This is a genomic window from Paenibacillus caseinilyticus (assembly GCF_027533645.1).
Classification (GTDB): Bacteria; Bacillota; Bacilli; order Paenibacillales; family NBRC-103111; genus Paenibacillus_G; species Paenibacillus_G caseinilyticus.
Genome location: NZ_JAQAGY010000008.1, coordinates 111590 through 299343, shown reverse-complemented (window position 1 = coordinate 299343; position 187754 = coordinate 111590). Strand labels below are relative to the sequence as shown.

The window sequence follows — 187754 nt, the reverse complement described above, 5'->3', positions numbered from 1 at the left end:
TGAAGCACACTCGGAACAAATGGCATTCCAGGAAACGGAGCATTTCAAGGCGAAATCCAAAGAGCGCTACAAGATTGAAGCAAAGAACAGCGAGCTCAAACATAGGCACGGGTATGATGTCGCCACATCCTCGGGTCTGCTAGGCATGGAAATGCAAGGTGCAATGGCCATATTCGCTGTAAATCTTAAACGGATATTGAAACTGGTAGAATGAAAAAACGAGTCGGGCAAACCCATTTTGAGCCATTAAAAAAGACATCTGCTCCCTAAAAAATGGAGGCAGATGTCTTTTTTGTAACTTCTATGAGACTCCCGATGAAAAAGCGTTAGTTCTTCAGTGGCCTCCCTCGGGCCTTACCGGTTTTTTGTTGTGCCCGGGAATTCCTTCCCGGCGGGCTTTCATGGTATAATGTGTCGCTGCGGACGCGCCCCGCGTACCCCTCAAGCCGGATCGACCCTAGGGAGAAGTCTATCATGAGGGGCTTGAGGCCCGGCTCAGGGGAACTTGGCGAAATGGGCTGCTCAGCCGGAGGGTATATTCGTGTTCTCGTTGGAGTAGGCCGTCCGCGTATCGAGCGACAGGGATAAGGTGCCGGCGTCTTCATTGCCCGCCACACGAGGGGCGTTCTTGCCGTACAACCACCATTTGCGCAGGGTGCCGGCTTCCTTGTCTTCTTCGAAGTAGAACAAGTTGAGCTCGTCGGACAACCGGACGATTTCCCGGATGACGGAGGGGGCAACGCCATGGGCCTCCACGGACCATTGTCCATCCCGCTCCTCCAGGGTGAAGCCGAACGCATTGCCGAGGTTCCGGGAGTCGAGCAGGAACCGTCCGGTGACATGCTTGATGAGCAGGGTGCGGCGGATCTCAGGAACATTCATAGCTTCTCCTCCTTCGCTTAGTAGGGCAGGTCAATGAGCATCCAGAGCGCACCTTGCTCGGAACGGATGTGCAGGGAGGGCGTCTGCGTGATCCGTGCCGCATCGCGGCGGGCCAGCGTATGCTCGCCGTTCAGCGTAATCCCGCCTTCCATGACGAAGGCATAGATCCGGCGCCCCTCCTCCTGCTCGAAGCTCAGCTCCCGGCCCGCTTCGAGCTCGGACAGGTAGATCGTCATATCCTGGTGGATATGGGCGATGCCCTCACCGGAGCGGCAGGATACGACGGGCAGCAGGGCGTTCTTCAGCGCCGCCGTATCGTACCGGCTCGTCTCGTAGGAAGGCTCCACGCCTTGGCGGTCAGGGGAGAACCACAGCTGAAGCAGGGTGACCGGCTCATCCCCCGGATTCATCTCCGAATGGATGATGCCTGTGCCTGCCGACATGCGCTGGACTTCGCCGAAGGCCGTCACCGCGGCGTGGCCTGTGCTGTCTTCGTGCTTCAGCCGGCCCTCCAGCACCACGGAGACGATCTCCATCTCGCGGTGCGGATGCGCGCCGAAGCCGCGGTTCCCTTGGATCGTGTCGTCGTTGAAGACGCGCAGAGGCCCGAAGGCCGTATTGTCCGGGTCGTAATAATCCCCGAAGGAGAAGCTGAAGTTGCTCTGCAGCCAGCCGTGGTCGGCCGAATAACGCGAAGAAGCGGGATAGATCGAGATCATAGGGAAGCTCCTCTCATGATTCACGGTGTAGATCGTTTTATTTTACGCTAAAAGTAGGTTACTAACATTATTATAGCTTATTAGACCTGAAATACAACCACTGTCTCCAGCCGCATCGCGGATCGAAGAAGACAGGGGGAATGGCAGACGGGCTCAGCCCCGGGGAAACTCATTTCAGGAGAGAACGAAGGGAGGAAGCAGACATGAATCAAGGACCGGGCAAGAATCAAGAACCGGATGAAAAGCGGAAGTGGGAAGAAGCCCTTGAGCGATTATTCGCGGAGGCGGGGCGCCGGGACGAGGAACTGCTCCGTGCTCTCGAAGCCTCGGAGGAGGCCGAAGCATCGCGCAGGCGCATCCGCGAATTGGAAGAAGAGAATCTTCGGCTGAAGGAACTGCTCGTCAAGGCGCGGAGCGCGGCGGCCGGACGCGCGGCGGAATCGATGTCGACCCGCCTGCGGGATGCGCTTCGGGAGTAGTCAAGTACCGTTTACATAAAAGGTTTTCATTGCCAATCTTCTTCTCCTGTGCGATGGTTAGAAAGAGAACTTAGACATAGAGTGAAGGAGTGAAATGGATGAAGACCATCGGACTGATCGGCGGGATGAGCTGGGAATCCTCGCTGGAATATTACCGGATCATCAATACCCTGGTGAAAGAGAACCTCGGTGGACTGCACTCCGCGAGGTGCATTCTACACAGCGTCGATTTTGCCGACATCGAGCAGTGCCAGCGCGAAGACCGCTGGGCCGATGCCGGGCGGATGCTGAGCGAAGCGGCCCAAGGGCTCGAGAGGGCAGGGGCGGAGTGCCTGCTCCTCTGCACGAATACAATGCACCGGGTGGCCCCGGAGATCCGCAGCGCTGTAGGGATTCCGTTCTTCCATATTGCCCAAACGGCAGCGCAGGCCATCCTGCTGCAGGGGACGCGCAAGGTGGGCTTGCTCGGAACCCGGTATACGATGGAAGGGGACTTCTACCGTGGAGAGCTGGAGTCGGAGGGCATCGATGTCCTGATTCCGGAAGAGGAGGACCGGCAGATCCTGAACTCGATCATCTTCGATGAATTGTGCAGGGGCGTGATTCTGCCGGAATCCCGCGAGAAGTTCCTTGCCGTCATCCGGCGGCTGCAGGCTAGGGGGGCGGAGGGCATCGTTCTGGGCTGTACGGAGATCGGACTCCTGCTCCGTCAGGATGACAGCCCGCTGCCTTTGTTCGATACGGCCTACCTGCATGCGAAGCAGGCCGTAGCTTGGGCGCTGCAATCGTAACTCCCCTCGCTTTCGTGGCGGAAGGGGGTCTAATGTTTTTTTAGTAACGCTCCACCCTTACTGCGGGTGGGGCGTTTGTTTGTTTTGGAGGCCATACCGTTCGACGGCCGGAGAGACGGAATAACTTCTCTCCGTGTAATAATTTCCACTGAAGAGGCGAATAGTGAAAGGTAGACGAAACGAGATTGTGCGGGGCGGTACCGGTAGAAGCGGATCCAGTGCCGGAACGCTTGCGGGGGGTGGGGGCGTGCGATTATCATGGCTTCGTAGATTAGGCGGCAGGAACCTGCCGAAGAGCGGCCGCAGCGGCCCGGACGGCGGGGTACAGCCGCAGCCCGTGCCGCTCGCTGCCTCCGCAAAAGAGAATGTGGGGAGAATCCGGGGGCTCCTCGGCGGCCCCGGAGACTTGATTGTCCGGGAGTTCGTCTTCGGCAGAACAGCCGGCCGTACCGGTGTGCTGGTACATATCGACGGGCTGTCGGACCGGACCCTGGTTAACGAGCAGCTGCTGCTGCCGCTGCTTGATACCGGTGATCTGCAGGCCGATCCAACCGAAGGAGAACTGCTCGCGCTGCTCGAGGAACGGGTGCTTGGCACTTCCGACTACTCGCTGTCGGGGGAGCTGGGGGAGACCATGCTCGCCGTCCTTTCGGGAGATACGGCACTGTTCCTGGACGGAATGGACCAAGCACTGTTGATCGGCAGCCGCGGATGGAAGAGCCGGCCGGTGGAGGATCCCCAGAACGAGTCCATTATCCGGGGGCCCCGGGAAGGGTTCACGGAAGACCTGCGGACGAATACCACACTCATCCGGCGCCGGATCCGCAGCGCGAATCTGCGCTTCGAGGATTACCAGCTGGGGAGGCGGGCGCACCGGGATTTGGTTCTTGTGTTTATGGATGGAATTGCGAACAGCAAGGTGGTAGACGAGGTGCGGCGGCGGCTCCTGACGCTCGATATCGACGATGTGGAAGGATCCGGCTTTGTCGAGCAGTGGGTGTCGGACAGCTTTCTCTCTCCGTTCCCGCTCATGCTCAACACGGAGCGTCCGGACAAAATCTCCGGCGCCCTCCTGCAGGGCAAAGTAGCCATACTCGTGGACGGGGACCCCTTCGCCCTGCTTCTACCGATCACCTTCTCCTCCTGCATCCAGTCGCCGGAGGACTATTATCAGCACTGGCTGATATCAACCATGACCCGGATCCTCCGGCTGATGGCGGCGTTCATTGCAACGTTCCTGCCCGGACTTTATATTGCTCTTGTGGAGTATCATCACGGGATGCTCCCCTCCAAGCTCGCGTTCTCGATTGCGGGAGCCAGGGAAGGGGTGCCGTTTCCTGGCGTTGTGGAGGCGTTCATCATGGAAATTACCTTAGAGCTGTTGAGGGAAGCAGGACTGCGTCTCCCGAAGCCGATCGGCCAAACCATCGGGATCGTAGGGGGGCTCGTCATCGGGGAGGCCGCCGTCTCCGCCGGGATTGTCAGTCCGATTATGGTCATCGTCGTGGCGGTAACCGCGATCGCTTCGTTTGCCCTGCCTTCCTACTCTTTCGCGATTACCCTGCGGATTATCCGGTTCGGGGTGATGATATCCGCTTCGATCTTCGGCTTGTACGGCCTGATCATGTGCTACGTCATGATCAATATCCATCTTGTCAATCTGAGAAGTTTCGGCGTGCCTTATTCGGCACCGTTCGCCCCACAGCTCATGCGGGACTGGAAGGACCTGGTCCTTCGGGCCCCCCTTGTATTCCTGACCAAGCGTCCGCGGCTGGTCCGTGCGGAAGATGAGGTCCGGCAGCCACCCGGGAAAGGGAAGCCATGAAGGAGCCGTTCAAGCTTGGAGACGAGTCGATCAGCCTCTCGGACATGGCCATTACCATCGCTTCGATGATGATCGGAGTTGGCATCCTGACGCTGCCCAAGACTCTGGCCAGGGCCACCTTGGCTTCCGACGGCTGGATGTCCATTGTGATCGCGGGGGGGCTGGCTGTCGGGTGCGCCTGGGTGCTGGGCCGGCTCGCCGGCCGTTACCACGGCCAGGGATTGTATGCTTACGCTTCCTCCCTCATCTCGAAGCCGGTTGCAATGGTGTGGGTGTTATGCATGTCCGTGTACTTCATGCTCTTCTGCGCCTATGAGATCCGTGCCATTGCGAACATCTCGAAGCAGTACCTGTTCGAGCGTACGCCGGTGGAGATGATTGCCCTGACTTTTTTGCTTGTCACCGTCTATGCGGTGGCGGGGAGCCGGATCGGGCTTATCCGGCTCAATACCTTGTTTTTACCGATCGTCATGTGCATATCGGCCTTCGTCCTGATGTTTTCCATCCCGTTGTTTCATATCAGCGATGTGAAGCCGTTTTTTGTAACCGACTGGAGGAAGGTGATGGGCGGCGCCAAAGAAACGGTCTTTTCCCTGCTCGGGTTCGAGGTCGTTCTGTTCTATACCGCTCTCATGAACCGGCCCAAAGATGCGCCCAAGGCAGCCGTGCTCGGGGTAACCCTGCCCGTTCTCCTGTACCTTGTGGTCTACCTCATCGCCTTAGGCGTCTTCTCCCACCCGGCGCTGAAGGAAGTGACTTATCCGGCCATTGAGCTGGCGAAGGAAATGCAGGTGCCCGGCGAGTTCTTCGAGCGGTTCGAGTCCATCTTCTTTACGATCTGGATCATGACGATCTTCAACACGGCGACCATGGCGATGGATCTGGCGATCTTCACCCTTGGGAATGTATTCGGCAGCCTGAAGCGAAAGCAGGGGGTGTTACTGATGAGTCCCGTGATTTATCTCATCTGCATGTTCCCCGAGAATGGCATCGAATTCACCATGATGGGGGCAGTCATTAACTATGCCGGGCTCTTTATCGTAATTCTGCTTCCCTGTCTTCTCTACGGAGTGGTCTTGATTCGGGGGTGGCGTCTTCATGGCAAGAGAAGGTAGGGCGGTTCGGCTCCTGCTCCCGGTGCTCCTTGCCCTGCTGCTGGCTGGCTGCTGGGACCGGATCGAGATCGATCAACGGGGGTTCGTGGTAGGCGTCGGGATTGACCGCAACAAAGGGAAGGGGGTCTCCCGGGAAACCTCCGGCGGCATGGACAAATATATGGGCACGTATCAAATGGTTGTGCCGTCGGGCCTCAAAGCTGGGGATTCGAAAGGGCCGGCCGGAGGGAAGGCGTATTTCAATATCAGTGCTACGGAGAACTCGATGCACTCGCTGACCGGCAAGCTGTCCACGAAGACGAGCCGCGCCCCCTATTTCGAGCACTTGAAGCTCATCATCATCTCCTCGGAGGTGGCCCGTACACGGGAGTTCGCGGATATTCTCGATTTCTTCCTCCGGGATAACGAGATGCGGCGCAACGTGAAGATCATGGTGTCGGAAGGCCGGGCCGAACAAGTGCTGAACGTCCTGCCGCTCAGCGAGAACATGCCGGTGAATTACATCGAATCCACGGCCAAGAACAAACGGAAGAGCAACTACATGCTCCCCGAATCGCGTATCGGCGACGTACATGAGCACATGTTGACCGAGCAGAGCTTCACGGTGCAGAAAGTAGTTCCTTATGAAGAAGGGGTCTCGCTGACCGGTTCTGCGTTGTTCGACGGGCGGAACAAGCGGATGGTCGCTTTCTTGAGCGGGGAGGAAACCCAGGCTCTCAATTTCTTGAGGGGCGAAGTAACGGGAGGCATTGTCGAGACGGAGATCTCCGGCCGGACGGTCGATCTGGAAGTGGAGCGGGCCAAGCGGAAGATCGAAGTGAATTGGCCTCCCGGGGGAACGCCCGTCTTCTCGGTCTATATCCAGGTGGAGGGGACGCTCGGCAAGTCCTTCGCCAAGCTGGACCTGACGAATTCCCCGACGATCAGCGATATCGAGGCCAAACTGAATGCGAGGATAGAGGAGGGCTGCAGGAAGCTCCTTAAGGTCCTTCAGAAGAAATACGGCAAAGATGCCGCCGGTCTCGGGGCACATCTCCGGGAGGAGCATTACAAGCAGTGGACCGCGATCGAGGACAACTGGGAATATGGCGAGGAACTGTTCCGCAGCGCACAGGTGCATATCCAGAGCGACGTGAAAATCCGCAGAATCGGCAGCATCAATGCCAATGAGGAGGAACGCGGACAATGATCGATAAGCTGGTGGGGCGGATGCCGTCGGTCTTCGTCCTCTTCTGCGCTTGCCTGGCCCTGGTGATTCCCTATGCGGCCTACAAGCTGAGCGGCTATATTCACAAACTGGGCGATCCCCCGTGGGTGGGCCAAGCCTCCGGCCAGGATGACGAAGGGGGAGGCTCTTCATAAAAGAGGTCGTACCGAGCCGCCATACAGGTCTTGCATGCCGAATAGCCTTCGAACTCCCGCAGGGGAATCGAAGGCTATTCGGCATGCCTTTCGCTTGCAGGCTTAGGGCCGGGGGACGATTGGCGGTGATGGATTGCAGCTCTATTGCGGCAGACATTGCAGCGGATATTGCGGCATCTCCGGTCAGCTGCCTAGGGCGGTGCCTGCGTCCTGCGGCGGCTGCGCGACCGGCAGCAGCAGGGTAATCCTGCAGCCGGAGCTTCCATCCGCGGCGACCTGCAGGGTGCCGCCGAGATGCCCCACCCGCTCGGACATTGCCCGCAGGCCGAACCCCATCTCTTCGGCTTCGTAGCGGCGGCCGTTGTTCGAGAGCTCGAAGCGCAGCTCGCCGCCGCGGAAGCTCAGCCGGAATTCGAATCGGGTGCTCCCCCCGTGGCGGATCCCGTTCGTCAGCCCCTCCTGCAGGGCGCGGTAGAGCGTCCGGCGCTGCTGCGCATCGAGCTCCGGAAGGAGATCTACCTCGGCCTCGATCTCGATCCCTGCCGCCTGCCGGGTCTCCTGCATCAGGAGCAGGAGCGCCTCCCGCAAATCCCCGTCGGTTCCCCGGTCGCGCAGCATGCGTACGGACCTGCGTACTTCGTCGAGGCTCTTGCGGACCAGCGCCTGGGAGAGGTCGAGCTTCTCCATGCCGCCGTCCCGGTTCTGGGCGAGGAGCCGCTTGGCTGCTTCGATCTGGATATTGATCACGGTCAGCGTATGGCCGACGATGTCGTGGATCTCCTGGGCGATCCGATTGCGTTCCTCGAGCACAGAGATCTCGGTCATGGCGTCGATGGTCTCTTGAACCGAGGAGGACAGCTTCCGGTTCGCCGACTCGAGTGCGGCGGTCCGCTCCGCCACGAGCTCCTCCAAGGACAGATTGAGCTGCGAGAGCTGGAGCTGGATGCGCACCCGGGCCAGCAGCTCGCTGCGCAGAATGGGCTTCGTCAGATAATCGTTGGCCCCCGCATCGAACCCTTCGGCGAGATCCTGCGGACCCGACTTTGCCGTGAGCAGGAGCACCGGCAGCTCGCTCGGATTATAGCGCTCCCGGAGCTGCCGGCATACCTCCGTCCCACTCAGTCCGGGCATCATCACGTCCAGCAGTACGAGATCGGGCTTCTGGCGCAGCGCGGTCTCCAGCGCCTCGGTGCCGCTCCTTGCCTGCACAATGCGGTAGGGCTGGCTGGCCAGATGCTGGTGCAGCACGAGCAGGTTGACCGGCTCATCGTCCGCGATGAGCAGGAGCGGCAGCTCTCGGCCGTCTCCGTCCCGGTTAGCCGCCGCAGGGAGCTCTTCCGCCGGGCCCTCGCTGTAAGGCAGCACGGCGGAGGACACGCGGGGAGCGGCGTCCCCATTATGCAGCGGCGCCTCCTGCTGCTCGGACAGCGGCAGCGTGAAGAGGACCGTCGTGCCTTGGCCGGGCTGCGACTGAAGGCTGATGGTTCCGCCATGCAGCTCGACAAGCTGCCGGGTGATGGACAGGCCGAGCCCGGTTCCGCCCCGGCTGTGCCCCGGGGAAGCCTGCTCGAACGGCTTGAAGAGCGCCTCCAGCTTGCCGGATGGAATGCCTGCGCCGGTATCGGATACCCGGATGCTCAGCTCGCGCCCTGTCTGTTCGGCGCTGAGCCGGACTTCGCCCGCATCTGTGAACTTCAGCGCGTTGCCGATGAGATTGTAGAGAATCTGCTCGAAGCGGTTCGCATCGGCGAGAACAGGGGGGCTCTCCAGGGGAATCGCATTGACGAGCGCGACTCCCTTGCGGGCGGCCAGCGGGCCGAAGACCGTCAGCACGAGATCGGCGATCCCGTGGGGCTGCAGCGGCTCCGACTGCAGCACCATGTCGCTGTGCTTCAGCCTGGAGAAGTCGAGGATGTCGTCGACGAGCCGGGCGAGCCGGCTGGCGCTGGCGATGACGAGACCGACATTCTTGCGGGCGGCCCCCTGCACTCCTCCTTGGTCCGAGAGCAGCGCCTCCGACAAGCCGATGATGCCGTGAAGCGGCGTCCGGAGTTCGTGGGACGTATTCGCGAGAAAATCGTCTTTGAGCCGGTCCAGTTCCTGCAGCTTGCGGTTCTTCGCCTCGAGCTCTAGGGCATACAGCTTCACCCGCTGGTGCACTTCGTCGAAGCGCTGTACAAGCACCATCACGAGGCAGAGCATGAACAGGAAGATGCCGAAGCTGAGCTGGTCTTCTCGCAGGAAGTAGAGCAGGACCGGCGCCGTCCGGAAGGCGGCCAGGTCCCACTGCTCCAGCAGGAAGAACAGGGAATGGCTCACGCCGAAGAAAATTAGCAGCAAGTATCCGATCATCGTCCACTGGGCTTCGTTCGAACGCTGCCTGCGCAGCTGGAAGAACATGAGCGAGCTGTCTGCGAGGAAGATGCCCATGAAAGCGGCGGAGGCAAAATAATTCACGAGATCAAAGTACAGCCTGTCGCTGTAAAGCGCCGCGGCCAAGGTAACCCCCGAGAAGACGAGAGAAAAGCCGGCAAGCTTCCCACGCATACCGCCGAACCCGTCCCCGAACAAGGCCCGCAGGAAGGCCAGGATCGCGAAGGTGCCTAGATAGAACGGGACGTCGTGCAGATAGGTGATCAGGGGCACCTGCCAGAACTCATTGAACAGGAAGGTTCGGGCGAAGCAGCCGTGCAGCGAGCTTAGCGCGAACAGCCCGAAATACAGGTACATCGGCTGGGAGCGCTGCCGCAGGTACAGCAGCAGGGACAAGAGGGCGGCCAGGGCAAAGCAGAAGCTGAAGAGGATCTTGAAGCCGTCCTTGGTCAAGGCATGGGTCGTATATTCCTGCCGGCTGGCAAGCGTGAACTGCCCGAGATTCAGGCTGTCCCCGGGTTTGTGGAGCTTGACATATAGCGTTCCTCCCGCGTAATCGTCCGGCAGCCGGATGAAGTTCCACCGGTAGGAGGGATAGACGCGGAGGTCCTCGCCCTCGGTATTGAACTCGTAGAGGCGGTCTCCCTTAAAGTAAGCCTCGATCCGGCTCTGGCCTTGGGCGATCACATACGGATCGCGGATGGAGAGGGGGGGCAGCGTGACCTTGGCCCAGTAATAGCCGCGGTAGGATGCCGTATCTGCAGAGAGGGCGGCCTCTTCCGGTACCTGCCATCCCTTCGCGTCCGCAGGGTCCGGGGGCAGCGTAGGATCCGCCAGCAGCACGGCCCAAGCCTCGCTGGACCGCAGGTCGTGTAGCGGATGCGAGTGGCGTCCGTACAAGAGCGTCAGCAGGAAGAAGACGGATATGACCGCCGATACAATCAGTATTTTGCGAACAAAGAGCGAGCGGGTTGGCATCTTATATGTACAATTCCTTCCTCCGTGCGAGTGGCGTTCCAAGCGGGGTCTGAAAGCGCGGAAGCGTCCAAGGAGTATTTTACCACAGGCGGAAGGGCCGTTGGAGGGGATGTCAGGTGAAATTTCGTGAAGAATGGGCCGATAAACATACAGTATGCAGACAACCTTGCAAAAGAAGGGAGAGAATCGCTTGATGAAAAAGCAGTCTTGGAGAAATTCCCTGGGCATCCGAATAGCGGTGATGGTGATGGGCATGATTATTTTATTGAATCTGCTCAACACCGTCTTGTTATACCATAATACCAAAACAGTTACGGAGCGGACGATCGCGGGCCGCAGTATCGATACGGCCGAGCGCATTGCGTCTGTGATCGATCCTGAGATGTACCGGAAGTTCCTGGAGGACCCGCAGGAGAATGAAATCTATTGGGAGATCAGGGACAGCCTCAGCGATTACAGAGTTAAGAACGGCGTACTGTATGTATATACGATGCAGGCGGATGCTGACGGAGGGAACCAGCAGCTCTATATTGACGGTGCGCCGAGAGATGACGAGAACTATTCGCCGATCGGCGAAGTGACTTCCACGACGACGCCCGCCGAGTATATAGTGAAGGTCCTGGGGGGCGGCACGTACTCGTCACCGATCGTCGAAGATGAGAAATACGGCAGCTACTTGTCGGCCTTCGCCCCGATCAAGGATGCTTCCGGCAAGGTGCTCGGGATCCTGGGTGTCGACACGTCGGCGGAACTAGTGAAAGAAGTCTCGGCTAACGTAATGCGCGAGTCCATGCCGGTCTATGCAGGGAGCATGATTGCCTTCATGCTGATCGTCATTGCGCTCGTCATGGTGTATATTATCCGCACGCTGGCACCGCTGCTGGTATTGAAGCGGACGGCGGAGAGAATGGCGGAAGGCGATCTCGGCGAAGCGAGCCGGATCGTAGGCACCCTGGTAGTCAAGCGCGACGATGAGATCGGCTCGCTGACCCGGGCGGTCGGCCGCATGGTTGCCCATCTGAAGGAAATGATCTCCGCGATGAACGAGCATGCGCAGCATGTGGCCCGGATGTCCGGCGAGCTGTCGGCTGCCGCCGAGCTTACGTCCGGTGCCGCTACGCAGGTGGCTTCCGACGTACGCCAGGTTGCGGCAGGAGCGGATACGCAGCAGATTAGCGCGGCGGAGAGCGCCCGCGCTATGGAAGAGATGACCCGCGGGATCGTGCGGATTGCCGAATCGTCATCCTGCGTCTCGGAGCAGTCCTCGCTTGCCGTCTCTGAAGCGAAGCAGGGCACTCAGGCGATCGACAGCGTCATGGGGCAGATGAGTTCGATCCAGGACTCCGCCCACCGCAGCGCCGAGATGATCCGGAAGCTGAGCGAGAGGTCCCTTGAGATCGAGTCGATCCTCGGAGGCATTACGACCATTGCGAACCAGACGAATCTGCTTGCGCTGAACGCTTCCATCGAAGCCTCCAGAGCCGGCGAGCACGGCCGCGGATTCTCCGTCGTGGCCCAGGAAGTGCGCAAGCTCGCCGAACAGTCGAAGGACTCGGCCGACCAGGTGGTCGCCGTCATTAAGGAGATCCAGCAGGATACCGGACGGGCGGTGAATTCCATGAGCAGCCAGGTGAGCGAAGTGGATGCGGGTCTGCAGATGGCGCAGGAGGCGACCCAGGCCTTCCACCGGATCTACCAAGTGAGCGAGCAGGTGGCCCAGCAGATTCTCGAGGTGTCGTCCGCGTCCGAGCAGATTTCGGCGGGAGCCGAAGAAGTGACGGCGACCGTCGGCGATATGGCCCAGATTGCGAGGGTCTCCGCAGCCAATGCGAAGAGCGTGGCCGAAGCGGCCGGCGGTCAGCTGGATTCGGCGGCGCAGGTGACGCAAGCATCCGAAGCCCTCAACCGCACGGCAGTCGAACTGCAGGAACTCGTGTCCCGGTTTACCTTGTAAGCAGCATGAAGAACGGTGCCCCTCGGTGCCGTTCTTTTTTTTGCGAACTCCATATTGAAATGATCGGCGAAGAAGAGTACAATAAGGCTGAAAGCAGTTGTACGTACAACATGGGGCGAGGCGGGTCGATTCAATGGTATATGTCTGGTCAACCCATATTATGTTCGTACATATGAATGCGCTTAAGACCTATATTCAAGTACATCCCGTTCGAGGAGGACTCATTCATGATTAACGTTAAACCTTATGTATTCTGGTTTGTTACCGGCAGCCAGCATTTGTACGGACCTGAGACGCTCAAGGAAGTTGACGCTCATTCCGAGATCATCGCAGCAGGTCTGGACCGCAGCTCGGGCATCCCTTACCAAGTGGTGTTCAAGCCGGTCGTCACCACGCCGGAAGATATCCGCCGGATCTGTATCGAAGCGAACTCCGACGCGGACTGCGCAGGGATCATCACGTGGATGCATACGTTCTCCCCGGCTAAGATGTGGATTGCCGGTCTCTCCGAGCTCCGCAAGCCGCTGCTTCACCTGCATACGCAGTTCAACCGCGATATCCCTTGGGATACGATCGATATGGACTTCATGAACCTGAACCAGGCGGCGCACGGCGACCGGGAGTACGGCTTCATCGGGGCGCGCATGGGCATCTCCCGCAAAATCGTGGTCGGCTATTGGGAAGACGCGGAAGTGCTCCGCCGCATTGGCAGCTGGATGCGCACTTCTGTGGCGTTCGCCGAGAGCCGCACGCTCAAGGTAGCCCGTTTTGGCGACAATATGCGCCAAGTAGCCGTAACCGAAGGAGACAAGGTCGAAGCCCAGATCAAGTTCGGCTGGTCTGTGAACGGCTACGGGATCGGCGATCTCGTGCAGCGTGTGAACGACGTGTCGGATGCGCAGGTGCGCGCTCTGTTCGACGAGTACACGGAACTGTACGACTTGTCGGCGGAAGCACGCGCGGCTGGAGCCATCCGCAGCTCTATCGAAGAGCAGGCGCGCATCGAGCTCGGCATGAAGGCGTTCCTGGAAGAAGGCGGCTTCGGTGCTTTCACGACGACCTTCGAGGACCTGCATGGCATGAAGCAGCTTCCGGGCCTTGCGGTACAGCGTCTCATGGAAGCCGGTTACGGCTTTGGCGGCGAAGGCGACTGGAAGACTTCGGCGCTCGTGCGTCTTATGAAGATCATGGCAGGCAATGAAGGCACATCCTTCATGGAAGATTACACCTATCACCTCGAAGCGGGCAACGAGCTCGTCCTCGGGTCGCACATGCTGGAGATCTGCCCTACGATTGCGGCGACCAAGCCGAAGCTGGAAGTGCATCCGCTCGGCATCGGCGGCAAGGCCGATCCGGCGCGCATGGTATTCGACGGACGTTCGGGCTCTGCGATCAACGCGTCCATCATCGACATGGGCAACCGGTTCCGTCTCATCGTGAACGAAGTGGAAGCCGTGCAGCCGGAGCAAGCGATGCCGAAGCTGCCGGTGGCGCGCGTGCTCTGGAAGTGCCAGCCGTCGCTGCGTGACGGCGTAGAAGCGTGGATCCAGGCAGGCGGCGCCCACCATACCGGTTTCTCCTATGTGGTGAACACCGAGAACATGCTTGATTTTGCCGAAATGACAGGCATCGAATGCGTAGTGATCGACAAGAATACGACGCCGGTATCCCTGCGCAACGAACTTCGCTGGAGCGATATCGCCTGGAAGCTTCGTTAATCCCGGCATGATCGTCAGCCCTTAACGGGCGCACCCGTCAAAAGCCGTTCTCCCTCCGGGCAGAGAGCGGCTTTTGACGGTTGAGGCCGGTACAATCCCGGCCAGGAAGCGCCCGTCTGGAGCGGGGACACCAGAATCCCCCCTCCAACCGGGCTCACACGGAAGGTTGTCCGTACAGGGGGAACTTGGTATCATACAAGGGTGAAGACCGCTCTTTGCCCCACTTATTCCAAATTCATGATCATAGCAGGAGGTTAACGAATGATGACGATTCAACCTAAAGCCTATGAGGGCAATTATCAGGGAGAGCCAGCCGTATGGCTGCAGGCAGGTCCTTACGAAGCCGCCGTGCTGCCTGGCGTCGGCGCCAATCTGATCGCTTTTCGCGACAAAGAAAAGGAATATCGGATTCTCCGCGAGCCGGCGGCCGCCGAGATGGAGGAGTTCAAAGCGAATCCCGGGGTGCACGGCATTCCGGTGCTGTTCCCGCCCAACCGTTACGTGGACGGCAAGTTCCCTTGGAACGGCCGCACCTACGAATTCCCGGTGAACGAACCGGCTACGGGCAACCACCTGCACGGCTTCCTGCATACGATCCCTTGGACGGTGGAGAAATTCGGCGCTGATGAGACGGAGAGCTGGGTCGTCCTGTCCCAGAAGGTATCCGAAGGCCATGCCGTACACAAGTACCTGCCCCACGACTTTACGATCCGTCTGCGGTATACGCTGGGGGAATCGGGCCTGCTGCAGCAGGTGTCCGTACATAACGACGGGAACGATCTGCTGCCCTGCCTGCTCGCGTTCCACACGGCGATCAATGCGCCGTTCGCTCCGGGCAGCACGCCGGACGACGTTACCTTCCTCGCCACGATCGGCGAGCGCTGGGAGCTTGACGGGCGGATGCTGCCGACCGGCCGCTTCCAGGAGCTGACGCCGGAGGAAGAGCAGATGAAGAAGGGCGGGCTCTCGCCGTACTTCGCCGAGATGGACAACCACTATACGGCGGTGCCGCAGAACGGCCGCAACCGGATGGAGCTGAGGGACAGCAAGGAAGGCGTGACCTTGGTCTACGATGTGGGGACCTCCTTCAAGCAGTGGATGATCTGGAACAACGGGGCTTCCCGCCAGTTCTTCTGCCCGGAGCCGCAGATCAACCTGGTGAACGCCCCAAGCGTGGATCTGCCCGCCGAAGAGATCGGCCTGTTCGCCCTGGAACCGGGAGCGGTATGGGAAGAGACGTCGCGGCTGTACTTGATCCGCAAGTAAAGAGTGAACGGAATGCACCCGTACGGTTACGGGTGCATTCTTTATATTTAAATGTATATCTCGCCAGAGCGCGATCCCGTAATCTTGTATTTCTTATAAACGCGCATCGCCCTTTAAAGATGGCAAAGCCGGTTATCTCGAGGCTATGTGAATTTCTCAATGTTGAGTTTCAGCCCCAAATATAACCGCCCCGTGATACTATAACTGCTGTTTAATGGCTTTAATCGTTGCAAAATGCATGCCTTCATGATACAAACAAAAACTGAGGCATTCCTTCACTTCCGATAATTCAAGTCCAGCCGAAGTAACGAATGGTTTCTCGAGCTCTTCTTCTAGACGGTGCCCCAAGGTTTGCTCAATCCGTTCGATTTGCTTAGAGAGCAAGAGCAATATTTCTTCCAAGCTAGGTACTTGCGTTCCCCAGTTTTCCGGCTTAGTGCCAGGAGCGAACACTTCTGCAAAGTGCTTGGGCAACTCCATTTTTTCATTCGTTAGTGCAAAAGAAAACTTTTCATGAACAAGAAGAATGTGCCCAAGGTTCCACAGAATATTGTTGTTGAATCTTCGCGGTAGAGTGCGCGTTTCTTCCTCGCTCATCTCATTAACTTGTTTTATCGTTTGGTCTCGAACAAATCTTAATTGTTTAAACAAATAGTTGTTCATTGTAAATCCTCTCCTTTGGAAAAATGATTTCTATACAGCCCAAGTATGTCCATATTTTAACATAGGCCACCGGAGTTTACTGCCTAAAATGCACTCCGATGTCCTGTGCGATGGTTTGATACCCAGCGTATCCCTCAAATTAACATTTTACTTTTACAGCTGTGTCTAACCATTCTCCGACGGTGTACTCCTGTCCAGTCTCCTTATTGATCATTGTGTAGCTGTAACGTCTGCCTTCGCGAACATCGAAGGAGATAGACTCTAGAGGTGTTGAACGCAGCCGGCGGGTAATAAGGGAGGAAGGAGGCGGGAGAGATGATTCGTTCGTTCGATTATACACTGGACTATAAAAGTCTCGACTTGCGGAGGCACCCGCAGCTGTACCGGGTCGGGCGCGGGGAGCAGGGCGTGCTGCTCGTGGAACCTTACAAGAGCGAGATCCTTCCCCATTGGCGCTTCAAGACCCCGGATATCGCCAAGGATTCCTCGGAGAAGATTTACGGGATGTTCCTGGAATACAAGGCGGCGGGGGATTTTGTCGGGATGGATATGGCCCGGAAGTTCCTGCAGATGGGGTATACAAGGGCCAGACGCTATGCCAATCACCCGGGAGGAAGGAAATATGCGGAGGAAGACGGGACCGTGCTGCCGTATGAACTCGACCCGGTGAAGGCCGAATCGGCGGCGATCTTCAAGAAGAAGTGGACGCTTGCGAAGGAAGACGAGGATTACCTGCGGATGAAGAAGGAGCACAAAGCGCGTTATGAATCGGACTAGAGGGAGGCCAACACGGTAGGATACAAGGAAGAAGCGGTGGAGCTGGAGAAGCGTAAGGCTGCCGTATCAATGACCATATAGCCATCAGACACCGGTGCAGGTGTCTTTTTATTTTGTGTGCAGAATCAACACGTATAGGTGTATATATTGTGCATTAAATAAAATAAAGTGTGTAATATATATAGCCAAATAGCGAATATATGTGATATAGTAGGCGTAGAAAAGACAAACAACAGACTACATTCAAGAGGCTCCCATCCATGAGTTGGAGTGGAGGGCGGAGCCCCAAATTAAAGGAGGCGAATGGGTATGGAAAGCAATGGAAGACAAGAGTATGGTGCGGTGAGCGGCGTTCTGGAGCTGGGCACGATCGTGTGCAGGCATTGCGAAGGCGTGGTGGATACGCTGCCAACCCGCAGGGTGCAGGTATTCTATGGGGAATGCGACTCCTGCCTAACGGCTGGCGTGAAGCTTGCTGCGGTATACTCGGAAGGGGCCGCCTGCAGGTAAAGGGAGAGGACCATCCTTCCTCTGAGATATTATAGAGCCCTGATCCGAAAAGGATCAGGGCTAAGTTCCGTTGACATGAACGAAACGGATTTTGGGTGTGGTCGTTTCTTCCTCCATACCGATACCGTCATCTTCCATCGTGAGTTTAATATCCAGATTGACTATACGCCCATAGATCATGATGGTTCCCAGCTGTATTTCCTTCTCTATGCGTATCACAGCACTCATCATACTCTCATTCTTTCACGATATGGGGAGGGAGTGGCTCCCTGTGTAGATTTGATTGAGCTCGTTTAAGTATCTACCTGCGCTTTCAAGTAGGTATTCTCGGGTATTTAGGAGCAAATGGATCCTCCATAGAGGGAGGATAACGTGGCGTCGTGTTGAATTTATATGGCATAACCAAAGCGTTATTCTTAAGCTGTGGGAGAACGCTGAAACGGGGAACGTTAATGAATATTTGCTTTTATGACAATATAGAGCTTGCAGTAAACGAACAAAGTGTCGTTTTAATTGATAGAGTGTATTGCTTAAATTTCAATGAGTTTATTGAAGACACATGGGAGCAGCTTAAGCAAGTTTATTTGGTATTGCCCCAATATCTCGCAGAGAGCCATCCATGTTCTATGTGGTTTGGCGAGGAAGGGGTGTCAACATATCACCTATACGCTTCGGTTGAACCCTCAGGATTACAAATTGTTGGAGAACTATCAATGGAACAATGGGAGCTATGGGAAAGTGCATTTCATGCTCAACTTTCCAGGTACTCATTCCCATCATTTGAATGTTGAATTGCTAAGCGAGCTGGAGATGATAATTGAATAACAGAAAAAGGCAGCCCAAGACGGTATTGGTTTTGGGCTGCCTTTTTGTTGATGCTTCCTCCAAGAATACATTGAAATCATGTAAACAATAAGAGGAGCCTCATATTTCAAGGGGGTTCACAGGGTCGTTTAGATAACTGACACTGCGCTGGTACTACCCCATTTTGTGCGGGAGTCTTAAGATGTATAAAGAAAAAGGGTTGCAAAACTAATTATTCCGGGTATAATACTAGGTATAAGGGTGAAGCGAGCCGAAAGGGGATACGGATATGTCAGGTGCAGCGTGGAGAGAATGGGAGCAAGCTTGGATCAATGACCATCTGGATCTCCTGAATTTGGCGAAAGAGCTTCACGATACGGCATGGGAGCAGGAGCTGCTTCTGACCCTTAAGGAATACAAGCGCCATGTGAACATGGAAATTCACTACCGGATGAAGCAGGAGCTCTGGCGGCGGTTCGACGAGATCAACCGGCGTATGCTAGAGCTGTACGGGAGGCTGCATACTATTCAAGACCCTTCTCTGAACCGGGAACTGAAAGCCCAGGTGTGGGATCTGAAGCTCGAGCGGATCGAAGTGATGCGGCGTATTCACTCGCGCTAGGGCAGGGAGCTAGGGGGGCAATAAAAAAAAGGCCTGCGGTTGTCCGCTCGGCCTGGGGTGTTTGTATGGTGGTAACGCTGAACTGCATACAGTGGACTGTTCTGCAGTTCATATCGGTCCTCGAGGGTAGGAGCTCAAGGAACGTTTTCAAACGGATGGAGTAGGTATTATTTCGATACTTGCTCCATTTTGCGCATGGAGTCCATCATGGTGGTCATCATTTCGTCGCACTGCTGCATCTTCATCATCATGCTGTTCATGTCCATACAGTCGGTCATGTTCATCTCGCTCATGGTGTTCATCATGGTCTTCATACAGTTCATCTTGGCCATCATGTCTTCCATACACATCGTCATCATCATGTTCATACACATGGATTCCATTTTCATTTCCATAGTCATTTCCTCCTCGGATTTTTCTTCCTGTTTGGATAAAAGAATCGGCATACAGAGGACTGTTCTGCGACTACGTTATTAAAAGTACTACATATTCTGCCAAAAGACAAGCTATTTTACGGGATTTTGTATGAAAACGTTGGTTTTAGTTTGGTGAAAGTTAAGTCTATTTATCGGATCGGAATAAAGAAAGCGTGAGGGAATGGGGACCGGCGGGTCCTTTATTCCTCACGCTTTCTTGGCGCTTCCTGCAGGTTGGATGCGGGTTCGCCCTCTCGGACGCTTCCCGTGCGGGACGCCATCCGCTTGGGGATTGCTCAGCTGGCCGCGCCCTGCAGCGATTGGAGCACCTTATCGATGATCCCGTAGTCCAGTGCGGCGTCCGTGTTCATGAAGTAATCGCGGTCGGTGTCGCGTTCGACCTTCTCGTAAGACTGGCCGGACCGCTCGGAGATGATCCGGTTGAGGAGCTCGCGGGTCTGCACAATACGCCTCGCCTGAATGTGGATATCCGATGCCTGGCCCTGTGACCCGCCGTGCGGCTGATGGATCATAATCTCCGCATTCGGCAGGGCGAAGCGCTTGCCCGGAGCGCCGCCCACGAGCAGCACGGCGCCCATGGAGGCGGCCATGCCGACGCAGATCGTCGAGACATCCGGCTTGATGAACTGCATCGTATCGTAGATCCCCATGCCGGCGGTGGTCGAGCCGCCCGGCGAGTTGATATACAGATGAATATCCTTATCGGGATCTTCGGCGGTAAGCAGGAGCAGCTGGGCGATAATGGAGTTCGCCACGTTGTCGTCGATCGCACTGCCTAGGAAGATAATCCGGTCCTTGAGCAGGCGCGAGTAGATATCATAAGAACGTTCCCCGCGTCCGGTCTGTTCCACTACCATAGGAATAAAGTTCATCTTTAGCCCTCCTTCAATAGTAACGAAATGCAACGAAACGCTAAGACAAGGCGGGTTCCAAGGCTAAGCGGCCAGACGTGCCTGCGTATCCCCTGAACCGCTGCGGACCGGACGGATGACGGCAGGAGCCGGAGTGCCGAAGCCGGAGGACACCATGATGAGCCACTGGGCCGCATCCTGCTTCTCCCGGCCGGGGAGGGCCCAGCGGGTAACCCCCGCTTCGGTAGAGGGGGCCTCCTTGGCCTTGCGCTCCCGGTAGGCGTCCAAGTCGCTGACGCGGCTCTCTTCTGGAGCTGCCTGGGACTCAGAGGGCCTTCGGCTCAACTCCCATACGACGGCAGACTGAGCAGCCATCCCGTCGGGCGGCATCTGCTCCTCGGATGGTGTAACCTGATTCTCAAGGTTGTGTTCCATGGGCTTTCTTCCTCCTTTGCTTGGGTGAAGGCAGGCTCGGGGACTTCGAAGGCTCTTCTCCCGCCGGTGCCCGGCCCGGTGCTTCGGGATAGACGGCCACCACGACTTGGTAGGCGCCGGACTCCCCGGATCCCCCGTACTTGCCCGTCAATTCTTGGACGAGCCGGGCATACTCTTCCACGAAAGCCTGCCGCCGCTCGGGCGTTGCGAGCTCCACCTGAAACTGGAGCGTGGCACTCGGGATTTCCTCTCCTTCATCGGATTGTTCCATGAGCAGGAGGGCGTCCTGCTTGATCCGGTCGGCCGTCCCGATCAGGTGGGCGAGAGAGCCTTGGTCTTTCAGTTTACGCACCGTCTCAGGTTTCATACCCAGACGCTCCGAGAGCACGAACGTCCGGGCAATGCTCTGGTACAGGACCTCCACCAGGTTGCGTACCTGCCGGGAACCGATACGGCGCACCAGACCTGCCTTCTCGAGCGCCTTCAGATGGTAATTGATCCGCTGCGGCGCTTCGCCGATCGCCCGGGCAACCTCGGCGGCAGAGCCCGGTTCCGCCAGACGTGCGGCGATCTCGGCGCGGAGCGGATTGAGCAGCACCATGGCTTGCTCGGGTGATTCGATCAGGACGCTGTCCGGGATCGGTTCATAAGAGGTCATCAACATCATCTCCACAATAGATACGGTTTACGTAAAACAATATTATTACGTCAGGAAAGTATTGTCAAGGGCTTATGACCAGATATCCGGATCGTTGAAGGAGGCGACGGGAACCTCCTCGGAACCCGGATGTTCAGGACACGCAGCGCCCGCAAGGTATTGACGCCGATGAAAATTGTTGGCGGCCAGGATGGCTGTTGGGCCTGTCGGTGCTGCCCGGTGCTGCCAGCTTGGCGCGTATATCGCTTCTTCCGTTGGGACTCCGACTCATCCCGCCGGGACGAACTATACGCCGTCCACGCCGGTGGAGGTTAGCATCTTCATGTACCGTGCTTCCTTATCCGTAATCTCGCCGGTATTCCCCGAATCAGCCGAAATCCAAGCAGCTGGGCCGTATTCCATGAATCATAGTGGGAGAACGGAAGTGGATTTTCAAGCCCCCGGACCGTTGACGGAAACAGGGGGTCATGTTATTGTTTTGTTACCGATAACATATTTAATAACAAAGTGATGGTGGTTTCGAAAGGAGGGTACAGCGGCCATGAAATACCGCAAGCTGGGAAACACCGGACTGGATGTATCGGTTATCAGCTTCGGCGCCTCGTCTCTCGGATCCGTATTCCATCCGACAGATGATGAGGAGGGCATTCGGACCGTCCATGCCGCGCTAGATAACGGTATCAATTATATCGATGTATCTCCGTATTACGGCATGCTGAAGGCGGAGACCGTGCTGGGACGGGCGCTGCAGGAGATCCGGAGAGATCGGTTCATTCTGAGCACCAAGGCCGGAAGATATGGGGCGGATGACTTCGACTTCTCTTATCAGCGGATCTTTCGAAGCGTCGAGGAGAGCATGCAGCGGCTGCATACGGATTATATCGATATTTTGTTCCTGCATGATATTGAGTTCGGTGACAGAAGGCAGGTGCTCGAGGAAGGCATCCCAGCACTCGCGGAGCTGAAGCGGCAGGGAAAAATCCGCTATACCGGCATATCGGGGCTTCCCCTGTCCCTATTCCGGGATGTGCTGCAGGAGCGTCCGGTGGATGCCATCCTGTCCTACTGCCACTATTCCCTGAATGACGATTCCCTGCTGGAGCTGCTGCCGCTGGTTGGAGAGCTGGGCACAGGACTGGTCAACGCCTCCCCGCTGTCCATGGGGCTGTTGTCTGGCAGCACGCTGCCTGATTGGCATCCGGCTTCACCTCGGATCCGTCAGGCCTGCAGGGAAGCCTTCGAATACTGCGAAGCGAGGGGGCTGTCCCTGCCGCAGCTCGCGATCCAGTTCGCGGTACAGCATGAGGGAATTCCGACGACACTGGTAAGCACATCGAAACCAGGCAAGATCCGGATGAATATTGCCTATGCCGAGCAGGAGCCCGATCTGGCTGCCATTGAGCAGGTGCGGCGCATCCTGGAGCCGGTGCAGCGGCTGTCGTGGCCGAGCGGGCGGCCGGAATACAATGAGGGGGTTCGCGTGGAATGAAGAGCATCGTATGCGAGGAGCCGAGGCGTTTTGTCATGAAGGAAGAGGAAATTCCTGTACCGGGTCCAGGGGAAGCGCTGCTGCGTATCCGGAGAGTCGGTATCTGCGGCACGGATCTGCATGCCTATACGGGCAATCAGCCGTTCTTCGCCTACCCGCGTGTGCTGGGCCACGAGCTCGCAGCGGAGATCGTCGAGATCGGGGACAACGAGGAAGGGCTGTCTGCCGGTGACGGGGTCTGCGTCATCCCGTATATCCACTGCGGCACCTGCATTGCCTGCCGCAACGGCAAGACGAACTGCTGCACCTCGATGAGCGTGCTCGGCGTCCATCAGGACGGCGGCATGCGGGAGTATATGACCGTGCCGGCCAGGCATGTGGTTGCGACCCGCGGACTCACGCCGGATCAGGCGGCGGTCGTGGAATGCTTCAGCATCGGAGCTCATGCAGTCAAGGTTGCCGGAGTACGACCGGGAGACTGGGTGCTCGTTATCGGCGCCGGCCCGATCGGACTCGGCGTCATGAAGTTCGCCAAGCTGGCGGGCGCACGGGTCATCGCCATGGACCTTAATGAGGAGCGGCTCGGCTTCTGCAGGATATGGGCCCCGGCTGATGAAATCGTCAATGCGAAGAAGGATCCGCTGACGGAAGTAGCGCGGATTACCGGGGGAGACTTCCCAGCAGCGGTGCTCGACGCCACCGGTAACGCGAAGTCGATGGAGCAGGCGCTGCATTATGTGTCCCATGGCGGGCGCCTCGTGTATGTCGGGCTCGTCAAGTCTCCGATTACCTTCGACGATCCGGAGTTTCACAAGCGGGAGATGGCGATCATGGGCAGCCGGAACGCCCTCAAGGAAGATTTCATCGAGGTGATCGAGCATATCCGCAGCGGCTGGATCGATACCGGCAGCTTCATTACGCACCGGACGGGATTCACCGAGATGACGGGGCAGTACGACAGCTGGCTGCGTCCGGAGAACGGTGTGATCAAGGCGGTAGTGGAATTCTAGAGGAGCAGCGGATTCGCTGCAAGAACAAAAGGAGAGAACCCCGTGACGAACGCGACGCATCTCAGCAAAAGGCTCAAGCTCTGGTATAACCAGCCCGCCGGCGAATGGAACGAAGCCCTCCCGATCGGTAACGGACGGCTCGGTGCCATGGTGTTCGGCGGCACGGCGAAGGAACGAATCCAGCTCAACGAAGATTCCGTATGGTACGGCGGCCCGCGCGACCGCAACAACCCGGATGCGCTGCCGAATCTGCCGCGGATCCGTGAGCTGATCCTCTCCGGGAGGCTGCGGGAGGCCGAGAAGCTGGCTGCTCTGGCGCTGCCCGGCCTGCCCGAGACGCAGCGGCACTACCTGCCGCTGGGCGATCTGCTGCTGGACTTCTCGGACCAGGGGCAGGCGCAGGAGGCTAGGGCGTACAGCAGGGAGCTGGATCTGGAGAGCGGCGTGACCAGGGTCCGATACCGGCAGGGAGAAGTGGAGTACACCCGCGAGCTGCTGTCGAGCTATCCCGACCAAGCGATCGTCATTCGTCTGACGGCAGACCGTCCGGGGTCGGTCTCGCTCCAGGCCCGGTTTACGAGAAACCGGTGGAGGTATCTGGAGCGGACCGACCAATGGGAGCAGGACGGGCTGATCATGCGCGGAAGCTGCGGCGGTGAGGGGGGCGGGCAGTTCCGTGCCGCGCTCAAGTCCACCCAGGAAGGCGGCCGCTGCCGCACGATCGGCGAGCATCTGGTGATCGAACAGGCGGACAGCGTCACCCTCTACATCACGGGAGCCACGACCTTCCGCCATGCGGATCCGGAGGCTGTCTGCCGGGAGCTGCTGACCGCGGCCGCTGCGAAGTCTTACACCGAGCTTCTCGAGCGGCATATGGCGGATTACCGCGCACTCTTCAGCCGGGTGGAGCTGGAGCTGAAGAGTGCAGACGGCGAGCTGGACAGCCTGCCGACCGATGAGCGGCTGCGCCGGGTACAGCAGGGCGGGGATGATCCGGGGCTGGCTGCACTCTATTTCCATTTCGGCAGATATCTGCTCATCGCATCCTCCCGTCCGGGATCTCTGCCGGCGAACCTGCAGGGCATCTGGAATGAGAGCTTCCTGCCGCCGTGGGACAGCAAATACACGATCAATATCAACGCGCAGATGAATTACTGGCTGGCGGAGAACGCCAATCTGGCGGAGTGCCATCTCCCGCTGTTCGAGTTGATCGAGCGGATGCGGGAGCCCGGCCGGCACACGGCAGAAGTCATGTACGGCTGCCGTGGCTTCACGGCCCACCATAACACGGACATTTGGGCGGATACGGCGCCTCAAGATACGTACCTGCCGGCGTCCTTCTGGCCGATGGGAGCCGCCTGGCTGTGCCTGCATCTATGGGAGCATTACCGGTACGGGCTGGATGCAGCCTTCCTGCAGCAGCGGGCGTACCCGGTCATGAAGGAAGCGGCACAGTTCCTCCTGGATTATATGATCGAGGGCGGAGATGGCCGGCTGATGACCTGCCCTTCCGTATCGCCCGAGAATACGTACATTCTCCCGAGTGGAGAATCAGGTGTGATGTGTGCGGGGGCGTCCATGGATTTTCAGATTATCCACGCGCTGTTCAGCGCCTGCATCCGTTCCTCAGAGATTCTGCAAACGGACGAAGAGTTCCGTCAGGAGCTGATCTCCGCACTGGAGCGGCTGCCGCAGCCGGCTATCGGCCGCCATGGTCAGATCCAGGAATGGATGGAGGATTACGAGGAGCGGGAGCCGGGTCATCGGCATATCTCGCATCTGTTCGCCCTCTATCCCGGGGAGCAGTTTACCGTCGAGGGTACGCCGGAGCTGGCCGAGGCCTCCCGCGTGACACTGGAGCGGAGACTTGCCGACGGCGGCGGTCATACCGGCTGGAGCCGGGCATGGATCATCAACTTCTGGGCCCGGCTCCACGATGGGGAGAAGGTCCGCGAGCATGTGATGGCGCTGCTCAGCCACTCCACGCTGCCGAACCTGTTCGACAATCATCCGCCGTTCCAGATTGACGGCAACTTCGGGGGCGCGGCCGGGATCGCCGAGATGCTGCTGCAGAGTCAGACCGGCGATCTTCATCTGCTGCCTGCCCTGCCGCAGGCGTGGGGCGAAGGATGCGTGCGTGGTCTGCGGGCCCGCGGTGGCTATACCGTTGACCTAAAATGGGCAGACGGACGCGTGACCGAAGCGGTCATCCATGCCGCCGCTGCTCGACTCTGCCGAATCCGGGGACTCGGAGAGCAGCCGGTGGAATTTAGGGCGGAGGCCGGAACGTCGTATACGTTCTGACGATCATTTTGAAGAAGCAGGAGAACTCCTCCGGCCTAATCGGAGTTGGATACCTCGTGAACACGATAAAAAGCCTCAGCTTGGATGTCACAAGCTTGGGGCTTTTTATATATAAGGACTTGCCGTGACCCAATCCATGTGGGATCCCGTGATGGGACTGGCGGGGTTCATGGCTGGCTATGGTGCCTTCCCGAATCTGTGGATCAGGGATGAATGTTTCGAGCAGCAGTACGGCAAGTACCTCGCGATACCTGTTAAGTTGGGGTCTCATCAGGTGCTTTCTTAAGTTTTTGGGGGGTAACGCTATACTTTGAGAATGGCAGGCGAAATTATTACCGTTATCATGAAGGAGAAAGTCGAATTCGGGAAGGAGGGCCGATGGGGAATGTCAGAATGAAAGATAAAATTTAATTAGGAGAAGGGACACTGCCATGAAATCAGAGAGGTGGAATGCGTAATGAACACCGTATTGAAAGCGCCAACAAGGAAGGTCAGGATCCATTTGTTCAAAAAAGCAATTATACTTTTAGCCGCGTTTACATTATTGCTGAACTTTGCACCCAGCACGTACAGCTACGCTAACCAAGCTGCCGATACTTATGAAAATCCAATGATATGGGCGGATGTTCCGGACCCTGATGTGATCAGGGTAGGCGATGCTTATTATATGACCAGCACGACCATGCATATGAATCCCGGGGTTCCGATCATGAAGTCGTATGATCTCATCCATTGGGAAATTGTTAATTACGTGTACGATATCTTGACGGATCATGACGAACAAAGATTGAGTAACGGGAAAAGCGATTATGGCAAAGGCTCGTGGGCAAGCAGCATCCGATATAACAAAGGCAAATATTATGTCACGTTCTCGTCCCTTACAACCCGCAAAACGTATATCTATCAAACGGAAGATATAGAGCATGGTCCATGGACTCGTTCCACTCTAGATTTTCACCACGATATGTCCTTGCTGTTCGATGACGATGGACGCGTGTATTTGGTTGATGGCAGTGGGGACATCCGAATTACGGAATTGAACTCGGATGCAACCGCGGTCAAGGAAGGAGGACTTAGTAAAGTCATTATCCCTAATGCCAGCCAGACTGCAGGTCCCAATATCGGTCTCCCGGCAGAAGGCTCCCATATACAGAAAATTAACGGTAAGTATTATGTATTCCTGATCACTTGGCCTAAGGGTGGCATGCGCACGGAATTGGTGTTCCGGTCCGACCGCATCGATGGTCCATACGAAGGCAAAGTCGCCTTGAGCGATGCGGGAGTTGCTCAAGGCGGAATTATTGATACGGTGGATGGCAATTGGTACGGCCTGTTATTTCAGGATCATGGATCCGTTGGACGTATACCATTCCTGGTTCCAGTGAAATGGGAAGACGGGTGGCCCGTGTTCGGTGTTGACGGCAAAGTCCCTGCGAGTATGCGCCTCCCCGTTCCTGCACCGGCTGGAGAGTCCAGAAGCAGAATCACGGCTTCCGATGAATTTTATCAGAATCCTAAGAGAGTGAATGCTTATCATACCCAGCCGGACGATACAGCCCAAGCTTCGGCTGTGCAGTCGTCTACAGCTGCAAGCGGCGGTAAAGAACTTATCGACAACGGCGGAATGGAGGCGGGTCTGGCCCCGTGGTCGGCTAACGGTGCTGCTGCGGTTGCGTTAACCCAGGAGGAATTTAACAGCGGTTCCAATGGGTTGCATGTCACCGGCCGCAAATTGACAGGGGATGGCCCCAAGCAGGTCATTACCGGTGAAGTGAGCGCGGGTGTCACCTACAAATTCTCCGCCAAAGTGAAGTACACGGAAGGACCGGATCAGAAGCAGTTTAACTTTGATATCCAAAACGGTCCAAGCTGGCAGGGGATCAAGGTTCTCGGATCCGCCACCCTGAAAAAAGGCGAATGGGGCACGATTGAGGGAAGCTATACCCTTCCGTCCGATGCGGATCTCTCTGAGACATTCATCTTTGTTGAAACCCCGTGGTCTGCAGCTCCTGATCCGGTATCTGATTTGATGAATTTCTATGTGGATGACATTTCTTTTTCAGCCTCGTCTGATTCAGTTCTGGAAGGCAGGGCACATGGGGAAAACGACTACAACGGATCGAACTTGGATCTGGTCTGGCAGTGGAACCATAATCCGGACAACACACTGTGGTCCCTTACCGAGCGTCCCGGCTATTTAAGGCTTACGAACGGAAGAAAGAGCACTGATCTTCTCGGTGCCCGAAATACGCTCACCCAAAGAACATTCGGACCGGAAAGCTCCGGAAATATTGCAGTAGATGTAAGCCGCTTGAAAGACGGGGATTATGCGGGTCTTGCCGCCTTGCAGAAAGACTATGGATTTGTCGGTGTGAAAGTGTCCGGAAAATCCAAATCGATCGTCATGGTGAATGGGAGCTCCGGTTCCCCGGAGGAAATCGCAAGTGTTCCTCTGACCCAGGACCGAGTCTATTTTAATATCGACTTTGATTACAAGAATGGTACGGATAAAGCTTATTTCTACTACAGCCTCGACGGTGTGCAGTGGACTGCAATCGGGAACACCCTTCAAATGAAATATAAGCTGGATCATTTTATGGGCTACCGTTTTGCCTTATTCAATTATGCGACCAAAACGACAGGCGGCTTTGCGGATTTTGATTATTTTCGAATCGATGATAAGCTCGCGGGAACGAATTCAACCGCTAAGATCCTGAAAGCTGCGCTGGGAGATGTTCCGAGTGTGATCGGAGTCCCGAATGCCGAGCTAGAAGTTCCGGTCAATATGGAGGCACTGCCGGCAGGAGAATACTCCGAAATTTCGGCATCCTTGAACATCCCGAAATATCTTACAGTGACCGGAGTGGAGTTCAATTCGGGCAATATCACAGGGCACAGCTCGTATACGTATTCCAATCACCGGCTGCAGCTTACTGTAGGCGGGGCAAATGCAGGCTTCTCGAATCAATCCTCCGATTTGTTTGCAACGATCAAACTGAAGGTCGAAGAGTTGGTTCCAGAGGATCAGACCGCAGTCATCCAGACGGACTATATCCATGTTACCGGCGGGAATGCTGTTTATAACGTTCATGCTGCTGCAGCTAACATTGGACTGAAGAAGCTGGATACAGGGGCGATTGCGAAGATCCCCGGTTATTCGAATCCTCTTATGAGCCATAAATTGGGGGCTGACCCGTTCGCTCTTGTTCATGATGGAAGAGTCTACATCTATATGTCCAGCGATGAGTACGAATATGACGGCAGCGGCAAAATCAAAGATAACTCATTCAGTAATCTGAATAGAGTATTCGTAATATCCTCCGCTGATATGGTCAACTGGACGGACCATGGTGCTATTCCGGTGGCTGGACCAAGCGGTATTGCGAAATGGGCCAAATTCTCTTGGGCACCGGCAGCCGCACATAAAAAAATCAATGGCGCAGACAAATTTTTCCTTTATTTTGCCAATGGCGCTGGAGGCATCGGTGTTCTCACAGCGGACAGTCCGATCGGACCTTGGAGCGATCCGCTGGGCCAAGCACTGGTCACAGGCCGTACTCCCGGAGTTCCCGGTGTGGTATGGCTGTTTGATCCGGCTGTCCTGGTAGACGACGATGGATCAGGATATCTGTACTTCGGCGGCGGGATCCCGGGCGAACCGAATTCAACACCAGAGCAGATTGCCCATCCAAAAACAAGCAGAGTCATCAAGCTAGCGGACGATATGATTCACACGGTAGGGTCCGCATCCGAGATTGATGCGCCGTACATGTTTGAAGACTCCGGGATCCACAAGTACAACGGTACATATTATTATTCCTACTGCTCTAACTTTGCCGGTATTCATCCGGATGGGACGCCGCCTCCAGGAGAAATTGCATACATGGTAAGTGACAATCCTATGGGGCCGTTCACTTATGTTTCTCCTATCCTAAAAAATCCATATGAGTTCTTTGGAGTTGGCGGCAATAACCATCATGCGATTTTTCAGTTCAATGACCAGTGGTATGTCGTCTACCATGCCCAAACCGTCAGCAAAGAAATTCTTGGCGATGGCAAAGGGTACCGTTCTCCTCACATCAATAAGGTTGAATTTTATGAGAATGGCTACATGAAAGAGATCAAGGGAGATCGGGAAGGGATCTCTCAGACCGCGAATCTGGATCCATACAAGAGAGTAGAGGCCGAAACCATTGCGTGGAGTGCAGGGATTAGGACGGAAAAGTCCACAGCTCCAGGCAGTCCGGTGGAGAGCAATAATCTGGATGTCACCGATACGAATGATGGAGACTGGGTTGCCGTAGCCAATGCGGATTTTGGCGATAACGGAGCGGCATCCTTTGAAGCCCATGTCGCTTCTATGTCAGGAGGCAAAATCGAACTCCGGCTGGATAGTCCGGTTGGCGAAGTCATAGGGACTCTGGATGTCACGCCTACCGGGGGCAATCAAGAGTGGAAGCTGATGAATACCGCGGTATCTCATGTGAAAGGGATTCACAATGTATTCTTTACCTTCGTTGGAGAAGGCACCGGCAGCTTATTGAACCTGGATTATTGGCAGTTTAAGGCAGGGGACGCGGAGCCTGCATTAGAATCGGTCCATATCCTGGGGGCGGAACCATCCCTTCAAGTGAACGAGATCCGGACCGTAAGCTCTGCGGTTTATCCGGCGACCGTATCCAATCGGACCTATCACTGGGAAGCTGCAGGGAGTATCAGCATCGTGGGCGACAGCAGCCAAGATTCGGTTACGCTCAAAGGAGAATCGGCCGGCACCGGGACGCTGACATTAACTGTCACGGCCGGGGGCGTAGAGAAGAAGGCGGGGACGGAAGTCACCGTCGTTCCCGATTCGCAAACCGCTTCGTACCGTTTGGCCGGGCCAAGCTCCGTCAAGCCAGGTGATTCGTTCGATCTGACCTATGGCCTGTCGAACGTAACCCAGCGTGTCTATGCGGCATCCCTAACCGTTAATTATGACCCGGCCGCACTGGAATATGTAGAGGCCAGCTCTCTTCTTGACGGATTCGCGGTAGTGGGCAGCGCCAAATCGCCTGGCGTGGTGAAGCTGATTGAGGCCGGCACGAGTTCGAACCGTTCGGTAACGGGTACGCTGGACCTGCTCTCGCTGAAGTTCAGAGCATTAAACCAAACCGTAACGACGAATGTGTACGTGACGGGTGTCGTCTTGGCGGACCAATACGGCAATGAGTATCCGCTTTGCAGCGGCAGCGGACACACCATACATATCGGTGTCACCGTTCCAGCAGATAAGACGGAACTAACAGCCCTCCTTACCGAAGCCGCAGCAGCTGCGGCTAACGCCAAGGTGCTGGATCCTGTTTCGCCGCGCTTTGGTTACTATCCGCAATCTGCGGTTGACGCGTTGAATGCTTCCATTGCCGAGGCGGATACAGTGCGTAGCGACGCTAGTGCGTCTCAATCCCAAGTGGATCAGGCCAGAGACGTGCTTGCTCAAGCGTTATCGGAATTCCGCACGAAGGCGAATCAGACGGCAAGCGTCGGGGATTTGGCCATTGTGTCGGCACACTATCATGCGACCAGCAGCGATGTCCAGTGGGAGTCGCTTCGCATGTACGACCTCAATAAGGACAGCAAGCTGGATATCATGGATCTTGCCGCTATGGCCGCACGGATTTTGAACTAAACATCAAGAAGCGGATGGGAGAAGGCCATTGCCTTTATCCCATCCGACTCTATAACGAGAGGGATAGTGAATATGATCCGTCGATTACCTTTGATTGGTTTGGCACTTCTGTTCATCGTAACGCTTCTGCCAGTACCGGCTGCGGCGCAACCTTCGAATGAGTTCGTACTTCGTTCCTCGGCCAGCCGTGTGAAGACTGGAGACAACGTCACGGTTACGGTTGCAGGGAAGGCGCTCTCTGATGTGTACGCAGCCGAAACGGAACTTGTCTTTGATAACGAAAAGCTGCAGTATACCGGCTATACAAGCGGTTTGAGCGGCGAGGCTTTTATCAGGGATCCTGAGGTGAACGGCAATAAAATTTTGCTGGTCTTTACCCTTACAGGATCAAAATCCGGACTGAACGAAGACCGCGATCTATTCACGCTTACGTTCAAAGCCATCCAAGATGGGTCTGCCTCCGTTGCTCTGAATTCTTTGACACCTGTCAACAGTCAACAGCAAAAACTGAACGGAACGATGGGGAGTGCCGCCGCCGTGACGGTTACACCGGGTTCCGGTTCGGGCTCCGGCTCAGGTTCTGGTTCAGGTTCAGGTTCTGATTCTGGTTCTGATTCTGGTTCTGGTTCAGGTTCTGGTTCAGGCCCTAGTTCTGGCTCTGGCTCTAGCTCTGGCTCCCAGCCTTCAACATCAGTGATTTCCCTGGAAGCCACATCATCCAATGGAACGGCTTCCCTGAACGTAAAATCGGCTGACCTTCTCGCAGCAGCCGCATGGTCCAAGGACCGCACAGTAACGATTCAAGTGAAAACATTTTCCGGTGCGAACGAACTTCATGTGAACTTGCCGGCCCATTCGCTCTTGCAGGCGGGTTCGGAAGCAGGCAAGGTAAATAAAGTCAAGGTTCAAGCCGACTTTGGTGCAGTAACGCTGGACCTGGGTGTATTGAAAAATAGCAGCATTACGGAATCCTCCAACCTGAAATTATCGATCGCCAAGGTAGACCCGGCTAAGCTTCCGCAGGAGGTACGGGACAGAACGGGAACAGCTGTCGTATATGATTTTAACTTGAGTCTGGATGGCAAGAAGATTACCGGCTTCCAAGCGAACGATATCAAAGTGGAATGGCCATATACATTGGCGCCTGGTGAGAAGCCGAATCAGATCGTAATTTACTATATTACGGAGGACGGCAAGCTCGAGGTTGTTAAAAATGGCCGGTACAATGCTTCCACCGGGAAGGTCGAATTCAGCCCTAAGCATTTCAGCAAGTACTTGGCTAACTATGCACAAGTTTCCTTCCGGGATCTAGGGGGTTATCCATGGGCAAACGAGGCTGTGCTTGGCTTGGCGGCACGGGAAGTGGTGAATGGAAGAGGGGAGGGGCAATTTGTTCCGGAAGGACAGGTAACGAGAGCCGAGTTCGTCAAGATCCTTGTTCAGCTCTTCGATCTGGAAGATTCGACGGCTGAAGCCGCTTTCTCGGATACGAAGGATCCAGGCGTTTGGTATTACAGCTCGATTGCTTCCGCCCAGAAGCTGGGTCTCGTACAAGGAAAAGAAGATGGAAGCTTCGGCGTAAACGACCCAATCAGCCGCGAGGATATGGCGGTGCTCCTTAACCGGGCCGTAAAGATGATAAGTTCTACAGGCGTTCAACCGGGCGGCAAGGCTGCAGACTTCGTTGACGAGGCTCAGATTGCGGATTATGCCAAGGAGGCTGTCGCCGCCGTACAGCAAGCAGGCTTGATGGATGGGATGGCGGAGGGGCATTTTGTGCCGAAGGGCCAATCGACCAGAGCCCAGGCTGCTGCGGTCATGTATAGAATGTATCAGGCATTGCAGTAGGCCAGAACGAGACGGGATACCATTAGGAAAATATAGGTACAACCGAAGGAAGAAAACCTCGAAAACAGCGCAAATCCCGCCTGTCCGGAAGTATGCTTGCCGGACAGGCGGGATTTGCTTCGCAACCCGATGCACCCGCTCTAACCGATGCTTCCAAGGTTCCCTCGCTGGAGTTTGAGTATCATCTCCTGGATAGTATTGGCCAAGGAAATAAACAAAGTCGTTGTTTATTGACTGTACGTTCATTCATAATTGTTTTATACTCAGATAGGGATCCCTTAATCTGGAAAGGAGAATGGATATGGAATTAAGTTATACGACTTATGGAAGCGGCCCAGCGATCGTTTTGATACACAGCGGCGGAGTGGATTCGAGGGAGTGGCTTGAGCTCATCCCCCTCCTTGCCAGGTCACACCGGGTCGTGACTTATGACGCCCGTGGAACGGGTCGGTCCCCCGCCCCGCAAGAACCGATTGATCTTATACATGATTTGTCTGAGCTGCTGGACCATCTGCAGCTGGATCGAGTTACTCTTGTTGGCCATTCCATAGGCGGGGAGGTGGCAACGAACTTTACGTTGTCTTATCCGGAGAGAGCTCAGCACCTGATCGTTGTCGCACCTTCTTTGACGGGATTCGCCTTTTCGGACACTTATACAGGCTGGATGCAGCAATTGAATTCACTTGCTCCGGATATTGGCCGGATGATCCAGTTCTCATTGGCTGGCCCCATATACCAAACGGTCATGGCGAGCGACTATCGAGACTTCTTTATTGAAATGCACACCGAATACTTCACGCGTGTCTTTACGGAGTGGCGGAGCTTCGAACTGATCTGGCCGCAGCCGCCGGCTGTTGAAAGGCTGGAGCAGATTGCGGTGCCTGTTCTGTTCGTGGACGGAACAGTTGAATGGAGCGATATGTCCAATATAGCGGAGGCGTTCAAGCGAGTGCCCCGGACTGCTTTCGCCAGGCTGGAAGGCGCGGATCACATGATCCCGCTGACACACGCCAAGGAGCTTGCTGCGCATATTCGTTCTTTCTTAGAAGCAACACCCAACAGGAATTGAGGGGGTAATATAGCTGAATAAACAACCAGGACGAAGCTGCCGGTACACGACCGGCAGCTTCGTTACGTTGAGGGCACTTTCCTTCTGCCCTGGCAGTAGGTAGGTATGCCCCCCATGAACAAAGTCGGGGGAGAAGCAGTAGAATTCCGTGCGGTTCAGAATCAATACATTCCCATAAAGTTAATCAATAAACTTATAGTTGACGAAAATTGGCTGCCATGTGCATAATGTGGGTATGTTCATGTTTTTATAGTTAATTAATTAACTTTGTAGGAAACAATTAAAAGCGATACGGAGGAGATGGAACGATGTCGGAGCAGCTTCGCACGGAATATCCGAGACCGCAGTGGGTTAGAGAGCAGTGGGTTAATTTGAACGGGGAATGGGAATTTGAATACGATGATGCGGCCGAAGGGGATAGGCAGCAGTGGCATAAGGGAGACCGCCCGTTGTCCAGGCGCATTCAGGTGCCCTTTGCGTTCCAGAGCAAGCTGAGCGGCATCGGCGAGCCTGACTTCCACGATGTGGTATGGTACCGGCGCAAGCTGGCTCTGCCCCCGTCGTTCCAAGGCAAGCGTGTGCTGCTGCACTTCGGCGCAGTGGATTACGAAGCATCGGTATGGATCAACGGCTCGTTGGCGGCGCGTCACACCGGAGGGCATACGCCGTTCCATGCGGACATTACCGACGCGCTTCAAGACGGCGAGAACGTACTTGTGGTCAAGGCGGTGGATTACAGCCGGGACGTCACGCTGCCGCGGGGCAAGCAGTACTGGCTGTCGGATTCGGCCAGCATATTCTATACGAGAACGACAGGGATCTGGCAGACGGTATGGATGGAGGCCGTAGAGCCCGTTCATCTGCATAAAGTCAAAATGACGCCCGACATCGACCGGAACGAAATCGAGATCCGCAGCTTCATTAAAGGCTGCGAGGCTGGTGCAGACCTCCGGCTGAAGGTGGAGGTCACCTTCGCTGGGAAGTGCATTGCCGAGGATGTTTACCGCGTAACGGGCAGGACGCAGGCCCGCAAGATCCGGCTCGATGACTTCAACGACCATGGGCTTGGCCGCTGGTGGACCCCGGAGAAGCCGAATCTGCACGATGTCACCTTCACCCTGCTGCAGGGGGAGAATGTGCTTGATACCGTCCAAAGCTACTTCGGCATGCGCAAGATCTCCATCGAAAGCGGCAGATTGTGTCTCAATAACCGTCCGTACCTGATGAAATTGGTGCTGGACCAAGGGTACTTCCCGGACGGCAACCTCACGCCCCCAAGTGACGAGGCGATCAAGGGGGATGTCGAGCTGACTAAGGCGATGGGCTTCAACGGGGCGAGAAAGCACCAGAAGCTGGAGGATCCGCGCTATCTGTATTGGTGCGACAAGCTGGGCCTGCTCGTCTGGAGCGAGGCGGCCAATGCTTATGCGTATTCGGAGGAATACGTACAGCGCTTTACGGGCGAATGGCTGGAGTCGGTGGAGCGGGATTACAATCATCCGTCGATCGTGGCCTGGGTGCCGCTCAACGAAAGCTGGGGCGTGCCGAATATCCAGATCGACAAGCAGCAGCAGCAGCACGCGCTGACGATGTACCATCTGACGAAGTCGCTGGATCCGATGCGGCCGGTCGTCTCCAACGATGGCTGGGAGCTCGTGACGACGGATCTGTTCAATATCCACGACTATGAATGGAAGCGTGAAGTGCTGGAAGAGCGTTACAGCACGGCGGAGAAGGCTGTCCATGCGATGCCGGCGAACCGCAGGCTTGCCGTAGAAGGCTTCCCTTATGCCGGCCAGCCGATCCTGGTGACCGAGTTCGGCGGGATCGCCTTCAAGAAGAGCGATTGGGAGGGCTGGGGCTATTCGGGCGCCGAGAATGAAGAAGACTTCGAAGCCCGACTGCGGAGCGTCATCCAGCCGATGCTCCAGTCGCCTGTCGTGCAGGGCTACTGCTATACCCAGCTGACAGATGTGGAGCAGGAGATCAACGGGCTGCTGACCTACGACCGCAAGCCGAAGATTCCGCTGGAGACGATCAAGCGCATCAATAACGGTCTGTAATCCCGGCCTGATCAATCCATAACCGCCGTTAGGAGGCATCCCCTGTCTATGAACGCCAGAGCCTATCAAGAGACCTACCATGGTGAACCCGCGGTCTGGCTGGAGGCCGGCCCCTATGAGGCCGCCGTCCTGCCGGGAGTCGGGGCGAACCTGATTGCTTTCGGCGACAAGACCAAGCATTATGCTTATCTCTTCCTCCGGAAGAGATAGGACTGTACGCGCTTGAACCCGGAGGGATCTGGGAGGAGTCTTCACGCTTGTATGTGATTCCCGGGGCGCTGACCGTAGGCAGCGAATAGATTGAATAGAATGGAACCAAGCCAAGAGACCGGCCGCCGCCCGGCACTCTTGGCTTGGTTGGCGTTGTCTTCGCCTCTTGAAGCCTGCCGCCTGGCCGACTCCTAGAAATATGTCCATATCCTCCAATGCGACGTCATGGTTCGGGCAGCCGGCAAGCCGTACGATGGAGAGGCAGAAGAGAAGCCCGGCCGAGTCCCTGCAAGGAAGGGCTTCACCATAACCAGATTATGAATCGAATTCATTCATCCAATCACATCTTGGGAGGTCCTATTATGGCACCGAAACGATCGTTCCTCACCCGCTCCATCCCTGCCGCGAGCCTGCTGCTTGCCGCATCGCTGGCTCTGTCCGCTTGTGCGAAGACCGAACCGGCCCCGGCCGCCGGAGCAGGCCAATCTCCTTCGGAAGGCAGTACGGCCGCAGCGGGCAAAGTAAAGCTTACCTACTGGACTCCGTTCAGCGGTGGAGACGGCGATTTCATGAACGAGATGGTCAAGAAATTCAATGAAGAAAGCAAGGACACGCAAGTGGAGATCCTCAATTCCCGTTCCGAAGATTATTATACGAAGCTGCAGACTTCGATGATGTCCAGCCAAGCGCCTGATGTGGCCGTGATGCACTCGGCACGTCTTCCGCAATATGTGCCTGCCGGGCAGCTCAGCACCTTGGATGAGCTTGCCGGGAGCGCGGGGGTGAGCTGGGGAGACTTTAACGGCAATATCCTGAGTTCTACCGTATACGACGGCAAGCATTACTCCATTCCGCTCGATACCCACACCTTGGTCATGTACTACAACACCAAGTACCTGGAGCAGGCCGGTGTATTGAAGGACGGCAAGCCGGTGCTGGAATCCTCGCCGGAAGGCTTCGTGAACTTCCTGCAGAAGATCAAGGATTCCGTACCCAAGGACGTAGCGCCGCTAGCACAGCCCAATGTCCGGATCGACTCCTACTGGATGTTCTGGGGCTTTTACAACCAGCTGAAGGACGGAGGCAAGTTCTATGCGGAGGACGGCAAGAAGGGCGCATTGAACAATCCGGCAGCCCTGAAGGCACTGGAGTATGTCAACTCGCTGTATACGAAGGAACTCATCCCGCCGAACATCAATGATGCGTTCAAGCTGTTCCTGGACGGCAAAGCGGCGGTGCTGGTGACCGGCGTATGGGGAACGGGCGCCTTCGAGAATGCCAAGGGACTGGAATTCGGTGTGGTCCCTATGCCCCAGATCTATGACCAGCCTGCGACTTGGGGGGATTCCCACACGCTCGTGCTGCCGAAGCATACTCAGGATGATCCGGCGAAGCAAAAAGCCGCGCTTGCGTTCTCGAACTGGCTGGCCCAGCACGGAGCGATGTGGGCTAAGGCCGGCCACATTCCGGCTGTAACCAAAGTAGCCCAGAGCGACGAGTTCAAGGCCCTGAAGCACCGCGGAGATTACATCGATTCCGCCAACTTCGTTAAGTACTGGCCGCGTAACCCGAAGCAGGGACAGATCAACGACGAGATCGTCAAGGAGTTCGAGAAGATGATGTTCAAGAAGCAGGATGCCGCGGCCACCTTGAAGAATGCGGACGCGATCATCGAGAAACTGAACGGCAAGTAATCCGGAGCTTAAGCTTAAGCGGAGCGCCTTGAATGCGGGAGGCCTCTGCTTCCTTTAGATCCGGGTCTTTCCTAAGAGCCATGCTGGAACACAGACAAAGATTTGGAAGGAGACGAAAGAAGGAATGACCACTTCACAGAGAAGCGGATGGACCGGATTTTTCATGGTTGTGCCTTATCTGTTGTTTTTTTCTGCATTTTCGCTGCTGCCTATTCTCTACGGATTCCGGATCAGCTTCTACGAGTGGACCTTGATCGGCGAGCGGAAGTTCGTCGGCCTGCACAATTATGCCAGCCTGTTCACGGATGAGGAGTTTCTGAGCAATACGTGGCATACGGTTATGTTCGCGATGGTGTCCGTCCCGCTGCTGTCCGCCCTGGGCTTGTTCCTCGCTCTGCTGGCGAACGGACTCGTACGGGGGCAGACGCTGTTCCGTGCGGCGGTATTCCTGCCGATGCTGCTGTCCGTCTCGGTCATCTCGAGCATCTGGGTGATCTTCCTGCAGCCTTATACGGGACTCATAAGCCAAGTGCTCGGCAGGCTGGGAGCATCCGAGGAGATCTATTGGCTGTCCGATCCCGTGCTGGCCTGGGTATCCATCATCCTATCCACGCTGTGGTGGACGGTCGGATTCGTCTTTATTCTATACCTGGCGGGCCTGCAGGATATTCCGGCGACCCATTATGAAGCGGCGAAGATGGAAGGGGCGAGCCGCTTGGAGAGCTTCCGGTATATCACATTCCCCTCCTTGTCGCGCGTAACTGTGCTCGTCGTCGTGCTCCAGACCATCTCGTCCTTCAAAATATTCGGGCAGTCCAAGCTGATCACCCAGGGAGGGCCCGCGGGGTCGACCAAGACGATGGTATTCTCGATTTACGAAAAAGGATTTCAGTATTTTGAGCTCGGCTATGCTTCGGCGATATCGTTCGTGCTCCTGCTGATTATTCTGCTGATATCCATGCTGCAGTTCACGCTGCTGCGTGAACGATAAGAGGAGGGAACCGTATGATAGACCGAATCTGGCAGACGGGGGTCCGGTTCGTGGCCGTCGTCACAGCCGTCCTGTTCCTGACACCGGTGGTATGGATGCTGACGCTGTCCCTCAAGCCGGAGGGCGGCTCCTTATTCCGTTTCACTGACGGATGGAGTGTGGACCTCACGCTCGATAACTACCGCAAGGTGCTCAGCGAAGCGCCGATCTTCGGCTGGATGGGCAACTCGCTGATCGTAGCGGGATGCACGACCGCGCTGATTGTGCTGCTGGGCTCTATGGCGGCTTACGCCTTCTCGAGGCTGCCGTTCGCCGGCAGCAAGCTGCTCTTCGTGCTGTTCCTCTCCGGGATGATGATCCCTTCCGAGGCGACACTGATTCCCCTGTATTTGATCATGAAAGAGTATGGTCTCCTCGGCAGCCTCACTTCCCTGATTCTGCCGGCCGTCGCAGCTCCACTGGGGATCTTCGTCATGAAACAGTTCTTTGACGGTCTGCCCAAGGAGCTTGAGGAGGCGGCACGCATGGATGGCGCCGGCCCCCTCCGCATCTGGTTCTCGCTCTTCCTGCCTCTCTCCCGTCCGGCGATGGGGGCGCTCGGGATCTTCACGTTCATCGGCTCGTGGAATGATTTTGTGTGGCCTTTGATTTCGATCTCCGACAAGGCCTACATGACGATTACCCTGGGGCTGCCGGCATTCCAGAGCGCATACGTCCAGCAGTACGGTCTGCCGATGACCGCCAATGCACTGGCTACGCTTCCGGTGCTGCTGGTCTTTATTTTCTTCCAGAAGCAGATTATCCAGGGGATTGCTTTCACGGGGGGCAAGGAAGGGTAACGTCTCCATATAATAGGATAGAGTCTCCAAGCCTTCCGTGATGGCCGCGGAAGGCTTGTTATGTTGTTGGGGCAGCTGCACAGGGGATGCCGCAGGGAGGCTGCGTACAGGCGCGGCGGATGAAGCAGCACTGGAAGAGACTGGCCGTTCTCATTCGGGGTCCCGAGACGCTTGCCCGGCGGCTCTTTCACCATGCAAGGCTGCTTTGACTGTGGGAGGAACGGGATGGATTCATAAAAGAATGTCCTGTTTTCCATTCAAAATGTCCTGTTTTTGCGGCTGCAATTGGGATACCCTACTTGTAAGCCCTTTAAGTAAACGGTTTCATGAAAACGAATGGGCAAGAGAGGAGGGATCAGGCTTCCGAGAGTTCCCCATACTGACTATCTTGCAAGCAGAGGAGACTACGGCTATGAACAAGTGGATGAAAGGTTTGTTCTTAGGGATCGCGCTTCTGACTTCCGTTCCGGCGCAGAACACAATGGCTGCCGGTACATACATCATGGACGGTGCGGACCCCAGCATCATCAAGGAAAGCGGAATGTATTATTCGGTCCAGTCGGACAACAACGGCATTCACCTGCGCAGGTCGGATACCTTAACCGGATTGAATTCATTCTCAACCCAGACGACGGTCTGGTGGAAGCCTGCGGACCTTCAGCAGATATGGGCCCCCGATCTGGTGAAGATCAACAACGAATACTGGATTTTCTTCGCCGCCTCTCCCGGACAGCCCGCGGAGTCCTTCGATGCCTTGAATGCCAGGCACCGCACGTACGCGCTGAAGAGCTCGAGTCCAGGCGGCCCCTATACTTATATGGGCAAAGTACAGCTGCCAGATGACAAATGGTCGATCGACGCCACGGTAGTATCCTACGACTACAAGCACTATATCGTCTGGTCCGGCTGGGCGGGCGATACGAACGGTGAGCAGAACATTTATATCGCCCAGGTGGACGTCAATAATCCGATGGCCATGCTCTCCGGGCGCAAGATCGTGTCCCAGCCCAGAGAGGCTTGGGAGCTGAAGGATCCGAACCCGCCGGCGCGGATCAATGAAGGGCCGCAGCCCATAGTGAAGGACGGACGCCTGCTCATCGCCTTCACGGCCAATGGCAGCTGGGGCAGCAACTACTGTCTTGGGTATGTCAGGCTGAAGGCGGGCGGCGATCCGCTCAATGTCACGCATTATGCCAAGTCCGACGCCTGCAAATTCCAATCGAGCAGCTCTATTCTGGGGCCTGGTCATCACAGCTGGATTCTGCAGGGGCTGTATGACATAGGGCTCATGGCATACCATGGCGTACCAGCGAGTCAGGCGGGGACGGGGGACTGGTGGCAGGCACGCGACATTCTCTATAAGTCCTTCTCCTGGACGAACGCGAACATGTGGCATTCTTGGGAGAACCGCAATGATTACGGCCCCGTGCCTGTGCTGGGAGAGCCGTAATTCCAGGCACTCCGGGCCGAACGGATAACAGGATCGGATTGTCTTCTAACAGCACCGGCAAGAAGCGTACAGCGCTTCCCGCCGGTGCTGTTTGCGGTTATGCGCTTCAAGATGGCATAGCGGACATCAAACATGGTAGCATAAGCTGAAGAAGAGCCCGAGGCGCTGGTCCAAGGCTCGCTGCGTTGGCCGCAGCCCGGCGTGCCCGCCGTGTTGGCCGCAGCCCGGCGTGCCCGCCGTGTTGACAACGGACGTCAAGATGGCTTTAATAAAACACATCATACGGTGATAGGAGCAGTTCGATGATATACCGCAGTATGGAAGAGTGCGTCAATGACCTGGAGAAGCACGGACATTTGGTCCGCATTACGGAAGAGGTGGATCCTTACCTGGAGATGGCGGCGATTCACCTGAAGGTGCACGAGGCCGGCGGCCCGGCCCTGCTCTTCGAGAAGGTGAAGGGTTCGAAGTTCCGCGCCGTCTCGAACCTGTTCGGCACTGTGGAGCGCAGCCGGTTCCTGTTCCGGCAGACGTGGGATGCCGTAGAGAAAGTGATCGCCACGCGCAGCGACCCGGTGCAGGCGCTGAAGCAGCCCGTCCGGAACATCGGCACGGCCCTGGCAGCGCTGAATGCCTTGCCGCTGAAGAAGTCCAGCGGGCTGCCGGTAACCTCGCAGGAGATCCGGATCTCCGATCTGCCGTTCATTCACCACTGGCCAATGGATGGCGGCGCATTCGTCACCCTGCCGCAGGTGTACTCGGAGGACCCGGACAAGCCCGGCATCATGAATGCGAATCTCGGCATGTACCGGATCCAGCTCAGCGGCAATGAGTATGAACCCGACCGGGAGATCGGCGTGCACTATCAGATCCACCGGGGCATCGGCGTCCACCAGGACAAGGCCAACCGGCGGGGCACCCCGCTGAAGGTGAGCTGCTTCATCGGGGGGCCGCCCGCACATACGCTATCGGCGGTCATGCCGCTGCCGGAGGGGATCAGCGAGCTGACCTTTGCGGGACTGCTGTCCGGCCGCCGGTTCCGCTACAGTTATCAGGACGGCTTCTGCATCAGCAACGACGCGGACTTTGTGATCACAGGCGAGCTCCATGCGGGCGAGACCAAGCCGGAAGGGCCATTCGGCGACCATCTGGGATATTACAGCCTCACCCATCCGTTCCCCGTGCTGAGAGTACATAAGGTCTACGCCAGGCCCGGCGCCATCTGGCCGTTCACGGTCGTGGGCCGGCCGCCGCAGGAAGATACCGCGTTCGGGCAGCTGATCCATGAGCTGACAGGCGATGCGATCAAGCAGGAGATCCCCGGGGTCAAAGAGGTTCACGCGGTGGATGCGGCTGGTGTCCATCCGCTGTTGTTCGCGGTCTGCAGCGAGCGGTATACCCCTTACCAAGCGGTCAAGCGCCCGGCGGAGCTGCTGACCATCGCGAACCGGATCCTCGGGACAGGACAGCTCAGCCTCGCCAAATATTTGTTCATCACGGCGGAAGACCGGGAACCGGTCGACAGCCATGACGTGGCCGGGTTCATGACCTATATTCTGGAGCGTCTCGATCTTCACAGGGACATTCACTTCCATACGCATACGACGATCGATACGCTGGATTATTCGGGCACAGGTCTCAACAGCGGCAGTAAGGTGGTCTTCGCGGCCTACGGCGATAAGAAGCGGGAGCTGTGCCGCGAAGTGCCAGAGGCGCTTAAGGCGATCAGGGGATACGGGAATCCCCGCCTCGTGATGCCGGGCGTCGTAGCGATTCAGGGACCGTCCTTCGCAAGTTACGAGGACGCGCAGCAGGAGCTTGCAGGGTTGTGCGAGGCGATAGGCGAGATCCCCTCGTGCCCCATGATCATCCTGTGCGATGACAGCGACTTCGTGGGCGCGGCGCTGAACAATTTCCTGTGGGTCACCTTTACGCGCAGCAATCCGTCCCATGACATCTATGGTACGAATAGTTCCTACGCGTACAAGCACTGGCAGTGCGACAATCTAGTGATCGACGCGCGGATCAAGCCCCACCATGCGCCGCCGCTCATCCCCGATCCCGATGTCGAGAAGCGCATCGAGCGCTTGTTCGTGAAGGGGGCGAGCTTGGGAGGCCTCGGCCTGCTGTAGCCGCTAACCGTTCCAAGGCAGAATCATTTGTCCATGGAACGGTTTTTTCGATAGATAAGAATTTATACCTCGCCAGGGCACGGGTGGTGAAGTGGAATACTGAAGTGGAATTCATCTTACGCGCCCAAGGGATTGCGGCATATGCCAGGAAATACAAGCGAATCTGCGCGAGAGCCTGTGTTATGATGTAGCAGCCCCAAGAAAACGGGGCATCTGCTCGGGGGAATTTGTTCTTGTTCAAATTCTCACAACTACAAAAAACCCAGGAGGGATTCATACATCATGAAAAAACATATACTGACCGTAGTATCCGCAGCGCTGATCGCAGGCACATTCGCTTTGCCGCAGGGACAAGCCCATGCCGCGACCACTTCCACCGTCGTGAACGATGTTTCTTTCCGTAAAGCGCCGGACACGGATGCCGCCCGGATTCGTTACCTGCAGGAAGACGAGAAGATTACGATCGTCAGCAAGGTCAACGACTACTGGTATAAAGTGACAGACAAAAACGGCGTGACGGGTTACGTCTCGTCGAGCAGTAAATATATCACTGCACCAAAAACAACATCGACTGCATCGGGCAGTACAGGGAAGATTGTCAGCGGCGTATCCTTCCGTAAAGCGGCCGACACGGATTCCGCACGGATCCGCTATCTTCAGGCAGGCGAGACGGTTACGGTTCTCGATAAAACCAACAGCTACTGGTACAAGGTGAAGGACAAAAACGGTGTGACGGGCTATATCTCCACCAGCTCGAAGTATATCAGCACGTCTTATAAAGAACCGGCGGCGTCCACCTCGAGTACGTCCACGGCGTCCAAACCGGCTGCGAGCACGGGAAGCACGACAACATCCCAAAAGATCGAGAAAGTCATTGCCGCGGGGAACAAGTACCTCGGCACGCCTTACGAGTTCGCATCGGACCGCAGCACGACTTCGACGTTCGACTGCTCCGATTTTGTAAGACAAGCTTTCAAGGATGCGCTGGGCGTTACGCTGCCTTCGAACTCCCGCACCCAGGCAGATTATGTGCGCGAGCATTCCAGCCGCATTGTGACCAACATCAAGGACTTGAAGCGCGGCGATCTCGTATTCTTCATGTCTTACAAGGGAACCTCGCTGAGCAGCTATGCGGGCATCGATAAGTCCGAGCAGCGCATAACGCATGTGGGCATCTATCTCGGCGACGGCAAAATGCTCAACACGTGGGGCACCGGCGGTGTGAAAGTGGACACCATCACGGGCCGCCACTGGGAAGGCCGCTTCATCTTCGGCGGCAGCGCCCTGTAATCGGTAGCTCTCAATCCGTTCGACTTGCACTTGCATACAAGCGTCTTGGGGAGCCATCGGCTCTTCCGGGGCGCTTTTTTCCTTTAGCATGCCCGGACTCGCCCGTGTATTATGCCGCAGCGCCTATCTATCCGGCGGGTGCGCCGGTACGAAACAGGGCATGGTAGAGACGTAAGGCTTGCAGGAGAAAGGAACGGTTAACGATGCTGATTCTTGTGTATGGTCTAGGTTTGCTGCTGGCGGGGCTTTTGACGATCAACAGCATCTTCTCCTATCAGGCGAAGCATGTCGATCCGGGGTTATGGCCCATGGTCTGGTTTCAGTTGAAGCTGCTGCCGCTGATGTTTCTCTCCAATGTCATGATCGCCTACGGGGTGAAATACTTGTATAAGGCCTTCGGGAATCTGACTTTCGCGCTCAGCGTCTCCAAGGGCCTGGAGATCGGGATCTGTGTGCTGATGGGTTACCTGTTCTTAAAGGAAGTGCCGACGTGGAGAACCTACGCGGGCTTGACCCTTGTTGTAGGCGGGTTCGTCATGACGAGATGGAGGTAGCTGCGGCGCCGGTATAGTTCGGAGGCGGTTATGGGAATCTAAACGGGATGAAACAAAGAGGAGGTGTGCGAACATGACTAAGCGGGATCGGAACGGTGGAGGATGGATGGAGAACACCGCGGAATCGGCTCAAGAGGGCCTGCAATCTGCCGGTGAGGCCATAGGGAACGCGGCGGAGAACACGGCAGATGCCGCGAAGAAGGCTTATCATAATGCTGCAGAGTATCTCAGCGGCGACAGCGAAGAGTAGGACGGGTGGATGTTTCGTTTCCATCTTCGTTTTCATCTTTGGTGATTCAGTCTAACACCGGCGCATCCTGCGTCCGGTGTTTTTGTTATTATTTCTCACTAAATTATACGGGATAGCCTATTCAGGCTTTCATGGCAACAACCGATACTACAGTTATAGCTTCATACAGCATCATTAATTTCACTACTAAGGAGCAAAGGATATGACTCGTCTGAGACAAAGAAATCTGATACTGGGTGGGACCTTGCTTTTGCTGCTGTCTGCTTGCAGTCCTGGCGCACCGGCAGTGGAGCAGAACAAAACAGTCATCGGGTTCTCGGTGCACAACCTGATTGACGAGCGCTGGCAGCGTGATCGTGACAATTTTGAGGCTTCCGTACGGCAATCCGGTGCTGAGGTTATCTCCCTCTCTGCGGGAGGCGATGAAAAGAAACAGGCGGAACAAGCGGAGCAGCTAATTGAACGCGGTGTCAAAGTGTTGGTGATCGTTGCACAGAACACGGAGTCGCCTCTGCTCGGAGCGGTTGTCGAGAAGGCGCACAGCAAAGGGATTAAAGTCTTGTCCTACGCCCGGCTGATCAAGAATGCCGATGCGGATTTCTATGTTTCCATCGACAATGTAAAGGCAGGGGAACTCCAGGCTGAAGATATACTGAAGCGGGCCCCGCAGGGAAGCTATGTGTATATAGGCGGGGGGCAGACCGATAACAACGCAGTGCTTCTGCGCAACGGTTCCATTGCCGTGCTGGAGAAGAATAAGGACAAAGTGACCGTGGTCGCCGATGAGTATTCCGCGGACTGGAAGCCGGAAGAAGCCTACAAGCATATGAAACAAGCGCTTGCGGATACGAAAGGCAATATCCAAGGCGTCGTTGCCGCTAACGACGGCACAGCCGGTGCCGCGGTGCGGGCGTTAAGCGAGCTCGGGCTTGCGGGGAAGGTTCCGGTATCGGGGCAGGATGCTGAACTTGAGGCGCTTCAGCGCATTGTGAGAGGGACGCAGGCTATGACCATTTACCTGCCGATCGAGAACATGGCCAAGGCAGCAGCTGAGGCGGCAATCTCGCTGTCGGAAGACAAGGAGCCTGCCTCCAACAACAAAGTTCCGAACGGTAAGAAAGACGTGCCTTCCAACCTGCTGGAGCCTGTTGTCGTAACCAAAGAGAACATGGCGTCCACCGTTATCAAAGCTGGCTATGCAGCTATGGAAGACGTGTACCAGGGCATTCCAAAAGAACAGTGGCCGCAGCCGTAATGGATTTCAGATGTATACCATAAGAAGGAGAGAAATATTTTATGAGATTTTCCATTCGCGCCAAACTGGTTAGCGGGTTCTTGCTCTGTACTTTCCTGCTGGTGGTAGCTAACGTGGTCGGCCTCTTCCGGATCTCTATGTTGGGGGATTCGGTAACGAGAATCACCTCGGTCCAACTTCAGCAAGTCGTGCTGATTAATGACATGGGCCTGTCGATGAAGAATATGGAGAATAGCATGCTTCAGATGCTGAGCACCAGCAAATACAGCGAAATCCAAGAACTGAAGAAAGTCATCACTGCAGAACAAAGTAAAATGAAAGAGCTGCGTGCAAAGTATGGCAGCATGCCGCAGGGGCACGGGACCGAGAGGCTTTACTATCAGTTTACGAATGACTGGGAAGCTTTTGAGGGCACGATCCCGCTGTTGATCCAGGAAGTGGAGACACCGGGCAGTTCGCTTACGGAGATAAAGACGATCAACTTGATGAAGTATTTGAGCAAGAAAGCAAACGAATCCGTGAAGGAGCTTGTAGCAGCAAACCGGCTGGAAGCCGAGATGGAATCCGCCGAAGCCGGCTCCATCATCACTTCGAGCAAGACGATCATGATCACGCTCGGTATCATCGCGATTCTGTTCGCCATCGCGGCAGCCGCGTGGATCTCGATGCAGATCGGCGGCGCGATCCGCCGCATCTCGACTTACGTGTCGCGTATTGCTGACGGAGACCTGACCGCAGAGGCGCCGGTGATCACACTGCGCGACGAAGTGGGCGATCTCTCCAAGGATATCAGCGGCCTGGCCGTGAGCCTGCGCGAGAAGCTGTCGAACATCATCCTCGCATCCCAGCAGGTTGCAGCCACGTCCGAGGAGCTGACGGCTTCCGCCGAGCAGACGGCACAGGCGACGGAAGTCATTACGGTCGCCGTACAAGAGATTGCCGACGGGTCGGAGAAGCAGAGCCGTACGATGCAGCAGTCGCTGGAATCTTCCCAGCAGCTCACCCGCAGCGTGGACGGGGTGAACCGTTCGCTCGAGGATGTCGCCCAGACGTCGAACGAAGCGATCGACCATTCCCAGCGCGGCAACCGCGTAGTAAGCCAGTCCGTCGCACAGATCGGCCTGATCGAAGAGAAGGTATCTTCTTCTTCCCGCTATGTGTTCGCGCTTGGCGAGAAGTCCGCGAAGATCGGCGACATCGTCTCGCTCATCTCGACGATCGCTACGCAGACCAATCTGCTTGCGCTGAACGCGGCTATTGAAGCGGCCCGCTCGGGCGAGCACGGCAGAGGATTCGCCGTCGTCGCCGAGGAAGTCCGCAAACTGGCGGAGCAATCCCGTCAGGCTGCCGACCAGATCAATACGCTGATCACCGAGATCCAAGGCGAGATCCACCATGCCATGGTGTCCATGGAAGAAGGCAACACGGCGGTGAAGGAAGGTACGGTCATTATCGGACAGGCGGGCACCGCCTTCGAGAACATCCGTCATGCCATCGCCAAGGTGCATGAGATCTCCCAAAAATCGGTGCAGGACGCCCAGCATATCCGTCATGAGACCGATCAGGTCGTCAAGGACCTCAACGTGATCTCGGGCGTAGCGATGGAAGCCTCGCAGCATTCACAGGGCGTAGCCGCTTCCGCCGAAGAGCAGAACGCGACGATGGAAGAGATAGCAGCAGCGTCTGCCATGCTGTCCCGCCTGGCGGAAGATCTGCAGGAATCGCTCGCGATATTCAAGCTGTAAGAGTTCTTTCCTGGTGCTCTATGCGGCATGTACACCAGAAGCCCATTCCTGAAGCGGGAGAGGGCTTCTGGTGTCCTTTTATTCGACTAAAATGAAGGAGGGTTGAAATGCACCCGACCGAACTGGGTATCGAAGGATCGTATGAACGGGTTCTCGTCGTCTTGTCTTATGTTATCGCCGTCATTGCTTCGTATACCGCACTTGATCTGGGAGGGCGGGTAGCTTCATCCGGGGGAAGGGCAAGGCGGGCTTGGCTTCTCATGGCTGCCTTCGCAATGGGAATCGGGATTTGGTCTATGCATTTTGTGGCGATGCTGGCGTTCCAACTGCCGATACATACAAGCTATGATCTTGGAGGGGTGCTCCTCTCCATGCTGTTCGCCGTCTTAGGTTCTTACGCCGCCTTATCCATGATCGCACGCACCCGCCTCCGGATGCCCCGGCTGCTGGCCGGCGGGCTCCTGATGGGCCTCGGCGTGGCGGCCATGCATTATACAGGCATGGCTTCGATGAAGATGAATGCATCCATCTCCTATGCCCCGCTGCCATTCGCCGCTTCCCTGGCCGTAGCAGCGGCGGCTTCCATATCCGCCCTATGGCTTACGTTCTACTTCAGCCGCGAGAACGGATGGAAATCCTTCTACCGTAAGGTGGCAAGCGGCCTGGTGATGGGCGGTGCGATTGCCGGCATGCATTATACAGGCATGGCAGCGGCACGCTTCACGCCGGTGGATTCGCAGGAGCATGCCCACGGCCTGGTCATGGGAGGGACTTCCTTGGGGTACGGGGTAGGCCTGGCCGCGCTGGTCCTGCTCTCCGCCGCTCTTCTCATTGCGTTCTTCGACCGGCGGATCGCGATAGCCACCACGAAGCTGCTGGAGAGAGACCAGCAGTTCAAGTCGCTCTTCGAGAATAATCTGGACGGCGTGGTCTCGCTGGATCTCGGAGGAAGAATCACGTCGGTGAATCCGGCGATTACCCGGATTACGGGCTTCAGCAAGAACGAATCGCTCGAGCTGTTCTTGTCCGAACTGAAATCCTCCAAGAACCATGCCGAGCTTCTGCAGTACTTCAATGAAGCCGTCGCCTACGGCGAATCGGCCCAATTCGAGTCTGTGGTCCTGCATAAGGACGGATATTCCGTAGCCGTCAACATTACGACCGTACCGATCCATATCGACGGCAAGGTCACCGGCGTCTACGGGATTATCCAGGATATCTCGAAGAAAAAAGAGAACGAGCGGCTCATCGAATATATGGCTTATCATGATGATCTGACCGGGCTGCCGAACCGCAGATACCTGCTGTCGCAGATCCGCGAGAGCGGCAGGAGTCCGGATATCATGCTCCTCCTGCTGGATATCGACCGCTTCAAGATGATGAACGACTCGATCGGCTCGAAGCTGGGCGACTCGCTTCTGCGACAGCTGGCGGGCCGGCTGCAGGGCGCTTCCTGGGAAGGAAGCACGGTGGCGAGAATCGGCAGTGACGAATTCGCCGTTCTCCTTCCGTGGAGCGGAAGGAAGGATCCGGAGGAAGAGGTCCGGCAGTTGGTGGAGGCCCTCCGCCTTCCGTTCGATCTGGATGCGCATAAGCTGTATCTCAGCTTCAGTATCGGCTACGCTCTGTCCGGGAGCGCCGAGACCGAAGAGACGCTGCTGGAACACGCCCATACGGCTTTGTCCCGGTCGAAGAAGGAAGGACAAGGGCGGGCGCTGGCTTACACGGCTGACATGGACATGCAGACGAAGGAGAAGATTGAACTGGAGAACGGGCTGCGTGAAGCGATCGAGCGCGGGCAGTTCGAAGTGCACTACCAGCCGCAGCTCGACATGTTCGGGAAGCTGATCGGCGCGGAAGCTCTCCTGCGCTGGCATCATCCGGAGCGCGGGAATATTCCTCCCGGCATCTTCATTCCGGTAGCCGAGGAGAGCGGCCTGATCAATCCGATCGGCAGCTGGGTGCTGCGGGCGGCCTGCCGGCAGAACCGGCAATGGCAGCTGGAGGGCCGCCCGCCGGTGCCTGTCTCGGTGAACCTGTCGATCAAGCAGTTCGAGCAGCCGAATCTCGTGGAGATGGTACAGGAGGCCCTGACGGAATCCGGTCTCTCGCCGGAGTTCCTGGAGCTCGAGATTACCGAGAGCATGGCCATGGATGCGGCCGCAACCGAAGGAACGCTGCTGAGGCTGAAGTCGCTTGGGGTCAAGGTCAGCATGGACGATTTCGGTACGGGCTACAGCTCGCTGAGCTACCTGAACCGCTTTCCGATCGATAAGCTGAAGATCGACCAGTCGTTCGTCCGCGATATCTATAAGGAAGAGAGCGGGGCCTCTATCGTCGCGACCATCGTAGCCATGGCCCATCACTTGAAGCTGTCGGTCATTGCCGAGGGAGTGGAGACGAAAGAGCAGCTTGATTTTCTCCGCGAGCAGAACTGCGATCAGGTGCAGGGGTACTATTACAGCCCGCCGCTGCGCGCGGATGCGTTCAGCCGCTTCTGGGAGGAGCTGGTGGCCGTGGGACTGCCCCCCAGGAATGAAGAGCCTTCGGAGTCAGACCAGCGTCCGGACCCGGACAATACCCAGCATCCGAATAAAGCATAACCGCAAAAATAGCATAAACGCAAAAAAAGCCACCCTCCCGCCGATGTCCGGCAGTAGGGTGGCTTCTTCGTATGCCGCTTCGATACCCATTCCTGATTCGGAAGCAGCGAGCGGCAGGCAGTTCTTCAGTCTTCCGGCGGCAGGCGCAGGGAGGATTGCCGGGGAATCAGGGTCGGCGTGATCAGGCGGTTCTCCACCGGGCAGGGGGAACCGTCCATCCGTTCCATCAGCATGGAAGCCGCCTCGGCGCCGAGCTCGAAGGTATCGAGCAGCAGGCAGGTGAGCGGGGGAGTCGTATATGGAGCCAGTGGGTAGTCGTCGAAGGTGACGATGCAGATGTCCTCGGGAATACGCAGCCCCCGCTCCTGAACGGCCTGGAGGACCCCGAAGGCAATATAGTTGCTGATGCATACGACCCCGTCCGGGATCTCCCCCGATGCCAGCCTTTCACGCATCAGGCGGTATCCTTCCGGCACGGTGCCCTCCCCGCAGGCGACACTGCCTTGCAGGCCGTGCTGCTCCAAGCTGCCGGCAAAGCCGGATCTGCGGCTCTCGAAGATGGAGTCGGAGGGGTCTCCGCCGAGGAAGGCCAGGCGCCGGCAGCCTTGCCCGAGCAGATGCTCCGTCAGCATCTGCGCTCCCAGCTTATTGTCGATATCGACGGAACTGACGTCCGGGGCATCCGCTATGGCACCGATGGAGACGAACGGAAACTGAAGGGCGATCAGCTCCTCCAGCTGCTCCCGGGTCAGGATGGACTTCTCCATGATGAGTCCGTCCACTTTGCGTCCCCGGACGAGCCTGTTCATGAAGTTGTCCTCGCCGGCCGACTGGATGTTCGAGATGGTAAGTTCATAATGCAGCGGGCCGGCGACATTCTCGATTCCGCCGATGATCGTATAGAAGAAGTGGTTCAAAAAATCGGCCTTGCGCGACAAGTCCACGAGCAGCCCGATCGTCGAGGAGCTCCGGCGGGCGAGCTGTGTGGCGATGGAGCTTGGCGTATAGTTCATCTGCTTCATGATCGCCCGGACCCTCCGCTTGGTGTCGGGCGAGACCGTAGGAGCGTCGTTCATGACTTTCGATACGGTCGATTTGGCTACATTCGCAGCCCGGGCGATATCGTTGATCGTTACTTTTTTCATGCGGAACCGCTTCCTTCATTAAACAGTCTGATGCAGGACGGAGGAGGGCGGCTCAGCGCACGAGGGCATCCATTACCCTGCTTGTGCGGATAGCCGATGCGCCCGTACTGAGCGAGCTGCCCCGTCCCAGAAGCTCGTCCACAATCCCTTGAATGAGAGGCTGCTGTACATGGGGGGGATTCGGGATGTGCAGCTCTTCCGTACCGGATTCTAGGATAAGCCTCACCGGCGCTTCGGTGAAGGTGGAGAACTCGATTCGCCCCTTCGTGCCGGCGATTTCATTGTACTCGAAGGAACGGTCGGCGGCAAAACACCAGGTGCCGGTGCCGTGCACGCCCGACTCGAACCGGTAGGCTCCCGTCACCGTATCTTCCGCGGTATAGTATCCCCCGAGATTCGAAGCGAAGCCGCTGGCCGCCCCGACTGGACCCAGGAGATAATCGAGCAGATCGAGCGTATGACTCGCGAGATCGAAGAAGTAGCCGCCGCCCGACAGTTCGGGGCGGATGCGCCAGGATGTCGAGGAGCCGTCGCGTTCTTCGGCACGGGGCTGCGCCATATGCATGGTGTTCACGGTAAGAATATCGCCGATCGCACCGGCGTCGAGCCACGCTTTCACTTGAGTGAACCTCGGGAGCGCCCTGCGGTAGTAGGCGACATAGAGCGGTACGCCATAGCGGAGCGCTGCCGCCGCCATTTCTTCGCATTCCGCCGCATTCATCGCCATCGGCTTCTCGACGTATACCGGCTTGCCTGCCCGGCAGGCTTCGATGGCATATGATTTGTGGAACGCGGGAGGGGTAGCGATGTAGACCGCATCCACTTCCTCGTCCGCAATCAGATCTTCCGCATGCTCGTACCATTTGGGTACGCCGTGCCGTTTCGCATAATCCTCCGCCAGCCGTCCGTCCCTGCGCATGACGGCGGTCAGCCGGGAGCCTTCGGCTTTTTGGAAGGCGGGGCCGCTTTTGACTTCGGTCACGCTGCCGCAGCCGATGATCCCCCATCGTATCTCTTTCATTGCGTTCGTCCCCTCTCCAGCCGGTTGATAGTCCAGACCATTATACCAAGGGGGGAGGAGGGGAGCCACTTTCTTTTGCAGGTTTCGTCCCTTCTTGTCTTTCTTTGGAGGATAATGCTATAATACGTACACCTATGTACGAATTCCCGGTAACCGGACCGGATCGGCACGGCCTTTACGGGCGGTAGCCGGATAGAGAACCCCTAAGCAGCGTAGACGCTGATACAGCGCACACAAGGCCCCTTACGGTATTGCGGGGTATTTGGTATGCAGTCCAATGCTTCACCTGAAGGGATAACAACGATGAGACGGGGGCTGAGGCCGAGATGAAAAAAATTCTGGTCGTTGATGATTCGCTGTTCATGCGGATGATACTGAAAAATGTCATCCAGGAACTGGGTTATGAGATTGCCGCAGAGGCAAGCAACGGGATGGAAGCGCTGACAAAGTATGAAGAAATAAAACCCGACCTGGTGACGCTGGATATCACCATGCCCGAGATGGACGGGATGACGGCGCTCGAAGAGATCCGCAGCCGCCATCCGGAAGCCAAAGTCATCATGGTATCGGCCATGGGCCAGCAGGCCCTGCTGATTCGTGCGGTCTCCATGGGGGCCAGCGACTTCATCGTGAAGCCGTTCAATAAGGACAGGGTGCGCGAAGCGCTCAAGAAAGCCTTTGCTTCTTGACCTTCTCGCGTCGACGCAGTAAATAGAATTGCGCCGGGAGAGCAGCCCGGGTGCAGGTGCGTTCAACTGCAGAAGAGGTACAGACACAAAGACCGGTGCGGAGGGCCGCACCGGTGTTTACTTTGTTCTCAAGGCGTCCCGGCTTCCGCAGCGGAAGCCCGGGAATCAAAGCGGCACAGCATGTCCGCGATCATCCGGGTGGTGATCGGTTTGCTGATATATTCGTCCATTCCGGCTTCCAGGCAGCGCTCCCGGTCGCCCGGCAGCGCATTCGCGGTTACCGCAATGAGGACGGGGCACGCATCGCCCAACCGCTCTCTGATGATCCGCGACGCATCGAATCCATTCATGACCGGCATCTGCACATCCATAAAGATGAGGTCATAAGTGTGGCCGAGCGCCAGCTCAACCGCTTCTTCGCCGTTCTCCGCGAGTTCGACCCGATGTCCTTGCTTCCCGAGCATCTTGGTCAGTACGAGCTGGTTGATCTTGTTGTCTTCCGCTACCAAGATCCGCATGGACGAGGATGCTGCCGGAGCTTCCGTCCCAGGCGGCGCAGGAGCTTCGGTGTTTCCGCCGCTTCTTTCCTGCTGCATCGCCGGGTCGTGGCAGACGGTTCCCGCCCTTTCCTTGGGGTTCAGGGAGTTGTGAGGCATGGTCAGATCTCCTTTGAGGTTCAGAGGGAGTGTAGAAGCCCAAGGGGCGTTTCACATTCCCGGTTCACGGGGAATTACCCAGCCTGGCATCTATTGAAACAGTATGAACAGGCTTCTGCGCGTTCTTTTGAAATCGGCGGGGGTTCCAGTTACAATAAGTAAGACTTCGCGGCGGGATTGTCGCGGCAGGGCATCGGGGGCAAAGTGACGCTCCTTGGAGGAAAGCAGGTCTTCGAAGCGTAACCGCGCGCAGACCTTTATCGTGTCAAGGGAGGAATTGGAAGTGGCAATGAAAGTAATGCCCGTGGAGACGGTGGAGCAGCTCCGCGAGTGTCTGGAAGTAAGAACCGCCGTCTTCGTGGAAGAGCAGAAGGTGCCGGCGGAGGAGGAGATCGACGAGTTCGACGACAGCCCCGCATCCTGCCGCCACTGGCTGGTGAGGGATGGGGAAGAGGCGGTCGGCACAGGCCGCTGGCGGATGTACGATGAGGACACGGCCAAGCTCCAGCGGATCGCCGTGCTGGATTCACGCCGCGGCCTGGGCCTCGGACGCCTGCTCATCCAGGCGATGGAGCAGGATGTGCGGGAGGCGGGCGTGCCTGCCGTCATCCTCGACGGACAGGTGCAGGCGGAAGCGTTCTACCGCAAGCTGGGTTACACTACCATCTCGCAGGAACCGTTCCTCGATGCGGGGATCTGGCATGTGCGGATGCGTAAGGTGCTGAAGGAGGGTATTCCTGCGGAGCAATAGCTTCTGTTGGAGGAATAGCTCCTGAGGGGGCTGTCTGAGAAATAGATTAGGGAAGAGCCTTCCGGCTGGATGGTTCTCTCCAGACATAACATTGAACCGAAAGCGGAGGTCTTGGACCTCCGCTTTCGGTTTGTCTGCAGGGAATCATTCGTGCAGGGATCATTCGAATCCGGCAGATGCAGCTGCAGTCAGTCGAAAGCGGGGGCCTCAAGCCTCCGCTGCCTCGGGGGAAGCGGCATAACGGGCTGAGCAGGTGTAACCGGTATTCCTTCAGCATGGGCTCGTTGCCACCTGACTGTAGGCCAGCCGGGGGGCAGCAGCCTACGAAAGCTCAGGTGCAGCGACATACCGCTGGGTGATCGTCTCCGCAGGCACAGGCCGGCTGAGCAGGTACCCTTGCATCGCAACGCAGCGGATGCGGGACAGCCGGCTCCTCTGTTCCTCGGTCTCCACGCCTTCCGCTACCGTGGACATGCCGAGACTGCTCGCCATCGTGATCAGCGCTTCGACGATGACGCCGTTGCCGCCTTCCTGCGTCATGTCCTGGACGAAGGAACGGTCGATCTTGATGGTATGCACCGGCAGCTGCCGGATGAGGCCCAGCGAGGAGTAGCCCGTGCCGAAGTCATCGAGCGCGACCGAGATGCCTTGTCCGGTAAGCTCCTTCAGCATCCAGCGGGTATGATCGAGATCACGCATGGCCGCCGTTTCGGTAATCTCAAGCGTAAGCAGCTCCGGGGGGAGCCCGGTACGCTGCAGGACTGCCCGGACTTCGCCGGGAAACTGGGGTCTGAGGAGCTGCTGTGCGGATACATTGACCGAGACGCTCCAGCGCCGGCCCCGGTCATACCACTCCATGTTCTGCCGGCAGGCCTCTTCGAGCACCCAGTGCCCGATCGGCACGATGAGGCCGCACTCCTCCGCTTCGGGAATGAACCGGTCGGGGGAGATCAATCCTTCGCCCGGGGCGTTCCAGCGCACGAGGGCTTCCGTCCCGATGATCCGGCCGGTGGCCAGTTCGGCTTGAGGCTGATAGTGCAGGGTAAGCTCGCCTCGGTCCAGAGCCAGGCGCAGCCGCTGCTCCAGCTCGAAGCGGGCCTGGGATTCCCGGTTCATCTGGAGATCGTAGACGCACACCCGGTTCTTGCCCTTTCCCTTCGCCCGATACATGGCGTTGTCCGCGTGCTTCATCAGCGTATCGGTATCCCGTCCGTCACCGGGGTAATGGGCGATGCCGATACTCGAGGTCAAGTGCAGCTCCTGGTCCGCGATCCGGAAAGGTTCCCTGATCTTCTCCAGTATGCGCTGCGCCGTCCGCTCGGCCTCCCCGCGGCCCACATCCGTGAGCAGCACCAGAAATTCGTCGCCGCCCAGACGAGTGATCAGATGGGTCCCGGAGAGCACCGAAGCCAGCGACGAGGCGACATGCACCAGCAGCCGGTCGCCGGTGCCGTGCCCCAGTACGTCGTTAATCTGCTTGAAGCGGTCAAGATCGAGCATCAGCACAGCCATGTCCCGCTCGGGCCGTTCCTCCACGAGCTCCCCGAACCGCTTATGGAACTGGGCCCGGTTCCCGACGCGGGTAAGCGCGTCCGAATAAGCCATCTCCCGGATCCGGTCTTCCGCCTGCTTCACTTCCGTCACGTCCCGGGTGATATCCATGCGGAGCAGCTCGTCCTCATATTCGAAGTAATCGCAGTCGACGGACAGGTGCATGGCAGCTCCGAGCGCCGTTGTGATCGTATAAATATGGCCCCGGTGTGCGGTTCTGGAGTCGAACGCCGTCTGGTAAATGTCAAGCGCTCCAGGTCGTTTCTCTTCCGGGAAAATATCGAGGATGGAGTTCCCGGCAGCCAGATGGATCCCGAACATGCTCTTCGCTGTAGGATTCAGCTCACGGATCCGCCCTTCCCTGTCCAGCAGCATGATGCTCAGCGGGGCGGTTTCAAACAGAATCCGGTACCGGTTGCCGATCGACGAGAGGAAGTCGTACTTGATCATGAGATAGCGGATCATGCCCACCCAGATAATCGTGCCGTAGACGAAGAAGAGCGAGGGCAGCGGTACGGGAGGAGGCACCAGCTCGGCGATGACGCCGAACAGGAATACCCACACGAACAGAATGGAGGATGAAGCGGCGAGTATGGCGTATTTGTGCTTCATCCGCTCGGTGGGAGCCTGCCGCCGGGCGAGCAGAACCAGCGGAATATAGGCGGAGATATAAAAAAGGACGAAGATCATCAGGACAAAATACCCCGTAGGCTCGATCAGCAGCTTGTTCCACGGGCCTTGGACGGCCGTGCCGCGAAACATCAGGCTGGTGTAGCCGGATTGGAGGAGCAGCGTCAGCACGGCGGGCGGAGCATAACAGATGCTGTAATAAAGAACGGGATGGACGCGTTCGTTTAAACGAACAAATTGGGTGTAGAAATGATAGGCGAAGCCTACCGATAAGCCCCCCGAGATCCCGGTCCAATTCTCTAGGATGGGCAGCGAATACTCTAGGGGCAGCAGGGCGCGCACCATCTCCCCGAAGAAGAACGAGGCGAGTGAGAGCATCAGTGCGGCAGCGGTACGGCCCTTGGCATTATGGCGCCATTCCATCTCGCATGCCATGATCACACACAGAAGGCCAGGGAAAAAATAAAAGCCCCATATCAGGTAATCAGTCAGTGTCATGGTGTACCTCCATATGTAGAACGGCATGATGTAACCGTTTAGGTTTCTTGTTGTCTATACCTATTACGACTAATCTAATTCGACAAAATGGCGCCAAATCCTTCTGGCCGATCCATGGTAAGGAAAGGATGAAGCAAGGGATAAGGCCGCCATCGCAAGTTCCCTTGTCCTATAGAGAGGGATGGCAGGATATGTTAGAATGTAATACTATCGTTACCCGGTGACCGGGACAGGAACCGATTATACCAAACTGCACTGATCGAGGTGAATCTTATGGCCAAAGGGCTGCCCAAAATCCCCGTCCGCGACTATATGCTTCTCTTATCGCAATACCTGAAGCATCAGCGCAAAAGCATGATCCTGCTGACCTTTCTGCTGCTGTTCGGCATCGCCATGCAGCTGGTTACACCGCAGATCATCCGCTACTTTATCGATACGGCGCAGGCCCAGCCAAGCAGCCGGCCGCTATACTATGCCGCCGGCCTCTTCCTGGCCGCAACGTTGCTCCAGCAGGCGGTGAATGTCGGGGCCACCTACGTCGGAGCCAGTGTTGGCTGGATTGCCACCAACCAGCTTCGGGTGGATGTGGCCGCGCACTGTCTGAGGCTTGACATGTCGTTCCACAAATCCCAGACCTCGGGAGCGATCATCGAGCGGGTCGACGGGGATATCAACGCCCTGTCGAATTTTTTCTCGAGCTTCGTGATTACGCTGCTCAGCAATGCCGTTCTCATGGTCGGCATGCTCGTCCTCCTGTACCGGGAAGGCTGGCAGATCGGGACAGGCATGCTGTTATTCGTGGTCTTCGCGCTCGCTTCCATTCAATACATACGTCGGTTCGCCGTTCCCCACTGGGGCAAGCTACGGGAAATCAGCGCCCGCTTCTACGGATTTCTTGGAGAGCACCTGGAGGGGACGGAGGATACCCGGGCCAACGGGGCGACGGGATATGTGATGCACCGGTTTCATCTGCTGATGAGGGAGTGGCTGCCGCTGCGCATCCGCGCCTTTCTCGGCTGGGCCTCGATGTGGATCACGACCCTCCTGGTGTTTACGGTCGGCAGCGCGGTCGCTTTTGCTATCTGTTATTCCATGTGGAAGCAGGGGGCGATCACGCTCGGCGCTGTGTATATGATCTTCTACTATACGGAGCTGATGGCGAGGCCCATCGAGCAGATCCGTACACAGATGGAAGATCTGCAGAAGGCGGATGCGAGCATCATCCGGGTAAGGGAGCTGCTCGCTACCCCGCCTGCCATAACCGACGGTCCGGGGGCGCCGCTGCCGAAGGGTCCGTTGTCCGTTGAATTCGATGGTGTCTCCTTCAGCTACGACGAGCGGGGACGGACCCTCGAGAACCTCAGCTTCCGTCTGGAGCCGGGGCAGGTGCTCGGGCTGCTCGGCCGCACGGGCAGCGGCAAAACGACGATGGCCCGCCTGCTGCTGCGCTTCTACGATGTGAACGCCGGCGCGCTCCGGATCGGCGGCATCGATCTCCGGGAGCCAACGCTAGGCGAGCTCCGCAGCCGGGTCGGCATGGTCACCCAGAACATCGAGATCTTCCAGGGCACGCTGCGGGACAACCTGACCTTCTTCGATGAGACGATCGATGACGAGCTGGTGACCGGGGTGCTCGGTGAGCTCGGGCTTCACGACTGGCTGCACTCCCTGCCGGGCGGGCTGGGTACGCAGCTGGAGTCAGGCGGAGGGGGACTGTCTGCGGGCGAAGCCCAGCTGCTGTCGTTCGCGCGGGTGTTCCTGGCGGATCCGGGTCTCGTCATTCTCGACGAAGCCTCTTCGCGGCTCGATCCTGCGACGGAACAGAGGATCGAACGGGCGATGAACCGGCTGCTTGTCGGGCGGACCTGTATCATCATCGCCCACCGGCTCGCCACGATCGAACGGGCCGACCGGATCCTCATCCTGGAAGACGGGCGCATCATCGAGGAAGGGCAGAGGGAAGTGCTTCGCGGGGATCCCGAGTCCCGGTATGCCCGGATGCTGCAGGTGGGAATGGAGGAGATGCTGGTATGACGACCTTTACGTTCCTGTGGCGGCTGACCCGCTACAGGCTGGGGCTTTATTTGCTGAATGCGCTCGCCTGGACGCTGATCTATCTGGCGCCGATCGTGCCGGGGCTGCTCACGAAGGCATTCTTCGATATGCTCTCCGGCAGTTCGCCTTATTCGCTGAGCCTCGGCATGATTATTGTGCTGCTGCTCGCAGCCGCACTCGCCCGGGTGGTGCTGATTCTCTTCGGCTTCATGACCGATGTGCAGTTCCGGTTCCGGGTCGGCGGCCTGCTGCGCCGCAACCTGCTCAGCCATGTGCTCAAGGAGCCGGGTGCCCGGGCAATCCCCACTTCGCCCGGCGAAGCGATCTCTTCCTTCCGAGACGATGTCGAGCAGGTGGAGGAGACGGTCAGCTGGTCGGTGGATGCGTTCGGCATGACGCTGTTCGCGGCGGTCTCCTGTTTCATCCTCATCCGCATTAACGCGGAGATGACGTTGTGGGTGTTCCTGCCGCTCGTGGTGGTCGTCACTGTCGCCCAGCTCTCGACCGCGATGCTGCAGAAGTACCGAGCGGCGAGCCGGGAAGCGACGAGCCAGGTCACTGGCGCGATCTCGGAGATGTTCAGCACCGTGCAGTCGATCCAGGTCGCGGGGGCGGAGGACCGAGTGATCCGGCGGTTCCGTGAGCTCGGCGAACAGCGGCGCGATGCGATGCTGAAGGACCGGCTCATGAGCACGTCGCTGGAGTCGATCTTCAGCAATGCCGTCAATTTCGGTACGGGCCTGATCCTGATTCTCGCCGCCGACTCCATGCGCAGCGGAGCCTTCACGGTCGGGGACTTTGCTTTATTCGTATACTATTTGAATTTCGTTACCCAGTTTATCCAGAATTTCGGCAAGTTCATGACCTACTATAAGCTGAGCACCGTAGCGCAGCAGCGGCTGCAGAGCCTGCTGCAGGGAGCTCCGCCGCAGAAGATGACAGAACATCATCCGCTGCTCCTGCGGGGGAATCTCCCGGAGCCGCAGGAAGCGCAGCGGTCAGAGGAGGACCGGCTCCACCAGCTCAGCGTGGCCGGCCTCACGTACCGTTACCCCGAGACGGGGAGAGGCATCGAAGATATTCATCTGGAGCTCGGGAGGGGATCGTTCACGGTAGTGACCGGCCGGGTCGGTTCGGGCAAAACGACGCTGGTGCGGACGCTGCTCGGCCTCCTGCCGAAGCAGGCCGGGGAGGTGCGGTGGAACGGAAGGAAGGTCGAAGAGCCATCCGACTTCTTCATCCCGCCGCACAGTGCCTACACGCCGCAGATCCCAAGGCTGTACAGCGATACGCTCGAGAATAATATCCTGCTCGGGATGAAGCAGGATGAAGCGAGGCTGGCGCGTGCCGTACATGCGGCGGTGCTCGAAGAGGACCTCGAGCGGCTCGGCAGCGGCATGGACACCGTCATCGGCCCGCGTGGCGTGAAGCTCTCCGGCGGCCAGGCCCAGCGCACGGCGGCGGCCCGCATGTTCGTCAGGGAGGCGGAGCTGCTCGTCTTCGACGACCTCTCCAGCGCCCTCGACGTCGACACGGAGAGCAAGCTGTGGGAGCGGCTCGAGGCCCAGCGCTCCGGCGCCGCCTGCCTCGTCGTATCCCACCGCAAGGCGGCGCTTGCCCGGGCGGACCGCATTCTCGTGCTGAAGGACGGCCGGATCGAGGCCTCGGGCACCTTGGCGGAGCTGCTGGAGACCAGCGAGGAGCTGCAGCGGCTATGGCACCGGGGCGAGGGATGAAGCGCCGCATGCTGTGGGCAGAGCCGTCCGCGGGCGGCTATTTCCCGGGGAAGCGCAGAAGTCGACAAGTTTCGGCACATGCGGCGGCGGCTGCAGCAGGCAGTCATAAAAGGGGGGGCCCTCTTGCGCTGCTGAATACGGCATTCGCCCGCCCGGTTTCATCCGGGGGGTGGGCCTTCTCTTTAGCGCATTCCATTTCTCTTCAACCTGCCTAGACTTCAAGCTTACTTCAATCTGGCAAGGCCCTCCAGGTTTCGGACATGGAGGGTTTTGTTATGCAGTACGCATACCCGCAAGGTGCCCGTCCTCACGGCGAAGCCTTGGGACATCCGGATTCGCCAGCCGTCCCCGGCTATTTGCCGCAGCGGTACAGGAAGGCATCGAGCGTAAGCCGCTCCTGGTCGCCGGTCGCGAGGTCTTTGACCTGGACGGTACTTGGGTCGTCGTCCTCGCCGAGCAGCAGCAGATAAGAAGCGCCGGCCCGGTTCGCCGACTTCAGCGCCTGCTTCCAGCCGGCCGGCTCCAGCGGAGAGTCGGCGCTGAGTCCCGCCCGGCGTACGGAAGCGAGGACCGGGAGCAGCCGGGGAATGGCCGCTTCGCTCGCAGGGACGACCCAGACGTCGGGGCCGCCGGCATCGGCAGCCGGCAGAACCTTGGCTTCCCGCAGGAGCAGCAGCGTCCGTTCGAGGCCGATCCCGAAGCCGGCGGCCGGCAGCGGAGGTCCGCCGAGCTCGGCGTACAAGGCATTGTAGCGGCCGCCGCCGGAGACCGCCGAACCCCGGTGCAGGATCTCGAACACGGTGCCTGTATAATAGTCGAGTCCGCGGACGAGCAGCGGATCCCGCTCGTAGGCCAGGCCCAGCGAATCCAGCAGGGCGTCGACACCGGCGGCATGTTCGCTGCAAGGGCGGCAGAGCGCTGCCGAGAGCAACGGGGCGTCCGCCAGCCGGCTCCGGCAGGCGGTCTGCTTGCAGTCCAGCGCCCGCATAGGGTTCAGCTCTGTCCTCCGGATGCAGTCGGGGCAGAGCGCATCGGCCGCTTCCCGCAAGAAGGCCTGGAGCCGGACCGTATACGCCCCTCTGCACCCCGGACAGCCGACGCTGCCGACCGAGACGGTCAGGCCGGGCAGGCCGAGCTCTTCATAGAACTGCAGGGCGCAGGCGATCAGCTCCGCGTCGGCCAGCGGAGAGGCGCTGCCGACCGATTCCATGCCGAATTGGGTGTGCTGCCGCAGCCGCCCCTGCCCGGGACGCTCATAGCGGAACATCGGGCCGATGTAATAGAGCTTCAAGGGCAGGGGGCCGGTATAGAGCCTCCCTTGCAGGACGGCACGGGCTGCGCCCGCCGTGCCTTCCGGGCGCAGCGCAAGCTGCCGGCCGCCCCGGTCGGTCAGCGTATACATCTCCTTCTCCACAATGTCGGTGGCCCCTCCGACGCTGCGGCTGTAGAGCTCTTCGTATTCCAGGAGGGGCGTACGAATTTCCCGGGCATGATGCAGCTTCGCCACCTTTCTTGCCGCGTCTTCCATACGGTGCCACAGCGGGCTTTCCTGAGGCAGCACATCAGCTGTGCCGCGGGGGCGGTTCCATTCTTTTGTTGCCATTGTCGTATCCCTCCTGATTCTGAAATAGTGAATAAACTATGCAGCAGGCTTCCTGTGCCGCGAACGGAACGCCAAAAAGCCCCATCCCAAACGGGACGAGGCTTCAGCTCGCGGTACCACCCATGTTATGCCGCACCGATCCTTCGGTCGAGGGGAGCACGGCATCGCTCTGTAGGGGTCAAGACGACTAACCCCTCTTCCGCTGATAACGGTGGAAGTCTCCGGTGCCGCCTACTTTAGCAATCATCCCCGGAGAGGGCATGGCTGCGGTTCGGGACACGGCTCAAGGGTGTGTTTCGGTCTCTTCGTACGGCCGGTTCGCACCATCCACCGGTTCTCTGAACGTACATGGGAATAGACCTACTCTCCCTGTCAACGCCTGCATGCTATGAGGATATGGTAAATATGGATATTAGTCCCATACAAACTTACAAATATTCTACATGGGGGGATTCGGGATTGTCAAGAGGGCTCCTCCACAGATGGACGGCAGGGGGTTAGCGCCGCTGCACCTGCACGCCGACCGACTCCGAGACGCCGATGACTTTCTCCTGGGAATCGACCACCTTGATCTGTACGTGCAGCGTACCGGTGCCGCCGATCAGTTCCTTGGGAACCAGGGCCTGCAAGAGCGTCTCGCTGCGCCAGGTCGTCGGCACGGCCTGCCCGTCGATGTAGACGGTGCAGCCGAGCCCGTACCGGCCCCCTTCGAGGGTCAGCTGCAGCGGGCTCTGGCCGCCCTGCAGGGCGGACGGCGATCCGGTCGTGACCCGCTCCAGACGTGGAGGGCCGTAGCCAAGCTCGAACGGTGATTCGCTGCGCTGCGGAGCAAGCTGCCGGGCGGTGGCGAGCTGCTCGGCCTGGACCCGCGCATAGTCCCGTGCCAGCTCGGGATCCACGCCGTACTTCGCATACTGAGCCTCCGGCGGGAGGATGGGCAGCTTCGCGGAGAGCCGGGACAAGTAGTCCGTGAATTCGCTCCCTTCCCGGTTCGCCATCTTGAGCACATAAGGGCTGAGGAAGGAAGGGCTGATATGGAGTTCATCCTTCTGCTCCCGGGGAAGGTAGTTGTTCCAGATGGCGAGGGGCACCGTGTGCATTTTCTCCAGGAAGTCGGGATCGTCCGTACCCGAGATATACCCGGTGTCCACATAAGCGTCGTATTTCTCGAGCGAAGGCAGGTGGTCGCCGAAGAATACAATAATTGTCGGCTCCCTTACCATGCTGTAATGGGTGACGAGCTGCTGCAGCATCCGGTCGGCACCCGACATGCCTTGGGCGAGCGTTTCGGCCAGCCCGATCGTGCCCGCCGAGATCCCCGTTCTTCCCTTGATGTCGATCGTATTGCGTTTGAATTTGCCCGGATAATAGTGAAAGTGGTTCTCCATCGTGTTGGCGAAAATAAAGTCGGCGCCAGGGCTCCGCTGACTCTCTTCGATGATCCGCCGTCCCACCGCCGCATCGCCCATATACGGCCCCACATACTCGTCCGGATCGAAGTATTCCAGGGAGATGTACCGGGAGAAGCCGAGATGCCGGTAGACATCCGAGGACGTGAAGTACCAATGGTGAAACGGCGTGATGGCGGTCGCAGTGTAGCCTTGAGCCGACAGGATCGTAGCAAGCGAAGGCGTAGGCTGCTTGATGAACTGCTCGTACACGATCGAATTGTCAGGGAAAAAACGGTAAGATAGACCGGTCAGCACCTCAAGCTCCACATTCGCCGTGCCTCCGCCGAACATGGGGGACAGCATCGTGCCGTGCGTGAAGCTGCGCTGCAGGGAATGGAAGAACGGGATCGGATCCCGGCTGAACGTAAGTCCCGGCAGCTGGGTAGGATCCCAGAAGGCTTCGCTGAGCAGCACAATGATGTTAGGCGGCTTCTGGAGCTCTTCGGGAGACAAGGAGAGCGGCTTGCTGAGATCGGGAAGCGGCACCGGATCCTCGGGTTTGCTGTATTCCGACGCGCTGAAGGTCAGCACAAGTAGGAGGGTGGCCGCCGCAGCGGTCCACCGGGAATAACGCGCCATAGGTCATGTCTCCTGTAATTTGTATGCGTTTGCTTATGGAAAGTAATGTTATTATAGCACGAGAGGCGCCATGAGAGATACAGGTTGGGCAGACCACCAGCGAATTAAAGTTATACAACACACTAAACAAACGTAATTTATATTTGTTTGACAATACAACAACTAATTAATAAGATATCTGTATATAATTTGCATGAAGGAGTGCTGTGCTCATGGGGGAACATCAACCGTCCGAACTGCTGTGGTCCGCAACCGCGGAGGAATTGAAAAGAGGCTACCGTCTGGAAGCCGAAACCGGGGTCTACCGCTGCCTGGCCTGCGGGTCCGAATCGGAACAAGGCGTGATCTATCCGGCAGGTGAGGGGCGGGATGGATTGTATCTCGATGCCGAGAAATGGATGAAAGAGCATGTGGTATCCGCCCACCGTTCCATGATGCACTATTTGACGGGACTCGACAAGAAGTGGACCGGTCTGTCCGATCTGCAGCGCAGCCTGCTGCTTCTGTTCCACGAGGGAGTCAGCGATGGGGAGATTGTGAAGCGGAAGCTCGGGGGAGGGAGCGCCTCGACCATCCGTAATCACCGGTTCATGCTCAGAGAGAAGGAGAAGCAGGCCCGGCTGTTTCTGGCGATGATGGAGCTGCTCAAGGAGAGCAAGGGAGCTGCAGCTTCCAAAACCGGGAGTGCCGCTTCCTCTGCAGGCGGGCGCGAGGACGACGGGCTGCCCGAGGGACTCGGCAAGCTGTTCCCGGACGGCGCGTTCGGCCCGCTGCGACGCTGGCCGGGCAAGGAGAGTCTGCGGATCCGGATCGCCGGCCTCCTCTCGCAGCGCTTCGAACCCCGCAAACGGTATACCGAGAAGGAAGTGAGCGAAGTGCTAGAACAGGCTTGGCCGGATTATGCCGTCCTGCGCCGGTATATGATCGAATACGGATTCATGGAGCGCGAAGATGACGGCAGCGCGTACTGGCTGACGGAGGAGAAGGAGTCCCCAGCGGCTGGGGAGAACCAAGCTGCCGGAGAGAGCCTGGCCGCCGGTGCGGTACCCGGCCGGGAGAAGCGCAAAGAGCTGCTGCTTGCCTATGAAGAGAGCGAGCGCCCAGCCGGTGTATACCGGATCGTCAACCGGAGTACCGGCCGGATGCTAGTCGGCAGTTCCCCGAACCTCGGCGGTGCCAAGAACCGCAGCTGGTTCCAGCTGGAGAACGGCGGGCATCCGAACACGGCGCTGCAGGAAGAGTTCCGCAGCGCCGGCGGGGAAGGCTTTGCATTCGAAGTGCTGGAGGAATGCCCGGTACAGGAGCTCGCGTCCCGGGAGGCGGGAGAGGCGCTCGCCCGGCTTGAAGCCAAGTGGCTGGAAGAGCTTCAGCCCTATGGGGAGCGGGGCTACCATCCCGCGCCGGGGGAGGGCGGAGCCCGCCGTTAGGGAGTTGTGAGGCTTGCATCAGGGAGGCAAGCTTTTCAAACCCGGCAGGGGTGCGCTATGATAAGAGAGGATTCTGCGTGACCTGCCGGGAGGATTGAGGGCAATGGATACTTATGCTTGTTTGTACGTTATACGGGGAGAGCCTTTCCGTTCGGGAACCTGCTTGAACCTGGCCGCTCCGGAGACGGTGGTCGGCCGCGCTTCCAATACGTATTCGCCGGATTTCGCGTTCTCCAATGCGTTCATCTCGCGCAAACATATATTGATCCGCCAGGAGGGCGAGCAGGCGGTGCTGTACGACTGCGGCAGCCGTCACGGTACGGAGCTCAACGGCGAGCTGATCGAACCGGGCCGCGCTTATCCGCTGCAGTCCTTCGACATCATCAAGCTGGCCAAGGGGATGACCGTCATGCACTTCTCGTATCTCTTCGCCGACCGGACGATGGAGCTGGAGCCGCTGAGCATCACCCAGCGCCTCGAAGCGCCGCTCGGCCCGATGGCGATCCACTGGGAGAAGAGGGAGTGCGTGGTAGACGGCAGGCGGATCGCGATGTCCGAGAAGGAGTACCTGCTGCTGCAGCTGCTCCACGACCAGGCGAACCGGCTGGTGCCTATTCCGGAGATTAAGGAATGCGTGTGGCCGGAGCGGTCCGCCGGGCCGGGCGGGGCGCCGGACGTCACCATGGACGAGCTCAACGCGCTGGTTTACCGGATCCGCAAGAAATACGGCAAGGACACCTTCCTGATCTCCTCGGTCCGCGGGAGCGGCTATGTGTTGGAGACGGATGCGAGAAGCCATGCCAAATGATACGGCGACTAGAGAAAGCGGGGCTTCGCGAATGAATTATTTTGAAGTGGAAGGTGCGGGATCCCTGCACGGTGAGGTCCGTATCCCCGGATCCAAGAACAGCTCGCTCGCTCTGCTGGCGGCTGCTTGTCTGGCGGACGGAATCGTGACGCTGGAGGGCATTCCGGCCATCGATGATGTCCGGGTGATCGGACGGATCGGGCAGGATATCGGGCTGGCCATGCGGTGGTCCGACCAAGGGGAGCTGATCCTGGACCCCCGTTATCTGCACAGCGCGGTAATCGATCCGGGCAAAGCGTCGAGCTTCCGGGCTTCGTATTACTTCGCGGGGGCGCTGCTGGCCAAATTCGGCCGGGTAACGGTGGGCTTCCCGGGAGGCGATAATTTCGTCTCGCGTCCGATCGACCAGCACCTGAAGGCCTTCCAGGCGCTCGGCGCCAAAGTGAGCACCTGTGCGGACTCGTATACGGTAGAGGCTCCCGAGCTTAGGGGAGCGGACATTTACTTCGACACCGTTACCTCGGGAGCGACGATCAACGCCATGCTGGCGGCCGTCAGAGCCCGGGGGACGACCCATCTGTATCATGCGGCAGTCGATCCGGAAGTAGTCGATACGGCCGCGTTCCTGAGTGCGCTCGGCGCCAAGATATACGGTGCGGGGACGGACCGGATCCGGATCGTCGGCGTCCCGTATCTGGACGGGGGCCGGCATACGGTCATTCCTGACCGTCTGATCGCGGGCACCTTCCTGATGGCCGCCGGCATGACGGGCGGGGAGGTTACCGTGCGCGACGTGATCCCGGAGCATCTCGGCTCCTGCCTCGCGAAGCTCGGCGAAGCCGGGGTGGACACCGTATGCCGCGACAACAGCATTACCGCTTACGGGAGCGGATCGGTGCGGGCTGTCCGGGTGCGGGCCGCGATGTATCCCGGCTTCGCTACGGATCTGCAGCAGCCGATGACGGCGCTTCTGACCCAGGCGAAGGGCAAGAGCATCGTTACGGACCGCGTGTTCCCGAACCGGTTCCAGCATGTGCCCCAGCTGCGGCGGATGGGAGCGGACATCGAGGTGCGCGGGGAGACGGCGTTCATCCGGGGCGGAAGGCCGTTGACCGGCGGATGGGTGCATGCGACCGATGTGCGTGCAGGCGCCTGCCTGATCCTGGCCGGATTGTCGGCGGAGGGAGTAACGCGGATCACCGGAACGGAGCATATCCAGCGCGGATACGAGGACGTGATCGGAAGCTTCCGGGCGCTGGGGGCCAAGATGGAACTGAAGTCGGGCGCGCAAGCGCAGCAGGCGTCCTTCTTGTTGTCTTCGGATTGTTCTTGAAGCTCATGTGAATCGGATCACAGCATAAGAGATAAGAAGCAGGTACACTTTACGGTGCAGCCTGCTTTTTTTGTTGTACTCCCGGCCTTCCTGGCCCTCCAGATCTTCCTGCACGAGTGTAAGAGGGGGGAGGCGCGGTTTCTGCCGCGTCTTTCAAGTGTAAGAAAGAGGACAGGCCCCATTGATAGCTCTATAACGTTTCTCTCTAATTCCTTTAAATAGAACATACTATTTACTTGATAACGCCAATATGATATGTTTTATTTGTCGTGAATCCGCTTTCTATATTGTGGAATCTGAGAGATACGGAGTCTTAAAGGAGGCATGGAAAGTCCATATTTTGGGCACAATGAGAAAAGGTCCCATCCGATATGTATTCTATACCAACCCTGATAGAGAATGGAGTGCAGCCCATGGAAAGAACATTCTTGATGGTTAAGCCCGACGGTGTACGGAGACAGCTGGTCGGCCGGCTCGTACAGCGCTTTGAGGAAAGAGGGTTCCAGCTCACCGCCGCCAAGCTGGTCGTCTTCGGCCGCGAGCAAGCCGAGAGGCACTATGCAGAGCACCGGGAGAAGCCCTTCTTCGGCGAACTGGTGGATTTCATTACGTCCGGTCCCTGCTTTGCGATGGTATGGGAAGGCGATAACGTGGTACAGCTTACGCGCAATATGATCGGCAAGACGGACCCGCTCGAGGCGGCGCCCGGGACGATTCGCGGGGATTATGCGGTACATAAAGGCTTCAACGTCATCCACGGCTCCGATTCCGTGGAAAGTGCCGAACGAGAGATCGCGAATTTCTTCCATGCAGAGGAACTCATCACATACGACTGTCCGCTGCGGGTATGTATCTAGCCGGAGCTTAACGGCCTAGAGGCGATGGTTTTGTTTGTCGTACGCGAACTGCTTGTTCTCAGGGACAAGCAGTTTTTTGCATAGATTAAGAATTTATATTTCGCCTGGGCTCGATCCTGTGATCTTATATATCTTATTAACATGCATCGTCCTCAAAGTAGGGCGAAGCCGTTTATCTTGATAGTATAGAATCGCATCGCTTTAAAGAAGCGGGGTACGCATAGAAGAGTAAAAGGGCTGGGTATGGGGGGAGGAGCGAAGCGACCGCCTTTAAAGTCATGTGGCTATCGCTAAGAAATTAATTCATGTCCACAGGACTTTAACAGCGGCTGGAACCCCATACCCCTCCCTCACCGTGCACCAACGTATGGACTGGTACGCAGAGATCTTAAAGGACGCCGACAGGCGTTTTTCTTACAGCGCAATGTAAAGAACCCTTGACAATGATGATGAGGTAAAGTATCCTTTACGTAAAGTAAGTTTTACAATTTTGGATGGATGGGAAAGGCGGCTGGACCGCCCGGAAGGGAAGAGCAGCAGTGAGGAATCGGATTAAAGACATGCGGACGGCGCGCTCCTGGACCCAGGAGCAGCTCTCGGAGCGCATCGGAGTGTCCCGGCAGACGGTGATCTCCATTGAAAGCGGGCGCTACAACCCTTCGCTCGAGCTGGCGTTCAAGCTGGCCCGGACGTTCGGGTGCCCCATTGAGGATTTGTTCCTGTGGGATGAGGCGGAAGAACAGTAACTGTCTGGGCCAAGGCAGCAACCAGCTGAAGAACAGCCGGAAAATGGGAGAGGAGAGCGGCGTATGAATGAGATGTGGGGATGGGTTGGAATCATTGGCGGGCCGGGGTTCGGGCTGATAATATGGTGGGTAGCAAGGAGGGCGGGAGTCCGCTCAAGGCAGATCGACGAGCGTTATCTGCATGGCTGGCTGAAGGCGAGGTCGGCGGCCTGGTTCTGTACCCTGGCCGCGATTCTGCTGCTGTTCGTGCTGTACAGGTTGGGCGTGCGGCTGTCGGTCCCCGAGACGCTGGGGATTCTTCTGATGGCTCACCTGGTGTCTTGGGGAGCGGCGGGGACCTATCATACGATCCGGGGATAAGACTGCAGCGGCTGCGGTGGAGTGGAGTTTGTCCTTCCCCCGCAGTGCTCACGAACGGGAGGGCTGATTCCGGCCCCGAGTCATGGTTTATTGTATAACATTACCAAATCCAATAAGTTTGTGACAGCGGATGTACGGGGATTTGAAGTTTGCCCGAGAATTCGTTACATTGGTAAAGTAAGGCATCGGCTTTCCAGCCGAAGCCCCGGTTACATCCCTATTTTTGAGGTCCATTCAAAGGAGAATATTCATCATGAGAGATCCCCGATTGAAAGTGTTCGCGCGCAATCTTGTGCGCTACTCGGTCAACCTGCAGCCCGGAGAGAACATCCTGATCGAGCTGATCGGCCTGCGCGATCAGGAATTGACCAGGTGTCTAATCGAAGAGGTGTATGCGGCCGGCGGCTTCCCGTATATCGAGTACCGCGATCCGGCGGTGACCCGTTCCCTGATGCTCGGCGGCTCGCTTGCGCTGTACCGCCAGATGGCGGAGATCGAACTCGAGCGGATGAAGAAGATGCATGCTTATCTCGGCGTGCGCAGCGGCGACAATATTACGGAGACCTCCGACGTACCCGATGACAAGCTGAGGCTCTACTTCAAAGAATACCAGCGTCCGGTTACTGACCAGCGCGTCAACCATACGAAGTGGTGCATCATGCGCTACCCGACGCCTTCGATGGCCCAGCTGGCGAATACGAGCACGGAAGCATTCGAGGACTTCTACTTCCAGGTCTGCAACCTCGACTACAGCAAAATGTCCGCCGCGATGGATTCGCTCGTCGAGCTGATGGAGAAGACCGACAAAGTGCGCCTCGTGTCCGGGGGGACGGACCTCACATTCTCCATCAAAGGCATTCCGGCGATCAAGTGCGCCGGCGAGAACAATATTCCGGATGGAGAAGTCTACACTTCCCCGGTCAAGGATTCGGTGAACGGCGTCATCTCCTACAACGCGCCGACGATCTACCAAGGGATCGTCTTTGAGAACGTGGTGCTGCGCTTCGAGAACGGCCGGATCGTCGAGGCGGCAGCCAACGAGTCGAAGAAGCTGAACGACATCCTGGACACGGACGAGGGCGCCCGCTATATCGGCGAGTTCGCGATCGGCGTCAACCCGTACATCCAGAATCCGATGAAGGATATCCTCTTCGATGAGAAGATCGACGGCAGCATCCACTTCACGCCGGGCAACGCTTACGAGAGCGCCGACAACGGCAACCGCTCGTCCGTCCATTGGGACATGGTGCTTATCCAGCGTCCGGAATACGGCGGCGGGGAGATCTATTTTGACGACCGCCTGATCCGCAAGGACGGCCGCTTCGTCGTCCCTGAGCTCGAGAAGCTCAACCCGGAGAACCTGAAGTAAGCCGGATATGAAGTAAGCCGGATGGCCGGCCGATCTGACGGTGCCCTGTGCGGGCAGGGGCGGTCGGCCGAAGCAGTACATAGGCAAGAATAACAATAAGACCGTTCCTCGGGAGGAGCGGTCTTATTGCGTTCAGGGAAGCGGGGCGGGCGGATGATAGACCCCGGCGGAACTCTATTTCTATACACTGTACATTCAGCGCCAGCGGGGAGCAGTGCCGATCGCTGTGGGCCGGATGGCCGGAGACGGCCCGCCATGGCAGACGGTAGTGGCATTCCAGCTTCGGCATGCCAAGAGCACTGGAGGACGGGCTTTCACTTCCCCCCGGCCGCGGAGGACTTGCGGTACTGCAGCGGAGAGATGCCGCAGATCGACTTGAACACGCGTCCAAAATGCGTGGACGAATCGAAGCCGACCTCGCCGGCCACCTCGGTGATGCGCTTCGAGGTGCCTGCCAGCAGCTTGCGCGCTTCGTGGACCCGCAGCCGCTGGATGTACTCGACAAGGGTGAAACCCGTCGCCTCCTTGAAGATGCGGCAGAGGTAATACGGCGAGATGTGGAAGCGGTCCGCCAGCACCTGCAGCGACAGCTCCTCGTGGAACGAGACGTTGATGTGCTGCACGATATCCGATACCTTGCGGTGCAGGGAGGTGGGATGCTCGGCGCGTCCGCCGGCCTCCGCTGCCTGCTCCTTCTTCCGCCAGCGGTACAGCCACAGGAGCAGCTCTGCGAGGTACAGTCTCAGCGCGCTGCCGGCACCCGGCTCGTCCGGATGGCTTTGCTCGGCGAGCATGGTGGTCAGGAGGAGCTCGATGCGCTGGCGGTCCTTGGGCTCCGGCCGGACGACCGGGATCTGGCCGAAGGCGTCGAGGAGGTCGGCATCCATGGCCGGAAGCAGGCCGCCGAGCCATTCCGGCTTGAAGTTGACGAGGATCCGTTCGTGCTCGGAGCTGTGGGCATCCGTCGTCCGGTGAAGCACGGAGGGCTCGATGAGGACGAGATCGCCTTCCCGGACGAGATAAGACCGGTCCTTGATGAAATAATAGCGGGAGCCCGACTTCATATAATAGATTTCATAGGTTTCGTGGGCGTGGTCGGATTCCATATTGAACGAAGAGGACCGGTGGGCGTGGTGCAGAATGAAATCGGGCTCGTCTGCAGGATGAACGGACGGGACCCGGGGGTTCCCGGACGGTGTCATGGCGTTAGGCTCCTTTCTGATTCAGAATAAGGGAGAATCATGTATAATCAATATATGTTGAAAATTAAGAAATAAAGCAATTTTTGTGCTGAATACCTATCGATCTTGCGCTATACTCCAACTATACCTTATCCCCTAGAGGAGGAGCAATACATGACTACAGAGCGCAAAACGTATGCCCTGGTCGGGACCGGAGGCCGTGCGGCATTTTTCTATAAGGCCATTGTATCCGATTTCAAAGAAACGTCCCGGCTCGTCGCCTTCTGCGATGTGAACCAGACCCGGATGAATTATGCGAACAAGCAGATCGGCGAACTGGGAGCAGAGCCTGTGCCTACTTACAAAGCGCATGAGTTCGACCGGATGATCGAGGAGACAAGGCCGGATGTGGTTATCGTGACGTCCGTCGACCGGACGCACCATACGTACATTATCCGGGCGATGGAGCTCGGATGCGACGTTATGACCGAGAAGCCGATGACCGTCGATGAGGACAAATGCCAGGATATTCTGGATGCCGTGAAACGGACAGGCCGCCAGCTGCGCGTCACGTTCAACTACCGGTATTCGCCGCACAACACGAAGATCCGCGAGCTGATCGAGGACGGCGTGATCGGCGACGTGCACGCGGTCCACTTCGAATGGCTGCTGAACACGAAGCACGGCGCGGACTACTTCCGCAGATGGCACCGCGACAAGCGCAACAGCGGCGGGCTGCTCGTGCACAAGTCGACGCACCACTTCGATCTCGTGAACTTCTGGCTGAACAGCCAGCCGCAGACGGTGTTCGCCCTCGGCGATCTCATGTTCTACGGCAAAGAGAACGCGGAGAAGCGCGGCGTCACGGAGTTCTACCAGCGGGCGACCGGCAGCAAGGCGGCGGAGAACGACCACTTCGCGCTGCATCTCGACCAGAACGAGTCGCTGAAGAGCATGTATCTCGATGCGGAGCATGAAGACGGCTACCAGCGCGACCAGAGCGTGTTCGGCGAAGGGATCTCCATCGAGGATACGATGGGCGTCATGGTACAGTACAAGAGCCGTGCGATCCTGACGTACTCCCTGCATGCCTATGCGCCGTGGGAAGGCTTCCGCGTAGCGTTCAACGGAACGAAGGGGCGCATCGAGATGGAGGTTGTCGAGTCCTCCTACGTGAATTCGGGCGGGGATCAGGCGCTCGAAGGCGCAGTCGTCGGCAAAAAGATCATCGTCCACCCAGTCTTCGAAGCGCCGTACGAGGTGCAGGTGAAGGAGGGCAAGGGCGGCCACGGCGGGGGCGATCCGGTTCTCCTGAACGACCTGTTCGGCACGCCGGAGCCGGACCGCTTCGGCCGCGCGGCATCCCATGTGGACGGCGCGATGTCGATCCTCACCGGGATCGCGGGCAACCGCTCGATCCGCACGGGCCAGCCGGTGCGAGTCTCCGAATTGGTTCAGTTCTAAAAGGTATGGTACACTAATTAAAAATAAGTATAGCGGCCCCCGGATGCAGCCTGCCTGCAGCCGGGGGTCCGCTTGCGTAGGAAAGAGGCGCCGCCACCTCATGATGACCCGCTTACTCACGACGATCGCCGTCACCGCGCCCGGCGGACTGCTGTTCTCCTGGCTGCATATCCCGCTGAGCTGGATGCTCGGACCCCTCGCCGCGGCCGTACTGTGGCAGGCCTTGGCGGCCACAAGAGGACCGCTGCTTGCCTGGCCGGCAGCGTGCCGTAATGCCGGCCTGCTGCTGCTGGGCTATGCGATGGGCCTAGCGTTCACGGCGGACAGCGCCCGCCAGATTGCGGCACAGCTGCCGGCGATGGCGGCGGCGACGCTGCTGACTGTCGGCTTCAGCCTGCTGGCCGGATACTGGACCGCGCGCCGGGCCGGGGTGTCGCCGCAGAGCGGGATCATCGGCAGCGTGCCGGGCGGGCTGAGCCAGATGGTGCTCGTCAGCGAGGAGACGCCGGGAGCGGATGGCACCGTCGTCGCCTTCATGCAGACGATCCGGCTGCTCACGGTGATATTCGCGGTGCCCTTCCTCGCCGTGCATGGTCTTGCGGATCCGTCGGCTCTAGCGCCTGCCGTGCCGGCTCCGGCCGCTGCTCAGGCGGCTGCGTCTCCGCTAGGCTTGGCCGCAGCCGTCGTACTGATTCCGCTGGCCGCCCTGCTGGCGGTGCGCTTCAAGCTGCCGACGCCGTGGTTCCTCGGCCCGCTGCTGGCCTCCGCCGTGCTGATGATCGCCGGCCTCGTACCGCCCCATCTGCCTGCGCCGCTGCAGCTGGCCGCGCAGTGGAGCCTCGGCATCTACCTCGGCCTCGGCATCAAGCTCAGCGGTCTCGCCGGATGGCGCCGCCTGCTGCCTTACTCGCTGCTCACCGGCGTGGGGCTTGTGCTCTTCTCGCTGGCGCTCTCGGTTGCCTTCGGCCGGCTGCTCCCGATGACTACGCTACCGCCTTCCTCAGCACCTCGCCGGGCGGCATGACCGAGATGGGCGTCACCGCCTCCCTGATCGGGGCAGATGTGACGCTGGTCGTCGCCTTCCAGATGTTCCGGATTCTGTTCATTCTCTTCGCGGTGCCGTACCTGCTGCGGTGGGGCTTCCGCCGGGCGGCTGCCCGGAGCCCGGAAGCTGAGGGCAGCCCGGAGAGGGCGGCGGAGCGCCCCAGGTCATAATTCGGTACGCTGCCGTATGGTGATGTGCAGGACGTGCAGGACGTGCAGGCATCCGGAGGGCAGCGGGCGGAGCCGTATCCATCCGGCAGATCTTGCTCCGTCGCCGCGGTTCTCGGCACGGCAGCCGGCCAGCTCTTGGGAAGCGCCGGCGGGCAGAGACGCCCGTAAGCCGTATCGCGCCTGTCCACTTCGGCGTGCAGCTGAGCCGCCCGGTGATTCCCGGCGGCTCAGCTCTTTGCCTTGATAGGGGCAGACGCAGCGCACACTGATTAGCCCCGGGCGAGCTATGGCAGCCTGGGGCTTATTCGGCGTTATTGCGGTAATGCAGCGGATGCCTCGCGGATGTACGCCTGGAACTCGCGCATCGCATAGCTGAGATATTTGTGTTTCGGCCAGATGACGACGAGGTTCCACGGAATGACCGGATCGGTAAGCTCCAGCGTGCGCACGCCGCGGTTCGTGATCTTGGAGCAGATGGCCTGCGGGATGATCGAGATCCCTACACGGGCAGCCACCATCTCGGCGAGGAGGTCCCACTGGGAGCTCTCGTACACGATGGACGGCTCGAAGCCGAGCTCCCTGCATGCCCGCATGACGTGCCGGCGGACGGCGAATCCGCGGGGGAAGAGAACGAAGGGCTCACCCCGCAGCTCCTCCAGCCGGACGGTGTCCAGGGCGGCCAGCGGGTGGCTCTCGTGGATCACGAGCGAGAGCTGCTGGAAGAGGAAGGGGAGGGCGTCGAAGCGCTCGGGATCGACAGGCGAGACGACGACCCCCATGTCCAGAGCGCCTTCGAGCAGCAGGCTCTCGACCTTGTTCGCGCCTTCCTCGACCAGATCGAAGTCAATGTAAGGATACTGCGTGCGGAATCCCGCGAGGATGCGGGGGAAGAACACGGAGCCGATCACGGGCGGCAGGCCGATGCGGACGATGCCTTTTTTGAGGTTCACCACATCATCCAGCGCCGTATGCAGACCCTCGTAGGCTTGGAGAACCGACCGGATCTGAGCGACGGCGGCTTCTCCGGCATCGGTAAGCTTGACTGCCTTGCCGGACCGGTCGAGGAGGGTGACCCCGAGCTCCTCTTCCATGGCCTTGACGATCTTGCTGAGGGTGGGCTGGGTCATATGTAGCTCTTCCGCCGCTTTGGTGATGTTCTGGTGCTTCGCAATCACGAGCAGGTAGGACAGCTGTCGGATATCCAATTGTTGGCAACCCCGATTCATAACTTTTTTTCATGAAGACTATGCTATCTCTGAATTTTACCTGCGGATGGCGGGGATGTAAACTGATACTGTACGGATGAACGGCTCCGGTGCGGGCTCGGGATTGTAAGTTGTAAGCGTTTCACCAAACGAAAGCTCACTCATTCACATGAAGAGGGGAAGTGCCCGATGATCATTCAAGTCTTGGCGATTCTGATCGCGTTGGGACTGCTGATGTTTTTTGCCTACAGGGGATATCCGGTCATCGTCTTCGCCCCGGTGTTCACGCTGCTTGCGGTTGTGATCTCGGGGAACGCCCTGCTGCCGAGCTATACGGAGACGTACATGAGCAATGCGGCCAATTATGTCAAAAGCTTCTTCCCCATCTTCCTCCTCGGCGCCATCTTCGGGAAAGTGATGGAGCTCAGCGGGGCGGCGTCATCCATTGCGCAGACGATTGTCAGAGCGCTCGGCTCGCAGCGTGCGATCTTGTCGGTGGTGGCGGCCTGTGCGGTGCTGACGTACGGCGGCGTATCGCTGTTCGTGGTCGCCTTCGCCGTATATCCGTTCGCCGTTGCCATCTTCCGTGAAGCGGATATTCCGAAGCGGCTCATCCCCGGTACGATTGCGCTGGGTGCGTTTACGTTCACAATGGATGCGCTTCCGGGGACCCCGCAGATCCAGAATATCATTCCGACCACCTACTTCGGAACGGATGCCTATGCCGCTCCGCTGCTCGGAACGGTGGGCGGACTCATGGTATTAGCCGGCGGGTTGTTCTGGCTGGAGAGACGCCGGAAGGAGGCGGCCCAGGCGGGGGAAGGCTACGGAACAGGACACAAGAACGAGCCGGAAGTGCTCGAGAACCAGACCTATCCGAATATCTGGATTGCCGTGCTTCCGCTCGTGCTCGTTCTGCTGTTTAACTATCTGCTCAGCCGGGGCGCTCTGACAGTGAATAACTGGTACAGCGCGGAGCTGCTCAAGAGCTTCAACATCGCGAATGTCAAAACGGTCTCGTCTTCCTGGGCGCTCATCATCGCGCTGTGCATTGGGATCGTAGCGGCGCTGTGCATCAACGTCCGTGCGGTGCAGGGCAAGCTGGCGGCCGGATTGACTGCTGCCGCGATGGGTTCGCTGCTCGCCATCTTCAATACAGCTTCGGAAGTGGGTTTCGGCAATGTCGTGAAAACGTTACCAGGATTCAAACTCATCCAGAACTGGATTCTCGGCATCTCCGACAATCCGCTGATCTCCGAAGCGGTGTCCGTGAACATTCTCGCCGGTGTGACCGGGTCAGCCTCCGGCGGTCTGTCGATCGCGCTGGAGGTTATGGGCAAGACGTACTTGGCGGCGGCCCAGAGCGCGGGGATCTCGCCGGAGCTGCTGCACCGGATCGCCTCGATGGCATCCGGCGGAATGGATACCCTGCCGCACAACGGCGCGGTGATCACGCTGCTGGCGATTACGGGACTGACCCACCGGCAGGCGTATAAGGATATTTTTGCGATTACGGTCGTAAAGACGATTACGGTATTCGCGCTGGCGATCGTGCTGTCGCTGTTCTAGACCAGATCTTAGACAGAAAGAGGAGAGGATTCGCTTATGGCAGAGCTGCTTAGTGGCCGCACGGCCCTCGTCACGGGGGCGGCGAGCGGCATCGGACTGGAGATCGCCCGGTCGTTCGCGAAGGAGGGAGCCCGGGTGGTGGTCACCGACATCCGGACCGAAGGAGCGCAGCATGCGGCGTCCCGGCTGCAGGCGGAAGGCTATGAGGCGCTCGGCCTGCGGTGCGACGTGACGCAGGAAGGGGAGTATGCGGCGGCGATCCAGTCGGCGGACGAGGCCTACGGCTCGCTCGATATTCTCGTGAACAACGCGGGGCTGCAGCATGTGGCCCCCCTGGAAGAGTTCCCGGTGGACAAATTCGAGTTCATGCTGAAGGTGATGCTGACCGGGGCTTTCATCGGGATCAAGCATGCGTTCCCGCTGATGAAGCGCAGCGGTTACGGCCGTGTGATCAACATGGCGTCGATCAATGGGGTGATCGGATTCGCGGGCAAGGCAGCCTACAACAGCGCGAAGCACGGGCTGATCGGGCTGACGAAGGTGGCGGCGCTCGAAGGGGCGCCCCACGGGATCACGGTGAACGCGCTCTGCCCCGGATACGTGGACACGCCGCTGGTGCGGGGACAGCTCGAGGATCTGGCGCGGACGCGGGGCGTGCCGCTGGAGAGCGTACTTGAGGAAGTGATCTATCCGCTCGTGCCGCAGCGCCGGCTGCTGACGGTGGAGGAGATTGCGGACTACGCCGTGCTGATCGCCAGCGACAAGCTGCGTGGCGTGACGGGGACGTCGCTGCTCATCGACGGAGGCTATACGGCTCAGTAGCCGGATGTAGGCTTATTCGTATGGATTCAGACAGATGAGAGAGGAGAGGAAGATCATGGACAAAAGAGTGGCTTCGATGGAGGAGGCCGTGCGGGATATCGCGGACGGTTCCCTGCTGGTCGTCGGAGGCTTCGGGCTCTGCGGCATTCCCGAGGGCCTGATCGGGGCCCTGCAGGCGCAGGGAACGAAGGAGCTGACCGTGGTCAGCAACAACTGCGGGGTGGACGACGGCGGGCTCGGCCTGCTGCTGGCGGGCCGCCAGATCCGCAAGATGGTCTCCTCCTATGTCGGGGAGAACAAGACGTTCGAGCGGCAGTATCTCAGCGGGGAGCTGGAGGTCGAACTGGTGCCGCAGGGTACACTGGCCGAACGCATTCGCGCGGGCGGAGCCGGCATCCCGGGCTTCTACACGCCGACGGGCGTGGGCACGGTCGTGGCCGAAGGCAAGGAACTGAAGACCTTCGAGGGTCGCACCTTTGTGCTGGAGCGGGGCATTGCAGGCGATTTTGCCCTAGTCAAAGCCTGGAAGGCCGACACGCTTGGCAATCTCGTATACCGCCGCACCTCGCGCAACTTTAATCCGCTGGCCGCAGCGGCTGGCCGGATCACGATTGCCGAGGCGGAGATCATCGTCGAAGCAGGTGAGCTGGACCCGGACGAGATTCATACGCCGGGAATCTACGTGCAGCGGGTCGTGCAGGGAACGGCGGCAGGCAAGCGCATCGAGCGGCGGACGGTCCGCACGAAGGAGGGGACGGCATGAAGGGGCAACGGGAGATGATCGTAGAGCGGGCGGTCCGGGAGGTGCGGGAAGGAATGTACGTCAATCTCGGGATCGGGCTGCCCACGCTGGTGGCGGGAGCCATCCCTGAGGGGATGAACGTCATGCTGCAGTCGGAGAACGGGCTGCTCGGCATCGGGCCTTACCCTTACGAGGGCGAGGAGGATCCGGATCTCATCAATGCGGGCAAAGAAACCGTGACATTCGTACGGGGCGCCTCGTTCTTCGACAGCGCCGAATCGTTCGCGATGATCCGCGGAGGGCATATTGACCTCGCTATCCTCGGAGGCATGGAGGTGGCAGAGAATGGGGATCTGGCGAACTGGATGATCCCTGGCCTGATGGTCAAAGGGATGGGCGGCGCGATGGATCTCGTCAGCGGAGCGAAGCGGATCGTCGTCATCATGGAGCATGTGAACAAGCACGGCCAGAGCAAGGTCCGCAAGGCCTGCACGCTCCCCCTCACCGGCGCGGGCGTCGTGGACCGGCTGATCACGGATCTGGCGGTCTTCGACTTCACCCCGGAGGGGATGCGGCTTGCCGAATTGCAGCCGGGCGTAACGCTGGACGAGGTGAGGCAGCGGACGGAGGCGTCGTTCACTGTGGCGCCGGAGCTGCTGGGCGGCGAATTGACTAAGAAGGAGGGCGTAAGTTAATGAGCAGGGAACGCGAAGCGGTAATCGTCAGCGGAGTCCGGACGGCGATCGGGAGCTTTCAGGGCGCGCTGTCCGGAATATCCGCTCCAGAGCTTGGGAGCATCGTAGTACGCGAGGCCCTTCAGCGCGCAGGCATCGGCGAAGAGCAGGTGGACGAGGTCATTCTCGGCAACGTGCTGCAGGCGGGACTCGGCCAGAATCCGGCCCGGCAGGCGTGGCTGAAGGCGGGCTTCGACGCGCGGGTGCCGGCGATGACCGTCAACAAGGTGTGCGGCTCCGGGCTCCAAGCCGTCATGCTGGCGGCGCAGGCCGTGCTCCTCGGCGACGCGGAGGTCGTGGTGGCCGGCGGCACCGAGAATATGAGCCGGGCGCCTTATCTGCTGCCGGGAGCAAGGGACGGATTGCGGCTCGGCGATGCCGCGCTCGTCGACTCGCTGGTCCGCGACGGGCTGTGGTGCGCCTCCTGCGATATTCACATGGGCGTCACCGCCGAGAATATCGCGGAGCGGTATGAGCTGACGCGGGAGGCGCAGGACGCCTACGCGGCGGAGAGCCAGCGGCGGGCAGGGGAGGCGGCGGCCGCCGGGCGGCTGCGTGCCGAGATCGTCCCGGTGCCCGTGCCGCAGCGCAAGGGTGAGCCGGTGCTCTTCGAGGCGGACGAGCACCCGCGGGCCGGCACGACGGCGGAGACGCTCGGCCGCCTGCGCCCGGCGTTCCGCGATGACGGCACCGTCACCGCCGGCAACGCCTCGGGCATCAACGACGGCGCGGCGGCGCTCGTCGTGATGTCCGCCGGGCGGGCGCGGGAGCTCGGCGCGAAGCCGCTGGCCCGCATCCGCGGCTATGCGCAGGCGGCGCTCGACCCAGCCGTGATGGGCCTCGGGCCTGTCGATGCCGTGCGCCGGCTCGTGCAGAAGACCGGTGTGGCGCTCGGCGAGGTCGATCTCTTCGAGCTCAACGAAGCGTTCGCCGCCCAGTCGCTGGCCGTCATGCGGGAGCTCGGGGTGCCCGCGGAGCGCGTGAATGTGAACGGCGGCGCCATCGCCCTCGGCCACCCGATAGGGGCCAGCGGAGCCCGCGTGCTCGTCACGCTGCTGCACGAGCTTGCCCGCCGGGAGGCGAAGTACGGCATCGCCGCCCTGTGCATCGGCGGCGGCCAAGGCGTGGCCATGCTCGTCGAGCGGGCGGTGTGAGAAGGCGGATGCGGCGGCAGGACCATTGAGATTCATAGAAGCGGGCGCACGGAAAGTTCACAACTGTTTTTCCGGGGGATGTAATATAATGGAATTGTAAAGCATCCCAGACGACACCCGAGATCCTGCTGGATGGACATCAACCGGAAGGAAGGGATTCCATGAGTTTGGACGTCGGATTGGACATGAGTTCGCCGGAATTCAAGAACCGTGCTTACGCTCTCTATGACCGCTGGAGAGTGGAGGAGCCCGTGTACTCGATGGGACTGACGGGGGGCCAGCAGGCGTGGCTGATCACCCGGTACGAAGATGCCGTAGAAGCGCTTAAGAATGAGGAGCGGTTCACGAAGAACAGCCGCTCTCTGGGGGAAGCGGCTATGCCTGCCCTGCCGGATAAGATCCTGAGGCTCCTCTCCAATAATCTGCTAGGTGCCGATCCGCCGGACCATACCCGTCTGCGTTCGATCGTATCGAAGGCCTTCACGCCGGGGGTGGCGGAAGGGCTGCGGGATCAGATCACGGCGATTGCCGGACGGCTGACGGAGGAGCTCCGCCGCCAAGGGGGAGGCGACCTCATCGACAAGTTCGCTTTTCCCCTCCCGATCTATGTGATCTGCCAGATGCTGGGGATTCCCGCAGAAGACCATGCTTTGTTCCGCAAATGGTCCGACGATTTCATCAAGTCGGCTACCGATTTCGAGAAGATCAAGGGAGTGCAGCCTTCCCTGGAAGCGTTCGCCTCCTATATCGACGGGGTGATCGAGGAGCGTAGGGCGAAGCCGCAGGCCGACCTCATCACGGAGCTGATCCGCGTGCAGGAGAACGGCGACCGGCTGAGCCGGGAGGAGCTGACGTCGACGATCTTCCTGCTCATCGTGGCCGGCCACGAAACGACAGTCAACCTGATCGGCAACGGCACGCTGGCACTGCTCGAGCATCCGGAGCAGCTTGCCTTGTGGCGCAGCAGCCCGGAGCTTGATTCGTCGGCGGTGGAGGAGCTCCTGCGCTTCTACGGCCCTGTCGAGATCACGACGAACCGCTGGGTGCGGGAGCCGTTCGAATGGCACGGCAAACAGCTGCAGCGCGGCGATCTGCTCTTCGTCTCGCTGGCCTCCGCCAACCGCGACCCGGCGCAGTTCGAAGATCCGGCGCGGCTCGACCTCACGCGCAAGAAGAACCGGCATCTGGCCTTCGGCAGCGGTATCCACTTCTGCCTCGGCGCCCCCTTGGCCCGGCTGGAAGGCAGCATTGCCCTCTCGGCTCTGATCCGCGAGCTGCCGAATCTGCGCCTCGCCGTACCTCGGGAGGAGATCCATTGGGGTCCGGGCCGGCTGATGCGCGGACTGCCGGCCCTGCCGGTGCTCGTGTGATGCAGGTGCAGCAGCGGCGGCCGCGCAGAAGGAGCCGCCGCCTTAGCTTGTTTAATCTTACCTCATCGGGTGATGCGCCGCCGCCTCGCCCGCGTCCCCGCATAGCAAAGCCCCCTGCCAATTCATGGCAGGGGGCTTTGCATATTCTTGTGCCGGTTTAATGCGCGGGGAAGAATGTCATCTGAACCAGGAAGATGACGCCGAACACGTACAGCAGCGGATGCACGCTCCGGCCCTTGCCGGTTACGAGCTTGAGCAGCGGATACGTGATGAACCCGATCGCGATGCCGGTGGCGATGCTGGAGGTCAGCGGCATCGCGATGAGGATGGCGAAGGCCGGGAACGCTTCATCGAACGTATCCCACTCAATCCGGGCGAGTCCCTCCATCATGAAGCAGCCGACAATGATAAGCACCGGCGCGGTAATGGCGGACAGGGACGAGAGGGCCTGCACTACCGGCGCAAAGAACAGCGACGCGAGGAAGAGCACGGCCACGGTCAGCGACGTGAGACCGGTGCGGCCGCCGGCCGCAACCCCGGCGGAAGACTCGACGTACGCGCTCGACGGGGAGGTCCCGAGCAGGGAGCCGGCCACCGTGGCGACGGCATCGGCCATCAAGGCCTGCTTCGCCCGCGGGAAGACGCCGCCGCGGATCAGGCCGGCTTGTTCGGCGACGCCGATCATCGTGCCTGTCGTATCGAAGATCGTGACGAGCAGGAAAGCGAAGACGACCGTGTACAGCCCGCCGGAGAACACGCCGGCGACATCGAGATCGAAGAGCACGGGAGCGGCAGGCAGGGCGGCGAAGCCCTGGAATTTCAGCAGGCCGAGCGCATACCCGGCTGCCGCCGTCACCGCCATGCCGATGAAGAGAGCCGCCTTGATGCGCCGCGCCATAAGCACAAGCGTGAGCAGCAGGCCGAAGATCGTGAGCAGCGTGCCCGGCTGACTCAGGTCGCCGAGGGCAACCAATGTAGCCGGCGAGGCCGTGACGATGCCGGACATGCGCAGTCCGATGAACGCGATGAAGAGGCCGATGCCCGCCGTAATGCCGTTCTTGAGAGAGGCGGGAATGGAGGCGATCAGCGTCTCGCGAAGCTTGGTGAAGCTCAGGAGCAGGAACAGGATGCCGGCCAGGAAGACAGTGCCGAGCACGGCCTGGTAGGTGACGCCCTGGGAAGCGACCACGGACGTGAAATAAGCGTTCATGCCCATGCCGGGCGCAACCGCGATCGGATGATTGGCGAAGAGGGCCATATACAAGGTCCCGATCACTGCGGCACAGACCGTAGCCGTGAACACCTGGCCGAAGGGGAGGCCCGATGCGGACAGGATCGCCGGATTGACGATGACGATGTACACCATCGTAAGGAAAGTCGTGAGGCCTGCCGTCACTTCGGTGCGGACGGTAGTGCCTCTGTCTTGAAGTTGAAACCACTGGGCGAGCATGCGTATGTTGTCTCCTCTCGGTAAGAACACCTGTGCGGGCGGACGAACGTGCAGAAGGGAGCACCAAAAAAACCGGCCGCAAACGGGCAGGGTATACTTAGCCTGCCCGTTCGTAGCCGGAGATTTACGGTCTCCTGTAGAGACCCCCGGCCCATATTGCCGGGGATATACGAAAGGTTGTCCCTTACGTATAGTAGGAGAAAGAGATAACGATGTCAAATGTTTTTTGTGGTAACGTACGCCTTTATGTATCGAAATCTTTTTATTCAGGCCGCCAGATGATAATAACTCCTTGAAATCCGAACGAATAAATCCAGGCGAATCGAAGGAGAGGCTACACCTTCAGCAGCATGAGGATGATCGAAGTGAGCCCGAAGCACAAGTTGAGCAGGCAGAGGACCATGACTACCTGCTTCTGGTTCAGACCGCTGCGGAGCAGCCGGTAATGGGCCTGGGATGCGTCGGCCATATAGATCGGCTTGCCGCTGCGCCAGCGCTTGAACACCACGAACAGGTTGTCGAAGATCGGTACACCGAGCGCCAGGATCGGGACCAGAAGCGACAGTACCGTAGCCTGCTTGAAGGCTCCGTCGAGCGCGATGACGCCCAGCAGGAAGCCGAGCAGCGTGGCACCCGCATCGCCCATGAACACGCGGGCCGGCGGCTTATTGTAGCGCAGGTAAGCGAGCGACGCGCCGACGAGGATGATCGCGAGGATCGCGGAATCTTCCTGTCCCTTCGCCGCGGCTACGACGAAAAGCGTGCCTGCGGAGATGGCGGAGAGGCCGCCGGCCAGACCGTCCATGCCGTCGGTGAAGTTGATGACCGTCGTCACGCCGAAGATCCATAAGACCGTCAGGATGAACTGCAGCCATTCCCAGAGGATCAAATCCTGTCCTGTCATCGGGTTATTGAACCCGTAGAAGACGATGCCGGATTGGTAGACGATGACGGCTGCGGCCATCTGTACGAGCATTTTGGGCCAGGCGGAGAGCTCTTTGCCCCGGGTCTTGTACCAATCGTCCAGGGTACCGATGCCGAGGATGAGGAGGGAACCGGCGAGGATCGCGGTCGTCTGCGTCCAGTCCTCCTTCGTAAAGAGCAGATACGTGCAGGCGAAGCCGGCAAAGATCGCGAGCGCGGCCATCATGGGGATCGGCTCCCGGTGGATTTTGCGTTCTTGGTCCGGCCGGGGCTTGTCCACAAAATCAATGCGGAAGGCCCACCGGCGAAGCGGGGGAATCAAAGCGAGGACGATCACGAACGACAGGACGAATGCGGCCGCGTACGAATACAAATACAACATGCATATCCCTCCAGGATCCGCCAAATTCTGCGTGGCAATGATTAACAATTATACCATAGCGGCGCCCCCAAAACACAAACGGGCCCCTGTTATCAGGATCGCATCAGAATGACGAAAAGCACCGGAGGGCATGGGATGCCGCTTACGGTGCGCTTATGTTGTTCTTTCAAGTTGTGCTCTCAAATTGTGCTGCCGGCTCACGCTTCGCCCTTGCGGTACTCGAGCGGCGTCATGCGGGCCAGTTTCTTGAACGTCCGGCCAAAATGGGCGATATTCTCGAATCCTGTCAATTCGGCGATTTCGATAATCTTCTTATTCGACTCCTTGAGCAGCCGCTGGGCTTCGCGGATGCGCGTCGTATTGACGTACTCGACGAAGGTGAAGCCCGTCACTTCCTTGAAGGCCCGGCTGAGATAATAAGGGCTCATGAAGAAGAGCTCGGACAGTCCCGTCAGCGTCATCGGTTCCTGGTAATGGGCGTTGATATGGCGGACGATTTCCGAGATTTTTTTGTGCACGGGGCTCTGGTGTTCGATCGCGGTGCTCTCGGAACGCTCCGAATGCCGCCCGGAGAAGAGCAGCAGCTCGAGCAGGAGCAGCTTCACGTAGGTCTCATATCCGGTCGCGCGCTCCTTCAGTTCCTTGGCCATCTTCTGCAGGATGTTCTGCACGAAGATCTGGTCGGGCAGCTTCAGGCTGAATACGCGGGAAGGATTCTCGAAGACCGCCAGCATCGCCGGGTGGGAGAGGGGATGCTCCCGGTCGCTGCCGATGAAGCGGTCGCTGAAGTTAATTACGACGCGCTCATGTCCGGGCAGGCCGACGTCGGACGTCTTATGGACCTGATGCTTCCCGATGAAGACCAGATCCCCGGGGGAGATCAGATAAGTGCGGTCTTTGATAAAATAGGCCCGCTGCCCCGAGAGCTGATAATAAATCTCATACGTGGCGTGCCAGTGGTTCGTGCGGCCGAAGGGCTCGGTCCGCCGGACGTGCTCAATGTGGAAGTCGCCCTCTTCATCGCCGTAATGAAGCGTGACCGTGTCGCTCAAGGAAAACCCACTCCGTTCCGGAAGCTTTCGCAAAATATGCATAGGTATATGTTAAATTAGCAAAATAAACGGAGAATGTAAACTATTATTGCATTATGATGAAGGGGTGGAAGTGAAGCATAGCAAGGGAAAAATAGCAGAAAAACCGAAGGAGGCTCACATTCATGAGCAAATGGGGAACAATCGCCGAAGCGCTGCGCGCAGGCACAGTAGCAGGAGTTAATGCAGAGGGCGTTAAAGTGTATGCGCAATCATTGACAGAGAACGAAACGACGAAACTCGTGATGGTCAAGGACAAGGCCGCCCATACCAAATATATTCTTGCAGCCGGCGAAGGCGCGCTGTATGACGAGCTGCAAGGTGAAGTGCAGGACGGCGTCAAACTCTCTCCGCTGACCCATGAGAACCGCCTCGTGCTCAACAAATACTTCGACTTCACCGTACCGCGCGCATTCGGCACGCAGATTGCCACGATCGGTCTCGGCGACCGTCTCGGCATCGCATCCCCGGGCCACATCAAGACGGTCCAGGGCCGCAATATCCGACCGATCCTGGCGCAGCAGTCCATCCGTGAGCTTGCCCTGACCGGCCGCGATTACAAGCAGGTAGTCGACGCCGCCTGCTACGCCGCCTTCCAGGAAGGCTACAAGGACGGCTTCGGCGCGGACGGCGACCACCTCAAGGTGGAAGCGGACATCGAGCTCGCGCTCGGCCTCGGCTTCACGATGCTGACGCTGGATTGCTCCGAGAAGATCGACAACGACGTGGAAGGCACCTCCGCCGAAGCGCAGGCAGCCAAATATGCGGCACTGCCGGCTGAAGTGCGCGAGCATTACGAGACCCGTTATCTGAACAAGACGTTCACCGTTGCGGGCAGCGACATCACGTTCGACCGCGAGACGCTGATCAAGAACGTGCTGATCTATGCGGCAGCCGTCGACTTCATGGAGCACATCTACACGACCTACATCAAGAATGCGGGCCGAGAGATCGACTTCGAGATTTCGATCGACGAGACGATGACGCCGACAGCGCCGGAATCTCATTTCTTCGTGGCGAAGGAACTGTACAGCCGCGGCTTGACGATCTACAGCATGGCGCCGCGCTTCATCGGCGAGTTCCAGAAGGGCATCGATTATATCGGCGACATCGCGCAATTCGAGAAAGAACTCGCCGTTCATGCCGGCATCGCCGATGACTTCGGCTACAAGCTCAGCATCCACTCCGGCAGCGACAAATTCAGCGTATTTCCGCTGATCGGCCAGTACACGAAGGGCCGCTTCCACGTGAAGACGGCGGGCACGAACTGGCTCGAAGCCGTGCGTACCGTGGCCAAAGTGGATCCTTCCCTGTACCGCCGCATGCATGCTTACGCGCTGGAGCATTTTGAAGAAGCGACGGCTTACTATCATGTGACGACAGACCTCAGCAAGATCGCGCCGCTCGATCAGGTGGCAGATGCGGACCTGGCCGACACTTATATGAACGAAGACAATGCCCGCCAGCTCATTCATATCACGTACGGCATCCTGCTGCAGGCGAAGGACGAACAGGGTGGCAGCCTGTTCCGCGACGAGTTCTACCGGACGCTGAGCGAACAGGAAGAAGCGTACGAAGAATCCCTGCGCAGCCATATCGGCAGGCATCTGGATCTGCTCGGGAAATAATCCGGCCGGCTGAAGCGCGCGAAAGGGGGGCTCCATATGCCGGTCCGGACGAAGGAGGCGCTGCGGGAGCTCGTACGGAAGGCCGTTCTGGCTGCGCCGGTGACCGATACCTGCACGCGGCTCCGCCCGCAGGCATCCGTCTATCCGGTTCCCTGGGGCATCGACGATCTGTTGACCTCCCGGGCGCTTCGGGAGGAGGCGGTCCGCGTTTTGCCGGGCGGCCGTTCCGAAGAACTGTCGGTGATGCCGCAGCCCCAAGCGGCCGAGTTTCTCTGGCAGACGCTCTTCGTCGACCGCACGCCCCTCAGCCTGTCGTGTCAGGGAATACTCCGCACGCTGAACGCTTTGGGGGTGGAGAGCCAGGCTCGCGGGCTGCCCGACTACCGCGCTGCTGCCCGGGGAATGTCGGCCACGGATTACCTGGATCTCGTGTTCCGGTTATCCGGTGTAAAGACGGCTTGCGTGCTCTGCGACCCATTGGCTGGAGGGGATGAGGAGGCTTGGACCGACCTCGGCCGTCCCGATCCCCGGTTTCTTCCGGTGCTGTCCGTGGACACGCTTCTGAACGATTGGAGGACGGCCCGCGAGTGCCTGCGGGAGCGGGACTACACAGTAGAGGATACTCTCACGGCTGGCACGATGGACGCCATACGTTCGTACCTGCGCTATTCGATCGTCAAGCTGAACCCCGTCTACCTCGCTGCGGCTCTGCCTCGGGGCATGGATGGGGGAGAAGACGCCGGGGAGCTGCGAGTATTACACGAGTGTATCCTCCCGGTGGCGGATGAAGCGGGCATCCCGTTCGGGGCGGATTTGTCCGGAGGAATGCGGGTCCCCCGGGCGTGCGGGGAGAGTGACGCCTGGGCTCCTTCCACGCTCGCTCCGCTGCTTGGACTCTGCCAGCGGCATCCCCGTCAGCGGTTTCTCGGGCTGTCCGCTGCCGCGGCGCTTACTGTACCGGAGCTGCGGGGCGTCCGGGAGACGCCGAACCTGCACCTGATCGGCTGCACGGCACCGGGGGGAGCAGCCGCCGCCGCGCCTCTGCACCTGTGCCTCGACCAGCTTGGCGGATCGGTGACTCCGCTGTATTCGGAAGCGGGGGCGGTGGACGAGCTGCTCCCGTCCTGGGACCGGGGGCGTTCCCTGCTCGGCACAGTGCTCTTCGAGCGGTATGCCGAGCTCTCGGAGGCCGGGTGGACAGTTACGGCCGAGGATGTGGAACGGGATGCGGCGGAGCTGCTAGGCGGCGCCTTCTGGCGTTTCCTCGGCCGTCCGAACCCGGCTGCCGGGTTATAGGACCCGAACGCTTTGCGGCAGCTCCCCTTCCTTTGTGCCAATGGCTTGGAATTTAGTTGATTCCATGAAGAGACCGGCGTGTGCCGGTCTCTTTTTGACGTGGGCTTACCTTTCTGAGCATGAGGGTTCTCCCGCCGTACCGTGCAGGTTCCGGTACCCGCGTGCCATCCGAGTGTTCAATCCAGATAGAAGACCCTGTCTGGAGGGTAAGAAGGTACAGATGTCTGCGGAGAGTATTAGCGAATGCTCTGCTCGAGACTCATGCAGCTACTTGAAGGAGGTAGAATTTGATGACTCAGCATTTTGCAGCGATGCCCCTCGTATCTGATCTGCCCGACGGACAGCCCGGCTGGAGACTCGTTCATTGTCCGGACTGCGGCTCGGCCTGCTGGGAACGGCCGGATATCGCGGAAGCGAAGCGGGTGATTCCCGATCTCACGGAATGCTGCACGGCATGCGCCCGCAAGGCGGGGATGCGGCTGGAAGGAACCCGCCTGGAGGGAACGCATCCGCAAAGCGGGGAGTGAGAGCAGCCTTCCGAAGAAGGTTCCTCAGGTTCCTCATCCCCTACGATCCTGGTAGGCAGATCCGCCTGCGCTTAAGCTGTAAAAACGTTCACACAATCCGTGTCCCTTCTGTGAATTCTTTGCGGCGGGCATAGCCTGACCGCTCTTTCCTGACTTATACTTTATAGGGAAAGAGAGCCGGACGCACAAATCGTCGTCCGGAACAGGGAGGTGAATCGGATAATGACAATGCGTACGCCTATCGGAAGACTGCGGGTCGTGGGACTGCTCGAGGGCATTTCGTTCCTGCTGCTGCTCGGGATTGCCATGCCGCTCAAATATATGTTGGATCTGCCTCAAATGGTCAAGGTGGTCGGCGCGGCACACGGATTCCTGTTCGTAGCTTATCTGCTCGCCGTGGTCCATGTAACCTTCGTGCACCGCTGGTCGCTGCTTAAGGTGCTCGGCGCGGTGATCGCTTCGTTCCTGCCGTTCGGCACGTTCGTGCTGGACGCCAGGCTGAAGCGTAACTGACCTGCGGAAGGTCTGCAGCCACAGCCATATCGAGGGACAAGCGGGAAGCTTGCCGGATCCATTGAGGAGTCCGGGGGCTTCCTTTTGTTTTGTCCCTGTTTATGCTAACCTTTATAGTTGGATTCACATCAGACAACAAGGGAGATGACAGCGGGATGTTCTGGAGAAGGAAACCGTTTCTAGTATTAACTTTTCTGCTTATCGCCGGTATGCTGCTTGGAGCGTGCGGGAAGAGGGCATCGAATGAAGGACAGCAGGCTGCGGGATCCGCCGGACAAGGCGCGGAGTCCCAGGATCAGGGCGAATTCCTGATCGGGGTCATCCCCGCCCAAGGCAGCAATCAGATGAAGACCGGAGCGGACAAGCTGGCCGCCATCCTCTCCGAGAAGCTCGGCCGCAAGGTGCGGGCGGAAGTGTATCCGGACTACAACGGTGTCGTCGAAGCGATGGGCGCGGGCAAAGCGCAGATGGCTTATCTTGGGCCGCTGACCTACGTGGAAGCGCATGAGCGTTACAACGTTAAGGCCGTGACCACACAGCTCATTAATGGCAAGCCGTTCTACTATGCCTACATGATCGCGCCGGCCGACTCTCCTTATTCGACGCTCGATGACGTCATCAAGAACTCGAAGAATGTGCGCTTCGCCTTCGGCGACATCTCGTCCACTTCGGGCTCGCTGATTCCGGGCATCGCGCTCAAGAAAGCGGGCGTGTTCGAGACGCAGCAGAAGAACCAGTTCAAGAGCGTAACCTACACGGGGGATCATCTCGCGACGGCACTGGCGATCCAGAACAAGACGCAGGACGTTGGCGCGATTGACAGCGCGTATTTCAACCGGCTCGTGAAGGATGGCAAGGTCGACGGAACGAAGATCAAGCAGATCTGGCAGTCCGAAGAGCTGTTCCAATATCCGTGGGCGGTGATCGAGTCTATTCCGGACAAGGATGTGAAGATCATCCAGGATGCGATGGTGGCGATCACCGATAAGGACATTCTTGATGCGTTCGGCGGGGCGAGCGGGTTCACGGTCGCGAAGAACGAGGACTATGCGGCGATCCGTCAGGCAGCCATCGAAGACGGACGGGTGAAGCCGAAGCAGTAGGGCTGCTGCAGGTATAGGAAAGAGATGAGGGGCAACAATGAACAAAATACTTCTTCTCGCTGCCGCCGTCCTGCTGCTGATCTGGTCGGGACGCGGTGTCGGCTTCGATATCGCGCTCTTCCGGGACCTTGGGAATACGTACCGCTTCATCACGGAGCAGTGGTTTCCCCTCGATCCGGCGGATTCGGAGGTCGCGCTTCAGGCGGCGGTCGAGACGCTGCAGATCGCGCTGTTCAGCACGATGATCGCGATGGGGATCGCGCTGCCGGCAAGCTTCTTCGCAGCCCGTAATTCCACACCTGCGCGCTGGCTCTACGATGCGTTCCGGTTCCTGTTCAACTTAAGCAGGTCGGTTCCGGAGCTGGTCTTGGCGCTGCTTTTCATCCCGACGCTGGGGCTTGGCCCCCTGCCGGCGGTGATGGCTCTCATTATTCATAATACGGGCGTGTTCGGCAAAATGCTCTCGGAGACGATCGAAGCGATCGACCGCGGTCCGCAGGAAGCCGTTCAATCCGTCGGGGGCACACGGCTTCTCGTGTCGCTCTACGGCATTCTTCCGCAGATCATACCGCTGGTGGTCTCGCATTTCTTTTACCGGCTCGAAGTGGCGATCCGCACCTGCCTCATTCTCGGTGTGGTCGGCGCCGGAGGGCTGGGACAGCTGCTTTATAACGATTTCAAACAGTTCATGTACCAGAAGGTGGCCTTCGAAGTACTCTTGATCATGATCCTGGTGACAGGCGTCGATTACCTCGGCGCTTTCATCCGAAAGCGGGTGAGCTGACCATGACAGCGAAGCATAAGCCCGCAGAAGCGAGGAGTGAAACGCCCCGGCACCCGGGCCTCGAGATCCGGGGATTATCCAAAAGGTATCCGGGCGCCAAGGAAGCGGCTCTCCAGGAGGTGTCGCTGACCGTCCGTCCCGGCGAGTGGGTAGCGGTGCTTGGGCGCAGCGGGGCGGGCAAATCCAGCCTGATCCGCTGCATCAACCGCCTGGTCGAGCCCGACAGCGGCGAAGTGCGCTGGGCCGGACAGCCGGTCACCGGGGTGACCGGAAGCGAACTGCGGCGGCTGCGCGGCGATATCGGCATGATCTTCCAGCATTACAACCTCCTGCCCCGGCTGAGCGTACTGACCAACGTCATCGCCGGCAGGTTCGCGGACATCCCGCTGCGGCAAAGCTTGCTCGGCATGTTCTCGGGAGCGTACAAAGCGCAGGCGATGGAGGCGCTGCGCAGCGTGGGCCTGGCCCATCTAGCCGGACGCAAGGTAGAGGCGCTGAGCGGCGGACAGCGCCAGCGCGTCGCCATTGCCCGAGTGCTGATGCAGGAGCCGCAGCTGCTGCTCGGGGACGAGCCGGTGTCGAGTCTCGACCCCGTGACGGCGGAGCGGGTGCTGGATTTTATCCGCACGCTCCACCGGCGGGGAATGACGATCGTGACGAATCTTCACGATGTGAACGCCGCCCGGAACTATGCGACCCGCATTATCGGGCTCGCCCACGGCGGCATTGTATTCGACGGCAGGCCCGAGGAACTCGGGGAAGCCGAGCTCCAGCGGATATATCCGCCGGATGACGATGCGGCCCTGCAGTAAGTCCGTCTTTGAATCCCAATCTGAAAGGATGATTCCATATGACGCTCCAACAGCCCGTTAAATTGACTTCCTACTCGACCAAAGGAGGCTGCGGCTGCAAGATCGGCCCTGCCGATCTCTCGCAGGTCATCCGTAGTCTGCCGGCGGCTATACCTGACCCGAATCTGCTCGTCGGACTCGATACGAGCGACGATGCCGGCGTCTATAAGCTGAGCGACGATCTGGCGTTGGTGCAGACGGTCGACTTCTTCACGCCGATCGTCGACGATCCGTATGACTTCGGCCAGGTGGCTGCGGCCAATGCGATCAGCGACATCTATGCGATGGGCGGACGGCCGCTGACTGTGCTGAACATCGTGGCCTTCCCGATCGCCAAGCTCGACAAGCAGGTGCTTGCGGACATTCTCCGCGGCGCGGGCGACAAGGTCAAGGAAGCCGGCGCGACGCTGGTCGGGGGACATTCTATCGACGATAACGAGCCGAAGTTCGGCCTGGCGGTGACGGGTCTCATCCACCCGGAGAAGATCCGGGCTAATGCCGGGGCGAAGCCGGGCGACAAGCTTATCTTGACGAAGCCGATCGGCGTGGGCATTCTGACGACCTCGATCAAGCGGGAGAAGCTGACGCAAGAGGAGATCAAGCGGGTGACGCAGGTGATGGCGACGCTGAACAAGACGGCGGCCGAGACGATGGAGCCGTACGAAGTGCATGCCTGCACGGACGTGACCGGCTTCGGCCTGCTCGGCCACGCCTCGGAAGTGGCGAAGGGCAGCGGCGTGGGCCTCGTGATCCGGGAGGCGGACGTTCCGGTGCTGCCGCGCGTCCGCGAGCTCGCGGAAGAAGGCATCGTGCCGGGCGGGACGAAGAACAACTTCGCCCATCTGGAAGGCTCAGTTACCTTCCCGGAGTCGCTTGATCAGGTAGGCCAGTGGATTCTCTGCGATGCTGTCACCTCGGGCGGCCTGCTTATCTCCGTAGCCGGCGAGCAGGGCGATGCGCTGCTCGCGGATCTTCTGGCAGCCGGCGTGGAAGCGAGCATCATCGGCGAGGCGACCTCGGAGCACCCAGGACATATCGTAGTGCAATAAGCCTCGGAGGGCAGCAGCCTTGGCGGAGTGCGATAGAGACAGCAGGAGGGAAGGGGCGGAATCGGTTGTTTCAGGATATTACCGTAGAAGAACTATTGGATCTGCAGCGGGGCAGGGAGCTGACGCTGATCGACGCGCGGTCGCCTTCCGAGTATGAGGAATCGACGATCCCGGGCAGCCTGAACATCCCGCTGTTCGACGATGCGGAGCGGGCGGAGATCGGTACGATCTACAAGCAGGTCAGCGTGCAGGCGGCAAAGGACCGGGGGCTCGAGATCGTGTCGGCGAAGCTGCCGGCCTTCATCAAGCGCTTCGAAGCCATCGACTCGCGCAAAGCGGTGTTCTGCTGGCGCGGCGGCATGCGGAGCAGGACTACAGCCACGGTGCTCTCGCTGATGGGCATCCGGGTGTACCGGCTGTCCGGCGGCTTCCGCGCCTACCGCAAGTGGGTCGTGGATACGCTCGGGGCCTGCGAGTTCCAGCCGCCGGCTTATGTAGTGCACGGCTACACCGGAGCCGGCAAGACGGAGATCCTCCGGCGGCTGAAGGCCGAAGGCTATCCGGTGATCGACCTCGAAGGGCTGGCCGGGCACCGGGGCTCGATCTTCGGACAGATCGGCCTCAAAGCGAACAACCAGAAGACCTTCGAATCTCTTCTGCTGCAGGAGCTGCTCGCATACCGGGATTCGCCTTACGTGCTGCTCGAAGCGGAGAGCAAGCGGGTCGGCAAAGTGGTGGTGCCCGATTTTCTCGTGAAGAGCAAGGAGCAGGGCGTTCAGCTCTTCATCGACATGCCGGTCGAGGAGCGGGTGAAGCACATCTTAGAGGATTACCGACCGTGGGAGCATCAGGAGGCCTGCATCCAAGCATTCGAGCATATCAAGCGGCGCATTCATACCCCGGTCGCGGCGGAGATCGAAGCCTGCTTGAAGGATGGCAAGTACGAAGGGGCGGTACGGCTGCTCCTGGAGCATTACTACGATCCAAGGTACGAGCACGCATCGAAGCAATACGACACGGAACGGGTCACGCTGAAGGCCAGGAATGTCGAGGAGGCCGTGAATGCGATCAAGGAGCGGCTGCCGGCAGGCTTCTCTCGCACAGAGCGCTGACTCGCCTGAGAGGCACGGGGCGGCTGGCCTGCAGCCGTGTACCAGGCCTTGCCATACGTTGTAACCGGAGCGCCCGGCGCGTCCGGAAGGTCCCCCGGCTGTGATGAGGCCGGCGGGGCTTTTTTTATTTTGGCTTGGCTGGGCGTGTTCCGCGGGGGCTCCGTGAAATAGGCCGGCACCTGAATACCGGAACCGGGGAGCGGAATCACGGGGAAGGTATCTCTCCCCGGCGTCCCATCCCCCGGTTATCGCTTGGCATAATGGGTGATATGTTCTTTGCCCCAGTCATACATCATCCGGATGATCGGCAGCAGGGAAGCGCCGCGCTGCGTCAAGGAATACTCGACCCGCGGCGGGACTTCGGGGTAGATGCGCCGGGCCACGATGCCGTCCTCCTCCAGTTCGCGCAGCTGGGCGGTCAGTACCTTGTGGGTGATCCTTGGGAAGAGGCGCTGCAGGTCGCTGAACCGGAGAGCGCCTTCCTCGTTCAGGTAATACAGAATGGAGATTTTCCATTTGCCGCTGATCAGCGAAAGCGTCAGTTCCTTCTCGCAGTGGAATTCCTTGTTCTCGAGCCGTTTTTTGACTTCTTTCCTCAGCACGTCAGCCACGTGGCATTCCGCCTTTCGCTTAGGGTGGAGACCGGATGGGCAGATCCGCTGAACCAGTACAGAGCCCTGAAGGCTTGTACGGCACAAAAGTATCCTCCGGGTAACTATCGCACAAATAAGTGCATTCTTACCAAAAGCGCTTTCTTCTCTTAGAATAAGGGGGAACGCACTTTATTTCAAGAATGGAGGCACTTTCATGAGCGAATCGATGATGGCGCAGCGCAGCCGGCTGGACCTGTTCTTGCAGGGGACAAAACGATTGTTTATTGGCGGCCAATTTGTGGAAGCGGTCTCAGGACGTACGTTTGATACGCCTAATCCGGCTACCGGGGAAGTCTTGGCTACCGTGAGCGAGGGGGATGAAGCCGACATCGATGCGGCGGTCCGCGCGGCCCGTACGGCCTTCGACGAAGGCCCTTGGTCCCGGCTCAGTGCAGCCGAGCGGGGACGGCTGATGTATAAGCTGGCAGATCTCATCGAGGAGAACAAGGAAGAACTCGCCAGGCTCGAGACTCTCGACAACGGCAAACCGATCCGCGAGACCCGGGGAGCGGATCTGCCGCTGGCCATTGAGCACCTCCGCTATTATGCCGGCTGGACGACGAAGCTGACGGGCCAGACGATCCCGGTCAGCGGCGATTATTTTAACTATACCAGACATGAGCCGGTCGGTGTGGTCGGCCAGATCATCCCGTGGAACTTCCCGCTGCTCATGGCGATGTGGAAGATCGGCCCGGCGCTCGCGACCGGATGCACGATCGTGCTGAAGCCGGCGGAGCAGACGCCCTTATCCGCGCTGTACCTGGCCGAGCTCATCCAGGAAGCGGGCTTCCCGGACGGCGTCGTGAACGTGGTCCCGGGCTTCGGCGAGACGGCGGGGCAAGCGCTGGTGAACCATCCGCTCGTGAACAAGATCGCGTTCACCGGCTCGACGGAAGTCGGCAAGATGATCATGCGCCAGGCCGCGGACTCGCTGAAGCGCGTCACGCTGGAGCTCGGCGGCAAGTCGCCGAATATCATTCTGCCGGACGCCGACCTCTCGCGTGCCATTCCGGGCGCTCTAAGCGGCATCATGTTCAACCAGGGACAAGTCTGCTGCGCAGGGTCCCGGCTCTTCATTCAGAAGAAAGTGTACGACAACGTCGTCGCCGACTTGGCGCTGCACTGCCGCAGCCTGAAGCAGGGCTCGGGGCTCGAAGAGGAGACGGAGATCGGGCCGCTCGTCTCGAGCGAGCAGCAGAACCGGGTGCTCCGCTACATCGAGCAGGGACAGAGCGAAGGCGCCCAGCTCGTACACGGCGGCTCGAACCCTTATGGCTCCGGTTATTTCGTGGAGCCGACGGTGTTCGCGGATGTGCGGGACGACATGACGATCGCTCGCGAAGAGATCTTCGGACCGGTCGTCGCGGCCATGCCATACGAGGATCTCGACGATGTGATCGCCAGGGCGAACAACAGCGATTACGGCCTCGCCGCGGGCCTTTGGACGGAGAACGTGAAGAACGCCCATTATGCGGCCGCGCGCCTCAAGGCGGGCACCGTGTGGGTCAACTGCTACAACGTCTTCGATGCCGCTTCCCCGTTCGGCGGGTACAAGCAGTCCGGCATCGGACGGGAGATGGGCTCCTACGCGCTCGACAATTACACGGAAGTGAAGAGTGTCTGGATTCAGCTCTAACGCGCTTGCCGTCCAGCTTACCCCGAGGCAAGCAGTGAACTTTGCAGGGAAAGACAAGACCTCAGGGAAAAACAAGACCTTCTGTCCTACGGACAGAGGGTTTTGGGCGTGATCGGGCAGGAGCTGGCGTGATCGGGCAGGAGCTGGCGTGATCGGGCAGGAGCTGGCGTGATCGGGCAGAAGCTGGCGTTACAATCGCAGGCAGGCAATCAGCCAAGCGAGCTGTCCCGCGAAGCAACTCCTGTACTTTGTATATGGATATCGGATCGGCATGTATTCTCCAAAAGTCAGTGCCGCCGTTAAGGCGCAGCAGTGATGCGGCGGGCGGGGGATCGGGAAGCCGGCGGTTCCTTCGGGCTTGTTTCACGGGGGGAGGGGCCGGATAAATATAAGAGTATCCACTTTGTGGAAGGAGGTGTAAGCCATGCCGTGGAGAGACGGGGATTACCCCCCATCCCTAAAGAACATGGACCCCGAGATCAGGCACAAGGCAGTGGAAATTGCCAACGCGCTGCTAGGGGACGGACATGAAGAGGGACGCGCTATCGCCATCGCCACAGCCAAGGCGAAGGAATGGCATGAGCACCACGGGGAACAAGATAGCGGAGAGTCGCGCGATGCCCCAAAGAAGCATGGCGGCGGCCGTCCGGCGGCTTCCCGTGTAGACTATCATGTCGTTCCTGATCCGGGTGCCGGATGGGCTGTCAAGGAAGAAGGCGGACCCGCACGGTTCCAGTCCGGATCGAGGGAAGAAGCCGTGGCCAAAGCACGGCAGCTCGCGGAGCAGGACGGAACGAGCGCCATCCTGCATGGCGGCGACGGCCGAATCGAGAAGACGTACAGCTTCGATAAATAAATCGATATTCATTACCGAAGGGAGAGAGATACCATGAGTACGACGCAGAAGGAAAAGCAAACCATGCCCGCACAGCATCAGGACCGCCAACCCGGCGTAGAGAGCGAGATGACTCCGAAGCCGGTGGCGAAGGACCGTAAGTATAAAGGCAGCGGCAAGCTGCTCGGCAAAGTGGCGATCATCACCGGAGGGGACAGTGGCATCGGACGCGCCGCGGCGGCCTGCTACGCGGCGGAAGGCGCGGATGTGGCCATCATCTATCTCAACGAGCACGAGGACGCGAAGGAAACCCAGCGCCTTGTCGAGGAAGAGGGCACGCGCTGCCTGCTCATCGCAGGGGATATCGGCGACGAGAAGTTCTGTTTTGAAGCGGTGAGGAAGGTGGTAGAGAAGTTCGGCAAGCTCGATATTCTCGTGAACAATGCGGCCGAGCAGCATCCGCAGGATTCCATCACCGAAATTTCACAGGAGCAGCTCGAGCGTACGTTCCGCACGAACATCTTCTCCATGTTCTTTATGACCAAAGCTGCGATGCCGCACTTGCAAGAGGGCGCGGCCATTATTAACACCGCCTCGATCACGGCGTACCGAGGACAGCCTACGCTGCTAGATTATTCGTCGACCAAAGGAGCGATCGTGGCGTTCACGCGTTCGCTGTCAATGAATCTGGCGGAGAAAGGCATCCGGGTCAACGGCGTGGCGCCGGGGCCGATCTGGACACCGCTCATTCCATCCACCTTCGATGCGGATAAAGTGGCCGAATTCGGCGGCACCCAGCCGATGAGTCGTCCCGGACAGCCGGAGGAGCTCGGGCCGGCATATGTGTTCCTGGCCTCGGACGACTCGTCTTATATGTCCGGCCAGTTCCTTCACATCAACGGCGGAGAGATTATCAACGGGTAACGGCTTGGTGGATCATTAACGGATCGAACGTGACGGAACGATCAAGCACAACGAAGCAGGCTGCCTAACGGCGGTCTGCTTTTTTTGTTGTCGTCATCGCCAGCCTCACTCGCAAAGCCTGCAGTTTGTCTTCTCCCCGGAGTCATTAGCGCTGCCAACCTTTATTGACGAGGAAAGGCGGTTGTTGCAGAAGGCCTTCCTCTGCCGCTGAACTGCGCATTCCCCCTTACGCTGCACTCCTTATACCCTTTTTTCGCCAGGACGAAACGGCTTTTTCAGCAAACTCCCAGCTCATTTTCATCTTATCTTAAGCTTTCTTCACGTTTGATTCACAAATGAGCGCTATGATGAAGGCTATAGAGCAGAATTCACGTTAGTCCTTCAGGAGGGGAACATACGAATGGCACGACCACAACGCAAGACTTGGATCATTGCCGGACTGGCCGTGGTGCTGGCCGGAGGGGGCACTTATGTCTATCTTCAGCAGAAACCGAAGAGTGCGGCAGCGGTGAAACAGGAGAAAACGACGGAGGTCAAAAAAGGCGAGCTCCGTTCGACCGTCTCCGGTACCTCGCAGTTCGAAGCGAGAGATCTTCAAAATATCATAGCGCCGGCCGACGGGACGATCAAGACGCTGAACCTGACGCGCAACCAGGCGGTCAAGCAGGGGGATGTGCTCGTCGTCGTATCGGATCCGGAGCTGGATACGAATCTGAGCGACGCCCGCTCGACCTTATCCACGCTCCAATCGGATCTTGCAGATCTGCAGGAGCAGCAGGGCAGCATGACCATCACAGCTCCGGTAGCGGGCGAAATCACGCTGTCGAGCAATATCGACGCCGGAGGCAGCGTGAACAAGTCGGGCCGCGTCGCGACCATCACCGATACCTCGGTGCTTAAGGTCAAACTGCCGTTCCTTGTGGATGATGCGCTGCAGCTCAAGAAGGGTGACGAGGTGGAGCTGGAAGCCGACGGGTTCTCGCTCAGCCGCACGGGCAAGGTGCTATCGGTGAGCAAGCAGGTCCGGGGCGACGCGGCAGGCAACAAGCTGGTGGATGTCGAGGTCGAGATCCGCAACGACGGTACGCTGGACGAAGGCATGAATGTAGAGGGATCGGTTCTGCTTGGTGGCAGGGAAGCCGAATCGACGGCCAAAGCGGCGCTTTCCTACGACAACGTCGAGCCCGTATTCGCGGGAGCCGGCGGGACGATCCGTGATCTCAAGGTGAAGACGGGGGATACGGTGACCAAAGGGGCGGTGCTGGCCGTGCTCGGCAGCGATACGCTCGCGGATGATATCAAAGACAAGCAGAAGGCGATCGAGAAGCAGCAGTCGCAGATTGCGCTGCTCGAGGAGCGGATCGCGAAGCTGACGCTCACGGCTCCGTTCGACGGCGTCTTCTCCACCGATTTTGCCGATAAGAAGAAGAATGTGCTCGCGAGCTATCCGGTTGGTTCGACGATCGAAGCCAATACGGTGCTGGGCGGGGTAGCGAGCCTCGATACGATGCAGCTCCCCATTCAAGTGGACGAACTTGATCTGCCGAACGTGAAGGTGGGGCAGAAGGCGGAGGTTACGGTGGATTCGATCACCGGCAAGGTGTTCGAGGGCGAAGTGAGCCAGGTGTCTACCGTAGGGACGACCACGAACGGGGTGACGTTCTTCGACGTGGTCATCACGGTCAAGAATTCGGGCGAGCTGCGCAACGGCCTGACGGCGACTGCAGAGATTCTCGTTCAGGACAAGAAGGACATCATTACCCTGCCGGTCGAAGCGCTGCAGCGCGCCAAAGGCAAGCGGACCGTCTCCGTGCTCCAAGCGGACGGGACCAAAGAACAGCGTGAAGTGAAGACGGGCATCAGCAACAAAACGTCGATCGAAATCACCGAAGGGCTGCAGGAAGGCGAGAAAGTAGTGATTCCGGTGCGCCAGACGACGACGAACGGCTCCCAGGCCGATATCGAGCGGATCCGGCAGATGATGCAGCAGGGCGGCGGCGCGGGAGGCTTCCCGGGCGGCGGCGCAGGCGGATTTCCTGGAGGCGGACAGGGCGGAGGAACAGGCGGACAGCGGTAAGCGCGGCGCAGGAAAGGAGAGACGCAGGTGGAAGTCATGATCGAATTACGCAACATATGCAAAGAATACGCCCGCGGCGCCGAGAAGCTCCGGATCCTTGACGATCTGACCCTGGAAGTGCAGCGGGGCGATCTCGTGGCGATCGTCGGGCCCAGCGGCTCCGGCAAGTCGACGCTGATGAACACCATCGGGCTTCTCGATGTGCCTACTTCGGGCACCTATAAACTGGACGGCGTCTCCACGGAGAACATGTCCGATAATCAGCTCGCGGAGCTGCGCAACAAGAAGATCGGCTTCATCTTCCAGCAGTTCAATCTGCTGCCCCGGCTGACGGCCATCGAGAACGTGGAGCTGCCGATGATCTACTCCGGCGTGCTGCCGAAGCGGCGCAGGGAACTGGCGCTGGAGATGCTGGAGCTGCTAGGCATGGGACAGCGCGGTCATCATAAGCCGAGCGAGCTCTCCGGAGGCCAGCAGCAGCGTGTGGCGATTGCCCGCGCGCTGGCGATGTCGCCGGCGCTGCTGCTGGCCGATGAGCCGACCGGTGCCCTGGACTCCAAGACAGGGGTCGAGGTGCTGGAACTTATCCAGAAGCTCAACGAGCAGGGCAATACGATCGTTCTGATTACGCATGACCTGCACATTGCGGAGAATGCAAGAAGAGTGGTCTCCATCCGGGACGGCCAGATCGTATCGGATATCCGTAATGCGCCGATTCCCGGCACGGCGGCGAACGCGGCACCGAAAGCGGGCGTGACGGTATGAGAGCCTCCGAACTAATCCGCATGGCGCTGCGCACGGTGGTCTCCTCCCCGATGAGAACCATGCTCACGATGCTCGGTGTCATTATCGGTGTCGCCTCTGTCGTCACCCTCGTGTCGATCGGGCGCGGGACTACCGCCCAGATCGAGAAGCAGTACGAGGCGCTCGGCACGAACATGATGGTCGTCAATGTCCTGGGGAACGGCCGGGCCACGCAGCTCGATTATGACGAGCTCATGGAGCTCGAACTCTTGCCCGAATTCTCGGCCATAGCGCCTACGATGACGAAGAATTCCAATGTGAAGTATGACCGGACGCAGGCCAGCCATAATGTCATCGGCACCAATGACCGTTATCTCGACATCATGAAGGGGGAAGTGGCGGACGGCCGATTCCTGGCCGATGCGGATTCGGAGCTGCGCAGCCGCGTAGCGGTGCTCGGCAGTGCCATCGCCACCGAATACTTCGGTACGGAAGATCCGATCGGCGAGAGCCTCAATATCGACGGCGTAGTCTTCGAGGTCGTAGGCACGCTGAAGAGCAAGGGCTCCAATAGCACGGGCAACTCGCTCGATAATACCGTGTTCGTCCCGCTTGAGACGGCCAGACGCGCCTTCAAGCTTGGAGCCATCCGGACGACATATGTCGAGGCCCCGAGCAACGAAGAGATCTATACCGCCCAGGCGACGATGAAGAAGTATCTTACCTACAAATTCAAGAGCGATACGGGCTTCAACCTGTCGAATCAGGATGAGCTGATGAACTCACGCAAGGAAGCGTCGAGCTCCCTGACGAACCAGCTGATCAGCGTCGCCTGCATCTCGCTGCTCGTCGGCGGGATCGGGATCATGAACATCATGCTCGTGACCGTAAGCGAACGGACCCGCGAGATCGGCATCCGCAAATCAATCGGCGCCAAGCGCCGCAACATCCTGCTGCAGTTCCTCGTCGAGTCGGCGGTCATCAGCGGCCTCGGCGGCTTCATCGGTCTTGCGCTCGGCTCGGGTCTTGCTCTCGCCTGGCCGTATCTCAATCCGAAGCAGCCGACGGAGCTGTCGATGGACATCGGGCTGTACGCTTTCCTGTTCTCCGTGCTCGTCGGCATTATCTTCGGCTTATACCCGGCGAACAAGGCTTCCAAGCTCCGTCCGATCGATGCGCTGCGCACCGACTGACGTACTCGAATTAGCAGGGCAGGGTGGTCCGGGAAGGGAATCCAGTGCGCTGCTCCTTTACCGGTCCTTGGCCGCTGCCGCAATCCATCCAGAAGAACACTGAAGGAGGCTTTTCCTTTGAAGAACATATGGAACAAATCGCTGCTGTACGCACTCGCAGTGACGACGGCGCTCGGTTCGATCGCATTACCGTCGTCAGTGAAAGCAGGCAAGGAGGGTGTCTTCCTTGCCGGCGATACTTACTTCACGCTGGAGCGGGTTTCCGTGGCTTCCGGCAGTTCATCCCTGATGCAGTTTACCTTGAAGCTGCATAACGGCGGTACGTCTGTAGTCGATTTCAACCGGTACGGAGTCCGCGTCTTGGACGCCGCGGGCAACCGGTATCCGGCCCGCTTGACAGGCAAGCTCAGCGCACGGGTACAGCCGGGTGCCGACCAGGAATTCCCGTTCTACTCGGAGCTGGGGAATCTTCCTTCGGCCGAAGGGCTGAAGGTCGATCTCTTCGAATGGAACGGCAGCGGGACCGACGGCCTCCGGGATATCGGCGCGCTGAACGCGGCGGTGGAGGCACCGGCGGCCGCCGATCCATCGGCCCAGAGCACCATCTCGCTGAAGGATGCCGACACCACGCTGGACAGCGAAGGCTTCGTAACCGTGAAGCGTGGGGATAGCTATGAGACCGTAGAGAGCGGCAAACGCTACTTCTACGTGGATCTGGCCATCACCAACGACAGCGGCTCGGATCTTACGCTGCCCGCCGCGCTGCAGTACCGGCTGAGGGATGCCCTAGGTTACGCTTATGCGGGCTCGCTGCTCGCAGCTGATTCGTCCGTGCTCCCACCCGGCGGCACGGTGGTCCGCACGGTCCGCTCCCTCGCCCCTTCGGCCGAGTCGGCAGCGGCAGGGAGCATGACGTTCCAGCTCTGGACGGACGCTTCCGGGGAAGAGGAAGTGCTGGCGAGTCTGCCGGTGAGCGGCACGGGAGCGATCATCGCACTCGGCGGCGAACGCCGACTGACCGGTACCTATGAAGGCTTGACGCTTGTGGCCGAGAAAGCGGCCGCCGCGGCGCAGGATGATGAGACGCTGGTTCAGACGACGGTAACGGTGCGTAACGACAGCGATGAAGCGATGGCTCTGCCCGACCTTTCGGGAACATACCAGTTCGGGTACAACGCTTCGGAGGAAGCTTCGCTGGTACGGACGACAACCGAATCGTATGTCCAGCCCCGCGCTACCGTGCAGCTGCAGTATTCCGCTCTGCTGCCCGAAGGGATCGATCCGGAGACCGCGAATCTGGTTGTACGCGCCGGTTCCGATACGGCAAGCTCGGGGACCGGCAGTTCCGGCTCGGCAGCCGCTTCGGGAACGGCCAGCAGCACTTCCAGTACGACGAAGAGCACGGGCAGCACGGCTTCGACAGGCACGGGTACGACAGCTTCCACTTCTTCATCGGCGGGCAGCCCCACATCATCTACGACTTCGACTACCGCGAAGACTTCCACAACTTCTTCTACGGTGTCGGTGGACCGTCCCGTGCTGATCGCTTCACTGAAGGGGATTGCCCGGCAGGCGAACTCGCTGCAGACGGCCCAGGCGTATAAGCTCGGCGATGTGTTGCCGCTCGGTGCGAGTTCCTCGATCGATTCGAAACTGTCTGCCACGCTCGTAGAGCTGCATCAGCATGAGAACGAAGAATACGGCTACCGTACGGCGATCGCGAAGATCAAGCTGACCAATAACGGCAGCACCGCCGTCTCGCTCCCGGAAGTGGGACTAGAACTGCTTGGAAGCAACGGCTTGTCTTACCCGGGCACGCGGCAGACGACCACGGCTTCCATGATCGCCGCAGGAACGAGCTATGTGGTCAGCTACTCCTTCATGCTGCCGGATGGAGAGGACGAAGCGAAATACGCGCTGCAGGTGACCGACGCGAAGGCCGCGGCTCCGGCCAAGCTCACGCTGGGCACTTATCAGGTGGCTTTCCAGAAGGACGACCTGACGGCCTCCAAGGTCAGCTTCTACCCGTTCGAAGTCGGCTTCGACTGGTATACGGGCGGCTGGCTGTACAGCGGCGGGAACTACTCGTATGTACTGAACATGTCCCTGACCGTCACGCGCCAGGATCAGGTGATCATCGACTCCGGCTTCTCCGGCATCGAGTTCGACCTGGTGGATTCGACGGGACGTGTGCTCAGCACCTCGGCCGGCACCTTCATGGGTACCCAGAAGCTCAATTCCGGCAAGCACAAGATTACATTCACGGACATTCAGTCCGAACAGATCGAATCCGGCACCTCTATTCATGTATACGAGACAGTCGCGACGCCGGAAGGCACGGCGAAGCGTCTGGTCAAGATTCTAAAATAAAGCGAGCTTCACGCCACACGGCCGGAGCCGTCCGCTCTCTTCATTATGAAGAGGCGGGCGGCATCCGGCCCTTTTGATTAGAAAAATACTTGTAAGTTCGCGCGCGATTTGTTTAGATGGGGTAGACATTATACGCAGGGAAAGGAGCTTGGTCTACTCTATGCCGCCAACTTTGCTTAAGGGCCAGGACGGATCCGGCGGGTCTTGCAGTCCCGGCGCAGAGGTCCCGCGCCCCGGTTTATGGCAGCTCTTCACGGTCTCGCTGCGCCTGGGCTTAACCTCCTTCGGCGGGCCTGCCGCGCACCTTGGTTATTTCCGCCAGGAATATGTGCTGCGCCGCCGCTGGCTCGATGAACGAACGTATGCCGAGCTGGTGGCGCTGTGCCAGTTCCTGCCGGGACCGGCCAGCAGCCAGGTGGGCATGGGCATCGGTCTCCTCCGGGGCGGTATGGCCGGGGCCCTGATCGCCTGGCTCGGATTCTCGCTGCCTTCCGTGCTGGCCCTGGTCCTGTTCGCCTATGCGGTGCAAGGCGGGGCCGACGCAGCAGGCGGCTGGCTGCACGGCCTGAAGCTCGTGGCGGTCGCCGTCGTCGCCCAGGCGGTGCTGGGCATGGGGGCCAAGCTGGCCCCGGACCGCTCCCGCCGCACGCTGGCTGTCCTCGCCGCCGGCGCCGCGCTGCTGTGGCAGGCAGCTTACAGCCAAGCCGTGCTGATCGCCGCCGCAGGCCTCTACGGCCTGTGGGCCTACCGGAGCGCTGCTTCGCAGGAGCCGGCGCCCGCGCTCCAGGTGCCGATCACCCGCCGGGCCGGAGCGGCGAGTCTGGTGCTCTTCGCCTTGCTGCTGTTCGGCCTGCCCTGGCTCAGCGCTGCTTCGGACAGTCCGCTTCTAGCGCTGTTCGACATCATGTACCGGGCGGGTTCACTCGTATTCGGCGGCGGACATGTCGTGCTTCCGCTGCTGGACCGGGAGCTCGTTCCCGGGGGATGGCTGAGCAGCGAGACGTTCCTCGCTGGCTACGGTGCCGCCCAGGCGGTGCCCGGCCCGCTGTTCACCTTTGCCTCCTATCTTGGCGCCGCGGCCCTCGGGTGGCAGGGGGCGGCGGCGGCCACGGTCGGCATTTTCCTGCCTGCCTTCCTGCTGATCCTCGGCGCCCTGCCCTTCTGGGCGGATATCCGTACGAACACTCGGGCCCAAGGGGCGCTGGCCGGCATCAACGCGGCCGTCGTGGGCATCCTGCTCGCCGCCTGGTACCAGCCGATCTGGACGACGGCCGTCCTGCGTCCGGCGGATTTTGCCGTGGGCGCGCTGCTCTACGGTATGCTCGAGTTCTGGAAGCTGCCGCCCTGGTTCGTCGTGCTGGCCGGAGCCCTGCTCGGCAGCGGGCTGGCCTTATGGCCGGGAACTTAACCGAAGACGGTAACGGGAGGAGGGGAGAAGCATGCGCAGCCGTAAAGCAGGCTACGGCCTGTGCCAAGGGGGATAACTGCCTACGGCTGTCCGGTAGAAGCGGCCCTCGATGTCATCGGCGGGAATGGAAGGGAGTCATCCTCTACCATCTTACCTGCGGCACGGTCCGCTTCAATGAATTCCGGCGCCTGATGCCCGGCATTACGCAGCGGATGCTGACCCTTCAGCTGAGGGAGCTCGAAAGCGACGGTCTCATTCACCGCGGGTATATCGCGAGATTCCGCCCAGGGTGGAATATTCGCTGACGGAGCTCGGACGTACGCTGGAAGGGGTCATTCTGCAGCGGCGCGATTGGGGCGAGAAGTATGAATGAGACGGATCCCGCATCGGACAGCGGCTCGTAAGTGGCGCGAAGCGGCGGCACGCTTCCGCATGCCAAGTTCTTTCAAGCTTTGCCAAGCTCTGCCAAAGCCAAAAGGTTATCCGGCCGCACACCGGATAACCTTTTTTCTGCGGGCTGGCTTGCTTCCTTGCGCCTGTGTTCGTTACTCCGCTGCCACGACGACTTTGCCGATCGTGCGGCCGCTCTCGAGCAGGGCGTGCGCTTCCCGGAGCACCGCGGCATTCAGGCCGTGAAGCGTCGCAGTCTGCGTCGTGCGAAGAATGCCCGCTTCGAGCAGCTCGGCCGCGCGGTTCGGCAGGCGATGCTGCTCGGTCCGGTCTTCGGTGGCGTAGATGGCGAAGGTGAACATGAATTCCTAGACGAACGCGGCGCTTTTGTTCTTGAGGAGGGTGAGGTTCAGGCACAAGATGAAGTCGGCCCCAGGGATACCCATAGCGGTCAGCTGCTTCATCATATCCTCATGATGATTGATGACATGGTGGGCGCCGAGGCTCCGGACCCACTGCTGCGATTCGCCGCGGGAGGCGGTGCCGGTGACCGGTCAGTCCCGCCCAGCGGGCCAGCTGTACAGCGATGGAGCCGAGCGTAACCGGGGCCGGAAGTCGTCTATTTCTTTTTTCTGCGGAAGAGGCCGGCCGCTTCGAAGAACAGGATGACGGCGGCAAGGCAGCCGAGCATATACGGAATCAAGAGCGGAACGGCCCGCAGATCAGTGATCCGGACGGCTTTCAGGAACAGCGGATAACAGAGAAGGAGCAGGACGAATAGGGCGATTTTCAAAGGGATTCTCCTTCTCTTGGTAATAATGAACAAAGGTTAAATAACCATTGACGGAATGTGAAGCGGCGTAATAATATAGCATTACCGCGTTAAAGCATATTTCTACAAAATAGTAGAGAATGCGACGGAATATTCTTCCCTTGTGGAAGCAATTGGTACCGCCGCAGCCCCCTAATCGTCCGTACCCGGACGAAGCAGTACGCTTCATCTACATATGCAGGAGGTCATGTTCATGAAACCATTCAAATTGACAGCGCTTCTTCTTGCCGTCCCCCTGATCTTCGCAGGCTGTGGAGCCAAAGAGGCCGCAACCACGGGCAGTAACGGCAGCACTGCCGCTCCCGCGGCAACCGAGAAGAAGGTCTATAAAATCGGCATCACGCAGATCGTCGAACATCCTTCGCTGAACGCGACCCGGGAGGGCTTCCTGGCCGCACTGAAGGACAGCGGATTGGTAGAGAAAGACAACCTTCAGGTAGATTACCAGAATGCCCAGGGCGATTCAACCAACAACCTGACGATCGCGCAGAAGTTCGCCTCGGACAAGAAGGATCTCGTTCTTGCGATCGCTACGCCATCCGCACTAGCAGCCGTGCAGAGCGTGAAAGACGGTCCGGTGCTGTTCGCAGCCATCACCGATCCAGTCGGAGCCAAGCTCGTGAAGAGCCTGGACAAGCCCGGCGGCAATGTAACGGGCGCGGCCGACACGCATCCGGATGCCGTGCCGAAGCTCATGGATCTCATCGCCTCTGACTTCCCCAAGGTGAAGACCGTGGGCATCGTCCTGAACGAAGGCGAGCCGAACGCAGCGGTGATGGCGAAGAACGCCGAGGCGGCGCTGGCGAAGCATAATATCAAAGTAGTGAAGGCCGCGGTAACGAATTCCTCCGAGGTGAAGCAGGCGGCGGATTCCTTGGCCGGCAAGGTCGATGCCTTCTACATTACGCTTGACAACACTGTCGTCAGCGCTGTGGACACGATGATCAAAGTGGCGAATGACAAGAAGATTCCGCTCTTCTCTTCTGACCGGGATACTGTCGAGAGAGGCGCTACGGCTACGTACGGCTTCAAGTACTATGATCATGGCTACCAGGCCGGCAAGATGGCGGTCGAGATTCTGAAGAACGGGGCGAAGCCGGGCGACATGAAGGTCAGCTACCCGGACAAGCTGGACCTGATCATTAACCTGGATGCGGCGAAGGCACAGGGCATAGAGATTAACGATGCGTTGAAGGCCAAGGTGCAGGATCCGAAGAACTTGCTCAGCGGCTCGGCGAAATAAGAACGAAGACGGAGTGACCTTGCGTTTTCTGCCAGGGTCACTCTTCATTCTTTAGAGGAGGAACCTACATGGAGCAATTCAGAGACATCATAGAAGGCTCAGGGGAGCTGGGACTGCTCTACGCCCTGATGGCGCTTGGCGTCTACATTACATACCGGATTCTGGATTTTCCCGACCTGACGGTCGACGGCAGCTTTACGACTGGCGGTGCAATCGCAGCCGTATTGATCACGGGGGGGACGCCTCCGCTGGCGGCGACGGCGGCTGCCTTTGCCGGCGGCATGCTTGTCGGCGCTTGTACGGGCCTGCTCCACACTAAGGGGAAGATCAATGCGCTGCTCTCCGGGATTCTTATGATGATCGCGCTCTATTCCATCAATTTGCGGCTCATGGACAAGAAAGCGAACATCTCCCTCTTCGGCACCGATTCGCTGCTCAGCGATGTCCCGAAGCACTGGGTGATCCCGACCGTCGGCATCGTGGTTGTCTTGGTCAAATTCGCACTGGACTGGTTCCTGCATACGGATCTCGGCCTCGCCCTGCGGGCAACGGGGGACAATCCGCGCATGATCCGCAGCTTCGGCGTGCATACCGACAACACAATCATCGTGGGTGTATCCCTATCGAACGGGCTGGTTGCCTTGTCGGGGGCCCTCATCACTCAATATTCACAGTTCGCCGATGTTAATATGGGCATCGGGATGATCGTCATCGGTCTGGCGTCCGTCATCATCGGCGAAGCGCTGTTCGGCGCGCGAACGATCATCCGGGCTACGCTGGCCGTGCTTCTCGGCGCCATCGTGTACCGTCTGATTGTCGCGCTTGCGCTGCAGATCGGACTCGAATCGACGGATATGAAGCTGATGACCGCCTTGATCGTCATCGTGGCGCTGACGGTTCCCAAGGTCCGCGCAACGATCCGTCAGCGGAGGTTCATCCGAAGGCGTGCGGCAGAGATCGATCGTTCGGCCGCTTCATCTGCCACACGCTCGAAGGGAGGCGGTGTCAATGCTTAGAATCGAGAATGTGACCAAGCTGTTCAATCCAGGCACGCCGGACGAGAAAGCAGCCTTATCCCGGATCAACCTGCACCTGCACGAAGGCGACTTCGTCACGGTGATCGGCTCGAACGGCGCCGGCAAATCCACTCTGATGAATCTAATCTCGGGCGTCATGTCGCCGGATCTCGGCCGGGTGCATATCGAAGGCAAGGCTGTCGAGGGGCTGCCGGAGCACCGCCGCAGCCAGTGGATCGGCCGCGTCTTCCAGGACCCGATGGCGGGGACGGCTCCGACCATGACCATCGAAGAGAATCTGGCGCTCGCTTACTCGCGCAGCAAGCCTAGAGGTTTGTCGATCGGCGTAACCGGCGGCAAGCGCAAGTTCTTCCGCGAGCAGCTCAGCCGGCTCGGTATCGGTCTCGACCAGCGTCTGAACGCCAAGGTCGGCCTGCTCTCCGGCGGGGAGCGCCAGGCGCTCAGCCTGCTTATGGCGACGTTCACGCGTCCGCGCATTCTGCTGCTCGACGAGCACACGGCAGCGCTCGACCCGTCCCGCGCTGAGCTCATTACGACGCTGACGGAGTCCATCGTCTCCGAGATGAAGCTGACCACGCTGATGGTCACCCACAACATGGAGCAGGCGATCCGGCTCGGCAACCGCCTCATCATGATGGACAAGGGGAACATCATCCTGGATGTGCCGCCTGAGCGCAAGCAGGGCCTCACGGTCGAAGGCCTCTTGAAGGAATTCGAGCACATCCGGGGCGAAAAGCTGGCGGACGACCGCGTCGTCCTGGGATAAGACTGTAAGCAGGCAAGAGAGGAACGGCGTTTCACGTATCGCGTGAAGCGCCGTTTTATTGTGCAATGATAAGAATGTATATCTCATCAGAGTCGGCAGGCTTGTGGCTGCCAGACGCTGGGCAATCTCGCGTCCATGACGACTTTCCGTGAGAAGGAGAGCGGATTGCTTACTGCCATTAGTGCCATCCCTTAGGATGCGGTCCGTCCTCCGGCGGACGGTCAGCGTGTCCAACAGCTCCTCGCATATATGCCGGTCAGCGGTTCTTACCACATATTCCCCATGGGAGGAAGGCAATGCTAACGTTATCCCATCTCAGGATGGACATAGCGAAAGGAGCCGTCGGATACGCATGAGTTTCAAAAGAGTTCGTATCGGCATTATGGCCGCCGCGCTGCTGTGCGGCGTTTGGCTGCCGGGTACAGGTGTGCAAGGGCGTCCTGCGCCGAAGGAAGAGCCGAAGGCCGCTTTCATCCGCAGCGGCCACTTATGGCTTAAGCAGAACGGCCAGGAGAGAGAACTGACGGCGGAGGGCAGTGCGGATACGCCGCGCTGGTCCGCGGACGGGCAGTATGTCGCTTATACCCGCCGTGCTTCAGCCGAAGCCCCGCAGGGGGAAGTATGGGTATATTCCCTGGAGACCGACCGGCATCACCGGGTCTATGTGCAGGGAGGATCGAACTACCGCTGGTCACCTAAGCGCAGTGTGCTCGCGCTGCAGCTCGAGTCGGTGCTTGGCACGGTGGAGGTTGGCCTAAGCGGAGCCGGCAGCTTCACGAGCGAAGCGGTGGGGGTGGGCAATTATGCATGGCTGCCGGACGGAAGCGGCTTCCTGATCTCGTCGGCCGCCCAATTGAATCCTGCAGGGTGGAGCGCGGTGGAGCTGTTCACCGTACCCCTTCACACTGGCACGGGAGCATCTGCCCAGCCGCGGCTCCTCTTCACGCTGCCCCTGCAGAGCGGAGATTTCTTCGCGGTCGGCACAAGCACGTTCAAGTGGTCGGAGGACGGCCGCTGGATCTCGTTCATCGCCAGGCCCACTGCTTCCTGGTCGGCCGACAGCAATACGTTATGCCTGCTTTCGGCGGACGGGAAGGTGTTCCGGAAGCTCGGGCACATGCTGGGGTACGAGCCCTGGTTTCATTGGGCTCCCCGGACCGGTAAGCTGGGGTATATCGAAGGCGAAGGACGCCTCGTCACCCAGAACAAAAGGCTGGAGATCCGGGAGATGGGGGCGTTCCGGACGCAGGGGTACACGCCGGCCGGCTTCGCCGACCGCGGATTCACGTGGCTGGATGACAAGCGGCTGGCCGTCTCCCGCTCCGAGGAGAGCGGCGAGGATACCGAGGAGGCCCGCAGGCCGCTTCCGGCCTTGTTCCGTGTTCCTGCATCTTCGGCGGGACCTGGCCGGGAACAGATAGCTTTGACGAGGCCGCCGGAAGGCTTCGGGGACTATGCGCCCAGCTTTATCCGCCGGACAGGGAAGCTGGCCTGGGTCCGGTCGGACGGCCAAAGGGCCGAAGCCTGGATCTCGGATGAGAAAGGAGCGGGGGCAGCCGCGTATATCAAGGGCTTGGACACGGGAACCCCATATTACGGGTATGTGGACTGGAGCCGTGTTCTGGCATGGTATGACCCGGAGCCAGTGGGGGCAGGCACGGCCTTGTTGTCGTCGGCCGCGGTGGCGGGCATCCCGTCTTATGCGCCTTGGGGGCGGATCGCCATGCAGGAGACGGCCAAGAAGTACGGAGCCGAGATCCATGATTACCTGTATGTCGGGCGGAAAGCAGCGGGACCGAATCTGACCGAGGATACGTTCAAGCTGTGGGTGGTGAAGGAAGGCCACGGCTTCGGGGTAATCGTTCGGGTGCGATGGGAAACGGCGACCGAGCGGCTGCAGGCTGTAGAGTTCGAAGAAACGGACCGCTGACGGCGGCGGTCATGTAAGCTCCAGACCCGGCAGGTTCGCCCATCGATCAAGCACCATAGAACCGCATTCGAATACCCGGTCACCTTCCTCTATAGGACGGCCGGGTATTTTTTGGCGGATACGTCTTGCGATGGGAGTTAAATTCGATTATTATCTAATTAGAAATTAATCGAATGAGGTGATCCGGTCCCTTGCCTGTTCAATTGGACAAAATTATTGCCTATCACAAAGCCTTAGCGGACCCTACCCGCTTCCGTATGCTAATCCTGCTGGCGCAGGGAGAGTGCAGCGGACAGCAGCTGGCGGAACGGCTGCATTTGGCCCCCGCTACGGTCACGCATCATGCGGCGAAGCTCAGAGAAGCTGCGCTGCTTCGCGAGCGCCGGGAGAAGAACACGATTTACTTTTCGGTGAGCGAGTATTTTGTAAGAGGGCATGCGCAGGCTTCACTGGAGCTCATCTTCAAAAATCCCCCGCCGGACAAGGAGGAATCTAGCGTGGAGAACGAGAAGTTACAAGCATCCGTATTCAAGCATTTTTTTACCAAAGAAGGAAAGCTGATCCGCATTCCCGCCCAATACAAAAAGAAGCTCATCGCGCTCGGCAGGATCGCGCGGGAACTGGAGAAGGGCCGGGCGTATACCGAGCGGGAGCTCAATGAGGTTATTAAGGCGTATCACGAGGACTTTGCAACGATCCGGCGGGAGTTCATCATGCATCACTTCATGTTCCGCGAGAAGGATGTGTATGAGCTTAATCCGGAAGAAATGTGGACCCAGTGGGAGGAAGTCAGATAAGATGCAGGATATACTAGACAAAGCACGGGAAGTTGCATGCGGGGCCGCTCAGGCTGCCGGGCAGCTCGCGAAGGAGCACTTCGACCAGGAGAAGGAGATTCTCGCCAAAGGCAGCGACGGAGATCTTGTCACCGCGGTAGACCTGCTTGCGGAGCGGGAGATTCTCAGCCGGCTGAACGCCGCTTTCCCGGAGCATCAGGTGCGCAGCGAAGAGAGCGGATGGTCCGGGGTGGAGGGCGACTGGCTCTGGCTCGTCGACCCGCTCGACGGAACGAACAACTATGCGATCGGGCTCGCGGCTTACGGGGTATCGATCACGCTGCTGTACCGCAAGGAGCCTGTGCTCGGCGTGATCTACGATTCGCATCTCGGCAACCTGTATGTGGCCGAGAAGGGGAGAGGGGCGTCGATGAACGGCCTGCCCCTCACGGCGAAGCTCAGCCGGCCGACGCCCAAGCTGACCCTGGCCTGGATTCAAGGCCATCACGTGGGCCGCAGGGGAAGGGCGGCTGCGCTGAAGCGCCACCTCGAGGAGAATGCCAAACGGGTGCTCCCCCTCTGGGCTCCGGCACTGCAATGGAGCATGCTGGCTAGGGGTGATCTCGACGGTATTGTACTCTACAACTCCGAGGGAGACGACCTTTACGCGGGCGTACTTCTTGCGAAGGAAGCAGGGGCGGTGGTCACCGACTACGATGGACGGCCGTTCGAAGGGATGAACCCCGAGCCGTATCTCGTTGCCTGCGCTCCGGAGCGGCAGGAGGAGCTGCTGGCGCTCGTGCGGCAAGGCATGGAGGCGGGCAGCGGGCTGGCGGAGTGAGGACGGACGGAGGCTTGCTACAGGGGGGACTCTGCCCTCAGCCTTCAGCTAGTTGCTACCCCCCGGTCAACCTGGGCGTGGAGAATAACTAGTCTTGTGCAAGGAGGTTAGCAGGATGGGCGAGGAATCGTCACGTTCCGAAGTTACAGAGCACGCCGCTTCGCGCCATAGCGAAGACCCGGCCCGTTGGCGGGGCCGCATCCGCACGGATATTCTCCGCTATTTGGAAGCCCACCGGCATCCATGGAACCGGAGGCTGCATTACGCGGCGTTCCTGGCTGCCTTCTTGGGCTGGATCTTCCTGATCTTCGACTGGCGCTTGGTATGGCGGCGGCACACTATGTTCTCTCGTGGACCGGGCATTTCGGGTTCGAGAAGAACCGCCCGGCCTCCTTCCATTATCCGCTGCTGGGATTCTATGCCGGGTTCGCCTGGTTTTTCGTCCGCACGTTCGAGCTCGCGGCAGGTCGGCGCGTGATTACGGAGTGGGAGCGGGAGGCAGAGGAACAGAGCCTATTATTTCAAAAGGAAGAAGGTAGGAACGAGCGATGACTATGGACCAAACGGCCGGCCCCCGGCTGACGGATGTATGCACGGAGGAAGAGCTTCGCAGCGTGCGGTCTTCCTTAATGGTATTCAATGAGAGCACGGCCCCGAGCGGCTTTCAAGTGCCGAACGAGCGGCTCGATCTGGTACTGAAGGAAGAAGACGGGAAGCTGGCCGGAGGACTGCTGGGCCGGACGTACCGTTTCGCTGTGTACATCGAGATCCTGTGGGTCGATGAGAAGTACAGGGGGCAGGGCCTCGGAGCGCGGCTTATGAAGGCGGCAGAGGAAGAGGCGGTACGAAGGGGCTGCCGTCTGATGCATCTCGACACGTTCAGCTTCCAGGCGCCGGATTTTTACCGCAAGCTGGGATTCGAAGTATTCGGTGAGCTGGCCGGTTTTCCGGACGGGGCGGTCCGCTATTTTCTCAAGAAGACGATTTGATCACACGCAAACAAGCCGGCTTTCCTCTGTAGGAAGGCCGGCTTGCTCCGTATGGCGGATGAACGTTATGTAAGCGTAAGCGCTGCAGCGCGGTACAGACCACGCCGTGGTCTACCACATGCTGGGAAGCACCTTAATCTCCCGGTCCATCTTCGGCAGGAACGTGTAGTTCGGATTGAACGTGAAGATGCGTTTCATCTGGTAGGACAGCATAACCACGGCTGTCATCGCCTCGTTCAGGGAGAACTGATAGTTCGGGAAGTCGATGATGAGCCGCTTGGCTTCCTGCTCCAGCTCCGGTGAGCTGGGGATGATCGTCAATACGCCTTTTTGGACGGCTTTGTCCATCGTGTTCAAGAAGATCTGGGCATCGGAATAATCAAAATGATTGCGCAGCCATTGGTGGGTTTCGAACACGACGTAATTCGTTGTCGCCAGCCGCCGGTCCATGTCGTCCATATCGTAGAACAGGGTCCGGGCTTTGAGATAGTAAGGATCCTCCGGGTTCATGAACGCCATCAGGGCGGACTGTTCCAGGAATACGGTCTGTCCGAGACCTTCCGTATCAAGTACGCTCATATTCTTCCGCCTCCTCTACGCGCCGGTCTCTGCGTTTGGTCAGCGCATCAAGCTGCAGCAGCGGATTCTTCTCTTTCTGCTCCACGGTGGCCTGGAACATCATTTCGTGGCTGCGTACGGCAAAAAACTGCTCGATCATATAGTGGACGGCACCGCTGACCGTCGTATGCTGGGCTTCGGCCATTTCACGGCACTTTTCAAAATACTCGGGCTCAAGCTCGATGATCCGGCTCTCTTCCGTTTCGCCTTCGGGAGAAGAGATTAGCGAGGATGCGGCGCTTTTCCAAGCCTTGAGCTTGCTTTGCAGCATATCTTTGGAATTGCTCATGAGCGTCACCTTCCCTACTCCAAGTGTATTCTTGTTCTCACCGTCCTATAAGATTCGACGCGAAGCTCCATTTTCATAGGGTTTTTTGTCGGAAAAGACGGAATGTCCTCATTATAACACAGTTATTTAACCGCAGCCTCCCGGTTCCAAACGAACCTGGTGAGATATAAATCCTTATATTTTTTAAAAAAGGAGAGTCCTCCTTCCCCGGGGATGGAGAAGCCGTTATTCCACTTTATGGCGCAGGGCCCCCGCAAATTCGGATTCCGTCTAGAATGCTATAGCGTACTTCGTGCAGATGAGGGTTCCGTGGAGCATACCAGAAGCGATCTGCCTTGCTCCTGAATAAGAGCGGGAAGAGGCTGCTGCCCGTGCGGCGGGAGACCCGGGATGAGAGGGTGCGGAAGAGCGCGCATCCGGATGACGTACATATACGTATCGCGAGAGACAAGCTGTATCCCATAAGAACGAGTGCATGCGGACGACTGGGGGACGGCATGGGAATGAATGGCCAGATGTGCCGGCAGCCTTGGCGCCTGCCCCCGGTCCTGAAGAAGGAGAAGGAGGAGATGCGAGTGCTGGGACGCTTTGATATTTATTACGGAATCGATTTGGGAACATCCAATACTGTCATCTATCAGCAGGGGAGGGGAATCGTGCTTAGGGAACCGTCCGTGGTGGCAATCCGCCAGGATACGGGCGAGATTGTGGCGGTCGGCAGCGAGGCGCAGGCCATGATCGGACGTACGCCGGAGTCGCTGGAGATCGTGTATCCGCTGATGAACGGGGTGATTGCGAACTTCGATATGACCTCGCAGATGCTGCAGCTCTTCATCCGCAAGATCGAAGGACGCCGCCGGTGGCTGTGGAGCTCGCAGGTGTACATCTCGGTGCCGTGCGGCATTACGAGCGTGCAGAAGCGCGCCGTCGAAGAGACGATGGTGCATAAGGGAGCGAAGAAGGCGGTGGCCGTCGAAGAGCCGCTGGCGGCGGCGCTCGGAGCCGGGATGCCGGTGGATGAGCCGATCGGCTCGCTCGTGCTGGATATTGGCGGGGGGACGAGCCAGGTGGCTGTGCTGTCGCTTGGAGGCATCGTCGTGAGCCATACGGTGCGGCGCGCGGGCATGTCGATCGATAAGGATCTTATCGAATATGTCAAAAAGACGTATAACCTCGCGATCGGCGACCGTACGGCGGAAGAGATCAAGATGCGGATCGGTTCGGCGGCGAAGCTGCCGGAGGAGCGGGCGATCGATATCCGCGGACGCGATCTGATCGACGGCCTTCCCCGGGCGGTGCGGATCACGTCGGAGGAGATCCGCGGTCTATTCGACGATTTCTTGACGGCGATATTCGAAGCGATCCGCTATACGCTCGAGCACTGCCCGCCGGAGCTCGCCGGCGATGTCGTCGAGCGGGGCATGCTGCTCTGCGGCGGAGGAGCCCTGCTGCACGGGCTCGACGCGCGGATTCAGGCGGAGACCGGCGTGCCGGTCCATATCGCCGCCGACCCGCTCGACTGCACGGCGCTCGGGGCCGGCATGATGCTGGACTACCGTCGGGAGCGGCGGATGGGCACCGGCCTGCCGGGCTACCGGGAGAGTGCGGCGGCGGTCGAGCACGAAGACGAACGCGTACGCCAGGAGGCGTAAGCTGGGGAGTTCCGCGGCGAAACAGGATTGTAAGAAATAGAAGCGCAATCACAAAAAGGATTCCGTGATGTTGGCGGAATCCTTTTGTTGTCTTCGCGGAGGCCTGCTGCCGAGCGGTACTGCCGGGGGCGCCTGCTGGCTGGGGTGTTGGGTCTCAGGGGCAAGGGCCAGGCATACCGCGCTCACCGCGCGATCCGCCCACGGCTTCGGCACACGGCGAGTGAGGCGTAATCCGCGCGAGCGCTTCGGCATACCGCGATCACCGGCGGTCCGGCGGGGTCCGCCGGTACGCCCTTGGCGGTATAGACACTACCGGCCCAGCTCCGGGGTCCGCATCCGCCCCCCCCTCCCCCCTCAGCCCAAGCCGAGCCCGGCGAGCGCCTGACCGATGCGGCGGGCGCCAAGGAGGATCTCCGCTTCGCCGACCGAGGCGTACGTCAGCTGGAAGAAGCCGGGCTCCGCGCCGAACAGGCTGCCGGGGTAGAAGAGCACGCCTTCGCGGATGCCCGCTTCCACCAGCTCCCGGTCGGGCACCGGCCGGGCTAGCTGCAGCCACAGGTAGAATCCGCCCGCCTGGGCGTCGGAGGCAAGCGGTAAGGCTATGCCGCCGGCATGCTCCCGCAGCGCCTGCAGCATACAGCTGCGCCTCAATGCCAGCGTACGGCGCACGGTAGCCAAATGCACCTTGGCGGCCGGCGAACGCAGATAAGCCCCGCCTAGCCGCTCGCCGGCGTGGCTTGTGCTGTAGCCCATCCGGTTCTTTGCCTGCGCCAGGCGCGAGGCGGCCGGCAGCGGGGCGGCGATCCAGCCGAGGCGCATGCCGGGCGTGGCCGTCTTCGACAAGGTGCCGAGGTAGATCACGAAGCGGTCCCCGCCGCTCAGCGCCTTCAGGGAAGGGGGCGGGGGAGTGGCCTGATCGAGGTAGAGATCGCTGTACGGATCGTCCTCGACTATGGGCAGCCGCAGGCTTTCGCATACTTCGAGCAGCTTCTTCCGCCGTGCGGCGGACAGGCACGTGCCGGTCGGATTCTGGTAGCTAGGGTTCGTGAATACCATGCGGATCCGGTGCTTGTAGTACAGCTCGGGAAGCGCTTCGGGGATCAGTCCCTCTCGGTCCATGGGCAGCCGGACCATACGAAGACCGGCTGCCGAGAAGACCCCCATCGCATACAAGTATGACGGACCTTCCACCGCTATGGCATCCCCTGGTTCCAGCAGCGTGTGGGCTATGAGATGCAGCGAATGCTTGACCCCCGCCGTGATCACCAGATGCTCCGGTGATGCCGAGATGCCGTGGCCGGCCAATGTCAGGTCCGCTAATGTCCCGCGAAGCTCCGCACCGCCCCGAAAGTCGTCGTGATAGGAGAACGCCCTGCCGTAATCGGCTTCCTCCGCCAGCTCCCGCAGCAGCTCCAGGGGCATGAGATCGGGAGAAAGCTCCCCCTTGGTGAGATTCACTATCCCCGGCAGCAGGGCCGCTTCCTGCTGCCTGCGGTAGACGGAAGCGGTCGGATCGAACGTCCGCCCTCCCGTATACCTCCGCCAGTTAGGTACGGGCACGGGCTTCTCCTCCCACTGCAGCTCGCATACCCGCGTCCCGCTTCCCTTCACGGAGGTGACGAAGCCTCCCGCCCGGAGTTCCTCATAGGCCGTGCTCACCGTGCTGCGGTTGACGTGCAGCTGTCCAGCCAGTTCGCGTTCCGCAGGGAGCCTCGCTCCGGGCGGCAGGTCGCCCTTCAGGATCTGCTCCTCGAAATAGCGGACAATCTGTTTGAATACCGGCACGCCGGTATCCGGCTGTGGCTTCCAACGCATCGCGACTCCCCCTGTCTCTCCTAAGTATACTTTGCGCTGGAAGTGGCTGGGTGGTTTTTCTGCCAATTGGCCCGGGTGTCCGGGAGGGGGGGACGGTATAATCGGCTGAAAGGGGGAGACGCCGATGGCCTTCCGAACATCATACGGACTATGGTTCCGTGAACAACCATACGCATGGCTTCTTCTGCTCTTCCTGTGGGTCTTCGGGTTCGCGGGTTCGCTGAGCCGGTTCGTGATGGCCTATTACCAGGCGGAGATCACGGCTGATCTTGGCGTAGGACGCAGCTTTCTGGGATTCACATGGTCTACGGCTACACTGCTGGGCGCTTTATGTGCTCCGCTCGGCGGCTGGCTCGTGGATCGGATCGGCTACAAAAAGGTGCTGCTGATCGTGGCGGCCGCCAATCTGCTGTCCGTCGGTACGGTACTGCTGTTCCGCAGCCCCGCAGGATTCTACGCGGGTATCGGGATCCTCGGCGGCATCGGGGGATTGGGCGCATCGGTCACATATGTGCTCGTCACGAACTGGTTCAAGCACCACCGGGCCAAAGCGCTGACGATCCTGGGGAGCGCCGGATCGCTGGGTCTGGCAGTGCTGACTCCGCTGCTGACACGGATGCAGTCGCTCGATTGGAGCACGGTATACCTAATTCTGCTGCTCAATGCAGCTTTATTCCTGCCGCTGATCCTGTTCCTGGTGAAGCCGAGTCCGGAGGGCATAGAGGAGGAGGGGCAGGCTGGACGGCAAGCTTCCTCTTCCCCTGCCGCCTCATCCGCTCTCTCGTGGAGAGCGTCGCTCGCTCACCTGCGGCATCCCGTCGTTGGGGTCGTCATGTTCGCGCTGCTGACCTGCGGCTTCTCCATGGGAACGGTAGAGATGCACATGGTGGCCATTCACCAGACCGCCCATGTCCCCGAGGCCATGATCGCCTCGGCTCTCAGTCTGCTCGGGCTGCTGGAGCTCGTCGGCGGGTTGACCTTCTCGCTTCTGATCGACCGGATGTCCCGCACCCGGGCGCTGGCGGTGCTGTATCTACTGCGGACGGGCGCCTTCGTCCTGCTCTGGATCCACCTGCCGCTATCGCCGCTCGCCTTCTCGCTGCTCTTCGGGGCGACTTATCTCGGGGCGGTGCCGGGCGGCATCCTGGTCGCCGGCGAAGCGCTTCACGGCTCTGGCAAGGCGAGCGGGCTGCAGACCGGCCTCTTCCTCAGCATCCACCAGCTTGGCGGAGTGCTGGCCGCTCTGGGCGGCGGACTGAACTACGATACGCTGCAGGACTACCAGCTGCTCATCGCGCTCAATGCGGGCTTCTCTCTCGCCGCCGCAGCGGGGTATGCAGCCTGCCGCAAGTCGATGTCCGCCAGGCAGCGCAGCCAAGCCACTCCCAGCCCACATAAGGAGGGTGCCGTATGAATATGGCCTGTATTCTGTTTGATGGCGGTGGAGGCCGGGAACCATTGACGCTGCGCTTCATGCCGGGCTATGATCTAAAGAATACCTAATCAACAGACGCATGTTTGAATGCCTGCCTAGAAAAGAGGGATTATCATCGCAGCCAAACCTACCAGCGCCGCCAAGATAACCATCGGGTGTTTGCATGCCCACTACTCCAACATTCGTTTTTTTGAAGGAACCTTCGATCCGGAGCTCTACGGCTTCCTGCATTTTGTGGATCCGGGACTCATCCATTGGCTGACCCGGGAGCCGGAGAAGAGCGTTCCGCTCGAAGTGGGCGGAACCTCTGCCGAGCTGCACGGCCGTCTGACCGGGCAGCTGGAGTGGATCGCCGGCTGCGGAGTGGACGCGATTCTCGTCACGTGCACGAACTATATCGCCGAGCTCGCCAAGCTGGGTGCCAGCCTGGACGGGCGGGTGGCCGCCGAGCTCATCGCGATCGACGAGCCGTGGTTCGGCGAGGTCGTCCGCAGCGGAGGGGACTGCCGGATCGCCTTCACGAATCCGGCAACCGTGGAGGGGACGATGGGCCGCCTGCAGGCTTATGCCGCAGAGCACGGCGTGCCGCTTCGCGCCGAAGCGGTCGTCGCGGACCGCAGCCTGTTCGACCAGCTGCTGCAGGGCCGGGACAAGGAGTACGCCGAAGGCACGTATGCTTTCCTGGCCGGGCTGACGGCGGAGACCGGCGGTCTGCCGGTCGCTGCGGCGCAGCTGTCCATGGCGGACGCCGCACGAACACTGCAGGGGAACGGAGCCGGGGCGGTCATCGAGCCGCTCGGCGCTCTGCAGCGGTATTTGGCCGCTAGATAGCGGTGCGCGGCAGAGAGACCCGTGCAGCGCGAGGCCAGTTAAGCTTGCTCGGCGCATTGTTCTTAAGCGCCAAGCGGCGGTCTATTTGGCCGAAGGACGGCAAGTGAAAAAAGCACCTGTCAGATCATAGAGGGATTCTCTATGGTCTGACAGCTGCTTCCTGCTGCGGTCCACGTGAGGGGTTCCTTTACTCCGAGAGCAGGAAAGGGAGTACCGCGTCCAGAAAGTCGGCGGGACGCTCGATATTCGGCAGGTGTACTGCCGGTAACATGACCAGCTTAGCGCCAGGCACCGTTGCGGCGATTAATTCGCTGTGGCTGGGCAGTGTCACCGTATCGTACTGGCCTCCGATTACCAGTGTCGGGGAGCTGATCAGCGCCGCAGTCCGGCGCATGTCGAAGTCGCGGATCGCAGCGAAGCTTCCGGCGAACCCCAGCGGATGCGTGGCGAGCACCATGTCGCGGAACGCCGATACGGTGTCGCTTTCCGTCTCCCTCATCTGCGGAGGGAACCAATTCCCGATGAACATGTCGGCGAGTTCGGACATGTTCCCGCCTTGAAGGACGGAGGCGATCAGGCCGTCCCAATGTTCTGGGGGCCCCAGGTAGGATGAGGTATTGGACAGAATCAGTTTGCCGATCCTCTCGGGATGATGGATAGCAAGCCATTGTCCGACGACCCCGCCTAACGACAACCCGCCAAAATGCACCCGGCTGATCTGCAGCGAATCGAGCAGCTCGATCACATCCCGTCCGAGCCTGTCAAACGAATACGCTCCGGCGGGGGCATCCGAAGCCCCATGACCGCGATAGTCATAGCGGAGTACGCGAAAATGCTTCGACAACTCCGTAATTTGTCCATCCCACATATGCAAAGTGGTGCCGATGGAATTCGCGAGAACCAATACAGGCAAGTTCGCCGGTCCATCGAACCGGTAGGCGATACGGTTCCCGTCACCCGTCGTAAAGAAGTCCAATCCGCTTACTGCTGCAGCTTCGTTTCCTGTCTTTGTCATGTTTCTCATTCCCCTTTACCGTTTGGTAGTGTTATTGTACTTGGAGATGGCGTACAATCGGAATAAGATTCTTAAGGATTTTGGGGTCTGAAAACTTATATTTTTCTTTGTTTCCGTCGACTAACTTTCGAATGTGAGGCGATGTGCCAATGGACCAGATCGATTATAAAATCTTGTCGGTATTGGAAGAGAACGCCCGGATTCCGATTGCCGAGATGAGCCGGATGATCGCCATGTCGCAGCCCGCGGTAACCGAGAGAATCCGCAAAATGGAGGAGCAGGAGGTCATAACGGGCTACCGGGCGGATCTTTCCCCGTCTAAGCTTGGCAAGCATACAAGCGCTTTTGTTCTGTTCAAATCGACGGACTGCAAGGCGTTCGAGGCTTTCAGTGAAGCGTCCCCGGAGATTATCGATCTTTACCGGATCAGCGGAGAGTTTAATTATCTAATGAAGGTGGTAACGGAAAATGGCGAATCCATGGCCCGATTTCTGGATGCCTGCCACGCCTTCGGATTCTCAACGACCTTGATCGTTCTTTCCACACCCTTTGAGGATAAAAGTCTTGTGGCAGCCAAGGTGGAATCGGACGTCAGAGCACAGATTCAGCCGGAGCCAAAGGTGAAGAGGATGTGAGGCGGGCGAGCGGAGAGCAAGCTCACCCGAAGTCAGTGCCGGCCCGCTGACGATACCCTACCCTACGCTCATCTGTAGTGGATAAGTAATCACCTTACTGCTCGGAGCGGCGTCCAGGCAGCCCTCATCTGTGAAAGGGTTCGGGACAGAGGTTCACTGTGCCTATTGCAGATAGACGCCTACGGTCCTTAATCGGCGGAAGAAGCGGGCATTCCTCCCGGGAGGAATGCCCGCTTCTTCTGCCTTTAGGCCGAGTGGCGTCCGGTGACCGCTGCAGGAGCAGCACTAGTATTGGGAGCGGACGGGAAACTCGCCGTCACTTTGAACAGGTCGCCGTCGACCTCGATGTCCAGCCCGCCGCCCTGCAGTTCCATGATGCTCTTGGCGATCGCGAGCCCAAGGCCTGAGCCCTCCGTGTTCCGGGAGGCGTCCCCGCGCTTGAACCGATCTAGCAGCTCGCCCGCATCGCCTTCGATCTCGTAGGCGGATACATTTTTGACGGTGAACAGCACCACACCCGGCTGCTGTGACAGCATCACATAAATCCGTGTGTGGGGGAGGGCGTACTTGACTGCATTGCCGATGAGATTCTCGAACACCCTCGATGTCTTCTTGCCGTCGAGGCGGGCCATCATCTGCGGCTCATCGATGTGGACCCGGAAGGTGAGGGACGAGGGCTCGAGTCCGTCGCTGAACTCGGCGAGCGCCTGCTCGAGCAGCGCCGCTACGTTCACGGGTTCGACCCGGAGCTCCACCGCGCCGCTGGCCATCTTGGATGCTTCGAACAGGTCGTCGATCAGCACCTTCAGCCGCTGGGCCTTGCGGTCCAGCACATCGACATAATGGCGTCTTGTCTCCTCGGGGAGCTCTTCGCTCTTCAGCAGATCGGCGTAGTTGATGATGGAAGTCAGCGGCGTCTTGAGGTCGTGGGAGACGTTCGTAATGAGCTCCGTCTTCATCCGCTCGCTCTTCATGCGGGATTCGAGGGCCGTCTGCAGTCCTTCCCGCATGTTGTTGATGCCGTGAGCGAGACGGGACAGGCTGCCCCGTCCTTTCTCGGGCAGGGCCACGTGGATCTGGCCTTCAGTCATGCGCGATACGCCTGCCAGGATGGCGTCCAGGGTGCGGACTCGGCGCAGGACGTACGGGACAACGGTGAGGCAGTAGAGAACGCCATAGATCGAAGTTATAACAATCATTTCATCATGTCCTAGCCCCATCCAAAGTTCGGAGACGGGACCGGAGATGACAAATCCCAGCCCGACCGTCGCAGCCATGACCAAAACGGCCTTGAACATCAAGCTTCGGTGCGCCGTCCGATCCGCTAACCTGCCTTGAACCCGCCTCGTTATGCTCCTCTCCCACTCCGTCCCGATGGATCCTGGTTCCACTGCGAGCCTGACAGCATCCCGGCCCAGCAGGAGCAATCCTCCCAGGCACCCTGCCAGCAGAGCTAACGACACCAGCTCTGACGGACGGGGCGGCATCGTGAACACTGCAATCCCATCCACTAGCCCCGCAGCAGCAAGGCCCAGAACCATAGTGAGCACCAGCCTCGCATCCAGCGGCACTTCGCTTACCCAGGCTGTTACCCGTTCGGGGATCGTGGAGCCCAGCGCCGCTTTGGCCCGGTACAAATAGTACCCAAGGAGCACCATGCCCAGAAGACATCCCGCCAGCAGTCCTAACTCCTTGACAATCCTGGACTTGAGCGAATCGAAATACACGGCATCTCGGTGGATTTGAGAGTACCCCTTTGGTTCCAGAGGAACGATCAGGAAGCCTTCCCATTGCTTTGCCTGGAAATATTGGTTTAGGGTCCGTTCATACTCGCTCGCCGTAGGGAACGTCTGGGGCAGCTTCAGCGAGTAAAGGGAGTCGTCTTTTAAATTGGACTCGATGGGCGTGGATTGCATATTCGTGTAAACCGTGTAACTGTCACCTTGGCTTTTGTCCCGGATGTAATACTGCACAGACCCGGCCCGCTTTCGCAGATCCTGCTCCGCCTCCTCGTACTGCTTGTCGCGGTACGCCACATACTCCGCCATCCGCTTCTGCTTCAAGGAGGCGACCTCGGCTTCGGCCTTCGCCAGATCCAGCTGCAGCTCCTGCCGGATGCGGCCGAGCTCCCCGGGTCCCTGGCCTTGCTGTACCGCCTGCTCCAGCCGTTCATTGTGTGCCGCCTGGATGCGTTCCCGGCTTCTTTTCAGCATGGCAGCATAAGCCTCATCCCACCGGGCCAGCATCTCTTTTCCCACTTTCTCTTCGGCAGTCAGAGACGTGTACCCGCGGTTCTCGCCATGCATGAATTCGATCAGGTTCGTATGCGCGCGGAGCTGCTCCTGGAAGTCCCGGCTCTCGAAGTAGTAGTTGTTCTTCAGGAAGGCCCTGTGGGTCCAGATATCGCCGGCCGTAACCAGGGTCACTGCCGCCAAGCCTGCCAGCACCACCCAGGCGATGAGCGCCATGCGCTTATTTTTCCATTTTGTAGCCAATGCCCCACACCACCTTCAAATATTCGGGTTCCTTCGGGTTGATCTCGATCTTCTCGCGGATGCGCCGCACATGGACGGCTACGGTATTCTCCGCCTGGAAGTACGGCTCTCTCCAGACCTTCTCATAGATCTCCTCGATCGAGAAGACCCTCCCTTTGTGCTGCATGAGCAGCTCCAGTATTCGGTACTCCGTCGCCGTCAGCCGCACCTCCTCGCCTTCGACCGACACGGTCTTGGAGGCCTGGTTGAGCACGAGGCCGCCGACACGGATCTCGTTCTCGGACGCCTGGTAGTTCCCGAAGTGAGTGTAGCGCCGCAGCTGCGACTTCACCCGGGCCACGAGCTCCATCGGATTGAACGGCTTCGTCATGTAATCGTCCGCTCCGACGTTGAGCCCGAGAATCTTGTCCGTATCCTCGGATTTGGCGGACAGCATCAGGATCGGGATATGGCGCTGCTCCCGGATGCGGTGCGTCGTCTTGATTCCGTCGAGCAGCGGCATCATGACATCGAGAATGAGCATATGGATCTCTTGCTCCTCCAGAATCCGAAGCGCTTCGACCCCGTTCGCCGCTTGGAACACTTTCATGTTCTCGGCCCGCAGATAAATTTCGATGGCCTCGCCGATCTCCGGCTCGTCGTCGGCCACCAGCACATGGTACGTTTGCATACTCTGATCCACCTTGCCTATGTAATGGAATTCCCAGCCGATAGGCGGGAATGTTGACTACGATCCATAGCTTACCAGAAGGGTCTGACAAGACCCCGCGCATTTTTCTTACAAATTTCTTACTTCTTCTATCTATACCAAACAATGATTATAGCAAGTGTCCTTCCCTGCGGATACACCCATTGGAACTTCTCAGGAAAACCGGCGTAGTAATAAGAAAATAAGTAAAATTATGGATGGATCTATGATATCATAGGAGTTGAGAGAGATGAGCTTGAACCGGAAAACAAAAGCAATCCTGTACACGGTATGGGGCATAGGCGTGTTCGGGTGGGGCGTATTCCATCCGTCCTTGGAGCTGAACAGCTGGCTGAAGCTTCTTATTACGGCCGCCATTATTTTCGCCGATGCCAGCTGGAAGGACCAAGGGGACAAGCGCTACGGTGTCATTTATCTCTACTTCATCGGACTGATCATAGGCTATACTTATCACTATTTCTTCTAAATAATCTAGGCAGGAGATCAGGCCTGCCGGAAAGGCCAGGGAAGCTTCATGCAACGAAAACATCATATGCTTCTGCTCGCCGGTGTCATTGCATTGGGATCGTGCGTAGGGCTTGGAACAGGGAGCAAAGCGACCGAATGGAACCACCAGAAGGCCGTCATCACCGGCATCGAGGAGGCCGTAGCCAGCGCGCAGGCGCAGGGCAGAGAGGTGCGAATCAAGGACTATACGCCGTTCGAGTGGGATCTGCTGTACATATTCCCGGCTTACACCAGCCCGGATCGGATCAACAAACAGTTAGGTTACGAATGGACGAACGAGCATCTCTCCGTCAGCGATGAGCAGACCATCTTGGTGTTTACCCGTCAGGGGAAGGTTGTGGAGGACTACATTTATCGCGGCAGCGCGTTCGCCGAAGATCTCTACGAGAAGCCGCTGTCCCCGGAGCAGGCTGTCGTGAGGCCGGCGGCCCGGTAGATTTGACAGCAATCCCTCCCCGTGGCATCATGGAACGAAACACGGGAAGAGAGGGGGCGGCCGCTATGAAAAAAGCCCTACAGGTGCCGGTCCGCTTCTACCGCCGGTTCATTTCGCCGCTGAAGCCGCCGACCTGCCGCTTCTATCCGACCTGCTCGGCCTATGCGCTCGAAGCGCTCGAGAAGCACGGCGCGGCTCGCGGATCGTGGCTGGCCGTCAAGCGGATCTGCAAGTGTCATCCGTTCCACCCGGGAGGCGTGGACCATGTCCCTTGACATAATGAGTGGATTTTCGTTATATTTGGCATAACAATCCCATGAACGGATGAGTACTTCAGGCAGAGGCCACAGCAGAGAGCCGGGTTAGGTGAGAGCCGGTTGGCGGAGCGGAAGGAAGATGGTCCCGGAGGATATGTCGGTGAGCTGCGGGGTCCTTTGGGGCTGAAGCAGTAAGCTTTCATCGTAGGTCCGGCGTTAACGGACGGCCGGCAGCAGTCCGGCCGCTGAGCCCTGCGCACATCTCGGGAAGAAGTGCATCCATGCAGGGAAAGTTGGGTGGTACCGCGTGAGCAGAAGCTCTCGTCCCAAAGGGGATGAGGGCTTTTTTTGTTTTTTTCCACTACTGAAGGAGGTTGTCCTATGTCGACACCCGAGTCCCAGAAACCGAGCTTTTATATTACAACGCCGATTTATTATCCGAGCGACAAGCTCCATATCGGCCACGCTTATTCCACGACGGCCGGCGACGTCATGGCCCGCTACAAGCGGCTTCGCGGCTTCGACGTCCGCTACCTGACCGGTACCGACGAGCACGGCCAGAAGATCGAGCGCAAGGCCCAGGAGGCGGGGAAGACGCCGCAGGAGTTCGTCGATAACATCGTGACCGGCATCAAAGACCTGTGGCAGAAGCTCGATATCACGTATGACGACTTTATCCGCACGACGGAGCCGCGGCATAAGCAGGCGGTCGAGAAGATTTTCACAAAGCTGAAGGAGCAGGGCGACATCTATCTCGGCCATTACGAAGGCTGGTACTGTACGCCATGCGAGTCGTTCTTCCTCGAGAATAAGCTCGACAACGGCAACTGTCCGGACTGCGGGCGCCCTGTGGAGTGGGTGAAGGAAGAGAGCTACTTCTTCCGCCTGAGCAAGTATGCGGACAGGCTCGTGCAGCACTACGAAGAGCATCCGGAATTCCTGACGCCGGAAGCGCGCCGCAACGAGATGATCAACAACTTCATCAAGCCGGGCCTCGAGGACCTCGCAGTGTCCCGTACGACGTTCGATTGGGGCATCAAGGTGCCGGGAGATCCGAAGCATGTCATCTACGTATGGATCGATGCGCTCTCGAACTATATCACGGCACTCGGCTACGGCAGCGACGACGATACGCTGTACCGCAAATACTGGCCGGCCGACGTGCACCTGATGGCCAAGGAGATCGTGCGCTTCCATTCCATCATCTGGCCGTGCATGCTGATGGCCCTTGACATTCCGCTGCCGAAGCGGGTGATCGGCCACGGCTGGATTCTGATGAAGGACGGCAAGATGTCCAAATCCAAGGGCAACGTCGTCGACCCGGTCACCCTGATCGACCGGTACGGGCTGGATGCGCTGCGCTACTTCCTGATGAGAGACGTTCCATTCGGCTCGGACGGGACGTTCACGCCGGAGAGCTTCGTCGAACGGGTGAACTACGATCTTGCGAACGACCTCGGCAATCTCCTCAGCCGTACCGTGGCGATGATCGAGAAGTATTTTGGCGGCGAAGTGCAGGCATATATCGAAGGCGCTACGGAGTACGATAAGGATATGCTCGAGACGCTCCGCGCGACGGTGTCCAAAGTCGAAGAAAGCATGGAGAACCTGGAGTTCTCCGTCGCCTTATCGGCGGTATGGCAGTCGATCTCCCGCACGAACAAGTATATCGACGAGACCGCCCCATGGGTGCTCGCGAAGGATGAGAGCAAGCGGGCGACGCTCGGCTCGGTATTGTACGTCCTCGCCGAATCGCTGCGGATCTGCTCGGTGCTGCTCCAGCCGTTCTTGACCCAGGCGCCGAAGAAGATCTGGACCCAGCTCGGCATCGAAGCGGGCGCGCTGACCGCATGGGACACCGTGCATGCCTTCGGCACGCTGCCGGCCGGCACCCGCGTCACGAAGGGCGAAGCGATCTTCCCGCGTCTGGAAGCGGACGTCGAGATCGCGTACATCGCCGCATCGATGACAGGCGGCACGCCGGCGGCCGAAGAAGAAGCACCGGCTCCGGCGAATGAGGCCGGCAAGGCGGCTCCTTCCGCTCCGGCTGCAGCCGACGCGGAGGAAGTGGAGCATCTGCCCGAAATCTCTATCGACGATTTCTTCAAGGTCGAGCTCCGCGTCGCACAGGTCATCGCGGCCGAGCCGGTGAAGAAGGCCGACAAGCTGCTGAAGCTGCAGCTCGATCTCGGCGACGAGCAGCGCCAGGTCGTCTCGGGCATCGCGAAGTTCTACACGCCGGAGCAGATGGTCGGACGCAAGGTCATCTGCGTTACGAACCTGAAGCCGGTGAAGCTGCGCGGCGAGCTGTCGCAGGGCATGATCCTGGCGGCTTCCAAGGGCGATCAGCTGACGCTGGCCACCGTGGCCGAGGATTTGCCGAACGGCGCCATCGTGAAATAATTAGGGATGTTCACGTGAACAATGCTGTGGTAAAATAAGGACTGTTCACGTTAACAAACCAAATCCGCAAGGATTTCATGGGAGGCCGATTCTCAGATGTCGAAGAAGGACGGAATGAACTACGCCCCGCAGGGCAAGCCGAACCCCGTTGTGTCGCAAGGCGAATTCGCATTTGCCGCGGTGGCGCTCGACCACGGGCATATCTACGGGATGGCGAACGGACTGGTCGAGGCGGGCGCTGATCTCGTCGCCGTGTACGATCCGGATCCGAAGAAGGTGGAGGCGTTCCTGAAGAAGTTCCCGCAGGCCCGTGCCGCCGCTTCGGAGGAGGAGATCCTCGGCGATCCGTCGATCAAGCTCGTTGCCGCGGCGGCAGTGCCTTCCGAGCGCTGCGCCCTGGGGCTGCGCGTCATGGACGCGGGCAAGGACTACTTCACGGACAAGACGCCGTTCACGAAGCTGTCCCAGCTGGAAGCGGCTCGCGCCAAAGTCAAGGAGACCGGGCGCAAGTACGCTGTCTATTACAGCGAACGGCTGCACGTGGAGAGCGCGATCTATGCAGGCCAGCTCGTGGAGCAGGGGGCGATCGGCCGCGTGGTTCAAGTGATGGGCTGGGGGCCGCACCGCCTCAATGCCCCGTCCCGTCCGCTGTGGTTCTTCGAGCATGAGAAGTATGGCGGCATCCTTTGCGATATCGGCAGCCACCAGATCGAGCAGTTCTTGTACTACACCGGAGCGAAGGATGCGCAGGTGTCGAGCGCCCGGGTGGCGAATTACAACAACAAGCAGTACCCGGAGCTCGAAGATTTCGGCGATGCGACGCTGGTCGGCGACAACGGGGCGACGTTCTACTTCCGTGTCGATTGGCTGACGCCGGACGGCCTCAGTACTTGGGGCGACGGCCGGACGATCATCCTCGGCACGGACGGGTACATTGAGCTCCGCAAGTATGTCGACATCGCCCGCGACCCGGAGGGCGGCCACGTCTATCTGGTCAACCAGGAAGGCGAGCATCACTTCAGCGTGAACGGGCAGGTAGGGTATCCGTACTTTGGCCAGCTTATCCTCGACTGCATCCACCGCACCGAGAACGCGATGACCCAGGAGCATGCGTTCAAGGCAGCAGAGCTCTGCCTCCGGGCGCAGGAACAGGCCGTGCGGATCGAGTAGACCTGCGGCCCGGCTGATACGGCCAAGCAGCATGCACCGCAGTGTTTTAGCAGAACAGCATCTTTCTAAGCAGAACAGCACCTCTCTAAGGCAGGAACGTCTGCTTCGGGGAGGTGCTTTTTTTCATTCGTGAACCAGATTATGGTAAAACCTGGACCAAAGTCGGGTGCGGTTTCATCCTCTGGTCCGGCGAGACCTTCTTGGCACTCATGCTACATTGGATATGCATAGAATGAAAGATATGGAAACCCACACATCTGCATATCCACGAAGCTGAGGAGACATTGACGATGAAAAAAAGAAACACCAAAAGCGGGCTGCTGTTGTTGGCCGGCGGGATCTTGATGCTGGTCTTTATCCTGACGAAAGAAGGATGGGCGCAAATTCCCGTGTCCTTCTCCCTGAACACGAAGGAGGTCCGGATGGAGAAAACCGCGGATCCCGCTTCCATTGAGCACATCAAGATCAATTCAGGAAGCACGGACGTCCGGGTGGTCCCGGGCAGCTCGGATGAGATCCGGACACGGCTGGAGGGCAAGGCCAGCCCAGCGTATGCGGAGAAGCTCCGGTTGGATGTGAAGCCTCAGGGAGAGACGCTGCAGATTGATGTGTCAGCATCGGACAGTTTCCAGATCGGAATTAACCTGACGGAGCTGGATCTGATCGTCGAACTGCCGGAGAAAGACTGGAAGTCGGTGAGCGTCCGGACGCAGAGCGGCGATGCGGAGTTGGCCGGGCTGAAGGGCGCCAAGGTGGAAGCAGAGGCAGGCAGCGGAGATATTGAAACCAAAGGGATTGAGGCTGCCCAGCTCAAGCTTCGGACGTCTTCCGGGAACATCGGCACCGAGGAGTTCAAGGGCGAAGAGCTGGCGTTCCGCGCGGAGAGCGGCGATGTGTCGCTCACGGGCGTGCAGTCGGCGCTGAAGGGGTCAGCCGCTACGGGTACGATTACCGTCCGTACGGAGGAGCTTCTCTACCCTGCGGATCTTACTACAGGCAGCGGCGATGTGATCGTACAGCCTGCCCGGCAGCCCGGCAACCTGTCTGTGGACTTCCGCGGCGGCTCCGGTACCGGCAAGATCCAATGGGAAGGATTCACTTACCGGGAGAACAACGAGGAGGGGGACCGGATTGCCGGGGTGTTCGGAGCCGGCGAGATCCCCTTGAAAGTACACACTTCATCCGGTGACTTCACCTTGCGCAGGGAGTAAGCTCTATAGTAAAGGCTGTCCCTCCGTTATCCGCGATGATCGCGGGTGCAGGTGGACAGCCTTTTTTTCATATATACCGGTTGATCATTAACGTCAGTGACGCACCTTAAGATTCCTTCCGGTTACTTTGCCCCTGAATGAATTTTTCGCCCCACTCGTAAAGTTGATCTAATATCCCTCTCAGCGACTCTCCCGTTTCCGTCATCTCATAAACAACTTTGGGCGGTACTTGATTGTAGACCGTCCTGAATACAATGCCGTCTTCTTCGAGCTCCCGCAGCTGCTGGGTCAACATTTTTTGGGTAATGTCCGGCATTGCTTTTTTGAGCTCATGGGTACGTTTGGGGCCGTAGGTCAAGTGGCATAGGATCAAGGTCTTCCACTTGCCTCCAATAATATCGATCGTGACTTCCGTAGGAATCGTGTATCTGCGATTCGTTTGAGGTTCCATGAACTTCATCCTCCTTAGGAATGAGTGCGTATGAATGAACTCCAAGTCCCAGGCACTTTTTGGTGTCTATATATCCATTTGGTATTTATAGCACAAAAAAGTGCGTTATTCCCTAATTTCATTGTATGCTACATAATTTCCTTAGACCAGAATTAAATCTTGAATAGGGAAGGAAGGGAAGCCAAGATGAACGTACTCACCGTCGTCACTCACCCGAGAACCAATTCGTTAACTTTTGCGGTCGCGGGCCGCTTCGTGCAAGGTCTTCAGAAGGCAGGGCACCGGACAGAGGTGCTCGACTTGCATCGCAGCGGGTTTGACCCTGTGTTGCGGGAAGCGGATGAACCTGATTGGTCAAACGATGGCAAAGTATATTCTCCGGAGGTAGAGAAGGAAATCGAGCGCATGAAGAAGTACGATGCACTGGCTTATATTTTCCCGGTCTGGTGGTACGGCATGCCGGCTATGCTGAAGGGGTATATCGACCGGGTATGGAACAATGGCTTTGCCTATGGGCGCAGTAAGCTGCACCATCAACAGGTCCTATGGCTTGGTCTTGCAGGCGCTTCGCGTGAACATTTTGAGAAAAGGAATTATGACGGGATGATGGCACTTCAGCTGAATGTGGGGATGGCCGGTTATGCGGGCATCGCGAACTCCAAGCTGCAGATCTTCTATGACACCTTGGATACGGCCGGGGGGATTCAAGAAAAGCTGCTGACGCAAGCCTACGAACTGGGACTGCATTATGCCGGGCTGGAAGGGGATGGTACGGGGGAGCGTAAGTTCGCTCCAGTCAACCGGGAACTGGAGCAGGCCAAGGGTCCTGCGCTGTAGGCCGCCGGCCTTGTGTGCTTGGCCGCCTTACTCGTTATAGAGCGGCGGGCGGCCTCGCCCCTGATGCGGTTCGGCAGCATCAAGGTCATCTTCGGGTGCTTAAGTCTTGCTGCCTAGTCCGATGAGAACTTAAGATGAAACTTTTTTTCAATCCGTGAAACATTACAGTCCACCCTTTCGTCTAAAATTACAAAATATGTTAAATAAGGATGAGATGGGTGATTGTGGTGAAAAGGAACAAGGCAATAATGAGTGCCGTGCTGGCTTGTACGATGCTCATGTCCGGATGCAGTCTGGGTCAAGGGGGAGAAGGGAAAGGGGCGCTGAAGCCGCTGGGCAAGGACGAGAAAGCGGTCATCAAAGTGATGTATTATGACAAAAGCTCGCTGTTCCAGCAGTATGGGGCGCTGTTCATGGCCAAATATCCGAATGTGGATGTGGAAGTCGTCTCGACCCAAAGCCTGTACGGAGCCGGAAAAGATCCGCTCAAAGCGTTCGGTGAACTGGTAGAGGACGAGAAGCCGGATGTGCTGTTCATTAATTTCCCCAATGCCTTCGCGAAATGGGCGGGCGACGGGAAGCTGCTCCCCCTCGACGAGGTGATTCAAGCGGACAAGTTCGACCTGGAGAACATGCTGCCGGCCGTCACCGAGACGCTCCGGGCCCAGGGGGGAGGCAAGCTGTACGGACTTAGTCCGTCCTTCTACAGCAACGCCCTCTTCTACAATAAGAGCTTATTCGAAAAGCATGGCGTGCCTCTGCCGAAGGATGGCATGACCTGGGTAGAGGTGATGGAGCTCGCGAGGCGGTTCCCTACCGGCGGGCAGGGGGCTGAGCGGGTATACGGTTATGGCGAGAATAACGCTTATATGGGCGGAGAGCCCATCGGCTTCCGGTACTTTACGATGATCGGCCGCACCAACGGACTCGATTATATGGATCCCAAAAGGGAGAATATCACCCTGCAGACGGAAGGGTGGAAGCAGGCGCTGCAGCTTACGGCCGAATCCATGAAGTCCGGTGCCTTATACGATCCGGCTAAGGAGCCGCAGTTGGATATGAACAAGTCAGTCACCATGGGAGAGATGATGGAACGCAATCCGTTCATCTCCGGCAAAGTCGCCATGACGCTCGAGGGAACCTACCTGATCAGCGAAATCGAGCGGGCCAAAGAAATGTGGAAGGACAAAGAGCCTGTCAACTGGGACGTCGTCACGGTCCCTGTCGATCCGCAGAACCCTGGGAAGACGGACTCCCTCTCGATCTCCGAGGTCTTCTCCGTCGATGCCGCTTCGCCGAATGCCAGAGCAGCCTGGGAGTTCGTCAAGTACGTCAACAGCGAGGAAATGGCCAGATTGAAAAGCAAGATGGGGGAGGGGAGACTCTTGTCCCGGACCGCTTATGTCAAAGAGAAGGACGGCCGCAGCCTCGAACCCTTCTATAAGCTGGGGATGAGCGAGAAGGAGGCTTCCGGACCGGCGGAAGGTGCAGAGGTTCCGATGTCGTTCTACTCCGAATTCACCAAGATCGGGGGAGAAGAGGTTCAAGCGGTGATCGACGGCAAGAAAAGCGAAGATGCGGCGCTGGCAGCGATGCAAACCCGAATGCAGGAAGCGCTGATCAAGACGAAACATGACGAGGCGGCGAAGAAGCAGCAGGAAGAAGCCGCGAAGCCGGCAGGATAAAGAACGATAAAGAAGCTGGGCGAGGGCGTTTCTCCGAAAGGGGGACGCCCTTCTTGTTTTTTTGATTAGGGGTTTCTTCTTAGTAATTTCTACATTTACCATTGACATTCTCAGGGATACGGTCGTATAATCTGATTTGCCACTAATAAAAATATTTACGATTTACATACGAAGGAGCCTATCATCATGTCCCGTTCTTATTCTTTCTTCCGCCGGCAGCTGATCTCTCGGTTCCGCCGGACCTTCCTACCGCTATTCCTCATGCTGGCTCTAGCGGTCGTATCGGCCTGCGGCAAGCCGCAAGCGGCACTGGTCAATGACAAAATCAACGTCGTCACAAGCTTCTATCCCCTATACGATTTCTCATCGAAGATTGGAGGGGAGCACGTCAATGCGATTAATGTGGTGCCCGCCGGCGTAGAACCGCACGACTGGTCCCCGAAGAGCCGGGATATCCAGAATATCAAGAATTCGCAGGTGTTCGTATATCTCGGCGCCGGATTCGAGGGCTGGGTCAACGACACGCTGGAGAGCCTCAAGACGGAATCGAAGTCGCTTGTCGTCGAAGCCGGCAAGGGCGTGGAGAGAATCGAAGGTACCGGCGAAACCCACCAGCATGAAGAAGAAACAGGCCATGATGAAGCCTCTCATGATGAAGCAACCCATGATGAAGCATCCCATGACGATGCGGCGCAGGACAATCACGCCGTCGACCCGCACATCTGGCTCTCGCCCGTGAATGCGAAGAAGATCGCGGGGAACATCAAGAACGCGCTGGTACAGGCCGACAGCGCGCACGCGGCCGATTACGAGGCGAATTACAAGAAGCTCGCGGCGGACCTGGACGCGCTGCATGGGGAGTATAAGGCGCAGCTTGCCGGCGTTGCCAAGAAAGAGATCGTCGTTACGCACCAATCGTTCGGCTATCTTGCCAAGGAATACGGACTGACCCAGAAGCCGATCATGGGCCTGGCGCCGGATGCGGAACCGACCTCCAAGGACCTGCAGAGCATTCTCCGATTCATAAAAGAGAATGACGTGAAATATATATTCTTCGAGGAGCTTGTCTCCGATAAGCTGGCAAGGACGCTGGCCCAGGATGCCGGGGTGGAGACCGCTGTCCTCAATCCGCTCGAAGGATTGACCCAGAAGCAGATGGATGCCGGTGACGATTATGTGAAGGTCATGAAGAATAATTTGAATTCTTTACTAAAAGCATTACAATAAAAGGGACTGTTACAATTGAAACGGCCCATCCGTCTATCGTTCTGCCGGGCAGAAGAGACGGCTGGCTGCCGTCACCCCTGGAGGAGCTTACAACTATGCAGCCTACTGCTCATTCCGGATGTCATCGGGAGATCGTATCGATCGATGATGTCTTTTTTTCTTATGAACACAAAAAAGTCATCGACGGCTTAAACTTCAAAGTGCTTGAACGCGACTTCGTCGGCCTCATCGGCTCCAACGGGGCGGGCAAGACGACGCTCCTGCGGATGATTGTCGGCCTGCTGAAGCCGACCGGCGGCGAAATCCGGCTGTTCGGCGAGCCGCTATCGTCGTTCCGGGACTGGGAGCGGATCGGCTATGTGCCGCAGAAGAATTCCCTCAATCCCTTGTTCCCGGCGACCGTCCGGGAAGTGGTGACTTCGGGACTCTACGGCAAGAAGAACATGTTCCGCCGCCTCTCGAAGGCGCAGCTCTCCAAGGCCGACGACGCGCTTTACGCGATGCGCATCGAGGATCTCGCCGACCGCCGGATCGGACAACTCTCGGGCGGCCAGCAGCAGCGGGTGTTCCTCGCCCGCGCGCTGATCAACAACCCCGAGCTGCTCATTCTCGATGAGCCGACGGTCGGGATCGACGCCGAGACGCAGGCGGGCTTCTTCCGCATGATCCGGCACATGCACCAGCATCATCATATTACGTTCATGATGGTATCGCATGATATGGATATGGTGCAGACGTACCTCGGGGAAGAAGCGATCCAGCGGAGCGGTTCCTTATCGTTTTATGTGAAGCATACGCACGCGCCCGAAGACTGCAGGGAGACGAATCTGACCCATTCGATGCAGCAGCTTAGAGAATCCATGGAAGTGTTGACGAGAGGATAGGAGTGGCTTCAGGTTGGATATTTTTCAGGAGTATTTTTTTCAAAGGGCGCTGCTCGGCGGTCTGCTGATTGGCCTTACCGCACCGCTGATGGGCGTGTTCCTCGTGCTGCGCAGGCTGTCCATGATCGGCGATACGCTGGCGCACGTTTCGATAGCGGGCGTGGCGCTCGGTTTTTTGATTAACGTATACCCGATTGGCGTAGGGCTCGTGTTCGCCCTCCTCGCGTCCTTCGGGATCGAGAAGCTGCGCAAGGCGTACAAGTCGTACGCGGAGCTGTCCATCGCGATTATCATGTCGGGGGGCGTGGCGCTCGCTACGCTGCTGTTTACCCTTGGCAAAGGCTTCAATATTAATGTCATGAGCTATTTCTTCGGAAGTATCTATACGCTCGACCGGACCGACCTCTGGGTGGTCGGCGGCGTGGCGGTGATCGTCACCGCGTTCGTTGCCTTCAACTACAAAGAGATGTTCCTGCTCTTCTTCGACGAGGAGGCGGCAGGGGTGAGCGGGCTGCCGCTCCGCTTCTATAACATCATGATTACGATGATGACCGCCCTGGTCATCTCCGCATCGATCAAGATCGTGGGTGCACTGCTCGTGTCCTCGCTGCTGACCATTCCGGTGGCCTGCTCGCTGCTCATCGCAAGGAGCTTCAAGCAGTCGATTTTCTGGGCGATTCTCTTCTCGGAGCTCGCCGTCGCCCTGGGACTGATCTCAGCCGGCTTGTGGGATCTGCCGCCGGGCGCCACAGTCGTGTTGGTGCTCATCGGCCTGATGATCTGTCTGCTGTTCGTGAAGAGAGGGCTTCGCACCTGACGGGAGTCTCTCCCGGATACATATGAATTGACCACGTTATGCCTTATGCCAAGAAAGGGGACTTCTCCTGCCATGGAGCTTAATATCTGGATCGCGCTGTGGGCCGGCTTCATCTCGTTCATCTCGCCATGCTGCCTGCCGCTGTATCCTTCTTATTTGTCCTACATTACCGGGGTGTCTGTCGGCCAGCTGAAGAGTGACCAGAGCTCGGCGGAAGTGCGCTTCAAGCTCGTCACGCATACGCTGTGCTTTATTCTCGGATTCTCGGTTGTGTTCTATACGATGGGCCTCGGGGCCAGTGCCCTCGCTTCGCTCTTCGACGACCACCGGGACCTGCTGCGGCAGTTATCCGCGATTCTTATCTTCGTGATGGCATTATTCCTGCTGGGGATCTTCCAGCCCCAATGGATGATGAGGGAGCGCAAGCTCCAACTGAAATCGAAGCCCGCCGGCTACATCGGTTCGCTGCTCGTCGGCATCGGCTTCGCGGCGGGCTGGTCGCCTTGTATCGGGCCGATCCTCTCGGCTATGCTCTCGCTGGCCGCGACGCAGCCGGATTCCTGGCTGCCTTTGATCTCGGCATACTCGCTGGGCTTTGCGATTCCCTTCTTCGTGCTCGCTTTCTTCATCGGCTCGACGAAGTGGATCTTGAAGTACAGCTCCCTCATGATGAAGATCGGAGGGGGCGTCATGATCGTGATGGCTATTCTGTTGTATACGGACCAAATGACCCGTATCACGATCTGGCTGCAGCGGATTACCCCGGCCTGGATCGGATAATAGAAGAAGCGGCCCTTAGCAGGGGCCGCTTCTGTTGTAATTCCGGAATTCCTCCCTATCAGGTGAAATACTCAATTTTCGATGCAGGGAAGCTCTCGAAGATCCGTTCCGTGATGAATTCGCGGAGGGCGTTCGCTTGGTCATCCGGATAGACGTACTTGCCTTGGCCCCAGCGGCCCCACTTGTATTTGCGCTTCTCCTCATCCATCTCGAGCTTTGTCTTCGGGTAGCGCTGCTGGATGATGGTTTTGGCGGTTTTCGTATACCGGTGCTGGATCAATTCGAACGTAAGGTCCGAGGTCGCTTCCGCGGGAAGGGCCTCCTTGAGCTTGATCAACAGTTCCGCATACCCGGCTTCCCAGCCTTCGTGCCAGATGATCGGGGCGATGATGAAGCCCAGCGGATATCCGGCTTTGGCCACCTTGCCGGCTGCCTCGATTCGTTCATAGAACGAGGAAGTGGCGGGCTCGAAGTTCTTGATGACATAATCGGCGTTGACGCTGAAGCGGAACCGGGTATGTCCGTTATGCTTCGCATCCAGCAGGGGATCCACATGATGGAATTTGGTGACGAAGCGGAGTCTGCCCAGCGGCTGCCGTCCCATGAATTCGATATATTCCTTCAGCGACCCGCTGATATGCTCGAGGCCCACCGGGTCGGAGGTACAGGCTGCTTCGAAGCGGGTTATTTCTGGGGCCCGCTCATCGATATAGGCCTGGGCCGCGTTAAGAATATCGTCGGTATTCACATAGACGCGAATGTACGGCTTGGCTCCCAGCGTTGTCTGCAGATAGCAGTAATGGCAATGGGCCATGCAGCCGGTCGCGATGGGAATGGCATATTCGGCCGATGGCTTGGAGGTGTCGAACTTGAGTGTCTTGCGGATGCCGACGACCAGTGTCCGCTTGGCGATCCGGTATTTCTCCAGGTCGCTTTCCCCCGGCAGATTGGTGATCCGGTTATGCGACGGGGTTATGCGGATCGGCAGTCCTTCTTTCTTCGCCCATTCGTGAATTCTCTGTCCCTTGGGATATTCCAGGGCGCTGGGCTCGAAGTAGACGAGCTCCGGCACGAATACCTGCGTACTGCGGACCGGCGGTGTCAACAGCTCGGTGGTCATCGGTTGTCCTCCCTGCGGGCAAGAGTGATGGTGCGGCTCGCGCGGACTTGCGTAGTGGAAGAAGGCTATGATATAGTAAAGAACGCTTAAGATGACCTTAGGATGTGCCGCTTGTGCGCTTCCGAACCGTGGGAAAGCGAGGGCAGAGCACCTGATCTGTGCCGGCCTTCCCGAACGCTCAACGAACCTAACGAACCGTTCCCGGATGCCCGAGAGGCTTCCAGCGGCTCGCGAATCACAGGAGGAACGCGCATGGCTACACCGAGTATGGAAGATTACCTAGAGAAGATATATAAGCTCATCGACGAGAAGGGATACGCCCGCGTATCCGATATCGCGGAAGGACTTGAGGTTCATCCGTCCTCGGTTACGAAGATGATCCAGAAGCTGGATAAGGACAACTATTTGATTTATGAGAAATACCGTGGACTCGTCCTTACTTCCAAGGGACAGAAGGTCGGCAAACGCCTGGTGGACCGGCATCAGCTGCTGGAGGAATTCCTGACGCTGATCGGCGTGTCCGAGGAGAACATATATAAAGACGTCGAAGGCATCGAGCATCATCTCAGCTGGGATTCCATCACCTGCATCGAGCAGCTGCTGGAGTATTTCAAGCAGGATCCCGCCCGCGGCGCCGCGCTGCTTCAGGTACGCAAAGAAATCGAGGAATCCTCCTCGTAAAGAACATCCGGTCCAGTCGGCCGGGTGTTTTTTTGTATGATCCTTGGGTACTCCGGCATAACGTCCAGGCTCTGCCGCATACATAGAGGTAAGCTAAAGACTGCATCGGCAGCGGGGAGTGGAGCGGATGAAGATTAACGCCGTATTCGAGGGTGGAGGAGTCAAGGGGATCGCGCTGGCCGGCGCCGTGGCTGCCGTGGAAGGGCTGGGGTACGGCTTTCACCAGGTGGCGGGCACCTCCTCAGGTTCCATTGTCGCTTCACTGGTTGCCGCCGGTTACCGGGCCAATGAGCTCAAGGAGGTCATCGAGGCGACACCGTTCCGGTCTTTCCTGCACAGGGCGCCCGTGTTCAATACGAAGTGGGTCGGCCCGATGGCCAGGTTATTCATCAAGCGGGGGCTGTACTCCGGCGAAAAGCTGGAGCATTGGATCTACCAGCTGCTTCTGGCCAAAGGCATCCGAACCTTCGGGGATCTGGCACCGAACCAGCTGCGTATTATCGCCTCGGATATCTCGGGACGCAAGCTGCTGGTACTGCCCGATGACATCGCTTACTACGGGTTCGACCCGCGCCGGTTCCTGGTCGCCAAGGCGGTGCGGATGAGCAGTTCGATTCCGTACTTCTTCGATCCGGTAATGATCAGGAAGAAATCGTCCGCGAGGCGGGAGGGCGAAGGCTTCGCGGACGGATTCGTATACATCGTCGACGGCGCCCTGCTCAGCAACTTCCCGCTCTGGATCTTCGACCGGATGGAAGCCTCCGCGGCGGCTTCCCGGCAGTTCATTCCGACGATCGGCTTCCAGCTCGTCGGACGCGGCGCCGGCACCCCGAACCGTATACGGGGTCCGGTATCGATGATGCGGGCCTTGTTCTCCACGATGCTCGACGCGCATGACGAGCGGTATATCCAGGAGCAGAACCGGTTCCGCACCGTGAAGATTCCAACGCTCGGGGTATCGGTCACTGACTTCGACCTGACGGACCGCCAGAGCAGTGAGCTCTACGCATCCGGCCAGCGGGCCGCCCAGTCCTTTTTCCATAAATGGAAGCTCGACGAATACAAGCAGCATTGGTCCAAATACCATGCGAGAAGCGGCTTCGCACAAGACGCGGAGGAGGTAGAAGGGGATGGGGACCGGAAGAAGCCGGTCCTGCACATCTAGAGAAGCATCTGTTCCCGAACCACAAACAAACAAGAGCCGGGCGCGCCGCCCGGCTCTTGTTCTGCGTGTACGCCCAGCATGGGCGTCATCTCTAATTGTACGATCATGCTTGTCGAAATGGCTTGCGTCAATCGCAGTAGTGGTACTCGTCTAATGGTACTCGTCTAATGGTACTCGTCTAATGGTACTTCGGAGGTTCGTCCGAGCTGTTCTTGCTGCCGTGTATCACCCGGAACTTGGCGTTCTTGCGCTTCGGGTTCTTGGCCGCCCGGGAGGCTGAGCCGCCGCGCGGCACCCCCCAGCGGTTCGGCGGGAACTTGTAGAGCAGGAACACGCCGCCGAATACGATCAGCGGTACGAGAATGCCTCTCGGATTGGAGAGAAGACTGAAGAGAATGCCGATACCGATCAGCCCAAAAACAATGTAAGCCACCGTGTTGCCTCGATTTCTCATGAGATGCCCTCCTCGCGAAGTTGAAATCCGTGAATTATTGCATTTGCCGGTCGAGCTCTCTCATCCGGTTGAACGAGGCGATCGATACTTCCACCTGGGCATCATCCGGCTCTTTGGTTGTCAGCAGCTGCAGCCAGAGTCCCGGGTAGCCGAGATAACGGAGCACCGGTACCTCCCGGAGGGAATTCGTGAACCGCAGTACCTCATAGGATACCCCAATGACGAGCGGGAGGAGCACGAGACGCTGAATGATTCTCTCGGTCAGGCTGTCGTACTGGAAGAAGGAATAGATCACGACACCGATCAGTACGGTGAATACGATAAAGGAAGAGCCGCACCGGTAATGCAGCGTATTGAACTTCTGGACATTGGCTACGGTCAATTCGAGTCCCGCTTCATAAGCGGAGATGACTTTATGCTCTGCCCCGTGATATTGGAATAGACGCTTGATCATCGGGGTGAGAGAGATGAAGTAGATGTAGCCGACGAGCAGAATGATTTTGATGAGTCCTTCGAGCAGGTTATGTCCGATAGGGCTCTCGAACATGTTTTTGAACAGCAATTCTTCAATTATGGGAGGAATCAGCGTGAAGACGAATTTACCGAAGAGAAAGGAGAGCACGCCTACTACGGCTACACCGAGGATCATGGAGAGGCGGCTGGCCAGTGTCTCCTTCTGTTCTTCCTTCGGTGCCCCTTCCTCTTCCGCGAACACTTCCGCTGAGAAATTCAAGTGCTGAGCGCCCTTCGCGCTGGCTTCGATTATGCCTACGAGCCCGCGGACGAGGGGGATGCGTTTGAGCTTCAGGAGCCAAGGGTTTTCCTTCTTCGGCACTTCAAGGTATTGAATGGTGTTATCCTTGCGGCGGACGGCCGTCACGTGGACCTTCTGGCCAGCGAACATGACCCCTTCTATGACCGCCTGGCCGCCATAAATGGCATTCGGGAGCTGTTTATCCGACAAAATCAATGCACCTTCTTCTACAGGGTTGGGTTATGATCAGTAAGCCTTTACGACTTATTGTAACGAATCCGGGGGCATATTGCCACTTTGTTTATGGAGAACCGTTCTGCGCATACTAAGGACAATTCCACCATGCAGGAGGTTGCATAGAATGGCGAACCGCCACCATAAAAAACACCATACGAACAAGTGGTTCTTCGCTGCCTATATCGGTTTCTTTGCGGGTCTGATCTGGGGCGGGCTGAAGCTTTTGGAGCATTATTTTCACTTTACATCTTTGATGCCGGGGTTTCTGATCGAACCTTTTTTCCTTCATTCGTTCCTGATGACTTGGACCGGCCTTCTCATCGGATGGGGGGCCTTCATCGGGATGTCGGTCGCAGCCTCGCTCTTGTATGCGCTGGTGCTCGCCAAGTTCCGGGGGCCGTGGCTCGGGGTGGCCTACGGCCTGGCCTGGTGGGCGGCGATTTTCCTGCTGATCGGCCCGATCACAGGCATGACGGAGTGGATTCTGTATATGGACCTGAACACCATCCTCACCGATGCGTCGCTGTTCGCCGTCTGGGGTCTCTTCATCGGGTACTCCATCGCCTTCGAATTCACGGACGAGCGGGCTAGGGAGCCGATCGGGAAGCGGCGCAAGCTGGTCTAAGCCCATTGGCTCTCCGGTTCGCCTGGCCCTCCCTATTTAAGAACTTCTCAAACGACCTTCCGTTATGGTAAAATGGGGAAGTATGTCTGTTTTCTTAAGGGGGAGGGGAAGGGAATGAAACGGATTCTGGTATTGAACGGACCGAATCTTAACATGCTCGGTGTCCGCGAACCCGGCGTATACGGTACGCTGACCCTGCAGGCCATCGAAGACCGTCTCGGTAACCTGGCATTGGAGCTTGGGGCCGAACTGGAGTGCTTCCAATCGAATCATGAAGGCGCTCTGATCGATAAGATTCATGAGGCCTTCGGGTCAAAGGACGGCATACTGATCAACCCGGGGGCATTCACGCATTACAGCTATGCCCTTCGAGATGCGGTCGCTTCCGTAGGGCTGCCGACAGTTGAAGTACATATCTCGAACATTCACCGCAGAGAGGCTTTCCGTCACGTATCGGTGATCGCGCCGGTGGCGGTCGGCCAGATCGCCGGCTTCGGCGCGGACAGCTATGAACTCGGTCTGCGGGCGCTCGTTCGACATTTACAGGGGTCGGAGGGATAAGGATGGGACAGGAGAGAGTTCAACGGCTGCGCAAACTTCTTGACGAGAAGGGGATTCCCGCCCTCTTCATTACGAATGCGACCAACCGCATGTACATGACCGGGTTCACGGGATCGGCCGGTTATGTGTTGATTACCGCCTCGCGCGCCTTGCTGCTCACGGACTTCCGTTATATGACGCAGGCGCCGGAACAGGCTGTGGGTTATGAAGTGATCGAGCACGCCCAGGGAGTGGCGGAGACCCTGAAGGACCTGCTGGCGCGGGAGGGGATCACCCGGCTCGGGTTCGAAGCGTCCGATCTGACCTTCGCTTCCTACCGCTCGTATGCGGAGGGACTGGCTCCGGTCGAGCTCTTGCCGACGGAAGGGCTGGTCGAAACGCTGCGGATGTACAAGGACGAAGCCGAGCTTGCCATCCTGCAGGAAGCGGCGGACCTGGCCGACCGCACGTTCACGCACATTCAGGGATTCCTGAAGCCCGGCGTGAAAGAGCTGGATATTGCGCTGGAGATCGAGATGTTCGTCCGGCGTAACGGGGCTTCGTCAACCTCCTTCGAGACGATCGTGGCTTCCGGCGAGCGCTCCGCGCTGCCGCACGGCAAAGCTAGCGATAAGCTCATTGGAACGAACGAATTCGTTAAGCTGGATTACGGTGCTTACTACAAAGGGTACTGTTCCGATATTACACGGACCGTCGTGCTGGGAACGCCGACAGCCAAACACCGGGAGATTTACAGCATCGTACTGGAAGCACAGATGGCTGCCCTTGACGCGATCCGCCCCGGGATGACCGGGCGCGAAGCGGATGCGGTAGCCCGCGATATCATCACGAGGTACGGCTACGGAGACCATTTTGGCCATGGGCTCGGACACGGGCTAGGCATGGAAGTGCATGAGTCGCCGCGTCTGTCGGTCCGGGGAGACAACGTACTGGAGCCTGGCATGGTCGTTACGGTAGAACCGGGGATTTACCTGCCCGGATTCGGCGGTGTCCGGATCGAAGACGATATCGTCATCACGCCGCAGGGTAACCGTAGATTAACACATTCAGGCAAAGACCTGATTGTGATATCATAAGTTTGTTGACCGTTACAGGCCCGGCGGCTTCCGCCGGCCTTTGCGGCAGCATGGCAGACCGGCGGGGGAGGACAGGCTTTGTTCTACCGCCAGGGATGCTTACATTTAGGGAGGGTTTTTGAGTGATTTCAGTTAACGATTTTAAGACAGGCTTGACTATTGATGTAGAAGGTGACCTCTTCACGGTTATCGATTTCCAACACGTGAAACCGGGCAAAGGCGCGGCGTTCGTCCGCTCCAAGCTGAAGAACCTGCGCAACGGCAATACCGTTGAGCGTACGTTCCGTGCCGGTGAGAATGTGGCGCGCGCCCATATTGAGAACCGTCAAATGCAGTACCTGTATGCTGCCGGCTCCGAGCATACGTTCATGGATACCGAAACGTTCGACCAGATCAACCTGGAAGAAAAGCAAATCAAGTGGGAGTTGAACTTCCTGCGCGAGAACATGAATATCAACATCATGAGCTACCAAGGCGAGATTCTCGGTATCAGCATTCCGAACAGCGTTGAGCTCAAAGTCGTCGAAACGGAGCCGGGCGTCAAAGGGAATACGGCTCAAGGAGCGACGAAGAAAGCGAAAGTGGAAACAGGCTATGAAGTCAACGTTCCGCTCTTTATCAACGAAGGCGATGTACTCCTGATCGATACGCGTGAAGGCGATTATATTTCCCGCGCCTAGCACCATTCGACAAAATAATACAAGACTCTTGTTCTTTAACTGGAACAAGAGTCTTTTTTTGATATTTTATTCAAAATAATGGTTGATTTAATAGATACTATGACCTATAATAAGGCTATAGTCATAACATACAAAATATTCCAACAGATGAAGAGTAAAGGAGATTTTGAATCATGATGTTAGAGTCAGTGCCGCTCGCTAGACAGGTTGATATGGTTTTTCGCGAATTGAGAGAGGAACTGGAGCATTTGGATTCGGGAACGGTATTCATGCAGATCCGGAACAATGCGGTAGGCAAGTTTGGAATCCGGCATTTTCCGCTGGAAAGCAAGGGAACGGAACTTAAGACGGTCGATAAGGGATTGTCGGAAACTCAGCAAAGTTCTTTCCGCCATACGGCATTGGAATCATTGAAATATAAACGCTGGACGCACGGGGAGATTCAATTCGAATTCGCGACAAGACAGAATACGCTCTGTACGTCGGTCACCTTCGAATCCAATTATAATATGGCCTCGCTCGTCAATGATTCGCAGCGTTACAAATAAGTAGTATATACGCGACAAAATGTTCGTTATAATGAACAGCTTAAACCTCCGCTGCTGCGGGGGTTTTTCGTTTGCGACTCCTTCTTTTTCGGATACGCAGAGAGATCCCGTTAACCAGGTAGGGAGGTGCCTTGAAAGGGTGTTAGGATCGCCATATACCGAACTTCATAGAAGCTTTTGCAAGGCTTTAAAAGCGTAAGGGCGCTTCCCGGCGTCGAGTAGGTTATACCGGGAATCGAACGGCGCCATGCAGGGTGCTGTTTTTTTGTGCTTCCTTAGGTTATAATGGCGTGACTATGAAGAAGAACAGCGCAGTGAGGTGAGCGGGATGAATGCAGGCCATCCGGAGCTGGGTACGAAGCATGACCAGCTTATGAAATATATCGAATCGCTGGGCGTCGGAACGAAGCTCTCCGTGCGGCAGATCGCCCAGGATCTCGATGTCAGCGAGGGAACGGCCTACCGGGCGATCAAGGAAGCGGAGATGCTGGGCCTTGTGACCACGAAGCGCCGCATCGGCACGATCCGGACGGAGAAGAAGGAAGAGCCTCTGATCGACGAGCTGACTTTTGCGGAGATTGTGAAGGTCGTCGAGGGCGTGGTGCTTGGGGGAGCCGTGGGCATCCATAAGTCGCTCAATAAATTTGTAATCGGTGCCATGCAGCTTGAAGCGATGCTGAAGTATATCGAGCAGGGCAATCTGCTTATCGTCGGCAACCGGGTGCAGGCCCACATGTGCGCCCTCAGCCAAGGCTCCGGCGTATTGATTACCGGGGGCTTCGATACGACTCCGGAAGTGAAGAAGCTGGCCGACGACCTCCAGCTGCCGATCATCGGAACCGCCTACGATACGTTCACGGTGGCGACCATGATCAACCGGGCCATGGAAGACCGGCTCATCAAGAAGAAGATCATGAGCGTTGAGGACATCATCCGTAAGGATACGCCGGTCTATTCCCTGAGAGCGGATGACCGGGTCAGCGATATGCGGAAGCTGGTCGAAGACACGATGCATACCCGCTATCCGGTTGTGGACGATGAGCATCGGCCGATTGGCATCATTACGACGAAGGATATCATCGAGGCGCAGCCGGAGCAGGAAGTCGGTTCCTTGATGACGCCGAACCCCCTGCTGATCAGCGTCAAGACCTCCGTAGCTTCGGCCGGCCATACGATGGTGTGGGAGGGCATTGAGCTGCTGCCCGTTATCGACGGGGAGCGGAGGATGATCGGGCTCATCTCGCGCAAGGACGTCATGAAGGCGATGCAGTACATGCAGAGGCAGCCTCAGAACGCCGAAACTTTCGAAGTACAGGTCTGCGCAGGGATCGAGGAGCTCAGGGACAGCGAGGGCCGGCTGTACTTCCGGGGGGCTATCACGCCGCAGATGACGAACTTCGAAGGCATGGTGTCCGAAGGCATGCTCGGTACTCTGATGGTTCGTGCCGTCTACCGGACGGTGCAGGACCAGAAGAAAGGCGACCTGATCATCGACAGCTCTTCGACGTATTATCTGGTTCCCCTGCAGATCGATGATGTCATCGAGATCATCCCGTCGATCGTGGAGATGAGCCGCCGCTTCTGCAAAATCGATATGGACATCCGCACGGGCGGCGCCCGTGTCGCCCGTTCTATGTTTACCGCACGGATCCTGTAGAGTAATAGTTGACAGTGCCGGCCGCCTTTCGAGGCGGCTTTTTGGTTTATGTGCGGGCGGACGAGTTCCTGCGGCAGGAGAGTCTTTTCTATGATTTTACATCTGCGCATGAATCTTTTATGATGGAGAAGATTGGAAGAATATGAGAGGCAAGGATTCATAGGAGGCAGGAAGGAAAGCGGGTGATACGGGTGTCCATTCGCAGATGGATCACGAAGCTGTCCCACTACTTCAAGATCATGACCAAGCTGTGAGCCGGATAGCTATACAATCTGGCAGCATAACGCCATTAGCAGGTATGTATCCGTAAATAAGCTTTCGTAAGCTTAAGAATTTGCCGCATGAAAGGAAGTCTCTGATGCAACCGCTGCCTTACCGGCCGGTCCTGGGGCTGCTCGGCGGGTTGACGGTACTCAGCCTGGTCGTGCATGTTCTGGTGACGAACGTAACGTACTATAATTTTTTGATCTGGAATCTCTTTCTGGCTTGGCTGCCCTTCCTTTTCTCTTCAGCGGCGGGAGCAGTCAACCGGAGGCACCGGCAGGGTTCCGCTGTTCTCGCCGTTGGTGTGCTGGGGATAGCATGGCTGCTGCTGCTCCCCAACGCTTTTTACATTCTCACCGACCTCATCCATGTGACGGTCCGCAAAGACCTGTATACGGAAGCGGGGCGGCTCGGCTTCGGGTATTGGACTGATTTTTTACTGATTTTCATTTTTGCCTGGAACGGGATCCTGCTTGGTTTCGTTTCGCTCCATCAGTTTCAATACATTATCTATACCCGTTCGAATTACGTGGTCTCGTGGTTGTTCGCCATGCTGGTGTCATACTTGTCCGGTTACGGCATTCTGCTCGGCAGGGAGCACCGGCTGAACAGCTGGGATGTACTTCAGAACATGACCGCCGTACAGGAGTTGTTGAGAGAGACGCTGACCCCCGCTTCGCTGCACTTTGTCCTGCTCTCCGGTACGGCCATTCTTATGGCGTACGCTTCCCTTCACGTGCTGGCGAGAATGGGCGTCCGCGAATCCGGGTACGGATCTTATCCTTGAGCAGATTCGGTATTAGGAGAATGGAGGTGCCGCCGTTATGTGGAAGAGCGGAGTGCGCGGCGTGATCTTCGATATGGACAATACACTGCTTTCCTCCCGGATCGATTTTGCCGCGATGAAGGCGGACGTGTACCGGTTGCTAAAAGCCTGGGGGGCGCTGCCGGATGGGCTCACGGCCGAGCTCCATACGACGGCCACGCTGATCGAACTGGCCAAAGAGCAGGGCCTCGAGGCCGGGAGGCTGAAGCATATCTGGGAGATCGTCTCGGAGCATGAGCTGCGCGGGATGGAGGGGGCGGATCCCGAGCCTGGGGTGGAGGACATGCTGAGGCGTCTGCAGGGCACGCTTCCGCTGGCCATTGTCACCAACAATGCGGAGCCTGCAGCACGTGCCGCCTTGGAGCTCACTGGCCTCTCGCGCTACATCGACCTTCTTGTGGGCCGCGAAGGAATGCGGGCTCTGAAGCCATCCTCCTCCGGGTACGAGACGGTCCTGGCGAATTACCCGGACATTCCGCCGGCTGCATGGGTGTCGCTCGGGGATTCCTGGATTGACGGCAAAGGGTCGTCGGACGCCGGTATTCCCTTCGTAAGCTACCGGAGCGCCGAGGGAATCATGGAGGCGCGGGGGATTAGGGTGGTAGGCCGGATCATGCATATGGACGAGTGGATTCTTTGGCTGCAGACGGCAAGAGGACCTGCAGAGGGTTGAACGGAAAGCCGGTAACGGGAAACGAACAAGCGAAGGTTTCATCGGGAGGAAATCATGGGTAAAATCCTTAAAAACGCATTGTTGTTCAGTGTGGGGCTTCATGTGCTCTATTTTGGGTATAAAATCGGGTACGGGATGTATCTCACACTCACCTACGTGCCCGAGATCGTAGAGGCGTCCGCAGCCTCTTCAGCGCTGCCGGAGCAGGTGAGCTTCGGAAGCGTTCCTGCCTTTGGTGGCCTGGACTATTTGTGGAGCTTCCTAGGCTGGATGGGGCTGTATCTGCTTCTGATTCATCCGCTGCTCCGCAAAAGGACGAGCAGGTGAACCGCAGCGCGAATCTTCGAATGAAGACAGGCGGCTGCCGCATAAGAATAGTAAACTCAAGGTGCCGGGGTGAAAATAATGGACATGGTCTTTGTGCTTCACGGCGAGTCGGAACACTCGCTCAATGAGGAAGGGCGTATGATGAAGGATCCCAGGCTGACCGAAGCCGGGCGCAGGGAAGCGGAGCGGCTGCGGCTGCGGTTCCGGCTGAGCGCGGCGGATGCCGTCCTCGCCGGGCCGACCCTGCGGATGCTGGAGACGGCGCAGTTGTGGACGCTCGGCTCGGAATGCACGCGGATGGCCCATCCGCTCGTGGGACCGCGCCAGCATCCGGTGTGCTATGACTTCCGCACGCATCCCTGCGATCTGCCGCTGGAGCAAGGACGCCTCCGCGCGGACTTCCCGGACTGGGAGATGCCGGCCGATCTGCCGGAACACTTGTGGCTGCAGGGAATTCATACGCTGCCGGGCCTTCTGTTCGCCCAGCAGGCTGACCGCTTCCTGCAATGGTGCCGCCAGCTTCAGAAGGAACGCGTGTTCATCGTAACCGATGCGGGGACCACGGATGCCTATATAGACCACATCCGCTCCCGCTGCTCGCAGTCGAAGGGAGCCTGCCGTGTCAATCCGCACGGCCAAGATTGGCGGTTCGCGATCTCCGTCTGAGTGTTTCGACAATTTACTATTTTTTTATTTCAAGTGAACAGAGGCATATGCTATAATCTCTTATTAGTTGTATAAGTTTGTTTAGGGAGTGAGCAGCTTTGTCTCTGATAGTAATGAAATTCGGCGGAAGCTCCGTAGGTACTCCGGAGCGGATGAAGCGCGTAGCCTCCCGGATTGTCGAGAGGAAGCGCGAGGGCCATGGATGCGTTGTTGTCGTCTCTGCCATGGGGGATACGACAGACGAACTGATCGACCTGTCCAAGCAGATTGCGGACGGCAATCCTCCGGCACGTGAGATGGATATGCTCCTGACCACCGGCGAGCAGGTATCCGTAGCCCTGCTGTCCATGGCAATACATAGTTTAGGCGAACCGGCCGTCTCCTTCACCGGGTGGCAGGCAGGGATGTATACCGAATCCGTACACGCCAAAGCGCGGATTACAGATATTCAGCCGAAGCGGATCCTCGCGGCCCTTGAAGAAGGCAAAGTCGTTATCGTTGCGGGATTCCAAGGCATGAGCGAAGAAGGCGAGATCACGACGCTCGGCCGCGGCGGCTCGGATACGACGGCCGTAGCCCTGGCTGCTTCGATCAAGGCGGATGTATGCGAGATCTTCACGGATGTCGACGGCATCTACTCGACCGACCCGCGTGTAGTGAAGTGTGCGCGGAAGCTCGGCGTCATCTCCTATGACGAGATGCTGGAGCTGGCTAACCTCGGCGCAGCCGTACTTCACCCGCGTGCGGTGGAATACGCCAAGAACTACAACGTATCGCTGGTCGTAAGATCCAGCTTTAACCATAATGAAGGAACTTACGTGAAGGAGGAAGCGGCGATGGAACAAGGCATCGTAGTCCGGGGCATTGCTTACGATAAGAACGTGGCGAGAATCAGTATTTTGGGTGTGGAAGAGAAACCGGGCCAGCTGGCCAAAGTATTCACGGCGCTGGCTAACGCCCAGGTCGACGTGGATATCATCGTACAAAGCGGTGTGCTCAACGGCTTGGCCGACTTCTCGTGCACGGTCTCCCTGGCCGACCGCGAAACGGCGCTTGAAGCGATCGAAGCGATCCGTCCGAGCGTAGGCTACCGCGAAGTGACTTCGGAGACGGACCTGGTGAAAGTATCCATCGTCGGTGCGGGCATGGTATCGACGCCGGGCGTCGCAGCCAAGATGTTCGAAGTCATATCCGATCTTGGCATCTCGATCCTGCTCGTGAGCACGTCCGAGATCAAGACATCCTGCGTCATCGAGAGCAGCCGCCTGAACGAAGTGATCAGCGCACTTCATACGGCCTATGGTCTGGATACGCAAGAAACCGCCTTTGTAGGCGGTCCGTCCGAGCGTCGATAAGGCCTGCGGGGTTCAACATCCGGAGGGAGCAGCGCCTGCGCCTACCCCAGCTTGTTGAACACAAAAGTGAACAGCTTGAGCAGGAATGCGGTAATCCCGGCGGCCATGAGGGGTCCGACCGGGATTCCTTTTAGAAAAACGATACCGAAGATCGAACCGATGACAAGGCCCACAATCATTTGTGGGTCTATTTTTAATAGCTCCAGCCCCTTGCCGTTCATGTAGGTGGCGATGGCTCCTCCGAGCAGAGCCAGGATGCCGGGCCACGTGGTGAATATCGAGGTAACGTCTTTGACCGAGATACGTTCGCTGGCGAATGGCACAAGCACCCCCATCGTTAGGAAGAGCAGCCCGAGTTCGAGGCCTCTGCGTTCAATGGTGGGGAGGTAGCGGTCGAGGCTGATCAGCTTGACGATCAGCAGCACGCAGGCCGCCGTGGTTATGATATGCGAGCGCCCGATCAGTCCGATGATGATCAGTGCAACCAGCAGAATGTCTCCGTTCATCGCCTTGGCCCCTTGTCCTCGTGGATTCTCTCTATGTTTATGAGGACAGGGTGTATTTCATGTATTTCAATAATAGCCCGATTCCCTTGTTCCGGATCACAAAGGGTTCAGAGGAACATCCGGCATGAGCCGGCCGCTGCGGATCTCGGGAGCCGAAGCGATCGCATTCAGCCGGGAGCAGAACGCGACATCCTCCCGGTATCCGAGTGAGACGAGGCGGCGCCCGTTCTCGCAGGCGAGGAGGGCCGCTTCCATGTTGTCCTTGGCGGCCCTGTAAGCATGCATCATGGAGAGGCCGAAGTCGTTCACCTGGGGCAGGTCGGCTTGCCGTCCGGTACCGGCAGGGCACGAGGGCTGCAGCAGCTCGTCGACGATGGCACCGGCCCCAAGGCCGTCTTCCAAAGAGAAGATGTCCCGGGTGCCGGAGCACAGAATGACGATTTCCTTGCCGAGGCTCTGCGCTTTGCGGGCGCAGGCCTGCGCGTTGAGCAGGGAGCCGACGAGAATACGGCCCGCCTGTTCCGCCTTGCGGATGGCGCGCGTGCCGTTGGTCGTCGTCATGATGAGTACGCTGCCCGCGATGGCGGAGGGGGTGTACTCCGCCGGCGAATTGCCTAGGTCGAAGCCGGGAATCCGGCGGCAGCCGCGCTCCCCGCCGAGCAGGTGGCCCGGGCCCTGAAGCTCTTTGGCCTGCTCGACCGTCTCGACCGGAATCACGGCGCTGCAGCCGTTCGAGAGTGCGGCGAGCATCGTGGAGGTAGCCCTCAGCACATCGATGACGATGACGGTTTTGCGCCGGAGCTCCTCTACACGCGCCTCTTGAATGGTAGGGATAACCCTGATATTCATGGGGAGAATCTCTCCTCTTCCTCTACTAAATCTCCCACGCCCAGGACGGGTCTCCCACATGGCGGCCCTGATTGCCGAGCAGCAGGGTGTCCGAGCGCAGTGCCCGGCGGAGCGCTTCAAGCGAGATTACATCCGATGGCGCGATGTTGCCGAGATGAATGCCGGTGCCGAGCATATGCATCAAGTGAACCTGCTGCTCTTTGTGCGGAGCTTCCCATAGGAGCAGATCCGGACTCGGCACGTTCTTCAGCACCATCGATATTTCCTCATCCTTACAGCCGCCTTGTTCGTCGAAAATCCCGACGCCTTTCCCCGATTCCCTGCCTTCAATCGTCACGAGGGCCGCCCCGAGCTCCGAATCCACCGTAACGGTCTCGATGAGCTCCTGCAGCTCGATCGCCGAGCCCCAGCCCTTTTTGCCGTATTCCGTGATGACAGTCAGGCCCTCGTCGAGCCCCCGGCAGATCAATTCGCTGCGCTGGCTTCGCGGAACCTCAATGGTCCCGTCCGACACCTCCAGGGCGCTGAAGCCAAGCTGAGCAACCATATCGAAGAAGGGCTTCACGGCTCCCTGCCGGATCGCCACCTCCAGGAACGTGCCTCCCGGATACACGAGAATATCGTGCGCTTTGACCATCTCTATCTTTTGCTGCAGGAAAGCCGCCGGGTAGAGCGGCGAAGTGCCGAATCCGATTTTGAGCATGTCGATATAAGGGCCTGCTGTGGCGAGCAAATCTTCCAGGGCATGCAGCCCCAGACCCTTGTCAATGACCATGGTCTGCCCCAGGCTTCTCGGTTTGCCGGTCCGCACGCCGGTCGGATCGCTTAGCAGGGGATGCCACTGTCCCGGTGGTGTAACCTCCATGTCCAATCGCCTCGCTGTACTCTATGGTTTTGGAATTCCCCACAGCATATGCGCATTCGGATGGGGTGGTGCCCGGATCGCCTAAATGAAGCCTAAGGATGCCTAAATGGAGACGAGCCCGCATACATTGGGGAGGAGAAACCAAGGTGGAGGGAATCCCATGTCGATGATCAACAAAATCGTACTGAGTATGGCCGTGCTGCGGCTGCTGTCGGGGTCAGTCGAGATTATGGCGGCACTGCTGATGCTGAGATTCAATCAGATTGAGAAAGCGCTGCTTGTGAATTCGGGCTTGGCGCTGGTCGGCCCGCTCGTGCTGTTGACCACTACGACCATCGGTCTGGTGGGACTTGCGGATAAGCTCTCGGTGGGCAAGTTCGTCTGGGTGCTGGCGGGGGTGGCGTGTCTCTTTATCGGAATCTTAAAAAAGTGATGGGACTCTGTCATATTTCAGTAGGCGGGGCATACATTGGATTAGTAAAGATGGACAGCTTGGGGGGATAGCGCTTTGATCCAATCACTCTTACCTTACTTCTCTGCTCCGCTGCAGAGCATTCTAGCGGCTCTACCAGCGCACATGCAGAGCGATCTGCAGGAAATCCGGATTCGCGAGAATCGCCCGCTCGAACTGGTCCGGGGCAGCGGCAGCCGTTTCGTCACGGCGGAGGGGCGGACGGCAGAAGACGTTACGAAGGCGTACAGGCCCACCAGGGAAGACTGCCGGACGTTGCTGGAGCTGCTTACGCAGCATTCGCTCTATACGTTCGAAGAAGAGCTGAAACGCGGTTATATCACGATTGCGGGCGGACACCGGGTAGGCTTGGCGGGCCGGACCATCGTGGAGCAGGGCTGCGTCAAGTACGTGAAGGATGTCGCCTCCTTCAATATCCGGCTCGCCCGGGAATGGAAAGGGGCGGGGGCCGGTGTAGCGGCCCACCTGCTGGAGCCCGGCACCGGCCGGCTCTGCCGGACGCTGGTGGTCTCGCCGCCGCAGCTCGGCAAGACGACGCTGGTGCGGGACCTTGCAAGGCTGCTCAGCACCGGATCCCCGGAGGCGGGCCTTGCAGGCCGCAGCTTCAAGGTCGGCATCGTCGACGAACGCTCCGAGATCGCTGCCTGCGTGCGGGGCGTGCCCCGCTTCGATGTCGGCCCGCGGACCGATGTGCTGGACGGCTGCCCGAAAGCGGAGGGCATGATGATGATGATCCGCTCGATGTCGCCCGAGGTGCTTATCGCCGATGAGATCGGCCGAAGCGAGGATGCGGCGGCGATCCATGAGGCGCTCCACGCGGGCATTGGACTGATCGTCACCGCCCACGGCAGGGATGTGGACGATGTGCGGCAGCGTCCGATCTTGAGGGAGCTGCTGCAGGAAGGGGTATTCGACCGCTTCGTCGTCCTGTCGCGGGCGGCGGGGGAAGGCTCCCGGTCCGGGGCGCCCCGCTCCGCCGTGTACAATGCCGCCGGACAGCGGATAGACGAGCGTCTAGCGCTGAGAGGGGGCCTGGCCTGATGCGCCAGAGAACGGCAAGCGCCCGGGGACGGGGGCATCCGCCATGCTGAAGCTGCTCGGCGCCGCGCTCGTGCTCTTGGCCGGCACACTCTTCGGCTTCCACCAGGCGTCCCAGCTCGCCCGCCGACCGAAGCAGATCGCGGATCTCATCCGGCTGCTCCAGCGGCTCGAGAGCGAGATCCTCTATGGCTTCACCCCGCTGCCCGAGGCGCTGCGGCGCACGGGCGGCACCTGCGCCGCACCGGTCGGTACGCTGTTCCTGGAGGCAGCCGGTGAGCTGGAGAGGTCAACCGGGCAATCGGCAGCAGGCATCTGGCATAAGGCGGTAACCCGTTCCTGGCGCGCGACATCCATGAAGGCGTCCGAGCGCGAGGTGCTCCTGCAGCTGGGGCACACCCTTGGGCTGACCGACCGCGAGGATCAGGTCAAGCATCTGCGCCTGGCCGTCTCCCAGCTGCAGGGCGAGTCGGATACCGCAAGAGACGAGCAGCAGCGTTACGAGCGGATGTGGAAGAGCCTGGGTGTGCTGATGGGTGCCTTGGCCGTCATCTTGATGTATTGACCCGTTGGGAACGGGAAGACCGATGCCGGGTTCTGGTAAAGGGGTGAGGTGCCGCCAATGAACGTGGATGTAGACGCGATATTCCAGATTGCCGGCATCGGCATCATTATCGCAATGATTCATACCGTGCTGAAGCAGATGGGCAAGGAAGATATGGCCCACTGGGTGACGGTTATCGGGTTTGTCGTCGTGCTGTTCATGGTGGTCAGCCTGCTCGACAGCCTATTCAAAGAAATCAAAGCCATATTCCTCTTCCAGTAGGCAGGGAGGCTAAGGACGGATGGAGATAATCCAGATCGTGGGGCTGGGGCTCATCACGACGATACTAGTGCTTGTTATCAAAGAGCAGAAGCCCATGTTCGCCTTCCTCCTCACCGCTTTCACCGGGATCACGATCTTTCTGTTTCTCATCGGCAAAATCGCGCTGGTGATCGGCGTGCTGGAGGATTTGGCGAACAGGGCCGACATCAACATGATTTTTTTGAAGACGATTCTCAAAATCATAGGCATTGCGTATATCGCGGAATTCGGGGCCCAAATCGTGAGGGACGCAGGCCAGGAGGCTGTGGCCTCCAAGATTGAGCTGTCAGGCAAAATCCTGATCATGGTCATGGCGATCCCGATCGTCTCGGTTATTATCGATACGGTCGTGAAGCTGCTGCCGGCCTGACTGGCGGAGGGGGACAAGGCGGGGAAACCGGGGGGAGACCATGCGGGACAAGGTAGGCCGTGGGAGCGGCGCGCTGGGTGTGCAGAGATACCAAGGCCGGGAATGGCTCATCTTGCTGGCGGTGATGTTCGTGCTGCTGCTCGGCAGCGGAGGACTGTCTGGGGGCATCGGCGGAGCTCTGGCGGCCACGCCGGCGGAAGAGCTCGTAAGGCAGCAGGCGCAGCATCTGCCGCTCGACACGGTCGAAGGCTTCTGGACACGCCTGGTTCAGCAGTACGGCGGGTACTTTCCGGATGCGAGGGCGCCTTCCTTCATGGACCTGCTGCTCGGAGCCAAGGAAATTTCCTTCGCGGGGATGATGCAGGGGCTGCTCCGGTACCTGTTCCACGAACTGCTCTACAACGGCAAGCTGCTCGTGTCCATTGTCATCCTGACCATCTTCAGTATGCTGCTGGAGACTCTGCAGAGCTCCTTCGAGAAGAACACGGTAAGCAAGATTGCCTATTCGATCTCATTCCTGGTCCTGATGATTATGGCAGTGAATTCGTTCAGCGTCGCCATCGGATATGCCAAGGAGGCGATCGGCGACATGATTCACTTCATGATCGCGGTCGTCCCGCTGCTGCTGACACTGCTGGCTTCGATGGGCAATGTGGTCTCGGTATCCGTGCTGCATCCCCTGATTGTCTTCATGGTCCATGCGGTGGGTACGGTGGTCTACTTCGTGGTTTTCCCGCTGCTGTTCTTCTCGGCGGTGCTCCATATCGTCAGCGCGCTGTCGGACAAATACAAAGTCACCCAGCTGGCGAACCTGCTGCGGACGATCTCGCTGGCGTGCCTCGGCATCTTCGTGACCGTATTCCTCGGCGTCATCTCGGTACAGGGGGCGGCCGGTTCGGTAGCGGACGGCGTGACGATCCGGACGGCGAAGTACATCGCGGGCAACTTCGTCCCGGTCGTAGGCAGGCTGTTCTCGGACGCTTCGGAGACGGTCATCGGCGCTTCGCTGCTCGTGAAGAATGCGGTCGGCCTGGCGGGCGTGGTGATCATCCTGGTGATCTGCGCCTTCCCTGCGATCAAAATCATCGTCCTGGCCCTGATCTACAACCTGTCGGCGGCCATCATGCAGCCGCTGGGCGACAATCCGATGATCTCGTGCCTGGAGACGATCGGCAAAAGCCTGATCTACGTATTCGCCGCTCTAGCCGTCGTCGGGCTGATGTTCTTCCTCGCCATCTCGATCATGATTGCCGCCGGCAATGTATCGGTCATGATGCGCTGAGCATGGCAGGCAGTTCGTGTGATGACAGCGTACGGATACAGAAGGACATACGTGAGGGTAGGGGAGAAAGCCGGGCAAAGGAGGGGGAGCCTTGGATTGGCTTAGCGGTTGGCTGAAGTCGGTAATCCTGGTGATCCTCCTGGCTACCTTCGTGGATCTGCTGCTGCCCAATGCGACCATGCAGCGTTACGTCAAGACGGTCATCTCGCTCTTCCTGCTCCTGACGCTGATGCAGCCCCTGCTATCGCTGTTCTCGGGTCCCGGCGAACTCGACAAACGCCTGACAGCCGCGCTCTTTCAGAGTGCAGGGCAGGGGCAGGGACAGCCGATCGAGTCCCTGCCGGCGATCCAGCAGAGGGCGCAGGCCCTTCAGCGCAGCCGGGAAGCGGAGGCGCATCAGGTGGTCCGCCAGCAGGTGGCCGACCTGATGAAACGCAAGCTTGAGAGCACGGCGGGTGTCAAGGTCCGGCAGATTCAGGTGGAGACCGCAGCCGGCGAGAGCGGCCAAGCCGAGATCCGGAGCGTGTCCGTCACCTTCGCGCCGCAGCCGGTGAAGCCTGTCGGAGGAAGTGACGGAGGAGGCGGCCGAGGGGACGAAGCGAGTGCCGGGGCCATGAAGCCTGTGCAGCCGATACAGCCGGTACAGCCGGTACAGCCCGTGCAGGGACTGGATATCCGGATCGGTAAGGATGAAGAGCGGAGTGCCGATGCGGCATCCCTGCTGAAGGAGGGGGAAGCGGCGGAACGGGCACCTGAGCTTCTGCAGAAGAAGACGGAGATCATCCGGCTGCTCTCGCAGGATTGGCAGCTGGAGGAGAGCCAGATCAAGCTCGAAGTGGATTCGGATGCGCTCGGGAGGTGAGGAGCATGGGCTCAGGCTGGAAAGGTCTCGGCGATTGGTTCGGAGGGGGGCCGGGAGGGACGAAGCGGATGCAGACCTTCCGCTGGCTGCTGCTGATGGGGCTGGTTGGCGCGGCTTTCATGATATTGAACTCGTTCATTACCGTTAAGGACGTCGGTACGACGGAGCCCGCACGGGCCTCCCCTTCCGCACCGGCGGACCAGCCGGTCTTCTCGCCGGGCAAGGAGCGCAGCCCCTTCCGCGAATACGAGGAAGCGTACCAGTCCCAGCTCAAAGAAATGCTGTCGAAAATGGTTGGCGTCGGGGAAGTGGAGGTAATGGTCACGATTGAATCCACGGAGGAGATCGTTGTCCATGAGAACCGCAAGGATGTCGAGCAGATTACCAACGAGAAGGATCATCAAGGCTCCACCAGACATATTACCGAGATCAATAAAAGCGGGGAAGTCGTGATCTATGAAGTGTCGGGGGGCAAGCAGCCGCTGATTACGAAAACGATTAAGCCCAAGATCCGCGGCGTGCTCGTCATCGCCAAGGGGGCGGAGAACCTGACGGTCAAGAAGATGATATCGGAAGCCGTGGAGCGGGGGCTCGAAGTGCCTCCCCACCGTATTTCGATCCAGCCTAGAAAGCAGTAGCCGGACGCGAAGCGGGATGGACAGGCGAATAACCTTTTGAAGGAGGATTACAAGGATGAACACGAAGAGACAAACGGTGTGGCTCGTATCGATGCTGAGTTTGATGGTGGTGCTGTCAGCATACTACCTCTTCACTGAAGACGTGAACCAGGTTGATGTGAAGACGGCGGGTACGGCGGCGAAAGAGTTGACGCTCAATACCGGCCAGCTGGACGGACTGCAGCAGACCGCAGCGCCGGAAGCGGCAGCCAAACAAGGTGCCGCAGCCGGAGAGGGAGCGAAAGCGGACGGGAAGTCCGCAGCTCAGACCGAGCCGAAAACGGACGCAAAGGCCGCTGACCCTAAGGCACCGGATTCCAAGGCAGCGGATCCGAAAGCGGCGGAGCCGAAGGCCGATGCGCAATCGTCCGCTCCCGAGGCGGGGCAGAAAGCGGCCGACAACAAGAACGAGCACAAAGAGAGCAGCACCAAAACCGACAAGCCGTCTTCTGCCGCTCCCGGCGCTTCGGATACGCCTGCGGCCCAGCCGGTATCGAAGACGGAATCGTCCCTCTCAGCGGCAGACGCAAAGGTGCTCCAGCAGCTGCAGACGGGCGCGCAGAGCGGTACGGGGTATTTCAATGACCTTCAGATGACCCGCGAAACCGAGATCTCGAAGAAGAGCGAGCAGCTCGTGAACCTCATCGCGGATACGAAGCAGACGACGCAGGCCGCCGCCGATGCCCAGGCCGAGCTGCTCAAGCTGCAGGACCTCGAAGCGAAGATCGAATACTTCGAAGGGCAGCTGAGCCAGACATACCACCAGGCTGTCGTCACGCAGGATGGGGCGAAGTGGAAGGTGACGGTGCAGGCTGACAAGCTCGACCGCAGCCAGGCGTACAGCATTACCGACCAGGCGATGAAGGAACTCGGCATTGCGAAGGAGAATATCGCTGTTACGTTCAAGCCGTAAGGACCGCTTTACTGAACGTATTGGTTTCAGAGCCCGGGCGCTGCCGGGCTCTTTTTTTGTTGGGAGCCCTCTTTCTGGGGCAGGCCTGAAGGGCGCGGCGGGATAGGGGCGGTGCAGGCCCCCGAAGAGGGCCGAGAAGCACTCTTTTCCCAAATTGGTACCTCGTACCAAGAAACTCTTTCCTTCATAACAGATTGTGATATAATAACAACGTCGTTTGTTTCGCTATGTTGCGTACCGGACAGGCCGTATGCGCCGTGCCGCGCTTCGCAACAAGACGCCCAAAGGAGTGAATTTCGTGTTTAAACTAAGTGAAATCAAGGAACTGATCAAGGCTGTGGACGCATCGACTCTGCAGGAGCTGGAGATCGAAAGCGAGGGCTCCCGTCTTGTGATCCGCAAACCTAACAAAACCGAGCAGGTGATCTACGCCTCCGCTCCGGCTGCTCCTGCTTTCGCTCCTGTGGTAGGCCAACATACTGCACCGCCGACCGTCCCCGCAGCCGTACCTGTACAAGCGCCCGTAGAAGGCAAGGCAGCGGACGCCCATTTACATACAATTACTTCCCCTATGGTGGGAACCTTCTATGCATCCCCGTCCCCGGGCGCTGCGTCATTCGTCACGAAGGGCAGCGGTATCAAGGAGAAGACGATTGTCTGCATCATCGAGGCCATGAAGCTCATGAACGAGATCGAAGCCGAAGTGAAAGGCGAAATCGTCGAAGTGCTCGTAGAGAACGGACAACTGGTCGAGTACGGTCAGCCGCTCTTTAAGGTGAAGCCGGAGTAGAAGGAGAGATCCCATTGAAGTTCCAAAAAGTACTTATCGCCAACCGGGGCGAGATTGCGGTCCGTATTATCCGCGCCTGCCGGGAGCTCGGCATATCGTCCGTCGCCGTCTATTCGGAAGCTGACCGGGATGCGCTGCATGTCCGTTTGGCCGACGAAGCCTATTGTATCGGGCCAACTTTGTCGAAAGACAGTTATTTGAATTACACGAATATCATGAGTGTAGCCACGCTTACCGAAACCGACGCCATCCACCCGGGATACGGATTCCTGGCGGAGAATGCCGACTTCGCGGAAATTTGCGAGAGCTGCAACATCACGTTCATCGGCCCGTCGCCGGAAGCCATCTCGCGTATGGGGGACAAGGCGGTCGCGAAGCAGACGATGAAGGATGCGGGCGTGCCGGTTATTCCCGGATCGGACGGGCTGGTCGAGGATATCGAGGAAGCGATCCGTCTCGGGCGGGAGATCGGTTACCCGCTGATCATCAAAGCAACGGCCGGAGGCGGGGGCAAGGGAATCCGGCTGGCGGATAACGAGGAGATGCTCGTTCAGCAGATCACGGCGGCCCAGCAGGAAGCTCAGAAGGCGTTCGGCAACGCAGGCGTGTACCTCGAGAAATACTTGACGGGGATGAAGCACGTGGAGATCCAGATTCTGGCGGACAAGCACGGCAATGTCGTCCATCTGGGCGAGCGCGACTGCTCGGTTCAGCGCCGCCGCCAGAAGCTGGTGGAAGAGGCGCCGTGTCCGATCCTTACGCCGGAGACGCGGGAAGCGATGGGGGCTGCGGCCGTCCGAGCCGCGCAGGCCGTGAACTACTCGGGCGCCGGGACCCTGGAGTTCCTGCTGGGGCAGGACGGGCAGTTCTACTTCATGGAAATGAACACCCGCATCCAGGTAGAGCATCCGGTCACGGAGCTGATCACCGGCGTCGATATCATCAAGGAGATGATCCGGGTAGCCGAGGGCGAGCCGCTCTCCTTCTCGCAGGAAGACGTGAAGATCAACGGCTGGGCGATCGAATGCCGGATCAACGCGGAAGACCCTGAACGCAATTTCATGCCTTCCGCAGGCCAGATCAAGTTCTACCTTCCGCCGGGCGGCTTCGGCGTCCGGGTCGATTCCGCTGCCTACCAAGGCTACACGATTCCGCCGCATTATGATTCCATGATCGCGAAGCTGATCGTCTGGGGGGCAACCCGTGACGAAGCGGTTCAGCGGATGAAGCGGGCGCTTGCGGAGTTCGCGGTCGAAGGCATTCATTCGACGATCGGGTTCCACTTGAAGCTTCTCGAGCACAAGAAGTTTCTTGCGGGCGATTTTGATATCAAATTCCTGGAAGAGCACGACGTGAACGACCCGAATTCGTAAGGGACCCGCTTCATTGTCATATTTTTGCGGTAATGGTATAGTATATAAGATAAACGGCTTATCCATCCCGGGCAGGGACGGTGTGCGTTTATTCTTGGATACCCGTTGTCCGTAGCAGGAAGCGCGCAGGTTATCATCATTGCATGTTCATATGGGCTGGAGACCGGGCAGGCGCCAGAGGCGTTCTGCCGGTCTTACATCCAGAAGGAAGCAAGCGAATTCATGGCCGGCAAAAGGGAAGTCGTAAGGGCAGGATGTTTACGGTACCGGTTTGCAGTGTTTGTATTTGCGGGCGCATAACGACGAGGAGGTCTATCCAATGAGCACATTGGCTGCGGATTATGAGAAGACCGAGATGGGCACAATCCAGATTGCCCCGGAAGTAATTGAAATCATCGCCGGCATGGCCGCGGTAGAAGTACCGGGCGTGGCCGGGATGAGCGGCGGATTCGCCGGCGGGATCGCCGAGCTGCTGGGCCGCAAGAATATGGCCAAGGGCGTGAAGGTGGAAGTCGGGCAGCGGGAAGCGGCCATCGACGTATCCATTGTCATCGAATTCGGCACGCGGATTCCTGAAGTGGCAAACGGTGTGCAGCAGAACGTGAAGCAGGCTATCGAGTCGATGACGGGACTCAGCGTCATTCAAGTGAACGTGCACATTCACGATGTCATCTTCAAGGGCGCGGAGAAACCGGAAGAGCCGGAAGCGGCAGGCCCCGGCCGAGTAAAATAAAAGCGAGAATCCGGTTGAACCCCCTGACGGAGCGTTTGGGGGTTTCCTCCGTATAACGGAAGGAGTCAGGGATCGTGGTCAAAGTTCTCGACAGACTGCTGCTTTTTCTTTTTAGCATCGCCGTATTGATCCTAGCCATCGTCTGCCTCTGCGGGGCATTCGGCCTGATTTCGCTGGAGACCGCCGGTCATTTTGTGGTTAACGTGTATCAAAGTTTCCATACCGCAGTGACTTTCATCGCGGCTGCAGTGGTGCTGGCTCTGATCTCCATCCGGTTCCTGTATGTGTCGGTCCGCAGGGACAAAGCATCGGCTCCGTCGATCGACCAGCGGACGGAGTTCGGAGACATCCGTATCTCGATGGATACAGTGGAGAACCTGGCCTTGAAGGCAGCTGGGCGCTCCAGGGGGGTGAAGGACCTGCGTGCCCGGGTGAAGGTGAACCAGGCGGGCCTGGAGATCGTGGTGAGGGCGATCGTGGACGGTGAGAGCTCCATTCCCGGTATGACCGAGGAGATGCAGGCGAATGTGAAGCGCCACATCGAGGACATTACCGGCATTCCGGTGGCGTTCGTATCGGTATTCATCGCGAATATCCAGCAGTCGTCCCCCACTTTCAAAAGTCGAGTGGAATAGAGGTGAGCTCCCCGGATGTGGATGCGGATTTGGGAACAGCTGTGGGAAGGTCACAGGGGTAAGACAGCGGGCGTGCTGGCCGGCAGCGGGCTCGGCATCATTTATTTGTTCTTTGGCTTCTGGCGTATGTTAATCTTTCTCTTTATCGTATATACTGGGTATTATATAGGGAAAAAGATGGACCGGAACGAATCGGTGTTTCCCGCTGAAAGCACCTGGCGCTGGCTGATGGACAAATGGAGACTGTTCCGATAGAATCCTTGGGATAGCCCCAAGGATTTTCTTATGGTCAGAAGGCAGGACAAGCAGTTGTAACGAGGGCCCGGCTCCCGCACGGAACGGGTTACCACAGGAGGACGTAACGAGAATGAGAAGAAGATTGGCCAGAGAATTGGCAGTCCAGAGTTTGTATCAATTGGAGATGAATGAAGTAACATCCGGGGATGCGATCGCCCATGTGGTGGAAGAAGCCCAGACGGATGACGAAGGACAACTGACCCGCGACCGCGACCAGATCACCACGCAGTCGATCCAGGAACTGGTGGAGGGGACGGTCACCCATAAAAGACAGATCGACGGCTTGTTGTCGGATTATCTGAAGGGGTGGCAGATGGACAGGCTCTCCCGCGTCGACCGGCAGATTCTGAGGCTCGCTGCGTATGAGATGGTGTTCCGGGAAGACGTACCGCCCAAGGTCGTTGTCAACGAGGCGATCGAGATGGCGAAGCACTTCGGTACAGACGAATCGGGCAAGTTCGTGAACGGCGTTCTCGGCAAGATGATCAAGGATCTGGATACCCTCCGGAAGCCGAACCCGGCGCCGGAGGCTTAAGGCCGGAAGCCATAGCTGGAACAAATCAACCCGAACTTTAGATAGAAGCAAGCCGAACAGGGACGAGGAGGAAACGGGATGTCTGCACAAGTAATCAACGGGAAAGAAATCGTGGCTGCGTACCGCGCTGAAATCAAGGATGAGGTCGAAGCACTGAAAGGCCGGGGCGTTCAACCCGGCCTTGCTGTCGTGATCGTGGGAGACGATCCGGCTTCGCACGTGTATGTCCGCAACAAAGCCAAGGCCTGCGAGGAGGCCGGCATGCATTCGGAAGTGTACCAGCTTCCGGAAGCAACGCCGGAGGCTGAAGTGCTGGAGTTGATCGCGAAGCTCAACGGCAACCCCGCGATTCACGGCATTCTGGTCCAATCGCCGCTGCCGAAGCATATCTCCGAGGAGCGGATTGTCGAGAGCATCGATCCGGGCAAAGATGTGGACTGCTTTCATCCGGTGAACGTGGGGAACCTCATGATCGGCAAAGAGGGCCCGGCCCCATGTACGCCTGCCGGCGTCATCGAGATTCTCAAGAAGATCGGCGTAGAGATCGCAGGCAAGCATGCGGTCGTGATCGGCCGCAGCAATATTGTCGGCAAACCGATGGCGATGCTGCTGCTGCGCGAGCATGCCACCGTTACCGTATGCCATTCGCGCACGCAGAACATGGAAGAAATTACGCGTCAGGCGGACATCCTGGTAGCAGCGGTCGGCAGACCGAAGATGATTAACCGCAGTCATGTGAAGCCGGGCGCGGTCGTGATCGATGTGGGCATCAACCGCCTCGATACCGGTAAGCTGGCGGGCGACGTCGATTTCGACGATGTGCTGGAGACGGCGGGATGGGTGACGCCGGTACCGGGCTGTGTCGGCCCCATGACGATTACCATGCTGCTCCGCAACACCCTCGAATCGGCTCAGCGCACAGCGCAAGCAGAAGCGGTACGGTAGAGAGCCATGGCTACGGTCAAGGACAAGCAGGTCTACTCGATCAAGGAGCTGAACCGTTTCATCAAGATGCTCCTGGAGGGCAACAACCGGCTGCAGGATGTGTGGGTGCGCGGGGAGATTTCGAACTTCACCCATCACTCCTCGGGGCATATGTATTTCACGCTGAAGGATGCCGACAGCCGGCTGAAGGGCATTATGTTCGCTTCCTACAACCAGAAGCTGGGCTTTATTCCGCGGGAAGGCACGAAGGTGCTGGCCTGCGGCAATATATCCGTCTATGAACGGGACGGGCAGTATCAATTCTATGTCACGCAGATGCAGCCCGACGGCATCGGCTCCCTCTATCTCGCCTTCGAGCAGCTGAAGAAGAAGCTGGAGGCGGAAGGGCTATTCGATGCGCAGCGCAAGAGGGCGATCCCGAAGTATCCGCGCAGCATCGGCGTGATTACTTCGCCTACGGGAGCGGCGGTCCGCGATATTATCATCACGCTGCAGCGGAGATATCCGAATGTGCCGGTCTTGCTCTATCCTGTACTCGTACAGGGCAAGGGGGCGGCGCCTTCGATCGTGAAGGCGATCCGGGAGATGAATACCCGCGGGGAAGCCGACGTGCTTATTGTCGGCCGAGGCGGCGGCTCGCTCGAAGAGCTGTGGGCGTTCAACGAAGAGACCGTCGCCCGGGCCATCGCAGCCTCAGCCATCCCGGTCATCTCGGCGGTAGGCCACGAGACGGACTTCACGATCGCGGACTTCGCCGCCGACCTTCGCGCGGCAACCCCGACGGCCGCTGCGGAACTGGCAGTACCCCACCATCAGGAGCTGAAGGGGCAGGTGGGGTATCTGCGCCAAGGATTGCAGGCCGGGTTGTCCAAGCAGCTCGAACGCAGCCGCGAGAAGCTGCGCAGGCTGCAGCGCTCGCCGTATCTGACGGATCCGCGCCGGCAGCTGCTGCTGCACCCCGCCCAGCGGCTCGACCGCTTGAAGGAGCAGCTGGCTTTCAAGGCGAATGCCCGGGTGGCCCGGGCGCACGAGAGGCTGATCCGCACGGAGCGGCGCTTATCGTCATTCAACCCGCGGGAGCAGGTCGTCTTCTCCCGGCGGCAGCTCGATGCCGTGCAGCGCCAGCTCAGACAGGCGATGCAGGCCGGGCTCAAGAACAAAACGCAGGAGCTCGTATCCGCGATGCGCCAGCTCGATGCGCTCAGTCCGCTGAAGGTGATGCAGCGGGGCTACGGCCTTGTGTATGACGAACAAGAACAAGTGCTGGTCAAATCCGTCCGGCAGGTGCAGCTCGGAGATGTCTTGAAGCTGCGGCTGGTTGACGGACGGGTAGACTGCCACGTATGGTCAATGGAGGAGAATCTGGATGACAACGCAGGAAGCGACGCCTAGTTTTGAGCAGGCAATGGATCAGCTGGAGCGCATCGTAGCCCAGCTGGAGAGCGGCGATGTGCCGCTGGAGAAAGCGATCGAGCTGTTCCAGGAGGGTATGCGCTTATCGCAGCTCTGCGGCCAGAAGCTCGAGCAGGTCGAACGCAAGATTGAAATTCTCGTAGAACAGGAAGGCGGCATGGTCAAGAAGCCGTTCCAGCCTGGCGAAGGGGAAGCGCGATGAGTCCGGAAGCAGGCATCAAAGAATATATCGCGGTTCTGGCCGGACGCGTCGAAGACGAGCTGAAGACCTCGCTTCCGGCGCAGTGGAACGTGCCAGGCCCCCTGCGGGAGTCGGTCATGTATTCGCTCATGGCCGGAGGCAAACGGCTGCGGCCGATTCTCGTACTCGCTGCGGCCGAAGCGCTGCAGGGCAGGACGGAAGCGGCGATGCCGGTCGCTCTTGCCGTCGAGATGATTCACACGTATTCCCTGATCCACGACGATCTGCCGGCGATGGACAATGACGACTACCGCCGAGGGAAGCTGACGAATCATAAGGTGTATGGCGAGGCTATGGCCATCCTGGCCGGCGATGCGCTGCTTACGCATGCGTTCTATACGGTAGTGCAGTCAGCGAGGCGTCATGATGTCCGCAGCGAGGTAGTCGCGGATATCGTCGAAGAGCTGGCGAAGCTGTCCGGTGCACCGGGCATGGTCGGAGGGCAGGCCGCCGATATGCTCGGGGAGCAGGGGCTGACGAAGCTCGAGGAGCTCGAATACATCCACCTGCACAAGACAAGCGATCTCATCGTCTTCTCGCTGAAGGCGGGAGGGCGGATTGCCGGGGCCACAGGAGAGCAGCTGGACGCGCTCGAGCGGTTCGGCACGTGCATCGGCCTCGCCTTCCAGATCCAGGATGATATTCTGGATCTCATCGGAGACGAGCAGAAGCTGGGCAAGCCGGTTCAGAGCGATGTCAAGCAGGGCAAAGTCACCTACCCTTACTTCATCGGACTCGAAGCTTCCGAAGCCAAAGTGGCGGAGCTTACGGCGGAAGCGAAACAGGCGATTCGTGACGGGGGCTTCCCCGAGCCGAAAAGGCTGCTGGAGCTGGCCGATTACTTGATGAAGCGGGATCACTAATCCCGGGCCCAAGCAGCGTGAAGGCTGACGCAAGCGGTGCTTGTTCATTTGAGCCGCCGTGCGCCCGTGTGCTATAATGACGACGTATGCGCTGTCACAAGGGCCACGGCTGCTGCGGCGCCGGCTCCAAGAATGATCCTCTATGGGGTTCACCGAATTCATGAATAAAGGAACGGCAATTGCCGCACACTGGATAAACTGGCGTTTTTCACCTATTGTGCTAAGGGAGACTTAGTGCCAATGGGGGAGGGGGAGCGCGGTATACTGCCGGGAATGGAAGCAGAATATTCTGGCCCACGGCAACGTTCTAACCTATGGAGAGAGAGCTGAGCCCGGTCTCTTCCTTATTTAAGGTCTTTATTGCTTTTTTACTTCTTGTCCTTTCGTTCACCGGGCATCGTCTCGGCATCAAGCGGTAAGGCATCAGGCATTTACAATCCAACGACGGAAAGCGAGGGAACAAGCGTGCTGCTCGATCAAATTCACGGGCCCAAAGATCTGAAAGATCTGACGGCGGAACAATTGGAGCAACTGGCTGCGGAAATCAGACAGTTTCTTATCGAGAAGCTATCGGTAACCGGCGGTCACCTCGCGCCGAACCTTGGTGTTGTCGAGTTAACGATTGCTCTGCACTATTTGTTTGACAGTCCAACGGACAAATTTATATATGATGTGGGCCACCAATCCTATGTTCACAAGATTCTCACGGGACGGATGGACCGCTTCGATACGCTCCGCAAATACCAGGGGATGTGCGGCTTCGTCAAGCGCTCGGAGAGCGAGCATGATGTCTGGGAAGCCGGGCACAGCTCTACTTCGCTCTCGGCGGCGATGGGGATGGCAGTCGCCCGGGATATCGAAGGCGGCCATAACCGCGTCGTGGCCATGATCGGCGACGGGGCATTGACCGGCGGTATGGCGCTGGAGGCGCTGAATCATATCGGACACGAGAAGCGCAAGCTGATGGTGATTCTGAACGATAACGAGATGTCCATTGCTCCGAATGTCGGAGCCTTGAGCAATTACCTCTCGAGGATCCGCTCCGACCGGCACTACATGAAGGCGAAGGAAGAGGTGGAACACCTCATCAAGAAGATTCCGGCGATTGGCGGCACCTTGGCCAAAACGGCCGAGCGCCTGAAGGACGCCTTCAAGTACATGGTCGTGCCGGGCGTATGGTTCGAGGAGCTCGGACTCACTTACTTCGGACCGATCGACGGGCATAACCTGCCGCTGCTGATCGAGACACTCAAGCAGGCGGACAAAGTGAACGGACCGGTACTAGTCCATGTGATCACGACCAAAGGCAAAGGCTACTCGCCTGCGGAAGCGGACTCCCATACCTGGCACGGTATTTCCCCGTACAAGATCGAATCCGGGCAGGTGCTGAAGACGGTTGGACCGCCGATGTACACGGAAGTATTCGGCAAGACGCTGATCGAGCTGGCGGAGAAAGACCCTCGCATCGTAGCTATCACGCCGGCCATGCCGGGCGGGTCGGGGCTGCTCCCGTTCGCGAAAAAATTCCCGGACCGCATGTTCGATGTAGGGATCGCCGAGCAGCATGCCGCTACCTTTTCGGCGGGCCTTGCAACGATAGGCTTGAAGCCGGTCTTCGCCGTGTATTCGACCTTTCTGCAGCGGGCTTACGACCAGGTTGTGCACGATATATGCCGCGCCAACCTTAATGTGTTGTTCGCCATCGACCGGGCGGGCTTCGTAGGCCCGGACGGGGAGACGCATCACGGCGTCTATGATATCGCCTATCTCCGCAGCATTCCGAACATGGTGCTCATGATGCCGAAGGATGAGAATGAGCTGCGGCATATGATGAAGACGGCCGTGTCATACGACGAGGGCCCGATTGCTGTCCGTTATGCGCGGATTAACGGTCTCGGCGTTCCCATGGATGAAGAGATGAAAGAAATTCCGCTGGGCTCCTGGGAAGTGCTCCGCCAAGGTACGGACGCGGTTATTCTCGCGGTCGGACCGATGATTCCGGCGGCGCTGGAAGCGGCGGAAGCCCTTGCCAAGGAAGGTACCCAGGTGCGCGTCGTGAATGCCCGGTTCATCAAGCCGATGGACGAAGCCATGCTGACGGCAATCGGCCATGAGGACATTCCGGTCATTACCGTGGAAGAGGGCGCGCAGCTCGGCGGATTCGGCAGCGGTGTGCTGGAATATTATTCAATGCAAGGAATCTACGGGATGCGGATCAAGCTGGTCGGCGTACCGGATTATTTCGTGGAACACGGCTCCGTGAAGGAGCAGCGTCAAGAAGTAGGGCTGACCGCCGAGCGGCTTGTCAAGGAACTGCAGGCGCTCGTTCCCCGTAAGAGACAGCGTGCGTAGCGCACATTCAAGGAGCGATCATGGCGGGAGATAAGATAGAGAAAGAACGGCTTGACGTCCTGCTCGTGGAGCAGGGCTATTACGAAACGCGCGAGAAAGCCAAAGCGGCGATTATGGCGGGGCTGGTGCTCGTATCCGGAGAACCGGTCGATAAGGCGGGGACGAAAGTCCCCCGCACCGCGCCGATCACCGTCAAAGGCTCGCTGCATCCTTATGTCAGCCGCGGCGGGCTGAAGCTGGAAAAAGCATTGAAGACTTTCGGGATTGACCTCGTTGGAGTCACGATGCTGGACATCGGCGCTTCGACCGGCGGGTTCACGGACTGTGCGCTGCAGAACGGGGCGGCTTACGTATATGCAGTGGATGTGGGCTACAATCAGCTCGACTGGTCGCTCCGCAAAGACCCCCGGGTCTGTGTCATGGAGCGGACGAACTTCCGGCATATGCAGCCCGGGGAACTGCCGGGTCCAGAGCCCAGCTTTGCTTCGATCGACGTGTCCTTCATCTCGCTGAAGCTCATACTGCCTCCGCTCAAAGCAATACTTGCCCCCGGCGGAACCGTGGCTTGTCTGATTAAGCCCCAGTTTGAAGCGGGCCGCGAGAAAGTGCCGAAGACCGGCGTCGTGCGGGAGCCGGCCGTACACAGGGAAGTGCTGGAATCGGTCCTTGGCTTCGCGCAGGAAGCAGGCTTCTCGCTCCGGGGATTAACCTATTCTCCGATCAAGGGCGGCGAGGGCAATATCGAGTTCCTTGCGTATCTCGCGAATGCGGACGAGCAGGGGATTACGGGGGAAGCGCTCCACCAGAGGATCTCTGAAGTCATACGGGAGTCGCAAAACATGCAGAGCTCATCTTAACGGATGAGTTTTTTTAATAAAGAAGGCTTCTTCTCGTAAGCCGTCACCGGTCACCTGGGCTCCAATTCCCTTCTTCGCATGGGTGCGGCGGATTGCTGCAGGCTCTAAGAGGCAGCGTGCTCCTGTACAAATCTCTTACCGAGGTGATGGCATGCAGAGCGGTGATGGATTCATAATCGGCCTGGTGGTGTCGGCGCTGGTCTGGTGGTTGTATACTGCCCTCCGCTCGCGGATGAAGGAGACGGTGGAGGCAGAGGAGCCGCCGGAGATTCTGAATGAACTGGAAGAGCCGCCGGAGGACGAAGCGACTCAGCTTCTGAAGGATCTCGGCTACACGGTGCTGAGCGGCAAAAAACGGGTACTGATACATATTGCGGTGAACCGGCGCGAAACGCTCCACAGCCGGCTGTTCTTCGATTATATTGCGCAGAAAGACGGCTCTTATTACGCAGTGAAGCTGGCCAAAGAGCGGATGCCTCTGGAGAGGACCGGCAGTGCCCTGAGAGAAAGACTGCTGGTCTACCAGCTGCTGTATCCGCAGACCGCAGGCGTGCTGTATGTGAACCTGCAGGGAGGGACCGTGGATTGCTACGAGTTCGAGCTGCAGGTCGCAAACGAATAGGGAGGATATCATGAAAGGCCAACGGCATATCAAGATACGCGAAATCATCACGAACAACGAGATCGAGACACAGGACGAGCTTGTGGAGCTGCTCGGTGTTGCAGGGTTTCATGTAACGCAAGCAACGATTTCACGCGATATCAAGGAGCTCCATCTCATTAAGGTGCCACTCGATGACGGACGGTACAAATATTCCGTGCCCGCCGATCAGAGGTACAATCCGCTGCAGCGGCTGCGGCGCGCGCTGAACGACCATTTCGTGCACATCGATTATACGGAGAATCTCGTCGTGCTGAAGAGTCTGCCGGGAACGGCGAACACGATCGCTGCGCTCATCGACTCGCTCGAGTGGAATGAGATCATGGGGACGATCTGCGGCGACGATACCGTCTTAATTATCTGCCGCAACCGCGATCACAGTGCCCATGTGGTGAATCAAGTACTGGGTATGCTGAGCTGACCCGGAATCCTTAGTCTAAAAAGAGGTGCATGCATATGCTGCTGGAATTATCCATCCGTCATTTGGCGGTCATCGAGCACGTCGAACTGCACTGCAAGAAGGGCTTTCATGTGCTCACCGGCGAGACCGGCGCGGGCAAGTCCATTATTATAGACGCCCTCAGCCTGATCGCGGGAGGACGGAGTTCCACCGACCTCGTGAGGTACGGAAGCGACAAGGCTTCCATTGAGGCCTTATTCCACATTCCGTCGGATCATCCCGTCTGGGGTATTGTGGAACGATTAGGAATAGAACCCGGGGAAGATGAGCATCTTATCATTCGCAGAGAAATCACGGCAGCGGGCAAAAGCACCAGCCGGGTGAACGGGCATCTCGTGAATCGGACGGCGCTCAAGGAGATCGGCGAATGGCTGGTGAATATCCATGGTCAGCACGAGCATCAATCCCTGTTCAAAATCGAGGAGCATATCCGCTGGCTCGATCTGTTCGGGGAGGGCCGGATTCTGCCGGTAAAGCGCGCTTATCAGCAGGCATTCGACGCTTATCAGTCGGTCCGCAAACAGGTGCGCGAGCTGCAGGAGACGAGCAAGCAGGCACTCCAAATGCTGGATCTGTACCGCTTTCAAGTCGAAGAAATCCGTTCGGCGAACCTCAAAGCGGGCGAGGATGAAGCCCTGGGCGAAGAAAAGCGTAAATTAGCCAATGCCGAGCGGCTGTTCCAGAATGCATCGGATGCGTACGATCTGCTGTACGGCGGAAGCAAAGGCTTGGACGCGGTCTCGAAGGCCGTTCAGAAGCTGCAGGATATCGCCCAGCTCGATACGGTGAAGCTCGCTCCTCTCTTGGAGCAAGTGCAGGGGGCCTTCTACCAGCTGGAGGATGCGGCTTATCAAGTGCGGGATTACAGGGATGAGATTGAATTCAATCCGGCCGGTCTCGACTTCATCGAGCAGCGGCTCGACACCATCTCTTCGCTTCGGCGCAAGTATGGCGAGAAGGTATCGGATATCTTGGCGCATGCCGACAAGATCGAGCTGGAACTGGACCTCATCGAGAACAAGGATGAGAAGCTGCAGCTCCTTCAGAAGGAAGAAGCCAAAGCCAAGGAGAGCGTAGACCGGCTGGCGGACCAGCTCACGGCCGAGCGGAAGACGGTTGCCGAGAAGCTTGCCGGTGAGATCGTCTCCGAACTGCGCGGCCTTCATATGGAGCGAACCCAGTTCAAGGTGAACTTTGCTGCGCCGGACGGACAACGGAAGCTGACAAGAGACGGGGGAGATCTCGTCGAATTCCTGATCTCGGCGAACCCGGGTGAACCGCTCCGCTCCTTGAGCAAAATCGCATCCGGCGGGGAAATTTCGAGGGTCATGCTGGCCCTGAAGTCGATCTTTGCCCGTGTGGACCGCATTCCCGTCCTCGTATTCGACGAAGTCGATACCGGGGTCAGCGGCCGCGCGGCCCAGGCGATCGCGGAGAAGATGTCGAGGCTCGCGGACTCGTGCCAGGTGTTCTCGATCACCCACCTTCCTCAGGTGGCCTGCATGGCGGACGTTCATTATCTCATTCATAAGCATGTCGACGGTGACCGCACTTATACGAATATTGACGATCTGAATGAAGGCGGGCGTATCCATGAGCTTGCCCGTATGCTCGGCGGAGTCGAAGTGACGGACAAGACGCTGCAGCACGCACAGGAGATGCTCGACTTGGCAAATGATAAGAAGGCAAGGATGGTCTGAGAGCATAGGGAGCAATTACGTAACATAAAAGAAAACCCTAGAGGCAATCTTAAAGGTACACAAACGGCGGTGCACATTGCAGGTGTGACACGGCGGACCGGCAGCAGTGCCGGCCCAACGTGCCGCTACAGCAGGAAGCAAGGGAGCGTGAGCGAATTGAGTTCCAACCAGAGAAAAAGATTGATTGGATTACTGCTCGTCCTCTTCGTTTGTTTGGGTAGCCTGACCACCCCTTTCCGCAGCTTTGCCTCATTCCCCGAGGAAGTCCGGCTCTTCACCGGACAGCAAGCCCATCTGCAGTTATCGATGCCGGTCAATGCGATGGTTACCGTGTCCCATCCCGAGATTCTGAAGGTGAACGGAACGGCAGAGCACTCATTCCAGGTGGATTTACATCATCCGATTTCGCTTCAAACGTATAAAGCGGGACAAACCGAGATGAAGCTGAAGCTCTTCGGAGCCATCCCGCTGAAGACCGTCAAAGTCAATGTCGTGCCGGATCTAAAGGTGATTCCGGGCGGCCAGACGATTGGTGTCAAGCTTAAGTCCGCCGGTATTATGGTCGTGGGTCATCACTTGGTTGCCGTAGCGGAAGATAAGAAATCTTCACCCGGCGAAGAAGCCAAGGTGCTGCTTGGCGACCTTATCGTCAAAATGAACGGCAAGCCGGTCAGCGAAGTCAGCAAAGTGGCGGAGCTCGTAAAGCTCGCCGGCGAGAGCAAGAAGGAGATTAAACTTACGGTTGTCCGCGGCACCGAAACCTTGGAGATTGGAATTACACCAGCGTATGACATCATCGATAAGGCGTATCGTCTCGGGCTTTATATTCGGGATTCGGCAGCAGGCGTAGGGACGTTAACCTTCTATGCTCCGGATCAAGGCGTCTATGGCGCGCTGGGCCATGTGATCACCGATATGGACACGCAGACGCCGATTAAAGTCGGTAACGGGGAAATCGTGCATTCCAACGTAACGTCCATCTCCAAGAGCCAGAACGGGGAGCCGGGGGAGAAGCGCGCGATATTCCCGAAGGACGGCAAAGCGATCGGCAACATTGAACGCAATACCCAGTTCGGCATCTTCGGCAAAATGTTCGAATCGCCGAGCCACAGCTTGAATGAGAAGGCACTTCCTGTAGCTTTTGCAGAAGATGTAAAAGAAGGACCAGCCCAGATTTATACGGTTGTGGGCGGGCAAAAGGTGGAGAAGTTCGATATCGAGGTTGTCCATGTGGCCAAGCAGGATTACCCGGCTACCAAAGGGATGGTTATCAAAATAACGGATCCCCGGCTGATCGATAAGACGGGCGGCATCGTGCAGGGAATGAGCGGAAGTCCGATCATCCAAAACGGGAAGGTGATCGGTGCCGTAACGCATGTATTCGTCAATGATCCGACGAGCGGCTACGGCTGCTTTATCGAATGGATGCTTCAGGACGCAGGCATTATGCTGAGACCGTCGGCAGCAGGGGAAGAACAGGAACTGAAGGCGAGCTAGAAGCCTTCAGTTTTTTTTCTATTCCTGAAAGAGGGCTTTTAGCAGATTACAGAGCTTGGTGTCGGATAATGTATAAAGATGGATTAAATTAATCATTATAAAATATTCTCGAAAAAAAATCCAGAAAAATAATATTCGACAGAAGGAATTTTGCTTCGCATGTCGAAATCATTAGTTAGGTAAAAAATGCTAAGGTCAATTGCCGTAAATGAAGGAGGAGTTAGACGTTGCAAACCATTGAAGTTCTATTAGCAGACGACAATCGCGAGTTCACGAATCTGCTTTCGGAGTTTATCGACGATCAGGACGATATGAGGGTTGCCGGTGTAGCCTATAACGGAAATGACGTGCTGCGTTTGATCGAACAAAGCGCAAAGGTGCCGGATGTACTCATTTTGGATATTATTATGCCGCATCTTGACGGTCTCGGCGTACTGGAGAAGCTTCGCGAGATGGATCTGAATCCACAGCCGAAGATCATCATGCTGACGGCCTTCGGTCAAGAGAATATTACACAGAAGGCTGTACAGCTCGGCGCCTCCTATTATATTCTAAAGCCGTTCGATATGGAGATTCTGACGAATCGGATCCGTCAACTGGTGTCTACCAACCAGTCGATGCCTATGATGACTTCCGGCGGCATGAAGAACGTGGTACAGCTGCCGAAGGGCAAGAACCTCGATGCGAATATCACGACGATCATTCACGAAATCGGCGTTCCTGCCCATATCAAAGGATACCAGTACCTGCGGGAAGCGATCACGATGGTCTATAACAACATCGAGATTCTCGGAGCCATCACCAAGACGCTGTATCCGGCGATTGCCGAGAAATACAAGACGACGCCGAGCCGCGTCGAACGTGCGATCCGCCATGCGATCGAAGTGGCCTGGACACGCGGGAACATCGACAGCATTTCTCACTTGTTCGGCTACACCATCAATATCTCCAAAGCCAAGCCGACGAATTCCGAGTTCATCGCCATGGTAGCCGACAAGCTGCGGATTGAGCATAAAGTATCTTGAACGGAAGCCGGATCTGCGCCGCCTGACGAAGAGTAGTCGACAAGCAGAGCTGCTTTACCGTTTGGGACGGTTCGCATACGCCGGTTAAGACAACTAGGTGCAGAATACAAAGAATGACGCTGGGGTCGCGAGGTCCGGCGTCATTCTTTATTTGGGCCAACCATCCGGCTGATCCGCATCCCGGAGCAGTACCGGCAATTGGGTCGGTTTCCTTTCAAAAAACGGGATGGGAGATCATCCTGTCTTCCGTGGATTCCGGAGACATCCCCCACAGCGTAACATCCCAGAACGTGTGCACGCCTTTGGGATACGGTACGCCGTTGATATGTACCGTGAAAGGATCTACTTCGGTAACCTTGCCGCTGACTATACGAGTGTCTCCGAGGCAGACGATAATATCCAGCTCACAAGCCGCCGCTATTCTTAATTTCAAATCGCTGTCCAAACCGTACATGGTGCATCCCTCCAAATGCATATATCGGAAGATGCAGGAAACGATTGAATACCCGGGCATAAAAAAAACCGGACAAAGTCCGGCGGTATCTCCGAGAATAGCAAGCTTGTGCATTCATGAAATAAGAGCAGGGATTAGGGACGAATGTCACATTTGTTCTTGATGAACGAGATCTGGTTCTCCAATCGGTTGATTCGGTCCACGGAAAGGGCATCCACATCGGAACCCCGTCCTCTAAGTTCCGACAGCTCGCTCAGCAGCGCATGAAGATCCTCGCCGGATGCGGCACAGTCATAATTGCTTTCAAGGTTGTCAAGCATCTCGCGCACCTCCTTCGATGTGTACTTCTCTTGTAGTATGGAGTGTGCAGGAAGGAGTCATGCTCAAGGGGGACAGCCAATAATTACAGGGTCGGTTGTGTTGTATGAACGAGCTGCTTTTCTTCTTGGCCGTGCTCCGAATATATGGCGTGGGCCCAGTCCATCCAACCTTCAGGTAAGCGCTTCATTAGAAAGGATCGGACTTCAAGACCGGAGCAGGCAAGATCGTATATCAGCTTCTCATAGGTATGCAGGATCGTATCGAAGTCCAATCCGACATCCTCCATCAACAATTCCTTCAATGCGATGTCGTTATCACTGAAGTCACGGTAGACCAAGCCATCATAAATTTCCGTAATCAGACCATTCTGAACACGAACAATTTTTTGACAAGTTTTTTGCATTGAATCTACTCCTTGCACTGGGATACTTCATTATAACATAGGGATTCATCATCTTTTGTAGAATTTTGTAAGTGCTTTCGTCTTTTTTTTGTTTTTTTTGGATTGGCTTTTTTGGAGGCCCGCATACCCTTACGGACGCAGGGGAAGCTTAATTCTAGTACAGTTCGGGAGGTGAATGGCAGGATGCAGGCGGAATCGAAAACGGACTCTTATAAAATCGGCGTCGGGCACATGAAAGAGCATATGCCGGCTATGGTGGAAGCATACCATGGATTTACGGGGAGATGTTTTGCACCCGGTGCGCTGGAAGAGAAGCAAAAGCAGCTGATTGCCCTCGGCATCGCGCTCTTTGCCAACAACGAAGTATGCACGCTGTATCATGTGGAGGAAGCCTTGTCCAAAGGCGCTTCGAAGGAGGAAGTGCTGGAGGCTATGGCGGTCGCCGCGGCTGCCGGGACGGGGCATATCTTGTCGCAAGGCGCAACACGTGTCCAGCAGGCACTGGGCTCTCTTACTTACGGGAAGCAATAGACACCAAGAAAAAAAGGGAGTAGGCCGCAGCCTATCCCTTTTTACGTTTGTTGGCCCGAAACCGGGGAGCAACGTAATTGCGTTTGCGGTCCCGGAAAAAGATCCACCCGCCGATAAAAGCAACGCCCGCCGCAAAGAGGAGCAGACCAAACAGCAGCTTGCCCCACAGTATGCCCGGGTCGGCCGCGGCAGCATCGAATTGGGCGAACCAGGCATCCTTGATCGCGAGGAACCCGTAGGTGGCCATCAATCCAGGGATGACCAGCATCAGAATAGCAATAAATCGGTAGAATGGGGCTTTCATGAAGGCTCCTTCTTTATGGCCCGGTTCGTTCAAGGCCCAAGGGTCATCGCATGCAGCACGTAGTCGGCCTCCCGCAGGGGGGGGCCGGTACGGATGCATACAATATTAAGTTATCATAAAATCGGTCCGGTTTCATGCTTGTTCACAAATTGGACCTATATTTCTTCGTAGAAGTAGAGGTACAATAAAGAAGTTGACTCAGAAGCAGGAGGAATGAAGCAATGTCGCAAAGTTTTGACGTGGTGGTGCTCGGAGGCGGAGTAGGCGGCTATTCTGCAGCGATCCGGGCCGCGCAGCTTGGCAAGTCCGTAGCGATCGTGGAAGAGGACAAGCTGGGGGGGACATGTCTCCACCGGGGATGCATTCCGAGCAAGGCTCTGCTGCGCAGTGCGGAAGTGTTTGCATTAATGAAAGAAAGCGCCCGATTCGGGGTCGAGACAGGGGAGACGAGACTGAACTTCCCTCAGGTGCTCCGCCGCAAGAATGAAGTGGTGGAAGGCCTGCACTCCGGCCTGCAGTTTTTGATGCGTAAACATAAGATTCAAGTCTTCTATGGCAAAGGAAGGGTCATCGGCCCTTCGATCTTCTCGCCCCGCAGCGGGGCGGTATCCGTCGAGCAGGCGGACGGCGAGATCGTGTCGCTGGTGCCGGAGGCACTGATTCTTGCTACAGGCTCGCGTCCGCGAATGCTCACCGGTCTGGAGCCGGACGGCGTGAAGGTGCTGACCAGCGACGATGCGCTGCAGATGGAGAAGCTCCCGGCTTCCGTCCTGATCATAGGCGGTGGCGTGATCGGCGTCGAATGGGCTTCGATGCTGAGCGACTTCGGCGTGGACGTGACGATGGCCGAAGTAGGCCCAAGGCTGCTGCCGGGCGAGGAAGAGGAAGTGTCCCGTGAGCTCGAGAGGCTCTTCAAGAAGCGCGGCATTACGATTCACACGGGATGCTCCGTGCTGCCGGAGACGGCCGATAAGAGCGGCACAGGCCTGTCGATCGAAGCGGAGCAGGGGGGAGAACGCATCCTGCTGCAGGCGGAGGCGGCACTGGTGAGTGTCGGACGCCGGGCGAACGTGGAAGGCATCGGGCTTGAGAACACGGACGTGCGGGTCGAAGCCGGCTTTATCCGCGTTAATGCGTCGATGCAGACAGCCGAGCTGCATATCTATGCCGTTGGGGACTGCACGGGCGGGGTCCAGCTGGCTCATGCCGCCGGTCATGAAGGCATTCTGGCTGCAGAGCATATCTGCGGAGAATCCGTACATCCTTATCTTCCGCATGCGATCCCGCGATGCGTCTATTCGCGTCCCGAAGCGGCCTCCGTCGGCTGGACGGAAGCGCAGGCCAAGGAGCGCGGACATGAAGTGAAGACGGCCAAAGTCCGCTTCCAGGCGCTGGGCAAGGCTATGGTGCTCGGGGAGACGGACGGATTCGTGAAAGTGGTGGCCGATGCCCGGACCGACGATATTCTTGGGGTCCACATGATCGGGGCCCACGTGACGGATTATATTTCGGAAGCGGCGCTGGCCCAGCTGCTCGAAGCGACGCCTTGGGAAGTCGGCAGGACGATTCACCCGCATCCGACCTTATCCGAAATTCTGGGAGAAGCGATGCTGGCGGTGGATGGCCAAGCGATTACGATGTAAGAGCCGCTGCTGCAGGGCAAGATAAGCTGCAAGATAGCTGACCATTCAATCTCTCGAATCAAAAATTGTTTTCATATTCGGAAGCTATTATAATATAGTTATATTAGGTAGTATTAGCACCTGGTATTAGACTCTGGCCTTGAGTGCAGAGCGAGTATCTTATAAGGAGGGTTCCTCCCATGTCCATCGGACAAATCCAGAAACACCGCCAGCTCGGTCTCACAGATGCGCAGGCCGTCGAGATGTATACATATATGCTGAAAGCCCGTATGTTTGACGAGCGCGGGTTCCTACTCCAGCGCTCCGGCAAGATCGCCTTTCACGTGTCGGGCATCGGGCAGGAGACGGCGCAAGTGGCTGCGGCCTACGCGCTGCACAGAGGGAAGGATTATTTCCTTCCGTATTACCGCGACTACGGATTTGTATTGACCGTCGGTATGACGCTGAGGGAGCTGCAGCTCTCCGTCTTCGCGAAGGCGGAGGATCCGAACAGCGGCGGGCGGCAGATGCCGGGTCACTTCAGCCATAAGAAGCTGAACATTGTGACCGGCTCTTCCCCTGTCACCACACAAGTGCCCCACGCGGCCGGGTTCGCCCTTGCCGCCAAGCTGCAGCGCAAGGATTTCGTCTCCTTCGTGACCTTCGGCGACGGTTCCAGCAACCAGGGAGACTTCCACGAAGGATGTAATTTTGCCGGCGTCAACAAGCTGCCCGTCATCTTCATGTGCGAGAACAACCAGTATGCGATCTCGGTGCCCCTGCACAAGCAGACGGCAGGCAGCATCGCCGAACGCGCCGCAGGATACGGGTTCCCGGGCGTGAAGGTCGACGGCAGGGACGCGCTGGAGGTCTACCGCGTCGTGAAGGAGGCGCGCGAGCGGGCCGTCCGCGGAGAAGGCCCGACCCTGATCGAAGCGGTGATGTACCGCATTCCGCCGCACTCCACTTCGGATAACGACCTGCTGTACCGGACCAAAGAAGAGGTCGAAGAAAACCGCGCCAAGGACGGCCTGCCGGTCTTCCGGCAGTACCTCGTGCAGTCCGGCCTGTGGAGCGACGAGCAGGAAGCGGAGCTTGCGGAGCGTATCAAGACGGAGCTGAACGAAGCGACACTCTATGCCGAGCAGGCGCCATTCCCGCTCCCCGAGGACACGCTGAAGCATGTATTCGCGGAAGAGGAGGAAGTGTAGCATGGCGGTCATTACATACCTGGAGGCCATTCGTACGGCCATGAAAGAAGAGATGGAGCGCGACGAGAATGTGTTCGTGCTCGGGGAAGACGTCGGTAAGGGCGGCGTCATGAACGCGACGAAGGGACTGCGCGACGTGTTCGGGGAAGAGCGTGTCATGGATACCCCGCTGGCCGAATCCGCCATTGCCGGCGTTGCAATCGGGGCGGCCATGTACGGGATGAAGCCGATCGCCGAGATGCAGTACGCGGACTTCATCTACCCCGCGACGAACCAGATCATCTCGGAGGCGGCGCTGATCCGCTACCGTTCCAACAACGACTGGAACTGCCCGCTCGTCGTACGGGCCCCTTATGGGGCGACCGGAGGCGGGGCGCTGTATCACTCCCAGTGTCCGGAGTCCGTGTTCTTCGGGGTGCCGGGCCTCAAGATCGTTGCTCCTTCGACGCCTTACGATGCCAAGGGATTGCTTAAGGCGGCGGTTCGCGATGCGGATCCGGTCCTCTATTTTGAGCACAAAAAATGCTACCTTGGGGTGACCGGGGAAGTGCCGGATGAGGATTATATCGTGCCGATCGGCAAAGCTGACGTGAAGCGCCAAGGCACGGACATCACGGTAATCTCCTACGGTATTACGGTACAATACGCGCTGCGTGCCGCCGAGGAATTGGCCGCGGAAGGAATCTCCGCCCATGTCCTCGATCTGAGGACCCTGCAGCCGCTCGATAACGAAGCGATCCTGGCGGCCGCGGCGAAGACCGGCAAAGTGCTCATTGTGCATGAAGACAACAAGACCGGCGGGGTAGGGGCGGAGGTTTCGGCGATTATCGCCGAAGAACTGCTCTTCGAGCTCGATGCGCCGATCATGCGCTTATGCGGAGCGGACGTGCCGGCTGTCGGCATGAACCCGCCTATGGAGAAGTTCTTCCTGCTCAGCACGGATAAAATCAGGGAAGCCATGCGCAAGCTGGCCTTGTTCTAGGAGGATAAACGATCATGACCGAAAAGACGATAGGAACCGAGGTACCCGTTCCCCACTTGGCCGAAAGCCTGGTATCGGCCACGGTCGGCAAGTGGCTGCGGCAGCCGGGTGACATCATAGAACAATACGACGTACTGTGCGAGCTGATCACGGATAAGGTAACCGTGGAGATGCCATCGCCCATCGCGGGGCGCCTCCTCCGTCTGGTCGTTGCGGAAGGGGAAACGGCTCCGGTAGGGGCCCCGCTCTGTCTGATCGAGGAGCCGTCCGCTGCAGGTGCCCGCATGGGGACCCCGGCTGCCCCTACTGTGGCGGCAGCAGCAAGTGCGATTGCCGGTGCTCCGGCAGAGGGCGGCATGCGGGCCCGGTACTCGCCGGCCGTGCTGAAGCTGGCCGCAGAGCACGGCATCGCGCTCTCGAACCTCAGCGGCAGCGGCATGGGCGGGCGCATTACGCGCAAGGACGTCGAAGCTTATATCGCTTCCGGAGCCGGTTCTTCTTCCGCCGTAACCGAGGCTGTGAAGTCCGTTGACCAGGCGGACCGGGATGCGGCGGCGGCCGCGGCGGCTCAGGGAGTATTCGTGCCCGCTTCGCCGAAGATGCCGGTGCGCACGACGGGGATTCATCTCTCGGAGAATCCGCCGCATGCCAACGTGGAGGCGGAAGGGCATCATACCGGCGGGCGTGAGTATCTGGTAGACGTCACACCGGTGCGCAGCATCATTGCGAGCCGTACACGGCAGAGCGTGACCGAGATTCCGCATGCCTGGACGATGATCGAAGTGGATGTGACGAATCTGGTTCATCTGCGCAACAAGCTCAAGGGCGATTTCATGAAGCAGGAAGGCATCAATCTGACCTATCTGGCTTTTGTGCTGAAGGCTGTCGTTAATGCCATCAAAGACTATCCGATTATGAATTCGGTGTGGGGCGTCGACAAGATTATCGTCAAGAAAGACATCAACATCTCGCTGTTGGTCGGGACGGAGGATTTTGTGCTGTCTCCGGTCATCAAGAAAGCCGACGAAAAAACAATAGCCGGCCTGGCCCGCGAGATCGACGATCTGACCAAGCGGGGAAGAGCCGGCAAGCTGACGCTGAGCGAGCTGGAGGGCGGTACGTTCACGGTGAACAACACCGGGTCATTCGGATCGATCCTCTCCTATCCGATCATCAACTACCCTCAGGCCGCCATCGTAACCTTCGAGTCCATCGTGAAGAAGCCTGTCGTGATCCAAGACATGATCGCCGTGCGTTCGATCGC

The 187754-nt window shown here is 58.5% G+C and carries 176 protein-coding genes, 2 pseudogenes, 1 riboswitch and 1 other annotated feature (1 of these 180 cut by a window edge); of the genes and pseudogenes, 138 read left to right on the top strand and 40 right to left on the bottom strand.

Annotated features, from left to right (window positions below):
• On the top strand, positions 1-214 hold a 214-nt coding region (locus O9H32_RS14995; RefSeq protein WP_269864292.1), incomplete at its 5' end, for a transposase.
• Between the two features lie 308 nt (positions 215-522).
• Here O9H32_RS14995 and O9H32_RS14990 read toward each other — a convergent pair.
• Both O9H32_RS14990 and O9H32_RS14985 read right to left on the bottom strand, forming a co-directional pair.
• A complete protein-coding gene (locus O9H32_RS14990; protein WP_269866913.1) occupies positions 523-882 on the bottom strand; it encodes a hypothetical protein in 360 nt (119 codons plus the stop codon).
• A 17-nt stretch (positions 883-899) separates the two neighbouring features.
• A complete protein-coding gene (locus O9H32_RS14985; protein ID WP_269866912.1) occupies positions 900-1601 on the bottom strand; it encodes a pirin family protein in 702 nt (233 codons plus the stop codon).
• 203 nt (positions 1602-1804) lie between these two features.
• On the opposite strand from O9H32_RS14985, the gene O9H32_RS14980 reads away from it, so the two are divergent.
• From O9H32_RS14980 to O9H32_RS14955, 6 genes are all read left to right on the top strand, one after another.
• Positions 1805-2080 (top strand): hypothetical protein, encoded by a 276-nt coding sequence (locus tag O9H32_RS14980; RefSeq protein ID WP_269866911.1) that lies wholly within the window; start codon positions 1805-1807, stop codon positions 2078-2080.
• A 98-nt stretch (positions 2081-2178) separates the two neighbouring features.
• Positions 2179-2871: an aspartate/glutamate racemase family protein gene (locus O9H32_RS14975; RefSeq protein WP_269866910.1), complete on the top strand. Its 693-nt coding sequence runs from the start codon at positions 2179-2181 to the stop codon at positions 2869-2871.
• 247 nt (positions 2872-3118) lie between these two features.
• Positions 3119-4696: a spore germination protein gene (locus tag O9H32_RS14970; RefSeq protein WP_269866909.1), complete on the top strand. Its 1578-nt coding sequence runs from the start codon at positions 3119-3121 to the stop codon at positions 4694-4696.
• Positions 4693-5811, top strand: coding sequence for a GerAB/ArcD/ProY family transporter (locus O9H32_RS14965; RefSeq protein WP_269866908.1), 1119 nt, complete (start codon positions 4693-4695; stop codon positions 5809-5811). The genes O9H32_RS14970 and O9H32_RS14965 overlap by 4 nt, the downstream gene beginning before the upstream one ends.
• On the top strand, positions 5795-7000 hold the full coding sequence (locus O9H32_RS14960; RefSeq protein WP_269866907.1) for a Ger(x)C family spore germination protein: 1206 nt from the start codon (positions 5795-5797) through the stop codon (positions 6998-7000). Before O9H32_RS14965 ends, O9H32_RS14960 begins: the two co-directional genes overlap by 17 nt.
• Positions 6997-7173, top strand: coding sequence for a hypothetical protein (locus O9H32_RS14955; RefSeq protein ID WP_269866906.1), 177 nt, complete (start codon positions 6997-6999; stop codon positions 7171-7173). The genes O9H32_RS14960 and O9H32_RS14955 overlap by 4 nt, the downstream gene beginning before the upstream one ends.
• Before the next feature lie 183 nt (positions 7174-7356).
• Here O9H32_RS14955 and O9H32_RS14950 read toward each other — a convergent pair whose 3' ends face one another.
• The gene (locus tag O9H32_RS14950; RefSeq protein WP_269866905.1) at positions 7357-10524 is read right to left on the bottom strand and encodes an ATP-binding protein; all 3168 of its coding nucleotides are present in this window, start codon (positions 10522-10524) and stop codon (positions 7357-7359) included.
• 193 nt (positions 10525-10717) lie between these two features.
• Here O9H32_RS14950 and O9H32_RS14945 point away from each other — a divergent pair, with 193 nt between their 5' ends.
• From O9H32_RS14945 to O9H32_RS14935, 3 genes are all read left to right on the top strand, one after another.
• Entirely contained in the window at positions 10718-12478 is a 1761-nt protein-coding gene (locus O9H32_RS14945; protein ID WP_269866904.1) for a methyl-accepting chemotaxis protein, read from the top strand.
• A gap of 227 nt (positions 12479-12705) precedes the next feature.
• A complete protein-coding gene (gene araA / locus O9H32_RS14940; RefSeq protein ID WP_269866903.1) occupies positions 12706-14196 on the top strand; it encodes an L-arabinose isomerase in 1491 nt (496 codons plus the stop codon).
• Between the two features lie 264 nt (positions 14197-14460).
• Positions 14461-15462 (top strand): aldose 1-epimerase, encoded by a 1002-nt coding sequence (locus O9H32_RS14935; RefSeq protein WP_269866926.1) that lies wholly within the window; start codon positions 14461-14463, stop codon positions 15460-15462.
• Positions 15463-15660: 198 nt separating this feature from the next.
• Here the strand turns inward: O9H32_RS14935 and O9H32_RS14930 are convergent, their stop codons facing one another.
• On the bottom strand, positions 15661-16125 hold the full coding sequence (locus O9H32_RS14930; protein WP_269866902.1) for a DinB family protein: 465 nt from the start codon (positions 16123-16125) through the stop codon (positions 15661-15663).
• Between the two features lie 315 nt (positions 16126-16440).
• Here O9H32_RS14930 and O9H32_RS14925 point away from each other — a divergent pair, with 315 nt between their 5' ends.
• Both O9H32_RS14925 and O9H32_RS32895 read left to right on the top strand, forming a co-directional pair.
• Positions 16441-16902 carry a DUF4385 domain-containing protein gene (locus tag O9H32_RS14925; RefSeq protein ID WP_269866901.1) on the top strand — a complete coding sequence of 154 codons (462 nt, stop codon included), beginning with the start codon at positions 16441-16443 and terminating at the stop codon, positions 16900-16902.
• A 309-nt stretch (positions 16903-17211) separates the two neighbouring features.
• Entirely contained in the window at positions 17212-17412 is a 201-nt protein-coding gene (locus O9H32_RS32895; RefSeq protein WP_269866900.1) for a GapA-binding peptide SR1P, read from the top strand.
• 60 nt (positions 17413-17472) lie between these two features.
• On the opposite strand, the gene O9H32_RS14915 is transcribed toward O9H32_RS32895, so the two are convergent.
• On the bottom strand, positions 17473-17643 hold the full coding sequence (locus O9H32_RS14915; protein WP_269866899.1) for a hypothetical protein: 171 nt from the start codon (positions 17641-17643) through the stop codon (positions 17473-17475).
• A 149-nt stretch (positions 17644-17792) separates the two neighbouring features.
• Between O9H32_RS14915 and O9H32_RS14910 the strand changes: the two genes are divergently transcribed.
• Together O9H32_RS14910 and O9H32_RS14905 are read left to right on the top strand one after the other, a co-directional pair.
• On the top strand, positions 17793-18203 hold the full coding sequence (locus O9H32_RS14910; protein WP_269866898.1) for a hypothetical protein: 411 nt from the start codon (positions 17793-17795) through the stop codon (positions 18201-18203).
• Positions 18204-18505: 302 nt separating this feature from the next.
• Positions 18506-18838: a hypothetical protein gene (locus O9H32_RS14905; protein WP_269866897.1), complete on the top strand. Its 333-nt coding sequence runs from the start codon at positions 18506-18508 to the stop codon at positions 18836-18838.
• A 167-nt stretch (positions 18839-19005) separates the two neighbouring features.
• Here O9H32_RS14905 and O9H32_RS14900 read toward each other — a convergent pair whose 3' ends face one another.
• The 4 genes from O9H32_RS14900 to O9H32_RS14885 form a co-directional block, all read right to left on the bottom strand.
• Positions 19006-19221, bottom strand: a complete 216-nt coding sequence (locus O9H32_RS14900; RefSeq protein WP_406627323.1) for a hypothetical protein — start codon at positions 19219-19221, stop codon at positions 19006-19008.
• A 329-nt stretch (positions 19222-19550) separates the two neighbouring features.
• Entirely contained in the window at positions 19551-20147 is a 597-nt protein-coding gene (gene clpP, locus O9H32_RS14895; protein WP_269866895.1) for an ATP-dependent Clp endopeptidase proteolytic subunit ClpP, read from the bottom strand.
• Positions 20148-20210: 63 nt separating this feature from the next.
• Complete coding sequence (locus O9H32_RS14890) at positions 20211-20561, bottom strand: hypothetical protein (RefSeq protein WP_269866894.1); 351 nt, start codon at positions 20559-20561, stop codon at positions 20211-20213.
• Complete coding sequence (locus tag O9H32_RS14885) at positions 20545-21219, bottom strand: ArsR/SmtB family transcription factor (protein ID WP_269866893.1); 675 nt, start codon at positions 21217-21219, stop codon at positions 20545-20547. The genes O9H32_RS14890 and O9H32_RS14885 overlap by 17 nt, the downstream gene beginning before the upstream one ends.
• Before the next feature lie 541 nt (positions 21220-21760).
• Between O9H32_RS14885 and O9H32_RS14880 the strand changes: the two genes are divergently transcribed.
• From O9H32_RS14880 to O9H32_RS14790, 19 genes are all read left to right on the top strand, one after another.
• Complete coding sequence (locus O9H32_RS14880) at positions 21761-22708, top strand: aldo/keto reductase (RefSeq protein ID WP_269866892.1); 948 nt, start codon at positions 21761-21763, stop codon at positions 22706-22708.
• A complete protein-coding gene (locus O9H32_RS14875) occupies positions 22705-23718 on the top strand; it encodes a zinc-binding alcohol dehydrogenase family protein (protein WP_269866891.1) in 1014 nt (337 codons plus the stop codon). Before O9H32_RS14880 ends, O9H32_RS14875 begins: the two co-directional genes overlap by 4 nt.
• A 42-nt stretch (positions 23719-23760) precedes the next feature.
• The gene (locus tag O9H32_RS14870) at positions 23761-26022 is read left to right on the top strand and encodes a glycoside hydrolase family 95 protein (RefSeq protein WP_269866890.1); all 2262 of its coding nucleotides are present in this window, start codon (positions 23761-23763) and stop codon (positions 26020-26022) included.
• A 457-nt stretch (positions 26023-26479) separates the two neighbouring features.
• Positions 26480-31690, top strand: a complete 5211-nt coding sequence (locus O9H32_RS14865) for a family 43 glycosylhydrolase (protein ID WP_269866889.1) — start codon at positions 26480-26482, stop codon at positions 31688-31690.
• A gap of 72 nt (positions 31691-31762) precedes the next feature.
• Positions 31763-33538, top strand: a complete 1776-nt coding sequence (locus O9H32_RS14860; RefSeq protein WP_269866888.1) for an S-layer homology domain-containing protein — start codon at positions 31763-31765, stop codon at positions 33536-33538.
• A gap of 295 nt (positions 33539-33833) precedes the next feature.
• Complete coding sequence (locus O9H32_RS14855; protein ID WP_319946936.1) at positions 33834-34607, top strand: alpha/beta fold hydrolase; 774 nt, start codon at positions 33834-33836, stop codon at positions 34605-34607.
• A 308-nt stretch (positions 34608-34915) separates the two neighbouring features.
• Positions 34916-36670, top strand: coding sequence for a glycoside hydrolase family 2 protein (locus O9H32_RS14850; protein WP_269866886.1), 1755 nt, complete (start codon positions 34916-34918; stop codon positions 36668-36670).
• Between the two features lie 48 nt (positions 36671-36718).
• Complete coding sequence (locus O9H32_RS14845; RefSeq protein WP_406627320.1) at positions 36719-36880, top strand: hypothetical protein; 162 nt, start codon at positions 36719-36721, stop codon at positions 36878-36880.
• Positions 36881-37242: 362 nt separating this feature from the next.
• Positions 37243-38574, top strand: coding sequence for an ABC transporter substrate-binding protein (locus O9H32_RS14840; protein WP_269866885.1), 1332 nt, complete (start codon positions 37243-37245; stop codon positions 38572-38574).
• A gap of 124 nt (positions 38575-38698) precedes the next feature.
• Positions 38699-39565, top strand: coding sequence for a carbohydrate ABC transporter permease (locus O9H32_RS14835; protein ID WP_269866884.1), 867 nt, complete (start codon positions 38699-38701; stop codon positions 39563-39565).
• Positions 39566-39579: 14 nt separating this feature from the next.
• On the top strand, positions 39580-40404 hold the full coding sequence (locus tag O9H32_RS14830; protein WP_269866883.1) for a carbohydrate ABC transporter permease: 825 nt from the start codon (positions 39580-39582) through the stop codon (positions 40402-40404).
• 412 nt (positions 40405-40816) lie between these two features.
• Positions 40817-41854, top strand: a complete 1038-nt coding sequence (locus O9H32_RS14825) for a glycoside hydrolase family 43 protein (RefSeq protein ID WP_269866882.1) — start codon at positions 40817-40819, stop codon at positions 41852-41854.
• A 302-nt stretch (positions 41855-42156) separates the two neighbouring features.
• The gene (locus O9H32_RS14820; RefSeq protein ID WP_406627319.1) at positions 42157-43986 is read left to right on the top strand and encodes a UbiD family decarboxylase; all 1830 of its coding nucleotides are present in this window, start codon (positions 42157-42159) and stop codon (positions 43984-43986) included.
• Between the two features lie 282 nt (positions 43987-44268).
• Positions 44269-45276: a C40 family peptidase gene (locus tag O9H32_RS14815; RefSeq protein ID WP_269866881.1), complete on the top strand. Its 1008-nt coding sequence runs from the start codon at positions 44269-44271 to the stop codon at positions 45274-45276.
• 203 nt (positions 45277-45479) lie between these two features.
• Positions 45480-45830 (top strand): hypothetical protein, encoded by a 351-nt coding sequence (locus O9H32_RS14810; RefSeq protein ID WP_269866880.1) that lies wholly within the window; start codon positions 45480-45482, stop codon positions 45828-45830.
• A 73-nt stretch (positions 45831-45903) separates the two neighbouring features.
• Positions 45904-46080 (top strand): hypothetical protein, encoded by a 177-nt coding sequence (locus O9H32_RS14805; protein ID WP_269866879.1) that lies wholly within the window; start codon positions 45904-45906, stop codon positions 46078-46080.
• 250 nt (positions 46081-46330) lie between these two features.
• The gene (locus O9H32_RS14800; RefSeq protein WP_269866878.1) at positions 46331-47335 is read left to right on the top strand and encodes a sugar ABC transporter substrate-binding protein; all 1005 of its coding nucleotides are present in this window, start codon (positions 46331-46333) and stop codon (positions 47333-47335) included.
• A gap of 41 nt (positions 47336-47376) precedes the next feature.
• On the top strand, positions 47377-49080 hold the full coding sequence (locus tag O9H32_RS14795) for a methyl-accepting chemotaxis protein (RefSeq protein ID WP_269866877.1): 1704 nt from the start codon (positions 47377-47379) through the stop codon (positions 49078-49080).
• Positions 49081-49187: 107 nt separating this feature from the next.
• Positions 49188-51683, top strand: coding sequence for an EAL domain-containing protein (locus tag O9H32_RS14790; protein ID WP_269866876.1), 2496 nt, complete (start codon positions 49188-49190; stop codon positions 51681-51683).
• A gap of 125 nt (positions 51684-51808) precedes the next feature.
• Here O9H32_RS14790 and O9H32_RS14785 read toward each other — a convergent pair whose 3' ends face one another.
• Positions 51809-52828, bottom strand: coding sequence for a LacI family DNA-binding transcriptional regulator (locus O9H32_RS14785; protein WP_269866875.1), 1020 nt, complete (start codon positions 52826-52828; stop codon positions 51809-51811).
• A gap of 52 nt (positions 52829-52880) precedes the next feature.
• Complete coding sequence (locus tag O9H32_RS14780) at positions 52881-53849, bottom strand: Gfo/Idh/MocA family protein (RefSeq protein ID WP_269866874.1); 969 nt, start codon at positions 53847-53849, stop codon at positions 52881-52883.
• Between the two features lie 326 nt (positions 53850-54175).
• On the opposite strand from O9H32_RS14780, the gene O9H32_RS14775 reads away from it, so the two are divergent.
• Positions 54176-54538, top strand: coding sequence for a response regulator (locus tag O9H32_RS14775; protein ID WP_269866873.1), 363 nt, complete (start codon positions 54176-54178; stop codon positions 54536-54538).
• A gap of 128 nt (positions 54539-54666) precedes the next feature.
• On the opposite strand, the gene O9H32_RS14770 is transcribed toward O9H32_RS14775, so the two are convergent.
• A complete protein-coding gene (locus O9H32_RS14770; RefSeq protein ID WP_269866872.1) occupies positions 54667-55194 on the bottom strand; it encodes a response regulator in 528 nt (175 codons plus the stop codon).
• A gap of 289 nt (positions 55195-55483) precedes the next feature.
• On the opposite strand from O9H32_RS14770, the gene O9H32_RS14765 reads away from it, so the two are divergent.
• On the top strand, positions 55484-55945 hold the full coding sequence (locus O9H32_RS14765; RefSeq protein ID WP_406627322.1) for a GNAT family N-acetyltransferase: 462 nt from the start codon (positions 55484-55486) through the stop codon (positions 55943-55945).
• 321 nt (positions 55946-56266) lie between these two features.
• On the opposite strand, the gene O9H32_RS14760 is transcribed toward O9H32_RS14765, so the two are convergent.
• Positions 56267-58624, bottom strand: a complete 2358-nt coding sequence (locus O9H32_RS14760) for an EAL domain-containing protein (RefSeq protein ID WP_269866870.1) — start codon at positions 58622-58624, stop codon at positions 56267-56269.
• Between the two features lie 273 nt (positions 58625-58897).
• Here O9H32_RS14760 and O9H32_RS14755 point away from each other — a divergent pair, with 273 nt between their 5' ends.
• Positions 58898-60658, top strand: coding sequence for an ABC transporter ATP-binding protein (locus O9H32_RS14755; RefSeq protein WP_269866869.1), 1761 nt, complete (start codon positions 58898-58900; stop codon positions 60656-60658).
• Positions 60655-62415 carry an ABC transporter ATP-binding protein gene (locus tag O9H32_RS14750; RefSeq protein WP_269866868.1) on the top strand — a complete coding sequence of 587 codons (1761 nt, stop codon included), beginning with the start codon at positions 60655-60657 and terminating at the stop codon, positions 62413-62415. The genes O9H32_RS14755 and O9H32_RS14750 overlap by 4 nt, the downstream gene beginning before the upstream one ends.
• A gap of 352 nt (positions 62416-62767) precedes the next feature.
• Here the strand turns inward: O9H32_RS14750 and hisS are convergent, their stop codons facing one another.
• On the bottom strand, positions 62768-64018 hold the full coding sequence (hisS, locus tag O9H32_RS14745) for a histidine--tRNA ligase (RefSeq protein WP_269866867.1): 1251 nt from the start codon (positions 64016-64018) through the stop codon (positions 62768-62770).
• An 88-nt stretch (positions 64019-64106) separates the two neighbouring features.
• Positions 64107-64403, bottom strand: a binding site (T-box leader).
• Positions 64404-64515: 112 nt separating this feature from the next.
• Complete coding sequence (locus O9H32_RS14740; protein WP_269866866.1) at positions 64516-66048, bottom strand: LTA synthase family protein; 1533 nt, start codon at positions 66046-66048, stop codon at positions 64516-64518.
• Positions 66049-66260: 212 nt separating this feature from the next.
• On the opposite strand from O9H32_RS14740, the gene O9H32_RS14735 reads away from it, so the two are divergent.
• The 7 genes from O9H32_RS14735 (at position 66261) to O9H32_RS14705 (ending at position 72948) form a co-directional block, all read left to right on the top strand.
• Positions 66261-67475, top strand: a complete 1215-nt coding sequence (locus O9H32_RS14735; protein WP_269866865.1) for a DUF2087 domain-containing protein — start codon at positions 66261-66263, stop codon at positions 67473-67475.
• 103 nt (positions 67476-67578) lie between these two features.
• Entirely contained in the window at positions 67579-68283 is a 705-nt protein-coding gene (locus tag O9H32_RS14730) for an FHA domain-containing protein (protein WP_269866864.1), read from the top strand.
• A gap of 31 nt (positions 68284-68314) precedes the next feature.
• Complete coding sequence (murA, locus tag O9H32_RS14725; RefSeq protein ID WP_269866863.1) at positions 68315-69616, top strand: UDP-N-acetylglucosamine 1-carboxyvinyltransferase; 1302 nt, start codon at positions 68315-68317, stop codon at positions 69614-69616.
• A gap of 413 nt (positions 69617-70029) precedes the next feature.
• The gene (gene ndk / locus O9H32_RS14720) at positions 70030-70473 is read left to right on the top strand and encodes a nucleoside-diphosphate kinase (RefSeq protein WP_269866862.1); all 444 of its coding nucleotides are present in this window, start codon (positions 70030-70032) and stop codon (positions 70471-70473) included.
• Positions 70474-71012: 539 nt separating this feature from the next.
• A complete protein-coding gene (locus tag O9H32_RS14715) occupies positions 71013-71219 on the top strand; it encodes a helix-turn-helix transcriptional regulator (RefSeq protein WP_269866861.1) in 207 nt (68 codons plus the stop codon).
• Positions 71220-71282: 63 nt separating this feature from the next.
• The gene (locus tag O9H32_RS14710; RefSeq protein WP_269866860.1) at positions 71283-71579 is read left to right on the top strand and encodes a hypothetical protein; all 297 of its coding nucleotides are present in this window, start codon (positions 71283-71285) and stop codon (positions 71577-71579) included.
• 253 nt (positions 71580-71832) lie between these two features.
• Complete coding sequence (locus O9H32_RS14705) at positions 71833-72948, top strand: aminopeptidase (protein WP_269866859.1); 1116 nt, start codon at positions 71833-71835, stop codon at positions 72946-72948.
• A gap of 314 nt (positions 72949-73262) precedes the next feature.
• Here O9H32_RS14705 and O9H32_RS14700 read toward each other — a convergent pair whose 3' ends face one another.
• Complete coding sequence (locus tag O9H32_RS14700) at positions 73263-74150, bottom strand: helix-turn-helix transcriptional regulator (protein WP_269866858.1); 888 nt, start codon at positions 74148-74150, stop codon at positions 73263-73265.
• Positions 74151-74303: 153 nt separating this feature from the next.
• Between O9H32_RS14700 and O9H32_RS14695 the strand changes: the two genes are divergently transcribed.
• Together O9H32_RS14695 and O9H32_RS14690 are read left to right on the top strand one after the other, a co-directional pair.
• On the top strand, positions 74304-75593 hold the full coding sequence (locus O9H32_RS14695) for a Gfo/Idh/MocA family protein (protein WP_269866857.1): 1290 nt from the start codon (positions 74304-74306) through the stop codon (positions 75591-75593).
• A pseudogene (locus O9H32_RS14690) lies at positions 75496-76808 on the top strand (AbrB family transcriptional regulator). Before O9H32_RS14695 ends, O9H32_RS14690 begins: the two are co-directional and overlap by 98 nt.
• Before the next feature lie 311 nt (positions 76809-77119).
• On the opposite strand, the gene O9H32_RS14680 reads toward O9H32_RS14690, so the two are convergent.
• The gene (locus O9H32_RS14680; RefSeq protein ID WP_269866855.1) at positions 77120-78013 is read right to left on the bottom strand and encodes a LysR family transcriptional regulator; all 894 of its coding nucleotides are present in this window, start codon (positions 78011-78013) and stop codon (positions 77120-77122) included.
• Positions 78014-78202: 189 nt separating this feature from the next.
• On the opposite strand from O9H32_RS14680, the gene O9H32_RS14675 reads away from it, so the two are divergent.
• The 6 genes from O9H32_RS14675 (at position 78203) to O9H32_RS14650 (ending at position 84404) form a co-directional block, all read left to right on the top strand.
• Complete coding sequence (locus O9H32_RS14675; protein ID WP_269866854.1) at positions 78203-79582, top strand: GntP family permease; 1380 nt, start codon at positions 78203-78205, stop codon at positions 79580-79582.
• 36 nt (positions 79583-79618) lie between these two features.
• Positions 79619-80404 carry a 3-hydroxybutyrate dehydrogenase gene (locus tag O9H32_RS14670; RefSeq protein ID WP_406627318.1) on the top strand — a complete coding sequence of 262 codons (786 nt, stop codon included), beginning with the start codon at positions 79619-79621 and terminating at the stop codon, positions 80402-80404.
• Between the two features lie 55 nt (positions 80405-80459).
• Positions 80460-81167, top strand: coding sequence for a CoA transferase subunit A (locus O9H32_RS14665; RefSeq protein ID WP_269866853.1), 708 nt, complete (start codon positions 80460-80462; stop codon positions 81165-81167).
• Positions 81164-81841: a 3-oxoacid CoA-transferase subunit B gene (locus O9H32_RS14660; protein WP_269866852.1), complete on the top strand. Its 678-nt coding sequence runs from the start codon at positions 81164-81166 to the stop codon at positions 81839-81841. The genes O9H32_RS14665 and O9H32_RS14660 overlap by 4 nt, the downstream gene beginning before the upstream one ends.
• Complete coding sequence (locus tag O9H32_RS14655) at positions 81841-83034, top strand: acetyl-CoA C-acetyltransferase (protein ID WP_269866851.1); 1194 nt, start codon at positions 81841-81843, stop codon at positions 83032-83034. Before O9H32_RS14660 ends, O9H32_RS14655 begins: the two co-directional genes overlap by 1 nt.
• 161 nt (positions 83035-83195) lie before the next feature.
• Positions 83196-84404 (top strand): cytochrome P450 family protein, encoded by a 1209-nt coding sequence (locus tag O9H32_RS14650; protein WP_269866850.1) that lies wholly within the window; start codon positions 83196-83198, stop codon positions 84402-84404.
• 157 nt (positions 84405-84561) lie between these two features.
• Here O9H32_RS14650 and O9H32_RS14645 read toward each other — a convergent pair whose 3' ends face one another.
• The 3 genes from O9H32_RS14645 to O9H32_RS14635 form a co-directional block, all read right to left on the bottom strand.
• The gene (locus O9H32_RS14645) at positions 84562-85854 is read right to left on the bottom strand and encodes an NCS2 family permease (RefSeq protein WP_269866849.1); all 1293 of its coding nucleotides are present in this window, start codon (positions 85852-85854) and stop codon (positions 84562-84564) included.
• Between the two features lie 93 nt (positions 85855-85947).
• Positions 85948-86047, bottom strand: a riboswitch (purine riboswitch).
• A 141-nt stretch (positions 86048-86188) separates the two neighbouring features.
• Positions 86189-87160: an MraY family glycosyltransferase gene (locus O9H32_RS14640; protein ID WP_406627317.1), complete on the bottom strand. Its 972-nt coding sequence runs from the start codon at positions 87158-87160 to the stop codon at positions 86189-86191.
• Positions 87161-87357: 197 nt separating this feature from the next.
• A complete protein-coding gene (locus O9H32_RS14635; RefSeq protein WP_269866848.1) occupies positions 87358-88212 on the bottom strand; it encodes an AraC family transcriptional regulator in 855 nt (284 codons plus the stop codon).
• Positions 88213-88376: 164 nt separating this feature from the next.
• On the opposite strand from O9H32_RS14635, the gene O9H32_RS14630 reads away from it, so the two are divergent.
• From O9H32_RS14630 to mnmH, 9 genes are all read left to right on the top strand, one after another.
• A complete protein-coding gene (locus tag O9H32_RS14630; protein ID WP_269866847.1) occupies positions 88377-89879 on the top strand; it encodes a tagaturonate epimerase family protein in 1503 nt (500 codons plus the stop codon).
• 36 nt (positions 89880-89915) lie between these two features.
• Positions 89916-91175: a hypothetical protein gene (locus O9H32_RS14625; protein ID WP_269866846.1), complete on the top strand. Its 1260-nt coding sequence runs from the start codon at positions 89916-89918 to the stop codon at positions 91173-91175.
• A 290-nt stretch (positions 91176-91465) separates the two neighbouring features.
• Entirely contained in the window at positions 91466-91702 is a 237-nt protein-coding gene (locus O9H32_RS14620; RefSeq protein ID WP_269866845.1) for a hypothetical protein, read from the top strand.
• A gap of 222 nt (positions 91703-91924) precedes the next feature.
• The gene (locus tag O9H32_RS14615; RefSeq protein WP_269866844.1) at positions 91925-92215 is read left to right on the top strand and encodes a DUF3817 domain-containing protein; all 291 of its coding nucleotides are present in this window, start codon (positions 91925-91927) and stop codon (positions 92213-92215) included.
• A gap of 155 nt (positions 92216-92370) precedes the next feature.
• Positions 92371-93318 (top strand): phosphate/phosphite/phosphonate ABC transporter substrate-binding protein, encoded by a 948-nt coding sequence (gene phnD / locus O9H32_RS14610; RefSeq protein ID WP_269866843.1) that lies wholly within the window; start codon positions 92371-92373, stop codon positions 93316-93318.
• Positions 93319-93355: 37 nt separating this feature from the next.
• A complete protein-coding gene (gene phnE, locus O9H32_RS14605) occupies positions 93356-94102 on the top strand; it encodes a phosphonate ABC transporter, permease protein PhnE (protein WP_269866842.1) in 747 nt (248 codons plus the stop codon).
• A 2-nt stretch (positions 94103-94104) separates the two neighbouring features.
• Positions 94105-94914 (top strand): phosphonate ABC transporter ATP-binding protein, encoded by an 810-nt coding sequence (gene phnC / locus O9H32_RS14600; protein ID WP_269866841.1) that lies wholly within the window; start codon positions 94105-94107, stop codon positions 94912-94914.
• A gap of 38 nt (positions 94915-94952) precedes the next feature.
• Positions 94953-96002: a selenide, water dikinase SelD gene (selD, locus tag O9H32_RS14595; protein WP_269866840.1), complete on the top strand. Its 1050-nt coding sequence runs from the start codon at positions 94953-94955 to the stop codon at positions 96000-96002.
• A gap of 65 nt (positions 96003-96067) precedes the next feature.
• Positions 96068-97114 (top strand): tRNA 2-selenouridine(34) synthase MnmH, encoded by a 1047-nt coding sequence (mnmH, locus tag O9H32_RS14590; RefSeq protein ID WP_269866839.1) that lies wholly within the window; start codon positions 96068-96070, stop codon positions 97112-97114.
• Positions 97115-97359: 245 nt separating this feature from the next.
• On the opposite strand, the gene O9H32_RS14585 is transcribed toward mnmH, so the two are convergent.
• Positions 97360-97725 carry a winged helix-turn-helix transcriptional regulator gene (locus O9H32_RS14585; RefSeq protein ID WP_269866838.1) on the bottom strand — a complete coding sequence of 122 codons (366 nt, stop codon included), beginning with the start codon at positions 97723-97725 and terminating at the stop codon, positions 97360-97362.
• 196 nt (positions 97726-97921) lie between these two features.
• Here O9H32_RS14585 and O9H32_RS14580 point away from each other — a divergent pair, with 196 nt between their 5' ends.
• The 9 genes and pseudogenes from O9H32_RS14580 (at position 97922) to O9H32_RS14540 (ending at position 109327) form a co-directional block, all read left to right on the top strand.
• Complete coding sequence (locus tag O9H32_RS14580; protein ID WP_269866837.1) at positions 97922-99403, top strand: aldehyde dehydrogenase family protein; 1482 nt, start codon at positions 97922-97924, stop codon at positions 99401-99403.
• Positions 99404-99827: 424 nt separating this feature from the next.
• On the top strand, positions 99828-100259 hold the full coding sequence (locus O9H32_RS14575; protein ID WP_269866836.1) for a DUF2188 domain-containing protein: 432 nt from the start codon (positions 99828-99830) through the stop codon (positions 100257-100259).
• A 33-nt stretch (positions 100260-100292) separates the two neighbouring features.
• Complete coding sequence (locus O9H32_RS14570) at positions 100293-101162, top strand: SDR family oxidoreductase (RefSeq protein WP_269866835.1); 870 nt, start codon at positions 100293-100295, stop codon at positions 101160-101162.
• A 400-nt stretch (positions 101163-101562) separates the two neighbouring features.
• Positions 101563-103239 (top strand): efflux RND transporter periplasmic adaptor subunit, encoded by a 1677-nt coding sequence (locus tag O9H32_RS14565; RefSeq protein ID WP_269866834.1) that lies wholly within the window; start codon positions 101563-101565, stop codon positions 103237-103239.
• A 36-nt stretch (positions 103240-103275) separates the two neighbouring features.
• Positions 103276-104004, top strand: a complete 729-nt coding sequence (locus tag O9H32_RS14560) for an ABC transporter ATP-binding protein (RefSeq protein WP_269866833.1) — start codon at positions 103276-103278, stop codon at positions 104002-104004.
• On the top strand, positions 104001-105176 hold the full coding sequence (locus O9H32_RS14555) for an ABC transporter permease (RefSeq protein ID WP_269866832.1): 1176 nt from the start codon (positions 104001-104003) through the stop codon (positions 105174-105176). The genes O9H32_RS14560 and O9H32_RS14555 overlap by 4 nt, the downstream gene beginning before the upstream one ends.
• 117 nt (positions 105177-105293) lie before the next feature.
• The gene (locus O9H32_RS14550) at positions 105294-107546 is read left to right on the top strand and encodes a DUF4352 domain-containing protein (RefSeq protein ID WP_269866831.1); all 2253 of its coding nucleotides are present in this window, start codon (positions 105294-105296) and stop codon (positions 107544-107546) included.
• 160 nt (positions 107547-107706) lie between these two features.
• Positions 107707-108954 carry a chromate efflux transporter gene (chrA, locus tag O9H32_RS14545; RefSeq protein ID WP_269866830.1) on the top strand — a complete coding sequence of 416 codons (1248 nt, stop codon included), beginning with the start codon at positions 107707-107709 and terminating at the stop codon, positions 108952-108954.
• 60 nt (positions 108955-109014) lie between these two features.
• Positions 109015-109327, top strand: a pseudogene (locus O9H32_RS14540) (winged helix-turn-helix transcriptional regulator).
• Positions 109328-109499: 172 nt separating this feature from the next.
• On the opposite strand, the gene O9H32_RS14535 reads toward O9H32_RS14540, so the two are convergent.
• Both O9H32_RS14535 and O9H32_RS14530 read right to left on the bottom strand, forming a co-directional pair.
• The gene (locus O9H32_RS14535; protein ID WP_269866829.1) at positions 109500-109706 is read right to left on the bottom strand and encodes a zinc-binding dehydrogenase; all 207 of its coding nucleotides are present in this window, start codon (positions 109704-109706) and stop codon (positions 109500-109502) included.
• A 257-nt stretch (positions 109707-109963) separates the two neighbouring features.
• Entirely contained in the window at positions 109964-110137 is a 174-nt protein-coding gene (locus O9H32_RS14530) for a hypothetical protein (RefSeq protein WP_269866828.1), read from the bottom strand.
• Positions 110138-110369: 232 nt separating this feature from the next.
• Between O9H32_RS14530 and O9H32_RS14525 the strand changes: the two genes are divergently transcribed.
• The 8 genes from O9H32_RS14525 to O9H32_RS14490 all read left to right on the top strand — a co-directional run bounded on the left by O9H32_RS14525 (position 110370) and on the right by O9H32_RS14490 (position 117758).
• Positions 110370-111419, top strand: a complete 1050-nt coding sequence (locus tag O9H32_RS14525) for an ABC transporter substrate-binding protein (RefSeq protein WP_269866827.1) — start codon at positions 110370-110372, stop codon at positions 111417-111419.
• Positions 111420-111487: 68 nt separating this feature from the next.
• Positions 111488-112435, top strand: a complete 948-nt coding sequence (locus tag O9H32_RS14520; RefSeq protein ID WP_269866826.1) for an ABC transporter permease — start codon at positions 111488-111490, stop codon at positions 112433-112435.
• Complete coding sequence (locus O9H32_RS14515; RefSeq protein ID WP_269866825.1) at positions 112428-113222, top strand: ABC transporter ATP-binding protein; 795 nt, start codon at positions 112428-112430, stop codon at positions 113220-113222. The genes O9H32_RS14520 and O9H32_RS14515 overlap by 8 nt, the downstream gene beginning before the upstream one ends.
• Positions 113223-113574: 352 nt before the next feature.
• Positions 113575-115152 (top strand): DUF3889 domain-containing protein, encoded by a 1578-nt coding sequence (locus O9H32_RS14510; RefSeq protein WP_269866824.1) that lies wholly within the window; start codon positions 113575-113577, stop codon positions 115150-115152.
• Between the two features lie 191 nt (positions 115153-115343).
• Positions 115344-115949, top strand: coding sequence for a DUF2087 domain-containing protein (locus O9H32_RS14505; protein WP_269866823.1), 606 nt, complete (start codon positions 115344-115346; stop codon positions 115947-115949).
• 1 nt (position 115950) lies between these two features.
• Positions 115951-116769 (top strand): inositol monophosphatase family protein, encoded by an 819-nt coding sequence (locus O9H32_RS14500; RefSeq protein WP_269866822.1) that lies wholly within the window; start codon positions 115951-115953, stop codon positions 116767-116769.
• Positions 116770-117093: 324 nt separating this feature from the next.
• On the top strand, positions 117094-117321 hold the full coding sequence (locus O9H32_RS14495; protein WP_269866821.1) for an Mpo1-like protein: 228 nt from the start codon (positions 117094-117096) through the stop codon (positions 117319-117321).
• Positions 117318-117758: a GNAT family N-acetyltransferase gene (locus O9H32_RS14490; RefSeq protein ID WP_269866820.1), complete on the top strand. Its 441-nt coding sequence runs from the start codon at positions 117318-117320 to the stop codon at positions 117756-117758. Before O9H32_RS14495 ends, O9H32_RS14490 begins: the two co-directional genes overlap by 4 nt.
• 111 nt (positions 117759-117869) lie before the next feature.
• Here O9H32_RS14490 and O9H32_RS14485 read toward each other — a convergent pair whose 3' ends face one another.
• Complete coding sequence (locus tag O9H32_RS14485) at positions 117870-118337, bottom strand: type II toxin-antitoxin system VapC family toxin (protein WP_269866819.1); 468 nt, start codon at positions 118335-118337, stop codon at positions 117870-117872.
• Positions 118324-118665: a hypothetical protein gene (locus O9H32_RS14480; protein ID WP_269866818.1), complete on the bottom strand. Its 342-nt coding sequence runs from the start codon at positions 118663-118665 to the stop codon at positions 118324-118326. The genes O9H32_RS14485 and O9H32_RS14480 overlap by 14 nt, the downstream gene beginning before the upstream one ends.
• A gap of 575 nt (positions 118666-119240) precedes the next feature.
• Here O9H32_RS14480 and mreB point away from each other — a divergent pair.
• On the top strand, positions 119241-120317 hold the full coding sequence (gene mreB, locus O9H32_RS14475) for a rod shape-determining protein (RefSeq protein WP_269866922.1): 1077 nt from the start codon (positions 119241-119243) through the stop codon (positions 120315-120317).
• A 354-nt stretch (positions 120318-120671) separates the two neighbouring features.
• On the opposite strand, the gene O9H32_RS14470 is transcribed toward mreB, so the two are convergent.
• Positions 120672-122132: an aminotransferase-like domain-containing protein gene (locus tag O9H32_RS14470; protein ID WP_269866817.1), complete on the bottom strand. Its 1461-nt coding sequence runs from the start codon at positions 122130-122132 to the stop codon at positions 120672-120674.
• 124 nt (positions 122133-122256) lie between these two features.
• On the opposite strand from O9H32_RS14470, the gene O9H32_RS14465 reads away from it, so the two are divergent.
• Positions 122257-123546: an MFS transporter gene (locus O9H32_RS14465; RefSeq protein WP_269866816.1), complete on the top strand. Its 1290-nt coding sequence runs from the start codon at positions 122257-122259 to the stop codon at positions 123544-123546.
• 180 nt (positions 123547-123726) lie between these two features.
• On the top strand, positions 123727-124398 hold the full coding sequence (locus O9H32_RS14460) for a hypothetical protein (protein WP_269866815.1): 672 nt from the start codon (positions 123727-123729) through the stop codon (positions 124396-124398).
• Between the two features lie 187 nt (positions 124399-124585).
• On the opposite strand, the gene pcaD is transcribed toward O9H32_RS14460, so the two are convergent.
• Complete coding sequence (gene pcaD, locus O9H32_RS14455) at positions 124586-125413, bottom strand: 3-oxoadipate enol-lactonase (protein WP_269866814.1); 828 nt, start codon at positions 125411-125413, stop codon at positions 124586-124588.
• Positions 125414-125562: 149 nt separating this feature from the next.
• Between pcaD and O9H32_RS14450 the strand changes: the two genes are divergently transcribed.
• The gene (locus O9H32_RS14450; RefSeq protein ID WP_269866813.1) at positions 125563-126048 is read left to right on the top strand and encodes an Lrp/AsnC family transcriptional regulator; all 486 of its coding nucleotides are present in this window, start codon (positions 125563-125565) and stop codon (positions 126046-126048) included.
• A 245-nt stretch (positions 126049-126293) separates the two neighbouring features.
• Here the strand turns inward: O9H32_RS14450 and O9H32_RS14445 are convergent, their stop codons facing one another.
• Positions 126294-128543, bottom strand: coding sequence for a sensor histidine kinase (locus tag O9H32_RS14445; RefSeq protein WP_269866812.1), 2250 nt, complete (start codon positions 128541-128543; stop codon positions 126294-126296).
• Positions 128521-129213 carry a response regulator transcription factor gene (locus tag O9H32_RS14440; protein WP_269866811.1) on the bottom strand — a complete coding sequence of 231 codons (693 nt, stop codon included), beginning with the start codon at positions 129211-129213 and terminating at the stop codon, positions 128521-128523. Before O9H32_RS14440 ends, O9H32_RS14445 begins: the two co-directional genes overlap by 23 nt.
• A 268-nt stretch (positions 129214-129481) precedes the next feature.
• Between O9H32_RS14440 and O9H32_RS14435 the strand changes: the two genes are divergently transcribed.
• The 6 genes from O9H32_RS14435 (at position 129482) to O9H32_RS14410 (ending at position 135236) form a co-directional block, all read left to right on the top strand.
• On the top strand, positions 129482-129718 hold the full coding sequence (locus O9H32_RS14435) for a hypothetical protein (protein ID WP_269866810.1): 237 nt from the start codon (positions 129482-129484) through the stop codon (positions 129716-129718).
• Between the two features lie 48 nt (positions 129719-129766).
• On the top strand, positions 129767-130195 hold the full coding sequence (locus O9H32_RS14430) for a hypothetical protein (RefSeq protein ID WP_269866809.1): 429 nt from the start codon (positions 129767-129769) through the stop codon (positions 130193-130195).
• Positions 130196-130260: 65 nt separating this feature from the next.
• Complete coding sequence (gene yidD / locus O9H32_RS14425; RefSeq protein WP_269866808.1) at positions 130261-130470, top strand: membrane protein insertion efficiency factor YidD; 210 nt, start codon at positions 130261-130263, stop codon at positions 130468-130470.
• A 363-nt stretch (positions 130471-130833) separates the two neighbouring features.
• Entirely contained in the window at positions 130834-132855 is a 2022-nt protein-coding gene (gene metG / locus O9H32_RS14420) for a methionine--tRNA ligase (RefSeq protein ID WP_269866807.1), read from the top strand.
• Between the two features lie 96 nt (positions 132856-132951).
• Complete coding sequence (locus O9H32_RS14415) at positions 132952-134025, top strand: Gfo/Idh/MocA family protein (RefSeq protein ID WP_269866806.1); 1074 nt, start codon at positions 132952-132954, stop codon at positions 134023-134025.
• Between the two features lie 290 nt (positions 134026-134315).
• A complete protein-coding gene (locus tag O9H32_RS14410; protein WP_269866805.1) occupies positions 134316-135236 on the top strand; it encodes a DUF4097 family beta strand repeat-containing protein in 921 nt (306 codons plus the stop codon).
• 106 nt (positions 135237-135342) lie between these two features.
• Here the strand turns inward: O9H32_RS14410 and O9H32_RS14405 are convergent, their stop codons facing one another.
• Positions 135343-135687: a winged helix-turn-helix transcriptional regulator gene (locus tag O9H32_RS14405; protein ID WP_269866804.1), complete on the bottom strand. Its 345-nt coding sequence runs from the start codon at positions 135685-135687 to the stop codon at positions 135343-135345.
• A gap of 186 nt (positions 135688-135873) precedes the next feature.
• On the opposite strand from O9H32_RS14405, the gene O9H32_RS14400 reads away from it, so the two are divergent.
• The 6 genes from O9H32_RS14400 to O9H32_RS14375 all read left to right on the top strand — a co-directional run bounded on the left by O9H32_RS14400 (position 135874) and on the right by O9H32_RS14375 (position 141917).
• On the top strand, positions 135874-136524 hold the full coding sequence (locus O9H32_RS14400) for an NAD(P)H oxidoreductase (RefSeq protein WP_269866803.1): 651 nt from the start codon (positions 135874-135876) through the stop codon (positions 136522-136524).
• A 248-nt stretch (positions 136525-136772) separates the two neighbouring features.
• Positions 136773-138209, top strand: coding sequence for an extracellular solute-binding protein (locus tag O9H32_RS14395; protein ID WP_269866802.1), 1437 nt, complete (start codon positions 136773-136775; stop codon positions 138207-138209).
• A gap of 186 nt (positions 138210-138395) precedes the next feature.
• Positions 138396-139436, top strand: a complete 1041-nt coding sequence (locus tag O9H32_RS14390) for a metal ABC transporter solute-binding protein, Zn/Mn family (protein WP_269866801.1) — start codon at positions 138396-138398, stop codon at positions 139434-139436.
• Positions 139437-139531: 95 nt separating this feature from the next.
• Positions 139532-140320, top strand: a complete 789-nt coding sequence (locus O9H32_RS14385) for a metal ABC transporter ATP-binding protein (protein ID WP_269866800.1) — start codon at positions 139532-139534, stop codon at positions 140318-140320.
• A gap of 13 nt (positions 140321-140333) precedes the next feature.
• Positions 140334-141137 (top strand): metal ABC transporter permease, encoded by an 804-nt coding sequence (locus O9H32_RS14380; protein WP_269866799.1) that lies wholly within the window; start codon positions 140334-140336, stop codon positions 141135-141137.
• 72 nt (positions 141138-141209) lie between these two features.
• A complete protein-coding gene (locus O9H32_RS14375) occupies positions 141210-141917 on the top strand; it encodes a cytochrome c biogenesis CcdA family protein (protein WP_269866798.1) in 708 nt (235 codons plus the stop codon).
• Between the two features lie 58 nt (positions 141918-141975).
• Here the strand turns inward: O9H32_RS14375 and splB are convergent, their stop codons facing one another.
• The gene (splB, locus tag O9H32_RS14370; protein WP_269866797.1) at positions 141976-143037 is read right to left on the bottom strand and encodes a spore photoproduct lyase; all 1062 of its coding nucleotides are present in this window, start codon (positions 143035-143037) and stop codon (positions 141976-141978) included.
• A 252-nt stretch (positions 143038-143289) separates the two neighbouring features.
• Here splB and mntR point away from each other — a divergent pair, with 252 nt between their 5' ends.
• Together mntR and O9H32_RS14360 are read left to right on the top strand one after the other, a co-directional pair.
• Positions 143290-143718, top strand: coding sequence for a transcriptional regulator MntR (mntR, locus tag O9H32_RS14365; protein ID WP_269866796.1), 429 nt, complete (start codon positions 143290-143292; stop codon positions 143716-143718).
• Between the two features lie 127 nt (positions 143719-143845).
• Positions 143846-144883: a patatin-like phospholipase family protein gene (locus O9H32_RS14360; RefSeq protein ID WP_269866795.1), complete on the top strand. Its 1038-nt coding sequence runs from the start codon at positions 143846-143848 to the stop codon at positions 144881-144883.
• A gap of 178 nt (positions 144884-145061) precedes the next feature.
• Here O9H32_RS14360 and O9H32_RS14355 read toward each other — a convergent pair whose 3' ends face one another.
• The gene (locus O9H32_RS14355; RefSeq protein WP_269866794.1) at positions 145062-145337 is read right to left on the bottom strand and encodes a hypothetical protein; all 276 of its coding nucleotides are present in this window, start codon (positions 145335-145337) and stop codon (positions 145062-145064) included.
• Between the two features lie 34 nt (positions 145338-145371).
• Entirely contained in the window at positions 145372-146301 is a 930-nt protein-coding gene (locus O9H32_RS14350; RefSeq protein ID WP_269866793.1) for a DUF1385 domain-containing protein, read from the bottom strand.
• Positions 146302-146452: 151 nt separating this feature from the next.
• Here O9H32_RS14350 and O9H32_RS14345 point away from each other — a divergent pair, with 151 nt between their 5' ends.
• The 11 genes from O9H32_RS14345 to O9H32_RS14295 all read left to right on the top strand — a co-directional run bounded on the left by O9H32_RS14345 (position 146453) and on the right by O9H32_RS14295 (position 155586).
• Complete coding sequence (locus tag O9H32_RS14345; RefSeq protein WP_269866792.1) at positions 146453-146953, top strand: YqhR family membrane protein; 501 nt, start codon at positions 146453-146455, stop codon at positions 146951-146953.
• A 114-nt stretch (positions 146954-147067) separates the two neighbouring features.
• Entirely contained in the window at positions 147068-147514 is a 447-nt protein-coding gene (aroQ, locus tag O9H32_RS14340; protein ID WP_269866791.1) for a type II 3-dehydroquinate dehydratase, read from the top strand.
• A 2-nt stretch (positions 147515-147516) separates the two neighbouring features.
• A complete protein-coding gene (locus tag O9H32_RS14335; protein ID WP_269866790.1) occupies positions 147517-148590 on the top strand; it encodes a M24 family metallopeptidase in 1074 nt (357 codons plus the stop codon).
• A gap of 122 nt (positions 148591-148712) precedes the next feature.
• Positions 148713-149270: an elongation factor P gene (gene efp / locus O9H32_RS14330; protein WP_269866789.1), complete on the top strand. Its 558-nt coding sequence runs from the start codon at positions 148713-148715 to the stop codon at positions 149268-149270.
• Between the two features lie 173 nt (positions 149271-149443).
• Positions 149444-149818: an O-methyltransferase gene (locus O9H32_RS14325; RefSeq protein WP_269866788.1), complete on the top strand. Its 375-nt coding sequence runs from the start codon at positions 149444-149446 to the stop codon at positions 149816-149818.
• 328 nt (positions 149819-150146) lie between these two features.
• A complete protein-coding gene (locus O9H32_RS14320) occupies positions 150147-151475 on the top strand; it encodes a DRTGG domain-containing protein (RefSeq protein WP_269866787.1) in 1329 nt (442 codons plus the stop codon).
• 358 nt (positions 151476-151833) lie between these two features.
• Positions 151834-152526 carry a DUF1361 domain-containing protein gene (locus O9H32_RS14315; protein WP_269866786.1) on the top strand — a complete coding sequence of 231 codons (693 nt, stop codon included), beginning with the start codon at positions 151834-151836 and terminating at the stop codon, positions 152524-152526.
• Between the two features lie 37 nt (positions 152527-152563).
• On the top strand, positions 152564-153238 hold the full coding sequence (locus tag O9H32_RS14310; RefSeq protein WP_269866785.1) for an HAD family hydrolase: 675 nt from the start codon (positions 152564-152566) through the stop codon (positions 153236-153238).
• A gap of 54 nt (positions 153239-153292) precedes the next feature.
• On the top strand, positions 153293-153565 hold the full coding sequence (locus tag O9H32_RS14305) for a hypothetical protein (protein WP_269866784.1): 273 nt from the start codon (positions 153293-153295) through the stop codon (positions 153563-153565).
• Positions 153566-153643: 78 nt separating this feature from the next.
• Positions 153644-154231, top strand: coding sequence for a histidine phosphatase family protein (locus tag O9H32_RS14300; protein WP_269866921.1), 588 nt, complete (start codon positions 153644-153646; stop codon positions 154229-154231).
• Between the two features lie 98 nt (positions 154232-154329).
• A complete protein-coding gene (locus O9H32_RS14295) occupies positions 154330-155586 on the top strand; it encodes an aspartate kinase (RefSeq protein ID WP_269866783.1) in 1257 nt (418 codons plus the stop codon).
• A 41-nt stretch (positions 155587-155627) separates the two neighbouring features.
• Here the strand turns inward: O9H32_RS14295 and O9H32_RS14290 are convergent, their stop codons facing one another.
• The 3 genes from O9H32_RS14290 to O9H32_RS14280 all read right to left on the bottom strand — a co-directional run bounded on the left by O9H32_RS14290 (position 155628) and on the right by O9H32_RS14280 (position 157806).
• Positions 155628-156092: a DUF441 domain-containing protein gene (locus O9H32_RS14290; protein ID WP_269866782.1), complete on the bottom strand. Its 465-nt coding sequence runs from the start codon at positions 156090-156092 to the stop codon at positions 155628-155630.
• A 96-nt stretch (positions 156093-156188) separates the two neighbouring features.
• A complete protein-coding gene (locus O9H32_RS14285) occupies positions 156189-156941 on the bottom strand; it encodes a 2-phosphosulfolactate phosphatase (RefSeq protein ID WP_269866781.1) in 753 nt (250 codons plus the stop codon).
• 25 nt (positions 156942-156966) lie between these two features.
• Positions 156967-157806 carry a phosphosulfolactate synthase gene (locus tag O9H32_RS14280; protein ID WP_269866780.1) on the bottom strand — a complete coding sequence of 280 codons (840 nt, stop codon included), beginning with the start codon at positions 157804-157806 and terminating at the stop codon, positions 156967-156969.
• 166 nt (positions 157807-157972) lie between these two features.
• Between O9H32_RS14280 and O9H32_RS14275 the strand changes: the two genes are divergently transcribed.
• The 26 genes from O9H32_RS14275 (at position 157973) to spo0A (ending at position 180662) form a co-directional block, all read left to right on the top strand.
• On the top strand, positions 157973-158239 hold the full coding sequence (locus tag O9H32_RS14275) for a YqhV family protein (RefSeq protein WP_269866920.1): 267 nt from the start codon (positions 157973-157975) through the stop codon (positions 158237-158239).
• 75 nt (positions 158240-158314) lie between these two features.
• Positions 158315-159319 carry a stage III sporulation protein AA gene (gene spoIIIAA, locus O9H32_RS14270; RefSeq protein WP_269866779.1) on the top strand — a complete coding sequence of 335 codons (1005 nt, stop codon included), beginning with the start codon at positions 158315-158317 and terminating at the stop codon, positions 159317-159319.
• 43 nt (positions 159320-159362) lie between these two features.
• Positions 159363-159881 carry a stage III sporulation protein SpoIIIAB gene (spoIIIAB, locus tag O9H32_RS14265; protein ID WP_269866778.1) on the top strand — a complete coding sequence of 173 codons (519 nt, stop codon included), beginning with the start codon at positions 159363-159365 and terminating at the stop codon, positions 159879-159881.
• A gap of 57 nt (positions 159882-159938) precedes the next feature.
• The gene (gene spoIIIAC / locus O9H32_RS14260; protein ID WP_013916387.1) at positions 159939-160142 is read left to right on the top strand and encodes a stage III sporulation protein AC; all 204 of its coding nucleotides are present in this window, start codon (positions 159939-159941) and stop codon (positions 160140-160142) included.
• Between the two features lie 19 nt (positions 160143-160161).
• Positions 160162-160551, top strand: coding sequence for a stage III sporulation protein AD (gene spoIIIAD, locus O9H32_RS14255; protein ID WP_269866777.1), 390 nt, complete (start codon positions 160162-160164; stop codon positions 160549-160551).
• A gap of 40 nt (positions 160552-160591) precedes the next feature.
• Positions 160592-161833, top strand: a complete 1242-nt coding sequence (gene spoIIIAE, locus O9H32_RS14250; protein ID WP_406627315.1) for a stage III sporulation protein AE — start codon at positions 160592-160594, stop codon at positions 161831-161833.
• Positions 161834-161924: 91 nt separating this feature from the next.
• On the top strand, positions 161925-162695 hold the full coding sequence (spoIIIAF, locus tag O9H32_RS14245) for a stage III sporulation protein AF (RefSeq protein WP_269866776.1): 771 nt from the start codon (positions 161925-161927) through the stop codon (positions 162693-162695).
• Positions 162696-162700: 5 nt separating this feature from the next.
• On the top strand, positions 162701-163333 hold the full coding sequence (gene spoIIIAG / locus O9H32_RS14240) for a stage III sporulation protein AG (protein ID WP_269866775.1): 633 nt from the start codon (positions 162701-162703) through the stop codon (positions 163331-163333).
• A 55-nt stretch (positions 163334-163388) separates the two neighbouring features.
• A complete protein-coding gene (locus O9H32_RS14235) occupies positions 163389-164285 on the top strand; it encodes a SpoIIIAH-like family protein (protein ID WP_269866774.1) in 897 nt (298 codons plus the stop codon).
• Positions 164286-164583: 298 nt separating this feature from the next.
• The gene (gene accB / locus O9H32_RS14230) at positions 164584-165075 is read left to right on the top strand and encodes an acetyl-CoA carboxylase biotin carboxyl carrier protein (RefSeq protein ID WP_269866773.1); all 492 of its coding nucleotides are present in this window, start codon (positions 164584-164586) and stop codon (positions 165073-165075) included.
• Between the two features lie 14 nt (positions 165076-165089).
• Positions 165090-166448, top strand: a complete 1359-nt coding sequence (gene accC, locus O9H32_RS14225) for an acetyl-CoA carboxylase biotin carboxylase subunit (protein WP_269866772.1) — start codon at positions 165090-165092, stop codon at positions 166446-166448.
• Between the two features lie 319 nt (positions 166449-166767).
• Positions 166768-167181 (top strand): Asp23/Gls24 family envelope stress response protein, encoded by a 414-nt coding sequence (locus O9H32_RS14220; RefSeq protein WP_269866771.1) that lies wholly within the window; start codon positions 166768-166770, stop codon positions 167179-167181.
• A 74-nt stretch (positions 167182-167255) separates the two neighbouring features.
• Entirely contained in the window at positions 167256-167816 is a 561-nt protein-coding gene (gene amaP, locus O9H32_RS14215; protein ID WP_269866770.1) for an alkaline shock response membrane anchor protein AmaP, read from the top strand.
• Positions 167817-167831: 15 nt separating this feature from the next.
• Positions 167832-168071 (top strand): DUF2273 domain-containing protein, encoded by a 240-nt coding sequence (locus O9H32_RS14210; protein WP_269866769.1) that lies wholly within the window; start codon positions 167832-167834, stop codon positions 168069-168071.
• 112 nt (positions 168072-168183) lie between these two features.
• On the top strand, positions 168184-168648 hold the full coding sequence (gene nusB / locus O9H32_RS14205) for a transcription antitermination factor NusB (RefSeq protein ID WP_269866768.1): 465 nt from the start codon (positions 168184-168186) through the stop codon (positions 168646-168648).
• A gap of 78 nt (positions 168649-168726) precedes the next feature.
• Positions 168727-169593 (top strand): bifunctional methylenetetrahydrofolate dehydrogenase/methenyltetrahydrofolate cyclohydrolase FolD, encoded by an 867-nt coding sequence (gene folD / locus O9H32_RS14200; RefSeq protein WP_269866767.1) that lies wholly within the window; start codon positions 168727-168729, stop codon positions 169591-169593.
• Between the two features lie 6 nt (positions 169594-169599).
• Positions 169600-170985 carry an exodeoxyribonuclease VII large subunit gene (gene xseA / locus O9H32_RS14195; RefSeq protein ID WP_269866766.1) on the top strand — a complete coding sequence of 462 codons (1386 nt, stop codon included), beginning with the start codon at positions 169600-169602 and terminating at the stop codon, positions 170983-170985.
• Complete coding sequence (gene xseB, locus O9H32_RS14190; protein WP_269866765.1) at positions 170960-171208, top strand: exodeoxyribonuclease VII small subunit; 249 nt, start codon at positions 170960-170962, stop codon at positions 171206-171208. Before xseA ends, xseB begins: the two co-directional genes overlap by 26 nt.
• Positions 171205-172110 (top strand): polyprenyl synthetase family protein, encoded by a 906-nt coding sequence (locus O9H32_RS14185; RefSeq protein ID WP_269866764.1) that lies wholly within the window; start codon positions 171205-171207, stop codon positions 172108-172110. Before xseB ends, O9H32_RS14185 begins: the two co-directional genes overlap by 4 nt.
• Positions 172111-172575: 465 nt before the next feature.
• Positions 172576-174462 (top strand): 1-deoxy-D-xylulose-5-phosphate synthase, encoded by a 1887-nt coding sequence (dxs, locus tag O9H32_RS14180; RefSeq protein ID WP_269866763.1) that lies wholly within the window; start codon positions 172576-172578, stop codon positions 174460-174462.
• A 20-nt stretch (positions 174463-174482) separates the two neighbouring features.
• The gene (locus tag O9H32_RS14175) at positions 174483-175319 is read left to right on the top strand and encodes a TlyA family RNA methyltransferase (protein WP_269866762.1); all 837 of its coding nucleotides are present in this window, start codon (positions 174483-174485) and stop codon (positions 175317-175319) included.
• Positions 175320-175470: 151 nt separating this feature from the next.
• Entirely contained in the window at positions 175471-175941 is a 471-nt protein-coding gene (locus O9H32_RS14170; RefSeq protein ID WP_269866761.1) for a hypothetical protein, read from the top strand.
• Positions 175942-175951: 10 nt separating this feature from the next.
• Entirely contained in the window at positions 175952-176401 is a 450-nt protein-coding gene (gene ahrC / locus O9H32_RS14165) for a transcriptional regulator AhrC/ArgR (RefSeq protein WP_269866760.1), read from the top strand.
• A gap of 35 nt (positions 176402-176436) precedes the next feature.
• On the top strand, positions 176437-178140 hold the full coding sequence (gene recN / locus O9H32_RS14160; RefSeq protein ID WP_269866759.1) for a DNA repair protein RecN: 1704 nt from the start codon (positions 176437-176439) through the stop codon (positions 178138-178140).
• Positions 178141-178296: 156 nt separating this feature from the next.
• Positions 178297-179637, top strand: coding sequence for a SpoIVB peptidase (spoIVB, locus tag O9H32_RS14155; RefSeq protein ID WP_269866918.1), 1341 nt, complete (start codon positions 178297-178299; stop codon positions 179635-179637).
• A 227-nt stretch (positions 179638-179864) separates the two neighbouring features.
• On the top strand, positions 179865-180662 hold the full coding sequence (gene spo0A, locus O9H32_RS14150) for a sporulation transcription factor Spo0A (RefSeq protein WP_269866758.1): 798 nt from the start codon (positions 179865-179867) through the stop codon (positions 180660-180662).
• Positions 180663-180876: 214 nt separating this feature from the next.
• Here the strand turns inward: spo0A and O9H32_RS14145 are convergent, their stop codons facing one another.
• The 3 genes from O9H32_RS14145 to O9H32_RS14135 form a co-directional block, all read right to left on the bottom strand.
• On the bottom strand, positions 180877-181116 hold the full coding sequence (locus tag O9H32_RS14145; protein WP_269866757.1) for a hypothetical protein: 240 nt from the start codon (positions 181114-181116) through the stop codon (positions 180877-180879).
• 134 nt (positions 181117-181250) lie between these two features.
• Positions 181251-181436 (bottom strand): DUF2524 domain-containing protein, encoded by a 186-nt coding sequence (locus O9H32_RS14140; RefSeq protein ID WP_269866756.1) that lies wholly within the window; start codon positions 181434-181436, stop codon positions 181251-181253.
• 83 nt (positions 181437-181519) lie between these two features.
• A complete protein-coding gene (locus O9H32_RS14135; protein WP_269866755.1) occupies positions 181520-181840 on the bottom strand; it encodes a hypothetical protein in 321 nt (106 codons plus the stop codon).
• Positions 181841-182023: 183 nt separating this feature from the next.
• Here O9H32_RS14135 and O9H32_RS14130 point away from each other — a divergent pair, with 183 nt between their 5' ends.
• Positions 182024-182371 (top strand): carboxymuconolactone decarboxylase family protein, encoded by a 348-nt coding sequence (locus O9H32_RS14130; protein ID WP_269866754.1) that lies wholly within the window; start codon positions 182024-182026, stop codon positions 182369-182371.
• Between the two features lie 31 nt (positions 182372-182402).
• On the opposite strand, the gene O9H32_RS14125 is transcribed toward O9H32_RS14130, so the two are convergent.
• Positions 182403-182675, bottom strand: a complete 273-nt coding sequence (locus O9H32_RS14125) for a DUF2627 family protein (protein ID WP_269866753.1) — start codon at positions 182673-182675, stop codon at positions 182403-182405.
• A gap of 221 nt (positions 182676-182896) precedes the next feature.
• Between O9H32_RS14125 and lpdA the strand changes: the two genes are divergently transcribed.
• The 4 genes from lpdA to O9H32_RS14105 form a co-directional block, all read left to right on the top strand.
• Positions 182897-184318, top strand: coding sequence for a dihydrolipoyl dehydrogenase (gene lpdA, locus O9H32_RS14120; RefSeq protein WP_269866752.1), 1422 nt, complete (start codon positions 182897-182899; stop codon positions 184316-184318).
• A 179-nt stretch (positions 184319-184497) separates the two neighbouring features.
• Positions 184498-185508 carry a thiamine pyrophosphate-dependent dehydrogenase E1 component subunit alpha gene (locus tag O9H32_RS14115; RefSeq protein ID WP_269866751.1) on the top strand — a complete coding sequence of 337 codons (1011 nt, stop codon included), beginning with the start codon at positions 184498-184500 and terminating at the stop codon, positions 185506-185508.
• Position 185509: 1 nt separating this feature from the next.
• Entirely contained in the window at positions 185510-186490 is a 981-nt protein-coding gene (locus tag O9H32_RS14110) for an alpha-ketoacid dehydrogenase subunit beta (protein ID WP_269866750.1), read from the top strand.
• 14 nt (positions 186491-186504) lie between these two features.
• Positions 186505-187754, top strand: partial view of a dihydrolipoamide acetyltransferase family protein gene (locus tag O9H32_RS14105; protein ID WP_269866749.1) — the 5' portion only. 115 nt of this gene lie beyond the right edge of the window; only the first 1250 of its 1365 coding nucleotides appear in the window; its start codon is at positions 186505-186507; the stop codon falls past the right edge of the window.

Bases quoted from the DNA above. Each gene is read 5' to 3' on its own strand.
- mntR (WP_269866796.1), top strand. From the start codon at position 143,290: ATGGCTACACCGAGTATGGAAGATTACCTAGAGAAGATATATAAGCTC.
- chrA (WP_269866830.1), top strand. From the start codon at position 107,707: ATGCCGCCAACTTTGCTTAAGGGCCAGGACGGATCCGGCGGGTCTTGC.
- spoIIIAG (WP_269866775.1), top strand. From the start codon at position 162,701: ATGGGCTCAGGCTGGAAAGGTCTCGGCGATTGGTTCGGAGGGGGGCCG.
- O9H32_RS14650 (WP_269866850.1), top strand. From the start codon at position 83,196: ATGAGTTTGGACGTCGGATTGGACATGAGTTCGCCGGAATTCAAGAAC.
- O9H32_RS14755 (WP_269866869.1), top strand. From the start codon at position 58,898: ATGGCCAAAGGGCTGCCCAAAATCCCCGTCCGCGACTATATGCTTCTC.
- O9H32_RS14285 (WP_269866781.1), bottom strand. From the start codon at position 156,941: ATGAATATCAGGGTTATCCCTACCATTCAAGAGGCGCGTGTAGAGGAG.
- O9H32_RS14565 (WP_269866834.1), top strand. From the start codon at position 101,563: ATGGCACGACCACAACGCAAGACTTGGATCATTGCCGGACTGGCCGTG.
- O9H32_RS14525 (WP_269866827.1), top strand. From the start codon at position 110,370: ATGAAACCATTCAAATTGACAGCGCTTCTTCTTGCCGTCCCCCTGATC.
- O9H32_RS14695 (WP_269866857.1), top strand. From the start codon at position 74,304: ATGACTACAGAGCGCAAAACGTATGCCCTGGTCGGGACCGGAGGCCGT.
- O9H32_RS14860 (WP_269866888.1), top strand. From the start codon at position 31,763: ATGATCCGTCGATTACCTTTGATTGGTTTGGCACTTCTGTTCATCGTA.
- O9H32_RS14385 (WP_269866800.1), top strand. From the start codon at position 139,532: ATGCAGCCTACTGCTCATTCCGGATGTCATCGGGAGATCGTATCGATC.
- O9H32_RS14345 (WP_269866792.1), top strand. From the start codon at position 146,453: ATGGCGAACCGCCACCATAAAAAACACCATACGAACAAGTGGTTCTTC.
- O9H32_RS14975 (WP_269866910.1), top strand. From the start codon at position 2,179: ATGAAGACCATCGGACTGATCGGCGGGATGAGCTGGGAATCCTCGCTG.
- O9H32_RS14805 (WP_269866879.1), top strand. From the start codon at position 45,904: ATGACTAAGCGGGATCGGAACGGTGGAGGATGGATGGAGAACACCGCG.
- O9H32_RS14810 (WP_269866880.1), top strand. From the start codon at position 45,480: ATGCTGATTCTTGTGTATGGTCTAGGTTTGCTGCTGGCGGGGCTTTTG.
- O9H32_RS14300 (WP_269866921.1), top strand. From the start codon at position 153,644: ATGGACATGGTCTTTGTGCTTCACGGCGAGTCGGAACACTCGCTCAAT.
- O9H32_RS14495 (WP_269866821.1), top strand. From the start codon at position 117,094: ATGGCGGCGGCACACTATGTTCTCTCGTGGACCGGGCATTTCGGGTTC.
- O9H32_RS14485 (WP_269866819.1), bottom strand. From the start codon at position 118,337: ATGAGCGTACTTGATACGGAAGGTCTCGGACAGACCGTATTCCTGGAA.
- O9H32_RS14440 (WP_269866811.1), bottom strand. From the start codon at position 129,213: ATGCAAACGTACCATGTGCTGGTGGCCGACGACGAGCCGGAGATCGGC.
- nusB (WP_269866768.1), top strand. From the start codon at position 168,184: ATGAGAAGAAGATTGGCCAGAGAATTGGCAGTCCAGAGTTTGTATCAA.
- O9H32_RS14665 (WP_269866853.1), top strand. From the start codon at position 80,460: ATGGACAAAAGAGTGGCTTCGATGGAGGAGGCCGTGCGGGATATCGCG.
- araA (WP_269866903.1), top strand. From the start codon at position 12,706: ATGATTAACGTTAAACCTTATGTATTCTGGTTTGTTACCGGCAGCCAG.
- O9H32_RS14710 (WP_269866860.1), top strand. From the start codon at position 71,283: ATGAATGAGATGTGGGGATGGGTTGGAATCATTGGCGGGCCGGGGTTC.
- O9H32_RS14890 (WP_269866894.1), bottom strand. From the start codon at position 20,561: ATGGAACACAACCTTGAGAATCAGGTTACACCATCCGAGGAGCAGATG.
- murA (WP_269866863.1), top strand. From the start codon at position 68,315: ATGAATTATTTTGAAGTGGAAGGTGCGGGATCCCTGCACGGTGAGGTC.
- spoIIIAE (WP_406627315.1), top strand. From the start codon at position 160,592: ATGCGGGACAAGGTAGGCCGTGGGAGCGGCGCGCTGGGTGTGCAGAGA.
- spoIIIAD (WP_269866777.1), top strand. From the start codon at position 160,162: ATGGAGATAATCCAGATCGTGGGGCTGGGGCTCATCACGACGATACTA.
- spoIIIAC (WP_013916387.1), top strand. From the start codon at position 159,939: ATGAACGTGGATGTAGACGCGATATTCCAGATTGCCGGCATCGGCATC.
- O9H32_RS14450 (WP_269866813.1), top strand. From the start codon at position 125,563: ATGGACCAGATCGATTATAAAATCTTGTCGGTATTGGAAGAGAACGCC.
- O9H32_RS14625 (WP_269866846.1), top strand. From the start codon at position 89,916: ATGCCGGTCCGGACGAAGGAGGCGCTGCGGGAGCTCGTACGGAAGGCC.
- O9H32_RS14790 (WP_269866876.1), top strand. From the start codon at position 49,188: ATGCACCCGACCGAACTGGGTATCGAAGGATCGTATGAACGGGTTCTC.
- O9H32_RS14570 (WP_269866835.1), top strand. From the start codon at position 100,293: ATGAGTACGACGCAGAAGGAAAAGCAAACCATGCCCGCACAGCATCAG.
- O9H32_RS14405 (WP_269866804.1), bottom strand. From the start codon at position 135,687: ATGGAACCTCAAACGAATCGCAGATACACGATTCCTACGGAAGTCACG.
- O9H32_RS14435 (WP_269866810.1), top strand. From the start codon at position 129,482: ATGAGCTTGAACCGGAAAACAAAAGCAATCCTGTACACGGTATGGGGC.
- O9H32_RS14210 (WP_269866769.1), top strand. From the start codon at position 167,832: ATGTGGATGCGGATTTGGGAACAGCTGTGGGAAGGTCACAGGGGTAAG.
- O9H32_RS14660 (WP_269866852.1), top strand. From the start codon at position 81,164: ATGAAGGGGCAACGGGAGATGATCGTAGAGCGGGCGGTCCGGGAGGTG.
- O9H32_RS14925 (WP_269866901.1), top strand. From the start codon at position 16,441: ATGATTCGTTCGTTCGATTATACACTGGACTATAAAAGTCTCGACTTG.
- O9H32_RS14290 (WP_269866782.1), bottom strand. From the start codon at position 156,092: ATGAACGGAGACATTCTGCTGGTTGCACTGATCATCATCGGACTGATC.
- O9H32_RS14985 (WP_269866912.1), bottom strand. From the start codon at position 1,601: ATGATCTCGATCTATCCCGCTTCTTCGCGTTATTCGGCCGACCACGGC.
- O9H32_RS14640 (WP_406627317.1), bottom strand. From the start codon at position 87,160: ATGTTGTATTTGTATTCGTACGCGGCCGCATTCGTCCTGTCGTTCGTG.
- O9H32_RS14730 (WP_269866864.1), top strand. From the start codon at position 67,579: ATGGATACTTATGCTTGTTTGTACGTTATACGGGGAGAGCCTTTCCGT.
- O9H32_RS14885 (WP_269866893.1), bottom strand. From the start codon at position 21,219: ATGACCTCTTATGAACCGATCCCGGACAGCGTCCTGATCGAATCACCC.
- O9H32_RS14280 (WP_269866780.1), bottom strand. From the start codon at position 157,806: ATGGAGGTTACACCACCGGGACAGTGGCATCCCCTGCTAAGCGATCCG.
- O9H32_RS14815 (WP_269866881.1), top strand. From the start codon at position 44,269: ATGAAAAAACATATACTGACCGTAGTATCCGCAGCGCTGATCGCAGGC.
- phnD (WP_269866843.1), top strand. From the start codon at position 92,371: ATGTTCTGGAGAAGGAAACCGTTTCTAGTATTAACTTTTCTGCTTATC.
- O9H32_RS14510 (WP_269866824.1), top strand. From the start codon at position 113,575: ATGAGTTTCAAAAGAGTTCGTATCGGCATTATGGCCGCCGCGCTGCTG.
- O9H32_RS14955 (WP_269866906.1), top strand. From the start codon at position 6,997: ATGATCGATAAGCTGGTGGGGCGGATGCCGTCGGTCTTCGTCCTCTTC.
- O9H32_RS14700 (WP_269866858.1), bottom strand. From the start codon at position 74,150: ATGACACCGTCCGGGAACCCCCGGGTCCCGTCCGTTCATCCTGCAGAC.
- O9H32_RS14775 (WP_269866873.1), top strand. From the start codon at position 54,176: ATGAAAAAAATTCTGGTCGTTGATGATTCGCTGTTCATGCGGATGATA.
- O9H32_RS14400 (WP_269866803.1), top strand. From the start codon at position 135,874: ATGAACGTACTCACCGTCGTCACTCACCCGAGAACCAATTCGTTAACT.
- O9H32_RS14130 (WP_269866754.1), top strand. From the start codon at position 182,024: ATGCAGGCGGAATCGAAAACGGACTCTTATAAAATCGGCGTCGGGCAC.
- O9H32_RS14555 (WP_269866832.1), top strand. From the start codon at position 104,001: ATGAGAGCCTCCGAACTAATCCGCATGGCGCTGCGCACGGTGGTCTCC.
- yidD (WP_269866808.1), top strand. From the start codon at position 130,261: ATGAAAAAAGCCCTACAGGTGCCGGTCCGCTTCTACCGCCGGTTCATT.
- O9H32_RS14515 (WP_269866825.1), top strand. From the start codon at position 112,428: ATGCTTAGAATCGAGAATGTGACCAAGCTGTTCAATCCAGGCACGCCG.
- O9H32_RS14655 (WP_269866851.1), top strand. From the start codon at position 81,841: ATGAGCAGGGAACGCGAAGCGGTAATCGTCAGCGGAGTCCGGACGGCG.
- O9H32_RS14770 (WP_269866872.1), bottom strand. From the start codon at position 55,194: ATGCCTCACAACTCCCTGAACCCCAAGGAAAGGGCGGGAACCGTCTGC.
- selD (WP_269866840.1), top strand. From the start codon at position 94,953: ATGACGCTCCAACAGCCCGTTAAATTGACTTCCTACTCGACCAAAGGA.
- O9H32_RS14990 (WP_269866913.1), bottom strand. From the start codon at position 882: ATGAATGTTCCTGAGATCCGCCGCACCCTGCTCATCAAGCATGTCACC.
- hisS (WP_269866867.1), bottom strand. From the start codon at position 64,018: ATGGCAACAAAAGAATGGAACCGCCCCCGCGGCACAGCTGATGTGCTG.
- phnE (WP_269866842.1), top strand. From the start codon at position 93,356: ATGAACAAAATACTTCTTCTCGCTGCCGCCGTCCTGCTGCTGATCTGG.
- O9H32_RS14110 (WP_269866750.1), top strand. From the start codon at position 185,510: ATGGCGGTCATTACATACCTGGAGGCCATTCGTACGGCCATGAAAGAA.
- O9H32_RS14630 (WP_269866847.1), top strand. From the start codon at position 88,377: ATGAGCAAATGGGGAACAATCGCCGAAGCGCTGCGCGCAGGCACAGTA.
- folD (WP_269866767.1), top strand. From the start codon at position 168,727: ATGTCTGCACAAGTAATCAACGGGAAAGAAATCGTGGCTGCGTACCGC.
- spoIIIAB (WP_269866778.1), top strand. From the start codon at position 159,363: ATGCTGAAGCTGCTCGGCGCCGCGCTCGTGCTCTTGGCCGGCACACTC.
- O9H32_RS14395 (WP_269866802.1), top strand. From the start codon at position 136,773: ATGAGTGCCGTGCTGGCTTGTACGATGCTCATGTCCGGATGCAGTCTG.
- O9H32_RS14615 (WP_269866844.1), top strand. From the start codon at position 91,925: ATGACAATGCGTACGCCTATCGGAAGACTGCGGGTCGTGGGACTGCTC.
- lpdA (WP_269866752.1), top strand. From the start codon at position 182,897: ATGTCGCAAAGTTTTGACGTGGTGGTGCTCGGAGGCGGAGTAGGCGGC.
- O9H32_RS14490 (WP_269866820.1), top strand. From the start codon at position 117,318: ATGACTATGGACCAAACGGCCGGCCCCCGGCTGACGGATGTATGCACG.
- O9H32_RS14390 (WP_269866801.1), top strand. From the start codon at position 138,396: ATGTCCCGTTCTTATTCTTTCTTCCGCCGGCAGCTGATCTCTCGGTTC.
- O9H32_RS14355 (WP_269866794.1), bottom strand. From the start codon at position 145,337: ATGAGAAATCGAGGCAACACGGTGGCTTACATTGTTTTTGGGCTGATC.
- O9H32_RS14875 (WP_269866891.1), top strand. From the start codon at position 22,705: ATGAAGAGCATCGTATGCGAGGAGCCGAGGCGTTTTGTCATGAAGGAA.
- O9H32_RS14325 (WP_269866788.1), top strand. From the start codon at position 149,444: ATGATGTTAGAGTCAGTGCCGCTCGCTAGACAGGTTGATATGGTTTTT.
- O9H32_RS14960 (WP_269866907.1), top strand. From the start codon at position 5,795: ATGGCAAGAGAAGGTAGGGCGGTTCGGCTCCTGCTCCCGGTGCTCCTT.
- O9H32_RS14935 (WP_269866926.1), top strand. From the start codon at position 14,461: ATGACGATTCAACCTAAAGCCTATGAGGGCAATTATCAGGGAGAGCCA.
- xseA (WP_269866766.1), top strand. From the start codon at position 169,600: ATGGCTACGGTCAAGGACAAGCAGGTCTACTCGATCAAGGAGCTGAAC.
- O9H32_RS14415 (WP_269866806.1), top strand. From the start codon at position 132,952: ATGTCGAAGAAGGACGGAATGAACTACGCCCCGCAGGGCAAGCCGAAC.
- O9H32_RS14335 (WP_269866790.1), top strand. From the start codon at position 147,517: ATGGGACAGGAGAGAGTTCAACGGCTGCGCAAACTTCTTGACGAGAAG.
- O9H32_RS14430 (WP_269866809.1), top strand. From the start codon at position 129,767: ATGCAACGAAAACATCATATGCTTCTGCTCGCCGGTGTCATTGCATTG.
- O9H32_RS14235 (WP_269866774.1), top strand. From the start codon at position 163,389: ATGAACACGAAGAGACAAACGGTGTGGCTCGTATCGATGCTGAGTTTG.
- O9H32_RS14760 (WP_269866870.1), bottom strand. From the start codon at position 58,624: ATGACACTGACTGATTACCTGATATGGGGCTTTTATTTTTTCCCTGGC.
- O9H32_RS14310 (WP_269866785.1), top strand. From the start codon at position 152,564: ATGTGGAAGAGCGGAGTGCGCGGCGTGATCTTCGATATGGACAATACA.
- O9H32_RS14820 (WP_406627319.1), top strand. From the start codon at position 42,157: ATGATATACCGCAGTATGGAAGAGTGCGTCAATGACCTGGAGAAGCAC.
- O9H32_RS14115 (WP_269866751.1), top strand. From the start codon at position 184,498: ATGTCCATCGGACAAATCCAGAAACACCGCCAGCTCGGTCTCACAGAT.
- O9H32_RS14930 (WP_269866902.1), bottom strand. From the start codon at position 16,125: ATGAACAACTATTTGTTTAAACAATTAAGATTTGTTCGAGACCAAACG.
- splB (WP_269866797.1), bottom strand. From the start codon at position 143,037: ATGACCACCGAGCTGTTGACACCGCCGGTCCGCAGTACGCAGGTATTC.
- O9H32_RS14835 (WP_269866884.1), top strand. From the start codon at position 38,699: ATGACCACTTCACAGAGAAGCGGATGGACCGGATTTTTCATGGTTGTG.
- O9H32_RS14825 (WP_269866882.1), top strand. From the start codon at position 40,817: ATGAACAAGTGGATGAAAGGTTTGTTCTTAGGGATCGCGCTTCTGACT.
- metG (WP_269866807.1), top strand. From the start codon at position 130,834: ATGTCGACACCCGAGTCCCAGAAACCGAGCTTTTATATTACAACGCCG.
- O9H32_RS14315 (WP_269866786.1), top strand. From the start codon at position 151,834: ATGCAACCGCTGCCTTACCGGCCGGTCCTGGGGCTGCTCGGCGGGTTG.
- O9H32_RS14470 (WP_269866817.1), bottom strand. From the start codon at position 122,132: ATGCGTTGGAAGCCACAGCCGGATACCGGCGTGCCGGTATTCAAACAG.
- O9H32_RS14740 (WP_269866866.1), bottom strand. From the start codon at position 66,048: ATGGCGCGTTATTCCCGGTGGACCGCTGCGGCGGCCACCCTCCTACTT.
- O9H32_RS14905 (WP_269866897.1), top strand. From the start codon at position 18,506: ATGTCAGGTGCAGCGTGGAGAGAATGGGAGCAAGCTTGGATCAATGAC.
- O9H32_RS14965 (WP_269866908.1), top strand. From the start codon at position 4,693: ATGAAGGAGCCGTTCAAGCTTGGAGACGAGTCGATCAGCCTCTCGGAC.
- O9H32_RS14500 (WP_269866822.1), top strand. From the start codon at position 115,951: ATGCAGGATATACTAGACAAAGCACGGGAAGTTGCATGCGGGGCCGCT.
- O9H32_RS14900 (WP_406627323.1), bottom strand. From the start codon at position 19,221: ATGGAATCCATGTGTATGAACATGATGATGACGATGTGTATGGAAGAC.
- O9H32_RS14795 (WP_269866877.1), top strand. From the start codon at position 47,377: ATGAGATTTTCCATTCGCGCCAAACTGGTTAGCGGGTTCTTGCTCTGT.
- O9H32_RS14840 (WP_269866885.1), top strand. From the start codon at position 37,243: ATGGCACCGAAACGATCGTTCCTCACCCGCTCCATCCCTGCCGCGAGC.
- O9H32_RS14145 (WP_269866757.1), bottom strand. From the start codon at position 181,116: ATGTACGGTTTGGACAGCGATTTGAAATTAAGAATAGCGGCGGCTTGT.
- O9H32_RS14535 (WP_269866829.1), bottom strand. From the start codon at position 109,706: ATGTTCACCTTCGCCATCTACGCCACCGAAGACCGGACCGAGCAGCAT.
- O9H32_RS14780 (WP_269866874.1), bottom strand. From the start codon at position 53,849: ATGAAAGAGATACGATGGGGGATCATCGGCTGCGGCAGCGTGACCGAA.
- O9H32_RS14275 (WP_269866920.1), top strand. From the start codon at position 157,973: ATGATCAACAAAATCGTACTGAGTATGGCCGTGCTGCGGCTGCTGTCG.
- O9H32_RS14220 (WP_269866771.1), top strand. From the start codon at position 166,768: ATGAGCACATTGGCTGCGGATTATGAGAAGACCGAGATGGGCACAATC.
- O9H32_RS14750 (WP_269866868.1), top strand. From the start codon at position 60,655: ATGACGACCTTTACGTTCCTGTGGCGGCTGACCCGCTACAGGCTGGGG.
- O9H32_RS14785 (WP_269866875.1), bottom strand. From the start codon at position 52,828: ATGAAAAAAGTAACGATCAACGATATCGCCCGGGCTGCGAATGTAGCC.
- O9H32_RS14170 (WP_269866761.1), top strand. From the start codon at position 175,471: ATGCAGAGCGGTGATGGATTCATAATCGGCCTGGTGGTGTCGGCGCTG.
- O9H32_RS14830 (WP_269866883.1), top strand. From the start codon at position 39,580: ATGATAGACCGAATCTGGCAGACGGGGGTCCGGTTCGTGGCCGTCGTC.
- O9H32_RS14125 (WP_269866753.1), bottom strand. From the start codon at position 182,675: ATGAAAGCCCCATTCTACCGATTTATTGCTATTCTGATGCTGGTCATC.
- O9H32_RS14575 (WP_269866836.1), top strand. From the start codon at position 99,828: ATGCCGTGGAGAGACGGGGATTACCCCCCATCCCTAAAGAACATGGAC.
- phnC (WP_269866841.1), top strand. From the start codon at position 94,105: ATGACAGCGAAGCATAAGCCCGCAGAAGCGAGGAGTGAAACGCCCCGG.
- O9H32_RS14580 (WP_269866837.1), top strand. From the start codon at position 97,922: ATGAGCGAATCGATGATGGCGCAGCGCAGCCGGCTGGACCTGTTCTTG.
- O9H32_RS32895 (WP_269866900.1), top strand. From the start codon at position 17,212: ATGGAAAGCAATGGAAGACAAGAGTATGGTGCGGTGAGCGGCGTTCTG.
- xseB (WP_269866765.1), top strand. From the start codon at position 170,960: ATGACAACGCAGGAAGCGACGCCTAGTTTTGAGCAGGCAATGGATCAG.
- O9H32_RS14305 (WP_269866784.1), top strand. From the start codon at position 153,293: ATGGGTAAAATCCTTAAAAACGCATTGTTGTTCAGTGTGGGGCTTCAT.
- O9H32_RS14705 (WP_269866859.1), top strand. From the start codon at position 71,833: ATGAGAGATCCCCGATTGAAAGTGTTCGCGCGCAATCTTGTGCGCTAC.
- O9H32_RS14855 (WP_319946936.1), top strand. From the start codon at position 33,834: ATGGATATGGAATTAAGTTATACGACTTATGGAAGCGGCCCAGCGATC.
- O9H32_RS14140 (WP_269866756.1), bottom strand. From the start codon at position 181,436: ATGCTTGACAACCTTGAAAGCAATTATGACTGTGCCGCATCCGGCGAG.
- O9H32_RS14735 (WP_269866865.1), top strand. From the start codon at position 66,261: ATGGGGGAACATCAACCGTCCGAACTGCTGTGGTCCGCAACCGCGGAG.
- O9H32_RS14175 (WP_269866762.1), top strand. From the start codon at position 174,483: ATGGCGGGAGATAAGATAGAGAAAGAACGGCTTGACGTCCTGCTCGTG.
- O9H32_RS14915 (WP_269866899.1), bottom strand. From the start codon at position 17,643: ATGATGAGTGCTGTGATACGCATAGAGAAGGAAATACAGCTGGGAACC.
- O9H32_RS14880 (WP_269866892.1), top strand. From the start codon at position 21,761: ATGAAATACCGCAAGCTGGGAAACACCGGACTGGATGTATCGGTTATC.
- O9H32_RS14560 (WP_269866833.1), top strand. From the start codon at position 103,276: ATGATCGAATTACGCAACATATGCAAAGAATACGCCCGCGGCGCCGAG.
- O9H32_RS14845 (WP_406627320.1), top strand. From the start codon at position 36,719: ATGAACGCCAGAGCCTATCAAGAGACCTACCATGGTGAACCCGCGGTC.
- O9H32_RS14865 (WP_269866889.1), top strand. From the start codon at position 26,480: ATGAACACCGTATTGAAAGCGCCAACAAGGAAGGTCAGGATCCATTTG.
- O9H32_RS14375 (WP_269866798.1), top strand. From the start codon at position 141,210: ATGGAGCTTAATATCTGGATCGCGCTGTGGGCCGGCTTCATCTCGTTC.
- O9H32_RS14185 (WP_269866764.1), top strand. From the start codon at position 171,205: ATGAGTCCGGAAGCAGGCATCAAAGAATATATCGCGGTTCTGGCCGGA.
- O9H32_RS14620 (WP_269866845.1), top strand. From the start codon at position 91,466: ATGACTCAGCATTTTGCAGCGATGCCCCTCGTATCTGATCTGCCCGAC.
- ahrC (WP_269866760.1), top strand. From the start codon at position 175,952: ATGAAAGGCCAACGGCATATCAAGATACGCGAAATCATCACGAACAAC.
- O9H32_RS14520 (WP_269866826.1), top strand. From the start codon at position 111,488: ATGGAGCAATTCAGAGACATCATAGAAGGCTCAGGGGAGCTGGGACTG.
- O9H32_RS14645 (WP_269866849.1), bottom strand. From the start codon at position 85,854: ATGCTCGCCCAGTGGTTTCAACTTCAAGACAGAGGCACTACCGTCCGC.
- O9H32_RS14675 (WP_269866854.1), top strand. From the start codon at position 78,203: ATGATCATTCAAGTCTTGGCGATTCTGATCGCGTTGGGACTGCTGATG.
- clpP (WP_269866895.1), bottom strand. From the start codon at position 20,147: ATGAACTTTATTCCTATGGTAGTGGAACAGACCGGACGCGGGGAACGT.
- ndk (WP_269866862.1), top strand. From the start codon at position 70,030: ATGGAAAGAACATTCTTGATGGTTAAGCCCGACGGTGTACGGAGACAG.
- O9H32_RS14320 (WP_269866787.1), top strand. From the start codon at position 150,147: ATGAATGCAGGCCATCCGGAGCTGGGTACGAAGCATGACCAGCTTATG.
- O9H32_RS14670 (WP_406627318.1), top strand. From the start codon at position 79,619: ATGGCAGAGCTGCTTAGTGGCCGCACGGCCCTCGTCACGGGGGCGGCG.
- O9H32_RS14360 (WP_269866795.1), top strand. From the start codon at position 143,846: ATGAAGATTAACGCCGTATTCGAGGGTGGAGGAGTCAAGGGGATCGCG.
- O9H32_RS14950 (WP_269866905.1), bottom strand. From the start codon at position 10,524: ATGCCAACCCGCTCGCTCTTTGTTCGCAAAATACTGATTGTATCGGCG.
- recN (WP_269866759.1), top strand. From the start codon at position 176,437: ATGCTGCTGGAATTATCCATCCGTCATTTGGCGGTCATCGAGCACGTC.
- O9H32_RS14465 (WP_269866816.1), top strand. From the start codon at position 122,257: ATGGCCTTCCGAACATCATACGGACTATGGTTCCGTGAACAACCATAC.
- O9H32_RS14945 (WP_269866904.1), top strand. From the start codon at position 10,718: ATGAAAAAGCAGTCTTGGAGAAATTCCCTGGGCATCCGAATAGCGGTG.
- O9H32_RS14765 (WP_406627322.1), top strand. From the start codon at position 55,484: ATGAAAGTAATGCCCGTGGAGACGGTGGAGCAGCTCCGCGAGTGTCTG.
- O9H32_RS14850 (WP_269866886.1), top strand. From the start codon at position 34,916: ATGTCGGAGCAGCTTCGCACGGAATATCCGAGACCGCAGTGGGTTAGA.
- pcaD (WP_269866814.1), bottom strand. From the start codon at position 125,413: ATGACAAAGACAGGAAACGAAGCTGCAGCAGTAAGCGGATTGGACTTC.
- O9H32_RS14135 (WP_269866755.1), bottom strand. From the start codon at position 181,840: ATGCAAAAAACTTGTCAAAAAATTGTTCGTGTTCAGAATGGTCTGATT.
- aroQ (WP_269866791.1), top strand. From the start codon at position 147,068: ATGAAACGGATTCTGGTATTGAACGGACCGAATCTTAACATGCTCGGT.
- O9H32_RS14980 (WP_269866911.1), top strand. From the start codon at position 1,805: ATGAATCAAGGACCGGGCAAGAATCAAGAACCGGATGAAAAGCGGAAG.
- O9H32_RS14480 (WP_269866818.1), bottom strand. From the start codon at position 118,665: ATGAGCAATTCCAAAGATATGCTGCAAAGCAAGCTCAAGGCTTGGAAA.
- O9H32_RS14410 (WP_269866805.1), top strand. From the start codon at position 134,316: ATGAAAAAAAGAAACACCAAAAGCGGGCTGCTGTTGTTGGCCGGCGGG.